This is a genomic window from Streptomyces sp. NPDC053427 (assembly GCF_044544985.1).
In the GTDB taxonomy this organism is placed as follows: domain Bacteria; phylum Actinomycetota; class Actinomycetes; order Streptomycetales; family Streptomycetaceae; genus Streptomyces.
This window is the reverse complement of record NZ_JBITYA010000014.1, coordinates 57,672-288,357: the sequence shown is the minus strand read 5'-3', so window position 1 is coordinate 288,357 and position 230,686 is coordinate 57,672. Positions and strand designations below refer to the sequence as shown.

General features: G+C 70.8%; 195 protein-coding genes, 2 tRNA genes and 2 pseudogenes (1 of these 199 running past the window's edge). 85 read left to right on the top strand and 114 right to left on the bottom strand.

Features of this window, described 5'->3' with window-relative positions:
• Positions 1 to 86: 86 nt before the first annotated feature.
• On the bottom strand, positions 87 to 491 hold the full coding sequence (locus tag ACIGWZ_RS34025; RefSeq protein ID WP_400070884.1) for a hypothetical protein: 405 nt from the start codon (positions 489 to 491) through the stop codon (positions 87 to 89).
• Between the two features lie 210 nt (positions 492 to 701).
• Here ACIGWZ_RS34025 and ACIGWZ_RS34020 point away from each other — a divergent pair, with 210 nt between their 5' ends.
• Positions 702 to 3,020, top strand: a complete 2,319-nt coding sequence (locus ACIGWZ_RS34020; protein ID WP_400070882.1) for a PQQ-binding-like beta-propeller repeat protein — start codon at positions 702 to 704, stop codon at positions 3,018 to 3,020.
• A 15-nt stretch (positions 3,021 to 3,035) separates the two neighbouring features.
• Here ACIGWZ_RS34020 and ACIGWZ_RS34015 read toward each other — a convergent pair whose 3' ends face one another.
• The gene (locus ACIGWZ_RS34015) at positions 3,036 to 3,443 is read right to left on the bottom strand and encodes a hypothetical protein (protein WP_400070880.1); all 408 of its coding nucleotides are present in this window, start codon (positions 3,441 to 3,443) and stop codon (positions 3,036 to 3,038) included.
• Positions 3,440 to 3,649 carry a hypothetical protein gene (locus ACIGWZ_RS34010; protein ID WP_400070878.1) on the bottom strand — a complete coding sequence of 70 codons (210 nt, stop codon included), beginning with the start codon at positions 3,647 to 3,649 and terminating at the stop codon, positions 3,440 to 3,442. The genes ACIGWZ_RS34015 and ACIGWZ_RS34010 overlap by 4 nt, the downstream gene beginning before the upstream one ends.
• A 169-nt stretch (positions 3,650 to 3,818) precedes the next feature.
• Here ACIGWZ_RS34010 and ACIGWZ_RS34005 point away from each other — a divergent pair, with 169 nt between their 5' ends.
• The 8 genes from ACIGWZ_RS34005 to ACIGWZ_RS33970 all read left to right on the top strand — a co-directional run bounded on the left by ACIGWZ_RS34005 (position 3,819) and on the right by ACIGWZ_RS33970 (position 7,997).
• Positions 3,819 to 4,661: a helix-turn-helix domain-containing protein gene (locus tag ACIGWZ_RS34005; RefSeq protein WP_400070876.1), complete on the top strand. Its 843-nt coding sequence runs from the start codon at positions 3,819 to 3,821 to the stop codon at positions 4,659 to 4,661.
• The gene (locus tag ACIGWZ_RS34000; RefSeq protein ID WP_400070875.1) at positions 4,643 to 4,933 is read left to right on the top strand and encodes a DUF397 domain-containing protein; all 291 of its coding nucleotides are present in this window, start codon (positions 4,643 to 4,645) and stop codon (positions 4,931 to 4,933) included. The genes ACIGWZ_RS34005 and ACIGWZ_RS34000 overlap by 19 nt, the downstream gene beginning before the upstream one ends.
• 161 nt (positions 4,934 to 5,094) lie before the next feature.
• Positions 5,095 to 5,286 carry a hypothetical protein gene (locus tag ACIGWZ_RS33995; protein ID WP_400070873.1) on the top strand — a complete coding sequence of 64 codons (192 nt, stop codon included), beginning with the start codon at positions 5,095 to 5,097 and terminating at the stop codon, positions 5,284 to 5,286.
• Entirely contained in the window at positions 5,270 to 5,794 is a 525-nt protein-coding gene (locus tag ACIGWZ_RS33990) for a DUF6879 family protein (RefSeq protein ID WP_400070872.1), read from the top strand. The genes ACIGWZ_RS33995 and ACIGWZ_RS33990 overlap by 17 nt, the downstream gene beginning before the upstream one ends.
• The gene (locus ACIGWZ_RS33985; protein ID WP_400070870.1) at positions 5,791 to 6,621 is read left to right on the top strand and encodes a helix-turn-helix domain-containing protein; all 831 of its coding nucleotides are present in this window, start codon (positions 5,791 to 5,793) and stop codon (positions 6,619 to 6,621) included. Before ACIGWZ_RS33990 ends, ACIGWZ_RS33985 begins: the two co-directional genes overlap by 4 nt.
• An 80-nt stretch (positions 6,622 to 6,701) precedes the next feature.
• The gene (locus ACIGWZ_RS33980) at positions 6,702 to 6,935 is read left to right on the top strand and encodes a DUF397 domain-containing protein (RefSeq protein WP_400070868.1); all 234 of its coding nucleotides are present in this window, start codon (positions 6,702 to 6,704) and stop codon (positions 6,933 to 6,935) included.
• A gap of 88 nt (positions 6,936 to 7,023) precedes the next feature.
• Positions 7,024 to 7,509: a hypothetical protein gene (locus ACIGWZ_RS33975; RefSeq protein WP_400070866.1), complete on the top strand. Its 486-nt coding sequence runs from the start codon at positions 7,024 to 7,026 to the stop codon at positions 7,507 to 7,509.
• 167 nt (positions 7,510 to 7,676) lie between these two features.
• Positions 7,677 to 7,997, top strand: coding sequence for a GYD domain-containing protein (locus ACIGWZ_RS33970; protein ID WP_400070864.1), 321 nt, complete (start codon positions 7,677 to 7,679; stop codon positions 7,995 to 7,997).
• A gap of 69 nt (positions 7,998 to 8,066) precedes the next feature.
• On the opposite strand, the gene ilvD is transcribed toward ACIGWZ_RS33970, so the two are convergent.
• From ilvD to ACIGWZ_RS33950, 4 genes are all read right to left on the bottom strand, one after another.
• A complete protein-coding gene (gene ilvD, locus ACIGWZ_RS33965) occupies positions 8,067 to 9,917 on the bottom strand; it encodes a dihydroxy-acid dehydratase (RefSeq protein ID WP_400070862.1) in 1,851 nt (616 codons plus the stop codon).
• A 179-nt stretch (positions 9,918 to 10,096) separates the two neighbouring features.
• Entirely contained in the window at positions 10,097 to 10,705 is a 609-nt protein-coding gene (locus ACIGWZ_RS33960) for a TetR family transcriptional regulator (RefSeq protein WP_400070925.1), read from the bottom strand.
• 59 nt (positions 10,706 to 10,764) lie between these two features.
• Positions 10,765 to 11,589 (bottom strand): sugar phosphate isomerase/epimerase family protein, encoded by an 825-nt coding sequence (locus ACIGWZ_RS33955; protein WP_400070860.1) that lies wholly within the window; start codon positions 11,587 to 11,589, stop codon positions 10,765 to 10,767.
• A 57-nt stretch (positions 11,590 to 11,646) separates the two neighbouring features.
• Positions 11,647 to 12,588 (bottom strand): Ppx/GppA family phosphatase, encoded by a 942-nt coding sequence (locus tag ACIGWZ_RS33950; RefSeq protein WP_400070858.1) that lies wholly within the window; start codon positions 12,586 to 12,588, stop codon positions 11,647 to 11,649.
• Between the two features lie 57 nt (positions 12,589 to 12,645).
• On the opposite strand from ACIGWZ_RS33950, the gene ACIGWZ_RS33945 reads away from it, so the two are divergent.
• Positions 12,646 to 13,479 carry a hypothetical protein gene (locus ACIGWZ_RS33945; protein WP_400070856.1) on the top strand — a complete coding sequence of 278 codons (834 nt, stop codon included), beginning with the start codon at positions 12,646 to 12,648 and terminating at the stop codon, positions 13,477 to 13,479.
• Between the two features lie 357 nt (positions 13,480 to 13,836).
• On the opposite strand, the gene ACIGWZ_RS33940 is transcribed toward ACIGWZ_RS33945, so the two are convergent.
• Complete coding sequence (locus tag ACIGWZ_RS33940) at positions 13,837 to 15,531, bottom strand: sigma-70 family RNA polymerase sigma factor (RefSeq protein ID WP_400070854.1); 1,695 nt, start codon at positions 15,529 to 15,531, stop codon at positions 13,837 to 13,839.
• A gap of 197 nt (positions 15,532 to 15,728) precedes the next feature.
• On the opposite strand from ACIGWZ_RS33940, the gene radA reads away from it, so the two are divergent.
• Together radA and disA are read left to right on the top strand one after the other, a co-directional pair.
• A complete protein-coding gene (gene radA, locus ACIGWZ_RS33935) occupies positions 15,729 to 17,141 on the top strand; it encodes a DNA repair protein RadA (protein ID WP_400070852.1) in 1,413 nt (470 codons plus the stop codon).
• Positions 17,142 to 17,273: 132 nt separating this feature from the next.
• On the top strand, positions 17,274 to 18,395 hold the full coding sequence (gene disA, locus ACIGWZ_RS33930) for a DNA integrity scanning diadenylate cyclase DisA (protein WP_400070850.1): 1,122 nt from the start codon (positions 17,274 to 17,276) through the stop codon (positions 18,393 to 18,395).
• Between the two features lie 131 nt (positions 18,396 to 18,526).
• On the opposite strand, the gene ACIGWZ_RS33925 is transcribed toward disA, so the two are convergent.
• Positions 18,527 to 19,345 (bottom strand): hypothetical protein, encoded by an 819-nt coding sequence (locus ACIGWZ_RS33925; RefSeq protein ID WP_400070848.1) that lies wholly within the window; start codon positions 19,343 to 19,345, stop codon positions 18,527 to 18,529.
• Between the two features lie 221 nt (positions 19,346 to 19,566).
• A complete protein-coding gene (locus ACIGWZ_RS33920) occupies positions 19,567 to 20,124 on the bottom strand; it encodes a pyridoxamine 5'-phosphate oxidase family protein (RefSeq protein ID WP_400070846.1) in 558 nt (185 codons plus the stop codon).
• A gap of 183 nt (positions 20,125 to 20,307) precedes the next feature.
• Between ACIGWZ_RS33920 and ACIGWZ_RS33915 the strand changes: the two genes are divergently transcribed.
• Both ACIGWZ_RS33915 and ACIGWZ_RS33910 read left to right on the top strand, forming a co-directional pair.
• Positions 20,308 to 21,234 (top strand): A/G-specific adenine glycosylase, encoded by a 927-nt coding sequence (locus ACIGWZ_RS33915; RefSeq protein WP_400070923.1) that lies wholly within the window; start codon positions 20,308 to 20,310, stop codon positions 21,232 to 21,234.
• Between the two features lie 311 nt (positions 21,235 to 21,545).
• Positions 21,546 to 22,097 (top strand): SigE family RNA polymerase sigma factor, encoded by a 552-nt coding sequence (locus tag ACIGWZ_RS33910; RefSeq protein ID WP_400070844.1) that lies wholly within the window; start codon positions 21,546 to 21,548, stop codon positions 22,095 to 22,097.
• 24 nt (positions 22,098 to 22,121) lie between these two features.
• On the opposite strand, the gene ACIGWZ_RS33905 is transcribed toward ACIGWZ_RS33910, so the two are convergent.
• On the bottom strand, positions 22,122 to 22,361 hold the full coding sequence (locus tag ACIGWZ_RS33905) for a hypothetical protein (protein ID WP_400070842.1): 240 nt from the start codon (positions 22,359 to 22,361) through the stop codon (positions 22,122 to 22,124).
• Between the two features lie 19 nt (positions 22,362 to 22,380).
• Between ACIGWZ_RS33905 and ACIGWZ_RS33900 the strand changes: the two genes are divergently transcribed.
• From ACIGWZ_RS33900 to ACIGWZ_RS33875, 6 genes are all read left to right on the top strand, one after another.
• Entirely contained in the window at positions 22,381 to 22,881 is a 501-nt protein-coding gene (locus ACIGWZ_RS33900; RefSeq protein WP_400070840.1) for a hypothetical protein, read from the top strand.
• A gap of 9 nt (positions 22,882 to 22,890) precedes the next feature.
• Positions 22,891 to 23,601 (top strand): two-component system response regulator CseB, encoded by a 711-nt coding sequence (cseB, locus tag ACIGWZ_RS33895; RefSeq protein WP_400070839.1) that lies wholly within the window; start codon positions 22,891 to 22,893, stop codon positions 23,599 to 23,601.
• Between the two features lie 8 nt (positions 23,602 to 23,609).
• Positions 23,610 to 24,911 carry a two-component system sensor histidine kinase CseC gene (gene cseC / locus ACIGWZ_RS33890; protein WP_400070837.1) on the top strand — a complete coding sequence of 434 codons (1,302 nt, stop codon included), beginning with the start codon at positions 23,610 to 23,612 and terminating at the stop codon, positions 24,909 to 24,911.
• Between the two features lie 111 nt (positions 24,912 to 25,022).
• Complete coding sequence (locus ACIGWZ_RS33885) at positions 25,023 to 25,877, top strand: helix-turn-helix domain-containing protein (RefSeq protein ID WP_400070835.1); 855 nt, start codon at positions 25,023 to 25,025, stop codon at positions 25,875 to 25,877.
• Positions 25,855 to 26,154: a DUF397 domain-containing protein gene (locus ACIGWZ_RS33880; RefSeq protein ID WP_400070833.1), complete on the top strand. Its 300-nt coding sequence runs from the start codon at positions 25,855 to 25,857 to the stop codon at positions 26,152 to 26,154. Before ACIGWZ_RS33885 ends, ACIGWZ_RS33880 begins: the two co-directional genes overlap by 23 nt.
• An 86-nt stretch (positions 26,155 to 26,240) precedes the next feature.
• Entirely contained in the window at positions 26,241 to 27,533 is a 1,293-nt protein-coding gene (locus ACIGWZ_RS33875; RefSeq protein WP_400070831.1) for a hypothetical protein, read from the top strand.
• Positions 27,534 to 27,650: 117 nt separating this feature from the next.
• Here ACIGWZ_RS33875 and ACIGWZ_RS33870 read toward each other — a convergent pair whose 3' ends face one another.
• Positions 27,651 to 29,258, bottom strand: coding sequence for an MDR family MFS transporter (locus ACIGWZ_RS33870; protein ID WP_400070829.1), 1,608 nt, complete (start codon positions 29,256 to 29,258; stop codon positions 27,651 to 27,653).
• A 256-nt stretch (positions 29,259 to 29,514) separates the two neighbouring features.
• Here ACIGWZ_RS33870 and ACIGWZ_RS33865 point away from each other — a divergent pair, with 256 nt between their 5' ends.
• Positions 29,515 to 30,129, top strand: coding sequence for a TetR/AcrR family transcriptional regulator (locus tag ACIGWZ_RS33865; protein WP_400070827.1), 615 nt, complete (start codon positions 29,515 to 29,517; stop codon positions 30,127 to 30,129).
• Here ACIGWZ_RS33865 and ACIGWZ_RS33860 read toward each other — a convergent pair.
• Complete coding sequence (locus ACIGWZ_RS33860; RefSeq protein ID WP_400070825.1) at positions 30,111 to 30,815, bottom strand: M23 family metallopeptidase; 705 nt, start codon at positions 30,813 to 30,815, stop codon at positions 30,111 to 30,113. The two genes, ACIGWZ_RS33865 and ACIGWZ_RS33860, sit on opposite strands and share 19 nt — an antisense overlap.
• 501 nt (positions 30,816 to 31,316) lie before the next feature.
• On the opposite strand from ACIGWZ_RS33860, the gene ACIGWZ_RS33855 reads away from it, so the two are divergent.
• Complete coding sequence (locus ACIGWZ_RS33855) at positions 31,317 to 34,526, top strand: NACHT domain-containing protein (RefSeq protein WP_400070823.1); 3,210 nt, start codon at positions 31,317 to 31,319, stop codon at positions 34,524 to 34,526.
• 28 nt (positions 34,527 to 34,554) lie between these two features.
• Complete coding sequence (locus tag ACIGWZ_RS33850; RefSeq protein WP_400070821.1) at positions 34,555 to 36,600, top strand: NACHT domain-containing protein; 2,046 nt, start codon at positions 34,555 to 34,557, stop codon at positions 36,598 to 36,600.
• A gap of 413 nt (positions 36,601 to 37,013) precedes the next feature.
• Here the strand turns inward: ACIGWZ_RS33850 and ACIGWZ_RS33845 are convergent, their stop codons facing one another.
• Complete coding sequence (locus tag ACIGWZ_RS33845; RefSeq protein ID WP_400070820.1) at positions 37,014 to 39,539, bottom strand: ATP-dependent Clp protease ATP-binding subunit; 2,526 nt, start codon at positions 39,537 to 39,539, stop codon at positions 37,014 to 37,016.
• 498 nt (positions 39,540 to 40,037) lie between these two features.
• On the opposite strand from ACIGWZ_RS33845, the gene ACIGWZ_RS33840 reads away from it, so the two are divergent.
• Positions 40,038 to 40,733 (top strand): SCO3374 family protein, encoded by a 696-nt coding sequence (locus tag ACIGWZ_RS33840; protein WP_400070818.1) that lies wholly within the window; start codon positions 40,038 to 40,040, stop codon positions 40,731 to 40,733.
• On the opposite strand, the gene ACIGWZ_RS33835 is transcribed toward ACIGWZ_RS33840, so the two are convergent.
• From ACIGWZ_RS33835 to ACIGWZ_RS33790, 10 genes are all read right to left on the bottom strand, one after another.
• A complete protein-coding gene (locus tag ACIGWZ_RS33835; RefSeq protein WP_400070921.1) occupies positions 40,664 to 40,996 on the bottom strand; it encodes an Lsr2 family protein in 333 nt (110 codons plus the stop codon). The genes ACIGWZ_RS33840 and ACIGWZ_RS33835 overlap by 70 nt on opposite strands.
• 156 nt (positions 40,997 to 41,152) lie before the next feature.
• Positions 41,153 to 41,671, bottom strand: a complete 519-nt coding sequence (locus tag ACIGWZ_RS33830) for an amino-acid N-acetyltransferase (RefSeq protein ID WP_400070816.1) — start codon at positions 41,669 to 41,671, stop codon at positions 41,153 to 41,155.
• Positions 41,672 to 41,680: 9 nt separating this feature from the next.
• Positions 41,681 to 42,199, bottom strand: coding sequence for a BlaI/MecI/CopY family transcriptional regulator (locus ACIGWZ_RS33825; RefSeq protein WP_400070919.1), 519 nt, complete (start codon positions 42,197 to 42,199; stop codon positions 41,681 to 41,683).
• Between the two features lie 172 nt (positions 42,200 to 42,371).
• A complete protein-coding gene (locus ACIGWZ_RS33820; protein ID WP_400070815.1) occupies positions 42,372 to 42,548 on the bottom strand; it encodes a hypothetical protein in 177 nt (58 codons plus the stop codon).
• A gap of 46 nt (positions 42,549 to 42,594) precedes the next feature.
• Complete coding sequence (locus tag ACIGWZ_RS33815) at positions 42,595 to 43,251, bottom strand: hypothetical protein (RefSeq protein WP_400070813.1); 657 nt, start codon at positions 43,249 to 43,251, stop codon at positions 42,595 to 42,597.
• A gap of 177 nt (positions 43,252 to 43,428) precedes the next feature.
• Positions 43,429 to 44,226, bottom strand: a complete 798-nt coding sequence (locus ACIGWZ_RS33810) for a type III pantothenate kinase (RefSeq protein ID WP_400070811.1) — start codon at positions 44,224 to 44,226, stop codon at positions 43,429 to 43,431.
• Positions 44,227 to 44,231: 5 nt separating this feature from the next.
• Complete coding sequence (nadC, locus tag ACIGWZ_RS33805; RefSeq protein WP_400070809.1) at positions 44,232 to 45,287, bottom strand: carboxylating nicotinate-nucleotide diphosphorylase; 1,056 nt, start codon at positions 45,285 to 45,287, stop codon at positions 44,232 to 44,234.
• Positions 45,284 to 47,032: an L-aspartate oxidase gene (locus ACIGWZ_RS33800; protein WP_400070807.1), complete on the bottom strand. Its 1,749-nt coding sequence runs from the start codon at positions 47,030 to 47,032 to the stop codon at positions 45,284 to 45,286. Before ACIGWZ_RS33800 ends, nadC begins: the two co-directional genes overlap by 4 nt.
• A complete protein-coding gene (gene panC / locus ACIGWZ_RS33795) occupies positions 47,029 to 48,183 on the bottom strand; it encodes a pantoate--beta-alanine ligase (protein ID WP_400070806.1) in 1,155 nt (384 codons plus the stop codon). Before panC ends, ACIGWZ_RS33800 begins: the two co-directional genes overlap by 4 nt.
• A complete protein-coding gene (locus tag ACIGWZ_RS33790) occupies positions 48,180 to 49,217 on the bottom strand; it encodes a Rossmann-like and DUF2520 domain-containing protein (RefSeq protein ID WP_400070804.1) in 1,038 nt (345 codons plus the stop codon). The genes panC and ACIGWZ_RS33790 overlap by 4 nt, the downstream gene beginning before the upstream one ends.
• Before the next feature lie 248 nt (positions 49,218 to 49,465).
• On the opposite strand from ACIGWZ_RS33790, the gene ACIGWZ_RS33785 reads away from it, so the two are divergent.
• Entirely contained in the window at positions 49,466 to 50,707 is a 1,242-nt protein-coding gene (locus ACIGWZ_RS33785) for a threonine aldolase family protein (protein WP_400070802.1), read from the top strand.
• A gap of 314 nt (positions 50,708 to 51,021) precedes the next feature.
• On the top strand, positions 51,022 to 52,128 hold the full coding sequence (locus tag ACIGWZ_RS33780) for a DUF5937 family protein (RefSeq protein ID WP_400070800.1): 1,107 nt from the start codon (positions 51,022 to 51,024) through the stop codon (positions 52,126 to 52,128).
• 66 nt (positions 52,129 to 52,194) lie between these two features.
• On the opposite strand, the gene ACIGWZ_RS33775 is transcribed toward ACIGWZ_RS33780, so the two are convergent.
• On the bottom strand, positions 52,195 to 52,881 hold the full coding sequence (locus ACIGWZ_RS33775) for a response regulator (protein WP_400070798.1): 687 nt from the start codon (positions 52,879 to 52,881) through the stop codon (positions 52,195 to 52,197).
• Positions 52,882 to 53,069: 188 nt separating this feature from the next.
• Positions 53,070 to 54,278 (bottom strand): sensor histidine kinase, encoded by a 1,209-nt coding sequence (locus tag ACIGWZ_RS33770; RefSeq protein ID WP_400070796.1) that lies wholly within the window; start codon positions 54,276 to 54,278, stop codon positions 53,070 to 53,072.
• Positions 54,279 to 54,446: 168 nt separating this feature from the next.
• Between ACIGWZ_RS33770 and ACIGWZ_RS33765 the strand changes: the two genes are divergently transcribed.
• Both ACIGWZ_RS33765 and ACIGWZ_RS33760 read left to right on the top strand, forming a co-directional pair.
• The gene (locus ACIGWZ_RS33765; RefSeq protein ID WP_400070794.1) at positions 54,447 to 55,454 is read left to right on the top strand and encodes an SAM-dependent methyltransferase; all 1,008 of its coding nucleotides are present in this window, start codon (positions 54,447 to 54,449) and stop codon (positions 55,452 to 55,454) included.
• A 66-nt stretch (positions 55,455 to 55,520) separates the two neighbouring features.
• Positions 55,521 to 56,663 (top strand): NADH-quinone oxidoreductase subunit D, encoded by a 1,143-nt coding sequence (locus ACIGWZ_RS33760; RefSeq protein ID WP_400070792.1) that lies wholly within the window; start codon positions 55,521 to 55,523, stop codon positions 56,661 to 56,663.
• A 39-nt stretch (positions 56,664 to 56,702) separates the two neighbouring features.
• On the opposite strand, the gene ACIGWZ_RS33755 is transcribed toward ACIGWZ_RS33760, so the two are convergent.
• The 11 genes from ACIGWZ_RS33755 to ACIGWZ_RS33705 form a co-directional block, all read right to left on the bottom strand.
• A complete protein-coding gene (locus ACIGWZ_RS33755) occupies positions 56,703 to 57,584 on the bottom strand; it encodes a D-alanyl-D-alanine carboxypeptidase family protein (RefSeq protein WP_400070790.1) in 882 nt (293 codons plus the stop codon).
• A 198-nt stretch (positions 57,585 to 57,782) separates the two neighbouring features.
• The gene (locus tag ACIGWZ_RS33750) at positions 57,783 to 58,982 is read right to left on the bottom strand and encodes a hypothetical protein (protein ID WP_400070789.1); all 1,200 of its coding nucleotides are present in this window, start codon (positions 58,980 to 58,982) and stop codon (positions 57,783 to 57,785) included.
• A 64-nt stretch (positions 58,983 to 59,046) separates the two neighbouring features.
• Positions 59,047 to 60,012 carry an ABC transporter substrate-binding protein gene (locus tag ACIGWZ_RS33745; RefSeq protein ID WP_400070787.1) on the bottom strand — a complete coding sequence of 322 codons (966 nt, stop codon included), beginning with the start codon at positions 60,010 to 60,012 and terminating at the stop codon, positions 59,047 to 59,049.
• A gap of 204 nt (positions 60,013 to 60,216) precedes the next feature.
• Positions 60,217 to 61,035 carry an ABC transporter permease gene (locus tag ACIGWZ_RS33740; RefSeq protein ID WP_400070785.1) on the bottom strand — a complete coding sequence of 273 codons (819 nt, stop codon included), beginning with the start codon at positions 61,033 to 61,035 and terminating at the stop codon, positions 60,217 to 60,219.
• Positions 61,036 to 61,039: 4 nt separating this feature from the next.
• A complete protein-coding gene (locus ACIGWZ_RS33735; RefSeq protein WP_400070917.1) occupies positions 61,040 to 61,807 on the bottom strand; it encodes an ABC transporter permease in 768 nt (255 codons plus the stop codon).
• A 687-nt stretch (positions 61,808 to 62,494) separates the two neighbouring features.
• Positions 62,495 to 62,986: a DUF3180 domain-containing protein gene (locus tag ACIGWZ_RS33730; RefSeq protein WP_400070783.1), complete on the bottom strand. Its 492-nt coding sequence runs from the start codon at positions 62,984 to 62,986 to the stop codon at positions 62,495 to 62,497.
• A 282-nt stretch (positions 62,987 to 63,268) separates the two neighbouring features.
• Positions 63,269 to 63,916 (bottom strand): 2-amino-4-hydroxy-6-hydroxymethyldihydropteridine diphosphokinase, encoded by a 648-nt coding sequence (gene folK / locus ACIGWZ_RS33725; RefSeq protein WP_400070781.1) that lies wholly within the window; start codon positions 63,914 to 63,916, stop codon positions 63,269 to 63,271.
• Positions 63,913 to 64,272, bottom strand: a complete 360-nt coding sequence (gene folB / locus ACIGWZ_RS33720; RefSeq protein WP_400070779.1) for a dihydroneopterin aldolase — start codon at positions 64,270 to 64,272, stop codon at positions 63,913 to 63,915. The genes folK and folB overlap by 4 nt, the downstream gene beginning before the upstream one ends.
• A 362-nt stretch (positions 64,273 to 64,634) precedes the next feature.
• On the bottom strand, positions 64,635 to 65,135 hold the full coding sequence (locus ACIGWZ_RS33715; RefSeq protein WP_400070915.1) for a nuclear transport factor 2 family protein: 501 nt from the start codon (positions 65,133 to 65,135) through the stop codon (positions 64,635 to 64,637).
• A gap of 5 nt (positions 65,136 to 65,140) precedes the next feature.
• Complete coding sequence (gene folP, locus ACIGWZ_RS33710; RefSeq protein WP_400070777.1) at positions 65,141 to 66,037, bottom strand: dihydropteroate synthase; 897 nt, start codon at positions 66,035 to 66,037, stop codon at positions 65,141 to 65,143.
• Between the two features lie 88 nt (positions 66,038 to 66,125).
• Positions 66,126 to 67,973: a phosphatidylglycerol lysyltransferase domain-containing protein gene (locus tag ACIGWZ_RS33705; protein ID WP_400070775.1), complete on the bottom strand. Its 1,848-nt coding sequence runs from the start codon at positions 67,971 to 67,973 to the stop codon at positions 66,126 to 66,128.
• Between the two features lie 141 nt (positions 67,974 to 68,114).
• On the opposite strand from ACIGWZ_RS33705, the gene ACIGWZ_RS33700 reads away from it, so the two are divergent.
• Positions 68,115 to 69,230, top strand: coding sequence for an alpha/beta hydrolase (locus ACIGWZ_RS33700; RefSeq protein ID WP_400070773.1), 1,116 nt, complete (start codon positions 68,115 to 68,117; stop codon positions 69,228 to 69,230).
• A 150-nt stretch (positions 69,231 to 69,380) separates the two neighbouring features.
• On the opposite strand, the gene folE is transcribed toward ACIGWZ_RS33700, so the two are convergent.
• The 6 genes from folE to dacB all read right to left on the bottom strand — a co-directional run bounded on the left by folE (position 69,381) and on the right by dacB (position 77,407).
• On the bottom strand, positions 69,381 to 69,986 hold the full coding sequence (gene folE, locus ACIGWZ_RS33695; RefSeq protein ID WP_400070772.1) for a GTP cyclohydrolase I FolE: 606 nt from the start codon (positions 69,984 to 69,986) through the stop codon (positions 69,381 to 69,383).
• A 121-nt stretch (positions 69,987 to 70,107) separates the two neighbouring features.
• A complete protein-coding gene (gene ftsH / locus ACIGWZ_RS33690) occupies positions 70,108 to 72,120 on the bottom strand; it encodes an ATP-dependent zinc metalloprotease FtsH (RefSeq protein ID WP_400070770.1) in 2,013 nt (670 codons plus the stop codon).
• A 293-nt stretch (positions 72,121 to 72,413) separates the two neighbouring features.
• Positions 72,414 to 72,953, bottom strand: coding sequence for a hypoxanthine phosphoribosyltransferase (gene hpt, locus ACIGWZ_RS33685; protein WP_053922805.1), 540 nt, complete (start codon positions 72,951 to 72,953; stop codon positions 72,414 to 72,416).
• 57 nt (positions 72,954 to 73,010) lie between these two features.
• The gene (gene tilS / locus ACIGWZ_RS33680; protein WP_400070768.1) at positions 73,011 to 74,018 is read right to left on the bottom strand and encodes a tRNA lysidine(34) synthetase TilS; all 1,008 of its coding nucleotides are present in this window, start codon (positions 74,016 to 74,018) and stop codon (positions 73,011 to 73,013) included.
• A 216-nt stretch (positions 74,019 to 74,234) separates the two neighbouring features.
• Positions 74,235 to 75,380: a zinc-dependent metalloprotease gene (locus tag ACIGWZ_RS33675; protein WP_400070766.1), complete on the bottom strand. Its 1,146-nt coding sequence runs from the start codon at positions 75,378 to 75,380 to the stop codon at positions 74,235 to 74,237.
• A 449-nt stretch (positions 75,381 to 75,829) separates the two neighbouring features.
• Complete coding sequence (dacB, locus tag ACIGWZ_RS33670) at positions 75,830 to 77,407, bottom strand: D-alanyl-D-alanine carboxypeptidase/D-alanyl-D-alanine-endopeptidase (RefSeq protein ID WP_400070764.1); 1,578 nt, start codon at positions 77,405 to 77,407, stop codon at positions 75,830 to 75,832.
• 86 nt (positions 77,408 to 77,493) lie between these two features.
• Here dacB and ACIGWZ_RS33665 point away from each other — a divergent pair, with 86 nt between their 5' ends.
• Positions 77,494 to 77,985 (top strand): inorganic diphosphatase, encoded by a 492-nt coding sequence (locus ACIGWZ_RS33665; RefSeq protein WP_400070913.1) that lies wholly within the window; start codon positions 77,494 to 77,496, stop codon positions 77,983 to 77,985.
• A 165-nt stretch (positions 77,986 to 78,150) separates the two neighbouring features.
• On the opposite strand, the gene ACIGWZ_RS33660 is transcribed toward ACIGWZ_RS33665, so the two are convergent.
• Positions 78,151 to 79,878, bottom strand: a complete 1,728-nt coding sequence (locus ACIGWZ_RS33660; protein WP_400070762.1) for a threonine/serine exporter family protein — start codon at positions 79,876 to 79,878, stop codon at positions 78,151 to 78,153.
• Positions 79,879 to 80,029: 151 nt separating this feature from the next.
• A complete protein-coding gene (locus tag ACIGWZ_RS33655) occupies positions 80,030 to 80,758 on the bottom strand; it encodes a DedA family protein (RefSeq protein WP_400070760.1) in 729 nt (242 codons plus the stop codon).
• A 197-nt stretch (positions 80,759 to 80,955) separates the two neighbouring features.
• Here ACIGWZ_RS33655 and ACIGWZ_RS33650 point away from each other — a divergent pair, with 197 nt between their 5' ends.
• The gene (locus ACIGWZ_RS33650) at positions 80,956 to 81,324 is read left to right on the top strand and encodes a YbjQ family protein (protein ID WP_400070758.1); all 369 of its coding nucleotides are present in this window, start codon (positions 80,956 to 80,958) and stop codon (positions 81,322 to 81,324) included.
• Between the two features lie 22 nt (positions 81,325 to 81,346).
• On the opposite strand, the gene ACIGWZ_RS33645 is transcribed toward ACIGWZ_RS33650, so the two are convergent.
• On the bottom strand, positions 81,347 to 82,102 hold the full coding sequence (locus tag ACIGWZ_RS33645; RefSeq protein WP_400070756.1) for a MerR family transcriptional regulator: 756 nt from the start codon (positions 82,100 to 82,102) through the stop codon (positions 81,347 to 81,349).
• Positions 82,103 to 82,231: 129 nt separating this feature from the next.
• Here ACIGWZ_RS33645 and leuE point away from each other — a divergent pair, with 129 nt between their 5' ends.
• Positions 82,232 to 82,897, top strand: coding sequence for a leucine efflux protein LeuE (gene leuE, locus ACIGWZ_RS33640; protein ID WP_400070755.1), 666 nt, complete (start codon positions 82,232 to 82,234; stop codon positions 82,895 to 82,897).
• A 71-nt stretch (positions 82,898 to 82,968) separates the two neighbouring features.
• On the opposite strand, the gene ACIGWZ_RS33635 is transcribed toward leuE, so the two are convergent.
• The 4 genes from ACIGWZ_RS33635 to ACIGWZ_RS33620 form a co-directional block, all read right to left on the bottom strand.
• On the bottom strand, positions 82,969 to 83,496 hold the full coding sequence (locus ACIGWZ_RS33635; protein ID WP_400070753.1) for a GNAT family N-acetyltransferase: 528 nt from the start codon (positions 83,494 to 83,496) through the stop codon (positions 82,969 to 82,971).
• Between the two features lie 178 nt (positions 83,497 to 83,674).
• Positions 83,675 to 84,544, bottom strand: coding sequence for a GNAT family N-acetyltransferase (locus tag ACIGWZ_RS33630; protein ID WP_400070750.1), 870 nt, complete (start codon positions 84,542 to 84,544; stop codon positions 83,675 to 83,677).
• 76 nt (positions 84,545 to 84,620) lie between these two features.
• Entirely contained in the window at positions 84,621 to 84,947 is a 327-nt protein-coding gene (locus ACIGWZ_RS33625; RefSeq protein WP_400070748.1) for a hypothetical protein, read from the bottom strand.
• A 71-nt stretch (positions 84,948 to 85,018) separates the two neighbouring features.
• Positions 85,019 to 85,225, bottom strand: a complete 207-nt coding sequence (locus ACIGWZ_RS33620; protein WP_400070746.1) for a hypothetical protein — start codon at positions 85,223 to 85,225, stop codon at positions 85,019 to 85,021.
• Between the two features lie 117 nt (positions 85,226 to 85,342).
• Here ACIGWZ_RS33620 and ACIGWZ_RS33615 point away from each other — a divergent pair, with 117 nt between their 5' ends.
• A complete protein-coding gene (locus tag ACIGWZ_RS33615) occupies positions 85,343 to 86,197 on the top strand; it encodes a helix-turn-helix domain-containing protein (protein WP_400070744.1) in 855 nt (284 codons plus the stop codon).
• Positions 86,175 to 86,396, top strand: coding sequence for a DUF397 domain-containing protein (locus ACIGWZ_RS33610; protein ID WP_400070742.1), 222 nt, complete (start codon positions 86,175 to 86,177; stop codon positions 86,394 to 86,396). The genes ACIGWZ_RS33615 and ACIGWZ_RS33610 overlap by 23 nt, the downstream gene beginning before the upstream one ends.
• 64 nt (positions 86,397 to 86,460) lie before the next feature.
• On the opposite strand, the gene ACIGWZ_RS33605 is transcribed toward ACIGWZ_RS33610, so the two are convergent.
• The 3 genes from ACIGWZ_RS33605 to ACIGWZ_RS33595 form a co-directional block, all read right to left on the bottom strand.
• On the bottom strand, positions 86,461 to 87,288 hold the full coding sequence (locus ACIGWZ_RS33605) for a hypothetical protein (RefSeq protein WP_400070740.1): 828 nt from the start codon (positions 87,286 to 87,288) through the stop codon (positions 86,461 to 86,463).
• 593 nt (positions 87,289 to 87,881) lie between these two features.
• On the bottom strand, positions 87,882 to 88,973 hold the full coding sequence (locus ACIGWZ_RS33600) for a WXG100 family type VII secretion target (protein ID WP_400070738.1): 1,092 nt from the start codon (positions 88,971 to 88,973) through the stop codon (positions 87,882 to 87,884).
• Positions 88,970 to 89,299, bottom strand: coding sequence for a hypothetical protein (locus tag ACIGWZ_RS33595; protein WP_400070737.1), 330 nt, complete (start codon positions 89,297 to 89,299; stop codon positions 88,970 to 88,972). Before ACIGWZ_RS33595 ends, ACIGWZ_RS33600 begins: the two co-directional genes overlap by 4 nt.
• A gap of 232 nt (positions 89,300 to 89,531) precedes the next feature.
• On the opposite strand from ACIGWZ_RS33595, the gene ACIGWZ_RS33590 reads away from it, so the two are divergent.
• A complete protein-coding gene (locus ACIGWZ_RS33590) occupies positions 89,532 to 90,347 on the top strand; it encodes an SDR family NAD(P)-dependent oxidoreductase (RefSeq protein ID WP_400070735.1) in 816 nt (271 codons plus the stop codon).
• A gap of 42 nt (positions 90,348 to 90,389) precedes the next feature.
• Here ACIGWZ_RS33590 and ACIGWZ_RS33585 read toward each other — a convergent pair whose 3' ends face one another.
• Positions 90,390 to 91,160, bottom strand: coding sequence for a TetR/AcrR family transcriptional regulator (locus ACIGWZ_RS33585; RefSeq protein WP_400070733.1), 771 nt, complete (start codon positions 91,158 to 91,160; stop codon positions 90,390 to 90,392).
• A gap of 109 nt (positions 91,161 to 91,269) precedes the next feature.
• On the opposite strand from ACIGWZ_RS33585, the gene ACIGWZ_RS33580 reads away from it, so the two are divergent.
• The 3 genes from ACIGWZ_RS33580 to ACIGWZ_RS33570 all read left to right on the top strand — a co-directional run bounded on the left by ACIGWZ_RS33580 (position 91,270) and on the right by ACIGWZ_RS33570 (position 94,532).
• Positions 91,270 to 92,349: an alpha/beta fold hydrolase gene (locus ACIGWZ_RS33580; RefSeq protein ID WP_400070731.1), complete on the top strand. Its 1,080-nt coding sequence runs from the start codon at positions 91,270 to 91,272 to the stop codon at positions 92,347 to 92,349.
• A gap of 106 nt (positions 92,350 to 92,455) precedes the next feature.
• Positions 92,456 to 93,100 carry an NAD(P)H:quinone oxidoreductase gene (gene wrbA, locus ACIGWZ_RS33575; protein WP_400070729.1) on the top strand — a complete coding sequence of 215 codons (645 nt, stop codon included), beginning with the start codon at positions 92,456 to 92,458 and terminating at the stop codon, positions 93,098 to 93,100.
• Between the two features lie 16 nt (positions 93,101 to 93,116).
• Entirely contained in the window at positions 93,117 to 94,532 is a 1,416-nt protein-coding gene (locus ACIGWZ_RS33570) for a glutamate decarboxylase (protein ID WP_400070727.1), read from the top strand.
• A 106-nt stretch (positions 94,533 to 94,638) separates the two neighbouring features.
• Here the strand turns inward: ACIGWZ_RS33570 and ACIGWZ_RS33565 are convergent, their stop codons facing one another.
• From ACIGWZ_RS33565 to ACIGWZ_RS33545, 5 genes are all read right to left on the bottom strand, one after another.
• Positions 94,639 to 95,904 carry a cation:proton antiporter gene (locus ACIGWZ_RS33565; RefSeq protein ID WP_400070725.1) on the bottom strand — a complete coding sequence of 422 codons (1,266 nt, stop codon included), beginning with the start codon at positions 95,902 to 95,904 and terminating at the stop codon, positions 94,639 to 94,641.
• 194 nt (positions 95,905 to 96,098) lie between these two features.
• Positions 96,099 to 96,731 (bottom strand): PadR family transcriptional regulator, encoded by a 633-nt coding sequence (locus tag ACIGWZ_RS33560; RefSeq protein WP_400070723.1) that lies wholly within the window; start codon positions 96,729 to 96,731, stop codon positions 96,099 to 96,101.
• Positions 96,732 to 96,853: 122 nt separating this feature from the next.
• Positions 96,854 to 97,396, bottom strand: a complete 543-nt coding sequence (locus ACIGWZ_RS33555; protein WP_400070721.1) for a DinB family protein — start codon at positions 97,394 to 97,396, stop codon at positions 96,854 to 96,856.
• Positions 97,397 to 97,521: 125 nt separating this feature from the next.
• Positions 97,522 to 98,979: an aldehyde dehydrogenase family protein gene (locus ACIGWZ_RS33550; protein WP_400070719.1), complete on the bottom strand. Its 1,458-nt coding sequence runs from the start codon at positions 98,977 to 98,979 to the stop codon at positions 97,522 to 97,524.
• A gap of 84 nt (positions 98,980 to 99,063) precedes the next feature.
• Positions 99,064 to 99,927 (bottom strand): helix-turn-helix domain-containing protein, encoded by an 864-nt coding sequence (locus ACIGWZ_RS33545; RefSeq protein ID WP_400070717.1) that lies wholly within the window; start codon positions 99,925 to 99,927, stop codon positions 99,064 to 99,066.
• Between the two features lie 312 nt (positions 99,928 to 100,239).
• On the opposite strand from ACIGWZ_RS33545, the gene ACIGWZ_RS33540 reads away from it, so the two are divergent.
• Positions 100,240 to 100,749 carry an ATP-binding protein gene (locus tag ACIGWZ_RS33540; protein WP_400070716.1) on the top strand — a complete coding sequence of 170 codons (510 nt, stop codon included), beginning with the start codon at positions 100,240 to 100,242 and terminating at the stop codon, positions 100,747 to 100,749.
• 224 nt (positions 100,750 to 100,973) lie between these two features.
• Here the strand turns inward: ACIGWZ_RS33540 and ACIGWZ_RS33535 are convergent, their stop codons facing one another.
• From ACIGWZ_RS33535 to rpmG, 5 genes are all read right to left on the bottom strand, one after another.
• The gene (locus ACIGWZ_RS33535) at positions 100,974 to 101,213 is read right to left on the bottom strand and encodes a DUF397 domain-containing protein (RefSeq protein WP_400070714.1); all 240 of its coding nucleotides are present in this window, start codon (positions 101,211 to 101,213) and stop codon (positions 100,974 to 100,976) included.
• A 414-nt stretch (positions 101,214 to 101,627) separates the two neighbouring features.
• Positions 101,628 to 101,864, bottom strand: a complete 237-nt coding sequence (gene rpsR / locus ACIGWZ_RS33530) for a 30S ribosomal protein S18 (protein ID WP_400070712.1) — start codon at positions 101,862 to 101,864, stop codon at positions 101,628 to 101,630.
• Between the two features lie 105 nt (positions 101,865 to 101,969).
• Entirely contained in the window at positions 101,970 to 103,118 is a 1,149-nt protein-coding gene (locus ACIGWZ_RS33525) for a GTP-binding protein (protein ID WP_400070710.1), read from the bottom strand.
• Positions 103,118 to 103,384 (bottom strand): type B 50S ribosomal protein L31, encoded by a 267-nt coding sequence (locus ACIGWZ_RS33520; RefSeq protein WP_400070708.1) that lies wholly within the window; start codon positions 103,382 to 103,384, stop codon positions 103,118 to 103,120. The genes ACIGWZ_RS33525 and ACIGWZ_RS33520 overlap by 1 nt, the downstream gene beginning before the upstream one ends.
• 8 nt (positions 103,385 to 103,392) lie before the next feature.
• A complete protein-coding gene (gene rpmG / locus ACIGWZ_RS33515; RefSeq protein ID WP_400070705.1) occupies positions 103,393 to 103,557 on the bottom strand; it encodes a 50S ribosomal protein L33 in 165 nt (54 codons plus the stop codon).
• 76 nt (positions 103,558 to 103,633) lie between these two features.
• Here rpmG and rpmB point away from each other — a divergent pair, with 76 nt between their 5' ends.
• The 3 genes from rpmB (at position 103,634) to tatA (ending at position 104,483) form a co-directional block, all read left to right on the top strand.
• Positions 103,634 to 103,870 (top strand): 50S ribosomal protein L28, encoded by a 237-nt coding sequence (rpmB, locus tag ACIGWZ_RS33510; RefSeq protein WP_400070703.1) that lies wholly within the window; start codon positions 103,634 to 103,636, stop codon positions 103,868 to 103,870.
• The gene (gene rpsN / locus ACIGWZ_RS33505; protein WP_400070701.1) at positions 103,870 to 104,175 is read left to right on the top strand and encodes a 30S ribosomal protein S14; all 306 of its coding nucleotides are present in this window, start codon (positions 103,870 to 103,872) and stop codon (positions 104,173 to 104,175) included. Before rpmB ends, rpsN begins: the two co-directional genes overlap by 1 nt.
• 110 nt (positions 104,176 to 104,285) lie before the next feature.
• Positions 104,286 to 104,483 carry a Sec-independent protein translocase subunit TatA gene (gene tatA, locus ACIGWZ_RS33500; protein WP_400070699.1) on the top strand — a complete coding sequence of 66 codons (198 nt, stop codon included), beginning with the start codon at positions 104,286 to 104,288 and terminating at the stop codon, positions 104,481 to 104,483.
• A gap of 66 nt (positions 104,484 to 104,549) precedes the next feature.
• Here the strand turns inward: tatA and ACIGWZ_RS33495 are convergent, their stop codons facing one another.
• Complete coding sequence (locus ACIGWZ_RS33495) at positions 104,550 to 105,395, bottom strand: nitrilase-related carbon-nitrogen hydrolase (RefSeq protein ID WP_400070697.1); 846 nt, start codon at positions 105,393 to 105,395, stop codon at positions 104,550 to 104,552.
• An 873-nt stretch (positions 105,396 to 106,268) separates the two neighbouring features.
• On the opposite strand from ACIGWZ_RS33495, the gene ACIGWZ_RS33490 reads away from it, so the two are divergent.
• Complete coding sequence (locus tag ACIGWZ_RS33490) at positions 106,269 to 106,922, top strand: hypothetical protein (RefSeq protein WP_400070695.1); 654 nt, start codon at positions 106,269 to 106,271, stop codon at positions 106,920 to 106,922.
• A 293-nt stretch (positions 106,923 to 107,215) separates the two neighbouring features.
• Here ACIGWZ_RS33490 and ACIGWZ_RS33485 read toward each other — a convergent pair.
• The 5 genes and pseudogenes from ACIGWZ_RS33485 to ACIGWZ_RS33465 all read right to left on the bottom strand — a co-directional run.
• A pseudogene (locus tag ACIGWZ_RS33485) lies at positions 107,216 to 107,342 on the bottom strand (RdlA protein); the annotation flags it as partial.
• Positions 107,343 to 107,595: 253 nt separating this feature from the next.
• The gene (locus ACIGWZ_RS33480) at positions 107,596 to 107,895 is read right to left on the bottom strand and encodes a hypothetical protein (protein WP_400070693.1); all 300 of its coding nucleotides are present in this window, start codon (positions 107,893 to 107,895) and stop codon (positions 107,596 to 107,598) included.
• Between the two features lie 273 nt (positions 107,896 to 108,168).
• Complete coding sequence (locus tag ACIGWZ_RS33475) at positions 108,169 to 108,402, bottom strand: chaplin (protein ID WP_400070692.1); 234 nt, start codon at positions 108,400 to 108,402, stop codon at positions 108,169 to 108,171.
• 362 nt (positions 108,403 to 108,764) lie between these two features.
• Positions 108,765 to 109,175 carry a rodlin gene (locus tag ACIGWZ_RS33470; RefSeq protein ID WP_400070690.1) on the bottom strand — a complete coding sequence of 137 codons (411 nt, stop codon included), beginning with the start codon at positions 109,173 to 109,175 and terminating at the stop codon, positions 108,765 to 108,767.
• Positions 109,176 to 109,423: 248 nt separating this feature from the next.
• The gene (locus tag ACIGWZ_RS33465) at positions 109,424 to 109,675 is read right to left on the bottom strand and encodes a chaplin (RefSeq protein ID WP_400070688.1); all 252 of its coding nucleotides are present in this window, start codon (positions 109,673 to 109,675) and stop codon (positions 109,424 to 109,426) included.
• A 663-nt stretch (positions 109,676 to 110,338) separates the two neighbouring features.
• Here ACIGWZ_RS33465 and ACIGWZ_RS33460 point away from each other — a divergent pair.
• Together ACIGWZ_RS33460 and ACIGWZ_RS33455 are read left to right on the top strand one after the other, a co-directional pair.
• Positions 110,339 to 112,018, top strand: a complete 1,680-nt coding sequence (locus ACIGWZ_RS33460; RefSeq protein WP_400070686.1) for a bifunctional 3'-5' exonuclease/DNA polymerase — start codon at positions 110,339 to 110,341, stop codon at positions 112,016 to 112,018.
• A 349-nt stretch (positions 112,019 to 112,367) separates the two neighbouring features.
• Positions 112,368 to 112,865: a RidA family protein gene (locus ACIGWZ_RS33455; protein WP_400070684.1), complete on the top strand. Its 498-nt coding sequence runs from the start codon at positions 112,368 to 112,370 to the stop codon at positions 112,863 to 112,865.
• 267 nt (positions 112,866 to 113,132) lie between these two features.
• Here the strand turns inward: ACIGWZ_RS33455 and ACIGWZ_RS33450 are convergent, their stop codons facing one another.
• Both ACIGWZ_RS33450 and ACIGWZ_RS33445 read right to left on the bottom strand, forming a co-directional pair.
• Positions 113,133 to 114,494, bottom strand: a complete 1,362-nt coding sequence (locus tag ACIGWZ_RS33450) for an acyltransferase family protein (protein ID WP_400070682.1) — start codon at positions 114,492 to 114,494, stop codon at positions 113,133 to 113,135.
• Positions 114,495 to 114,797: 303 nt separating this feature from the next.
• Positions 114,798 to 115,625 (bottom strand): glycerophosphodiester phosphodiesterase, encoded by an 828-nt coding sequence (locus ACIGWZ_RS33445; protein ID WP_400070680.1) that lies wholly within the window; start codon positions 115,623 to 115,625, stop codon positions 114,798 to 114,800.
• Positions 115,626 to 116,039: 414 nt separating this feature from the next.
• Between ACIGWZ_RS33445 and ACIGWZ_RS33440 the strand changes: the two genes are divergently transcribed.
• The gene (locus tag ACIGWZ_RS33440; protein ID WP_400070678.1) at positions 116,040 to 116,342 is read left to right on the top strand and encodes a MoaD/ThiS family protein; all 303 of its coding nucleotides are present in this window, start codon (positions 116,040 to 116,042) and stop codon (positions 116,340 to 116,342) included.
• A 59-nt stretch (positions 116,343 to 116,401) separates the two neighbouring features.
• Positions 116,402 to 117,790, top strand: coding sequence for an aminotransferase class V-fold PLP-dependent enzyme (locus ACIGWZ_RS33435; protein WP_400070676.1), 1,389 nt, complete (start codon positions 116,402 to 116,404; stop codon positions 117,788 to 117,790).
• A 67-nt stretch (positions 117,791 to 117,857) separates the two neighbouring features.
• Here ACIGWZ_RS33435 and ACIGWZ_RS33430 read toward each other — a convergent pair whose 3' ends face one another.
• The 5 genes from ACIGWZ_RS33430 to ACIGWZ_RS33410 all read right to left on the bottom strand — a co-directional run bounded on the left by ACIGWZ_RS33430 (position 117,858) and on the right by ACIGWZ_RS33410 (position 121,217).
• Positions 117,858 to 118,817, bottom strand: a complete 960-nt coding sequence (locus ACIGWZ_RS33430; protein WP_400070674.1) for a LysR family transcriptional regulator — start codon at positions 118,815 to 118,817, stop codon at positions 117,858 to 117,860.
• 232 nt (positions 118,818 to 119,049) lie between these two features.
• A complete protein-coding gene (locus ACIGWZ_RS33425) occupies positions 119,050 to 119,382 on the bottom strand; it encodes a hypothetical protein (RefSeq protein WP_400070672.1) in 333 nt (110 codons plus the stop codon).
• Positions 119,383 to 119,391: 9 nt separating this feature from the next.
• Positions 119,392 to 120,015, bottom strand: coding sequence for a hypothetical protein (locus ACIGWZ_RS33420; RefSeq protein ID WP_400070670.1), 624 nt, complete (start codon positions 120,013 to 120,015; stop codon positions 119,392 to 119,394).
• Positions 120,016 to 120,123: 108 nt separating this feature from the next.
• The gene (locus ACIGWZ_RS33415) at positions 120,124 to 120,429 is read right to left on the bottom strand and encodes a hypothetical protein (protein ID WP_400070668.1); all 306 of its coding nucleotides are present in this window, start codon (positions 120,427 to 120,429) and stop codon (positions 120,124 to 120,126) included.
• A gap of 392 nt (positions 120,430 to 120,821) precedes the next feature.
• Positions 120,822 to 121,217, bottom strand: coding sequence for a cupin domain-containing protein (locus ACIGWZ_RS33410; RefSeq protein WP_400070666.1), 396 nt, complete (start codon positions 121,215 to 121,217; stop codon positions 120,822 to 120,824).
• Between the two features lie 51 nt (positions 121,218 to 121,268).
• Here ACIGWZ_RS33410 and ACIGWZ_RS33405 point away from each other — a divergent pair, with 51 nt between their 5' ends.
• Positions 121,269 to 122,339 carry a helix-turn-helix domain-containing protein gene (locus ACIGWZ_RS33405; protein WP_400070664.1) on the top strand — a complete coding sequence of 357 codons (1,071 nt, stop codon included), beginning with the start codon at positions 121,269 to 121,271 and terminating at the stop codon, positions 122,337 to 122,339.
• Here the strand turns inward: ACIGWZ_RS33405 and ACIGWZ_RS33400 are convergent.
• The 4 genes from ACIGWZ_RS33400 to ACIGWZ_RS33385 all read right to left on the bottom strand — a co-directional run bounded on the left by ACIGWZ_RS33400 (position 122,330) and on the right by ACIGWZ_RS33385 (position 125,934).
• Positions 122,330 to 123,496 (bottom strand): MAB_1171c family putative transporter, encoded by a 1,167-nt coding sequence (locus tag ACIGWZ_RS33400; protein WP_400070662.1) that lies wholly within the window; start codon positions 123,494 to 123,496, stop codon positions 122,330 to 122,332. The two genes, ACIGWZ_RS33405 and ACIGWZ_RS33400, sit on opposite strands and share 10 nt — an antisense overlap.
• Entirely contained in the window at positions 123,483 to 123,938 is a 456-nt protein-coding gene (locus ACIGWZ_RS33395) for a regulator component (RefSeq protein WP_400070660.1), read from the bottom strand. The genes ACIGWZ_RS33400 and ACIGWZ_RS33395 overlap by 14 nt, the downstream gene beginning before the upstream one ends.
• 1,049 nt (positions 123,939 to 124,987) lie before the next feature.
• Positions 124,988 to 125,494 (bottom strand): helix-turn-helix domain-containing protein, encoded by a 507-nt coding sequence (locus tag ACIGWZ_RS33390; protein WP_400070657.1) that lies wholly within the window; start codon positions 125,492 to 125,494, stop codon positions 124,988 to 124,990.
• A gap of 218 nt (positions 125,495 to 125,712) precedes the next feature.
• Positions 125,713 to 125,934, bottom strand: a complete 222-nt coding sequence (locus ACIGWZ_RS33385; RefSeq protein ID WP_400070655.1) for a hypothetical protein — start codon at positions 125,932 to 125,934, stop codon at positions 125,713 to 125,715.
• Positions 125,935 to 126,221: 287 nt separating this feature from the next.
• Between ACIGWZ_RS33385 and ACIGWZ_RS33380 the strand changes: the two genes are divergently transcribed.
• The 13 genes from ACIGWZ_RS33380 to ACIGWZ_RS33320 all read left to right on the top strand — a co-directional run bounded on the left by ACIGWZ_RS33380 (position 126,222) and on the right by ACIGWZ_RS33320 (position 159,216).
• Entirely contained in the window at positions 126,222 to 127,043 is an 822-nt protein-coding gene (locus ACIGWZ_RS33380) for a phytanoyl-CoA dioxygenase family protein (protein WP_400070653.1), read from the top strand.
• The gene (locus ACIGWZ_RS33375) at positions 127,040 to 128,155 is read left to right on the top strand and encodes a zinc-binding dehydrogenase (RefSeq protein WP_400070652.1); all 1,116 of its coding nucleotides are present in this window, start codon (positions 127,040 to 127,042) and stop codon (positions 128,153 to 128,155) included. The genes ACIGWZ_RS33380 and ACIGWZ_RS33375 overlap by 4 nt, the downstream gene beginning before the upstream one ends.
• A 66-nt stretch (positions 128,156 to 128,221) precedes the next feature.
• Entirely contained in the window at positions 128,222 to 129,460 is a 1,239-nt protein-coding gene (locus tag ACIGWZ_RS33370) for a cytochrome P450 (RefSeq protein ID WP_400070650.1), read from the top strand.
• A 41-nt stretch (positions 129,461 to 129,501) separates the two neighbouring features.
• Positions 129,502 to 129,762 carry an acyl carrier protein gene (locus tag ACIGWZ_RS33365; RefSeq protein ID WP_400070648.1) on the top strand — a complete coding sequence of 87 codons (261 nt, stop codon included), beginning with the start codon at positions 129,502 to 129,504 and terminating at the stop codon, positions 129,760 to 129,762.
• Between the two features lie 42 nt (positions 129,763 to 129,804).
• Entirely contained in the window at positions 129,805 to 131,061 is a 1,257-nt protein-coding gene (locus ACIGWZ_RS33360; protein ID WP_400070646.1) for a beta-ketoacyl-[acyl-carrier-protein] synthase family protein, read from the top strand.
• Entirely contained in the window at positions 131,058 to 132,176 is a 1,119-nt protein-coding gene (locus ACIGWZ_RS33355; protein ID WP_400070644.1) for a beta-ketoacyl synthase N-terminal-like domain-containing protein, read from the top strand. Before ACIGWZ_RS33360 ends, ACIGWZ_RS33355 begins: the two co-directional genes overlap by 4 nt.
• Positions 132,173 to 132,946 (top strand): 3-oxoacyl-[acyl-carrier-protein] reductase, encoded by a 774-nt coding sequence (gene fabG / locus ACIGWZ_RS33350; protein WP_400070642.1) that lies wholly within the window; start codon positions 132,173 to 132,175, stop codon positions 132,944 to 132,946. The genes ACIGWZ_RS33355 and fabG overlap by 4 nt, the downstream gene beginning before the upstream one ends.
• Before the next feature lie 92 nt (positions 132,947 to 133,038).
• Entirely contained in the window at positions 133,039 to 147,030 is a 13,992-nt protein-coding gene (locus ACIGWZ_RS33345) for an amino acid adenylation domain-containing protein (RefSeq protein WP_400070640.1), read from the top strand.
• Entirely contained in the window at positions 147,027 to 154,199 is a 7,173-nt protein-coding gene (locus ACIGWZ_RS33340; protein WP_400070639.1) for an amino acid adenylation domain-containing protein, read from the top strand. The genes ACIGWZ_RS33345 and ACIGWZ_RS33340 overlap by 4 nt, the downstream gene beginning before the upstream one ends.
• Before the next feature lie 113 nt (positions 154,200 to 154,312).
• A complete protein-coding gene (locus tag ACIGWZ_RS33335) occupies positions 154,313 to 154,546 on the top strand; it encodes an MbtH family protein (RefSeq protein ID WP_400070637.1) in 234 nt (77 codons plus the stop codon).
• Positions 154,543 to 156,189 (top strand): class I adenylate-forming enzyme family protein, encoded by a 1,647-nt coding sequence (locus tag ACIGWZ_RS33330; RefSeq protein ID WP_400070635.1) that lies wholly within the window; start codon positions 154,543 to 154,545, stop codon positions 156,187 to 156,189. Before ACIGWZ_RS33335 ends, ACIGWZ_RS33330 begins: the two co-directional genes overlap by 4 nt.
• Positions 156,190 to 156,295: 106 nt before the next feature.
• Complete coding sequence (gene hemA, locus ACIGWZ_RS33325; protein ID WP_400070633.1) at positions 156,296 to 157,525, top strand: 5-aminolevulinate synthase; 1,230 nt, start codon at positions 156,296 to 156,298, stop codon at positions 157,523 to 157,525.
• A gap of 155 nt (positions 157,526 to 157,680) precedes the next feature.
• Positions 157,681 to 159,216: a long-chain fatty acid--CoA ligase gene (locus tag ACIGWZ_RS33320; protein ID WP_400070631.1), complete on the top strand. Its 1,536-nt coding sequence runs from the start codon at positions 157,681 to 157,683 to the stop codon at positions 159,214 to 159,216.
• 105 nt (positions 159,217 to 159,321) lie between these two features.
• Here ACIGWZ_RS33320 and ACIGWZ_RS33315 read toward each other — a convergent pair whose 3' ends face one another.
• The 7 genes from ACIGWZ_RS33315 to topA form a co-directional block, all read right to left on the bottom strand.
• Positions 159,322 to 159,921: an ATP-dependent Clp protease proteolytic subunit gene (locus ACIGWZ_RS33315; RefSeq protein ID WP_400070910.1), complete on the bottom strand. Its 600-nt coding sequence runs from the start codon at positions 159,919 to 159,921 to the stop codon at positions 159,322 to 159,324.
• A 104-nt stretch (positions 159,922 to 160,025) separates the two neighbouring features.
• On the bottom strand, positions 160,026 to 161,528 hold the full coding sequence (locus ACIGWZ_RS33310) for an MFS transporter (protein WP_400070629.1): 1,503 nt from the start codon (positions 161,526 to 161,528) through the stop codon (positions 160,026 to 160,028).
• Between the two features lie 1,209 nt (positions 161,529 to 162,737).
• Positions 162,738 to 162,814, bottom strand: a tRNA-Thr gene (locus ACIGWZ_RS33305).
• Between the two features lie 82 nt (positions 162,815 to 162,896).
• Positions 162,897 to 164,498, bottom strand: coding sequence for an alpha/beta hydrolase (locus tag ACIGWZ_RS33300; RefSeq protein WP_400070627.1), 1,602 nt, complete (start codon positions 164,496 to 164,498; stop codon positions 162,897 to 162,899).
• Positions 164,499 to 164,874: 376 nt separating this feature from the next.
• Positions 164,875 to 166,125: a DNA polymerase III subunit delta' gene (locus ACIGWZ_RS33295; RefSeq protein ID WP_400070625.1), complete on the bottom strand. Its 1,251-nt coding sequence runs from the start codon at positions 166,123 to 166,125 to the stop codon at positions 164,875 to 164,877.
• Positions 166,126 to 166,442: 317 nt separating this feature from the next.
• Positions 166,443 to 169,604: a dTMP kinase gene (gene tmk / locus ACIGWZ_RS33290; RefSeq protein WP_400070623.1), complete on the bottom strand. Its 3,162-nt coding sequence runs from the start codon at positions 169,602 to 169,604 to the stop codon at positions 166,443 to 166,445.
• Positions 169,605 to 169,727: 123 nt separating this feature from the next.
• Entirely contained in the window at positions 169,728 to 172,610 is a 2,883-nt protein-coding gene (topA, locus tag ACIGWZ_RS33285; RefSeq protein WP_400070621.1) for a type I DNA topoisomerase, read from the bottom strand.
• Between the two features lie 488 nt (positions 172,611 to 173,098).
• Between topA and ACIGWZ_RS33280 the strand changes: the two genes are divergently transcribed.
• Complete coding sequence (locus ACIGWZ_RS33280; protein WP_400070619.1) at positions 173,099 to 173,740, top strand: hypothetical protein; 642 nt, start codon at positions 173,099 to 173,101, stop codon at positions 173,738 to 173,740.
• 5 nt (positions 173,741 to 173,745) lie between these two features.
• Positions 173,746 to 174,150, top strand: a complete 405-nt coding sequence (locus ACIGWZ_RS33275) for a DUF2752 domain-containing protein (protein ID WP_400070908.1) — start codon at positions 173,746 to 173,748, stop codon at positions 174,148 to 174,150.
• A 45-nt stretch (positions 174,151 to 174,195) separates the two neighbouring features.
• Here the strand turns inward: ACIGWZ_RS33275 and ACIGWZ_RS33270 are convergent, their stop codons facing one another.
• The 7 genes from ACIGWZ_RS33270 to bldG form a co-directional block, all read right to left on the bottom strand.
• Positions 174,196 to 174,600, bottom strand: coding sequence for a hypothetical protein (locus tag ACIGWZ_RS33270; protein ID WP_400070617.1), 405 nt, complete (start codon positions 174,598 to 174,600; stop codon positions 174,196 to 174,198).
• A gap of 250 nt (positions 174,601 to 174,850) precedes the next feature.
• Positions 174,851 to 175,048, bottom strand: a complete 198-nt coding sequence (locus tag ACIGWZ_RS33265; protein ID WP_400070615.1) for a hypothetical protein — start codon at positions 175,046 to 175,048, stop codon at positions 174,851 to 174,853.
• A 105-nt stretch (positions 175,049 to 175,153) separates the two neighbouring features.
• Positions 175,154 to 176,692, bottom strand: a complete 1,539-nt coding sequence (locus tag ACIGWZ_RS33260) for a methyltransferase (protein ID WP_400070613.1) — start codon at positions 176,690 to 176,692, stop codon at positions 175,154 to 175,156.
• A gap of 101 nt (positions 176,693 to 176,793) precedes the next feature.
• Complete coding sequence (locus tag ACIGWZ_RS33255) at positions 176,794 to 177,378, bottom strand: small secreted protein (RefSeq protein ID WP_400070611.1); 585 nt, start codon at positions 177,376 to 177,378, stop codon at positions 176,794 to 176,796.
• Positions 177,379 to 177,594: 216 nt separating this feature from the next.
• Positions 177,595 to 180,000 carry a sodium-translocating pyrophosphatase gene (locus ACIGWZ_RS33250; RefSeq protein WP_400070609.1) on the bottom strand — a complete coding sequence of 802 codons (2,406 nt, stop codon included), beginning with the start codon at positions 179,998 to 180,000 and terminating at the stop codon, positions 177,595 to 177,597.
• 665 nt (positions 180,001 to 180,665) lie between these two features.
• Positions 180,666 to 181,103, bottom strand: coding sequence for an ATP-binding protein (locus tag ACIGWZ_RS33245; RefSeq protein WP_400070608.1), 438 nt, complete (start codon positions 181,101 to 181,103; stop codon positions 180,666 to 180,668).
• 108 nt (positions 181,104 to 181,211) lie between these two features.
• The gene (gene bldG / locus ACIGWZ_RS33240; RefSeq protein WP_046926810.1) at positions 181,212 to 181,553 is read right to left on the bottom strand and encodes an anti-sigma factor antagonist BldG; all 342 of its coding nucleotides are present in this window, start codon (positions 181,551 to 181,553) and stop codon (positions 181,212 to 181,214) included.
• Positions 181,554 to 181,633: 80 nt separating this feature from the next.
• Here bldG and ACIGWZ_RS33235 point away from each other — a divergent pair, with 80 nt between their 5' ends.
• The gene (locus tag ACIGWZ_RS33235) at positions 181,634 to 184,078 is read left to right on the top strand and encodes a DEAD/DEAH box helicase (RefSeq protein WP_400070606.1); all 2,445 of its coding nucleotides are present in this window, start codon (positions 181,634 to 181,636) and stop codon (positions 184,076 to 184,078) included.
• A gap of 48 nt (positions 184,079 to 184,126) precedes the next feature.
• Here ACIGWZ_RS33235 and ACIGWZ_RS33230 read toward each other — a convergent pair.
• From ACIGWZ_RS33230 to ssd, 7 genes and pseudogenes are all read right to left on the bottom strand, one after another.
• Positions 184,127 to 184,450 (bottom strand): annotated as a pseudogene (locus ACIGWZ_RS33230) (Rv3654c family TadE-like protein); the annotation flags it as partial.
• Complete coding sequence (locus ACIGWZ_RS33225) at positions 184,425 to 184,802, bottom strand: TadE family type IV pilus minor pilin (RefSeq protein ID WP_400070604.1); 378 nt, start codon at positions 184,800 to 184,802, stop codon at positions 184,425 to 184,427. The pseudogene ACIGWZ_RS33230 and the gene ACIGWZ_RS33225, both read right to left, overlap by 26 nt.
• The gene (locus ACIGWZ_RS33220; protein WP_400070602.1) at positions 184,789 to 184,977 is read right to left on the bottom strand and encodes a DUF4244 domain-containing protein; all 189 of its coding nucleotides are present in this window, start codon (positions 184,975 to 184,977) and stop codon (positions 184,789 to 184,791) included. Before ACIGWZ_RS33220 ends, ACIGWZ_RS33225 begins: the two co-directional genes overlap by 14 nt.
• 32 nt (positions 184,978 to 185,009) lie before the next feature.
• Complete coding sequence (locus ACIGWZ_RS33215) at positions 185,010 to 185,801, bottom strand: type II secretion system F family protein (RefSeq protein ID WP_400070600.1); 792 nt, start codon at positions 185,799 to 185,801, stop codon at positions 185,010 to 185,012.
• The gene (locus ACIGWZ_RS33210; protein ID WP_400070906.1) at positions 185,798 to 186,682 is read right to left on the bottom strand and encodes a type II secretion system F family protein; all 885 of its coding nucleotides are present in this window, start codon (positions 186,680 to 186,682) and stop codon (positions 185,798 to 185,800) included. The genes ACIGWZ_RS33215 and ACIGWZ_RS33210 overlap by 4 nt, the downstream gene beginning before the upstream one ends.
• On the bottom strand, positions 186,682 to 187,839 hold the full coding sequence (locus tag ACIGWZ_RS33205) for a TadA family conjugal transfer-associated ATPase (protein ID WP_400070599.1): 1,158 nt from the start codon (positions 187,837 to 187,839) through the stop codon (positions 186,682 to 186,684). The genes ACIGWZ_RS33210 and ACIGWZ_RS33205 overlap by 1 nt, the downstream gene beginning before the upstream one ends.
• Positions 187,836 to 189,023: a septum site-determining protein Ssd gene (gene ssd, locus ACIGWZ_RS33200; RefSeq protein WP_400070598.1), complete on the bottom strand. Its 1,188-nt coding sequence runs from the start codon at positions 189,021 to 189,023 to the stop codon at positions 187,836 to 187,838. The genes ACIGWZ_RS33205 and ssd overlap by 4 nt, the downstream gene beginning before the upstream one ends.
• Before the next feature lie 494 nt (positions 189,024 to 189,517).
• Between ssd and ACIGWZ_RS33195 the strand changes: the two genes are divergently transcribed.
• Positions 189,518 to 190,399 carry an HAD family hydrolase gene (locus ACIGWZ_RS33195; RefSeq protein ID WP_400070597.1) on the top strand — a complete coding sequence of 294 codons (882 nt, stop codon included), beginning with the start codon at positions 189,518 to 189,520 and terminating at the stop codon, positions 190,397 to 190,399.
• 434 nt (positions 190,400 to 190,833) lie between these two features.
• Here the strand turns inward: ACIGWZ_RS33195 and ACIGWZ_RS33190 are convergent, their stop codons facing one another.
• Positions 190,834 to 191,691 carry an oxidoreductase gene (locus ACIGWZ_RS33190; protein WP_400070595.1) on the bottom strand — a complete coding sequence of 286 codons (858 nt, stop codon included), beginning with the start codon at positions 191,689 to 191,691 and terminating at the stop codon, positions 190,834 to 190,836.
• 101 nt (positions 191,692 to 191,792) lie between these two features.
• On the opposite strand from ACIGWZ_RS33190, the gene ACIGWZ_RS33185 reads away from it, so the two are divergent.
• Positions 191,793 to 192,779: an ATP-binding protein gene (locus tag ACIGWZ_RS33185; protein WP_400070594.1), complete on the top strand. Its 987-nt coding sequence runs from the start codon at positions 191,793 to 191,795 to the stop codon at positions 192,777 to 192,779.
• Here ACIGWZ_RS33185 and ACIGWZ_RS33180 read toward each other — a convergent pair.
• A complete protein-coding gene (locus ACIGWZ_RS33180) occupies positions 192,760 to 194,085 on the bottom strand; it encodes a hypothetical protein (RefSeq protein WP_400070592.1) in 1,326 nt (441 codons plus the stop codon). The two genes, ACIGWZ_RS33185 and ACIGWZ_RS33180, sit on opposite strands and share 20 nt — an antisense overlap.
• 322 nt (positions 194,086 to 194,407) lie before the next feature.
• Here ACIGWZ_RS33180 and ACIGWZ_RS33175 point away from each other — a divergent pair, with 322 nt between their 5' ends.
• From ACIGWZ_RS33175 to ACIGWZ_RS33150, 6 genes are all read left to right on the top strand, one after another.
• A complete protein-coding gene (locus ACIGWZ_RS33175) occupies positions 194,408 to 196,756 on the top strand; it encodes a SulP family inorganic anion transporter (RefSeq protein ID WP_400070904.1) in 2,349 nt (782 codons plus the stop codon).
• 148 nt (positions 196,757 to 196,904) lie between these two features.
• Positions 196,905 to 198,869: an acetate--CoA ligase gene (gene acs / locus ACIGWZ_RS33170; protein WP_400070591.1), complete on the top strand. Its 1,965-nt coding sequence runs from the start codon at positions 196,905 to 196,907 to the stop codon at positions 198,867 to 198,869.
• Between the two features lie 283 nt (positions 198,870 to 199,152).
• Positions 199,153 to 200,505, top strand: a complete 1,353-nt coding sequence (gene nhaA / locus ACIGWZ_RS33165; protein ID WP_400070589.1) for a Na+/H+ antiporter NhaA — start codon at positions 199,153 to 199,155, stop codon at positions 200,503 to 200,505.
• Positions 200,506 to 200,566: 61 nt separating this feature from the next.
• On the top strand, positions 200,567 to 201,025 hold the full coding sequence (locus tag ACIGWZ_RS33160; RefSeq protein ID WP_400070587.1) for a phage holin family protein: 459 nt from the start codon (positions 200,567 to 200,569) through the stop codon (positions 201,023 to 201,025).
• The gene (locus ACIGWZ_RS33155; protein WP_400070585.1) at positions 201,022 to 201,960 is read left to right on the top strand and encodes an alpha/beta fold hydrolase; all 939 of its coding nucleotides are present in this window, start codon (positions 201,022 to 201,024) and stop codon (positions 201,958 to 201,960) included. The genes ACIGWZ_RS33160 and ACIGWZ_RS33155 overlap by 4 nt, the downstream gene beginning before the upstream one ends.
• A gap of 166 nt (positions 201,961 to 202,126) precedes the next feature.
• Positions 202,127 to 202,324 (top strand): hypothetical protein, encoded by a 198-nt coding sequence (locus tag ACIGWZ_RS33150; protein WP_400070584.1) that lies wholly within the window; start codon positions 202,127 to 202,129, stop codon positions 202,322 to 202,324.
• Positions 202,325 to 202,396: 72 nt separating this feature from the next.
• Here ACIGWZ_RS33150 and ACIGWZ_RS33145 read toward each other — a convergent pair whose 3' ends face one another.
• The 3 genes from ACIGWZ_RS33145 to nth all read right to left on the bottom strand — a co-directional run bounded on the left by ACIGWZ_RS33145 (position 202,397) and on the right by nth (position 205,476).
• On the bottom strand, positions 202,397 to 203,596 hold the full coding sequence (locus tag ACIGWZ_RS33145) for a MarP family serine protease (protein WP_400070582.1): 1,200 nt from the start codon (positions 203,594 to 203,596) through the stop codon (positions 202,397 to 202,399).
• Between the two features lie 13 nt (positions 203,597 to 203,609).
• Positions 203,610 to 204,338, bottom strand: a complete 729-nt coding sequence (locus ACIGWZ_RS33140) for an NUDIX hydrolase (protein WP_400070580.1) — start codon at positions 204,336 to 204,338, stop codon at positions 203,610 to 203,612.
• A gap of 73 nt (positions 204,339 to 204,411) precedes the next feature.
• On the bottom strand, positions 204,412 to 205,476 hold the full coding sequence (nth, locus tag ACIGWZ_RS33135) for an endonuclease III (RefSeq protein WP_400070578.1): 1,065 nt from the start codon (positions 205,474 to 205,476) through the stop codon (positions 204,412 to 204,414).
• Between the two features lie 482 nt (positions 205,477 to 205,958).
• On the opposite strand from nth, the gene ACIGWZ_RS33130 reads away from it, so the two are divergent.
• The gene (locus tag ACIGWZ_RS33130; RefSeq protein WP_006604164.1) at positions 205,959 to 206,633 is read left to right on the top strand and encodes a Crp/Fnr family transcriptional regulator; all 675 of its coding nucleotides are present in this window, start codon (positions 205,959 to 205,961) and stop codon (positions 206,631 to 206,633) included.
• Between the two features lie 222 nt (positions 206,634 to 206,855).
• Here the strand turns inward: ACIGWZ_RS33130 and ACIGWZ_RS33125 are convergent, their stop codons facing one another.
• From ACIGWZ_RS33125 to ACIGWZ_RS33110, 4 genes are all read right to left on the bottom strand, one after another.
• Entirely contained in the window at positions 206,856 to 207,686 is an 831-nt protein-coding gene (locus tag ACIGWZ_RS33125; RefSeq protein WP_400070576.1) for an MBL fold metallo-hydrolase, read from the bottom strand.
• Positions 207,683 to 208,615 (bottom strand): NUDIX hydrolase, encoded by a 933-nt coding sequence (locus tag ACIGWZ_RS33120; protein ID WP_400070574.1) that lies wholly within the window; start codon positions 208,613 to 208,615, stop codon positions 207,683 to 207,685. Before ACIGWZ_RS33120 ends, ACIGWZ_RS33125 begins: the two co-directional genes overlap by 4 nt.
• A 78-nt stretch (positions 208,616 to 208,693) precedes the next feature.
• Entirely contained in the window at positions 208,694 to 209,158 is a 465-nt protein-coding gene (locus ACIGWZ_RS33115; protein ID WP_400070572.1) for a RidA family protein, read from the bottom strand.
• On the bottom strand, positions 209,155 to 209,313 hold the full coding sequence (locus ACIGWZ_RS33110; RefSeq protein ID WP_003967454.1) for a DUF4177 domain-containing protein: 159 nt from the start codon (positions 209,311 to 209,313) through the stop codon (positions 209,155 to 209,157). Before ACIGWZ_RS33110 ends, ACIGWZ_RS33115 begins: the two co-directional genes overlap by 4 nt.
• Positions 209,314 to 209,486: 173 nt before the next feature.
• On the opposite strand from ACIGWZ_RS33110, the gene ACIGWZ_RS33105 reads away from it, so the two are divergent.
• Together ACIGWZ_RS33105 and ACIGWZ_RS33100 are read left to right on the top strand one after the other, a co-directional pair.
• Positions 209,487 to 210,464 carry an ArsA family ATPase gene (locus tag ACIGWZ_RS33105; protein ID WP_400070570.1) on the top strand — a complete coding sequence of 326 codons (978 nt, stop codon included), beginning with the start codon at positions 209,487 to 209,489 and terminating at the stop codon, positions 210,462 to 210,464.
• Entirely contained in the window at positions 210,461 to 211,753 is a 1,293-nt protein-coding gene (locus ACIGWZ_RS33100; RefSeq protein WP_400070568.1) for an ArsA family ATPase, read from the top strand. Before ACIGWZ_RS33105 ends, ACIGWZ_RS33100 begins: the two co-directional genes overlap by 4 nt.
• Positions 211,754 to 211,962: 209 nt before the next feature.
• Here ACIGWZ_RS33100 and ACIGWZ_RS33095 read toward each other — a convergent pair whose 3' ends face one another.
• A complete protein-coding gene (locus ACIGWZ_RS33095) occupies positions 211,963 to 212,304 on the bottom strand; it encodes a WhiB family transcriptional regulator (protein ID WP_400070566.1) in 342 nt (113 codons plus the stop codon).
• A gap of 384 nt (positions 212,305 to 212,688) precedes the next feature.
• On the opposite strand from ACIGWZ_RS33095, the gene ACIGWZ_RS33090 reads away from it, so the two are divergent.
• On the top strand, positions 212,689 to 214,878 hold the full coding sequence (locus tag ACIGWZ_RS33090; protein WP_400070563.1) for a transglycosylase domain-containing protein: 2,190 nt from the start codon (positions 212,689 to 212,691) through the stop codon (positions 214,876 to 214,878).
• A 146-nt stretch (positions 214,879 to 215,024) separates the two neighbouring features.
• Here the strand turns inward: ACIGWZ_RS33090 and ACIGWZ_RS33085 are convergent, their stop codons facing one another.
• Complete coding sequence (locus ACIGWZ_RS33085; RefSeq protein ID WP_400070561.1) at positions 215,025 to 215,489, bottom strand: GatB/YqeY domain-containing protein; 465 nt, start codon at positions 215,487 to 215,489, stop codon at positions 215,025 to 215,027.
• A gap of 120 nt (positions 215,490 to 215,609) precedes the next feature.
• Here ACIGWZ_RS33085 and ACIGWZ_RS33080 point away from each other — a divergent pair, with 120 nt between their 5' ends.
• The 9 genes from ACIGWZ_RS33080 to ACIGWZ_RS33040 all read left to right on the top strand — a co-directional run bounded on the left by ACIGWZ_RS33080 (position 215,610) and on the right by ACIGWZ_RS33040 (position 229,580).
• Positions 215,610 to 216,536 (top strand): metallophosphoesterase, encoded by a 927-nt coding sequence (locus ACIGWZ_RS33080; RefSeq protein WP_400070559.1) that lies wholly within the window; start codon positions 215,610 to 215,612, stop codon positions 216,534 to 216,536.
• Positions 216,537 to 216,608: 72 nt separating this feature from the next.
• A complete protein-coding gene (locus ACIGWZ_RS33075; RefSeq protein WP_400070557.1) occupies positions 216,609 to 217,274 on the top strand; it encodes an integral membrane regulator in 666 nt (221 codons plus the stop codon).
• 12 nt (positions 217,275 to 217,286) lie between these two features.
• Positions 217,287 to 217,360 (top strand) — tRNA-Pro (locus ACIGWZ_RS33070).
• A gap of 730 nt (positions 217,361 to 218,090) precedes the next feature.
• Positions 218,091 to 218,972, top strand: a complete 882-nt coding sequence (gene lepB, locus ACIGWZ_RS33065) for a signal peptidase I (RefSeq protein WP_400070555.1) — start codon at positions 218,091 to 218,093, stop codon at positions 218,970 to 218,972.
• Between the two features lie 440 nt (positions 218,973 to 219,412).
• A complete protein-coding gene (locus ACIGWZ_RS33060) occupies positions 219,413 to 220,093 on the top strand; it encodes a response regulator transcription factor (RefSeq protein ID WP_400070903.1) in 681 nt (226 codons plus the stop codon).
• Between the two features lie 5 nt (positions 220,094 to 220,098).
• Positions 220,099 to 221,361 (top strand): sensor histidine kinase, encoded by a 1,263-nt coding sequence (locus ACIGWZ_RS33055; RefSeq protein ID WP_400070553.1) that lies wholly within the window; start codon positions 220,099 to 220,101, stop codon positions 221,359 to 221,361.
• 96 nt (positions 221,362 to 221,457) lie between these two features.
• Positions 221,458 to 222,276, top strand: a complete 819-nt coding sequence (locus ACIGWZ_RS33050) for an ABC transporter ATP-binding protein (RefSeq protein WP_400070552.1) — start codon at positions 221,458 to 221,460, stop codon at positions 222,274 to 222,276.
• 52 nt (positions 222,277 to 222,328) lie between these two features.
• Complete coding sequence (locus tag ACIGWZ_RS33045; protein ID WP_400070550.1) at positions 222,329 to 224,908, top strand: ABC transporter permease; 2,580 nt, start codon at positions 222,329 to 222,331, stop codon at positions 224,906 to 224,908.
• A gap of 595 nt (positions 224,909 to 225,503) precedes the next feature.
• A complete protein-coding gene (locus ACIGWZ_RS33040) occupies positions 225,504 to 229,580 on the top strand; it encodes a hypothetical protein (RefSeq protein ID WP_400070548.1) in 4,077 nt (1,358 codons plus the stop codon).
• 181 nt (positions 229,581 to 229,761) lie between these two features.
• Here ACIGWZ_RS33040 and ACIGWZ_RS33035 read toward each other — a convergent pair whose 3' ends face one another.
• Positions 229,762 to 230,686, bottom strand: the 3' portion of a protein-coding gene (locus ACIGWZ_RS33035; RefSeq protein ID WP_400070546.1) for an amidohydrolase family protein. It continues 314 nt past the right edge of the window; 925 of the gene's 1,239 nt are visible here — the last part of the coding sequence; its start codon lies beyond the right edge, outside the window; its stop codon occupies positions 229,762 to 229,764.

Genomic DNA, 230,686 nt, shown 5'->3' with positions numbered 1-230,686 from the left:
GGCATCGATTATCCCCGGCGGCCGGTCACCGTCGGCCGGTGCGGCTGCGCGGCGCGGATCGGCTGGCGCTGCCGGTGCGGCGCGGCTCAGCTGGTGCAGCGCGGCGCGACCGGGCCGCTGCTGCCCGTCCGGACGTAGGCGTCGGAGACGTACTGGCCGGGTCCGATGTTGTCCCAGATGTCCGTGGTGCCGTAGGGGCCGGTGATCCGCTGGCCGCGTCGCTGGCACTGGATCTGGATCCAGGCGCCGCCCGCCAGCTTCCGGACGACCGAGGCGGCGGTCGAGGGGCCGCTGCGGACCTTGAGCTGCTGCCCCGGGGCGACCTGGTAGGTGCGGCGAGTGGCGGCGGCCAGGGCGACGGGCGCGTCGGAATCCGGGGCGGTTTCCTTCTCGGACCCCACGCCGGACGCCGGGCCGGAGCCCAGGTCGGAGTCCAGATCCCCGACGAGCGCGTCCAGGTCCGGGAAGTGCCGATGATCCTCAGTGGTCATTTCGCGTTCCCCCGTATGTGACTTTCGTGTGATTGATATGTGGCGGGTATGTGATGCGTACGCGATCCATCGATGCCCGTGGCGCTGGCGCATTTTCGGACACGCAACGCGCACGCTAGCAAGCCTCGTTCATCTCGTACGTGTCATCGACTAGGCTCCGCGCGTCGCACCTGCGACCGAATTGCATGGGTAGGACACGGGGGTGGAACAATGCCGCCGCTGCGTAATTCCGGGGGCGACCCGGAAGCGGAGCGTCCGGAATACGCCGGTCAATATCGCCTGGAGGCACGGCTGGGCTCCGGCGGTATGGGCGTGGTGCATGTGGCGCGCTCGTCTTCCGGGTTGTCGCTCGCGGTCAAGGTCATTCACGCCGAGTTCGCCCAGGACTCGGAGTTCCGGGCGCGGTTCCGGCAGGAGGTGGCGGCCGCGCGCCGGGTCAGCGGGGCTTTTACGGCGCCCGTCGTGGATGCCGATCCGGATGCCGAACGGCCCTGGATGGCGACCCTCCACATTCCCGGCCCCACCCTTTCCGACCATGTGAAACGGAATGGGCCGCTGGCGCCCAACGAGGTACGGAAGCTGGCCGCGGGGCTCGCCGAGGCGCTGCGTGACATCCACCGCGCCGGGGTCGTCCACCGCGATCTGAAGCCGTCGAATGTGCTGCTGGCCGCCGACGGTCCGAAAGTCATCGACTTCGGCATTTCCCGGCCGTCGGACAGCGAAATGCGCACCGAGACCGGCAAGTTGATCGGCACTCCGCCGTTCATGGCGCCCGAGCAGTTCCAGCGGCCGCGCGAAGTGGGGCCGGCGGCGGATGTGTTCGCGCTGGGTTCGGTGCTGGTGCATGCCGCCACCGGTAGCGGGCCGTTCGACTCGGACAGCCCGTATCTGGTGGCGTATCAGGTCGTGCACGACGAGGCGGATCTGACGGGGGTGCCCGAGGAACTGGCGCCGCTGATCGAGAGCTGCCTGGCGAAGGATCCGGCGGACCGGCCGACGCCCGGCGAGCTGATGGAGCTGCTGCACACCGAGACCCATACGGAACTGGACCTCGGCCTGCCCCCGGTCCCCACGGTGTCCACGGCGCCCGCACACCGGCCGGTCGCCCCGTCCCCGCGCATACCGGCCCAGCGGCAGCCGACGGGCGCCGCCTCCGCACCGTCCCCCGCCGAGACCACCCATGTCCGCGCCCGCACGGCCCTGCCATTGGACCCGCCCGAGGAGACCGGAGCGGACGGAGGGAACGGAGGGAACGGACGGGGCACACGGACCGGACGGGCCGGAAGCGCCGGAAGGGAAGCAGGCGGCGCCGCAGAAACGTCGCGCCGCTGGCCGGTATGGGCGGCGGTGGCGCTGCTGATCGCCGGGTCCGGTGTCTTCGCGGGCGTACGGGCCCTGTCGTCCGGCGACGACTCCGGCCTCCAGACCCGCCCGCCGCAGGCCGAGGCCGTGATCCGCCCCTGGCACACCACGGTCGTCCAGCGTTCCCCCGGCCACCGCTCCGAGCTGCCGTTCTGCGCGGCCGGCTCGGGTGCGGTCTTCTGCTCGCTGCCCGGACTGCGGGTCGGCCGCTTCGATGCCGCCACCGGGCGGGCGTCCTGGCGCCGCGACGCCAAGGCCGCGCCCCGCACCGACTCACCGCCGAGGGCACCGGTGCTGTCCGGCGGGCTGCTGTACGTCTGGACGGCCGACGGCAAGCGGCTGGAGGCGCTCGACCCGTCGGCCGAGGGGAAGGGCGCCACGCGCTGGAGCCAGGACCTGGCCGGATACGAGGTGGCGGCCGTCATCGGCGACCGGGTGCTGCTGTCCGCCGGCGACGGCACGGTGACCGCGCTGGACAGCACCACCCACCGGCAGAGCTGGCGCAAGCGCTACCCCGCGCACACCCCGGCGACGTTCTTCTCCTACGGCGACCCGCACACCGCCTACGCCGTCGGCCTCACCGCCGACAGCAAGGACACCCAGATCACCGCGATCGACCTGAAGGACGGCGCGGTCCGCTGGGCGCGACGCCTGCCCGGCTCGCTGACCCCCGCCGGTGTCGGCGCCTCCGGCGCCCTCTATTTCACCGCCGCCGACCCCATGCGGCCCATGACCACCACGGCCGTCGTCCGCTGCGACCCGCGCACCGACCGCCCGCGCCGTATCCCGCTGGACAGCCCGCTCGACGGCCTCGTGACGGCCGCGGTCCACGGCGAGACGGTCTACGTCCTCGCCGAGGGCGGCTCCCTGCAGGCCGTCGGCGCACGGAAGTGGAGCACCGAGACGTCGGTCAGCCGCGCCTCGACGCCCGTACTGAGCGGCGACCGGCTCTACTTCACCGCACCGGACGGCCGCCTGCTGGCCGTCGACACCCGCACCGGCACGCTGCTCGGCCAGACCCCACCCCGCCTGGCGGCCGACCGGCGCAACGGCTACCTGGATTCCCTGCCCGCTCCGGTGGTGGACGCCCGCCACGGCCGGATCTTCGCGTCGGCGCCCGACGGCACGGTCTTCGCCGCGCAGACGAAGGACCCCGCCCGCTGGTGACACCCGGCACCGCGGTCAGCCCGCTGCCGTAAGGGGCCACGCGCCCCATTGTCCGCCGACGCCGACGAAGGCGCCGGGATCCTCCTCATGGCAGGGACAGGCGCAGACCTCCCAGTGGACGCCGGGGGCCGAGGTGATCTCGGGCTCCGGCGTCCCTTTGTCGCAGGTCGCATGCGTCCCGATGTGGCAGGCCGGTGACACGTACGGCGCCAGGATGTACGGCCGTACGAGCCGCGGGGTGTCCACGAACAGCCTCCCCTCGGCCGCATCGCGCGCGTACGGACTCCTGTGCCGCGGCAGCCGCCGACGGTGCCGGGACCCCGGGGCGGGCTCCGGGGCCGGTACGGCGGTGGCCCCTCGATGCTTCCCGTACGCGGGGAAGAGCCGCACGAGCAGGGCCCGTACGAGCCGCCGCCCACTCACCGCTCCGCCGCCTTCCGGAGCACGGCGCTCAGCCGGTGGGCCGTCTCCACGTTGCAGCGCCCCAACTCGACCAGCGCGCGGGGCTGTACATGGCTCAGCCAGACCGGGTCGACGCCGAGCGACGGCAGCACGATGCCGACCTGCCGGAGTGCGGCGGCCAGTTCGCCGCAGGCCGCCTGCGCTTCACTGTGGGGTTCTGTGGTCATTTGATGCCGCTCCCGGTTGTCGTTTCCCTGCGTCGCGCGCCGGCCGCTGACTACCGTGAGTGGTCCGGCCATTACGAGGATGGACCGGCGAAAGGGCGCAACCCGCCAATTGCGGGGCGTAGTTCCTCGCCCTGGGTAGCTAGTTCCGCACCTTCCCTGGAGGGGCCCCATGCCGCCGAGAAGCATCGTCACCGGACGAAGTACGGACCCGCGCCGACGATTCGCAGAGGAGCTGCGATTACTGCGCACACAGCGCGGGGAGAGCCTGCGGCAGCTCGGCACGGCGCTGGGCTGGGACGCGTCCCTGTTCGGAAAGATGGAACGCGGGCAGACGATCGGAGGCCCGGAGGTCGCCGAAGCGCTCGATCAGCACTACGGGACGCCTGGATTGCTGTTGGCGCTCTGGGAGTTGGCGGCGGCGGATCCTACGCAGTTCAAGGAGCGGTACCGGCGGTACACGCTTCTGGAGTCCGAAGCGGCGAGCCTCTGCCACTACGGAGTCAGCACCGTTCACGGGCTGCTCCAGACGGAGGGCTACGCACGGGCCCTGCTCACAGCAGGTGGCATCAGCGGCGACGCACTGACACGGCAGGTGGATGCGCGCATAGGGCGCCGCGACGTACTGCACGCAGAAGGCGCGGCGCAGTTCCGCACCATCCTGTCCGAAGCCGTCCTGCGCACGCCGCTGGGCGACGCCAGCGAGTGGCGGCAGCAGCTTGAGCACCTCATGGCCATGGGGGAGCAACCGAACGTCACCGTTCAGGTCGTGCGGTACAAGGTCGGGCTGCACGCCCTGTCGAACACCGACACCATGCTCCTGCGGCTCCCGGGCGGCCCCACCGTGGCATGGGTGGAGACCGGATATTCGGGCGAACTCGTCCAGGAATCGGAACCAGTTGAGCGTCTGCAACGCGCGTACGATGCGGTGCGGGACCTGGCGTTGAGCCCGGCCGACTCACGGAAGTTCATCAACCAGACGTTGGAGGAAGTGCCGTGCGAACCATCGACCTGAGCACCGTCACCTGGCGCAAGAGCAGCTACAGCAACCAGGACGGCGGCGCCTGCATCGAGGTCTCCGACGACTTCCTCATGGCCGCCACGTGGCGCAAGTCCAGCTACAGCAACCCGGACGGCGGCCAGTGCATCGAGATAGCCGACAACCACCCCGCCCTCGTCCCCGTCCGCGACAGCAAGAACCCCCACGGCCCCGCGCTCGTCTTCCGCGCGGCCTCCTGGGCAACCTTCGTTACCGCCGTCAAGGGCAGCGAACTGCCCAGCGCCTGACGCCCCAATCCCAAAGACCGGCCCCCGTCGCCACCGCGGCGGGGGCCAGTTCCTTGATTTCCCGTTCCGTCAACCAAGATCCCTTGACCCCTGCGTCACGGCCTCGGGAGCATCGAGACAACGCCGCGAACCAGCGGCACGGCAGAGGGAAAGCGGTGGCCATGAAGGTGACCAAGCTGGTCAGCACGTGCGAAGAGGACGACTGCCCGACGCTGTACGCGACGGACCGCGACACGCTCCTGGTACAGGGGGTAACTCCACCCAATCACGGCTTACGGATTCCCACTCACGAAACGCTCGTGGAGATCCCGACTGACCTCATCCGAAAGGCCTTCCGTGACGAGCTCATCTAAGACCCTCGGCGATCTCTTCGGCACGTTCGAGCGAGAGGCGTTCCGGCTGGAAACCCTGGACGACTACAGCAACTCCGGGAATGTCGATGCCTACCGGACATTCCTGTCCGGGAAACCGCAGCCGCAGGACTACAACTCCCGATGGGTGGGCGAGGTTCAATCGCATACGGGCCAGGGAAAGCGCATCTATCGCGTACACATCCTGACCCGCCCGCTGACGGACTATCTCAGGTACGAGCTCGGGTGGGGCTATCAGAAGAACATGACCGGCGGGGAAGAGTTCTTCATCCTCGACGTCACCGAACAACCCAACCCGCTGGCGGACGTCCCAGATTTCTGGCTCTTCGATGCGGAGAGCACCGCCGCCATGCGCTACGACGATCACGGCGCGTTCCTCGGGGCGGATGTACTGCCACCTGACCGCGCGGCAGAGTTCGTCGGTTACCGGGACGAGGCGCTTGCGCGTGCGGTGCCCTTCACCGACTGGTGGGCCAAGCACGGCGAGTGAACAGAGCACAGCTCGGGGCCGCGCTGCGGGCACTGCGTTTGGCATCCAAGAAGGAGGCCAAGGCGGTGGCCCGCAGCGCACTCATGTCGCCGTCCAAACTTTCCAAGATCGAGAACGCGAAACTTTCGCCCAGCCCGACCGACGTCGAACGCATCCTGAGCGCGATCGGCGTATCGGATGAGATAAAAGCGGAGTACGTGAACGCGGCACGCGCCGCCGCGACCGAGGTGACCGCCTGGCGGCTGCTGAAGAGGGTCGGCCTCCACAAGGGGCAGCAGGCCACCAAGGCGCTCGAAGCGCAGATGGCCAGACTTCGACTCTTCCAACCCGCCCTGGTTCCCGGGCTGCTCCAGACGCCGGAATACATCAAGGCTGTTTTGCAGCGTCACGACCTGAGCGAAGACTCCCTGGCGCGCACCATCGCCGGGAGAATCGACCGGCAAGCCGTTCTCTACGACGGCACAAAGTCTTTGCGCTTCATCATCACGGAACCGGTTCTCCGGTGGCGAATCGTATCGCCGCAGATGATGGCCGCACAGCTCGACCGGATCGTCTCCCTTTCGCGACTGTCTCATGTGGATATACGAGTCGTCCCCCTCGAAGTACAGCAACACGACGTAGCAAGTCACGCTTTCGTCATCCGGGATGATCGCATGGTGACCGTCGAAACGATTCACGCGAAGGTGACCGTAACCGACCCACGGGACGTCCAACTCTACGTTCAAAAGTTTCAAGGTTTCGAGGAGATAGCCCTGTCCGGCGACGGAATGCGCGACATGGTCGAACGCATCAGGGACGAATTCTTGCGGGAACAGGAAACAGGCTAGGCCGGGTGCCGACCGCTGCCGAAGATAAATCCGTGCCGACAGACGGTCGGCACCCGGCAGACGATCAGGAAGGCACACCGATGCAGAACGGAACCGACCTGTACGCGCTCGACATCGATGGCGCCGCATTCACCACGGCATGCGGCGGCAACACCCACCCGGACGGGGAATCCTGCGTCACCCTCGCTCGAATCGGCCCGGATGCCTGGGCCGTTGGCGACAGCAAGCGACCCGGTAGGGAACCCCTCCGATTCACCACGGCGGAACTGGACGCGGCCGGTCTCGACCCGGCGCGGTTCGGGCTCCCGGCCTGACCGGCTCCTCAGCCCCGCCGGCCCCGGCCCTTCATCGAGGGGCCGGATCGGCGGGTCCCCTCACCGCATCGAGCCGAACGGGACGACTGTGCACCACCACGGGTATCTCTGGGCAGGCCCGAAACAACACTTCGACGACGACGGGCTACGGCGGCCTCCCCATACTGAGCCACCTCCGGCAGCGGGACCGGGCGACGGGGAACGTCACCGGTTACAAGAGCGGTACCGGGAAGTCGTGGCGGAATTCCCGCGCAGCAATCTGCCGCCCATCGAAACGGCACACTGGCTGATGAAACCGCGGAGTTCTGTCCTCGGGACATGGAAAGAAGCGAAAGAGGCAGCGGTCTGGCTCGGAAAGCAATTGGCGGACTACGCCCCTCGTTTCGGCTGCGACGTCCACCGGGACACAATCCATCTGGCCGCGGTCGTCGGCTCAGCCTCCGAGCGACTCGAATGGGGTGGTGATGTGTCCCTTGGCTTCTACCTCGAAAGCCCGGCGTTCCTCTCGCTGGCCCTGGTGACGTGCTCCCCGAACCGCTCCGTTCCCGAATTGCGCTGCCCCGTCGGGGAGTGAGGACGACCGCGCGGCGCCCCTTACCTTTGGGCCCCGTACCCGAAGGGGGCTGACTTCCTGGAAGCGGACGGCGATCCGATTGGCGGAACATAACGGCCGGTGCCGCACCGGACCGATCCATAGTGGCCATGAGGGGGCACGGGACCACCGGTGTACGGGAGAGCGGCATGCCGAAGTACCTGATCCAGGCGAATTACACGGCCCAGGGGACAAAGGGGCTGCTCAGCGAGGGTGGCAGCAGCCGGCGGGCCACCGTGGAACAGGTCGTCGGTTCCTGTGGCGGCACGCTGGAGTCGATGTACTTCGCCTATGGGGACACCGATCTGTACTGCATCGTCGAATTCCCCGACCACCTGTCCATGGCCGCCGTCTCCATGGCGGTCCGCGCCTCCGGCGCGCTGGAGTCGAAGGCGACCCCGCTGCTGACCGTCGAGGAGATCGACGCGGCCGCCAAACGGGACATCGCCTTCCGTCCGCCCGGCGACTGAGTGCCGGGCGGGTCCGGCACGAGCAGAGCCCCCACAGCGTGGGGGCTCTGCTGGTAGTACGGGCTCGTCTCAGCCGAGCTTGCTCACGTCCCGCACCGCGCCCTTGTCCGCGCTGGTGGCCATCGCCGCGTAGGCCCGCAGTGCCGCCGAGACCTTGCGTTCGCGCTGCTTGGGCTCGTAGACGCCGCCGAGGGCCTCGCGGCGGGCGGCCAGCGTGGCGTCGTCGACGAGCAGGTCGATCGAGCGGTTGGGGATGTCGATGCGGATGCGGTCGCCGTCCTCGACGAGGGCGATGGTGCCGCCGGAGGCCGCCTCGGGCGAGGCGTGGCCGATGGAGAGGCCGGACGTGCCGCCGGAGAAGCGGCCGTCGGTGACCAGCGCGCAGGCCTTGCCCAGGCCGCGGCCCTTGAGGAAGGACGTCGGGTAGAGCATCTCCTGCATGCCGGGACCGCCCTTGGGGCCCTCGTAGCGGATGACGACGACGTCGCCTTCCTTGATCTCCTTGCGGAGGATCTTGTCGACGGCCTCGTCCTGCGATTCGCAGACCACGGCCGGGCCCTCGAAGGTCCAGATGGACTCGTCGACGCCGGCGGTCTTCACGACGCAGCCGTCCTCGGCGATGTTGCCCTTGAGGACCGCGAGGCCGCCGTCCTTGGAGTAGGCGTGCTCGACGGAGCGGATGCAGCCGCCCTCGGCGTCGACGTCCAGGGACGCCCAGCGCTCGGACTGCGAGAAGGCGGTCGCCGAGCGCTTGCAGCCGGGGGCGGCGTGCCACAGCTCGACGGCCTCGGCGGAGGGGGAACCGCCGCGCACGTCCCAGGTCTTGAGGTGTTCGGCGAGCGAGGTGGAGTGGACGGAGTGCACGTCCTCGTTGAGGAGGCCGCCGCGGTAGAGCTCGCCGAGGATGGCGGGGATGCCGCCGGCGCGGTGCACGTCCTCCATGTAGTACGTGCCGCCCGGGGCGACGTTCGGGGCGACCTTGGCCAGGCACGGGACGCGCCGCGACACCTCGTCGATGTCGGTGAGGTCGTAATCGAGGCCCGCCTCCTGCGCCGCGGCGAGCAGGTGCAGGATCGTGTTGGTGGAGCCGCCCATGGCGATGTCGAGGGCCATGGCGTTCTCGAAGGCCTGGCGGGTGGCGATGTTGCGCGGCAGGACGGACTCGTCGCCGTCCTCGTAGTGGCGCTTGGTGATCTCGACGACCGTGCGGCCGGCGTCCTCGTAAAGGGCGCGGCGGGCGGTGTGCGTGGCGAGGACCGAGCCGTTGCCGGGGAGGGCCAGACCGATGGCCTCGGCGAGGCAGTTCATCGAGTTGGCGGTGAACATGCCGCTGCAGGAGCCGCAGGTGGGGCAGGCGTTCTCCTCGATGCGCAGGATGTCCGCGTCCGAGACGTTCTCGTTGGAGGCGTCGACCATGGCGTCGATCAGGTCGAGCTTGCGGACGGTGCCGTCGACGAGGGTGGCCTGGCCGGCCTCCATCGGGCCGCCGGAGACGAAGACGACCGGAATGTTCAGGCGCATGGCGGCCATCAGCATGCCGGGGGTGATCTTGTCGCAGTTGGAGATGCAGATCAGGGCGTCGGCGCAGTGGGCCTCGACCATGTACTCCACGCTGTCCGCGATGAGGTCGCGGGAGGGCAGGGAGTAGAGCATGCCGGCGTGGCCCATGGCGATGCCGTCGTCGACCGCGATGGTGTTGAACTCGCGCGGGATCGCGCCCGCGGCCCGGATGGCGTCGGAGACGATCCGGCCGACGGGGGCCAGGTGGGTGTGGCCGGGGACGAACTCGGTGAAGGAGTTGGCGACCGCGATGATCGGCTTCCCGATGTCCTCGCTCGCTACGCCCGACGCACGCATCAGGGCGCGGGCGCCCGCCATGTTGCGGCCATGGGTAACGGTGCGGGACCTCAGCTCGGGCACGATGGTCACTCCCTCGGGATACGTACGCATGGCAGCGGCGCCATACAGCAGCTGATCCCGAGGTTACGCTCTTGATCCAAGATCCGGACACCGACTCCGGTATGTGAGATGCCTGACCGGAGTGCGAGATGCCGCTTTGCGAGTGCGGCTGACGGCTACGGCTACGGCTACGGCTACGGCTACGGCTGGGTCAGATACCGCTGGAGCGTCGGCGCCACCATCGCAACGATCTCCTCCACGTCCGCGGACGCCATCGGCTCCATCCTGACGACGTAACGGAGCATGGCGATCCCGATCAGATGGCTCGCGGCCATCTGCGCCCGGAACTCCGGGTCGGGGACGTGCAGTTCGCCCGCCACCCGCTGGAGCAGACGGCGCTCGACCAGCCCGCGCAGCACCGCCGCCGCGGTGTCATTGGTCAGCGCGGAGCGCATGATCGCCAGCAGCGGCGGGCGGCTGACCGGGTTCTCCCAGATGCCGAACATGAAGCGGGCCATCCGCTCCCCCGCACCGGCCTCGCCCCCGCCCGCGATCGCATCCGGCATGGTCAGCGCGGGTGCGAAGGACAGCTCGATGGCCGCCGCGAAGACCTGCTCCTTGGTACCGAAGTAGTGGTGCACCAGGGCGGCGTCCACCCCGGCCGCCTTGCCGATGGCCCGTACCGAGGTCTTGTCGTAGCCGCGCTCGGCGAATTCCGTACGGGCCGCGGCCAGGATCCGCTCGCGGGCGCCGGGCCCCTCGGCGGCCTCGGCGCGGGCGGGGCGGCCACGACGACGGGCGGGCTTCACCGGCTTCCCGGGCTCCCCCGCCGGCTCCCCCTCGGGTTCCCCGTCCGGCTGCGGGTCGCTCACGACCCCGGCACCCAGGTGGGCGACGCGAGATGCAGCCGGGTGAAGGCCAGCGCCTCGGCGAGGTCGGCCTCGCGTTCCGCGGCGGACATCGCCCGGCGGGTGTTGACCTCGACGACCACATGCCCGTCGAAACCGGTGGCGGCCAGCCGCTCCAGCAGATCGGCGCACGGCTGGGTGCCGCGGCCCGGCACCAGATGCTCGTCCTTGGCGGAGCCGTTGCCGTCGGCGAGGTGGACGTGCGCCAGCCGGTCGCCCATCCGCTCCACCATCTCCAGCGCGTCATTGCGGGCGGTGGCGGTGTGCGAGAGATCGACGGTGAAGTGCCGGTAGTCGTCGCTGGTGGGGTCCCAGTCCGGGGCGTACGCCAGCATCTCGCGGTCCCGGTAGCGCCAGGGGTACATGTTCTCGACGGCGAACTTCACGTCCGTCTCGTGCTCCATCCGCCACACGCCGCGCACGAACTCCCGGGCGTAGCTCCGCTGCCACCGGAACGGCGGGTGCACGACCACCGTCGAGGCGCCCAGCTTCTCCGCGGCGTTCCGCGCCCGCTGGAGCTTGACCCAGGGGTCGGTGGACCACACCCGCTGGGTGATCAGCAGACACGGTGCGTGCACGGCCAGCACCGGCACCCCGTGGTAGTCCGACAGCCGGCGCAACGCCTCGATGTCCTGGCTGACCGGGTCGGTCCACACCATGACCTCGACACCGTCGTAGCCCAGGCGCGCGGCGATCTCGAAGGCCGTCGCCGTCGACTCCGGATACACCGAGGCCGTGGACAGGGCGACCTTCGCATCGGGAATGCGCACCACTGGCTCTGTCACGAAGGACAGCGTACGGGCCGCGGCTGGGCACCGGGCAGGAGGTCCGGGCCGCCGCGTTCACTCCGTCGCCGGGGGCGGCAGATGGTCCAGCCGCCGCAGGATCACGCCCTCGCGCAGCGCCCACGGGCAGATGTCCAGCGTCTCGACCCCGAACAGATCCATCGCCGCCTCCGCGACCAGCGCCCCGGCCAGCAGCTGCCGGGAGCGGCCCTCGGACACGCCGGGCAGCTCGGCCCGCTCGCGCGCCGACATCCCGGCCAGCCGGGGCACCCACTCCTCCAGCCTCTTGCGGGTCAGTTCCCGCTGGACGTACAGACCCTCCGCCGAGCGCGCCGCGCCCGCGATCCGGGCCAGCTGCCGGAAGGTCTTGGAGGTGCCGACGATGTGGTCGGGCGTTCCGTAGCGGGTGAAATCGCTCACCACGCGGGCGATCTCGGCCCGTACGCGGCGGCGCAGCGCCCGTACGGCCTCCGGGTCCGGCGGATCGCCGGGCAGATTGCGGGCGGTCAGCCGGCCCGCGCCGAGCGGCAGGGAAGCGGCCGCGTCCGGCTCCTCGTCCAGCCCGTAGGCGATCTCCAGCGAGCCGCCGCCGATGTCCAGTACGAGCAGCCGCCCCGAGGACCAGCCCAGCCACCGGCGGGCGGCGAGAAATGTGAGCCGCGCCTCATCCTGGCCGGACAGCACCCGCAGTTCGACGCCGGTCTCCACGGCCAGCCGGCGCAGCACCCCCTCGCCGTTGGTCGCCTCGCGGATCGCGGACGTGGCGAACGGCAGCACTTCCTCGACGCCCTTGTCCTCGGCCACCTGGAGCGCCTCCCGGGCGGTGGCCACCAGCCGTTCCACCCCGTCGTCACTTATGGCGCCGGACTCGTCGAGGAGTTCGGCAAGGCGCAGCTCCGCCTTGTGCGAGTAGGCGGGCAGCGGGCGTGCGCCGGGGTGTGCGTCCACCACCAGGAGATGGACCGTATTCGAACCCACATCGAGGACACCGAGTCTCATACGGGGAAACCTACTGCCGCGACCGGTAACTCTTGTCAGCCGCCTTAGGCTGGAGTCGTGGCAAAGACGAAAAAGGCGAAGAAGACAAAGCACACCAAGCAGGAAAAGGCCGTGGCGGCCGGGGCGTCGCCCGACGAGGTGGGCCTCGACTTCGCCCGGGCCTGGGTCACCTTCCCCGACCCGGCCGACGACGAGCAGCTCTTCCGCTGCGACCTGACCTGGCTGACCTCGCGCTGGACCTGCATCTTCGGCAGCGGCTGCCAGGGCATCCAGGCCGGCCGGGCGGACGACGGCTGCTGCACGCTCGGCGCGCACTTCTCGGACGAGGAGGACGAGGCGCGGGTGGCGACGCATGTGGCGCGTCTCACGCCCGACCTGTGGCAGTTCCACGACGTCGGCACGACGACCGGCTGGACCGAGGAGGACGAGGACGGCGAGCGGCAGACCCGCCGTTGGCAGGGCTCCTGCATCTTCCAGAACCGCCCCGGCTTCGCGGCCGGCGCGGGCTGCTCGCTGCACATCCTCGCGCTGCGCGAGGGCCGCGAGCCGCTGGAGACCAAGCCGGACGTGTGCTGGCAGCTGCCCATCCGGCGCACCTACGACTGGATCGACCGGCCCGACGACACCCAGATCCTGCAGGTGACGATCGGCGAGTACGACCGGCGCGGCTGGGGTCCGGGCGGCCACGACCTGCACTGGTGGTGCACCTCGGCGACCTCGGCGCACGGCGCGGGCGACCCCGTCTACGTCACGTACAAGCCGGAGCTGACCGAGCTGATGGGCAAGAAGGGCTACGCCAAGCTCGCCGAACTGTGCGAGGAGCGGCTGTCGGCGACGTTGCCGATGGCACCGCATCCGGCGGATCCGAAGCCGGCGAGCCCGAAGAAGTAGCTCGGAGAAGTAGGTCGGAGAAGTAGGTCGGGGCGGGCGGCCGGGGGCCCGAGCGGGCCTCTGGGCGGTGGCCCGGGCGTCCCCGCCCGGGGGGTACTGCCCGCCCGGCCGTGACGACCGCCGTCGCCGCCGCGGCCTGGGGGCTTCGTGGTGCGCGCCCTGGGGCGGGGCCCGTAGGGGGCGGGGGAACAGATCACCTAGGGGGTGCGAGCGCCCCCTGCGGGGCCACAACGCGACCGGGCCGGGGCGGTATTCCCGAGTCCCCGAGCCCCCGAACTCCCGAGTCCCCGAGCCCCCGAGCTCCCGAATTCCGGGACCTGGGACCTGGGACCCGGGACCCGGGTCCAGGGACCCGGATCAGCGCGCCGGGTTGGTCGTAGTGGACGGCTGCGCCGTCGGGGTCGGGGTCGGCGTCGGGTTCGTAGGGCTCGGTGTCGGCGTCGGGTGCGTGGGGGCCGGGGTGGGCGTCGGCGGGTGTGGAGTGGTGGGCGGGTCCGTGGGCGAGGGGGAGGTCGGGCCCGGGTCGGGATCGGTCGCGCCGCGGCCCTCCATCGCGACGGCCGTGCCGCCGGGCTCGATCGCGATCCGGGTCTTCCAGTACCCCTCGGGCTCCTGGTCGTGATCGACATAGACCGTGATCGTCGTGTTCTCCCCCGGCCGCAGCACCCCGGCCGTATGGCTCATCTGGAGCCAGGGCGCACCGGCCGACGCCGTCCAGCGCACCGGGGTCCCACCGGAGGCGTAGAGCGTGATGACCGTCGTCCCGCCGCTCGGCTGCGCCGTGACGGTCAGCCGTCCGGGCCCGGACCGGCCCCGGGCGGGAGCGGTCGGCGGCAGCGGAGTGCCGTCCGCGCCGATCACCTGGGCCGTCACATCGGACGCCGCGTCGCCCGGCGGGAAGCCCGGAGCGGGGGTCGTCCGGGCGTTGCCGGCGTTCTCGTAGCGGGGGCCGCCGACCCGGCTGTCCTTGCCGCCGGATTCATTGGCCGTCACCGCGGGGCTGTCGTCCGCCGCCGTCTCCGCGGTCGACGGGGCCTGGCGGTAGGCGGCCCATACGGCCAGCATCGGCGCGGCCAGCACGGTGGCGACGACGGCGCTGGTCAGCGCCCGGTTGCGCAGTCGGCGGCGGCGGGCGGCCCGGTCGGTGGGGGCGGCGGGGAATCCGCTGCGGTCGTAGCGAGGAGAACCGTTTGCCCCATTGGCTCTGCCCGCGCGCCCGGCACCCGTCGGCACACCCGCGCCGGCCACCCCCTCCGCACGCCCCGACCGCGACCGCCGGGCCGCCGCCGTCGCGACGGCCACCGCCGCCCGCGGCGCGGCGACCAGGGGCAGCGACCCGGGGGCGGCGGGATCGGTGCCGGGCCAGGGCCCGGCGGCGGTGGCTCGCTCCGCCGTCCGACGGCACTCGAGGCAGTCGTCCACATGCCGCACCAGTTCCCGGCGGAGCGCCGCGCCCAGCAGCATCTGCGTATCGGCCGCCAGCTGCGCGACCTCCCGGCAGCGGCCGCGTTCGACGACGGCCAGCGCGGCCCGGGTCCGCTCGACCTCGCAGCTGGCGGCGGCCAGCAGCACGCGGGTGTCGGCCGGTTCCGTGCCGAGCACCGCGGCGACCTCGCCCGCCGGGAGGTGATGGCGTACCGACAGCTCCAGCGCCTCGCGCTGCTCGGGGGTGGTGCCGGCGGCCTCCGGCCAGGCCAGCGCGGCGAGTTCACGCTGCCGCGCCTCGGCGTCGGCGGGCGCCTCGGCGTCGGATGCGAGGGGGAGCTCGGCGAGGCGGCGCAGGCAGGCCCAGCGGGCCAGGGCGTAGAGCCAGGGGCGGTAGAGGTCCGGGTCGGACGGGCGGCGGCCGTGGTGCCGCTCGGCGAGCGCCAGCGTCTCGCCGAGCACCGCGGTCGCCGCGTCGTGCTCGCACAGCACGGACAGGCAGTACGTGAACAGCCCGTCCAGATAGGCGTCGTAGCGCTCCTTGCGCTCGGCGCGTTCCTGGGGCTGCGGGCTGCGCGACCGGTGTGCGCCGGTGGTGTGCGTGGGGTGCTCAAGCCTGCTGCTCATCACCCGGCGACGGTAGGCGGATGATGCAGCCGCTCTCGCTCCCCTTGGACACTTTTAACCCTTACGGGTGACCATCTCCCTCAAAAGGGGACAGCGGTCCCCTAACCCGTCCTCCAGCCCGTTCTCGGCAGACCACTCGGTCGGCCCAACCCGCGGCACGGACCGGCACTGTCGGTGCCCGCCGATACGGTGACCCCATGGCAACCCGTAAAACGTCGGCCAAGGAGCGCCCCTCCTACCGTTGCACCGAGTGCGGCTGGACCACCGCGAAGTGGCTCGGCCGCTGCCCCGAGTGCCAGGCGTGGGGGACGGTCGAGGAGTTCGGCGGCGCCCCCGCGGTGCGCACCACCGCGCCCGGCCGGGTCACCACCGCCGCGGTGCCCATCGCCCAGGTCGACGGCACACAGGCCACCGCCCGCTCCACGGGCGTGTCCGAGCTGGACCGCGTACTGGGCGGCGGGCTGGTCCCCGGCGCGGTCGTCCTCCTGGCGGGCGAGCCGGGCGTCGGCAAGTCCACGCTCCTCCTGGACGTCGCCGCCAAGGCCGCCAGCGGCGACCACCGCACGCTCTACGTGACGGGCGAGGAGTCCGCGAGCCAGGTACGGCTGCGCGCCGACCGGATCGGCGCCCTCGACGACGACCTCTACCTCGCCGCCGAGACCGACCTCTCCGCCGTCCTCGGCCATCTGGACACCGTCAAGCCGTCCCTGCTCGTCCTCGACTCCGTCCAGACCGTCGCCTCGCCCGAGATCGACGGGGCGCCGGGCGGTATGGCCCAGGTCCGCGAGGTGGCCGGCGCGCTGATCCGGGCGTCCAAGGAGCGCGGCATGGCCACCCTCCTGGTGGGCCATGTCACCAAGGACGGCGCCATCGCGGGCCCCCGCCTCCTGGAGCACCTGGTCGACGTCGTCCTCCACTTCGAGGGCGACCGCCACGCCCGGCTCCGTCTGGTCCGGGGCGTCAAGAACCGCTACGGCACGACCGACGAGGTCGGCTGCTTCGAACTGCACGACGAGGGGATCATCGGCCTCGCCGACCCCTCCGGCCTGTTCCTGACCCGCCGCGCCGAGCCGGTGCCCGGGACGTGCCTGACGGTCACCCTGGAGGGCCGCCGCCCTCTGGTCGCCGAGGTCCAGGCGCTGACCGTCGACTCCCAGATCCCCTCTCCCCGGCGTACGACCTCCGGTCTGGAGACGTCCCGGGTGTCGATGATGCTGGCCGTCCTGGAGCAGCGCGGCCGCATCAGCGCCCTGGGCAAACGCGACATCTACAGCGCGACGGTCGGCGGCGTGAAGCTGACCGAGCCCGCCGCCGACCTCGCCGTCGCCCTCGCGCTGGCCAGCGCCGCCAGCGACACCCCGCTGCCGAAGAACCTGGTCGCCATCGGGGAAGTGGGCCTCGCGGGCGAGGTCAGACGCGTCACGGGCGTCCAGCGCCGCCTGTCGGAGGCGGCCAGGCTCGGCTTCACCCATGCCCTGGTTCCGTCCGACCCCGGCAAGATCCCCGACGGAATGCGGGTCCTTGAGGTCGCCGATGTCGGGCAGGCGCTGAGCGTGCTGCCCAAGCGGGTGCGACGGGAGGCACCACAGGATCAGGAGGAGCGCCGGTAGACTTTGCCCTGGTCTCGCCCGTCACCGCAGTCGTGTTGCCGGCCGGGATCCCCGCGTACTCTCGCTGAGTACGTCACCGCGGCATGGGCCGGGCGGCCTGCGGACCGATTGACCTTGCGACGGAGGAGTGCAGTGGCAGCCAACGACCGGGCATCGGCTCCCGGCAGGTCCGGAAGCTCCGGCACCGACCGCCTGATGCGCGCCACGCTGAGCGCCGTCGCGCCCGGTACGGCCCTGCGCGACGGCCTGGAGCGGGTCCTGCGCGGCAATACGGGCGGCCTGATCGTCCTCGGCTGGGACAAGACCGTCGAGTCGATGTGTACCGGCGGCTTCGTCCTGGACGTCGAATTCACCGCCACCCGCCTGCGCGAGCTGTGCAAGCTCGACGGCGCGCTGGTCCTCGACAAGGACATCACCAAGATCCTCCGGGCCGGCGTCCAGCTCGTCCCCGACGCCTCCATCCCCACCGAGGAGACCGGCACCCGGCACCGCACGGCCCAGCGCGTCTCCATCCAGGCGGGCTTCCCGGTCGTCTCGGTCAGCCAGTCGATGCGCCTGATCGCCCTCTACGTGGACGGCGAGCGCCGCGTCCTGGAGGAGTCCGCGGCGATCCTCTCCCGCGCCAACCAGGCCCTGGCGACCCTGGAGCGCTACAAGCTCCGCCTGGACGAGGTCGCCGGCACCCTCTCCGCCCTGGAGATCGAGGACCTCGTCACGGTCCGCGACGTCACCGCCGTCGCCCAGCGCCTGGAGATGGTCCGCCGGATCGCCACGGAGATCGCCGAGTACGTCGTCGAGCTGGGCACGGACGGCCGCCTCCTCTCCCTCCAGCTGGACGAGCTGATCGCCGGCGTGGAGCCCGAACGCGAGCTGGTCGTGCGCGACTACGTCCCCGAGCCGACCGCCAAGCGCTCCCGCACGGTCGTCGAGGCGCTCGCCGAGCTGGACGCGCTCAGCCACACCGAACTCCTCGAACTCCCCGTGGTGGCCCGCGCGTTGGGCTACAGCGGCGCCCCCGAGACGCTGGACTCCGCGGTCTCCCCGCGCGGCTTCCGCCTCCTGGCCAAGGTCCCCCGCCTGCCCGGCACGGTCATCGACCGCCTCGTCGACCACTTCGGCGGCCTCCAGAAGCTGCTCGCGGCCAGCGTGGACGACCTCCAGGCCGTCGACGGCGTCGGCGAGGCCCGCGCCCGTTCGGTCCGCGAGGGCCTGTCGCGCCTGGCGGAGTCGTCGATCCTGGAGCGGTACGTCTGACGCCGCAGCGCCGTAGCGGGTGACGGCCGCCGTCGCGGCGGCCGCACCGTACGGCCCGGACCGGCCCGCTTCGCCCCCGGACCGGCCCTCGGCTCAGCCCCTGGCGAGCGGCTGGGCCCTCGGCGAGCGGCTCAGCCCTTGGCGAGGGTGAACTTCGCCTCCACCGGGTCCAGCCCCGGCACCTTCGCCTCGACGACGTACTTCCCGGCCGGCACCGCCGCCGCGCTCGGAGTGGCGCACTGCGGGGCGCTGGCCCGGCGGTCCCACTCGACGGTGCGCTCCACGGAGCCCTTCGCCGGGACCTTCAGAAGGGCCGGGCTGGTGCCCGCGGGGCAGTCGTTGGAGGCCCACACCCGGTCGTCGCCCGCGGAGTCCTTGATCGTCAGCACCGCGGCCTTGCGGCCCAGGTCGACCTTGCAGGCCGAGCCCGCGGAATTCTTCACCGTCAGCTCGAACCGCGGCTTCTCACCCTGCTTGTAGGTGGACTTGACGCTGCGGAGCACCAACTCGGCGCCGTCGGTGGTGCAGTTGAGGAGCGGGGAGTCGGCCGGTACGAGCTTGCCGCCCGCGCCCTGGCCGATGGGCCCGCCGGCGGAGCCGCCGGCACCCGAACCGCCACCGGAGCCCTTGTCGCCGTCGTCCGATCCGGACGCGCCGCCCGAGCCGTCCGAGCCCGACTCGCCGCCGCCGCCCGATCCGCCGCGCCCGCCCGGCTTTTGACTGATCACCGGCCCGCTGCCGGAGGGCCCCGGCGTGATGGAGGTCGCGGGCCCCGACCCGTGCGCCTTGCCCTTGTCGCCCTTGCCGCCGGCCTGCTCGGTGTCCCCGCCCATGCTGAAAACCCACACCACCAGGAGGGCGAGCAGTGCGACGATGGCCAGCGTAACGGCCCTCCGCCGCCAGTAGATGGAGGAGGGAAGCGGCCCGATCGGATTGCGCAGTGATCCCACGTGGAAACTCTACGAGAGATCGGCGCGCAGACCGGCCAGTACCCGCCGCACGACGCTGCAACTTTTCCCATCATCGGCCCGGATACGGCCCGTCGGGGAGCCGGTGTGGGCCATTGCCGCCCGATCCGGCCGGATCGCGCCCGATGTGCCGCGCCCCGCGCGTTGCGGTCGTTTGCGCACCGAAAACGACCAAGGACGGCCGGGGACTTCGACGACGCCCCCTACGCGGCCCCGGCCCGGTGCCACTCCTCCTTGTGGCCGAATCCCCGGCCGTTGTCGATCAGCCGCAGCCAGTCGGGGCGCAGCTCCCACAGCGTGGTCCGCTCCAGGGCCGCGCGCAGCGACTCGCTCTCGGCGACGAAGGGGAAGCGTTCGGTGTAGGCCCGCCAGCCGGCCGCCCGCTCGTCGTCCCCCAGTGGTCGGCAGCGCCCCCGCCCCTGAAGGCCCGTCAGCCCGCGCCACTCCTGGCCGTCGCGCTGCGCGGTGAACGCGACCCGCGCGCCGCCGGTCGCGGACGCGGTCCCCGACGCGGACCCGGGTGCGGCCCCGGACGCGTTTTCCGGCGCGGTCCCGGGCGCGGCGAGGGCCCGGCCGTGCCGCGTACCGGTCGACGTGACGAAGTAGAGGACCGGCCCCTGGGCCGGCGCGTACAGCACGGCGGCCGCCTGCGGCCCGTCCTCGTCGACATACGCCAAGGTCATCGTCGTATGTGCGGCCAGCGCCCGCCGGATCTCCGCCGGGCATGCACTGTCCTTTGTGACCGCATTTTCTTCGCTCATGACCACATCCTCTTCCCTCCTGACCGCTTCCTCGCGTACCGGCGGTAGCGGCCACCCGTACGTACCGGGCCGTCCCGCGTGCGAGTGGGCGCGGGCGGCGCGGGGCCGGGACGTTTCTCGGGCGGGCGTGGGCGTGCCAGGATCGGTGGTGCCATGACTTCGACGCCTGCCACATCCACTGCCATGACCGCCGCCGCCGATACCGCTTCCGCCGCTTCGGCCGCGGAGGCCGCCGACGGGACCGGGCTGCACGGCCCGGTCACCGACTGGTTCGACGAGCACGCCCGCGATCTGCCCTGGCGCCGCCCCGAGGCGGGTGCCTGGGGCGTGATGGTCAGCGAGTTCATGCTGCAGCAGACGCCGGTCAGCCGAGTGCTGCCGGTGTACGAGCAGTGGCTGGCCCGCTGGCCGCGCCCCGCCAACCTGGCCGCCGAGGCGCCGGGCGAGGCGGTGCGCGCCTGGGGCCGGCTCGGCTATCCACGGCGCGCGCTGCGGCTGCACGCCGCCGCGTCCGCCATACAGGAGCGCCACGGCGGTGACGTACCGCGCGAGCACGGCCAGCTGCTGGCGCTGCCCGGCGTCGGCGAGTACACCGCCGCCGCCGTGGCGTCCTTCGCGTACCGGCAGCGGCACGCGGTGCTGGACACCAATGTGCGCCGGGTCTTCGCGCGCGCCGTCACCGGCCGCCAGTACCCGCCGAACGCCACCACGGCCGCCGAACGCAAGCTGGCCCGAGCCCTGCTGCCGCAGGACGAGCAGCTGGCGGCGCGCTGGGCGGCGGCCACGATGGAGCTGGGCGCCCTGGTGTGCACGGCGCGCAGCCCGGAGTGCCACCGCTGCCCGATCGCGGCGCAGTGCGCCTGGCGGCTGGCCGGGTCCCCGGCGCACGAGGGTCCGCCGCGGCGCACCCAGGCCTACGCCGGCACCGACCGCCAGGTGCGCGGCAAGCTGCTGGCCGTGCTGCGGGAGGCGGTCGCGCCGGTGCCGCAGCAGGTGCTGGACGCGGTGTGGGACGAGCCGGTGCAGCGGGCCCGCGCGCTGGACGGGCTGGTCTCGGACGGCCTGGTGGAGCCGCTGGGCGGGGGCCGGTACCGGCTGCCGCACGCGTAGCGAACGAAGCCGGCGTCACCGCAAGGTGACCGAAACCGGCGTGACCGAAAGCGGCCCCAATCTGGCTTGATTGGGGCCGTAGGCCTTTCGGCGGGCCCTCTTGTCCCCCGGGAGGATGACCCGCGCCGCCCCGCCGTCCGCCCAAGGTATGACCCCCGGCGGGCTGTTACACAACCGCAGGTTTTCCGTGCATTCGCTGTGGGGCCGACGCACATTACGTCGCAACACCCCCTCCGTAGCGTCTTCCTCGTGCTGGAGATGACCGCCAGCGCATTCAACGTGGGGAACGCAAGCGGAACGGAGGCGTCGGAATGGCGACCAGCGGCGGCAAGGTACTGGACTTCGAAGAGTATGTGCGTACGCGGCAGGAGGCCCTGCTGCGGAGCGCCCGGCGGCTGGTGCCGGATCCGGTCGACGCCCAGGACCTGCTCCAGACGGCTCTGGTCCGCACCTACGGCCGCTGGGACGGCATCGCGGACAAGTCGCTGGCCGACGCCTACCTCCGCCGCGTCATGATCAACACCCGTACGGAGTGGTGGCGCGCCCGCAAGCTGGAGGAGGTCCCCACCGAGCAGCTCCCCGACGCGAGCGTCGACGACGGCACCGAGCAGCGCGCCGACCGCGCCCTGCTGATGGACATCCTCGGCGTGCTGGCGCCCAAGCAGCGCAGCGTGGTCGTGCTGCGACACTGGGAGCAGATGAGCACGGAGGAGACCGCGGCGGCCCTGGGCATGTCCACCGGGACGGTCAAGAGCACGCTGCACCGGGCCCTCGCCCGGCTCCGCCAGGAGCTGGAGAATCGCGACATCGACGCGCGGATGCTGGAGCGCGGCGACCGGGACCGGGAGCGGTGCGCGGCCTGATCGTGACGAACGTCGCGGCACGCTTCACAGCATGTCGCGCGACAATCGCCACACGAGCACGACAGAGCACCACACGAGCAGCGGCGGGACCAGCGGCTGTGCGAGCGGCACGGTGGGCAGGAGCGGATTGTCCAGGAACAGGTTGACCGGCGGGTTGACCAAAGGCGGTGCGGCCACGGCGGGGGTGGCCGCCGTCGGCCTTTTGCTGGCCGGATGCAATCCCGGTGGCGACGGCGTACGGACCGAGGGTTCGGCCTCCGGCACGCCCGCGCCCAGGGGCGCGATGAGCGCCTCCCCCTCGCCGACCACTCCCTACGAGAAGGTCGACGCGGTCAAGCTGCTGAAGAACGACCCCAAGGTCGGCCCGTATGTGAAGAAGTCCCTGGCCCAGCCGTGCGTGGCCGAGGAGTACCCGGTCGAGGTGACGTACGCCTCACTGACCGGCGGCAAGTCCCCCGACGTCATCGTCAACGTCATGACCTGCGCGGATTCCGTCGGCATCGGCGCTTATGTGTTCCGCAGGCAGGGCAGCGGCTATGAAAACGTGTACGGCAATGAGCAGCCGTCGGTCTCGGCCGGGGTCAACGGGAGCAAGCTGGAGGTCTCCCAGCAGACCTACGATTCCGACGACAAGGTGTGCTGCCCCTCGGGCGAGGACGTCCTGACCTACCGCTGGTCGGACGACCGCTTCACCCAGCAGGGCCGGCCGTCTCACACCGACTACAGCAAGACCACCGTCAAGGAAGCCCCCGGGGCGGCCGACGGCACGGGACCGGAGGGGTAACACAACCGCATGGCCGATACGCATGTGCTCTTTGTCGAGGACGACGACGTGATCCGCGAGGCCACCCAGCTTGCCCTGGAGCGGGACGGCTTCATGGTCACCGCCATGCCCGACGGGCTCGCCGGGCTGGAGGCGTTCCGCGCCGACCGCCCCGATATCGCCCTGCTCGATGTGATGGTGCCGGGCCTCGACGGCGTCAGCCTCTGCCGCCGCATCCGCGACGAATCCACCGTCCCGGTCATCATGCTCTCCGCGCGCGCCGACTCCATCGACGTGGTGCTCGGGCTGGAGGCCGGCGCCGACGACTACGTCACCAAGCCGTTCGACGGCGCCGTACTGGTCGCCCGGATCCGCGCCGTACTGCGCCGCTTCGGCCACGCCAGCGGCCCGGACGGCAACGGCAGCCGCGCGGCCGACGCGGACGGCCCCGCCGAGGCCGTCCTGCGCTTCGGCGACCTCGAGGTGGACACCGAGGGCATGGAGGTCCGCAAGGCCGGCGAGCCTGTCGCCCTCACCCCGACCGAGATGCGGCTGCTCCTCGAATTCTCCGACGCCCCTGGTACGGTCCTCTCTCGCGACCGCCTCCTGGAGCGGGTCTGGGACTACGGCTGGGGCGGCGACACCCGCGTCGTGGACGTCCATGTCCAGCGGCTGCGCGGGAAGATCGGCCAGGACCGGATCGAGACGGTCCGCGGCTTCGGTTACAAGCTGAGAGGCTGACGCCACCGGTGGTCAGGCTGGCCGTGCGCACGGGTCTGAGATGGAAGCTCAGCGCGGCGATCGCGCTCGTGGGAGCGCTGGTCGCGATCGCGCTGAGCCTTGTCGTGCACAACGCGGCCCGCCATTCCATGCTCGACAGCAGCCGCGATGTGCAGGTCGAGCGGCTCAACATCACCCAGCAGATCTACGAATCGACCCACCGGCTCCAGTTCGGCGCGAAGGTCAACGACCCGACGCTGCCGCAGCCCCTCAAGGACGAGATCGCCGAGGGCGAGCGGGCCACCTACGTCGAGGACAACGGGGAGACCGCGCCCGAGGTGTGGGCGGCCACCCCGCTCGGCAACGGCCAGGTGCTGTCCCTGCACGACCCCTTCTTCGATCGCTTCACCGTCCTGGACGACCTGGACCGGGCGCTGCTGATCGGCTCGTCCGCGGTCGTGCTCGGCGGCTGCGCGCTGGGCGTGCTGATCGGCGGACGGCTCTCCCAGCGGCTGCGCAAGGCGGCCGCCGCCGCGGGCAAGCTCGCCGACGGCGACACGTCCGTCCGCATCCGCGACGAGGTCGGCGGCCGGGTCCGCGACGAGACCGACGATCTGGCCTGGGCCGTGGACGCCATGTCCGACGCCCTCCAGCAGCGCATCGAGGCCGAGCGCCGCGTCACCGCCGACATCGCCCACGAACTGCGTACCCCCGTCACCGGCCTCCTCACCGCCGCCGAGCTGCTGCCCCCCGGCCGCCCCTCGGAACTCGTACGGGACCGGGCCCAGGCGCTGCGCACCCTCGTCGAGGACGTCCTGGAGGTCGCCCGCCTCGACGGCTACGCCGAACGCGCCGAGCTCCAGGACGTCGCCTTCGGCGAATTCGTCACCCGCCGCGTGCGCTCCCTCAACCAGGACGTCACCGTCGACGTCGTACGGGACGCCGACGTCACCACCGACCCGCGCCGCCTGGAACGCATCCTCGGCAACCTGATCGCCAACGCGGCCCGGCACGGCAAGCCGCCCATCGAGGTCACGGTCGAGGGCCGGGTCCTGCGCGTCCGCGACCACGGCCCCGGCTTCCCCGAGCACCTCCTGCGCGAGGGCCCCAGCCGCTTCCGCACCGGCAGCACCGACCGCGCCGGCCGCGGCCACGGCCTCGGCCTGACCATCGCCGCCGGCCAGGCCCGCGTCCTCGGCGCCCGCCTCACCTTCCGCAACGCCGACGAGCTGACGGACGGCTCGACGGGCGCGGTGTCCGTGCTGTGGCTGCCGGAGAACGCCCCGACGAGTACGGGAAGCTTTCCGGTCATCCACCTGCCGGACCGGTGACCTCACCCGCTTGTGCGGATTGTGACCGTCCCGTCACTTTATGGATTCACCCGGCGTAGCGTGGCCGTTATTGGGTTGCAGCGGGCAACCCGCAAGCAGCGGCGGTGAGTTATGCCCCCTCGGAAGGATCCTGACGCTTCGGCGAGCGTCCCGTGCTTCTACGGTGCGGAGTTGCGGTACCAGAGAGAAGAAGCGGGCTTCACGCTGGAACAGTTGGTGGAGGGCAGCTTTCGCGGCCTCTCGTTCCTCAGCCAGATCGAACGGGGCGAGCGGGCGATGCCGATGGATCTGGCCCGACACGTCGACAAAAAGCTTGCTACGAACGGCTTTTTTGAGCGCCGTTGCGAAGCAACTCAGAAGGCCCGCAAGGCCGGGTACGCGGAGCATTTTGCCGATGTCGCGGAGCTGGAGCCGCGTGCAGCGACGATCGAGGACTGGGCGCCAATGCTCGTCCCAGGCCTGTTACAGACCGCACCGTACTCGCGGGCGATCATGCGTTCAGCAATGCCTTGGACCTCCGGCGACGAGATAGAGCAGATGGTGAGGGCGCGGCTGAAGCGGGCGGAGCTGTTCGAGCAGGAGAAGCCACCCAAGCTCTGGGCGATCTTGGACGAGAACGTGATTCGCCGCCGGGCCCTTCCGCCGGGGGAGATGGCGGAGTTGATGGAGCACATTGCGGACGTGGTCAAGGCAACGCCGTCCATTCTGCAGATCGTTCCGGGAACCGCAGGTGTCCACCCCTTCATGATGGGGCTGACCAGGATCATGACCTTCAGCGACGCGCCTCCCCTGGTCTACACGGAGGGCTTGCACAGCGGCCAACTCATCGACTACCCGCCACATGTGACGCGGTATCGGGAGTCGTACGATCTGCTCAGGGCCGCCGCATTGCCGCCTGAGGCGTCCCTGGCCATGGTCGAGGAAGCGGCAAGGGGCTACAGACATGAAGCGCAGCAGCGGGATTGACCTGAGTGCAGCCACCTGGCGCAAGAGCAGCTACAGCAGCGGCACCGGCGGCGAATGCATCGAGGTCGCCGAAGGCTTCCTCGGGGCCGCCACCTGGCGCAAGAGCAGCTACAGCAACGGCACCGGCGGCAACTGCATCGAAGTCAGGGGCGACCTCCCCGGCCTCGTCCCCGTCCGCGACAGCAAGGACCCGCACGGCCCGGCGCTCGTCTTCCCGGCCGACGGCTGGTCGGCGTTCGTCGTCGCCGTCAAGGACGGTCAACTGCCCGGCGCCTGACCCGACTTGCCCCGTCGACACGTTCGGCGGGGCAAGGCGCTCGGAACGGGCCACACCGGCGACGGCCGCCTGGCAAGATCGCCTGCATGTCGAACGAATCGGCGCATACCTACAGGCGCATAGGCGACATCCTCCGCGACCTCGGCATCACGCCGGATCAATCCGGGGCCCAGGGAGCCGAGCGCCCGCCCGACAACGCCACCCGGCCGCCCTCGCTCACCTACACCCGTATAGGCGCGGTCCTGCACGACCTCGGCATGCTGTCCGAGGAGACGAGGGACGGCGTCCTCGAAGAATGGGCCGATGACGCCGACGACGAACTGGACTACGGCAACGCAGCCGACGCCCTCGAAGAGTTCGGCGTGGCGATCTCGGTCAGTTCCACCAGCGGCGACATCCACCACGACTACGAGGCCCTGATGACGGACGCCGCCGCGATCGCCGGCGACAACGTCACCCTCACCAACTTCCGGCTCGTCGAGGGCGAAGGCGATTTCGCGGGCGACAGTCCCCTCAACGACCGTTTCGACCTTGTGGAATTCGAGCGGAACGGCGAGCCCGTCACCATCGGCGCCGAGCACTTTTCGGATCGCCACCTCAACCCGGGGGCGGGCGTCGATGCCGTCATGATGACCGTCGCCGACGACGACCCCCGCTCCTGGCACGAGATCGACTTCGAGGGCACGCAGCGCAGCGGGGACGACATCGTCCTGGTCCTCGCCACCCCCGGGCAGGCGGCGGCCCTCCACGACCGGCTGGGTTTCGCCTTCGTCACGGAAGAGGACGAGGGCGAGGACGAGGTCGAGGACCCGACAACCTTCACGTACGCCCAGGTCGGCACCGTCCTGCACGAGATCGGCATGATCTCCGAGGAGCGGCTGCGGCGCGGCATCGAAGAGTTCGCCGCCTACGCGCACGAGGCGGGGGACCACTACGAGGCGGCCTGCGCGCTCGAACACTTCGGTGTGGCGGTCTCGGTGCACGCCGACGACATCGACTCGATCCACGAGGGCTACGCCTACCTCCTGGAGACCGCCGCCGAGGTCGCGGGCAACAGGGTCGCCATCACCGATGTCCGGCTCGTCGAGGGCGAGGGCGAGTTCGAGGGCGGCCGGGACGACATCCTGGAGTTCGAGCGCGACGGCACGACCGTGTCCATCAACGCCGAGCACACCGCGATCGACTACTACGACCACCTGGCGGCCTGCGACGCCATCGAGGCGACCGCTCACGAGGACGACCCCGGTGAATGGTGCTTCCTCGACTTCACGCGCGAGGAGGGCCGCGTCTACGACACCGTGATGGTGTTCGCGACGCCCGAGCAGCGGAAGGCGCTGGGCGAGCGCCTGGGGTTCACGTTCCCCTTCGGGACGGAATGACGAGCGGCCCCCGCGTACGCGAGGGCCGCTCCGTTCAAGACGGTCGCTCCGGTCGGGCCGGACCGCCACCGTCCGTCAGATACCGTCCGTCGGATACCTTCCGTCAGTCGCCGTCCGTCAGACGCCGACCGGCTCTGCCATCGGCGCCTCGTCCGCCGCCGCGTCCGCGTCCGGCTTGGGCGCCGCCGGGCCGCCCCGCAGCGGGACCTCCTTCAGGAACCAGGCCGCGGCGAAACCGATGATGCTGACGACCGCGCCCCACAGGAAGACCTGGTGGCTGCCGTTGGCCACGGCGTGCGCGTACGCGTCCTGGACCACCGGCGGCAGCTTCGGCAGGGTCTTGGGGTCCATCTGGGCGCCGCCGCCGGTGACCTTGGCGCCGGCCGCGGCACCGAGCCGGTCGACCATCGTCGTCTTCACCTGGCTGGTGAAGATCGCGCCGAGGATGGCGACGCCGAACGAGCCGCCGATCGTACGGAAGAGGGTGGCCGAGGAGGAGCCGACGCCCATGTCCTTCATCTCGACGCTGTTCTGCGCGATCAGCATCGTGGTCTGCATCAGGAAGCCCATACCGGCGCCGAGCACCGCCATGTAGACACCCGAGGTGAAGCGGGTGGTCTCGGTGTCCATCAGGGCCAGCAGGGCCAGTCCCGCGGTGATCAGCCCGCCGCCCACGACCACGAAGATCTTGTACTTGCCGGTCGTGGTGGTGATCCGGCCGGCGAACAGCGAGACGGCCATCATCGCCAGCAGCATCGGGAGCAGCAGCAGGCCCGAGTTGGTGGCCGAGGCGCCCTGCACGGTCTGCTGGAACAGCGGCAGGAAGGTCATCGACCCGAACATCACGAAGCCGACGAGGAAGCCGATGACCGTGACGAGCGAGAAGTTGCCGTTACGGAAGATGTGCAGCGGCACCACCGGCTCGGCGACCTTGCGCTCCACCAGGACGAAGAGCGCGAGGGCGACGACGCCACCGGCGCCCAGCCCCAGGATCTGCGGCGAGGTCCAGGCGTACTCGGTGCCGCCCCAGGTGGTGAGCAGCACCAGCGCGGTGATGCCGACGGTGAGCAGCACGGATCCGACGTAGTCGATCCGGGCCTTCGACCGCTTCTTCGGCAGGTGCAGCACCGCGGTGACCATGATCAGTGCGACCGCGCCGAGCGGCAGGTTGATGTAGAAGCTCCAGCGCCAGCCGAGGTGGTCGGTGATGCTGCCGCCGACCAGCGGTCCGCCGATCATCGCGACGGCCATGACGCCGGCCATCATGCCCTGGTACTTGCCGCGCTCCCGCGGCGGAATCAGATCGCCGATGATGGCCATGACGCCGACCATCAGGCCACCCGCGCCCAGGCCCTGCACCGCGCGGAAGCCGATCAGCTGCCCCATGTCCTGGGCCATGCCGGACAGCGCGGAGCCGATCAGGAAGATCACGATGGACGTCAGGAAGACGCCCTTGCGCCCGAACATGTCGCCGAGCTTGCCCCAGATCGGGGTCGATGCGGCGGTGGCGAGCGTGTACGCGGTGACCACCCAGGACAGGTGCTCCATCCCGCCCAGTTCACCGACGATGGTGGGCATCGCCGTACCCACGATCATGTTGTCCAGCATCGCGAGAAGCATCGCGATCATCAGCGCGAAGAGCACCACCCGCACGCTGGCGGGCTGCTTCCCCCCGTCCGCTGCCGATATCTGTCCGTCCCCCGCTGAGGCCGCTTTCTGCGACATCCCCGTCCTCACTTCTCCCACTCCCACTTACTTGCCGCCCGGCTAGTTCAGTACAGTGAGGAAGGTAGGCGGCTAACTAGCCGGGCGTCAAGTAAGTTTCTGGGGCGCTCGCCGGGGCAGCCCTCTGACCAGCACCGCGACTACGCAAGCACCACGCAAGAACGACGCAAGCACGACGCAAGAACCACATGCGAATCATGTACAGACCACGCGGCAATGACGCGGCAACGACGCAGCGACCACGCAGGAGAAGGCCATGAGCACACCGCACTCGCGCCGGGGGAACACCCGCCAGCGCATTCAGGACGTCGCTCTGGGGCTGTTCTCCGAGCAGGGCTACGAGAAGACCTCCCTGCGCGAGATCGCCGAGGAACTCGAGGTCACCAAGGCGGCGCTGTACTACCACTTCAAGACCAAGGAAGACATCGTGATCAGCCTGTTCGAGGACCTGCGCGGTCCCATCGACGAGCTGATCACCTGGGCCGAGGCGCAGCCCCGCACCCTCGCCACCAAGCAGGAAGTGATCCGCCGCTACGGCGCATCGCTCCGCGACGCCGAGCCCCTCTTCCGCTTCATGCAGGAGAACCAGGCGACCGTGCGCGACCTCGCCATCGGCAACACCTTCAAGGAGCGCATGCACACCCTCTTCGGCCTCCTCCGGGAGCCCGATGCGGAGCTGACGGATCAGGTGCGCTGCCTGACGGCGCTGTTCTCCATCCACGCGGGCATGTTCGCGATGCAGAACCTCGAAGGCGACCCCGAGGAGAAGCGCAAGGCCATCCTCGAGGTCGCCACAGAACTGGTCACGGCGGCAAACCCGCCGAACCGCCGGCCAGCCCGGCCGGATTCAGCTCAGACGGTGTCGCCGTGAGCCCGCAGGAATCCGGTCGGCTCGATGCCCGTCCCGTAGTCAGGACCGGTGCGGACCTCGAAGTGCAGGTGCGGGCCGGTGGAGTTACCGGTGCTGCCGGAGAGGCCGATCTGCTGGCCCGTGGCGACCTGCTGGCCGACCTGGACCTGGATCTGTGAGAGGTGCGCGTACTGGGTGTACGTACCGTTGTCGTGCTTGATCACGATGGCGTTGCCGTACGCCGGGCCGTCGCCGCCACCCCAGGGGCCGGCCTTGACCACGGTGCCGTGATGGACGGCGTGGACCTGGGTACCGGTCGGCACGACGAAGTCCTGGCCACTGTGGTTGTGCGACCAGTGGGAACCGGCGAGACCGAAGGTCGAGCCCAGGGTGTACTTCTCGACCGGCTTGACCCAGGCCTCGGCCCGCTTGGCCGCGTCCTCCTTGGCCTTCACGGCGGCCGCCTTGGCCTTCGCCGCGGCCACCTTCGCGTCCTTGACCGCCTTGGCCTGCGACTCGGCCTGCTTGGCAACCGTGGAGCCGACATTCGCGGAGAGGCTCATCAGACCCGAGTCGGCGGCGTTGGCGGCACCGGCGCCCAGCGCGGCGGCTATGCCGAGACCACCGGCCACAACGGCGACGCGATTGCGCAGCACGGACTTCTTCGCGGAGTTCTTGGAATGACGAATAGCGGTGAACTTAGACATGCGGGTTTGTCCTCCAGTGATCTGGAATCAGGAATTGATTTGCTTCTCCCGGCTGCGGACCGGGTTGGCCATTCCTTGGTAACCCGCATTCGGCGACCCGCCAAGCGCCCCCTGCTACTACCCGGCGCCGTATCCGGCCCGGTGTAATTCAGACCATTGCGAGGCAGGCGGACCCACCCGATGACGGCACTCCAGCCTGCACCGCATGCCCTATGACCTGCCCGTTCATCGACACCCCAACCTGCGCCCGCCGATCACCGCCCGCTCCGGCGAAAACCCCGCCCCCCGGCCGAACGGCACCCCTAATTCCTCTAGTAGGCAGCAAATACCGTGTGCGCCATGTCACCGGCGAATAAGATCCACGGCTTTCTTTGTGACCTGGGCAACGTGACGCGGGTTACGTAAATCCCCGAGAATTGAGCGAATTGCCCACCCGGCAGCCCCTGGGCGCGTAGCCTGGCTCCGACGACAGCAGCAGCCACGGGGGAGGCCGCCCGCACGATGGAACCGTCAGCAATCGGCATACGGCTCGCGTCGAGCGTGGTCGCGCCCCTCGTGAAGAAGCTCTTCGTCAAGGAGGGGCCGGGCGCCGGGCTCGTCTCGGGGCCCGTACGGATATCCGGCCTGGTGTCCTTCAGGGGCGAGAAACGCACCCTCTCCGACAAGGACCTGCACAGACTCGCGACGGAGCTGGTGACCCGGTCCTTACGCGCCGCCCTCCCCGGCGAGCGCCCCCTCCCCGCGGACGAGGAAACGGCCGTGGCCGACGCCCTGGCCACCACCCTGAGCGGCCTCGGCGAGCTCGCCATGGACGACGTACAGGCCGTCCTGCTCGGCCACAGCGTCCTCGCGGACCGCCTGACGACCGCCGCCCCGCACGCCACCCGCGGCCTCGGCCGGGACGCCGAACTGCTCCACCACACCCTGCTCAGCACGGCCTGCCTGCACATCGTGCACTTCTTCACCCAGCGGTCGACGTTCGTGGCCCGCACCCTCGTCGAGCAGAGCCGCAGCCTGGACGGCGTGATCACCAAGATCGACGCCTTCGTCGAGGGACACCCCTCCGCGCGCGCCGCCGACACCGCCTTCGAGCGCAGCTACCTCACCTACATCGCCCGCAAGCACAGCCGGCTGACCATCTACGGCATCGATCTGGCCCACTCCCCGGACCGCTGGCCGCTGGACTCCGCGTATCTGAGCCTGGGCGCGACCGGCCCCCGCCGGGACCTCGCGGTCACCGACATGGAGCCCGAGGACCTGCCACCCCGCCCGCCGCAACGCGCCGACCGGGCCCTCGCCGACTTCGACCGCGTCCTGCTGCGCGGCGTCGCCGGCTCCGGCAAGAGCACCCTCATCCAATGGCTGGCCGTCTCCTGCACCAAGGACCCCACCGACACCCCCGTCCCCCACCTCTACGGCCGCCTCCCCTTCGTCCTCCCCTTGCGCACCCTGACCCGCTCCGGCGCCGCCCTGCCCACCCCCGACCGCTTCCTGTCCGCCGTCGGCTGCCCGGTCTCCGGCGCCCAGCCCGACGGATGGGCCGAGCGCGTCCTGGCCTCCGGCCGCGGCCTCCTCCTGATCGACGGCCTGGACGAGATCCCCGAGGCCGAGCGCAGGCCCGCCCGCGCCTGGCTGCGCGACCTGCTGGACGCCTTCCCCGGCAACCTGTGGCTGGTCACCACCCGCCCCTCCGCCGTACGCGAGGACTGGCTCGCCACGGACGGCTTCGACGAGCTGACCCTCACCCCGATGGGCCGCGACGAGGTCGCCGCCTTCATCGCCCGCTGGCACGCGGCGGCCCGCGAGGACACCGCGGACGTCGAACGCCTCGACACCTACGAGCAGTCGCTCCTGTCGGCCGTCCGCACCAAACAGGACCTCGGCCTGCTCGCCACCAACCCCCTGATGTGCGGGCTGATCTGCGCCCTGCACCAGGACCGGCGCGGCTATCTCCCGCACGGGCGCAAGGAGTTGTACGACGCGGCGCTCGGAATGCTGCTGTCCCGGCGCGACCGCGAGCGGGACATGGGCGCACCCACGGGCATCGAGCTGGGTGACGAGCCGCAGGTGCAGCTGCTGCAACGGTTGGCGTACTGGCTCATCCGCAACGGGCGCACCGAACTCCTCCGCGAGCGGGCGCAGCGGATCATCGGCGATGCCCTGCCGGCGGTGCCCGCGGCGGCGGCCCAGGGCGACGCGGCGGCCGTCTTCCGCCATCTGCTGCTGCGCAGCGGGCTGCTCCGCGAACCGTCGGCCGGGTCCGTCGACTTCATCCACCGGACGTTCCAGGACTACCTGGGAGCCAGGGCCGCCGTCGAGGAGGGCGACTTCGGACTGCTGGTGGAGCATGCCGTCGACTCCCAGTGGGAGGACGTCATCCGGATGGCGGTGGCACATGCGCGGCCGCGGGAAAGGGCCGAAATCTTACGGGGGTTGATCAATCACGGCGACCGCATCAGGAGCCCCCGCACCCGCCTGCGCGTCCACCTGCTCGCGATGGCCTGCCTGGAGCACGCCACGGAGCTCGATCCGCTGGTGCGCGAAGAGGTGTACGGGCGCGCGAGAGCGATCCTGCCGCCCCGCCGCCACGAGGAGTCGCAGCTGCTCGCCGACGTGGGACCCATCGTCCTGGAGCTGCTGCCCGGCCCCGACGGCCTGGAGGACGACGAGGCGCAAGAGGTGGTTTCCACCGCTGCGCGCATCGGCTCGGACGCCGCACTGGAAGTCATGAAGCGCTTCCGGAGGCACCCTTCCCCGAACGTGCGAGCCCGGCTTGCGTTGGCCTGGCAGAACTTCGACACCGAGCGCTACGCCCAGGAGATCGTCCGGTACATAGGCAGCGACGTGCCCGTCACCGTGAGCAGCCCCGCCGAACTGCACGCCCTCAAGGCCCTCGGCGGTCAGCCGCACACCATCGTCGTCGGCTCGCACAGCGACGACGAACTCCTCCGCGAGCTGGCGCACCGCGAGATCACGAACCTGGCCCTGGTGGACAACCCGAAGATCGACAGCGTCGCGTTCCTCCGGAACTTCCCGCAGCTGACGTCGCTGCGGCTCCAGGGCTGCCCCGCCGTCGAAAGCCTCACCCCGCTCGCGGACCTGCCCCTCCGCTACCTCTCCGTCAGCGGATTGGGCGATCTGCGCGGCCTCGACCGGCTGCGCCGTCTCGACTCCCTGACGGTCCAGTCGTCGCTCCCACCGGAGGGGCTGGCGTCGGCCCCGCCGGACGCCCCGCTCACCCGCCTCGTCGTCGACGAGCCGATCGGCCCCGCCGCCAACCGTGTGACGTCCTGGCCGCGCCTGCAATACGTACAACTGCGGCGCCTCTCCGAAGACTTCGCCGAGGCCCAGTGGCAGGCACTCGCCGGCCTCACCGAGCTCGAGGACTTCTCCTTCGGCCTGGCCGTCGAAGGTGCCGCCCTGCGCATTCCCCCCGGTCTTCAGCTGCCGCAGGTGACGACCCTCAGCCTCCTCAACACCGACCGCCGCCCCGTCTCCGAACTGAGCCGCATCCTGCGCAGCGCCCTCCCCGCCTTCCCCGGCGCCCGGAAAGTCCAGCTCTACGGCATGATCGACGCCCCCATCGACCTCTCACCGCTCTCGGCCCTCCCCCACCTCCGAGAGGTCCACCTCTCCCACCTCCACCCGGAAAACGCCAACTCCCTCCCACCGCACACCGAACTCACCCTCTACCCCCGCCCCCGCGCCTAACCACCGCCGCAACCGCTACGGGGAACCCATGGATCCCACAAGCCCCACTCCCCCCACCCCAGACGCCGCCTTCGAAACCCACTACGCCCACTCCACCGCCACCACCCACAACCACCTCACCATCTTCGGCATCGACCTCGCCCACTCCCCCGACAGCTGGCCCCTCGACGCCGCCTACCTGGGCCTCCAGTGCGAGCCCGACCCGGCCGCCCAGTCCGAGGGCGACGAGCCCCCCACCCCCGCCGAACAGGCCCTCGCCGACCGCCCCCGCATCCTCATCCGCGGCGTGGCCGGCTCCGGCAAGACGACCCTCCTCCAGTGGCTGACCGTCGCCACCGCCCGCGACGAACTGCCCGACACGCTCGCGGGGTTGAGGGGCCGGATCCCCTTCCTCCTCCCCGTACGCCGCTTCGCCCGCGACGGCTTCCCCGAGCCCGCCGGGTTCCTGGCCGCCGTCGGCTCCCCGGACGCGGCCGCTCAGCCGCCCGGCTGGGCCGAGCGCGTACTGAGCGAGGGGCGCGCCCTCCTCCTCATCGACGGGATCGACGAAGCACCCGAGAGCGCCCGCGAGGAGGTCCGCGAACGCCTCCGCGACTGGACCACCCGCTACCCGGGCACCGTCTGCATCGTCACCTCCCGCCCCTCCGCCGTACCGGGCAACTGGCTCGCCGCCGAGGGCTTCACCGAGCTCTCCCTGGCACCGATGAGCCGGGAGGACATCGCCGCGTTCATCCAGCGCTGGCACCGCGCCGCCGCCCAGCGGAACCCGGCCGACCTCGACCGGCTCGGGCACTACGAGCACACGCTGCTCAACGCCGTCCGCATCACCCGCGACCTGGGCCGCCTCGCCACCAACCCGCTGATGTGCGGGCTGCTGTGCGCCCTGCACCGCGACCGGCGCGGCTATCTGCCCAACGGCCGCAAGGAGCTGTACGACGCCGCGCTGTCGATGCTGCTGGAGCGCCGCGACCGGGAGCGGGCGATGGTGGCCACCGACGGCGTCCAGCTGACCCGGCAGCCCAAGATCCAGCTGCTGCAGAAGCTCGCCCACTGGATGCTGATCAACGGGCGCTCCGAGATGGACCGGGAGACGGCCATCGCGACCCTCGCCGCGCATCTGCCCGCCATACCGGACGCCGCCCGCCAAGGCGGCCCCGAGGAGGTGTTCCGCCACCTCCTCAACCGCACCGGGCTGCTGCGCGAGCCGACCCCCGGCACCGTCGACTTCGTGCACCGCACCTTCCAGGACTATCTCTCCGCGCGGGCGACGGTCCAGCGGCACGACTTCGCGCTGCTCCTCGAGCACGCCCACCACGACGACTGGGAGGACGTCATACGGATGGCTGTGGCCCTGGCCCGGCCCGACGAATGCGCGGCGCTCCTGGACGGCCTGCTGGCCCCGCACGCGGGCGTACGGGCCGCCGAGGCCCGGCACCGCAAGCTGCTGGCGGCCGCCTGTCTGGAGCACGCCGCCGAGCTGGACCCGGCGGTCCGGGCGCGCGTGCAGCGCTTCACCCGGGACATGGTGCGGCCCGGCACCCCGTCCGCGGCCCGCGCACTGGGCTGGATCGGCCCGATCGTCCTGGAAATGCTCCCCGACCCCGCCCGCGCCTCCGACGACGAGGCATACCTCCTCGCCATCACCGCCACCTCCATCGCGGACGACATGGCGATCGACTATCTGACGGGGCTGCGCGACCACCAGCACCACGCCGTACGGGCGCAGCTCGCCGGGGCCTGGCGGCATTACGACACCGCCCGCTACGCCCGCGAAATCATCGCCCATCTCGAACCGGCCGAGCTGTATTTCCCGGTGGCCGATATCGGGGAATTGCATGCGCTGCGCCGACTGGGCGGCCGCCCGCATCTACGGATTTCCGGGCACTTCACGCCGGACCAACTGATCGAGGGCATCGCCCCGGCGGACGGCCTCACCCGCCTCTGGCTCGCCTATGACCTGGGCGTCTCCATGGAATGGCTCTCGGCCTTCCCAAAACTGGACACACTCCAGATCGGCCGCCGTATTCCCCCGGTAAGCGGCGTACCCGACGGCATCCGCATAATCCAGCTCTAAGGGCTGTTCCCCACCGATTGCCTCGCCTTGCTTTGCCTCGCTTCAGCCTCCCGCCCGCCGACCACGAAGTCGCTCAAACGCTCGCGCCGACCCACACCGATCAGGCACTCGCAGATCACGCCGCCTCGCGCCGGTCAGGCGCAAACTCTGCCGCTGCTCACGCCGCCTCTCGCCGGTCACGCACTGGCCCAACGCTCGCGTCGCCGCCTCTCGCCGATCACGTGGTGCCCCACGGGAATACCGCCCCGTCATCCCCACGTTGTGGGCCCCGAGGGGGCGCTCCCGTCCCCTACGGGATCTGTTCACCCGCCCCCTAAGGCCCAGGCCGCATGCCTGAGTGACCGGCCGATAACGCAAACTGCCCCGGAACCGCTTCGTGCGGTTCCGGGGCAGTTCCCGTGGAGGGAGGCGCGTTACGCGTCCTTGCTCAGGTTCGGGCCCGAGCCGCCGGCGGCGGACTCGATCGGCGGGGCGTCGGGCAGGGCCGACTTCTCCTCGCCGCGGAAGGTGAACTTGGCGGTGTCACCCTCGCCCTCGACATCGACGACCACGATGTGGCCCGGACGCAGCTCGCTGAAGAGGATCTTCTCCGAGAGGGCGTCCTCGATCTCGCGCTGGATCGTGCGGCGCAGCGGACGGGCGCCGAGCACCGGGTCGTACCCGCGCTTGGCCAGCAGCGACTTGGCCTCGCCGCTGAGCTCGATGCCCATGTCGCGGTCCTTGAGCCGCTCGTCCACCTTGGCGATCATGAGGTCGACGATCTGGATGATGTCTTCCTCGGTCAGCTGGTGGAAGACGACGGTGTCGTCGACACGGTTGAGGAACTCGGGGCGGAAGTGCTGCTTGAGCTCTTCGTTGACCTTGTTCTTCATCCGCTCGTAGCTGGACTTGGTGTCGCCCTGGGCCGCGAAGCCGAGGTTGAAGCCCTTGGAGATGTCCCGCGTACCGAGGTTGGTCGTCATGATGATGACCGTGTTCTTGAAGTCCACGACCCGGCCCTGGGAGTCGGTCAGACGACCGTCCTCCAGGATCTGCAGCAGCGAGTTGAAGATGTCCGGGTGGGCCTTCTCGACCTCGTCGAAGAGCACGACGGAGAACGGCTTGCGGCGCACCTTCTCGGTGAGCTGGCCGCCCTCTTCGTAGCCGACGTAGCCGGGAGGCGAACCGAACAGCCGCGAGACCGTGTGCTTCTCGCTGAACTCCGACATGTCGAGGGAGATCAGCGCGTCCTCATCACCGAAGAGGAACTCGGCGAGGGTCTTGGACAGCTCCGTCTTACCGACACCGGACGGGCCCGCGAAGATGAACGAACCGCCGGGGCGCTTCGGGTCCTTCAGGCCGGCACGGGTACGGCGGATGGCCTGGGAGAGCGCCTTGATGGCGTCCTTCTGGCCGATGACGCGCTTGTGGAGCTCGTCTTCCATCCGGAGCAGACGGCTCGACTCCTCCTCGGTCAGCTTGAAGACCGGGATGCCCGTCGCCGTCGCCAGGACCTCGGCGATCAGCTCCTCGTCGACCTCGGCGACGACGTCCATGTCGCCGGCCTTCCACTCCTTCTCCCGCTTCGTCTTCGCGGCCAGGAGCTGCTTCTCCTTGTCGCGCAGACCCGCGGCCATCTCGAAGTCCTGCGAGTCGATCGCGGACTCCTTCTCCCGGCGCACATCGGCGATCTTCTCGTCGAATTCGCGCAGGTCCGGCGGCGCGGTCATCCGGCGGATCCGCATCCGGGAGCCGGCCTCGTCGATCAGGTCGATCGCCTTGTCCGGCAGGAAGCGGTCGGAGATGTAGCGGTCGGCCAGGGTGGCCGCAGCGACCAGCGCGGAGTCCGTGATGGAGACGCGGTGGTGCGCTTCGTAGCGGTCCCGCAGACCCTTGAGGATCTCGATGGTGTGGGGCAGCGACGGCTCCGCGACCTGGATCGGCTGGAAGCGGCGCTCGAGGGCCGCGTCCTTCTCCAGGTGCTTGCGGTACTCGTCGAGCGTGGTGGCACCGATGGTCTGCAGCTCGCCTCGCGCCAGCATGGGCTTGAGGATGCTGGCGGCGTCGATCGCGCCCTCGGCGGCGCCCGCACCCACCAGGGTGTGGAGCTCGTCGATGAACAGGATGATGTCGCCGCGGGTGCGGATCTCCTTGAGAACCTTCTTCAGGCGCTCTTCGAAGTCACCGCGGTAGCGGGAGCCGGCGACCAGGGCACCGAGGTCGAGGGTGTAGAGGTGCTTGTCCTTGAGGGTCTCGGGCACCTCGCCCTTGACGATGGCCTGGGCCAGTCCTTCGACGACCGCCGTCTTGCCGACGCCGGGCTCGCCGATGAGGACCGGGTTGTTCTTGGTACGGCGGGAGAGCACCTGCATGACCCGCTCGATTTCCTTCTCGCGCCCGATGACCGGGTCGAGCTTGGTCTCGCGAGCGGCCTGCGTCAGGTTGCGGCCGAACTGGTCCAGGACGAGGGACGTCGAGGGCGTGCCCTCGGCGGGGCCGCCGGCCGTGGCGGCTTCCTTGCCCTGGTAGCCGGAGAGCAGCTGGATGACCTGCTGCCGCACCCGGTTGAGATCGGCGCCCAGCTTCACCAGGACCTGGGCGGCGACGCCCTCGCCCTCGCGGATCAGGCCGAGCAGGATGTGCTCCGTACCGATGTAGTTGTGGCCGAGCTGGAGGGCCTCGCGGAGCGAAAGCTCCAGGACCTTCTTGGCACGGGGAGTGAAGGGGATGTGCCCGGACGGGGCCTGCTGCCCCTGCCCGATGATCTCCTCCACCTGCTGGCGGACCGCCTCGAGCGAAATCCCGAGGCTCTCCAGGGCCTTAGCGGCGACACCCTCACCCTCGTGGATCAGGCCCAGGAGGATGTGCTCGGTGCCGATGTAGTTGTGGTTGAGCATCCGGGCTTCTTCCTGAGCCAGGACGACAACCCGCCGCGCGCGGTCGGTGAACCTCTCGAACATCGTTAATCGCTCCTCAGAGCGGTCAGAAAGATCGGGGACGATCCCCTCCCTGTCCTTCCGCATGCTAGTCCCGCGGGGCGGGACAGCTCATTCCAACTGCCGACACCCGTCCGGATCACCCCCGCTCCGGCGGGGAAATTTACTGCCGAACAGCTGACATCTGCTCCAACTCGATGGTGCGAGACGATGTTCCCGCAGGCCAGGCATATACGCTCTTCACCACTACGCCCGTGGCGAACGCACCCCTTGCCGACACGCCCGCCGCCTCCCGCCCTCAGCCGGAGCGGATCGCCCTTGAGCGCCGGTCACACGGTCTCTTCCCACTGTGACTGTCTTACCCGCTGCCACTGACACTCCATGCGGCGCGGGCCGCTTCCATCCGCTACGGGCGAACATCCGCACGCCGCCGGATGCACCCTCACACCCCGGTTCGGCTACGGTACGTATCCATACCTCAACCCAGCGTAACTTCCTGTGTTGCGGGGAGTTGCACCGGATATGGCCCGCGCGCTTCCGCGACCCCGCAGCCCTCTTGCCGCCGTCCGCCGGTGGTACGAGGAGGAGATGAGCTGGCCGACCACCGGCACGGAGCCGGTGGAACTGCTGGTGGGGCCGCGCTTCGACGTCCTGGAGATGCCGGCCGACGCGGGGCGGGCCGTACTGCGGCGGCTGCCGCACACCGGTCCGGTCGCGCTGCTGCGTCCCGGCCGCGACGGAAATCGCCGCTTTGATCGGCCGAAATTGCTCATGCTCATCGCGGCCGGTGGGGCCGAGGAACTCCCGGAAATCCTGGAATGGCTCGAGTGGGGCGCGCTCGCACCCGATCTCGGCGCCCGCGGGCCCGGAGAACGGATGCCCGCACCGGCCGTCCCCCCGTACTCGTCCGCCGCCTGGGCGCCGTCATCGCGCGGATTCGGCGCGCGGGAGGCCGCAGGATGGTTGCGACCTCCCCGGCCGGGGCGCGCGGCGGAGAATTCCCTGCCCGCCACGGGGATCCGGGCAGGAACCGGAGACGTTGGGGGCGCCCCCGACCTCATTCGGCTGGTGAGCGCGGCGGCAACGGAGTGCCACCGTGCCCGGTTGCTGCGTGCTCGTAATGCCCAATCGGATCGCGCTGACGGCGATCAGCCGTTGGCCTTCTCAAATGCCTCGCGAATGTCGGCGGGGACGCGGCCACGGTCATTGACGTTGTAGCCGTTCTCCTTCGCCCAGGCGCGGATCTTCGCGGTGTCACCCGGGCCGCCGGAAGCGGCCCGCGCCTTGCCACGGCCCGCAGCGCGCCCGCCCGTACGACGACCGGCCTTCACGAACTCCGAGAGCGACTCGCGAAGCTTCTCGGCGTTGGCGACGGTGAGGTCGATCTCGTAGGACTTGCCGTCGAGAGAGAACGTCACGGTCTCGTCGGCCTCGCCGCCGTCGAGGTCGTCGACAAGAAGAACCTGAACCTTCTGTGCCACCGGTTTCCCTTTCATCGAATGTGGATTACGACGGAAAGCAAACCGCTTTTCCGGGAAAAACACAAACCCTTGGGTAGGGTTCACTTGCCCGCAGAGCGGGGAACACATGCTTCCGTAGCCATGAGATAGGGGAGCGATTCGGACATAGAACACTGATCACAGGTGCAGAAGCATCCGGCTGTTACCCAGGGTGTTGGGCTTCACTCGTTCGAGCCCGAGGAACTCGGCAACGCCCTCATCATAGGAACGCAGCAGCTCGCTGTAGACATCACCGTCTACCGGAGTCTCACCGATCTCCACGAAGCCGTGCTTGGTGAAGAAGTCGACTTCGAAGGTGAGACAGAAAATGCGTCGCACTCCGAGCCAGCGTGCGGTACGCAGCAGCTTGTCCAGGACTTGATGTCCGACTCCCGAGCCCGTGAGCTGGGGATCCACCGCCAGCGTGCGGACTTCGGCCAGGTCTTCCCACATCACATGGAGTGCACCGCAGCCGACGACCTCGGCGTCCTCATCGCGCTCGGCGACCCAGAACTCCTGGATGTCCTCGTAAAGCGTGACGGTGGCTTTGTCGAGCAGGATGCCGTCTCGTGAGTAGGAGTCGATGAGGCGGCGTACCGCCGGGACATCGCTGGTCCGGGCACGACGGACGGTGAGGCCTTTTGAATGCACGGGCATGCCGGGACGCTATCGCCCCGCCCCCGAGACGTCCGCCCCGGGTTCATCACCTTCGCCGGACGCGCGTTCTCGCGCCTCTTGCCGTGCTTGTTCGGATCCGGCTTGAGAGGCCTGTTCCGGGCCCGCTTCCGTTCCGGCTTCCGCGTCCGCTTCCGGTGCCTGTTCAGGAGCGGTCTGTTCAGCCGGGGCGGCGCTCTCCGGATCGTCGATCTGCACCATCCGTACGGCATCGCGCAGGGCATGTCGCTGTTCCGGCGACATCATGTCGAAGAAGGCCACAAGAGCGGCCGCGGGGTTGTCGCTGGCGGACCAGGCTTCGTTCATGAGTGCGGCCGAGTACGCGGCACGAGTGGAGACCGCCTCATATCGATAGGCGCGGCCTTCTGCTTCGCGGCGGACCCAGCCCTTCTGATGAAGGTTGTCCAATACGGTCATGACCGTCGTGTAGGCGATCGACCGTTCCTTCTGGAGATCTTCCAGGACTTCTCGAACGGTGACCGGGCGGTTCCACTCCCAGACCCGCGTCATCACCGCGTCTTCCAGATCACCCAATGGTCTCGGCACACAAGAACAATAGTGGGAGATGTCCCGAATGCCGGTTGATCTCGTTGCGTTTGGGCCGGAAAAAGGTTGTACGACCCGAGACGGTCATTCCCGGGTCGTACCGTGCGCGCGCACTGCCGAATGGACGGCGGGTCGGTCAGGCGCCGTGCGCCTTGGGCGCCGCAGCGGACTCGGCGCGGGCCATCAGGGCGTCCGCGGCGGCGTCTTCCTTGGCCTTGTTCGGACCGCCCTGGCTCTTGACGATCGTCACGATCAGCGCGGTGAAGGCCACGGCCATCACTACGGGCGGGGTCAGCGCTGCGAGGTAATCCATGGCGTGCGGCCTCCTTTGGGGCGTGAGATTCCAGAGTACGCAGCGCTCAGGCGGTGCGGGTCTCGGGGGGCGGGGCGGGCTTGCGGCGGGGCGGGAAGACCTCGCCGGGCGTGGGGATCGGGCGGTCCGGGCGCGGGGCCCTGGGCGCGGGCTGCGGCGCGGGCTGCGGGCGCCGCTTGGGCTCGGCCGTCGGCTCGGGCTCCGGCGTGCGCTCCGGCTCGTGCGCCGCACGCCCGCCGGGCAGGGCGCGCAGCCGGGCCCGTACGGAGCGCTCGGCCAGCTGCTCGCAGTGGCGCAGCAAGGTGGCGCGGCGCTCGCTCTCGGCCGCCCCGGTGCGCCGCGCGGCGAGCGAGCGCAGGGCGGCGAGGTCGTCGGGGCCGGGGACGTAGCCGGCCGCCAGGGCCTCCTTGAGGTGGGCGAGGTAGCCGACGGCCGAGCCGGGCAGGGTTTCGCGATAGCGGGCGAGGTCGGCGAGCAGGAAGGCGCGCAGCCGGCCGCCTTCGCGGACCGCCTCGTCCACCGCCTCGGCCAGCCGGAGATACTCCCGGGTGTCCTCCGGCCAGGGGAAGCCGGCGGCACCGAGCGGGACGGAGCGGTCCACCAAAGTGACTGACTGCAGGGCATGGGCGAGAGCGCGACGGAGCACTCGCAGCTCATCGGCGCTGAACGTCATGCCGCCGCGGGATCCGTATGGCATAGGCATGCGGAGACTTTACGACCGATTCGGACAAAAGCCGCTTAATTCGCGCACAATGGCGCGGCTGGTCGTACCGGGCACCTCTCGGGGACGAGCGCCCCTCGGGGAAGGGCGCCCCTCAGAGGCGAGTGGCCCTCGGGGACGGCGGTCCTCAAGGGCCGGGCGACAAGGGCCGGGCGATGCTCAGGACCGGGCGATGTTCCGCTCGTACACCAGCCGCAGGCCGATCAGGGTGAGCCAGGGCTCATGCGCGTCGATCACCGAGGACTCGCCGAGCACCATCGGGGCCAGTCCGCCGGTGGCGATCACCGTCACCTCGTCCGGGTCCTCGGCCAGCTCCCGCGCCATCCGCTGCACCACGCCGTCCACCTGGCCCGCGAAGCCGTAGAGGATGCCGGACTGCATCGCCTCGACGGTGTTCTTGCCGATGACGCTGCGCGGCCGGGCCAGCTCGATCTTGCGCAGCTGGGCGCCCTTGACGCCCAGCGCGTCCACCGAGATCTCGATGCCCGGCGCGATCACGCCACCGACGTACTCGCCGCGCGCGCTGACCGCGTCGAAGGTGGTGGCCGTGCCGAAGTCCACGACGATCGCCGGGCCTCCGTAGAGCTCGACGGCCGCCAGGGAGTTGATGATCCGGTCGGCGCCGACCTCCTTGGGGTTGTCCATGAGGACCGGCACGCCCGTCTTCACGCCGGGTTCGACGAGGACGGCCGGGACGTCCCCGTAGTAGCGGCGGGTGACCTCGCGCAGCTCGTGCAGCACGGAGGGGACGGTCGAGCAGATGGAGATGCCCTCGATGCCGTCGCCCAGGTCGTCGCCGAGGAGGGGGTGCATCCCCATCAGCCCCTGGAGGAGCACGGCCAGCTCGTCGGCGGTGCGGCGGGCGTCGGTGGAGATCCGCCAGTGCTCGACGATCTCCTCGCCGTCGAAGAGGCCGAGGACGGTGTGCGTGTTGCCGACGTCGATGGTGAGCAGCATGGCGGTCAGCGGCCCTCGTCCTGGCCCTCGGCCCGGCTGTCGTCCTCGCGCAGGTCGAGGCCGATGTCGAGGATCGGGGAGGAGTGGGTGAGTGCGCCGACGGCCAGGTAGTCGACGCCGGTGTCCGCGTAGCCGCGGGCGTTGGCGAGGGTGAGGCGGCCGGAGGACTCCAGCATCGCGCGGCCCGCGACCAGTTCCACGGCCTCCTTCGTCTGCTCCGGCGTGAAGTTGTCCAGGAGGATGAGGTCGGCGCCCTCGGCGAGGATCGGCGGGATCTGGTCGAGGCGGTCGACCTCCACCTCGATCGCCAGACCGGGGAACTCGGCCCGTACGGCCGTGAACGCCGCGGCCACACCGCCCGCCGCGACCACGTGGTTGTCCTTGATCAGCGCCGCGTCCGACAGCGACATCCGGTGGTTGACGCCGCCACCACAGCGCACCGCGAACTTCTCCAGGGCGCGCAGCCCCGGCGTGGTCTTGCGGGTGTCGCGGACCTTGGCCTTGGTGCCCTCCAGGACGTCCGCCCAGGCGCGGGTGGCGGTGGCGATGCCCGACAGCCGGCACAGGAGGTTCAGCGCGCTGCGCTCGGCGGTGAGCAGGTCGCGGGTGCGGGTGGTGACGGACAGCAGCTTCGTGCCGGCCTCGACCCGGTCGCCGTCCTCGACGTGCCGCTCGACCGCGAACTCGTCGGTGCACACGATGGACAGCACCGCTTCGGCGATCCGCAGCCCGGCGACCGTACCGGCCTCGCGGGCCGTGAAGTCGCCGGTGGCGACCGCGTCCTCGGGGATGGTCGCCACCGTGGTGACGTCCACGCCCTGGTCCAGGTCCTCCTCGACCGCCATGTGCGCGATGTCCTCGACCTGTACGGGGTCGAGGCCGGCGGCCACCAGGAGCGCGGCCAGGTCGGGGTCGAGACCGCAGCTCAGCGGGTCCAGCTCGTACGAGCCGTCGTCGTCGCCGGCGCAGCCGCAGGCATCGCCGCAGCCTCCGCCGGTGGGGGCGCCGCTGGAGGGCCCGCCGATCTGGAGGAGGGGGAGGTCGTCGGGGGTGCTGCTCACGGGTTCGGCTCCGTTTCGGGCTGGGTGGCGGGGAAGTCGGCGGTGTCCGTGGCGCGGTGGACCAGGGTGTGCGGCGGACTGTGGGTGATCAGGGTGTGGCGCTGCCAGGACGCGTCGTCCCGGTCGGGGAAGTCCTCGTGCCAGTGGCAGCCGCGGGTCTCGTTGCGCCTGCGGGCACTGGAGACCAGCACCCGCGACACCAGCAGGAGGTTCGTGGCCTCCCATGCTTCCACGCCCGGCTCGGCCGTCTTGCCCTCGTCGGACTCGGTGCGGGCCCGTGCGGTCATCCGGTTGAGCGCGACGGAGGCCTCCGCCAGGCTCGCCTCGGACCGCAGGACGCCGGCGCCCCTGGTCATGATCCGCTGGATCTCGAAGCGCGCCTCGGGCGACAGCAGCGGCACCGGCGGTCCGCCGGGCAGCCGGTGCTCCCCGGGCTGCCGTACGGGGTGCGCGGCGATGTCCGCGGCGATGCGCTCCGCGAACACCAGGCCCTCCAGGAGGGAGTTGGAGGCCAGGCGGTTGGCGCCGTGGACACCGGTGCAGGCGGCCTCACCGCAGGCGTAGAGGCCGGGCACGGTGGTGCGCCCGCGCAGGTCCGTACGGACGCCACCGGAGGCGAAGTGGGCGGCCGGGGTGATCGGGATGGGCTCGGTGACCGGGTCGATGCCGTGGGCGCGGCAGGCGGCGAGGATGGTCGGGAAGCGGTGTTCCCACATCTCGGCGCCGAAGTGCCGGGCGTCCAAGTACATGTGGTCGGCGCCCTGTTCCTGCGCCCGCCGGATGATCGCCTTGGCGACGATGTCGCGCGGGGCCAGCTCGGCGAGTTCGTGCTGCCCGATCATGAAGCGGGTGCCGTCGGCGTCGACCAGGTGGGCGCCCTCGCCCCGTACCGCCTCGGAGATCAGCGGCTGCTGGCCCTCCGCGTCCGGCCCCAAGTACAGGACGGTGGGGTGGAATTGGACGAATTCGAGGTCGGAGACCTCGGCCCCGGCACGCAGCGCCAGCGCCACGCCGTCACCGGTGGAGACGGCCGGGTTGGTGGTGGCGGAGAAGACCTGCCCCATGCCCCCGGTGGCGAGGACCACCGCCGGGGCGTGCACCGCGCCGACGCCGTCGTGCTGCCCCTCCCCCATGACGTGCAGGGTGACGCCGGAGGTGTTGCCGTCGGCGTCGGTGAGCAGGTCGAGGACGAGGGCGTTCTCGATGGTGCGCAGTCCGGCGGCGCGGACCGCCTCGACCAGCGCGCGGGAGATCTCGGCCCCGGTGGCGTCGCCGCCCGCGTGCGCGATACGGCGGCGGTGGTGGCCGCCCTCGCGGGTGAGCGCCATCTCGTCGCTGCCGGGTGCGGTGTCGAAGCGGGCGCCGGTGGCGATCAGCCGGTGCACGGCGTCCGGCCCTTCGGTGACCAGGGTCCGTACGGCCGCCTCGTCGCACAGTCCGGCGCCCGCGACGAGGGTGTCGGCCAGGTGCTGCTCGGGGGTGTCGCCGTCGCCGAGGGCCGCGGCGATGCCGCCCTGGGCCCAGCGGGTGGAGCCGTCGTCGAGCCGGGTCTTGGTGACGACGACCGTACGGCGACCGGCGGCGGCGCAGCGCAGGGCCGCGGTCAGCCCGGCCACCCCGGAGCCCACCACGACGACGTCCGCCTCGATGGACCAGCCGGGGGCGGGGGCGGTCAGCCGTATGCCGGAGGTCGGGGTGGTGCCGGGGGCTATCGCGTGGCCGGGACCGGTTCCTGTGGCAGTCATCGGGGCGCTCCGAGGGGGCCTTGGGGAGTGGTGGTGGGGTGTGCGGGCACGGTCGCGGCGGGGGCGTCGGCGGATACGGCGGCCCCGGTGGCGGCCGCGTGATGCGGCGCGCAGCGGGCGTCCGACGAGCCTGCCGTCGGTGCGAACACCAGGCGGATGTTGTCGATGAGGCGTGTGGTGCCGACCCTGGCGGCGATCGCGAGGACCGCCTCGCCCTCGTACCCGTCCGGGACCTCGGTGAAGTCGGACGGATCGACCAGCGCCAGGTAGTCCAGTTCGAGTGGCGGGTCCAGGCTGGCCGCGTCCGTCAGGACCGCGCCGGCCGCGGCGCGGGCCACGGACGGGCCGTGCGGCGGGCCGGCGGCGGCATAGGCGACGGCGTGCGCGTCCGCGGCGGCCCGGTCCTCGCCGAGCGCGGCCAGCGCCGCGGCCCGGTCCTGTACGGGGTGACCGGCGGAGGCGGCGCGGGCGCGCAGCGCCTCCTCGGCCGCGAGCCGGTCGCGGGCCGCGAACAGCGCGGCGGACAGCGCGAGCGCGGTGCGGCGTTCGGGCGCGGACAGATAGCGGTTACGGCTGGAGAGGGCCAGGCCTTCGTCCTCGCGGACCGTGGGGACGCCCACGATCTCGACGGGGAAGTTCAGATCGGCGGCCATCCGCGTGATGACGGCCAGCTGCTGGGCGTCCTTCTCCCCGTAGAGGGCGACATCGGGCGCCGTCAGATGCAGCAGCTTGGCGACGACGGTGAGCACCCCGTCGAAGTGGCCGGGGCGGCTGGCGCCTTCCAGGAGCGTGCCCATCGGGCCCGCGGCGATCCTGATCTGCGGCTCTCCACCCGGGTAGACCTCGTCGACGGACGGCGCGAACACCACGTCCGCGCCCGCCTCGGCGGCCAGCGCCACATCCGCATCCAGGGTGCGGGGGTAGCGGTCCAGGTCCTCCCCCGCCCCGAACTGCAGCGGATTGACGAAGACCGTGACCACGACCTGTCCCTGCGCGCCGACCCGCTCCCGGGCCGCACGGACCAGGGTGGCGTGCCCCTCGTGCAGCGCGCCCATGGTCATGACGACGGCGCGGCGGCCGGTGCCGCGGGGGAGGTCGCGCAGGGCGGCGGCGGTGTGCAGGAGGTGGGCGGGCGGGGGCGCGGGGGTCATCGGTCGCCTCCGGCGGGGCCGCTGTCGTCGGGGTGGGGGCCGCTTTCGGGGCCGTTGTCAGGGTCGTCGTCGGGCCCGGGGCGGTGGTCGGGGCCGTCGGTGGGCCCGGCGCCGTCGGTGGCCCGGTCCGGGGCGGGCCCGGCGAGCACGCCGAGCAGGTCCTCGGCCAGCTCCGGCTTGAGCAGGCCGTGGGCCAGCGCCCGGTCCGCGGTCGTACGGGCCATCGCCAGATACCCGGCGACGCTTCCCGGGGCATGCCGGCGCAGCTCCGCGACATGCGCGGCGACCGTACCCGCGTCCCCGCGCGCGACCGGCCCGGTCAGGGCGGCGTCACCGGAGCGCAGGGCGTTGTCCAGGGCCGCGCCGAGCAGCGGGCCGAGCATCCGGTCCGGGGCCTCGACGCCCGCGGTGCGCAGCAGCTCCATCGACTGCGCCACAAGGGTGACCAGGTGGTTCGCGCCGATGGCGAGCGCCGCGTGGTAGAGCGGACGGGCCGACTCCGCGATCCACTCGGGCTCCCCGCCCATCTCGATGACCAGCGCCTCGGCCGCCATCCGCAGCTCGTCGGGCGCGGTCACCCCGAACGAGCACCCGGCCAGCCGCTGCACGTCCACGGAGGTGCCGGTGAAGGTCATGGCGGGGTGCAGCGCGAGGGGCAGCGCGCCGGCGCGGGTGGCCGGGTCGAGCACGGCCGTGCCGTAGCGCCCGGAGGTGTGCACCAGCAGCTGGCCCGGCCGTACGGCACCGGTCTCGGCGAGGCCGCGCACCAGGTCGGCGAGGGCGTCGTCGGGGACGGTCAGCAGCACGAGATCGGCGCGGGCGAGGACCTCGGCCGGGGTGACCAGCGGGACATCCGGGAGCAGCGCCGCGGCACGGCGTACGGAGGCGTCGGAGACCCCCGATACGGCGACCGGGCGATGCCCGGCGAGCTGCAACGACGCGGCGAGGGCGGGCCCGACACGGCCCGCGCCGACGACTCCGACGGTGAGCCGGGCGGGGCGGTCCTGGGCCTCGAGGGGTGGGATTGCGTTCACGCGGCGATGGCCTTCCGTTCCAGTCCGCGGGGGGTACCGGACGATTCCTCGCCATGCTACGCGAGTGTTTCCGGCCGCCCAGAGGGCTGTGCGGAGGATGAGACATGACTCGCTCCGCACACCGCCCGACGGGTTATCCACAACTTTATCCACAGGGGTCGCGGAGGCACGCGGTGCTGCGTCATGATCCGGACATCGGCACGACGAGCGTACGAACGGACCGACGGGCGAAAGGGCAGGTGGGGGCCGTGGAGACAGGCGCACGGAAACCGGACGCGGGCGACGGCGCGGCGGAACAGGGAGCCGACGGGGCCGGGTCCGGGCCGGGGGCCGGGGGCCGTTCCCCGGAACTGGTGCGGCAGATCGCGGCGTGGCGCAGTTCGCGGCGGACGCTGGTGGACGGCCCGTCGGGCGTGACGGTCCGCGAGCGCCTGGACCGTCTGCTCGCCGACGCTCCCGCCGTCTACGACCTGGACAGCTGGACGGACATCTACGGCGACGGCGACGGCATCGTGGGCGAGCTGGAGCGCCGCACCGCCGAGGTCCTGGGCACCCAGGCCGCCGCCTTCTTCCCGACCGGCACGATGGCGCAGCAGGTCGCGCTGCGCTGCTGGGCGGGACGTACGGGCAACAACACGGTCGCCGGGCACCCGCTCTCCCATCTGGAGGTGCACGAACGCGACGCCTATGCGGTGGTCAGCGGAGTGCGCATGGTGCATCCGACGCGCGCGCCACGGCTGCCGACGGCCGAGGAGATAGCCGACCTGCAGGAGCCGTTCGGCACCCTTGCCGTCGAACTGCCGCTGCGGGAAGCGGGGTTCGTGCTCCCGGAGTGGACGGACCTGGAGGCCACCGTGGCCGCCGCGCGGGACCGCGACGCGGTGATCCACTTCGACGGCGCACGGCTGTGGGAGTGCACCGCCCACTTCGGTCGTTCGCTCCCCGAGATCGCCGCCCTCGCGGACAGCGTCTATGTCTCGTTCTACAAGTCGCTGGGCGGCATATCGGGCGCCGCCCTGGCCGGCCCGGAGGACTTCGTCGAGGAGGCCCGCGCCTGGCGGCACCGCTACGGCGGCCAGCTGTTCCAACAGTGGCCGGCGGCGCTGGCCGCCCTCGTCGGACTGGACCGCGAGCTACCGCGGCTGCCGGAGTACGCGGCCCAGGCGAAGGTCGTCGCACGAGCGCTCGCCGACGGCCTGGCCGAGGCCGGTCTGCCGTGGTCCGCGGTGCATCCGGCGACGCCGCACACCCATGAGTTCCAGGTGTGGCTCCCGCATCCTCCCGAGGTCCTGAACGAGGCCGGGACCCGGCTGGCGGAGGAGACCGGAACGACGGTGTTCCGGTACTGGTTCACGCCGGACGGCGCCCCGCCTCCCGGGCTGTCGATGACGGAAATGACGATCGGGTCGTCGGCCCTGGAGTGGACGCCTGCCGAGGTGCGGGCGGCCCTTGGGGAGTTCCTGGCGCGGGTGAAGGAGGTCGGTGGGTGAGCAGCGCCACCCCGGCCGCCCACGCCCTCCGTACGGCCCGGCGCACCCGGGCCGGGAGGCGGTCGGCCGGGTCCGTGACGACGGCCTGAAACCGTCGCCACTGCCGGATCTCGCGGGCCGTACGGACGGTGGCGACGCCCGGTGCGACGGGGGCCTCCTGGCCGTGCTGGGCGGCGCGGTAGGCATCGAGCATGTGCTGCTGGCTGGCGTTCATGTGCCTCACTGTGGGGCGGCCGCAGGGCCCGTGGCGCATTGATTGACGGGAGCCGTCAATCGACGGCCGTGCAGGTCGCGACCTCGCGCATGATGGGGGCATGGCCAACGTCATCGACATCACCGGGCTGCCGCCGGAGCGCATCGTCTTCTCCCCCTCTCCGTTGGCGGAGCTGGGCGCCGCGCTCCACGCGCTGTCCGAGCCGGGGCACCACCCCGGGCTGCACGGCTGGGTCACCGCGACCAACGCGGGGCTGAAAACCGACCTGGCCGACCGGCTGTCCGAGGCGGACTTCCTGTGGCGGTCCTCGCGTTCCGACATCCTGCTGCCGACCCGGCCCGGGGCGTCGCTGGCGGAGGAGCTGGACGAGCTGGACAAGATCGACGACGAACGGTTCGTGGCCGCCGCGTTCGAGATCACCTGCTCGGCCTCTTACACCCGCGTCACGCCGTCGCCGCTGGTCGACGCCGACGAGCGGGCCCGCGTACGGGAGATGGCCGCCGCGCGCGGCCCGCGGCAGGCGGCGTTCACGGACCGGATGCTCACCGACCCCGACGGCCTGCGGGTGTGGCTGCGCCGCCTCTTCGAGGACTGCGAGGACGCCTTCTTCGGCGACATCTGGCGCCGGGTGGGCATCCAACTGGCCGCCGACGCCCGGCACAAGACCGAGCTGCTGCGCCACAAGGGCCTGGCCGAGACGCTGTCCGCGACCTCGGCGGCGCTCACCTTGGACGAGGCCCAGGACGGCGGCGGCAGCCGCATCGTGTTGGACAAGCTGGCCGTGGGCCGTACGACGGCGTACGCGGACCCCGCCGACCCCGGTGTCACCTTCCTGCCGACGTCGTTCGGCTGGCCGCATCTGGTGTTCAGCCACGCCCCGGGCTGGCGCCCCGTGCTCCAGTACCCGGTGGCCGTCCCGGAGTTGCCGGCGCCGGCCGCGCTGGAACTCGTCCAGCAGCGGCTGGAGGCGCTCGGCCATCCCATGCGGATGCAGCTGTGCCGCACGCTGTCGCGCGGGCCGCATACGACGGGGGAGCTGGCGACTGCCTTCGGGATCACCTCGCCGGAGGTGTCGCGGCACATCACGACGCTGAAGAAGGCCGGACTGATCCAGACGCGGCGCCGCGGGCGGTATGTGCTGCACCAGCTGGACCTCCAGGTGGTGGCCCGGCTGGGCAGCGACTTCCTGGAAGGTGTGCTGCGCTGACGACGGAGTTCCCCGGCCCCGCACCGCACACCCTGCCGCGCCGCGCCGACCGTGCCGTCGCGGCCCTTAGGCCCCCGGCCCGCCCCCGGCCCGCACCAGCCCCGTCTCGTAGGCGAGCACCACCGCCTGCACCCGGTCCCGCAGGCTCAGCTTCGTCAGGATCCGGCCCACATGCGTCTTGACCGTGGCCTCCGACAGCACCAGCCGCGCCGCGATCTCGCCGTTCGACAGGCCCTGCGCCACCAGCAGCAGCACCTCCCGCTCCCGGTCCGTCAGCCGTTCCAGCTGGGGCCGGGCCTGCTCGGCGCCGGTGGCGGGCAGCATCGGCGTGAAGCGGTCGAGGAGGCGCCGGGTGGTGGACGGCGCGACGACCGCGTCACCGCTGTGCACCGCTCGGATCGCGGCGAGCAGTTCGTCCGGCGGCACGTCCTTGAGCATGAAGCCGCTGGCCCCGGCCTTCAGCGCGGAGAAGGCGTATTCGTCGAGGTCGAAGGTGGTCAGGATGAGGACCTTCGGCGCATCGTCCTTCCGCCCGTCCTCACAGATCCGCCGGGTGGCCTCCACCCCGTCCAGATGCGGCATGCGTACGTCCATGAGGATCACGTCGACCTGGGTGGAGCGCAGCACCTCCAGGGCCTGCACCCCGTCCCCCGCCTCCGCGACGACCTCCATGTCGGGCTGCGCGGCCAGCACCATCCGGAAGCCGGTGCGCAGCAGCGCCTGATCGTCGACGAGCATCACGCGGATGGTCATGGCGGGGAGATCCCTTCAACTGTGGGGCTACAGGGTACGGAGCGGGCCGGGTCGACGAGAGCGACGCAACCGGCGGGCGGGACGAGAGCGACGTGCGGGACGAGAGCGACGTGCGGGACGGGAGCAGCCGGAACACGGTGGCGCGGGCCTCGCGCGACCGCGGCCACGGCCACGCCCGCCTCTTCCCCTCACCGCTCCGGTTTCAGCGGCAGCACGGCACTGATCCGGAAACCGCCCCCCGGCCGCGGCCCCGCCGTCAGGCTGCCGCCCACCATGCCGACCCGTTCGCGCATCCCGATCAGGCCGTGGCCGAGGCCGTCCGCCCCGCCCTCCTCGTACAGCTCGTGCTGGGCGCCCCGCCCGTCGTCCTCGATGAGCAGATCGAGGTCGCTGTCGCGGTAGGCGAGGCGGACGGTGGCACCGACGTCCTGGCCGCCGTGCTTCCGGGTGTTGGTGAGCGCTTCCTGGACGATGCGGTACGCCGTCAGCTCGACGCTGCTGGGCAGCGGGCACGGCTCGCCCTCCACCCGGAAGTCGACGGGCAGTCCGGCGCCCCGTACCTGGTCGATGAGGTCGGCGAGCTGGTCGACGCCCGGCTGCGGTACGTATTCGCCGCCCTCGGGCTGCTCGCCGGTGCGGAGCACGCCCAGCAGGCGCCGCATCTCGGCCAGCGCCTGCCGGCCCGTTCCGGAGATCGTCTCCAGCGCCTGCCGGGTCTGCTCGGGCGCGGCATCGAGGACGTACGCGGCGCCGTCCGCCTGCACCACCATCACCGAGACGTTGTGCGCGACGACGTCGTGCAGCTCGCGCGCGATCCGGGCGCGCTCGGCGGCGACCGCGATCCGGGACTGCGCCTCGCGCTCCTTCTCCAGCCGGGCGGCCTTCTCCTCCAGTTGCGCCCAGTAGGCGCGGCGGGTGCGCATGGAGTCGCCGAGCACCCAGGCCAGGACGAAGGGGACGGTGAGGAGCGCGGTGAAGAAGGCTCCTTGCCACGCCGGCCCGTCGGAGGGCAGGTTCGAGAAGCGCCATACGGAGAGCGCGGGGCCCAGGAGGGCGCCGGCGAGGGCGCAGCGGGAGGCCCAGCGGGCGGAGGAGGTGGCGGACGCGACGGTGTAGGTGATCACGAACATCGCGAAGTCGCCGATGTTGGCCGGGATGCCGAAGACCAGCTGGCCGACACCGATGGCCGCGGTCAGCATCAGCATCTTCACGGGGGCCTTGCGGCGCAGCGCCACGACGAGGCAGAGGCCGACCGTGAAGACCACGGCGATGATCCCCTTGGTGCCGCCGCGGAAGTCGGCCACGATCCACAGACAGCTGAACCCGAGCAGGAGGACGGCCCAGAAGCTGTCCACTCCCGTCGGGTGTCTGCGGAGAAAGTCGTAGAGGCGCTGCACGTAACCCAGCGTAGGCAGGCCGGATAGGTGTAGGAGTCAACCGGAGGAGCGATCCTGTGCGCTGGGCGTACTCCCCAAGGTGGAGACCGTATGCGCCGCCGCCTCAGCCCAGCGGCGGGCCCGCAGCCGTCCCCCGGGGCCACGCCGGCCGCCCGTACCGTAGAGCGGGTGACGAACGAGTGGCAGGGCTGGCGGGACGCGACGGAGCGGGCGCTGTACGGCCCCGACGGCTTCTACACCCGCCCCGGCGGCCCCGGCCCGGCCGGTCACTTCCGCACCTCCGTGCACGTCTCACCCCTGTACGCCGGCGCCGTCGCCACCCTCCTCGGCCGCGTCGACGCCGCGCTGGGCCACCCCCGGGAGCTGGCGCTGGTCGATGTGGGCGCGGGGCGCGGCGAGCTGCTGACGGGGGTGCTGGCCGCGCTGCCGGATGCGGTGGGCACGCGGGTGCGTCCGTACGCCGTCGAACGCGCCGCCCGCCCCGAGGGCCTCGATCCGCGCATCGAGTGGCGCGCCGAGCTGCCCGCGGAGGGCGCGCTGACCGGGCTCTTGTTCGCGAACGAATGGCTGGACAACGTGCCGCTCGATGTCGTCGAGGCGGATGCGGACGGGGTGCCGCGGCAGGTTCTCGTACGGGCCGACGGTACGGAGCGGCTCGGCGAGCCGGTGGCCGGGGCGGACGGGGAGTGGCTGGCGCGGTGGTGGGAGACGGCCGGGGCCCCGGGGCTGCGGGCGGAGATCGGCCGGCCGCGGGACGCCGCCTGGACGCGGGCCGTCCGTACCCTGCGGGGCGGGCTCGCGGTCGCCGTCGATTACGCGCACCGGCGGGCGGACCGGCCTCCGTTCGGCACGCTCACCGGGTTCCGGGAGGGGCGGGAGGTGCGGCCGGTGCCGGACGGCAGCTGCGACATCACGGCGCATGTGGCGCTGGATGCGTGCGCGGGGCCGTCGGCGCGGCGGCTGACCCAGCGCGCGGCGCTGCACGCCCTCGGCGTGGACGGCCGCCGGCCCCCGCTGACCCTGGCCACCACCGACCCCGCCGGGTACGTACGGGCCCTGGGCGCGGCCGGCGCCGCCGCCGAGCTGACCGACCCGGCGGGCCTGGGCGCCTTCGGCTGGCTGCTGGAGCCGGTGGGTGCGGCGTGCGCGGGGCTGCTCAAGGAGTGGGACGAATAAGGTCAAGGGGTGGGACGTTTGAGGGCCAGGACGTCCCCCCGTACGGCCTCCTGCGAGACTGTCCCCATGACGGAGACGACGGTCGGCATCGGCGGCGCGGCGGAGAGCACCGACATGGTGCTGAACATCGGCCCGCAGCACCCCTCCACGCACGGAGTGCTGCGGCTGCGCCTCGTGCTGGACGGCGAGCGCATCCAGCACGCCGAGCCGGTGATCGGCTATATGCACCGCGGCGCCGAGAAGCTCTTCGAGGCCCGCGACTACCGCCAGATCATCATGCTCGCCAACCGCCACGACTGGCTGTCGGCGTTCTCCAACGAGCTCGGCGTCGTGATGGCCGTGGAGCGGATGCTGGGCATGGAGGTCCCCGAGCGCGCGGTGTGGACCCGTACGCTGCTGGCCGAGCTGAACCGCGTCCTGAACCACCTGATGTTCCTCGGCTCGTACCCCCTGGAGCTGGGCGGGATCACGCCCGTCTTCCACGCCTTTCGCGAGCGCGAGGAACTGCAGACGGTCATGGAGGAGATCTCCGGCGGCCGGATGCACTACATGTTCAACCGCGTCGGCGGCCTCAAGGAGGACCTGCCGGCCGGCTGGCTCGGCCGCGCCCGGCACGCCGTCGCCGATGTCCGCTCCCGGATGGACGTCTTCGACAACCTGGTCCTGGGCAACGAGATCTTCCGCGGCCGCACCCGCGGCATCGGCCGGCTCGCGCCCGAAACGGTGCACGCCTACGGCGTCTCCGGACCGATCGCCCGCGCGTCCGGCGTCGACTTCGACCTGCGGCGCGACGAGCCCTACCTCGCCTACGCGGACCTCGGCCCGACCCTCAAGGTCGTCACCCGCCAGGAGGGCGACTGCCTGGCCCGCTTCGAGTGCCTGCTGGAGCAGAGCCACAACTCCCTCGACCTCGCCGACGCCTGCCTGGACCGCCTCGCGGAGCTGGCGCCGGGCCCGATCAACCAGCGGCTGCCCAAGGTCCTCAAGGCCCCCGAGGGCGCGACCTACGCCTGGACCGAGAACCCGCTCGGCATCAACGGCTACTACCTCGTCTCCAAGGGCGAGAAGACGCCGTACCGCCTCAAGCTGCGCTCGGCGTCGTACAACAACATCCAGGCGCTGACGGAGCTGCTGCCGGGCACGCTGGTATCGGACATGGTGGCCATCCTCGGCTCCCTGTTCTTCGTCGTCGGCGACATCGACAAGTAGCCGGGGCCGGAGCGGCCGTCCACACCCTGTGGACAACCGTCACGGGGTACGGAACGCGAAGTCGAGCATCCTCCCCGCGTCCCGGAACCGGTACGGGTCGTTGAGGACGGCACCCACCACCGTGCGCTTGCCCCGCTGGGCCGCGAAGACCAGGCAGGAGCCCGACCGGCTGCCGGTGCCGGTCTTGATGCCGAGGGCGCCCCGGTAGGAGCCGAGCAGGGTGTTGGTGTTGTACCAGGTGTAGGTGCGGTTGACGTTGGCCGCCTTCTGCCGGGTGCGGGGCACCTTCACGATGGCGGCGAAGGTCCGGTTGCGCATCGCGTGCCGGGCGAGCCGGACCAGGTCCCGCGGCGTGGTGTAGTTGCGGCCGTGGGCGATGCCGTCGAACGAGTCGTAGTGGGTGCGGCCCAGCCCCAGCGTCCTGGCCCGGGCATTCATCCTGGCGATGAAGGACTGGGTGCGCCGCGCCGCCGTCGGGCCGCTGCCGAAGGTATCGGCGAGCGCGTACCCGGCGTCGCAGCCGGACGGCAGCATCAGCCCGTACAGCAGCTGACGCACGGTCAGCTTGTCGCCGGTGCGCAGGTCGGCGGAGCTGGCTCCATAGCGGGCGACGTAGTCGCGGTAGGCCTTCTTGACGGTGACCCGCTTGTCCAGGTTCACCCCGCGGGTCTCGAGGACCACCAGCGCGGTCATCACCTTGGTGGTGCTGGCCATCTCGCGCCGGGTGTCCGCGGCCCTCCCCCACAGCGTCCGGTTGCTCCCGCCGTCCATGAGGTAGGCGCCCTTCGCCGTGACCCCCGGCGGGCCGCTCGCCGCCTGCGCCGGGGCCGCGGGAAGGACGACGGCGAGCGCCGCCGTGGAAGCGGTCAGCGCGATGCCGATTCCCCTGCGCCGGACCGTGCTGCCCCCGAAAAGCTTCATCGATGCTCCGTCCCCAGGGTGGCCGCTCACCGGTTTCACACCAGTGGTGAAGGGAGCCGCATCCTGCCACTCGGCGCACGCTCAGGGGAATAGGAAAATCACGCGTGTCGTACTTTGTGCCGCACCGCTTTCGCGGCGGGGCCGCTTCCGGTCGTGTACCGTCCGCGGCCCCCGACCGTCCGCGCGGCCCGGACCGGTCTACGAGATGGCGGTACGCAGTTCGACCAGGTCGAGCTGCTCGGTCTCGTCATGCGCGGTCAGGTCGATGACCTCGCCCACGCCGTCGGTCGTCGCACCGTCAGGTCCCTTGCGCTCGGGCGTCGCACCGTCACCCGCATGACCGTCGGCCGCTTCGCCGTCGGCCGCTTCGCCGTCGGCCGCGGCGACCTCACCCGAATCGCCCGCACCCATCTCGCCGACGGCCGCGCCGGCCGGAGCCGTCAGCCGCCCCCGGGCACGCGCCGACTGCTCGGCCAGCGCCTCGTCGCCGACGACGTCCGCCAGGTCGTCCTCCAACGGCGCGGTCAGCTGCCGGGGCAGGACGGCGGCCGCGTTGCCGAAGAAGTCGAAGCCGCCCAGCATGCGGGACGCGGCGGGGCGGGAGGGCGCCACGGCAGCGGCGGCGGCCGGGACCCGGCGGAGCGCCGGGGTGACGGCCGCCTCGGCATTCCCCCGACGCTTCTCACCGTCCCGGGCGCCCTCGCGCCGGTTCTCACCGCCGCGCCCGCCGTTCCGCTGCCGGGCCGCGTTACGGGCCAGCCGCCGCAGCGCCTGGTCCGCCTGCGCGTACATGGCAGGGGCGGGGACGGGTGACGGGGCAGTGGCGGGGGCGGAAGCCGGAGCCGAGGTCGAACGGGAGGCGGGGACCGAAGCCGGGGCCGGGGCGGAAGCCCGAGCCGCCGGGCGGCGCTCGCCGGCCGCCGGCAGCGCTCGCGCCGGCGCCGCCGCCTCGATGGCGAGCAGCCGACGCCCCTCCAGGGCGCTGGCCCGCTCGGTCTCCGCGGTGGCATAACGGCGCAGCAGTTCGGCGTGCTCGCTGCGCAGCCGGGCCAATTCTGCGCGCTTGGCGCGCAATTTGGCATCCAGCGCGGTGCGGATCTCGCGGGACTCCTCGACATCCGTTTCGAGCTCGGCTATCCGCTCCTCGGTACGCCACTCGTCGCGCACTCGGGCGCGGGTGAGTTCGGCGACCTGCTTTCCGGCCTTACGGTCCCAGGTCCGCAGAAGGACCGCACCGCCGATTGCGGCGGCCGCCGCGCCCGCGGCGAGTACCCGTTGCACCAGATCGTCGCCGACAAACCACGCGCCCGTGGCGCACGCAATCGACGCACCGGCGACCGTCGACGGAGGAAGCAGCCGGTGGAGGGGCGGTGAATGGCGGTGGCGTCCTCGTGGCATGGCCAGAAACTTACCGTGCGTGCGGGGCCTATGGGGCCCCGCCCGCGAATCCGTTTCTCGGCGGTTACTTCTTCAGCAGCCCCTTGGACTCCAAATACGCCTGCGCCACATCCCCCGGCTTGAGCCGCTCGGCATCAACTTTGCGGTTCAAGCCGATCAAGTCCTGGGTGGTGAGCACACTCGTGAGCTTGCCGAGCACCGCCGCGATCTCCTTGTCGCCCGCGGTCTTGGCATTCACCACCGGCAGCACATTGTCGGCGTTCTGGAGCTTCTTGTCGTCCCGCAGAAGCACCAGCCCGAAGTTGTCGAGCGTGGCATCCGTGGTGGTGGTCAGCACCAGTTGGTCGGTGCCGTCCTTGACCGCCTGCTTGGCCTGCGGAGTGCCCACGCCCTTGGGGTCGAGGCCGCTGATGTCGATGCCGTACGTCCGCTCCAGGCCCGGCTTGCAGAACACCCGGGTCTCGCACTCCTCCCCGGACGCGAGTTTGATCTTCTGCTTCGACCGGCCGAGGTCGGAGAGCGTCTTCAGCTTGTGCTCGGCGGCGAATTCCTTGGTGACCGCGAAGGCGTTCTGGTCGGTGGCCGAGCCGGCCGGCAGCACCTTGAGACCGTAGGAGCCGGCGAGCTTCTTGAGCGCCGTTACGGTCGTGTCGATGTCGCTGGAGGCCACCGGCTTCGCCTTGGCGCCGTTCTTCTTGGCGTTGAGGAATTCGGCAAGTGTGGAGGCATATTCCGGAACGACATCGATCTGGCCCTTCTCCAGGGCCGGCTCATACAGCTCACGATTGGACAGCGTCTGAACCCGCGCTCGGTATCCGGCGTCTATAAGGATCTTGGAATAGATCTCGGCGAGCACCTTCGACTCGGTGAAACCGGCCGAGCCGACGACGATCTCCTCCTTCCCGCCGCCCTTGTCCTTACCGCCCTTGTCCTCCAGGCTCTGCCCCTGGCACGCGGTCAGCCCGGCCGCCAGAGCGATCACTGTCCCCGCGACAAGCGCGGTGCGCGCCGCGCGCGTCCTGCTGCTCATGGAATTCACCATTCAGTCCGTTCGGATGACGTCGGATGACGTTGGATGGGGTCGGATGGAGTCGACCGAGACCGACCGGGGCCGGCCGAGGCCGGCCTGGACCTGGACCGGAACCAGGCCCGGCGGGCCCGGCCGACGACGGGTGCCGGCGGATGCGTCGCACCGGTCCGTACCGCGGCAGCATCGCAAAGCCGGGATCCGGCGTCAGGGGATTTTCCGTACCGCGACCGCATCGTCACCCCGCCCCTCCCCCGCCGCCCCGCGCGAGCCCGCACCCGAGGCCATGGCCGATGCCGTGACCGGTGCGCCACCGCCCGCACGCCTCACCCGCCTCCCCGGCCCTCCGCGTCCCGCACGCCGCCGCCCCCGCATCGGATCGCACACCCGGTCCACCACCACCAGCGCCCCCTCAACGGCCAGCGCCAGTACGGCCACCAGCACCGCACCCGCGACCACCTGCGCGGTGTCGTAGTTGCCGAAGCCCGCCGTGATGATCCGGCCCAGGCCGCCGCCGCCCGCCAGCGCGGCCAGCGTCGCGGTCGCCACCACCTGCACCGTGGCCGACCGTATGCCCGTCATGATCAGCGGATACGCGAGCGGTATCTCGACCCTCAGCAGCACCTGCGGCCCCGACATGCCCATCCCCCGGGCCGCCTCCACCACAGCGCGGTCCGCCTCCCGCATCCCCAGATAGGCGTTGGTCAGCAGCGGCGGCACCGCGAACAGCACCAGCGCGATGACGGTGGGCCAGTCCCCCTGAGTGCCCAGCGGACCGAGCGTCAGGAGCACCAGGACCGCGTACGTCGGCACCGCCCGCCCCACATTGGAGACGTTGATCGCCAGCGCCCCGCCCTTGCCCAGGTGCCCGAGCCAGAGCGCCACCGGCAGGGCTATCAGGCAGGCGATGAGCAGGCACAGCCCACTGAGCCACAGATGCTCGCCCAGGCGGTGCCACACCCCCTTCTCCCCGGCCCAGTTGGCGCCCGTCGTCAACCACTGCCACGCGCCCCCGATCGCCCCCATGAGCTCAGCCCCCCGCCTTCGCGGGGCGCGCCCCGCGCCGCGCCCCGGCCCTCACCCGCTGCTGCGCCCGCGTCCAGGGCGTCAGCAGCCGCTGAAGCCCCATCAGCAGTCCGTCGGCCGCCAGCGCCAGCAGCACACACAGCACCGACGCGGTCAGGACCTCGGCCTTGAAGAAGCCCTCCAAACCGCTGGCTATGAGGTTGCCCAGCCCGCCGTAGCCGACCACGGAGCCGATGGTGGTCATCGCCACCGTCGAGACCGTGGCGATGCGGAGTCCGGCCATCACCGCGGGCAGCGCAAGCGGGAGTTCCACCCCGAACAGCAGCCGCACGGAGCCGTATCCCATCCCCCGGGCTGCCTCCCGCACCTCGGCGGGCACCGCCTGCAGACCGGCCAGGATGTTGCGTACCAGAATCGTCAGCGAATACAGCACCAGGCCCGTGACCACCACCGCGGCCGAGATGCCGAAGACCGGCGTCAGCAGCGCGAACATCGCCAGCGACGGCACGGTGTAGAGCACCGTCGTCAGCCCCAGGACGGGCCCCGCCGCGCCCCGCGAGCGCCGGGCGATCAGCGCCAGCGGAAAGGCGATCAGCACACCGATCAGTACGGACACGGCAGTGATGCCGACGTGCTGGAGCGTCGCGTCCACCAATTCCTGGCTGCGGGTGCGGACATACTCACCGCAGATCCAGTCGTTGGCCGTCAGACAGCTCCCGCCGCCCGACGTCGTCACCGCGGTTGTCGTTGCCGCCGCGGCCGCCGTGGCCATCGCTCCACTCACCGACCGTCACCTCCCCCGCCCCGATCGCCGCCGATTCCGGTGACCGTCTGCGACCCTAACCCCCACCACTGACAATCGGCCCTGCCCCACCCCTCACCACCCGCATCGCCATTCACCCGCAACACCGCGTTCACGACCGCCCGTTCACCATGGGTCACCCCCCACACCAACGGGAAGCCCGACCCACTTCAAGCGCGTCACGATGAAGACGTACGACGGCCACGGCTCCGACCAGCTCTCCGACGGCAGGCGTCGGGCGCCGGGCGGCAGGCGTCGGGCGGCAGGCGTCGGGCGCCTGGCGTCGGGCACCGGGCACCGGGCGTCGGTCAAGGGGACCTTCGGTCGAACGAGGGCGAGACGGGCCGGGTGGGGCTGCACCGAGCCCGGCCGCGTGGAGTTGAGCCGAGCCGGGTTGGCTGGGCCGGGTTGGGCTGGGCCGGGTTGAGCCGAGCCAGGTTGGGCCGGGCCGGGTTGGGCTACGCCGGCCAGGCCGGGCTGGGCCGGGTTGGCCTACGCCGGCCGGGTCGGGTTGGGCCTGGTTGGGCCGGACTCGGCCGGGCCCGCGCGATCGCGTCGTACGCCGCAGGAATACCTCCCACGACCGCCGCGTTGTGGCCCGCAAGGGGACCCCGCACCCCCTAGGGGATCCGTTCGGCCACCCCCCAAGGGCCCCCGCTACGCCCGCGACGCCCCCGGGTGGTCATGGTTGTCCTCGCCCTCGGGGAGCTTGCAGACCCGCTCCAGGAACATCGCGGCGATCACCACGGCCGCGCCCGCGAGAACCGACAGACCGGCATAGATCGCCTGGTCCCGGCGCGGGGCGAGCTCAAGGCCCGAGGTCAGCAGGAAGGCGCCGACTCCGCCGTAGAGCCCGGCGACCGGCGCCGCCACCAGGGCGCTGGCCTGCCCGAAGACCACCGCACGGGCGGCGAACAGGGGTTCCACGCCCTTGGCGCCCTGCCGGCGCTCGCGCTGTGCGCGCAGCCGCGACCGGAAGGAGAACGCCATGGTGGCGAGCACGGCGGCGATCAGCGCCAGCACGATCGGCGCCGCCATCGGCACGCTGACCAGGGTGCCGAACGAGTCCCACAGCCGGGCGCCTCCCCAGGCCAGCACCCCTGCCGCCAGAAACAGCCCGACCAGCACCTTGATGTGTAGCTGCTTCACCGAGCCATCGCCCCTCGCGCCGTTCCGGCCATCCCTGTCGTTATGGCCGCCTGTCCGTTCCGTGCACATTCATGCGCACCCATACGCCGTCATGCGCACCCATACACCGTCTTACGCGCCCATAGGCCTTCATACGTACGCGCAAGCCACAGCTCACTCGTACGCACGCATGCACAGCCATGGACGTCCACGGGCGCCCATGGACATCCCTGGGCATCCATGCCGTACGGAGCCATCGACTACGCATCGTCGCCGCAGAAGACCGACCCGCAACCCTAACGACTACTCAGGCAGCCGCAGTTCCAGGTCCGTGCGCGGCGTCACGCCTTCGCGGCCGAGCGACGACAGCAATTCGCCCACCGCGCCGTGCCCGGGCACCTCGGCCGCCGGGTCCACGTCGTGCCACGGCACCAGGACGAACGCGCGCTCATGGGCCCGTGGGTGCGGCAGGGTCAGCCGCGGGTCGTCGGAGACCACGTCCTGGTACGCCAGGATGTCGACGTCGATCGTGCGCGGGCCCCACCGCTCGTCGCGCACCCGCTCGAAGGCTTCCTCGATGGCGTGCCCGCGCTCCAGGAGGGAGTCCGGCGGCAAGGTTGTCTTGATCAGCACCACGGCGTTGAAGTACGCGGGCTGGGAGTCGGGGTCCACGCCCCACGGCACGGTCTCGTACACCGGGGAGACGGCCTTGACCCGCAGGCCCGGGGTGTCCTCCAGCGCGTCGACGGCCCCCTGGAGGGTCTCCAGGCGGTTGCCGAGATTGCTGCCGATCGAGATCACGGCGCGTTTGGGATTGGACAGCGTCACGTCCGCGGCGTCCACCTGCTCCACTACGGAGGCGGGCACCGGCTGCACGGTCGGGTCGCCCTGATGAGGGGGCCGAGCAGCGGCTCCGTCCGGGGCGGTGGTCGGGTGACTGGTGGGATTCATACGGCACTCCGGGTGATGGTGATGGTCACGTCGTCGAAGGGGACGGTGATCGGGGCATCCGGCTTGTGCACCACCACCTCCACCTCCTGAACCCCCTCGTGCTTGAGGCACTGGTCGGCGATCCGCTCCGCGAGGGTCTCGATCAGATCGACCGGCTCACCCTCCACAACCGCCACCACCTCCTCGGCCACGACGCCGTAGTGCACGGTCTTCGCGAGATCGTCGGATGCCGCGGCCGGGCGGGTGTCCAGGCCGAGCACCAGGTCGACGATGAAGGTCTGGCCTTCCTCGCGCTCCCGGGGAAACACCCCGTGGTGCCCTCGGGCCTTCAGCCCACGCAGCGCGACACGATCCACGCGAATCACTCCCACTGGTTCACTGGCACCGCCGGCGCCACTGCTCATCGGTTTTCGGGCACGTCCCGGACTCGTCCGGCACACTGCCCCAAACTCGAATCTACCTGCGAGCCCTGACAGTGCTCGCCCAAGGGGGCTATGGACAAGTCCCCGGACTGCTGCTAGCGAGCCGCGAGAGGTCATCCGCGCGACCTCTTACCCCCCTGCCCGCACCCCACCCCTACCCGTACCGCACTTGGCTCGAACGGGTGCACCCCGGCCACCCCGCTGACGCACCCGCGGGGATACGGCATACGGCCCCAGGACAGCCCGGGGACCGCCTCTCAGGACGCCCCGGGCCCCGGGACGGCCACCCATACGGCTCAGACCCCGCCCGGCGCCCCGGCCCCGCCCGCCGGGCCGTCCTCGTCCCCCTCGGCGTCCTCGTCACCGTCCTCGTCGTCCTCGCGGTCCGCCAGCACCGGCGACCCGTGGTGCGACCACACCCGCCAGCCGTCCTCCGTGCGCTTGAAGACGTTCGTCGCCACGACGAGCTGGCCGATCAGCGGCCCCACCGTGCCGTCGTCCTCGGCCGGACCGCCGCTGAGGATGTTCTCGGTGCACGTCACCAGGGCGGTGTCCCCGACGACGTCGATCTCCACATCCGTCAGGAAGAACTGGATGTACTCGGTGTTCGCCATGATCAGCGCGTACGAGCGCAGCACCTCGCCACGACCGCGCAGCACCGGCCACCCCGGGTGCACCACACTCACCTGGCCGTCGAGCCACAGCTCGGACAGCGCCTCGTGATCGCCGCGCTCGATGGTCTCGTACAGGGTGGTGTTCGCCTGCTCGACCAGCTCGATGTCCGTTTGTGGGCCCAAGCCGCTCACAGCGCTCCCGTCGCGTTCACCGTCGTATCCGTCACATCCGCCGCGGCTTCCACCGCGCGGGCCACCCGCACCGCGTCCGCGCTCGCCCGCACCTCATGCACCCGCACCGCCCACGCCCCCTCTCGCGCCACGATCGCCGACACCGCGGCCGTGGCCGCGTCCCGCTCCCTGGCGGGCGGCGGGGCGGCTCCCTCGCCGCCCGCCAGCACCCTGCCCAGGAAGCGTTTCCTCGATGCGGCGACCAGGAGGGGACGGCCCAGCGCCCGCAACCGGGCCAGCTGGGCGACCAGCGCCAGATCGTGCTCGGCGTTCTTGGCGAAGCCCAGCCCCGGGTCGACGACGATCCGGTCCGGGTCGATGCCGCCGGACACCGCTCGCTCCACGGACCGGCCCAGCTCGTCGACGACCTCGCGGACGACGTCCCCGTAGACGGCTCGGTTGTTCATGTCGATCGACTGGCCGCGCCAGTGCATGACGACGAACGGGACATGGGAGGCGGCCACCGCCGGGATCATCGCCGGGTCGGCGCCCCCCGCGCTGACGTCGTTCACCAGCCGCGCCCCGGCCTCCACGGCCGCTTCGGCGACGGAGGCGCGCATGGTGTCGACCGAGACGACGGCGCCGGCCGCGGCCAGTTCCCGTACGACGGGCACGACCCGTCGCAGCTCCTCGGCCTCGTCCACCCGGGCCGCACCCGGCCGGGTCGATTCGCCGCCGACGTCCACCAGGTCGGCGCCCTGCGCCACCAGGTCGAGGCCGTGCTTGACGGCGAGTTCGGTGTCGAACCACTCGCCGCCGTCGGAGAACGAATCGGGCGTCACATTGACGACGCCCATCACCGCGCAGCGCTCCCAGTCCGGCAGTCCGGCCACCCGGCCACGCAAGGTACTCATGACACCAGCCTAGGCCGTGTGCCGACCGGCCGGATTGCGGCCGTCGGCAGGGGCGCGGGACGGTCGGTGGACGGCCCCGCGCCGCCTGTCACGCGGCGGTCTCGACCGCTCCCGGAGCCGCGGCCCGTTCCGTCGTGTGGGCGCACGGGCGCGGCTCGGCGGGCTTCGACCGTCGCAGTACGCGCGGCAGGCCCAGCTCCAGATAGCCCTCGGCCTGCAGCGCCGCCAGGCCGATGCGGGGGATGTCGCGGCTGTTGCGGAAGACCACGAAGCGGGGCTCCCAGCGTGGCCGGAACTTGTCGTTGAACTTGTAGAGCGACTCGATCTGGTACCAGCGCGACAGGAAGATCAGCATGCCGCGCCAGACGCGGATGACGGGCCCCGCGCCGAGCTTCTCGCCGCGCTCCAGGGAGGAGCGGAAGACCGCGAAGTTCAGCGACACCTGCTTGATCTTCAGGTCGGGTGCGGCCTGCAGCGCGGCGACGATCAGCAGCTCGTTCATGCCGGGGTCGGCGCTGCGGTCGCGGCGCATCAGCTCCAGGGAGATGCCGCTGTCGCCCCAGGGGACGTAGTGCTGCATGGCCTTGAGGTCCCCGTACGGGCCGGGCGCCTCGCCCTCGGCGGGGGCCAGGTGGGCGGTGGCGATCACCGCGTCGCCGTCCGTCTCCGCGTCGATCCGGCCGAGCGCCATGGAGAAACCGCGCTCGGTGTCGGTGTCGCGCCAGGCGTTCGCGGCGGCCTGGACACGGGCCAGCTCCTCGGGCTCCAGATCGCACACCCGCCGGACCCGGGTCTCGTAGCCGTTGCGCTCGATGCGCTTGACCATCTGGCGGACGTTGCGCATCGCCCGGCCGCTGAGGGTGAAGTCGGCGACGTCCACGATGGCCTCGTCGCCGAGTTCGAGGGCGTCCATGCCGGTCTCACGGGTCCACACCTGGCCGCCGGTCTCGCTGCAGCCGGTCACCGCGGGTGTCCAGGAGTGCGCCCGCGCCTCCTCCATGAAGCGCTCGATGGCGCCGGGCCAGGCCTCGACGTCGCCGATCGGGTCGCCGCTGGCGAGCATCACGCCGGAGATCACCCGGTAGCAGACCGCGGCCTTGCCGGTCGGGGAGAACACCGCGCCCTTGTCGCGGCGCAGCGCGAAGTAGCCGAGCGAGTCGCGGGCGCCGTGCTTGGCGAGCAGCTCGCGCAGCCGCTGTTCGTCGTCCTCGGTGAGGCGGGCGACGGGGTGCTCGGGGCGGAAGGCGAGGTAGGCGGTGGTGGCGACGGTCAGCAGGCCGAGGGCGCCGAGGGAGTAGCCGACGGTGTAGTCGACGCCCTGGGTGTAGGCGACGGGGCCCTCGAAGCCGAACATGCCCCACAGGACGTGCTGGGTGAGGTCCCAGAAGGACGGCGAGCCGACGGTCTTGTGGGGGTGGGTGCTGACGATGACCATGCCGATGGCGAAGCCGGCGCCGCCGAGCACGACGAAGTTGGCTACGGCCTTCCAGCGGCTGCGGGGGTCGGGCAGGGCCGCGAACTCCCGCCGATGCCACACCAGGAACACCAGCAATGCGAGCGAGAGCACCGCTCCGAAAATGGAGTGGCGATATACGAGCTGAGCGGCGATCCCCACCGGAAGCAGCGCTACGGCCGCGACCCAGGCCCGCCGCTTACGCCGCTTGAGCCCGTGGGCCAGCAGAAGCAGCAGGATGCCCACGACGATGGACGCGGCCGCCGCCAGTGGGCTCACCGCGCCCGGCAGCACCTCGGCCAGGGCATGCATCTTGCTGTGCCGGAACCGCGGAAAAACACCGGCCGCCAGGTTCAGCAGACCGACGACCACGCCGGCCGTACCGACGAAGCCGGGGACCCTTTCGGGCCGCGGGCCACGGAGCCAGCGTGGCGTTCGCCACGCAACCGTCTCCGACTTTTCGCCATCTAGCCTGTCAGACATCACTTTCCCGTCGCCCCGGTCGAGAGAACGTGCGAGCCTAGTCGCAGCATCTGGACTTTTTGCGCCCTGTATGACGGCGTTTCAGGGCTCGGGGTTCCACCAGCGGACCGGCTGGACCGGCCGCCCGGCAGAAAGCACCACATGGGCCTCACCAGCAAGAAAGTGCTGCTTCTTGCCGTCCTCGTCGCGGTAGCACTCTTCGTCCTCACGATCTGGCTCTGGCCTCGCCTGTCCAAGGGGAACTGGCGAGCCGTACTCGGCCGTATAGGTCTGCTGTTGGCCACCCAGATATCTCTCTTCGCCACCGTTGGCCTCGTCGCCAACAATTCCTTCGGCTTCTATGCCTCTTGGGCCGACCTCTTCGGCCAGGAACAGCAACCGGGTGTGGTCACGAATTACCAGACCGGACCGAACGGCACCAAGCTTCAGATGCTCGGCACCCAGCGGATCAGCATCGCCGGCGGCTCCCGGCCCACGAAGGGCGGCCGGGTCGACAAGGTCCTGGTGCGCGGAGAGCGATCCAAGATCGGCAGCCCAGCATATGTGTATCTGCCGCCTCAGTATTTCCAGAAGAAGTACGCGAAAAAGAAATTCCCGGCAGCGGTCGTGCTCACCGGCTACCCGGGAACCGCCGAGGCCCTGTTCAAAAAGCTGGATTTCCCCCAGACCCAGCACGATCTACTCAAGCAGCACAAAATGCAGCCGACCATCCTGGTGATGATGCGGCCGACCGTCGCCCCGCCCCGCGACACCGAATGCGTGGACATCCCGGACGGCCCGCAGACCGAGACCTTCTTCACCCAGGATCTGCGCACCAACATCGCCGAGCACTACCGCGTCGGCACCCAGGCCAAGAACTGGGGCGCCATCGGAGACTCCACCGGCGGCTACTGCGCCCTGAAGATGACCATGCGCCACCCCGAGGCCTATTCCACCGCCGTCGCCCTCTCCGGCGCGTACAAGGCCCCCCTGGACGCCACGACCGGCGACCTCTTCGGCGGCGACCCCCAACTGGCCCGCGAGAACAACCTCCTGTGGCGCCAGCGCCACCGCCCCGCCCCGCCGGTGAACCTGCTGGTCACCACCAGCAAGCAGGGCGAGGGCAACTACCACCAGACCCTGCGCTTCATCCAGCAGACGAAGTCGCCCACCCGCATCTCGTCGATCATCCTCGACAGCGGCGGCCACAACTTCAACACCTGGCGCCGCGAAATACCCGCCGCCCTGGAGTGGCTGGGCGGGCACCTCAGGGCCTGAGGCGCGCCCGAATGCCCGCCCCGCCCGCTCCCCGGCGGACGGCCCGCCCCCAGGAACGGCCCCCGGCAGCCCGCCCGACATGACGATCCCCCTCGATCGGTGAACAACTCCACCGACCGAGGGGGATCGTCATGCACACCGGCAAGCCGGCTATCGCGCCATTATCAGGCTCATCGCCTCGGCCCGGGTCGAAGCGTCACGGAGCTGACCGCGCACCGCCGAGGTGGTCGTCTTGGCCCCGGGCTTGCGGATGCCGCGCACCGACATGCACATGTGCTCGGCCTCGACCACCACGATCGCGCCGCGGGCTTCGAGAATCTCCATCAGCGAGTCCGCGATCTGCGTCGTGAGGCGTTCCTGCACCTGCGGGCGGCGGGCGTAGACGTCGACCAAGCGGGCGAGCTTGGACAGGCCGGTGATCTTGCCGTTCTCGGCCGGGATGTACCCCACGTGCGCCACGCCGTGGAAGGGCAGCAGATGGTGTTCGCACAGGCTGACGATCTCGATGTCCTTGACCAGGACCAACTCGTCGTGGCCGAGGTCGAAGGTCGTCGTCAGGACGTCCTCCGCGGTCTGCCACAGGCCCGCCAGGATCTCCTTGTACGCCCGCGCCACCCGCGCCGGTGTCTCCAGCAGCCCCTCGCGGTCCGGGTCCTCTCCGACCGCGATCAGCAGCTCGCGCACGGCGTTCTCGGCCCGCTTCTCGTCGAAGGTGCCGATTCGGCCGTCGCCGTCCAGCGTCACGGGGTCCGTCATCTGGTGCCTCGTTCTCTCTGCGCCCGCTCGAAACGCGGAATGCCGCGCCCCCCAGGCTAAAACCTGCGGGACGCGGCATCCATTCCGGGTCCGGTACGGGCATCCCGTACCGGGTCACGGATCAGCTCTCCGGGGAGGTGTCCTCGGGCGCTTCCACCTTCTCCGTGGAGACCGTGGCATTGGTCGGCACGGAGCCGTTGGCCGGGGCGAGCTCCTTGGGGGAGAGCACCGGCGGCCGGCTGGAGGGCGTACGACGCGACGAGCCGGTCCAGGCCGGGCGGGCCGGGCGCTTGACCACGTGCTTGAAGACCTCGGCGATCTCCTCCTTGCCGAGGGTCTCCTTCTCCAGGAGCGTCAGCACGAGGTTGTCGAGGATGTCGCGGTTCTCGACGAGGATCTCCCACGCTTCGTTGTGGGCGGTCTCGATGAGCTTCTTGACCTCCTCGTCGACCAGCGCGGCGACCTCTTCGGAGTAGTCACGCTGGTGACCCATCTCACGGCCCAGGAACGGCTCGGAGTTGTCCGTGCCGAACTTGATCGCGCCGAGCCGCTCGGTCATGCCGTACTGCGTGACCATCGCGCGGGCCGTTGCGGTGGCCTTCTCGATGTCGTTCGAGGCACCGGTGGTCGGGTCGTGGAAGACCAGCTCCTCCGCCGCGCGCCCGCCCAGCATGTAAGCCAGCTGGTCGAGCATTTCGTTGCGGGTGGTGGAGTACTTGTCCTCGTCGGGCAGGACCATGGTGTAGCCCAGGGCCCGGCCGCGGGACAGGATCGTGATCTTGTGCACCGGGTCGGAGTTGGGGGAGGCCGCCGCGACCAGGGCGTGTCCGCCCTCGTGGTACGCGGTGATCTTCTTCTCCTTCTCGGACATGATCCGGGTCCGCTTCTGCGGTCCGGCCACGACGCGGTCGATCGCCTCGTCCAGGAAGTGGTTGTTGATCAGCTTCGAGTCGCTACGAGCGGTCAGCAGCGCCGCTTCGTTGAGGACGTTCGACAGATCGGCACCGGTGAAGCCGGGGGTGCGCTTGGCGACGGCCGAGAGGTCGACGTCCGGGGCGACCGGCTTGCCCTTCTGGTGGACCTTGAGGATCTCGAGGCGGCCCTGCATGTCCGGACGGTCGACGGCGATCTGCCGGTCGAAACGGCCGGGGCGCAGCAGCGCCGGGTCGAGGATGTCCGGACGGTTCGTGGCGGCGATCAGGATCACGCCGCCCTTCACGTCGAAGCCGTCCATCTCGACCAGGAGCTGGTTGAGGGTCTGCTCGCGCTCGTCGTGGCCACCGCCGAGGCCCGCACCGCGGTGCCGGCCGACGGCGTCGATCTCGTCGACGAAGACGATCGCCGGGGCGTTCGCCTTGGCCTGCTCGAAGAGGTCGCGGACCCGGGAGGCACCGACACCGACGAACATCTCGACGAAGTCGGAACCGGAGATCGAGTAGAAGGGGACCCCCGCCTCACCGGCGACGGCGCGCGCGAGCAGCGTCTTGCCGGTACCGGGCGGGCCGTACAGCAGCACGCCCTTGGGGATCTTGGCGCCGACGGCCTGGAACTTCGCCGGCTCCTGCAGGAACTCCTTGATCTCATGGAGTTCCTCGACCGCCTCGTCCGCCCCCGCGACGTCCGAGAACGTCGTCTTGGGGGTGTCCTTGGTGATCAGCTTCGCCTTCGACTTCCCGAAGTTCATCACCCGGGAGCCGCCGCCCTGCGCCTGGTTCATCAGGAACAGGAAGAGCACCACGATGAAGACGAAGGGAGCCAGCGTGATCAGCATCCCGACGATCGGGTTCTGCTTCGACGGGGAGACGGTGTACCCGTCCTTGATGTCGCCGGTCTGGTACTTGGCCTGAAGGTTCTTGGCCAGATCGACGCCCTGGTCGCCGATGTAGCTCGCCTGGAGCTTGTTGGAGCCCTCAATCTTGTTGGAGCCCGACAGCTCAATCTTGATCTTGTTCTCGTCACCGGTCGTCAGCTCGGCGGACTTCACCTTGTTGTCAGCGATCGCCTTGACGACCTGACCGGTGTCCACCGTCTTGTAGCCGCCGGACGAGCCGACGACCTGCATCAACACGACCACGGCGAGGACGGCCAGCACGATCCACATGACCGGCCCACGGAAGTATCGCTTCACGTCCATCCATACGGAGCCGCTTGAGGCCCCGTCCCTCCTGCCACAGTGAGGCACAACGCCCTCGGGAGGGTCGGTCGTGCGTACGGTGTATTACTGGCCCGAAAAAAGAACTGCCTTCGGACGGTACCCCAGCATTGTCGCCCGAGGCTGCCGCCCACGGTTAACAATGCGGCCCGGGATTCCGTTCTCCCTGCTCCAACGCCGGAGCGCCACGAACGGTTCCCGACGGGTCTCGGAGGCCGGTCCCGGCCCCGCCCCGGCCACCACGGCCGGGGCCCGGCGACGACGCCGGAGCGCGCTCAGCCGCCGTAGACGTGTGGCGCGAGGGTACCGACGAACGGCAGGTTGCGGTACTTCTCCGCGAAATCCAGGCCGTATCCGACGACGAATTCGTTGGGGATGTCGAAGCCGATCCACTTCACGTCGATGGCGACCTTGGCCGCGTCCGGCTTGCGCAGCAGCGTGCAGACCTCGAGGGAGGCCGGCTCGCGGGAGCCGAGGTTCGACAGCAGCCACGACAGCGTCAGGCCGGAGTCGATGATGTCCTCGACGATCAGGACGTGCTTGCCCTTGATGTCGGTGTCGAGGTCCTTGAGGATGCGGACCACGCCGGAGGACTGGGTGCCCGCGCCGTAGGAGGACACGGCCATCCAGTCCATCGTGACGGGGGTGGACAGCGCGCGCGCCAGATCCGCCATCACCATCACCGCGCCCTTGAGGACACCGATGATGAGCAGGTCCTTGCCCGCGTACTCCGCGTCGATCTTCGCGGCCAGCTCGGCCAGCTTCGCGTCGATCTCTTCTTTGGTGATGAGTACCGACTGAAGGTCGGTGCCCATGTCCTTGTCGTCCACCCGTGCCACTCTCGCTCGGTTCGGTGTTCCTGACCGGCCGGCTCAGCCCTGCCGAATGACCAGTCTGCCACCCTGCCGCCGGACACCGACGCGCCCGGGGAGGTTGATGGCTCCCTGGCCGCGCCAGGCGGTGATCAGCCGGTCCACTTCTTCGATGTGGCGGGCGAAGAGCGAACCGGCCGGCGAACCGGCCGCGATGACGGCCCGGCGCAGCACTCGGCGGCGCACCGCGGGGGGCAGCGCGTAGAGCGCCGCGACATCCAGCGTGCCGGCGTCGTCGAACACCGCGGCCTCGGCGTCGGCGGCCCAGGCGTCCAGGGCGTCGGCGTCGTCCCGGGAGAGCTGGGCGGTACGGGCGAGCGCCTCGACGACGCCCTTGCCGAGCGCCTTCTCCAGCGCGGGCAGCCCTTCGTGGCGCAGTCGTGAGCGGGTGTAGGCGGGGTCGGTGTTGTGGGGGTCGTCCCATACGGGCAGCGACTGCATCAGACAGGCCTTGCGGGCGGTCTGGCGGTCGACGTCGAGGAACGGGCGGCGGTAGCGGCCACCGGTTCCGCTGGCCGCGGCCATCCCGGACAGCGAGCGGGTGCCGGAGCCGCGGGCGAGGCCGAGCAGCACCGTTTCCGCCTGGTCGTCGCGGGTGTGGCCAAGGAGGACCGCGGCGGCGCCGTGGCGTTCCGCGGCGGCGTCGAGAGCGGCGTAACGGGCGTCGCGGGCGGCGGCCTCCGGACCTCCCTCTCTGCCGACCTGGACGGTGACGGTCTCCACGGGATCGAGCCGCAGGCCCCGCAGCCGGAGGGCGACCTCGGCGGCGCGGAGGTCGGAGCCTTCCTGAAGGCCGTGGTCGACGGTGACGCCCCCGGCCCGGACGCCCAGCTTGGGGGCTTCGAAGGCCAGGGCGGAGGCGAGCGCCATGGAGTCGGCGCCGCCGGAACAGGCGACGAGCACGAGCGGGGAGTCGTGCCGGCCCTGCGCGAGGTGGTGGTTCAGTACGTCGTGGAGTACGCGGCGGACCGCCAGGCGTATCGCGGCGACCGCTGGATGGGGACCCATGTCCGTTTCCAATCGTTCAGCTGGGAGCCTCGGGCGTGGACGGCGGCGGCGTCGTGTTGTTGGTCACGCCGCCACCATCACACAGAGTGCCTAGATGGTGACAGAGGCGGGAGGTTCCCCGAGCATTGCACGCCTATCCATGGATCACGGTCCCTCAGACGGGTGATTGAAGGGGCGCTCTTCTGCCGCGCGGCGCGCCCGTCGGGTACGGCTCGCTTACGGAGCCCCGTCCGCCTTGCGATGCACCCGCGCGACCCAGTCCGCCGGTTTGGCGATCTCCTGCTTGGTGGGGAGGGTGTTGGGCGACGTCCACACGCGGTTGAAACCGTCCATGCCGACCTCCTCGACGACGGCCCGCACGAACCGCTCGCCGTCGCGGTACTGGCGCAGCTTGGCATCCAGCCCCAGCAGCTTACGCAACGCCTGGTCGAGCCGTCCCGCACCGCTGGCCCGGCGCTTCTGGAACTTCTCGCGGATCTCGGCGACGGACGGCACGACCTCGGGCCCGACGCCGTCCATCACGAAGTCGGCGTGCCCTTCGAGCAGGGACATCACGGCGGTGAGCCGGCCCAGGATCTCGCGCTGCGCCGGGGTCTGGACCACGTCGACCAGCGAGTGACTGCCGTCGTCGCCCTCCTCCCCCTCGGGCTTGGCGCCGGCCAGCGACTGGGCGGCCTCGCGCAGCCGCTCAAGGAGGGTGCCCGGGTCGATGTCGGTCTCGCCGAGGAACGACTGGATCTCGCCCTCGATGTGGTCGCGCAGCCAGGGCACCGCCGTGAACTGCGTGCGGTGGGTCTCCTCGTGGAGGCAGACCCACAGGCGGAAGTCGTGCGGGTCCACTTCGAGCTCCCGCTCCACGTGGACGATGTTGGGCGCCACGAGGAGCAGCCGTCCGCCCTGCGCCGAGGCGGGCAGGTCGCGGGAGGCGGGGGCGAAGGTCTCGAACTGGCCGAGGACGCGGGAGGCCAGGAACGACAGCAGCATGCCGAGTTCGACGCCGGTCACCTTGCCGCCGACGGCGCCGAGCACGCCACCGCCGGGGACGGTGGCGCGGCGGTCCTCCATCTTGGCCAGAAGGGGCTTGAGGACGGCACGGAACCCGGCGACGTTCGCCTTGATCCAGCCGGGCCGGTCCACCACCAGGACCGGGGTGTCGTGCGGCTCGCCGTCGGCCACGCCCGGCTGTGCCAGGCGGGTGAATTCCCGGACGTGCACTTCGGAGGACTTGGCATGCCTTCGTAGTTCGGCGACGATCGCCCGCGCCTCGTCGCGGCTCACCTCGGGGCCGGGGCGCACGAGGCGGGTCGCGGTTGCCACCGCGAGGTTCCAGTCGACCATCTCGGTTCCACCGATGCTCGTCATGGGTTCACCGTACGGGGACGTTTCCCTCTGGGGTAGCCGATCCGCTGCGCTTTGCCGTGGCCGTACGTTGTCGGCTTCCCCGCCATGGTGGTTGTTCGCCGTTGCGCCTGCGGCGGGCTGGTTGCCGCTGCGCGGGGCTGTTCGGCAGCGGCACCGGGCCTACACGGCTCCGCCGCTACGACCCGCACCTCCCCGTTGAGGGTGGAGAGAAGACGGTGGGGGCGGACGTAGGCGGTCAGGTGTCTCTTGTGGACCGATCATGGTGAACGGACACACCACGCCCGCCCCCACCGACCCCTTCCACCCACCCACGGGAGGGGACGGACCGTAGCGGCGGAGCCGTGTAGGGCCGGCACCGCTCCCGACAATCCCACGCCCGCCGCAGGCGCAACGGCGACAAACCACCACGGCGGGAAAGCCAAAAACGTGGGGCCCAAGCCAAAGCGCAGCTAACGGCAACCGCAATTGGCCACCGTGGAAGCCAGCCTGTCGAGTGCTCGTTGGGCGCCCTGGGGGTCCGTCGTGCCGCTGGTCATGAAGGCGAAGACCAAGAGCCGGCCGTCCGCGTCCACGACCGTTCCGGCCAGGGTGTTCACGCCGGTGAGGGTGCCGGTCTTCGCGCGTACGGCGCCGGCCCCCGCGGTCCGGGCGTAGCGGCCGCTGAGGGTCCCGGTGAAGGCGGCCACGGGCAGGCCGGTGACCACGGGGCGCAGGGCCGGCCTGTCGGGGGCGGAGGCGGCCAGGAGGAGGCGGGAGAGGAGGGCGGCGGAGACCTTGTCGTCGCGGTTGAGGCCGCTGCCGTCCTTGAAGGTGGCGCCGGAGAGGGGCAGGTGCAGGGCGGCGAGGGCCTTGTGGACGGCCTTGCCGGCGCCCGCGAAGCTGGCGGGTTCGCCGGAGGCGAGGGCGGTCTGGCGGGCCAGGGCCTCGGCGATGTCGTTGTCGCTGTAGGTGAGCATCCGCTCGACGAGGGTGTCGAGGGGGAGGGAGTGGACGGCGGCGAGGCGGGCGGCCTTCTTGGGGGCCCTGGCCGCCTTCGGGGTGCCGTTGACGGTGATGCCGCGGTCGTGGAGCAGCTTGGCGAAGGTACGGGCCGCGGCGGCCGCGGGGTCGCCTGCGCGCGGGGCGGTGCCGTGGTCGGTGGCGTCCAGGCGGGCCTCGTCGGTCATCAAGGCGCTGACGGGGGCGAGGTTCTCGTTCGGGCCGATGGGGTGCAGCGACGGGCCCGAGTAGGCCGAGGTGTCGTAGCCGAGCGTGACCTTGGTGGCCTTGCGCTGCTCGAGGGCGCGGGCGGTGCCGTCGGCCAGGGCCCTCAGGTCCGCGGGGTGGTCGCCGGAGCCCGGCCGGGAGGCGCGGGCGGTGAGGGTGGGGTCGCCGCCGCCGACGAGGACGATGCGGTGGGTGCCGTCGGCGACGACCGTGGTGTCGATGCGGTGGTCGGGGCCCAGGCGGGAGAGCGCGGCCACGGCGGTGGCGAGCTTGACGGTGGAGGCGGGGGTGGCGGGCGCGCCCTGTCCGGCGCCGAAGACCTCGCGGCCGGTGGCGACGTCCAGGACGGAGGCGCTGCGCAGCGGGCCGAGTTCGCGGGCCTTGAGGAGCGGCGCGAGGGCGTCGGCCAGACCGGCGTCGGTGGGTACGGGTGCGGCGCCGCGGCCGGTGGGCACCGGGCCGCCCAGGGCAGGCAGCACGGGCGGCGCATGGGGCACGGGCCGCCCGGCCTCGTCGCGGTGCCCGCCGCCCGCGCCGTCAGCGGCGGCCGCGAGGCTCCTTTCGGCCGTGCGCTGGCCGGATTCCCAGGGACCGGCGGCCGTGATCGCGCAGGCCGCGACCGCGAGGCCGGTCACCGCGGAACCGGCGGTCAGCTGCCACGTCCGCTTCTGCTGCGGCGGGGTCCGCCGCCACCACTGGCGCGCGAAGAACCATTCGTCGGCCACGAACTCGGCGGCACCCCGGCCCGCACCGGCCGCCGCCCGCACCGCGGACCGGCCCCAGCCAACCCATCTGACCTGCCACGACCTGGTCTCCGGCACCACGGACCAGCCCCTTTCGCGATCACACACCAGCGTGAGGGACACTTAATCACCAGAAGTATGTGCTGATCATGGAGGAGCCACCCGTGGAGTTCGACGTCTGCATCGAGATCCCGAAGGGTTCGCGGAACAAGTACGAGGTGGACCACGAGACCGGTCGCATCCGACTGGACCGCCACCTGTTCACCTCGACCGTCTACCCGGCCGACTACGGCTTTGTCGAGGGCACGCTGGGCGAGGACGGCGACCCGCTGGACGCGCTCGTGCTGCTCGACGAGCCGACTTTCCCGGGCGTCCTGGTGAAGTGCCGCGCCATCGGTATGTTCCGGATGACGGACGAGGCCGGCGGCGACGACAAGCTGCTGTGCGTGCCCGCGTCCGACCCGCGCGTGGAGCACCTGCGTGACATCCACCACGTGTCCGAGTTCGACCGCCTGGAGATCCAGCACTTCTTCGAGGTCTACAAGGACCTGGAGCCCGGCAAGTCCGTCGAGGGTGCCGACTGGGTCGGCCGCGCCGACGCCGAGGCCGAGATCGAGGCCTCGTACAAGCGCCTCGAGGCGCAGGGCGGCCACTGAGCCGTAGTGCCCAGGGGGTGAGCCGGTCGGTGGCGACGGCGGTTTTCGGGCCGCCGCACGCCCGCCGTCGCGCCCCGATTTTCGTACACACATGTCGTACGAGAAATACCCGAACGGGCGGCATCCACAGGAGTGGGTGCCGCCCGTCGGCGTGTGCGAGGGGGCTCAGAAGCCTCGGGTCCGCTTCGCCGCCCGCCGGCCGGCGCCCATCTCCTCGGTCGGCGCCCGCAGGAAGAGCCGGGCCACCTCGCTTCCGAGGTTGACCCCGACGGCGATGGCCAGCGCGAGCGAGGCCGCCTTGATGAGCGAGGAGAAGCCGTCGATCAGATGGCCCTGGGCGAAGTTCAGCAGGCCGAAGTACGTGGCGCTACCGGGCAGCAGCGGGCCGATGGCCGCGGTGACGTACGGCAGCGCGGACGCGTAGCGGTAGCGGGACAGCAGCTGGCCGAAGAGGCCGACGAGACCGGCCGCGATGGCGGTGGACGGCACCTCGTTGAAGTCGGCGGTGACCGCGAGGGCGCCGTAGACGACCCAGGCGACGCCGCCGTTTATCGTCGCGAAGGCCACGGTGTGACGTTCCTGCTGGAGCAGCACGCAGAACGCCAGCGCCAGCAGCATGGACGCCATGATCTGCACCAGCGGCTGGTTGTAGTGCTTGAAGGACTCTTCGGGGTTGAGGTGCTTGAGGGCGGGGTTCAGCTGGAGCCCGACGTAGAGCACGGAGAGCACGCCGACGACGATGCCGACGACCAGGTAGCCGACCTCCAGGAGGCGGGCGGCGGCGGTGATGTAGTAGCCGGTCAGGCCGTCCTGGACGCCGGCGACCAGCGCCCGCCCCGGGATCAGCGCAAAGAGCCCACCGGTGATCACCGCGGAGGCCTGGACGTTGGAGTGCGCCAGCCCGAAGGCCAGGCCCACCGCGGCGGGCGGCATCGCCGCGACCACGAACTGGTAGAACTCCGGCAGCCCGCGCCCGGACGCCAGCCACGCCAGCCGGTCGCCCAGCATCGAGCCCACCGCGGCCGCGAAGAACACCAGCGCCCCGCCGCCGACCAGCATCGAGGCGGCGCCGGACAGCAGCCCGGAGGCCAGCGTCAGCCCCCAGCTCGGGTACGGGTGGCGGTTACGGCGGATCTCGGCGAGCCCGCGGTAGGCCTCCTCCAGCGTGAGGCCCTCGGAGGTGATCTCGGCGACGAGCCGGAAGACGGCGGACAGCCGGTTGTAGTCGACGCCGCGGCGCCGCACGGTCCGGCTGGCCGTGAGCGGGTCCTCGACCAGCGACGGCTGGTACGAGATCGACAGCAGCGTGAAGGTGACGGTCGGCTCGACCCGCTCCAGCCCGTAGGCGTGCGCGACGCCGAACATCGCCGCCTCGACGTCCTCGGCGCCCTCACCGCCTGCCAGCAGGATCTCGCCGATACGCAGGGTCAGGTCGAGCACGCGGGGAATGGCCGGACCTGTCTCCTCCTCGGGGCGCTCCGGCCGCTCGGGCACCGGCCGCTCGTGGACCGGCATCCGCAGCATCGTGCGCATCCGGTCCTGCCAAGGGGCTTCCTTGGTGAGGCGGATGGTCGGTATGCCGTGCGGCGGGGTGAAGGCGCTCATGGCGGTCGCGCCGACCGGCACCGGGGTCTGGCCGGTGGTGCTTCCGGGCGGCGCGAAGGCCGATCCCTCCTGCTCGGTCGGCGTCTCCGGGCGCAGCCCGGTCGGCAGGGCGAATTCGGAGGTCGGGTGTTCGTCCTCGGGGAGGGGCGGATACGGCACCCCCAGCGGCGGGGTGAAGGCGCTGTGCGCCTCGTCCGACTGCGGCTTGCCCTCGGGACCGCCCTGGTCCCCGTTGCCGCTGCCGTTGCCGCTGATACCACGCTGGCCACGCTGTGGGTCCGACGCCACTCTGCTCGCTCCTCGTACGCCTCCTACCGACCGTCAGGGACACAATGCCTGATGCCGCGTGCCGTCAGCACACGGGTGGGTCGGTGTCGGTCAGGCGCGCAGGGGAGCGCTGCGGGGGCGTACGGGCCGGGCCGGCGTCCCCCGGACGGCGTCAGCGCTTGGCGTGCCGGCCCCGGCGCCCCTCGGCGCCGCCGCCCTGCGGCCGGTCGGCGGCCTGGTGGAGGGCCTGGCCGTACGTGCCCGCCGCGGCCGCCTCCTTCTTGGACTTGCTGCGCGCGCGGAGGTACTCGATGGCGATCGGCACGACGGACACCAGCACGATCGCGATCAGAATCGCCTCGATGTTCTTGTGCACGAACGCGATGTTGCCGAGCGACGCGCCGAGCACCGTCACCCCCACACCCCACAGCGCACCGCCGATGAGGTTGAAGGTGATGAAGGAGCGGTAGTTCATCCGGCTCACACCGGCGATGATCGGCGTAAAGGTCCGCACGATCGGCACGAAGCGGGCCAGGATCAGCGACTTGGGCCCGTACTTCTCGAAGAACTCGTGCGCTTTCTCAACATTTTCCTGCTTGAAGAGCCGCGAATCCGGCCGCTTGAACAGCGAGGGCCCGACCTTGCGGCCGAAGAGATAGCCCACCTGGTCGCCGAGGCACGCGGCGAGGAAGATCAGCCCGCACACCAGCGCCAGCGGCTGGTCCAGCTTGTTCGTCGTGACCAGCAGCCCCGTGGTGAACAGCAGGGCGTCGCCCGGCAGGAAGAAGCCGATCAGCAGGCCGGATTCGGCAAAGACGATGACCAGGACGCCGATCAGGCCGAACGTCGCGATCAGATAGTCCGGGTCCAGCCATTGGGGGCCGAGCGCGAGAGTATTCACGGGGTGAAGGCTCCAGGGTCGAGGGCGCCGGATCGTGCGGTGCGACACGGGGTGCGACGGGGATGCAGGCGCTGTATGCGACCCAAAGCTATCAACGCCGGGTGACCGGCCATGGTTCCAGTCGCGCGCTCCCGCGGCCCTCCGGCTGGCAGCACCTCCGGCACCGGGTGATCCTGGCCACAAGGAGGTGCACCCCTATGGGCATCGAGGAGTACGGCGGTGGACAGCACTCCGCGTCCGACGTCCTGGTGGTCACGACGAACGACGCTCCCGGGTTTCACGTGGACCGCGTCATCGGCGAGGTCTTCGGCCTGACGGTGCGCTCCCGGCACCTGGGCAGCCAGATCGGCGCCGGCCTGAAATCGATGATCGGCGGCGAGCTGCGGGGCCTGACCAAGACCCTCGTCCAGACCCGCAACCAGGCCATGGAGCGCCTGATCGAGCAGGCCCGCTCGCGCGGCGCCAATGCGGTGCTGATGTTCCGCTTCGACGTCACGGAGGCCGCGGACGTGGGCACGGAGGTCTGCGCCTACGGAACCGCGGTGGTCCTCGTCCCGCAGGGCTGATCCCCGTACCCACCCCCGCCCGTCAGCTGTGCCGGACGGCGTTCGCCAGCATGGCGTCCCTCATGTACACCGCGAGCCCCGGCCGGATCGCCTCGTACGTGGCCGTGAACCGCTCATCGGCGACATACATGTCGCCGAGCCCCGTGTGGATCTCGTACGTGCAGTCGTATCCCTGGGAAATGAACTGCCGGTGCTCCTCCGCCACGTCCATCGCCGCCGCGGAATCCGCCGCCACCCCCTGCTCCAGCAGGTCGGCCATTTTCCGGTGAATGGCGTCGAATCCCGCCGTCAGCCGCTTCCAGTCGTCCTTCGTGTACGAGGCCGTCCGCCGCTCCGATTCCTTGTACGCCTCGCAGCCGCCCCACCTCTCCCTCGCCTCCTCGGCATACGCGTCCGGGTCGAAGTCACCGAACACCTCGAACTTCTCCTCCGGTGTCAGCCGTACATTCATCCTGCGTGCCTCCATCGCATGTTCGACGGCGGCGGCCATCTTCTGGAGTTTCCCGATCCGCGCGCTCAGCAGGTCGTGCTGGCGCCGCAGATGTTCCTGCGGATTCACATCCGGGTCGTCCAGAAGGACCGCGATCTCATCGAGCGGAAAGCCGAGCTCCCGGTAGAACAGAATCTGCTGCAGCCGGTCCAGATCGTCCTCGCCGTAGCGGCGGTGCCCGGCGTGATTCCGCTCGCTGGGCGCCAGCAGTCCGATCTCGTCGTAGTGGTGCAGGGTCCGCACCGTGACGCCGGCGAACGACGCGACCTGTCCTACGGAATAGCTCACGCCCGCTCTCCCTCCGTCCCGCTCTTCTCGGTACGCACTCCACGATGTGTCCTCACGCCGCGTGAGGTGCAAGTCCGGATGGTGAAAAACCGGCGAGGCGATGTCCGGGCGGGTGAGATCCTGCCGCACATGCTGGGGATAACGGATCTGTCCACGTATCTGGTGGGCCTCGCGCTGATCATTCTTCTTCCGGGCCCGAATTCGCTGTACGTCGTCTCCGTGGCGGCCCGGCGCGGCCCGCGCATCGCCTATCGCGCCGCGCTCGGCGTGCTGTGCGGCGACACGGTCCTGATGACGCTGTCGGCCGGCGGGGTGGCCTCGCTCCTGCAGACCACGCCGATCCTCTTCACCGTGGTGAAATTCGCCGGCGCGGGATATCTGACCTGGCTGGCGGTCGGGATGCTGCGCGGCGCCTGGGCCCTGTGGCGCGGCCGCGAGGCCCGCCGGGCGGAGCGCGCCGGGAAGCCCGCCGAGCCCAAGGAGACGATCGAGCGCCCGTTCCGCCGGGCCTTCGTGGTCAGCCTCCTCAACCCCAAGGCGATCCTCTTCTTCATCTCCTTCTTCGTGCAGTTCGTCGACCCGTCCTACGCGCACCCGGTCCTGTCGTTCATCGCGCTCGGCGCCTGGGCCCAGCTCTTCAGCTTCACGTACCTCTCGATCCTGATCTTCAGCGGTACGTTCCTGGCCGCCACCTTCCGCCGCCGCCGGAAGCTGACGGCCGGGCTGTCGGCGGGCGCCGGAGCCGCCTTTCTCGGATTCGCCGCAAAACTGTCGCTGGCCGGCGCGAGCAACTGAGGGCCGTCCCGTCATGCCTGGCGGGTTGTCGAGGTGCCGGGGCCGGCGGTGATTCCGCCGGCCCCGTCGGATCACTGCTCGTGGCGGTCCGGTCCGGCCATCCGGAAGCGGGCCACGTCGCCCTCGGTGGTCCACCGGTGGAAGCCCGCCTTCTCCAGCACACGCACGGAGGCCGGGTTGGACAGCTCCACGCCCGCGGCCACGGTGTGGACCTCGGGCAGGGCGAGGGCGAAGTCCGCCAGGGCGCGGGTCGCCTCGGTGGCATAGCCCCGGCCGCGGCGGGACGCCACCAGGCCGTATCCGATCTCGACGATTCCCCCGGTGGGAGGCCAGAACAGGCCGATGGACCCCACCACCAGGCCACTGTCGCGTTCGATGATCAGACGGTGGCCGTGTTCGCCGAACCAGGCGGGGTGCTGCTCGAAGAGGCCGGCTATGACGCGGTCGCCTTCGGCGGGGAAGTCGTCCGCCCAGTGCGCCGACCGGATGTCGCCGAGGACCGCGGTCGCCTCCGCGGTGGTCCAGGGCCGAAGGACGAGACGTTCGGTGGTCAGCTGCTCAGGGGCTGATGAAGAAGCTGCTGAAGAAGAGGTGGACACGGATCACTCCTGGTCGTGGGAACGACCGGGCCGCGCTCTGTTATCGCGCGGGCCGGATGAGGGCATGCTGAGGACGGCCGACGGCAGCCATATTCATCAACCTCCCCATCCCGTGATCACGCGTCTTTCGCGCCGACGCGACGGTAATGACCCCGGCCCCGCCCGCACAAAGGGTTTTCTAAGGGCTGTCCCGGTATCGGTCCCGGACCTCGGGGCGTGGCCGGAAGCCGGCTGACCTGTAGGTGGCGACGGCGCCGACGTTGGAGCTCGGGGTGGAGACGATCGCGCTCGACGAGCCCAGCTCCTGGAGTGCGGCCGCCGCGGCGACGGTGATCGCCTCGCCGTAGCCGCGACGGCGATGGTCCCGGTGCACGCCCATCGGTTCGAGCAACCCGGGCCTGCCCGGACCGGCCGACCACACCGTCACCGCCGCCACTGCGTTGCCCTGGTCGTCGTACGCCACCAGACTCCGGGCATCGGCGTACGGCAATCCCGCCGCCATCGCGTGCCAGCGCTCTTCCGTGAACCTCGACCCGTCGAACGCTGCCCGCCGTACGGCGGCAAACAGGTGCGCCTGCTCCGGCCCGACCACCTCGATCCGCACGCCGGGGTCCCGCACCGGCTCGGTGAGGTCGCGGCGCAGCGGTGTCCACGGCTCGTCGACGTTCCAGCCGTCCTCGGACAACAGATCGTGGACCAGCGCGCCCACCGGCGCGTCGATGTTCACCCTCCCCTCGGGCAGCACGCCGCGCTCCGGCTCGGTCACGTCCTCGACCACCCGCCGCGCCAGCTCCTCGTCCCGCTGCGCGTCCGGCGCGAGCGTCAGCCGCAACAGCTCGGGACCGTCCAGCAGCCCGACGGCGACAATCCGTCCGTCCCGGCTCCACGTCCTGACCGCCGCGGCGGTCGCTTCCGCACCCAACCGCCAGGACCAGCCCAGGTCCCCCGGATGCAGTTGCATCGGCGCCCCGTCGTACTGCCACTCCCGCAGCACGCCCACGGCGTCGCCCAGCCCGTCGACTCCCGGCTTGCCCATCGCCATCGCCATGCCCCGATCACACACCGCCGGACCGGCAGTCCGCACCCGGTTTCCGGCCGGTCGGCGCGGCATTACGGGACAGCCCTTAGCGGCGCCCGCCGCCGCCGGACGACCACCGGTTGAGCCGCCGGACGTTCTCCGCCAGCTCCTCCCGCTTGGCGTGCCGCGCCCGCAGCTCCCGCCATTCGTCGCCGGTGAGCACATACGGCCGTACGGGACGGCTGTCCGCGCTGCACAGCACGAGCAGGGCGGGCGGCACGCGGCGCACATGGACGAGGCGACGCCGCCCCGGCGGCACCTCCACCGGCCAACTCGTCCCGGTGGTGGGCCCGTTGAGCGCCCGATGCTGACCCCGGCCGGGGATTAACCAACACAGCAGCGGCCCGAAGAGCATCCAGCTAAGGTCGGTCATGCCGTCTTCTCCTGACTAGTTGATGGCCATGCCCCCGGGCCGATGCCAGCGGTCGCGGGGGTCTTCCCTTGCTACTTCTCGACGGCCTTACGGAGCGCCTCGGCCAACTTGCGGGCGGTGGCCGCATTGCAGTTCCCGAGGGCGACGAGCGGGACGCCGTAGCTGCCCGCGAGGCTCGGCAGGTCGATACCGAGCGACGGCAAGGTGATGCCGTTGGCCTGGAGCGCCGCGAGAAGCAGCTCGGCACTCTGATGGACGTCCTCGTGAGGGTCGGACATGCCGCGTACGCCTTCCTGTGCACGTTGTAACGAGTTCCTTACAGAGTGAGGTCAACCCACGTAGCGTGGAAGGCAATTGGGTTGCGCACGGCAATCCAGCTAGTTGGGTGGTGAACTATGCCTCCTCGCAAGGATCCCGACGCATCAGCGAGTGTTCCCTGCTTCTACGGCGCCGAGTTGCGCTATCTGAGGGAAACCGCGGGACTCACGCTCGAACAATTAGTGGAAGGCAGCTTCCGCGGGCTCTCGTTTCTCAGCCAGATTGAGCGGGGTGAGCGCGGGATGCCGATGGATCTGGCCGTCCATGTCGACGCGAAGCTGAAGACGAACGGGTTCTTCGAGCGCCGTTGTGAAGATGCGGCGAAGGCCCGGCGGGTGGGACATCCGTCGTACTTCGCGGATATCCCGGACCTGGAGAAGCAGGCGACGACGATCGAGGACTGGGCGCCATTCGTGATCCCGGGTCTCTTGCAGACAGATACCTACGTGCGGACGCTCTGCCTCGCAGCGAAGCCATGGGACGAGCCCGAAAACGTCGAGCTGAAGGTCCGTGCGCGGATAAAGCGCGCGGAGATCTGGAAGCGCAAGGACCGCCCCGCGTACTGGGGGATCCTCCGCGAAGAACTGATCCGCCAGCCGATGCTCCCTCCAGAGAAGATGGCCGACCAGTGGGAGCACATCGCTGGCCTGATCCGGTCCACGCGGAGCGTTCTGCAAATCCTCCCGGAAGCCGCCACCCGCTACCCACTCATGACCGGCATGGCAAGGATCATGGCCTTCCCGGACGCTCCACCATTGGTCTGGTCTGAGGGTCCATTCAGCGGTGAAGCCATCGACTATCCACCGCTCGTGACGGACTATCGGAAGTCGTACGATCTGCTCAGGGCCGCCGCTCTTCCACCGGAGGCGTCCCTGGCCATGATCGAGGAAGCGGCAAGGGGCTACAGAGATGAAGCAGCGCAAGAGGATTGACCTCAGCTCCGCAACCTGGCGCAAGAGCAGCTACAGCAACGGTGACGGCGCCGAATGCCTAGAGGTCCACGACGGCCTCCCCGGCCTCGTCCCCGTCCGCGACAGCAAGGACCCGCACGGCCCCGCGCTCGTCTTCCGGGCCGCCGACTGGGCCTCGTTCGTCACCGCCGTCAAGGACGCCGAACTGCCGGGCGCCTGAGGCTGATCGGGCGCATCCGCCAAGAGTGGCCCCCGTGCGACAACACGGGGGCCATCGGCCATGGCTAGGCCGGGACGTCTTCCCGCGTCTCGCCGGACCCGCGCGCCAGCCGCCGCAGGTACAGCGTGCGCCGACGCTGGACCAGCAGGAGGCCCACCAGCGGTCCCAGCACGACGGTGGCGAAGCACATGCCGAACAGCGGCCCGCCGTCGTGGCCGACCCCCGCGACGATCAGGCATACGGCGAGGAAACCGAGGCCGGACCCGTACATTCCCGGGCCGTTCACGGCCGGCTGCCACAGCGCGTACGGCCCCACCGCGCGCAGCGGCCGGGCGCCTTGGCCGGGCGGCTCGGCGGGTTCGCCCTGAGGGAGGCCGGCATCGCTTCCCGGGGGCGTCAGCCCGCAGACGTACCGGTCGTCATCGAGGACGAGCAGGGCCGCGACGGACCAGTCCGACGGCTTCTCCGCAGTCGGCGCCCAGTAGAGCCACCCGGCCCGGCCTTCGAGGGCTCCGGCAAGGGCCTGCGGGTCCAGGCACCGGTCGATGAACAGATCACGGCTGCCTTCGGGCGAGGAGAGGCGCAGGGCGGGGGACAGCCGGGAATCGGGCTCAGGGCGCTCGTTCGGCGGGGTGCGGGCCGCCTTTTTGGGGTCGGGCGACGTGAGACATTGCCCGGCCGCCCCGCCCGCGATCTGCACCCGCAGCCTGCGCGCCGGACCGTCCCCTAGCGCGGACTTGGGCGTCATGGGTCCGTCCCAATTCTTGACGCCGGACCTGACGAGCAGGAGGAGACCGCCGATGGGGAAAGCACCGAAGGCGGCCAGGAGAGTCATCTCGGCAAGCGAGGCCGGACCTCCCAGGAGGGACGCGAGTTGCCGACGGTTGGTCATGATGACACCCAGGGACGGGGCATCCGGAGCGTAGAGACCACCCGTCAACCGGTCCCCGGTTGACAAGCTGCCGGATGTTGACTTGCTTTCCCCTTTCAGGCTCAGGGGTTTGCCATGCTTACCGGGGCCGGGCGCCTCAACGGTGACGAGGTATCTGTACGTCGTGCCGGTCTTGGACTGATTCCGGTATCTGTGATGGATCTTTGTGACGGTGACAGGCGCGAACCGGTAGGCGTGCCGGGTAATGGCTGCCAATTGGGGCGTGTTGTCCGCGGCCGAAAAACCCAGCAGAAAGAAAGGGACGAACAAGCCCCAGACCGCGAAGACGCTGCACACACCGCGAACCGGTGGCCACCACCCTTGGCCCATCTTCAGCCCGAACGCCGACGGTACGGCCCCTCCCAGCCGGGAACGCCAACGTCCAGTGGCCCGCAGCCACCACGCAAGGGACGCCACCGCCGAGAGCGCCAGACAGGCCAGCAGATCCCAGCGCGGATACGGCGCGATCTTCCGTACCAGCAGACAGACCAGAAACGCCACGGCACCGGCCCAGGCCAGCACCGTTGCCGCGGCGGTTCCCACGTCCCGCTCCCTCACCCGAAAACGTCCTTCACTGAACCGTTCTTCGGACCTTGTGGAGCATCGGCGGCTTCGTTCTTCGCCGCATCCTCCTCCTCGGGCCAAAAGAAGTCATGCACTGGCTTGCCGATGGCTCCGGCGCCACCGTAGATGATTCCCTGGGCCGGGCCTTCGACGGAGAAGTGCGGGCCTTCCCTCCCGGGTGGCAGTTGGGTGTTCGCGCCGTGCACGGCGGCGCCGCCCGCGGCGCCGCCGGCCCCGTTTACCACGGCATCCCAGCCCAGGTCGCCCCAGCCGACGTCGTTCGACGAGTCGTTGTCGAGGTTCTTCGCCCCGTCGACAGCCATCCCGCCGGCCATGCTCCCTGTGGCGCCGCCCACAATGTCACCGAGCAGCGGTCGGCCCAGTTTGGTCAGCCCGCGGGCGGCGGCGAGCCCCGGCCCCGTGCCGACGACGGCGGAGAGCCCGCCCTGCCAGACCGCGTCCCCCAGGTTGGTCTCCTGGCCGGTGAGGGCGTTGGTGATGACGGTGCCGCCGGTGTTGCTGGTCCAGTTGACCAGCACGTTCTTCAGGAAACGGTGCTCCTTCGCCAGCCGGGAGACGACTTTGAACGCCTCGCCGACCTTCCGCAGAATGGTGCCGAGCGTTTTCGCGAGCTTGGCGGCCCTGGCCGCGAGTTGAGCGGCTCGGGCGGCCCCCGCGGCCGCCGAGAAACCCATCGTCAGAAAAGACAGCCCGACGGAGACGCCGATGGAGATGCCGATCTCCAGATAGATCTCGTGGATCTCGGCGTTGATCTCCTCGATGGCGTCCGCGGCCTCATCGAGGCTTTTTGCCGCCGCGGGCAATTGCGGCAGCGTCTTGTCCATCGCCGCATCGAGGCTTTTCCAGTGTTCCGCGAAGGCGTCCGCCGCGGGGCCGTGCCAGTGGGACTCCAGGGTCCGCTGCACCTCGCGGTCCATGTCCTGGAACATGTTCCGGAGGTTTTCGTGGAGGTCCCGCCAGCCCTTGGCGGCCGAGCGCAGGACGTCCGGATCGCCACCGGGGTTGACGATCTCCAGTCCGGCCTCGAAGACCTGCTCCGCTACGGACTCGTCGCCGCTCATGCGTGACGGCCCTGGTCGAAGCCGGTCGCCAGGGACTCGTCGGTCGCCGTGGCGTTGTGCTGGACCGTGCGCAGCCCGTCGCCGAGGTGGTCCAGGTGCTTGCGCAGGGCATGCAGCGACTCGACCATGTCATTGGACATCTCGATGTACGCGGACGTCACCTCCTCGGATTCGGTGAGTACGCCGAATCCATCGTGAATCACCTCGGAGTCGGTCTTGGCCTGGAATTCCTTCAGATAGGTCTCCAGGTCCGAGCCATAGGCATCGAAGCTCTTCGCCAGCTGTGAAAGAGCCGCCGCGTCCACTAACGATTCGTTATTGGGCATGCGTATCCCCGTTCCGCTCCCAGGCATGGTGACGACACAACGCAGAAAGGCGCCGTGGCGTATCAGCGTAGAAGCGCGGTGATCTTCACAGCGGGGGCCGGGATCGTTCTTGTCGCAACCTTTATGCCGCGTCCCCGGGCGGGGCCGCCGGCCCGAAACCGGAGCCCGGTGGCGGCAACACCAGGCGCATTGCGCACGCCCTCGTACGGCGCCGGAGCACCACACTGGCCGCATGAGCAGCCAACACACCACACTGATCACCGGCGCAACTCAGGGCCTGGGCCGCGGCCTTGCCCTCGACCTCGCCGCACGAGGTGGCACTCTCCTGCTGCACGGCCGCAACCGGGCCCGCCTCGACGCCGTCGCGGCCGAGGTACGGGACACCGCCCCGGCCACCACCGTCCGCACCTACCTCGCCGACCTGGCCGACCTCGACCAGGTGCACGCGATGGCCGCGGAGATCCGCGCGGCCGAGCCCCGGCTCGACGGGCTGATCAACAACGCCGTCGCGGGCGGCGGCGCCGACCCGCTCCGGCGCGAGCTGAGCCGGCAGGGCCACGAACTCCGCTTCGCCGTGAACCACCTCGCCCCGTACGCCCTCACCCGCGATCTGCTACCGCTGCTCATCGCCTCGGCGCCCGCCCGCGTCGTCAATGTCGCCTCGATGGGCCAGGAAGCCATCGACTTCGACAACGTCATGCTGGAGCGGGACTACGAGGGCCTGCGCGCCTACTGCCGCAGCAAACTCGCCCTGATCATGGCGACGTTCGAGCTCGCCGCCGAGCTGGACGGCACCGGGGTCACGGTGAACACCCTGCACCCGGCGCATCTGATGGACACGCACGGGGTGCGCGAGTACGGCCTCACCCCGGCGACCACCGTCGAGGAGGGCGTACGGCCGACCGTACGGCTGCTCACCGACCCGGACCTGGCGTCCACCACGGGCCACTACTTCGACCGGTTCACCGACAGCCGGGCCCACGAGCAGGCCTACGACGCCGACGCCCGCGCGCGCCTGATGAAGCTGACCCGCGCCCTCGTGCGGTAGCGGGGAACGGGCCGTCCCCTGCCGGCTGGGGCCGCCGGGCCGTCAGGCCTCCTCGGCGTGGTCGATGAGCGCCTGGACGCCGTCGAGGATGCGCTCCAGGCCGAAGGCGAGCGGGTCGGCCGGCGGCGACGCGAACGCGCCCTGGGCGAGGGCCTTGGTCAGGGCGGGGAAGCGGTCGGCGTGGCGGTCGAGCAGTTCGCCGGTGAGGCGGTTCCACTCCTGGTCGTGGTCCTCGTCGAAGTCGGCCGTCTGCTGGGCGAGATTGCGCACCAGCCCGACGATCAGGAGGAACACCTGGTGGCGCTGGGCGGCCGTCAGGGCGGTCGGTTCCATGGCGGCGAGCGCGGCGTCCAGCCAGCCGAGCTGGCCCGGCCCCATGGCCTGGCGGCGCATCGCGGTGGCCGCGAGCAGCCAGGGGTGGTCCCGGTAGACGGCCCATGACCGGCGGGCCCATTCCTCGAGCTGGGGCCGCCAGCCGGGGCCCGCGGCCGTGAGATCGGGGCGTTCCGAGCTGACGGCCTCGACCATCAGCTCGACGAGCTCGGCCTTGCCGGGTACGTAGCGGTACAGGGCCATCGCCGAGACGCCGAACTCCGCGGCGACCTTGTTCATCGAGACGGCATCCAGGCCCTCGGCGTCGGCGAGGGCCACGGCGGCCTCGGCGATGCGGCGGGGGGTGAGGCTGGGCTTGGGGCCGCGGGTGGGCTGGTCCTGCTCGCCCCACAGCAGCGCGACGCTCGTGCGCAGGTCGCGCGCCTTCTCCTTGCCCCCCTTGGCTCCCTTGCTTCCCCGGGCTGTGCCGGTCCTGGCCATGACGGTCCTCCCTGTCGGTGCTGCGGCGCGGGGTGGGTTGACGCCCTCACCAACTGTATATACCTTAAACCTCATCGCTTAGCGCATAAACAGTTTAGGGGGAACACTCATGTTCGGCACTCTCGCCATCGCCTCCGCCGTCGTCGTCGCCGCGCCCGCAGCCGGCCTGTTGGGCCATCGACAGCTCAAGCGCGCCGCCCACACCAAGAAGCTCCGCATCACGAGCCCGAACGGCATCGACGCAGCCGGCTTCGTCCGCATCGGCGGCATCGACCAGTGGATCTCGATCCGCGGCGAGGACCTCCGCAACCCGGTGATCCTGGAGATCCACGGCGGCCCCGGCGCCTCCAACCTCGCCTTCACCCCGCGCACCCGCGCCTGGGAACGGCACTTCACCCTCGTGCGCTGGGACATGCGCGGCGCCGGCCGGACCTTCGGCCGCACCGGCCCGGACGGACAGGGCGAGATGAGCCTGGCGCGGCTCCAGCGCGACGCCCTCGAGGTCACCGAGCACGTCCGCGCCCGGCTCGGCGTCGAGAAGGTCCTGCTGGTCGCCAACTCCCTGGGCTCCGTCCTCGGGCTGCGCCTGGCCCGCAGCCGGCCCGAGCTGTACTCCGCCTACGTCGGCACCGACCAGAACATCAACGCCGGCGGGCGCGAGCGCGCGGCGTACCGGGCGCTGATGGACCGGCTGCGGGCGGCGGGCAAGCGCAAGGAGCTGGCGACCGTCACCGCGATGGGCCCCGACAAGTCGGCCTGGAGCCCCGAGCAGTGGACGCGGTACAACAAGCTCCTCGTCACCTCCGACCCGCTGACCTTCGACACGATGAAGACCGTGGTGCTCCGCTCGCTGTGGTTCTCGCCGCTGCACACCCTCCGCGAGCTGGGTACGTACATGAAGGCCATGAACTTCTCCGAGCGCATCGTGCCCGAGACCGTGACGATCGACGAATGGGCCGAGGGCACCGCTTTCCGCATCCCGTTCTTCCTCTTCCAGGGCGATCGCGACGTCATCACCCCGTCCGAGCCGGCCCGACGGTTCTTCGACGACGTCACCGCCCCGGTCAAGGACTTCGCGCTCATCGAGGACGCGAGCCACTTCGCGTCCTTCCGCCGCCCCGACCGGTTCCTCGACCTGATGCTCGGCACGGTGCGCCCGGCGGTCACCGGCGAGCCGCTCGCCCGCTGACCTCCGCGCCCCGCCCCACGCATCCGTCCCGGGCCCCCCTCCTCTGGCCGAACCCTGGAGGCCGGGCTTCCGCTACGCCCCTATCGTCGAGGCGAGGAGGTGCCCCATGTCCCCGGACCCGCCCCCGCCCCACTCCCCGCCGGTGCACGTAGCCGTCATCTACTACTCCTCGACCGGCACCATCGCCGAACTCGCCCGGGTGATCGCGGACGCCGCCGAGCACGAGGGGGCGGAGGTGCGGCTGCGCAGGGCGGCCGAGCTGGCGCCGCAGGTGGCGATCGAGGCGAATCCCGCGTGGGCGGCGAACGTCAGGGCGACCGCCGACGTCCTGGAGGCGACGGCCGAGGACATGCTCTGGGCGGACGCGGTGATCTTCGGTACGCCGACCCGCTTCGGCAATGTGACCTCGCAGCTCAAGCAGTACATCGACACCCTCGGCGGCCACTGGCAGCAGGGCCATCTGGCCGACAAGGTCTACAGCGGCTTCACCGCCAGCGCCACCAAGCACGGCGGCCAGGAATCCACCCTCCTCGCCCTCTACAACACCATCCACCACTTCGGCGGCATCCTCGTCACCCCCGGATACACCGACCCGGCGAAGTTCACGGACGGCAATCCGTACGGCACCTCGCACGTCGGCGGCCCGGACGTCCCGGTCGACGACGAAGCCCGCACCGCGGCACGCATCCAGGCGAAACGCGTCGTGAAATTCACCCGGGCCATCAAGTCCGGTCTCCCCCCGGCACATTGACGGACGGACAGCGGACATGACCCTCCACAAAGGCGCATCCGACCGCGACCGACGGTCCGCCGGCCACTCGGTCAACCCCTTCTACGGCGAGGCCGACCCGGTGTCGGGCATGACCTCCTCGCCCCCGCGGCACACCCTGCCCGACGCCCCCATCGCCCCCCACGCCGCCTACCAGTTCGTGCACGACGAACTGATGCTGGACGGCAATTCCCGGCTCAACCTGGCGACGTTCGTCACCACCTGGATGGAGCCGCAGGCCGGCGTCCTGATGGCCGAGTGCCGCGACAAGAACATGATCGACAAGGACGAGTACCCGCGCACCGCCGAGCTGGAGCGCCGCTGCGTGGCCATGCTCGCCGACCTGTGGCACGCCCCCGCCCCGGAATCGACCGTCGGCTGTTCCACCACCGGCTCCAGCGAGGCCTGCATGCTCGCCGGATTGGCCCTGAAGCGACGCTGGATGCAGCGCAACCAGGACCGGTATCCGGGCTCGGCCCGGCCCAACCTCATCATGGGCGCCAACGTCCAGGTCTGCTGGGAGAAGTTCTGCAACTTCTGGGAGGTGGAGGCGCGCCAGGTGCCGATGGAGGGCGACCGCTTCCATCTCGACGCGGAGACCGCCGTCGACCTGTGCGACGAGAACACCATCGGCGTCGTCGCCGTCCTCGGCTCGACCTTCGACGGGTCCTACGAGCCGGTGGCCGACATCTGCGCCGCCCTCGACGACCTCCAGGAACGCAAGGGCTGGGACATTCCGGTGCACGTCGACGGCGCGTCCGGCGCCATGATCGCGCCGTTCCTCGACCCGGACCTGGAGTGGGACTTCCGCCTCCCACGGGTCGCCTCGATCAACACCTCCGGGCACAAGTACGGCCTGGTCTACCCCGGCGTCGGCTGGGCGCTGTGGCGCGACCAGGAAGCGCTCCCCGAAGAGCTGGTCTTCCGCGTCAACTACCTGGGCGGCGACATGCCGACCTTCGCCCTCAACTTCTCCCGCCCCGGCGCCCAGGTCGCCGCCCAGTACTACACGTTCCTGCGACTGGGCCGGTCCGGCTTCCGCGCCGTACAGCAGGCCACCCGGGCCGTGGCCCGCTCGACGGCCGAACGCATCCGGTCGCTGGGCGACTTCCGCCTCCTCACCAGGGGCGACGAGCTGCCGGTCTTCGCCTTTACGACCGCCGACGACGTCCAGGCCTTCGACGTGTTCGACGTCTCCCGGCGGATGAAGGAACGCGGCTGGCTGCTGCCCGCGTACACCTTCCCCCCGAACCGCGAGGACCTGTCCGTCCTCCGCATCGTCTGCCGCAACGGCTTCTCCCAGGACCTGGCCGACCTCTTCCTCGCGGACCTGGAACAGCTCCTGACCGAACTCCGGGAACAGCCGGGCCCGCTGCAACGGCCGGAGAACGTGGCGACGGCCTTCCACCACTGAGGGCCCGCCCGCCCTGTGCACGAGGACCGCCGCGCCGGACCCGGCGGGCACCTCCCGCGCGTGACGCCCCCCGGACGGCGGGGAGGAAAGCTCACGGGCGCCCGGGTCATGCGACGCCGTCGCCGGCCGCTCCACGGGGCGGGGACCCGGCGGACCAGGCGCCGTAGCGGGCGCCCAGGTACGCCGCCGAGGCACCGTGTGCGCAGACGCTCAGCCCCACGGTCACGGCGACGACCCCGCCGAGCAGCTCCCCGCCGGGCAACTGCTCCTCCAGGGCGAGCAGCCCGAACACCACCGAGGCCAGCCCGCGCGGCCCGAACCAGCCGACGTACGCCACGGTGGGCGCGCGCAGCCTCGTACCGGCCAGGGCGACGGCGACGGGCAGCATCCGGATCGCGGTGAGGCTGAGCACGGCGTACAGCACCATCCGCCAGTTCAGGTGGGTCAGGGCGGGGCTCAGGACCAGCGCGCCGAAGAACAGGAAGCTCAGTGCGGTCAGCAGCGCGCCGAAGCGGTGGGTGAACTCGGTGGTGTGACCGGTGTCCGCATCGGCCGTTCCCGGGCTGCCTGCGGACAAGGCGGCGGCCCGCACCCCGGCCCCGAACGCCAGGCCCGCCGTCCAGGCCCCGATGAACCCGCTCCCGTCGACCAGGTCGCACGCCGCGTAGGCGACCACCGGCACCGCGAGAACCAGCACCTGGCGCCAGTCGGGTGTGCTCCACCCTCGCGCCGCCGAACCACGCAGCAGCCGCGCGCCCAGCCACCCGGCCGCCAGCCCGATGGCGGCGCTGACCACGAGGGCCAGGAGGAACGTCGCCAGCGGACCCCGGTGCCCGCCGTGGCCCCCGGCCGCGGCGGCGAGGGCCAGCACGAAGAACGGCAGGGCCAGGCCGTCGTTCAGGCCCGATTCGACGCTCAGGCCGTGCCGGACGAGCGCCGGGACCCGCCGGTCCGCGATCGCCTGCTCCCCCAGGGCCGCGTCGGTGGGCGCCAGGATGATCGCGGCCAGCGCAAGCTCCCACCCGCCGAGGCCCGGCAGGACGAGCCAGGCCGTCAGCCACCCCAGCACCATGGCCAGCGGCAGCCCGACCGTCAGGAGCCGAACCGGCAGAAAGCGTTCCCGCCGCAGGTCCCCGGTCCGGATCGCGGCGGCGTCCGTGAACAGCACCAGCGTCAGCGCGCTCTCCAGCAGCGTGCGGGTGAGCTCGGCATCCTGGCTGCGGGTGATCAGATCCAGCCCCAGCGGTCCGATCGCGATCCCGCAGGCGACGAACAGCATCGGCCCGGAAACCGCCGTCGTGGACAGCCGCCGCGACAGCGCCGCATACCCCGAGACCACCGCACCCGCCGCCACCGCGGCCCAAGGATTCACCCGGCCCACCTCATCCGTTCCGGTCCACCGCAAGCTTGCGGCCGCGCCCCGGCCGGAACGGCACGGCGCCCCGCACCCTCACCCGAGCGTCACCGGATGGCCCCCGGAAAGGCCCCGGGCGACCTGCTCGGCGCCCCACCGCCGGAGACTCCGCATGCCGGGCCGCCCACCAGGAAGCAAGTAGTCAACTTTGACTACCGTCGCCGTCGCGCCCCTTCGGCATACGGGTTCTCCTGCCCCTCCGCCAGCACCCCGACGAACGGCTCGCCCTCCCCCGCGAAGACATACGCGCCGCCCTCGATCCGCTCGATCAGCCCCCGAGTCCACTCCGCGCCGCTGTCCGCGGAGCACACCCACATGTTCATGATCTCGCCGATATGGCCGAGCCGACCCGGCCCTTCCTCGGGGGTGTAGTACTCGGTGGCCGTGCTCCGCCACTCCTCCAGGCCGCGCACCCGCTCCTTGAGCAGCGCCACCGCCTCGGCCCGCGGCAGATCCAGCAGAAAGCCGATCCCGGCGCTCAGCACATCGGCCTTCTGGTCGTGCCGCGAGAGCGCCGCGCGCAGCAGCGTGAAGAACTCCGCCTCGCCCGCCCCGGTCAGCTCGTACTCGGTACGGGGCGGGCCGCCGGCGGTACTGGCCGCGACGTCATGGGCGACCAGCAGCCCCTGCTTCGCCATCTGCTTGAGTGCGTGATAGATCGAGCCCGGCTTGGCGTTGGACCACTCATGGGCGCCCCAGTACTCCAGGTCGTTGCGCACCTGATAGCCGTGCGCCCGCCCGTGCTGCCGCACGGCACCCAACACCAGCAGCCGGATCGCCGACATCGTCTCCTCAATCCCTCACAGCCCGTCCTGCCCACAGACTAGACGGGCCCGGCCGGCGACGAACCGGGCCGAACCCGAGCCGTTCGGCGCCGGCCTGCTGCGGGGAAAGCGGACGCCCGCCGCTACCCCTCGCGCGCCTTCCGCTCCTCGTCCACCAGCACGAAGGCCGTCTTGCCGTCGAGGGACTCGCGGACGATGTCGGCGTGACCGGCGTGCCGGGCGACCTCCTCGATCAGGTGCAGCGCCAGCCAGCGCATCGACTGCCGGGCGTCCGGCGGGAACCACGGCGCCTCCGGCAGCGCGAAGGTGTCGTCCAGGCTCGGCACCGCGCGGAGGAACTCGTCCGTCTCCTTCGCGGTCCGCTCCCAGTAGGCCAGCACACCGGCCAGCGTCTCGTCGTCCTCCCGCTCGAAGCTCCGGCCGAACTTCTCCGCGTCCAGCGGGCCCGGGCTCCCCGCGGCGATCGCGAGCCAGTTCTCCTCGACCTGCGCGACATGCTTGACCAGCCCGAACAGCGAAAGCTCGCTGGCGCTCGGCCGCTCGACGACCTGCTCCTCGGTCAGCCCGAGGACGGCCCGCCGCACGCCGCCGCGCTGCGCCTCCAGGAAGCTCAGCAGGGCACCGCGCTCGTCACCATGGGCCTCGGCAACAACATGAGTGGGCATAACGGCCGCCTTTCATGACGTCCAGCGGCGAACGGCCCCGCGCCGCCCGCCTTCCGACATGACCAACGTAAGGGCCAAGTAGGACAGCTTGCTTCCTACTTGCCGTCCTGGCCCCGGCCCAGCCCTCAGAACGGGAACCGCGAGCGGCCGTGCTGGATCGAGATCCACTTGGTCGTGGTGAACGCCTCCACCATCGCGTCACCGTTCAGCCGCCCCACCCCGGAGCTCTTCTCGCCGCCGAACGGCACGATCGGCTCGTCGTGCACCGTGCCGTCGTTGATGTGAATCATCCCCGTGTCGATGCGCTTGGCGAACCGCACGCCGCGCTCGATGTCCGCGGTGTGCACGGCGCCGCTGAGCCCGTACGGCGTGGCGTTGGTGAGCCGTACGGCCTCGTCGTCCCCGTCGAACGGGATCAGCAGCACGACCGGGCCGAAGATCTCCTGGGCCAGGAGCGGAGAGTCCTCCGGCAGGCCGCTCAGCACGCTCGGCCCGACCAGCGTGCCCCGGGTCTCGCCGTGGACGAGCGCGGCGGCACCGTCGGCGACCGCCCGGTCCACCAGGGCGGTGATGGCCTCGGCCTGGCCCTCGTTGATCAGCGGCCCGATGTGCGTCCCCGGATCCGTCGGGTCACCGACCTTCAGGGACGCGACCTTGGCGACGAACTTCTCGGTGAACTCCCGCTCCACGGCCCGGTCCACCAGCACGCGGTTGGCGGCCATGCAGACCTGGCCCTGGTGCACGAAGCGGCTGAAGACGGCGGCGTCCACGGCGTAGTCGAGATCCGCGTCGTCGAGGACGACCAGCGCGCTGTTGCCGCCCAGCTCCAGGATCGCGTGCTTGAAGTTCGCGGCGGCGACCGTCGCGACATGGCGGCCGACCTTCTCCGAGCCGGTGAAGGAGATGGTCTTGGGCACCGGGTGCTCGATCAGCGCGTCCCCGATCTCGGCGATGTCGGTGACCACGACGTTCAGCAGCCCGGCCGGCAGCCCGGCCTCCTCGAAGATCCTGGCGACCAGACCGCCACCGCAGATCGGGGTGTTCTGGTGCGGCTTGAGGACGACGGCGTTGCCCAGCGCAAGGGCCGGCGCGACGGACTTGACGGAAAGGAGGAAGGGGAAGTTGAAGGGGGAGATGACGCCCACCACACCGACCGGGAGCCGGTAGAGGCGGTTCTCCTTGCCGTCGATCGGCGAGGGCAGGATCCGGCCCTCGGGGCGCAGCGCCAGCTGCATCGCCTCGCGCAGGAATTCCCGTACCAGATGCAGCTCGAAGCCCACCTTGGCCAGGGTCCCGCCGACCTCCGCGGCGATCGCCGCGCCCAGCTCTTCCTCGCGGTCGTCGATGATCCGCAGCGCCCGCTCGAAGACCAGCCGCCGGGTGTACGGATTGGTGGCGCCCCACTCCCGCTGGGCGCGCTCGGCGGCGCGGTAGGCCTGGTCGACCTCCTCGACCGTGGCCACGGTTATGGAGGACAGTTTTTCGCCGTTATAAGGATTGAAATCGACGATGTCCCAAGAGCCGCTGCCGGAGCGCCACTCGCCGTCGATGAACTGATACGCCAACTCGTCGAAGTAGGACATGCCATCCCGATCTGGAGAACAGGGCGCTCAGGGCGCCGCATTGGGGGGTGCTGACTCCTGATGGTTTTTCATCCTACTCACGCGTTACATGAGTTGGAGTAGACCACGCAACAGGTCGCGGCTCTCGGCCGGATTCGGCCCCTCCTCCTGGAGGCGGTCCATCGCCCTGGCGTAGTGCGCCACTTCCTCGGGCTTGTCCACATACAGCGCGCTGGTCAGCTGTTCCAGATACACGATGTCCGGCAGACCCGTCTCCGGGAAGCCGAGCATGGTGAACGCGCCGCTCTCCGCCGCATGCCCGCCGAAGCTGAACGGCATGACCTGAAGGCGCACATTCGGCCGCTCGGACACATCGATCAGATGCCGCAACTGCTCGCGCATGACCTCGCGGTCACCGTACGGACGGCGCAGCGCCGCCTCGTCCAGCACACAGTGGAATTCCGCCGGCCGTTCGGCCAGCAGCAGCTTCTGCCGCTCCAGCCGCAGCGCGACCCGGCGTTCTATCTCGGCGGTGCCGGCGCCGGGCATGCCGCTCTCGACGACCGCATGCGCATAGCCCTCCGTCTGCAACAGCCCGTGCACGAACTGGACTTCGTAGTTGCGGATGAGGGACGTCGAACCCTCCAGGCCGACATATGTCTGGAACCAGCCGGGCAGCACATCGGTGTAACTGTGCCACCAGCCCGTCGCGTTGGCCTCTCGGGCGAGGGAGAGCAGCGCATCGCGCTCCTGCTCGTCCCCGACCCCGTACAGCGAGAGGAGATCCTCCACGTCCCGCGCCTTGAAGCTCACCCGCCCCAGTTCCATGCGACTGATCTTGGATTCCGACGCACGGATCGAGTAGCCGGCCGCCTCGCGGGTTATGCCGCGCGATTCACGAAGCCTGCGGAGCTGCGCCCCCAGCAGGATGCGCCGCACCACCGACCCGCTCGACTCACCTTCGGACACCTCTCAGACCCTCCTGTGACCCCACCCCGTCCAATGGTGCGCCGCAGTCTGCCACGTTCGCGCTTCGTTGAGTGCTCGTGCGGTTACTGATATGTGACTTCCCCTCAAGCCCTCCACACGAAGTCGGAGGAAATATCGGCGCGATATCGCCTGGATCCACGCAATCACGGCGCGTGCACGTGCATTTGCCCTTGCATCTGTCGTGGTCATTGGGAACGATAGGCGTCGCACGCATGCTCGCTCGTGAAAGATCCGCCAGATCCGGCTGACCGGCCAGGGTCATGACGTCCGCGAACGCCAGGAGTGCCTCGCATGGGGACCAGGGTTTTGACCATGCTCGAGCCGTTATGGCAGGGCCTTCCTCCCGTCGACCCCTTGTCCGTCTCCGGATCCGCGTCCTGCACGCTCGCACCGCGCTACGAATCGGTCGGCGGTGCACGGAAGTTCACCCGCGAAACCCTTCAGGACTGGGACCTGGACGAACTCTTCGACGGGGTCGCCCTGGTGGTCTCCGAGCTCGTCACCAACGCCCTGCGGCATGCGGTCCTCGCCACGGAGGCCCGGGTCCCGGAACCCCGCATGCCGGAGGCGGCCGACGGCGCCTCGCCCACCCGGCTCCACCTGATGCGCTGGTCCTCCCGGCTCATCTGTGCCGTGCGCGACCCCAGCGATGCCTCACCGGTCGCCGGGGAGGCCGACTCGGCCGCGGAATCGGGCCGCGGGCTCTACCTGGTGGAGTCCTTCAGCGACAGCTGGGGCTGGCACCGCCTGACCGGCGCGATGCACGGCAAGATCGTGTGGGCCCAGTTCCGGCTGCCGTAGTACGGGAGGACCGTGGAACCGGAGGACCGGGAAGCCGGAGGACCGGGGATCGGAGAAGGGCACCGCGGTGCTCGTATGCAAGGCCCTGCCCGGCGGCGCGGGAAAGCGCTCCGCCCGGACAGGGCCTCCGTCGTGCGTACCGCGTCGCGCAGGGCGCCCCTGCGCGACCGCGCTTCACAGGGCCAGACGTCCGACATCGGACATCGGACGTCGGACCTGCGCCCCTAATCGCGTACGAGGTGGTCGAACTCCCCGTCCTTGACGCCGAGCAGCATCGCCTCGACCTCGGCCGGCGTGTAGATGAGCGCCGGGCCGTCCGGGAAGCGGGAGTTGCGTACCGCGATCTCGCCCCCGGGAAGCTTCGCGAATTCCACGCAGGAACCCTGGGAATTGCTGTGCCGGCTCTTCTGCCAGGCCGCATCGCGGAGATCCGTTGCGGCCATGCCGTTGTATGCGTCGGGCACAGGGCTCTCCCAGTGAGAAAGGGCGTCAACTGCGGGGGATCATAGCTGTGTTCACATGCAGATGCATGCGCAGATGCACGTGCACGACAGGGCGTGCCGCACCGGTCACAGCTCGTCGAGCGCCTTCCCCGAACGCTCCGCCACAATCGACCCCCGCCCGCCCCTCATGATGCGGTGCGCCCGCACCCGGCACCGGCCGACGGGCTCGAAGCCCTCATGGACACCCTCATGGACGCCTTCGTGGACGCCCACGTGGACGACGAAGAGACGGGCGCCGGGTCCTTCGGGTTCCGGGGTCTGGCGTCCGGTGATCGCCTGCGGGAAAGCCGTGGACGGCCCGCCCTAGAGAAGGGCGGGCCGTCCGAACAGGCGCAGGAGGCCCCTACGCGTCATCCGCGGGGGATCTCCCACCCGTCATCGAGAGGCGTACGGCAGCAGCGCCATCTCCCGGGCGTTCTTGATCGCACGGGCCAGCTGCCGCTGTTGCTGCGCGGTGACCCGGGTGACCCGGCGGCTGCGGATCTTGCCGCGGTCCGAGAGGAACTTCCGCAGCAGATCGGTGTCCTTGTAGTCGAGGGAGGTGATACCCGCCGCGTCCAGCGGATTGGGGCGGGGGGTGGTCCTGTGGCGGGGGTCGTGCCGACGGGGCATGAGGGACTTCCTTCACGGGTGCTGCGGGTTCACGAGTGCGGCGGGCGGATCCCTACGGCGGGACGGCCGGTAGGCGCACGGGCCGCGGCCGGCCCGCGGCAGGTTCTACGGGACGGGGTCGAGGAGCTGGTCGAAGGCGGGCGGCAGGCTCCTCCAGGCCGGCGGGCCGCCCGCGTACTCGGCGTCGGTGAGCAGGCAGGACTCCAGCAGGGAACTCAGCCCCTCGCGGTCCAGTCCGGGCGAGGTGAACACCAGATGCTGGGCACGGTCGCCGTGCTCGGGGTGCCAGTCCAGCGCGGCGGCGGCCCTCCGCATCGGCGGCACCATCTCCCAGGCGGCGTCCGGCAGCGAGGCCAGCCACGGCCCGGCGTTCTCCACGCACAGTGCGCCGCCGGCCGCGTCCCAGGACAGCAGCGTGTCCGGGCGGTCGGCGAGCCAGAACCGGCCCCGGCTGCGCGCGGCCGCGCAGGTCAGGTCCTCCAGCGCGGCGTAGAGCCGCTCGGGGTGGAAGGGCCGGGTGTGCTGCCACACGAGCGTGCCGATGCCCTCCGCGTCGGCCTCCTGCGGCAGCAGCGCACAGGCCGGGTGCTGCCGCGCCGCCGCCGCCTCCACATCGAACCCGGCCCGCGCGACGGCCGCCAACTCCCCCGAGGCGACGGGCACTTGGCGGGCCGTGGGATGCAACTGCGCCAGCAGGGCGAGGTCCGCGGGCTCGGCGGCCTCCTCCCCCTCCGCGATCGCCAGGACCGGTGCGTACTCCAGCTGCCGCGCCCAGGTGTCGGCGACGGTGCGCCGGTCCGAGGCCGCGGCGGCGAGCCCCGCCTCGGCGAGGTCGTCGCCGCACCCCAGGTACGGCAGCAACAGCGCCGGGTCGACGGCCGTGATCACCCCCGTCAGCGCAAGGTTCTCGCTGCCGCAGGCGGTGACCACCTCGGCCATCGCCTGCGGCTCGACCGAGTCCCACAGCTCCACGATCGCCAGCCGGCAGGTCCCGCCCGCGGCCAGCCGCTCCAGCTCGGGGACCAGGTCCTCGCGCAGCGCACAGCAGGCGCAGTCGTTGACCAGCGGGGCGTCGCCGGTGCCGAGCGTCCCGCCGGCGTCGCGGACCGTGCGCCGCACGGTGCCGTCCGCCGCCGAGGCGAGGTCGTGGTGGAGGGCGACGCTGCCGGGCACGGCGCGCAGCAGCCGCTCGACGGCGGCCCGCCGCGCATCCGCGTGCAACCCGCCCACCAGCACGATGTCGAGCGGATCCATCAGCGGGCCCCGCGACGACCGGACGACGTGCCGTAACGGCGCTCGAACCGCTCCACACGGCCCGCGGTGTCCATCACCCGGGCGGTGCCCGTGTAGAAGGGGTGGCTCGCCGAGGAGATCTCGACGTCGATGACGGGATAGGTGTTCCCGTCCTCCCACTCGACGGTCTTGTCGCTGGTCGCGGTCGAGCGGGTGAGGAAGGCGTAGTCGGCGGCCCGGTCACGGAAGACGACCGGCCCGTACGCGGGGTGGATTCCAGGCTTCATGACTGTCCTCAGCGCTCCTCTCGGAAGGTGGCGTGACGCCCGGCGACCGGGTCGTACTTGCGCAGTTCCAGGCGGTCGGGGTCGTTACGGCGGTTCTTGCGGGTCACGTAGGTGTAGCCGGTGCCGGCGGTGGACCGGAGCTTGACGACCGGGCGTAGTTCGTTGCGGGCCATGCAGGTAGTATACGCAAATGGTTTCCATTTTCAATAAGGGCTCCCTCGGGGCCCCGGCCATCGAAAGGACCGCATCGTGTCCGCCCACTGCCAGCTGACCGGCCGCAAGCCCGGCTTCGGCAACGCCGTCTCCCACTCGCACCGCCGCACCCCACGCCGCTTCGACCCCAACATCCAGCGCAAGCGCTACTGGCTGGAGAGCGAGGGCCGGCACGTCCGGCTCACGCTCAGCGCCAAGGGCATCAGGACCGTCGACACGATCGGGATCGAGGCGGCCGTCGCCCGGATCCGCGCCCGGGGGGAGAAGGTCTGATGGCCAAGCAGAGCAAGATCGCCAAGAACGAGAAGCGACGCGCCACGGTCGCGCGCTACGCGGCCCGGCGGGCCGTCCTCAAGGCCGTCCTCCGCCATCCGCAGACGCCCGAGGAGGAACGCTTCGCCGCCCGGCGCGAGCTCTCCCGCCAGCCGCGGGACGCCAGCGCCACCCGGGTCCGTAACCGCGACAGCATCGACGGCCGCCCGCGCGGCTACTTCCGCGCCTTCGGGCTCTCGCGCGTACGGCTGCGCGAAGGGGCCCACCAGGGCCATCTGCCGGGCGTGCGCAAGTCCAGCTGGTAGCCGCCCCCGGCCGTCCGGGCCCAGGGGCGCCCCCTGGACCGGGCGGCCGGACCGTTCGGGTAATACTGGACAGACCGTCCCCAGGCATCACCCGACGAAAGCGAGCGACCATGCTCCGCAACGCCTTCGAGCCCTGGCACCTCCTCCTGATCCTCGCGGTCCTCGTCCTGCTCTTCGGCTCGAAGAAGGTCCCGGACATGGCACGCGGCCTCGGCCGGTCGATGCGCATCCTCAAGTCCGAGGCCAAGGCCCTCAAGGACGAGCGCCCGGCCGAGACGCCCCGCCCGGAGTCCACCCCCAGCCGCTGACGGCCGCGGCCGCCCCCTGGCCGACCCGCGCCCCGTCCGGTCCCGACCGCCCCGCCCCGCCTGCCCTCAGCTGTCCCCGCCCTCGTCGATCAGCCGCCGCACCTCGCGGTCGACCAGCCCCAGCCGGGCCTCGGCCACCAGCGGCACCGCGCGCCGCTGCCGACGCGCCTCGGCGGGATCGATGTCCACGGTGACCAGCGCGGGCTCCCACTTGGGCGCCTGCGCCACCACCGTCCCCCGCGGATCCACCACCCGCGAGCCGCCCCAGAACGTGGCGCCGTGCTCGTTCCCCACCCGGTTGACGAACACCACCCAGCACTGCAGCATCCGCGCCGTATAGGACAGCAGCGTGTCCCAGTACAGAACGGTGTCCATCGCCTCCGGGTCCAGGCTCGCCGCGCTGTTGGTCGGCACGAACAGCACCTCGGCGCCGTCCTGCACCGCCAGCCACGGCAGCACCGGCTGCCACGCGTCATTGCACACCAGCGTGGCGCCCCGCCCGCCGCTCGCCGACTTCGACAGGTCGTACGCGCGCATCGACTGGCCCGGACTGACGTGCTTGCGCTCCTCCCACGCAAGGTAGTTCGGCAGATAGAGCTTGCGGTGCGCATGCACCATCGCCCCCTCCGCGTAGTACGCCGAGGTGTTGTACGCCCGCAGAACGGTGTGCTCGTGCAGGCCGACCAGCACATCGGGCCCGAGGATGCTCAGCTCCAGGAGCCGGGGATCGCGCGACTCGATGGAGGTATCGCGCTTGAGCGCCCCCAAGTGATAACCGTGCAGGCTCAGTTCGGGAAAAACGACGAGCTCGGCGCCCTGCTCCGCCGCCTGCTTGATCTGCTCCTGGGCGATGCCGATATTCTCCGGCACCTCACCCAGCACGCAGTCCGTCTGCGCCAGTGCGATACGCATGGCCCACACCTCACCGATCAGTCGGCTTTGCGGCTTCCATTTGCTGCTTCTGCTTGTGGCTTCTGTTTGCAGCTTCGCCCGAGGCTTCCCCTTACGGGTTTAATGCAATTTTGCCAGTTTCCGGCCGTACGGTCTCCCGGATCACACACCGCACCCGAACCGCACCCCAAGGCCACGTCGGGCCCCTGACAGAGGGGTCTCCACCAACGGGCGAAAGAACGATCCTTCCCGTGCCGGACACGGGCTTCATGCGTTGATCCACACAACCCGTCGCACGCCCGCCGGGCGGCTTCCAGCCGCAGTCCGCCCGGCGGCGCAGAGACGACGGCGCGCGGCCGAATCGTCCGGCGATGCCGATGACCGCCTCGGCCGGGCGGCCCAGGCCGAGCGGCCCGCCGGACCCGCTCGGCCGGCCGCCGAACCCCGGCTCCTCCGCGACGGGCCCGCACGGCGGGCGAACCGCTGCCGTGCCGTTCACCGGCCCCCTCCCCTACGGCACGGCCGCCGCGGAGATCCCAGCCGGCGGCGACGCCCCGACGGCACCCGCCATCGTCCTCGTCATTGCGCACGTCTTGGTCATTGCGCACGTCCTCGTCATTGCGCACGTCCTCGTCATTGCGCATAACCCTTCGGGAGAGGGAACTCCCGGTACGGGAGCCCCCTTCCACCAACCCCCACGCGGGCGCGAGTTCCGCACCCTCACCCGAACAGAGGGAATTGCGCCTGCCCATAAGCCGTCATTGGGACTTCCGACCACGCCGCCTCGCCCATCTGCCGCACCAGATCTTGCAGACCGTCAATTCCGTTCGCAGGGTGGCGATGAGTCCCCCGCACCGCGCGGCTCCTTCGCACAGCACGGGAAAGGAACCTGCCATGCGCATCTCCCGGAAGGCCGGTCTGCTCATCTCCGCCGCCGCGTGCGGAGCCCTCGCGGTGGGCGCCGCGGGAGAGGCCATCGCGTCCATGGGCGACCCGGAACATTCCACCGGCGCCTCCGCGCATCGGGCCCCACTGCCGAACACCGGTCCCCTCAAAGCCCAGGCCAAAAACCTGGGCGATATCTCCGGAGTGCTCAAACCGGTGACCGACCTGATCAATGACGTCCTGGCATCCGCCGACAGCGGCAGACTCACCCCGGATCAACTGGCCACCTACACCACGGCCATCAGAAACGCCATCAGCGCCGCCCAGCAGGCCTCGCCCGCAATTCCCTCGACGCCGTCCATCTCACAGCCCGACAACGGTTCACGGCCCGACAACGGTTCACGGCCCGGCAACGGTTCGAAGCCCGGCAGCCAAAAGGCCGCCACCGATCTGCGGGCCGACGCCCTGACCGGCCTCCAGGCAAGGGTCGATGCCTTGCTCAAGGCGATTTCGGCCGGCGATCCGGCCACGGTGACCAGCGCCGCGGCAAGCAGCATCACCGCGCTGGCAAACGTCATCGTCAGCATTACGCTCGGCGGACTGCCGGCCCCCGATCTCCCGGGCCTGCCGACACTGCCCAGACTCTCCGGCGGAATCACCTGACCCGGAAACGTCACCGGGCCCGCGTCGCCGACAGCGACGCGGGCCCGATTCCGCTGTTCCGGCGTTCACGTCGCCGACCGGCATGCCAATGCCCTGGCAACCCCATCAATCTCGCAAGGGCATTGGCATGCGTCCCTCCACACGCCTTGAACAACGAAAGAGAGCGACCCGGTCCGGTCACGACCGAATAACAATTCTGCATTTCGCCCGCCGATTATCACACGCATACGCAGCAAAAAACCCGGGTCGCCCAGAAGAAGGAGGTCTGGGCGACCCGGGCACTATCCGGCCGGTCAGCGGTTTCCCGTGCCGTTCCCGGAAAGGACCGGGATGTCGACGACAATGTGCGACAACGGCTCGTCAACCTTGGCTCGGGTGGACTTTCTCGATGCACTGCTGGTTCTGCGGCGAGGACTGCACAGCGACAGCGAAGTCCAGGACCGCACCTTGCGGGCGACCACGACGCGAGGCACCGGCCACATTCCCCTCGGCGGCCGGAGCGACGCGGGGCTTGTCCAGCGAGCCCGGATGCCCGTGACCGTCGCCTCGGGGCCCGGCCGACCTGGGATTCCGCAGGAAAACCACCGACGTAATCCACCGGGCACACCGGAAAGAAGGCGAAGTCGGCGAGATCGATGAAATCTGCGAAGTTCAGATCACACCCACCCACTGATCACTTCGTGAGCGGCAGCCCGCCGAGCAGCGACCGCGTGCCGTCGACCTGATTGCCGTGGAGGAAATTCTTGGGCCCGGCCTTCACGGTCTTCGCCGCGTCCTTGACCGTCTTGACCAGCGGCGCGACCTGGCGGCCATCCAGTCGTTCGTTGCTCAGCGCGTCCGCCAGACCGCCGTTGAAGCTCATGCGCGGGGTCGTGGGGCGCGGGGCCGTGGAGCCGGCGGCGAAAGCGGGGGCGGCCGCGCCGATCGCCATGACAGATCCGGCAACAATCGCGGCAGACTTCGCGTACTTCACTTTTTCGCTGTCCCTTCTCGGGGCGGTGCTTGAGGGGCTCGCGACACCAGCGCCGCGCGAGCAAACACTTCGCTGCTCGGATCACCGCTTTCGCCCTGACTAACGAGTCCCGCCCCCCGGAGAAACTCCGAAGTTCCGCCTTCTTGGCAACGCCACCCGAAAGAAGCGAACCGTTCCCGTTTCCGGTGACCGCCGCCGAACGCCGACGGCCCCGGCACGCATGGACTGCGTACCGGGGCCGGTCAGAGCGACTTGGCTCGAATTATTCTGCGTTCAGCGGTTGAGGCAGCGGTTGCCGAACGCCGGGCTGAGCAGCCCGATGAACTCGACGGTGTTCCCGCAGACGTTGACCGGAACGTGGACCGGCAGCTGGACGACATTGCCGGAGAGCACGCCGGGGGAGTGCTTGGCGCCACCCTTGGCGTGCGCGTCGGCGAACGCCGGCGCAGCCGCGCCCACTGCCATGAGCGTGCCGGCCGTAACTGCAGCGACCTTTGCGTACTTCACTTTCAGCCCTTCCTGCAGCGGGTCCGTAGCGATCACGACCGTCGTGTCGCACGGGCGGATACCTGCTCGCCCGTAACTCCGCTGCCACTATTGGTAACAATTCCCCCTCGCCAACGAAACTCCCGCGGCAAAGTTTTGGAAGAATCGCCCGAATGATGCAAAGCACTTTCGGGAGATTGCCACCGCGCATACGACGCGAGAAAACTACCGCAGTTCGAACAGGCGAGGGACTCACCGAATACGAATTCCTACCGAAAAGGGAACCTAGAATTCCCCTACGGTCCGTAAGAGGGGGTGCCGCATGCCCCGGCCCGCCCGCAAGGAGGAAGCCGGCAGCCCCGGGTGTGCGGCCGATGACCGGATCAGCGTTTGTGGACTCCGTTGCCGGCCGGGACCGGAATGTCGTCCACGATGTGCGACAGCGCCTCGTCGCCCTTGGCCCGCGTCGAGTTCTCCGCGCACTGCTGCTTCCGCGGCGACGACAGGGCATTGACGCCCCGCGCCGCACCCGACAGGAAGCCGAAGGCACGGGCGACGTTCGCCTTGAGCGGCACGGCCACGCAGGACTTGTTCAGCGAGCCCTGGATGAGTTCCATCCGCGGGCTCAACTTGCCATGCGTGAGGGAATTACCCAACGCCGACCGGACGCCATTGCCGTTGCCCGTCGAGGTGCTGTTGCGATCACCGATCGCCATCGCCTGGGTGACGACTGTCGCCGAGATTCCGACGACGGAGGCGGCTACCGCCGTCGCAGCCAGGACCTTCTTGATCACTACTTACCCTTCCCGAAGCGGAGTCCCCGTATCCGGAGCGCACTGGTCAACTCGCCTCAGAGGACGCGGTTTCGCCCATTCACCCAAATGCCACATGCCCATAGACACATATCACTGCATCCGAGCGGAGGTGCGGACGCTGCCGGGTCCCGGAAATTAGTGCCGAGTTCCGGATGGGGGCCGCGTACCGGACATGCAAAGGCCGGTACGGAGAGCACGTACCGGCCCTGTCTGACGCCAGGTAGCGGTCAGCGGTTGATGCAGCGGTTACCGAACGCCGGGCTGAGCAGCCCGACGAACTCAACGGTGTTCCCGCAGACGTTGACCGGAACGTGGACCGGAATCTGGACGAGATTGCCGGAAAGGACACCGGGGGAGTTCTTGGCGCCACCAACGGCGTGGGCACCGCCGCCGCCACCGGCAGCGGCCACTCCGGCCCCGCCCACAACGGCCACACCGGCGGCGGCGGACAGGACAACAGCCTTTGATACAAGCTTCACTGTGAACCTCTTCACTGAGCAGCATTCGGGGATCTGTTACGCGCCGCTTAGAGCGACAAGCTGCTCAACGCACCAACCTGGAAAGAGGTAGTGGAGCATCCGGGTGAAGGTGACATCACTTCGTTCCGATGCACAACCATTTCCCATCTTCGCATATCACCCCGGTTCCTATGTCGGTCGTCCGAGCCATCGGCGGCGATCCCGCTCATCAGTAATTACCAGCGGCTATCGGGACGCCCGTGGACGTCAGCGGGTCCATGTGCCGTGCCGGTGCGAAGGTGACGCATGCACGGGTGCCGGTCCGGCGGCTGCGACAGCGGATCCTGACGCCGCCCGCCGCCCGATACCTCGTACGACGGATCCGGCCGCGCGCAGATCAGGGAGCGGTCGACCGGCCGGAGGCGGGCGGTCACAAGGGGCCACTGCGCCCCAACTGGCCCTCACCACACGGCAGATGGAGCCCGCGCCACGATGCCGTACAGCGGGCGCCGGCGTCGCGTTTCATGGTGAAGACCTGGGCCATGCGGGGCACCCTGCGCTCGGGCGGGTGCCGAGGACGGAGCTGGGGGGCGGAGGACGCCCATCTGGCGCGCTGTACCTGAGCCAAGGTGACGAATGCCCAGGTCAGGGCGATTGTCAGACCCTGGTGCGAGACTCAGGGACATGAGATGGGCAGTGGCGGAGACGGGCGACGGGGGTGCTCGTCTCTGCCCGCTCACTCCGGACGGCCGGGCCGCCGGACCGGTGAGCGAAGAGCCCTCGCTCGCCGAGGCGATCCGAGCGCGTCCCGACGTCGAACGGTGGGTGTGGCGGTCCACCGCCGAGCTCTACCGGCGCCTGCTGGCGGCCGGGGTACGCGTGGCGCGCTGTTACGACGTCGAGGCGGCCGAAGCCCTGCTGATCGGCCACGAGGAGGGCCAGTCCGGCCAGCCGCGCTCGCTGGCCGCCGCCTGGGCACGACTGCACCGCCTCCCGGTCCCGGAGGACGCACCGGCGCGGGCCGCCGAGACCCAGCCGTCGCTGTTCGAGCCGGGGCCGGTGCCGCTGCCGCCCGGCACGGACGAGCTGACGGCGCTGCTCGAGGTGTACGCCGACCAGGTGACCCGTACGGCCAAGACCGAGCACCCGGAGCGGATGCGGCTGCTGCTCGCGTCCGAGTCGGCGGGCATGCTGGTCGCCGCCGAGATGACACAGGCCGGGATCCCTTGGCGGGCGGATGTGCACCGCAAGGTGCTGAACGGACTTCTGGGCGAACGCTATCCGGGCGGCCTCGAACCGCGGCGGATGGCGGAACTGGCGGAAGAGGTGTCGCGCGCCTTCGGGCCCGGCGAGCGGGTGCGCCCGGACCTGCCGAACGACATCATCAGAGCCTTTGCCCGAGCCGGGATCCCCCTCTCTTCCACCCGTAAGTGGGAACTCCAGGGGATCGACCATCCCGCAGTGGCCCCGCTCCTGGCCTACAAGTCCCTCTACCGCCTGCACACCGCCCATGGCTGGTCCTGGCTGCAGCAATGGGTGCGCGACGGCCGCTTCCGCCCCGAATACCTCCCCGGCGGCACGGTCTCCGGCCGCTGGACCACCAACGGCGGCGGCGCGCTGCAGATCCCCAAGGTGATCCGGCAGGCCGTGATCGCCGACCCGGGGTGGCGCCTGGTGGTCGCCGACGCCGACCAGATGGAGCCCCGGGTGCTGGCCGCCATCTCCCGTGACCGCGGACTGATGGAGGTGGCCGGCAGCGGCGAGGACCTCTACGCCGACCTCGCCGCCCGCGCCTTCCGCGGCGACCGCGCCCAGGCCAAGCTCGCCCTGCTCGGCGCCATCTACGGCCAGACGTCCGGCGACGCCCTCAAGCACATGGCCGACCTGCGCCGCCGATACCCGGCCGCGGTGGCCTGTGTCGACGACGCGGCCCGGGCCGGCGAGGAGGGCCGCCTGGTGCGCACCTGGATGGGCCGCACTTGCCCGCCCGCGTCCGTGACACCACCCGACGAGGCGGGCCTCCCCCAGGAGGAAGCGGGCCCTTCCGGCTACGGCAGCAGCTCGGCGGCCCGCGCCCGCGGCCGGTTCACCCGTAACTTCGTCGTCCAGGGCAGCGCCGCCGACTGGGCCCTGCTGATGCTGGCCGCCCTGCGCCACGCGCTGTCCCGGGGCGGGCTCCGCGCCGAGCTGGTGTTCTTCCAGCACGACGAGGTGATCGTGCACTGCCCGGCCGAGGAATCCGGCACGGTCTCCGAAGCCATTACGACGGCCGCCGCGGCGGCGGGCCGGATCGCCTTCGGGGACACACCGGTGCGCTTTCCGTTCACTACGGCAGTGGTGGATTGCTACGCAGACGCGAAGTGAAACGAAGCGAAGGAAAGCAAAGAGAAAAGAAGAGAAACGGAGGGAGGAAAAGCAACGGGGAACACCCGACGGCAAGCGGAACGTGGCTGGCGGAACCTGACGTAGGCGCAAGGTGAGGCGAGCGGCCACCGGAGACGCACCCGGCCGGCCGACCACGCGACAGTCGGCCGAAGCTCGGCGTCGCCCCACCGGAACAGCTGCGGGCGGGCGGCTGCGGGTGACGCCCGTCGGTGGCCGATTTCGATCTCTTCTTCTCCGGCGAAGAGCTTCCCCAGAGGGAGCGGGACGCGTTTCAATCCCTGGGTGTACGAGAGGCGTAGGCGGCGGAGGGAGCCCACCGGAGATGAGCATGAGCGCTGATACCCCTGTGCCGCCGCTGCCGTCGGCGTCGGGCGCCGACGGCACCTCGGGCACATCGGGCAGTTCCGACTCGGGCTCGGGCGGCTCCGGTGTCTGCCTGGAGCGCATCAACCCGCCTCATCTGTCGCGGCCGACGGGATTCAGCCATGCCGTCCGGGCCACCTCCGGGACCATGGTGTTCCTCGCCGGGCAGACCGCCCTCCTCGAAGGGCAGATCGTCGGGGTCGGCATCGTCGCGCAGTTCGAGCGGGCGCTGCGGAACCTCCTGGACGCGGCGGCGGCCGCGGGCGCCGGCCCGTCCGATCTGGCCAAGCTCACCATCTTCGCCGTCGATGTCGCCGACTACCGTCGACGCGCTCCGGACATCGGCCGGGTGTGGAAACGGCTGGTCGGCAGCGACTACCCGGCCATGGCGGTGATCGGCGCGACCCGGCTGTGGGACGAGGCGGCATTGGTGGAGATCGAGGGCATCGCCGTCGTGCGATAGAGCTTCACCGCCGTCGTCCGATGTTCGCTCGGCCGCCGCCCGAATCCCGATGCTCGATGCTCGATGCCCCAATGGTCGATGCGCGACGCCCGAGGTGCGGTGTCCGGTCGCCCTCGTAGCCGATGCGGGACAGGTAGTCGTCGAAACGGCGATCGCGAGGGCAGCGGCGTGCCTGCCGTGCCACCGCTGGACGTGTCAGGGGCACCTGCTCCACCGGGTTTGGCGGTGGAACGGGTGCCCCTGACGTTGTTCGTGCGCCCCTGACGTTCAGTTCCGGCTGCGGGCCATCCCCACCGGGTCCTTCTTGAAGGCCCAGGTCATCTTGGGCTCCATCGCCCAGCGGAACATCCGCTGCACCGGTGGTGTGCACAGCACGGTGATGAGGGTGCCGGCGGCGAGGGTGATGAGCACGGCGCCCCAGGGCTTGTGCACCCACGGGTTGTCGTACCAGTTCCAGAAGCGGGAACCCTTGGCCACGAAGCCGTGCAGGAGGTAGCCGTAGAGGGTGCCCGCGCCCAGCGCCGTGCACCACATCGTGCGGCCCGGCACCCAGGCGAAGAAGCAGGCCACCAGGACCAGCGAGCAGCCGAACATCGCCAGCGTCATGATCACGCCGCTCCACCAGGGAGCGGCCAGTTCCTGGGCGCTGTCGCGGTGGTAGAACCAGGCGGCGTTCATGCGCGGCGCGGCCCAGTAGGCGAAGACCAGGGCGGCGGCGAAGACCGGTACGGCGACGATGCGTGCCTTCTTGCGGCGTACGAGCTTGAAGTGCTCGGCCTTCAGGCACAGCCCGACGACGAAGAACGGCAGGAATTGCAGCGCCCGCTGGAGGTCCAGGTCGTCGCCGATGTCCGGCGATATGGAGGCGAGCGCGGCGATGGACAGCGCGAGCGGGACCGGCCAGCGCACGATCTTCCACAGCGGGGTGGTCAGGCGCCAGACGAACAGTGCCAGCAGGAACCAGGTGAGATACCAGGGGTCCGTGAGGCTGATGGGGTAGTGCGGATCGTCGTCCGCCCACCTCTTGAAGAGGGTGTAGGCGACCTCGAAGAGGATGTAGGGGACGGCGACGCCGGTGATCAGCCGTTGGAGGCGGTCCTTGCGCATGTCGAAACTGCGCGAGAAGTAGCCGGAGATGATGATGAACGCCGGCATGTGGAAGGCGTAGACGGTGATGTAGAGCGCGGCCGCCGCCCGGCTGCCGTCGCGCAGCGGCTCCCAGGAGTGCCCCATCGCCACCAGCACGATGGCCAGGTACTTCGCGTTGTCGAAGAACGCGTCGCGGGGCTTTCCCTTGGCGTCGGCACCGGCCTGGGCCTTGCCGCGCGCCTTGCGTGCCTTGTGCCTGCCGTGCGACCCGGCGGCGGGCCTGGCACGTGTGCCGGGGCGGTCCGGGCCGGCCTGCGGCGCCGGCCGGTCGGCGGTGCCCGGCACGGTGGCGGTGGCGGTGGCGGCGGCTGTGCCGATGCCGGTGGCCGCACCGGTGCCGGTGGCCGTCGCGGCGGCCGGCGCCATGGTGGCGGTCGCCGTGCCCGCTCTCAGCGGGTCGTACGATGCCGCGTCGGGCACCTGCCGCTGCGGGGGAAGAGGCGCCCGCCGCTCGCCGTACGCCGGAAAATCGTTCTTCAAGGGCCCTCCTGGAACGAACCCTGAGGAGGGGCTGGACGCGGGCCCGCACCGGGCCCCACATCGGAACCCAAAAGCCTCATCCTGCGTCTTGGTTCTTTAACGGGGAGTGTGGCGGCGTCGAACATCCCTGGCACCCTAGCCGGGTCACGGGAATCCAGTAAATCCCCGCCCGGCGCGGCTCACCGGCCGCTTGTCCGGCTTCCACAGCTCCTTCACGCCCCCTGAACGTACTGTGCGGCAAAGGCCCGCGGGTATCCGGATCCGGCTACCCGCGAAATCAAGACAATGCCCCCGCAATGCGCCCTAGGTGATGACCCCTTCAATCCCCCGGGCCCGCGCCTCCCGTACGCCCGTGTTCTTCCCCACACCCCACGCATAGACCTCCAACGGCCTGCCGTGTGGGCCGCGCAACCGGTGGACGGCCTTGATCCAGCGCGAACTGAGGGCCGACATACGGGGGTTGATCTCGTCGGCGAATCGGGCGTAACGCGCCAGTTCGGCCAGGCGGGGCGATCCCAGAATTCCCGTACGTACCTGGGGCACCAGGCCATGGACCGCCTTTACGCATTTCACGCAGAAGCTCTGGACGACCAGCCGGCTCCTGACATGCGCGCGATCCAGCCAACCGCGGCGGCGGAGTTCGCGGACGACGCCTGCCTCGATCCCGGGGTAGGACTTGGGCGACTTGATCTCCAGCAGCAGCCGTTGGTCGTTGTGGTCCAGACGGCGGAGATAATCGGCGAGGGTGGGCACCCGCTCCCCCGCGAACCGCGGCCCGAACCAGCTTCCGGCGTCGAGGCGCGATATTTCGGCCGCGGTGAAATCGCGTACCCGCCAGGGCGCCCGACCGGGGAATATCTTTTCGACGTCGGTCGTCCGCTCGAGTGTGGTGTCGTGCAGCACCACCAGTTGGCCGTCCTTCGTGCGCTGGACGTCGTTCTCGACCCAGGTGAGGCCGCGGTCGTAGGCGGCGTCCACGGCGGCGAGGGTGTTCTCGGGCGCGTAGCGGGAGGCGCCGCGGTGCGCGATCACCAGCGGTGCCCCGGCCCCTGCGCGCGGCCCGGTCCCCGGCGCGGACAGCGGCACGGTCGCCATGGCTATGAAGGCAACGCCCGCCGCGGCGGGCTTCATCGGGCCCCGGAACGGTCTCCCGCGCGGGCTCCCGGACGGATTCCGCGGCGGCCTGCGGAGCCGCTTTCGGCACAGATTCCGGAGCAGGTTCCGGTCCGGTCTCCGATCCATGGGGGCCTCCTGGTCGCTGGCCCCAACATGCCCGCCCTCCCCCGGTGCCCGCCACGCGGGACGGCCATCCGTGTGGCGATGACGCGCACCGCGCGCCCGGGGCCGCGAGGGTTCACCCGTTCCGGCGGATCCGGCGGCCTCCGCGTTCCGCCCGCCACCGCTCGGTGCGCATTTCCGCCGGACGACCGGTCCGGGAATTGTGTCCGGGCGGGTGATAAATCATGCCCGTATTGGACTTTCCCCTGCTTTGCCCGTCCGTCGTACGGTCGGCAGCACACTGGAACGAGGGGAGAACGGATAACCATGTCCGTAACCGTGCGTGTGCCCACCATCCTGCGCAGCTACACCTCAGGCTCCGCAGAGGTGACCGCCTCCGGCACCACCGTGGTGGAGGTCCTGGCGTCCCTGGAAGCCCGGTTCCCGGGGATCCGCGACCGCATCACCGACGAGGACGGCGAGATCCGCCGGTTCGTCAATGTCTACGTGGGCGACGACGACATCCGCTTCGCCGACGGTGTCCGTACCGCTGTCGCGCCGGGGACGGTCATGTCGGTCATCCCGGCGGTGGCCGGGGGCGCGGAGACCGCGCAACTGCCGTGTCGGTGAGCGGTACGTATGACGTCGGGGGAAGCATGACGGGGGAAGTCATGACGGAAGAAATACCAATGGGGACGACGGCACTGGTGGGGGACCGGCAATGGGTGCCCCTGGTGACCGGCGGAGAAGTCCGTCGGCTTGATCTGGACTACGCCGCCACCGCGCCGTGCGCCACGCAGGTGCGCGATGCGGTGGACGAAATACTGCCCTGGTACGGCAGTGTGCACCGGGGGGACGGTTTTCCCTCCGCGGTCTGTACCGAACTGCAGGAAGCCTGCCGGGAGTCGGTACGCGCCTTCACCGGCGCTCGCCCCGACGACACGGTGATCTTCACGCGCAACACCACCGACTCGCTCAATCTGCTGGCCCACGCCCTGCCGGAGGACTGCGAGGTGTTCGGTTTCGCCACCGAGCATCACGCCAATCTCCTGCCGTGGGAGCGGCGCACCGTGCACCGGCTTCCGGTGCCCGAGAGCCCGGAGCACGCCCTGGTGCTCCTGGACGCGGCGCTGGCCGCGGCGGTCCGGGGTGCGGGCGGGGGCCGCGGCTCCCGCCTGGTGACTCTCGCGGGGGCCTCCAATGTCACCGGTGAGGTGTGGCCGGTCGCCGAACTGGCCCGGGTGGCCCGCCGGTACGGGGCGCGGATCGCGGTGGACGCCGCGCAGCTCGCCCCGCACCGGCCCCTCGACATGACCGGCTGGGATGTCGACTACGTCGCCTTCTCCGGGCACAAGCTCTACGCCCCTTACGGCGCCGGCGTGCTGGTCGGCCGCCCCGACTGGCTGGACGCCGCGCCGCCCTATCTCGTGGGCGGCGGCGCCACCCGGCATGTCGACCTGCCGACGGTGGCCTGGGCTCCTTCTCCCCAGCGGCACGAGGCCGGGTCGCCCAACTTTCTGGGCAACTACGCCCTGGCGACGGCGTGTGAGGTGCTGCATGCTCCGCTTCGCTCCGGCCTCGTCGAGGAGGAGGAGCGGCTCACCGCGCTGCTGGAGCGGGAGCTGGCCCGCATTCCGGGGCTGTGCCTGCACCGCATGTGGGACGGGCGGCATCCGAAGGTCGGCACCGTGACGTTCAGCGTGCGGGGCCGGGAGCCCGGCCTGCTGTCGGCGGCGCTGTCCGCGGAGTACGGCATCGCCGTACGGACCGGGCGTTTTTGCGCTCACCCGCTGGTCAAGCACCTTCTGGGTGAGGGCCATGACAGTGGCAGCGCGGTCCGGGCCAGCATCGGTTGCGGGATCACCGAGCAGGACATCATCGATTTCGCCTGGGCGCTGGCCCGTCTGGTCGAGCGGGGTCCCGCGTGGTCGTACCGGGCCGAGGGGGCACGGTTCGTGCCGGACCCCGATCCGCGGCCGATGCCGCAGCTGCGCCATGGCGCGCAGGTGCGGCTGCGGGCCGCGGAGCGGCGGGAGGAGGCCCCGCGCGCTCCCGTCGGGGCGGGCTGCGGCGGCTGAGACGGGGTGGCGGGCGCCGGACGGCGTCCGCCACCCGGGTCTCAGGCTGCTGCCGTACGGGGTCCGGTCATCCCGCGCGGCCCCGCAGGTCCGTGGTGAGCGTGCCCATCGGGTCGGTGATCGTGCGCAGGATGTGGGTCTTGGTGCGGCAGACCTGGCGGACCGCCTTGGCGAAGGCCGCCACCGCCGGGTTCGTGGCGCTGTGGGACCAGGCGAGCGCGACGGTACTGGGGCTCACGCCCTCCACCGGTACGTAGACGATGCCGGAGCGGGGGTAGAAGCGGGCGGCGGCGGCCGGTGTGATGCTGATGGCCCGGCCGGCCGCGACCGCCTGCAGCTCGTCGTCCGCGCTGGAGACCTCGACCAGCCGCGGCATGTCCAGCCGCCGCCGGTATTCGGCACACATCCAGTAGTCCGCCCAGATCCGGTCGGGGCTGCGGCGCAGCACGAAGGGCTCGCTGAGGAGTTCGTTGATGTGGACGCGCGGGCGTGCCGCGAAGCGGTGGCGATGCGGCAGCACCGCGACCCGGGGTTCCGCGAAGAGCGGTTCCATCTTCAGGTCGCGGGCCTGGAACGGTGGGCGTACGAAGGCCGCATCGACCTCCTGGCTGTTGACGCCCGCCGAGGGGTCGTCCCAGTCGTAGCGGCACATCTCGACTTCCACGCCCGGACATCGGCCCTCGAACGCGTCGAGTATCAGGGGGGTCAGCTCCAGCGCCGCCACCCCCTGGAAGCCGACCTTGAGTCTGGCTCTTATGCTGCTCGCCGCATCGCGGGCCTGACGCAGTGCCTCTTCGTGGTGGCGCAGCGCGTGTTCGGCCTCCGCGACGAATCTCTTGCCGGCCTCCGTCAGTTCCACCCGTCGGGTGGTCCGGTGGAAAAGTGCGACGCCGAGTTCCGCTTCCATTTCCTTGATCCGTGCGGAGAGCGCCGACTGGGCGACATGCAGGCGTTGGGCGGCGCGGGTGAAGCTGAGTTCTTCGGCGACGGCTATGGCGTAACGGAAGTGCCGCAATTCGATATTCATGTGTCCACCACGGGTGAGGAATTGAGGGTCCGCCGCCCGCGGACGGGTGGCACCTTCAGCGGCCCCTGTTTTCCAGGTGGAAAGATTCGTTGCCACCAGACCCCCCGTACAGCTCAAGCGACGCCCTCACTGTAAACCACCCCCAAAATCGTGTGATGGTTCAACATTGCAGGAAAGAAAGGACGTTGGCCCGGCCGGACGGAGGGTCCGGAGCGGCGGTCGTGCGCAACGGTCACTGCGTGAAGGCGAGCCCCAGTCCGGCGAGCGCCTCCTGGGTGTACCGGCCCTCGACCGTCGCCTCCACGTCGAACGCGAAGCGGGCGGCGGGCGGGTAGCCGATCAGTTCCGGCGCGCGGCCGGGCAGCGGCTGGGCCGCGGCCTCCCGCGACTCCCACAGGAGCACCGCCCCCCAGCGGTTGGCGGCCCGGTCGGAGATCCAGGTCTTCAGGCGGAGCCCGGGTACGTCCGTGAAGGCGGTCACGGACTCGTCGCGGAGGTAGGTCCGCAGCGAATCGATGGTCTGGGACGACTCGGCCAGATCCCACCAGGCGATGACGACGTGCATCGGTTCACCTCACCTTTCGATCGGGGGAAGCCGCAGCGAGTCCCCCTCCAGGAGTTCTCCCGCGGTGTCGCGCACCCGGAGCGCGAGCGGAGCACATGCGCCGGGGATTTCCCCGTGGGGCGCGTCGTGCGGCGGCGCCCAGGCGCCGAGGGTCGGCAGCAATACGGTCTCCCGGCCCTCCAGATAGCAGATCATGTTGATCGGCCAGCGGGTGTTGGCGAACATATGGCGGTCCATCGGCGTCGTCCGCTCGCTGATCTGCAGACCGCGCTCGTGCGCGGGGCCGATCCGGTGCCAGTCGGGATGCAGATGGATGGAGCCGACGATGTCCAGGCCGTCGCGCTGCGCCTCGCGGTCGATGCGCAGGAGGTCCTTCGCGTCGCACCAGTAGCCGCGGCGTTTGTTGTTGTACGCGGCGCCGAAGCAGGGCACGATATTGGCCGCGAATTCCGACTCCGCGGTGCGGTCGGACGCCCTTACGTTCCGGGCGAATTCAAGCCGGTTGATATGCGCGATATCGCCGAAGAGCGAACCGACCAGGACGGCGAAACAGCCCGGCGGTTCCTCCGGGGTGCAGCTCAGGTATTCCTCGGCGCACAGCTTCAGGAATGTGTCCAGGGAGCGTATGTCCATGAGGACCGTACGTGTATGGGTGCCCTCCACATCAAGGAGGGCACCCCCGACCCGATCGTTTTCGGGCAGGAGTTGAGACATGCGGAACTTCCCCCGTTTCGGTGTGGCTCAGCTGGTGGGCCTCGTTCGCGGCGCCGCCGGCCTCATCAGCGGTCCGGCCAGCTTGGTCAGGGCCGGGAAGACGACATAGGTGGCGAGCGGCGCGATGACCGCGACAATGATCAGGACGCGGAGCGGCAGGGAAAGGGCGGCCAGTTCCTTTCCCCAGATCAGCTGGAAGACCGTCAGCATCGGGTAGATGCCGACGAAAGTGAGAATGGTCTGCTTCCAGCGCGGAGGGCGTCCGGGCGGTGCCGGACGGGCCGGTTCCGCGCGGTGCTGGGTGATCTGCTGCTCTTCCGGTGTGGTCGTCACGAATGCTCCAAGGTATTCCACATGGCCGGTCACCCACTCTTGCGGGAAACACCTGGCCGACTCGACGAATCGACGATAATCGCGCCGCACACCGGAAGGGAAAGACTAATTGCGGGCCGATTCATCGCGGCACCGTGCATAATCGGCCGCCGCCCCGATGTCTCGACTCTAGAGCGGGTTCGCGGGCGCAGTAAAAGACCGGAACGGGAAGGATTAATTACCGGACCGGAAAGAATCCGCCGCCCGGTCCGGCCGCGGCGCCCGCCGCACCGGGCGCCACGACATGGGGATCTACCGCCCGTCCCCCCGCCGAGAGGGCCCCCGCCCTCCTCGCCGCATAGCCATTCCGGCCAATTTCCGTTGCCCGGTCCGGGGTGCCGCGCGGCGCGCGCTCACGGCGCCAGCGCGTGCCCCGTGGTCGCCTCCACATGGTCCGGGACCTCGTCGTGCCGGTCGCCGACGGTCAGCGTCCCGCTGGGCTCGAACATCATGATCGAGGCGCCGTCGGCGGAGTACGGCCGGTGTTCGGTGCCTCGCGGAACGGTGAAGACCGACCCGGCCGGCAGCGTCACCGCACGCTCGCCGTCCGCGTCCCGGAGCCCGATGACCAGCTCGCCGTCGATCACCAGAAAGAACTCGTCGGTGTCATCGTGCACATGCCAGATGTGTTCCCCCTTCACCTTGGCGATCCGTACGTCGTAGTCGTTGACGCGGGTGACGATGCGCGGGCTCCACAGGGCGTCGAAGGAGGCCAACGCCCGGTCGAGGGCGAGAGGTTCACTGTTCATGGACTCATCCTCGGCCGCCGGTCCCGCGCCCGCGAGTGCTAGAAATCGCATATGCCGCAAGATTCCTCGCACGCCCCGGCGACCGCCCGGACGCCTCCGGCCCGCACTCCGGCCCACGCCCCGCACCGCGTCGTCGTGATCGTCGACGAGAACTCCAACCCCTTCGAGCTCGGCTGCGCGACCGAGATATTCGGCCTGCGCAGACCCGAACTCGGCGGGCGCCTCTACGACTTCGCCCTCTGCTCCCCCGAGCCCCGCACCCTCATGCGGGACGGCTTCTTCACCCTCGCCGGCGTCGGCGACCTCGACGACCTGGCCGACACCGCCGACACCCTGATCGTCCCGAACCGCCCCGACACCGACGTACCGCGCCGCCCCGCCGTACTGGACGCCGTCCGGCGGGCCCACGCACGCGGCGCCCGCCTCGTCGGCTTCTGCAGCGGCGCCTTCACCCTCGCCGAGGCCGGCGTACTGGACGGCCGCCGGGCCACCGCGCACTGGCAGTGGGCGGCCTCCTTCCGGGACCGCTTCCCCGCCGTACGGCTCGAACCGGACGTGCTCTTCGTCGACGACGGCGACATCCTCACCGCGGCGGGCAGCGCGGCCGCCCTCGACCTCGGGCTGCACCTCGTCCGCCGTGACCACGGCGCCGAGGCCGCCAACTCCGTGAGCCGCCGCCTCGTCTTCGCCGCCCACCGGGACGGCGGCCAGCGCCAGTTCGTCGAACGCCCCGTCCCCGACATCCCGGACACCTCCCTGGCCCCCGTACTGGCCTGGGCCCAGGCCCGGCTCGGCACCCCTCTCACCGTCGCCGACCTCGCCGCCCGCGCCGCCGTCAGCCAGGCCACCCTCCACCGCCGCTTCCGCACCCAGCTCGGCACCACTCCCCTGGCCTGGCTCACCGGCGAACGCACCGCCCTCGCCTGCCGCCTCATCGAACGCGGCGAGCAACGCCTCGACGTGGTGGCCCAGCGCAGCGGCCTGGGCACCACCGCCACCCTGCGCACCCGCCTGCGCCACGAGACGGGCCTGAGCCCGTCGGCGTACCGCCGCAGGTTCGGCCCGGGGGCGGCGGCGGGTCCGGTCGTGAACATCGCTCCGCGCGCGCCGGGTCAGGACTGATTCTGCGGAGTGCCGGCTGGGTCGTGGCCAGGGAGGGCATCGGACATCAGTGGCCACGAGCGAGCGATCGCCAGGAGGAGCGCCGGGCTGCTCCAGTCCAGGCCGGGGAGTTGGCCAGGGGTGGACGACAGCGCGTCGGCGAGCATGGCACGGCGGGCCTGCCCCAGGGCGCCGGCGAGCCCGGCGGCTTCGAGGCGTTCGGGCGGGACGCCGGCGCGTCGGGCGAACCGGCGCGCCTGGTCGTAGGCGTCCGGTGGCACGTAGGGCTGCAGGGCCAGTAAGGCGTCGTAGGTCTCGATGGCCTGGCGGTGGGCCTGAAGTGCCAGGGGCGCGCACGGGAAAAGCACTTCCCGCAGCCGGCTCTGCTGGGGCCGGGCCAGGGCCACGTGCGGCACCGCCGTCAGCAGGTCGCGCCACAGTGGCCACAGCGCCCAGACGGTCCGTAGGTCCGCCAGCCTCCGGGCACCGGCGGTTGCGGTGGGGACGAGCAGCGAGGCGGCCCGGAAGAGCCCATGGACGTTGATGACCACGGCCATGTAGGGCAGGGCGAAGGGAATGCGGACAAGGAGATGCAGGAGGTACGCGCTCCAGTAGGCGATGGCGAAGACGCTTCCGAGGGCGAACACCCGCAAGGACCAGACGAGATCGCGGTCGTCGGTCCGGTTGCTGTACTGCCAGCAGACCGTCATCGAGGTGAGGTCGGCCAGCAGGTGCGCGGCGATGATGAGGAGCCAGTAGCACGCCGAGGGCGCCGCGGGTCCGCCGGTGTGAGGGATGCTCGGGCCGGGGTAGGGCCCGTTGGCCATATCCATGAACAGCAGTGCCGCAAGGACGGCCGCCAGTCCGAGGGGCAGCAGGAGTCGGAGCTGGCGTTCGCGGATCGAACCGACGATGAACAGCAGGGTGAGCCCCGCGCTGAGGACACCCACGAGGTTCCGGGCCAGGGTGATGGCGTGGTCGTTGCCGGTGAAGCCCTTGGCCCAGGTGACGATGTCCGGCTGGAAGAGGGTGATGGCGATGGCCGCGGTCAAAACCGCCAGCCACAGCCCGCGTTGGTAGCGCAGCCGCAGGGCGGACCGGCAACGCCAGAGGAGGGCGATCCACAGGCTGACGACGCTGCACCAGCCGATCTGCCCCGCCAGCTCAACCACGGTCATCGGCGACGACCCCCAGGAAGGCCCCGAGTCGCCCCAGGGCGCCGCCGGGTCTGCCGGCCCCTCCCGCGCTGTGTATCAAGCTGGCGATCATCTCGGCTTCGCGCTCCTCAACGGTGGTGTAACTGGTCCGTGCCATCAGGCGCTTGATGAGTTGAGGCTGAAGTCCGCTCAGCAGCCCGTTGAGCGGGTCGTCGGCCACGGAGTCGTCCGACCCGTGGTGGTCACACAGCATGTGGCCGAGCTCGTGGAGGATGATGTGCTCCCGGTGCAGGCGCGCGGTCCGGGCCTCGTAGAAGACGTAATCCGCCTCGTCCGTGCTCAACCACAGTCCGCAGGCGCCGGCCATGGCGATCTGCTCGGGCAGTTCCTTCAGGACGAGTGGACGTCCTCGCCATTCCTCCACCCATTGGCGAATCACCGCAAAGGAATTCGTCTGAGGCACCCGAAGGTCATCGAGAATTCCTTGGCATCTACGCTGTAATCTGCCATACTCCCCGCCGGGCTTCATGCTTCGCCTCCCCCTTTCTTGCGTGAACGTAAAGCCGATAACGCGAACACCTCGACGTCGAATTCCCGCCCGAAGTGTGGATACCTGTTACTACACGGTATTGATCAGCGTAACCGACCTCCGTTCGAAGTCGTTCGGTTTTATCAGAGCAGGCTATGAGTCCTCGGTCTCATGTTGCGGCGGGTTACTCATCGGCACACTGAGTGGCGAACTGCGCGCACCACAGGGCGACTTGCGTTCCCTTGCGGCGCTTCTCGATCGAGAGTCGCGCCGAAGTTTTTCCGGCGGATTCATCTGGAGACGCACGAAACATACTCATAGGTAGGTTTTACCCGATTTTGGTGCAGTTTCGCGAATCGGTGGGGCGTTACCGCGAGGCGGCGGAACCGGCTGCCGCCGAGGAATGAGGCGGGTTCGGCGCCAAAGGCGCGCGTGATGTGTGGTGCCGGCAGGCGGCGTCAACGGGGCCGGGGGCTCGGAGAGGTTCGGGGAGAGGCATGTGATTGCCCTCCGGCCCTCGGGTGGGGGTAAGGCCCAGCGCGTGCATGCGTTCCTCGCAGCGTCGTAGCTCAGGTGTCAATGGGGGGAAATTCAGGGGCTTTTGACGGCCCGTCATCGGCCTGTGCGGCGACATTTCCGCGCAGCACACACGGCAGAACGAACGGCTCAAGGGTGAGGGGGCCGCACGAGGCGCGGACCGGAATTAGGAGGCCATGGCGAGGGGCTGTGCGCATCACGGGGCGGTCGGCGCGATTGCCGTATGCGCCCGGGACGGCAGGACGCCGCGTGGGCGTTTGCCCGGAGCGGGTCGGCGCGAGGGCAGGGCCCGATTCAGGCGGTAGGAGCGACGGGAAGAGAATGCGCGGCGGGGCCCCTCGCACACGGAAGGCGCGACGGGTTCCCGCACGGGGCGACCGGGGCGAAGAAGGGCCTGAGCTGGGCGGCTGGTTCAGCCGGGGGGCCTGCGAGCGGTCGGCCCGGCGCTATCCGTCGTCGGTGGGGAGGGGCGGTGCGCCCTGCAGCGAGTCACGGGCCTGGGCCGCGGCGTGGATGATGCCGGTGAGCAGCTGTGACATCTGGTCCGCGGAGTAGGGCGCGGGGCGCGCCGCGCGCAGGGCCACGGCCTGAATCCGGTGCTGGCTCAGCGCCCTGACCGTTTCCAGCTCCATGTTGACCTGCTGGAAGACCTGTTCGTCGAGGAAGTAGGCCCAGCGCGCGATGCCCAGGCTGTGCGCCACCTTCACCAGCGACTCGATGGTGAGGTTGGCCCCCTCGGCGGACTCGGCCGCCGCCAGGGTGCGCTTGGAGACGCCGGCGCGCTCGGCCAGCTTGGCCAGAGTGAACGGCCCTTCCGGGTGGTGCTGCCGGACATGCCGCAGCCGGGCGGCAATCGCAGCCTTGGCGGCCTGAGCCTGGCCGTCCAGGGTGTCCCGTACCGAGTCGTCGGACTCCTCGGGGTGACCACCCATCATTCCCACCTCCTGGTGCATTATTCTGCATCATGCAGGCAACATGTTGCAATGAATCGCTCTAGCGGCTTATCGTCCTCACAACGATCACAAGAACGCGAGGGGGGACGGGGCGCGCGCTAGAAGGTCCTATCTTAATGCGAGTTGCGTGCGTCATCGGCGGTTCATGTGCTCGCAAGCGCGAGCTTCTTGAAGCCGTCACGGATCTCCTGGCTGACGTTGAGGCAGCAGTCACTTACCTAATGTGACGAAGCCGCTTCACAAACCAAGTCGAGAACCAAGTTGAGAACGCTGCCGAAGCGGAGCTTCGCGGCGAAACGGGGGCTGGCGAGCTCGGTTTCTTCAATGGCCGGGCGTTCGCCGCAGATCTGAGGGGATTTTCTCGTGTAGGGCATGAGGCGGGCGACGTCATCGCCATTGCCGTCGGCAGCACCGTCGCTGCCGGACGCCGATGATGTCACCGGACGCCTGGTATTCGGGGCCGCATGCGCCGGTTGACCGGCACCCGTGGGCCTCGCCGCTTCAGGCGCTTCTTCAGCGGAACACATTGATTCCGCACATGTGACGGATGACATCGGTTGGCGGCCCGCAGAGCCTTGTCATGGGTATCGCCGAATCCCTGCATCATTCCGTCCTGCCCATCGACAGGTCACGTCCGGGCCGCACCGGGGTGCGACGGACAACTACTGCAGTGGATACCGGCCAACGATGGCCGCGGGTGTCGGATTTCGCTACCGAGGGGAATATCGTGAAGCTGGCGGAAGAAATGTCGGCCCAGTACGACCGCGATGGATTCATCCTTGTGCCAGGAGTTTTCTCGCACTCCGAGCTGGCCTCCATCAAGGCCGCCCTTGCCGAGGACGTGACGGTCAAGGGGCCGCACCTGATCACGGAGGACGACGGGGAGACGATGCGGGCCGTTTACGCCTCGCACACCCGTCATCCGCTCTTCCGGGACCTCATCACGTCCGAGCGACTGCTCGGGCCGGCCATGCAGCTGGTGGCCCAGGACCTCTACGTCCACCAATTCAAGATCAACACGAAGCGTCCCTTCGGCGGCGAGTCATGGGCCTGGCACCAGGACTACCCCGTGTGGCGTGACGCCGACCGGATGCCGGAGCCACGTGCCGTGAACGTGGCCGTCTTCCTGGACGACGTCACCGAGTTCAACGGCCCCGTGGTCTTCCTCCGCGGGTCGCACCAGCTCGGCTCGGAGGCGAGCCGACGCCGGGAAGGCGACCAGGCGGACGAGCACATCGACCCGCACGACTACGCGCTGTCCACCACGGACCTCTCCCGGCTCGCCGGGGTGCACGAGATGACCAGCCCGAAGGGGCCGGCCGGAACCGTCGTCTTCTTCCACCCGGAGATCATGCACGGCTCGGCGCCCAACATCTCGCCCTTCCCGCGCGACCTGCTGATCGCGACGTACAACGCCTCCACCAACGCCCCCCGCCCCCTGGGCGAGCCGCGTCCGGAATACCTCGTGGGCAGGGACACCACGCCCCTCGTACCGCACGCGAGGCTCCTGGAGACCGTGGAAACCACCATGACGGGAGCGGGCGCGTGACGACCGGACAGTTCGCCGCCGCGGCGGTACTCGAGGAGTTCGGCCAACCGGTCACGATCCGGAACCTGCCCGTGCCCGAGCCGGGCGAGGGCGAGATGCTCGTCGACATCACCTACGGCGGCATCTGCGGAACCGATCTGCACCTCCAGCAGGGGCACTTGCCGATTCCGACCCCGCTGACGCTCGGTCACGAGGGCCTGGGAACCGTGCGGGCCCTCGGCGCCGGACCGGCTCGCGACGCGCTCGGCGCGGAACTGCGGGCCGGGGACGCCGTGATGTGGGCCTCGTCGATCGCCTGCGGCCGCTGCGTGCCGTGCCGGCAGCACCGCGAGCCCACCCTGTGCGAGGCGCGCCGGACGTACGGCGTCAACCGTCCGCTCACCGAGGGCTCCGGCCTCTCCGGTGCCTGGGCGGAGAAGATCCTCCTGCACCCGGGCGCGGTCGTCGTCAAGCTCCCCCAGGGCGTGGACGAGCTGGCCGCCATGTCGCTGGCATGCGCCGGACCGACCCTGGTGCACGCCCTGCACGAGCGGCGTCCCGTACGGCTCGGGGAGACCGTGATCGTCCAGGGCAGCGGGCCGGTCGGCCTGGCGGCGGCGGCGTTCGCGCAGCTGGCGGGCGCGGCGAAGGTCATCCTGATCGGCGGCCCGCGCCAGCGGCTGGACCTGGCCAAGAAGTGCGGCATCGGCGACCACCACATCGACATCGCGGCCGGCGCCGACCCTCAGCAGGCCCTCGACCAGGCCCGCGCGCTGACGCCGGGAGGCGACGGCGCGGACCTCGTCATCGAGTGCGCGGGGGTCCCCAGCGCGGTCGCCCAGGGACTGACGCTGGCCCGGCGTGGCGGTTCGTACCTGGTCGTCGGCCAGTACACCGACAGCGGTGACACCCTGCTCAACCCCCATCAGATCGTCCACCGGCAACTCGACGTCCGTGGCTCCTGGGCCTTCAGCGGCGCCCATCTGGTCGAGTACGTGGGACTGCTCCCCGCGCTCTGCGACCGGTTCGACCTGCGGAGTCTGGTGGCGCCCTACCCGCTGGCCGAGGTTCAACAGGCCATGCAGGCCGTAGCCGACGGCACGGTCATCAAGGCCGTCCTCCAAACGGCCTGACGTCCTTCTTGCGACCTGACTGCCCGCCCGCACAGTGCGCGCTGCGCACGGCTCGAGGAGCGAGACATGCACGGCACTCTATTCGGGGACACCGGACTCTTCGGTGACGCCTATATGCAGGATCCGTACAGCGTGTACGCCCAGTTGCGCACGGCCGGACCGGTGCATCGGGCGACGACGCCCAACGGCCTCCCCGTCTGGGTCATCACCGATTACGACGAGGTCCGCGCGGCCCTCACCGATGAGCGTCTGTCGAAGGACGCCGAGCGTATGAAGGCCCTCGTCGACCGCAAGCTGGCCTCGGCCAACGGGCCCTCATCGGCGCCCGAAACGCTGGCGGCCAACATGCTCAACAGCGATCCGCCCGACCACACCCGGCTCCGCAAGCTCGTGGTCAAGGCGTTCACCACACGTCGCGTCGAACAGCTGCGGCCACGCATCGCCCGTATCGCGGACGAACTGCTCGACGAGCTCGAAGCGCTGGGGAAGGGCGGCAACGCCGTCGACCTCGTCAGCAACTTCACCTTTCCGGTGCCGATCGCGGTCATCTGCGAACTGCTCGGGATCCCCCTCGCGGAGCGGGAAACCTTCCGTGAGTGGTCCAAGGCGCTGGTCGGCGCCGGCCCGCCCGGGGCCGCGCGGCATGCGTCCATGGCCATGGGCGGATACCTGATGCAGGTCATCGCGGCCAAGCGCGCCGAGCCGGCGGACGACCTGCTCTCCGACCTCATCCAGGTCAGCGACGACGGCGACCGGCTGGACCGGCTCGAAGTGGTCTCCATGACGATGCTGCTCCTGGTCGCCGGTCACGAGACCACGGTCAACCTGATCGGCAACGGAATCCTCGCGCTGCTGCGCCACGACGACCAGCGTGCGGCGCTGCGCGCGGACGAGAGCCTGGCCCGCGGCGCGGTGGAGGAATTGCTGCGCTACGACGGTCCGGCTCCCATGGCCACCATGCGTTTCACCGCGGCACCGGTGGAAATCGGGGACGTCAGCATTCCGGCCGGCGAAATCGTCTTCCTGGGCCTGGCGGCGGCGAACCGTGACGGGCGGCGGTTCGACCGCCCCGACGAGCTCGACATCACCCGGCCTCTCGGCGGGCACCTCGGCTTCGGCTTCGGAATTCACCACTGCGTGGGGGCTCCGCTGGCCAGGCTGGAAGCAGAAGTCACCATCGGCAAGTTCCTGGAGCGTTTCCCCGAGGCGCGGCTCGCGGTCGAGCCGGAGGCGCTGAAGTGGCGGTCCAGCGTCATCATGCGCGGCCTGGAGAAACTTCCGATCGCTCTGGGCCCCGCCGAGTAAGTCTTTCCCTCTACCAAGCCAGACAAGAAGTGAGGACCGAAATGGGAACAGACGACATGCAGAACAACGCCAACCTGCTCAGGGTCAAGAAGATCGTGTGCGATCGGCTGGAGCTCGACGAGAACGATGTCACCCTGACGAGCCTCTTCCGCGAGGAGCACGGCTCGGACTCCCTCCAGAGCATCGAAATCCTGGCCGCGTTGGAGTCTGAGTTCGACATAGAAATCGACCAGGCCCATCTCGCCGGGATGGTCAATGTGCAAGGCGTCTACGAGGTCGTCGCCGAGATCCAAGGCTGGTAATCCCCGTGCCCTCCATCACCAACGTTCAGGAGACTGATGTCGATGGCTCCGCTTGACGTCATGCCGGGTGGCGCGCCGCGCCGCGTGGTGCTGACCGGTCTGGGTGTTGTATCGAGCATTGGCATCGGCGCCGAGGAATTCGCTGCGTCGCTGCGTGCCGGACGCAGTGGTGCCGGGCCGATCAGTCAGTTCGACACCGCGGGATTTGCGCACTCCAACGGTTGCGAGGTCACCGGGTTCGAGCCCGAGCGCTGGATTTCCCGCCTCGATCTGGAGAACTTGGGGCGGGCCACCCAGTTCTCCGTCGCGGCCGCCCGGATGGCCGTGGCGGACGCCGGTCTGACCGCCGAGGCCCTCGACGGCCGACGGAGCCTGGTCTCCGTCGGCACCACCGACGGCGAATCGCATGACCTGGACCGTCTCGTGGCGGCGGAACTGCGGGACGGGTTGGAAAACCTCCCCGCGGAGATCGCCGGGCGGGTCAGTCCCATGCGGCTGTCCACCGCCATCGCGCAGGAACTCGGCCTCACCGACGTCGAGGCCACGGTGATGGCGACCGCCTGCGCCGCGGGAAACTACGCGATCGGCAGCGGATTCGACGCGGTCCGCTCCGGAGAGGTCGACTTCGCGCTGTGCGGCGGAGCCGACGCCATTTGCCGGAAGACCTTCACCGGCTTTTACCGGCTGGGCACCATCGCCCCGGATGTGTGCCGGCCGTTCGACAAGGACCGTAAGGGCATCCTGACCGGAGAAGGCGCCGGCGTCCTGATGCTGGAAACGCTGGAATCGGCGCTGGCCCGTGGCGCGCGTATCTATGCCGAGGTGCTCGGATACGGCCTCAACTGCGATGCATATCACCAGGTGGCGCCGCATCAGGAAAGCGTGACGCGCTGCATGGAGCTGGCGTTGAAAGACGCTGGCGTCGACCCGAGCGAGGTGGATATGATCTCTGCTCACGGGACCGGCACAAAAGCCAATGACATCACCGAGACCAGGGCCATTCGCGATCTCTTCGGAGAGAACCCGCCGCGCACGGTTTCGATGAAGTCGATGCTGGGTCACACCATGGGCGCGGCGAGCGCACTGTCCGCTATCGGCTGCGCCCTGGCCATTACTCACGGATTCATTCCGCCCACCATCAACCATGTCACCACCGATCCGGACTGCCAGATCGACTGCGTTCCCAACGAGGCGGTCGAGGCGGACCTCAGGATCGTCCAGAACAACGGCATGGCATTCGGCGGGAACAACGCCGTTGCGATTCTTGGTAAGTACGAAGACGGGGGGAACGCACAATGACGGCCAGGGGCCTCTCCAGCGGTCGCCGCCTTGTCATCACCCGATGGTCGGCCATTTCTCCGTTCGGGCTGGGGCGGAGCGCATTTCAAGAAGGCATACGTACCGGCCGGAAGACGGTGACCGCCGTCGACACCGAGCAATGGTCCGTTCCCGACGAACAGGCCTGCCTCGTACCGGACTTCTCCGCCCGGGAGCTGCTGGGCAAGAAGGGCACCCGGGACATGGACCGGGTGACGGGTCTGGCCGTCGGCGTGACGACGGAACTGCTGGCGGAGGATGCCGCCGGCGCGTCCATCCCCACCGGCGAAGGCACCGGCCTGGTGCTCGGGACGACGACCGGCAGCGCGGAAAGCATGATGGGCTACACCCGCACGTCGATGCAGAAATCCAAGCCGTTTCTCGTCGATCCGGCGCTGATGCCGTACGCGGTGATGAACTGCGCGGCCGGGCAGTGCGCGATCTGGCACGGCCTCAAAGGCCCGAACGTCACTCTCGCCGGCGGCCAGTCCGCGGGTCTACTCGCCCTCAACTACACCCGCCGGCTGCTCGTTTCGGGCCGGGCGGAGAGAATTCTGTGCGGCGCGGCGGAGGAATTCTCCCCCGCACGTTCCTGGATCGAGCATCACCGCCGCGGCAGGACACCGGCCGATACGGTCCTCGGCGAGGGCAGCGCGATGTTCCTCGTCGAGACCGCCGGGGACACGGCGACGGACCGTCCGCCGCTCGCCGAGATCATCGACGTGCGGTCCCGGGCGCACGCCCAAGGCGCCGTCCGCGAGGCGCTGACCGCCTGCGTCTCGGACATTCTCCGACGCAGCGGCATCGGCCCCGAAGACGTGTGGGCCGTCGTCCCCTCCGGCGTGCAGACCCAGTACGCGGAGCAGGAAACCGATGCGCTGCACGAGCATTTCCAGGGCGCGGACGCCAGGTGGATCAACGTGACCGATCTGCTGGGCGACACCGGTGCCGCCGGCGCGGCGTTCCAGATCGCCGCGACGCTCAGCGTCGCGGACGCCGATCCGGAGGCCGCCGGCAAAACGGCTCTGATCACCTCCGTCGACCGGGACGGCACCGTGGCCTGTGCGCTGATCAAGATGGGGGACGACATCCGATGAGCGACGATCGGACGCGAGGCGCGGCCGAAGCGGAGCCCCGGCGCGTGGCCCTGGTCAGCGGCGGCTCCCGCGGCATCGGCCGGGCGGCCGTGCTGCGGCTGGCGCACGACGGGTTCGACGTGAGCTTCTGCTACCGGTCGAATGCCGAAATGGCGGAGTCCCTGCAGAAGGAGCTGGACCACCTTCCGGTCCGGACGCTCGCCGTGCAGGCCGATGTCGCGGACGGGGATGCCGTCCGCGCCTGGGTCGCCCGCACCGAACGCGAGCTGGGCCCCATCGAGGTCGTCGTCACCTCCGCCGGCATCACCAGGGACAAGCCCCTGATGCTCATGGGCGACGACGACTGGCACCAGGTGCTCGACACCAACCTCGACGGCAGCTACCACGTCAACCGGGCCGTCGTGGTGCCGATGATGAAGCGGAAGTCCGGCTCCATCGTCAATGTGTCCTCCGTATCCGGCGTGTACGGGAATCCCACCCAGGCGAACTATTCGGCGTCGAAGGCCGGGATCATCGGATTCTCCAAGGCGCTGGCCAAAGAGGTCGGACGCTTCGGTATCCGGGTCAATGCGGTGGCGCCGGGGCTCATCGACACCGACATGACCGAAGCACTGGGCGACAAGGCCAGGGAAGACCTGCTGCGGGCGATTCCGCTCCGGCGGTTCGGCCGCGCGGAGGAAGTCGCGGACCTGATCTCGTACTTGTCCTCGGACGCCGCCGCATACATCACGGGCAGCGTTTTCGAAATCCACGGTGGCATCACCATCTGACAGCGCGGCCTGCGCTTCTCAACGGCCGATTAGTAATGCGTAAAGACGGGAGCGAGACGTTGTCCAGTGACGGCCGTGGAATTGTTCTGCCTTTGACCTCGGCACAGCGCGAAGTGTGGTTCGCGCAGCAACTCGATCTGGACAACCCGATCTACAACGTCGGCGGCTATCTGGAGATACTCGGCCCGATCGACCCGGCCCTGTTCGAAGCGGCGCTTCGCCAGGCCGTCGAAGAGGCCGAGACCCTCCACGTACGGTTCGTCGAGCGCAGCGGCGAACCCGGCCAGATCCTCGACCCCGCGTCGTCCCCGTGGCCGCTCCATCGCATCGACGTCAGCGACGCACCCGACCCGCGCGCCGCCGCCGAGGAGTGGATGCGGGCCGATCTGGCCAAGCCGTACGACCTCGCGCAGGCCCCGCTGTTCCGCCAGGCGCTCTTCACCGTCGGCCCCGATCGCTTCTTCTGGTACCAGGGCACCCACCACATCGTGCTCGACGCCCTGAGCGTCTCCCTCGTCGTGCGGCGGGTGGCGGAGATCTACACGGCGCTCTCCGACGACCAGCCCGTCCCGGCCACCCGTTTCGGGTCGCTGGCCGCCCTGCTCCAGGACGAAGCGGACCACCACGGGTCCCGCCGGTACGAGAAGAGCCGGGCCTACTGGCTGAACCGCTTCAGCGACGCCCCGGAAGCCGTCCGGCTCGCCGGCCCGCCCCTGTCCATGCCGTCCACCTTCCTGCGCCGCACGGCCTACCTTCCGCACGCCGTCTCGGAACTGGTGCGCAAGACGGCCGCGAACACCGGCACCACCGTTCCGGGCGTGATCACCGCCGCGGTGGCGGCGTACGTCCAGCGGATGACCGGCGCGAACGAGGTCGTCCTCGGCCTCGCCGTGACCGGCCGCGACAGCGCTCGGCTGCGGCGCATCCCCGGCATGCTCGCCCACGCCGTACCGCTCCGCCTGCCGGCCGGCCCCGGCACCGCCATGACCGACCTCATCCGGCAGACGTCACAGGAGACCTTCCAGGCGCTGCGGCACCTCCGGTACGGCAGCGACGAGCTCCGCCGCGAACTGCCCGCCCTCAACGGGCGCCAGGGAATCTTCGGTCCCCTCGTCAACTACATGTCGTTCGACTACGACCTGCGGATGGCGTCCCACCGCACCCACTTCCACAACATCTCCAACGGCCCCGTCGAAGACCTCTCGATCGCCGTCTACGACACCCACGACGGCCAGGACATCCGCCTCGACTTCGACGCCAACCCGCAGCTCTACAGCGAGCCCGAGGTCGCCACGCTGCAACAGCGCTTCCTGCGCTTCCTCGAATCCTCCCTCTCCGTCGGCATCGAACAGCCCCTCGTCCGGGCCGAGTTGCTGTCGACGGATGAGCGTGACCGGCTACTGGTCGAGTGGAACGCCACGGCCCGGGACGCGGTGACACCGGGCGTGCTGTCGGAGGCGTTCGAGACCCAGGTCCGCGCCACGCCCGAGGCACCCGCGGTCATCTTCGACGCATCGGAACTGTCGTACGGCGAGCTGAACGAGCGCGCGAACCGCCTGGCCAGGCTGCTGATCGCCCGTGGCGCGGGCCCCGAGCAGCTGGTGGCGCTCGCCGTCCCGCGTTCCGCCGAGCTGATCATCGCGATCCTGGCGGTGCTGAAGTCGGGCGCCGCCTACCTCCCCCTGGACGTGGACTACCCCGCCGAACGCCTGGCGTTCATGGTCCAGGACGCCAAGCCCGTCCTGCTGGTGACCACCGCAGAGGTACCGGCCCAGACCCTGCCGGACGGCGTGGCACGAGTCCTGCTGGACGACGCGCCGGTGATCGGCGAGCTGGCACAACTCCCGGCGGCCGACGTCACGGCGGACGAACGCAGCGGCGTCGTACTTCCGCACTCCCCGGCCTACGTGATCTACACCTCCGGCTCCACCGGCACGCCCAAGGGCGTGGCCGTGACGCACACGGGTGCCGCGAGTCTCGTCGCACAGCAAGCCGAAGGACTGGGCGTCGGCCCGGACAGCAGGGTCCTGCAATTCGCGTCGGCGAGCTTCGACGCGATGTTCTGGGAATGGTGCATGGCGCTCCTGACCGGCGCCACGCTGGTGCTCGCTTCCGGCGAGCGCCTGGTGCCCGGCCGCGCGCTGGCCGAGCTGGCAGCCGAGCACCGCATCACCCACGCCACGATTCCGCCCGCCGCGCTGGCAACCATGGCCGCGGACTCCCTGCCCACGGTGACCACGCTGGTGGTCGCCGGCGAGGCGCCGTCGGCCGCCCTGATCAGTGACTGGTCCCGCGACCGGACGATGATCAACGCCTACGGTCCGACCGAGACCACCGTCTGCGCGACCATGAGCGCCCCCCTCTCCGGGGCGGGCGCGCCCCCGATCGGTCGGCCCGTCGTCAACAGCCAGGTGTTCGTCCTGGACGCCGGACTGGCTCCGGTGCCGGTGGGCGTGGTCGGCGAGCTGTATGTGGCGGGCGCGGGTCTGGCCCGCGGATACCTGAACCGTCCCGGACTGTCGGCGGAACGCTTCGTGGCGAATCCGTTCGGTGGCCCGGGTGAGCGGATGTACCGCACCGGCGACCTCGTCCGCTGGAGCAGCGAAGGCGAGCTGGAGTACGTCGGCCGCGCCGACTCCCAGGTCAAGGTCCGCGGCTTCCGCATCGAACTCGGCGAGATCGAGGCGGCGCTCACCGCACACGAGGACATCGCACAAGCCGCCGTCATCGTCCGCGAGGACCGCCCCGGCGACCAGCGCATCGTCGCCTACGCCGTAGCGGCTTCCAACGGTGCGGTAGTGGAACCGTCGGCACTGCGCCGGCGGCTGGCGGAGGTCCTGCCGGAGTACATGGTGCCCTCGGCGGTCATGGGCCTGGATGCCCTGCCGTTGACGCCGAACGGCAAGCTGGACCGCCGGGCCCTGCCCGTCCCGGACCTCGGGGTCCGCAAGGCGGGGCGCGGTCCCCGCTCGCCCCAGGAAGAAGTGCTCTGCGCCGCCTTCGCCGAGGTCCTCGGCGTCGGCCACGTAGGCGTCGACGACAGCTTCTTCGAACTGGGCGGCCACTCACTGCTCGCCACCCGCCTGGTGAGCCGGGTCCGGTCCGTACTGGGCGTGGAACTGTCGGTCCGCGCGGTCTTCGAAGCACCGACGGTGGCAGGCCTGGCCGAACGGCTCTCCGGCGGCACGGGCGCACGCCCGGCCCTGCGGGTGACCGCGGACCGTCCGGAACTGGTGCCGCTGTCCTTCGCCCAGCGACGACTGTGGTTCCTCCACCGCCTCGAAGGACCCAGCGCGACCTACAACATGCCGATGGCCATCCGGCTGTCGGGAGACCTGGACCACACCGCCCTCCAAGCCGCCCTCCTCGACGTCCTCGAACGCCACGAGAGCCTGCGGACGGTCTTCGGTGAGGCCGACGGCGTTCCGTACCAGCGCGTGCTGGAGACGGTGGAACTCGACCTCCCCGTCGTCACCGCCACCGAGGACGACCTCGCCGCGCAGTTGGAGCGCATCGCCACCCACGCCTTCGACCTCGCCACCGAGATCCCGCTGCGCGTCACCCTGCTGGAGCTGTCGCCCACCGAGCACGTGGTGGCGCTGGTGCTGCACCACATCGCCGCCGACGGCTGGTCCGTCGCCCCGCTGGCCAAGGACCTGGGCCGGGCGTACACGGCACGTACCGCGGACCGGGCCGCCGAGTGGCCCGCCGCGCTCCCCGTGCAGTACGCGGACTATGTGCTGTGGCAGCAGCAGCTCCTCGGCAGCGTCGAAGAGCCGGACAGCGTCATCAGCCGGCAGGTCGCCTACTGGAAGGACGCCCTCGCGGGGATCCCCGAGCGGTTGGATCTGCCCGCGGACCGCCCGCACCCGGCCGTGGCCACGTACGCCGGTGGCGTGGTGCCCTTCGCGCTCGGCGCGGAGGTGCACCGGTCGGCGGTCGCCCTGGCCCGGGAGACCGGTTCGACCGTGTTCATGGTCGTCCAGGCCGCGCTCGCCGCGCTGCTGCACAAGCTCGGCGCGGGCACGGACATCCCTATCGGTTCCCCGATCGCCGGCCGTACCGACCAGGCGCTCGACGACCTGGTGGGCGTGTTCGTCAACACGCTGGTGCTGCGGACGGACGTCTCCGGTGATCCGTCGTTCCGGGAGCTGCTGGGACGGGTGCGCGAGACGGACCTGGCCGCCTACGCCCACCAGGACGTCCCCTTCGAGCACCTGGTGGAGGTCCTCAGCCCGGCCCGCTCGCTCTCGCACCACCCGCTGTTCCAGGTGCTGCTCGCGGCCGAGGACGTCGACGCCGGACTGGTCGAGCTGCCCGGCCTCACCTCGAGCCTGCGTCCGCTCGGTACGGGCACGGCGAAATTCAGCCTCTCCGTCTCCTACAGCGAACTGCACCTCGACGACGGCAGCCCCGCGGGTATCGACTGCCGCATCGAGTACAGCGCCGACCTCTTCGACCAGGACAGCGCGCAGCGCATCGCGGCCTACCTGTCCCAGTTCCTGGCGGAGGCCGTCCACCACGCGGACCGGCCCCTCCGGGACGTCGAACTCCTCACGGCCCCGGCCCGCCACCAGATCGTGGCCGAGTGGAACGCCACCGCGCACAAGACCGCCGAGCACGCGCACACGCTGACGGATCTCCTCGAAGCGCAAGCGGCACGGACGCCGGACCGCACGGCCGTGGCCTTCGAAGGCGCCGAGCTGACGTACGCGGACCTGTTCGCACGGGCGGACCGGCTGGCCGCCCTGCTGACGCATCGCGGCGCGGGCCCCGAAGGTGTGGTGGCGGTCGCCGTTCCCCGCTCCCTCGATCTGATCGTCGCCCTCCTGGCGGTGCTGAAGTCCGGTGCGGCCTACCTGCCGATCGACCCGGACGACCCGACCGAGCGCACCGCCTTCGTGCTCGGCGACGCCCGGCCGGTCCTGTTGCTCGTCACCGAGGAGACGTCCGCCCTCCTGGCCGGGACCGACGCGGCGCCGGAACGGATCGTGCTGGACAGCCCCGAGACCCGGACCCGCCTGGCCCGCCCGGCGGACGACGCGGAACGGCCGGAGTCCGGCCGGCCCGCCGCAGGTCTGCTGCCGCGGCACCCCGCATACGTCATCTACACCTCCGGCTCGACCGGCCGCCCGAAGGGCGTCCTGGTTCCCCACGAGGGGATCGTCAACCGGCTGCTGTGGATGCAGGACCAGTACCACCTCACCGGTGACGACCGGGTGCTGCAGAAGACCCCGTCGAGCTTCGACGTGTCCGTCTGGGAGTTCTTCTGGCCGCTGATCGCGGGCGCCGGTCTCGTCGTCGCGCGACCCGGGGGCCACAAGGACCCGGCGTACCTCGCCGCCCTCATCGACGAACAGCAGGTCACGACCGCGCACTTCGTGCCGTCGATGCTGCGGGCCTTCCTGGCCCAGCCGACGGCCGCCGCCTGCGCGAGCCTGCGGCAGGTGATGTGCAGCGGTGAGGCCCTGACCGCCGACCTCACCCAGTCGTTCCAGGCGAGCCTGGACATCCCGCTGCACAACCTCTACGGACCGACCGAGGCATCCGTCGACGTCACCCATCACGCCTGTGCTCCGCAGACGGGAGACGCCCACCCCCCGATCGGGCGGCCCATCTGGAACACGCAGGTGTACGTCCTGGACGCCGGGCTGGCTCCGGTGCCGGTGGGCGTGGTCGGCGAGCTGTACCTGGCGGGCACGGGTCTGGCGCGGGGCTATCTGAACCGCCCCGGACTGTCGGCGGAACGCTTCGTGGCGAATCCGTTCGGTGGCCCGGGTGAGCGGATGTACCGCACCGGCGACCTCGTCCGCTGGAGCAGCGAAGGCGAGCTGGAATACCTCGGCCGCGCCGACTCCCAGGTCAAGGTCCGCGGCTTCCGCATCGAACTCGGCGAGATCGAGGCGGCGCTGACTGCACACGAGGACATCGCACAGGCCGCCGTCATCGTGCGCGAGGACCGCGCCGGCGACCAGCGCATCGTCGCCTACGTCGTACCGGAGGCCGAGCGGGCGGTGGAACCGTCGGCGCTGCGTCAGCGGCTGTCGGAGATGCTGCCGGAGTACATGGTCCCGTCGGCGGTGGTGGGCCTGGAATCCCTGCCGTTGACCGCCAGCGGAAAGCTGGACCGGCGGGCCCTCCCCGCGCCGGTCCTCGATGTCGCGCCCACCGGCCGAGCCCCGCGGACGCCGCAGGAAGAGGCCCTGTGCGGCATCTTCGCCGAGGTCCTGGGCGTGGACCGGGTCGGCGCGGAGGACAGCTTCTTCGAGCTGGGCGGCCACTCGCTGCTCGCGACCCGCCTGGTGAGCCGCGTGCGGTCCGTACTGGGCGTGGAACTGTCGGTCCGCGCGGTCTTCGAGGCACCGACGGTGGCAGGCCTGGCCGAACGGCTCTCCGGCGGCGCGGGCGCACGCCCGGCCCTGCGGGCGGTCGCGGACCGTCCGGAGTCGATCCCGTTGTCGTACGCGCAGCGACGGCTGTGGTTCCTGCACCGCCTCGAAGGACCCAGCGCGACCTACAACATGCCGATGGCGATCAGGCTGTCGGGAGACCTGGACCGCACGGCCCTCCAAGCCGCCCTCCTGGACGTCCTCGAACGCCACGAGACCCTGCGGACGCTCTTCGGTGAGGCCGACGGCGTTCCGTACCAGCGCGTGCTGGAAACGGTGGCACTCGACCTCCCCGTCGTCCCCACCACCGAGGACGACCTCTCGCGGAACATCGCCGAGTCCGCGGCCCACGCATTCGACCTGACCGCGGAAATCCCCCTGCGCGCCACGCTGTTCGTGCTGTCGCCGACCGAGCACGTCCTCCTGCTGACGCTGCACCACATCGCCGGCGACGGCGGCTCGCTCGGTCCCGCGCTGCGTGACCTGAGCGAGGCGTATGCGGCACGGGTGGACGGCCGGGTGCCCGGCTGGTCCGCGCTGCCGGTGCAGTACGTGGACTACACGCTCTGGCAGCAGGACCTGCTGGGACGCGAGGACGATCCCCGGAGCGTCCTCGGCCGGCAGGTCGACTACTGGAAGACGGCCTTGGCAGGCATCCCGGAGCAGCTGGAGCTGCCGGCGGACCGCTCACGGCCGGCGGTGGCGAGCTATGCGGGCGATGCGGTGCCGCTGGCCTTGGACGCGGAGCTGCACGGCCGGATCGCGGCGCTCGCCCGGGAGTCCGGGGCGAGTGTGTTCATGGTCCTCCAGGCCGGTTTGGCGGTGCTGCTCAAGCGCCTGGGCGCCGGCACGGACATCCCCCTGGGTTCGCCGATCGCGGGCCGCATGGACGAAGCCCTCGACGACCTGGTCGGGTTCTTCGTCAACACGCTGGTGCTGCGGACGGACGTCTCCGGCGATCCGTCGTTCCGGGAGCTGCTGGGACGGGTGCGCGAGACGGATCTGGCGGCCTACGCCCACCAGGACGTGCCCTTCGAGCACCTGGTCGAGGCGCTGAATCCGACGCGCTCGCTCTCCCATCACCCCCTGTTCCAGGTGATGTTGGCCTTCCAGAGCGCGGCGGCGGGCGAGCTGTCCCTGCCCGGCCTGACGGCTGACAGCGCACCGGTGGGCACCGGCACGTCCCGGTTCGACCTGCTGTTCACCATCGATGAGCGGGTTTCCGGCGCGGGCGCGCCGCTGGGGCTCGAAGGGTTCGTGGAGTTCAGCACGGACCTCTTCGACCGGGGCACGGTGCTGTCCCTGGTGGAACGGCTCGTCCGGGTGCTGGAGCAGGTCGTGGCCGAGCCCGACCTGCGCGTCGGGGCCGTGGAGCTGCTGGCGGCGGGTGAGCGTGACCGGCTGGTGGTGGAGTGGAACGCCACGGCCCGGGACGCGGTGACACCGGGTGCGCTGTCGGAGGCGTTCGAGGCGCAGGTGCGGGCCACGCCCGAGGCACCCGCGCTGGCCTTCGGCACGACCGAGTTGTCGTACGGGGAGCTGAACGAGCGCGCGAACCGCCTGGCCAGGCTGCTGATCGCCCGTGGCGCGGGCCCCGAGCAGCTGGTGGCGCTCGCCGTCCCGCGTTCCGCGGAGCTGATCATCGCGATCCTGGCCGTGCTGAAGTCCGGCGCCGCCTACCTGCCCCTGGACGTGGACTATCCCGCCGAACGCCTGGCGTTCATGGTCCAGGACGCCAAGCCCGTCCTGCTGGTGACCACCGCAGAGGTACCGGCCCAGACCCTGCCGGACGGCGTGGCACGAGTACTGCTGGACGACGCGCCGGTGATCGGCGAGCTGGCACAACTCCCGGCGGCCGACGTCACGGCGGACGAACGCAGCGGCGTCGTGCTCCCGCAGTCCCCGGCGTACGTGATCTACACCTCCGGCTCCACCGGCACGCCCAAGGGCGTGGTGATGACGGTCGGCGCGCTGGCGAACCTCATCGCCTGGCACATGGGGACGATCGGCGGGAAGCCGGGCGCGTCGGTGGCGCAGTTCACGGCCATCAGCTTCGACGTCTCGGCACAGGAGATCCTCGAGTCGCTGGGATCGGGCAAGCGGTTGGTCGTCCCCGATGCCGAGGTACGACGGGACGCGGCGCGATTCGTACGGTGGCTGGAAGAACACCGGATCGAGGAGCTGTACGCGCCGAACGTCATGGTCGAGGCAGTGTGCGAGGCGGCGCTGGACCAGGGCCGTACGCTCCCCGACCTCCGCCACATTGCCCAGGCCGGCGAAGCCCTCCGCCTGAGCCCCGCGGTACAGGAGTTCTTCTCCGCCCGCCCCGACCGCAACCTGTACAACCACTACGGCCCCGCAGAGACGCACGTCGTCACCACGTACTCCCTGCCGGGCGAGGTGTCGGGCTGGGGCGCGACGGCGCCGATCGGCCGGCCCCTCTGGAACACGCAGGCGTACGTCCTGGACGACGGCCTGGTCCCGGTGCCCGCCGGGGTGACCGGCGAGCTGTACCTGGCGGGCGAGGCACTGGCCCGCGGCTACTGGGACCGACCCGGACTGACGTCCGAGCGGTTCCTCGCCAACCCCTTCGGCGCCCCCGGCGAGCGCATGTACCGCACCGGCGACCTGGCGCGGTGGAGCGCCGCGGGCGAGCTGGAGTACGTCGGCCGCGCCGACTCCCAGGTCAAGGTCCGGGGTTTCCGGATCGAGCTGGGTGAGGTCGAGGCGGCGCTGCTGGGCCAGGAGGCGGTGGCGCAGGCCGCGGTGGTGGTGCGTGAGGACCGCCCCGGCGATCGACGGGTCGTGGCCTATGCGGTGCCCGCCTCCGGCGGTGCGGTGGATGCGTCGGCGCTGCGTCGGCGGCTGTCGGAGACGCTGCCCGACTACATGGTGCCGTCGGCGGTGGTGCGCCTGGACGCGCTGCCGCTGACCCCCAGCGGCAAGGTGGACCGCCGGGCCCTGCCCGCGCCGGCCCTCGACGCCTCCCCCTCCGGGCGCGCCCCGCGGACGCCGCAGGAGGAGATCCTGTGCGGCATCTTCGCGGAGGTGCTGGGCGCCGGTCAGGTCGGCGTGGAGGACAGCTTCTTCGAGCTGGGCGGCCACTCGCTGCTCGCGACGCGCCTGGTGAGTCGGGTCCGGTCCGTACTGGGCGTGGAACTGTCCGTGCGCGCGGTCTTCGAGGCGCCGACGGTCGCCGCTCTGGCGCAGCGACTCCCGCACGCCGGTACGGCCAGGAAGGCTCTGCGGGCGGCCAAGGACCGCCCCGAGACGGCACCGTTGTCGTACGCGCAGCGGCGGTTGTGGTTCCTGCACCGGCTGGAAGGGCCGAGTGCGACGTACAACATGCCGATGGCGATCCGGCTGTCGGGAGACCTGGACCGTGCCGCCCTGCACACCGGCCTCACCGACGTACTCGCCCGCCACGAAAGCCTGCGCACGGTATTCCCCGAAATCGACGGGGTGCCGCAGCAGAAGGTGCTGAGCCTTTCCGAGGTCCGCATCGAGCTGTCTGTGGTGCCGACGACGGAGGAGGAACTGCCGGCGAAGCTGGCCGACGCGGCCGCGCAAGGCTTCGACCTGGCGGACGGTCTTCCGCTGCGGGTGACGCTGTTCGAACTGTCCCCCACCGAGCACGTACTGGTCCTGGTGCTGCACCACATCGCGGGCGACGGCTGGTCCCTGCGCCCCCTGTCGCGGGACGTGGCCGAGGCCTATGCGGCGCGGGTGGCAGGCCAGCTGCCCGAGTGGTCCGCGCTGCCGGTGCAGTACGTGGACTACACGCTCTGGCAGCAGGACCTGCTGGGACGCGAGGACGATCCCCAGAGCGCCATCAGTCGACAGGTCGACTACTGGAAGACGACCCTGGCGAACATCCCCGAGCGGTTGGACGTTCCGGTGGATCGCCCGCGACCGGCGGCGACCACGTACCGAGGCGACCTCCTCGACATCGAGATGAGTGCCGAGCTGCACGGCCGGATCGTGGCACTCGCCCGGGAGTCCGGGGCGAGCGTGTTCATGGTCCTCCAGGCCGCTTTGGCGGTGCTGCTCAAGCGCCTGGGAGCCGGCACGGACATCCCCCTGGGTTCGCCGATCGCGGGCCGCATGGACGAAGCCCTCGACGACCTGGTCGGCTTCTTCGTCAACACCCTCGTACTGCGCACCGACGTCTCCGGCGACCCCTCGTTCCGGGAACTGCTGGAACGGGTGCGCGAGACGGACCTGGCCGCTTACGCGCATCAGGACGTGCCGTTCGAGCACCTGGTGGAGGTCTTGAATCCGGCCCGCTCGCTGTCCCATCACCCGCTGTTCCAGGTGATGTTGGCGTTGCAGAACACCCCGCAGGGTGCGTTCGCGCTCCCGGGACTGGACAGCCGTATCGAGCCGGTGGGGACGGGAACCTCGCGGTTCGACCTCTTCTTCAACCTGCGCGAACGGGTTTCCGGCGCGGGCACACCGCTGGGCCTCGAAGGATTCGTGGAGTTCAGCACGGACCTCTTCGACCGGGGCACGGTGGAGTCCCTGGTCGAACGGCTCGTCCGCGTGCTGGAACAGGCAGTAGCCGAGCCCGACCTGCGCGTCGGGGCCGTGGAGCTGCTGTCTGCCGATGAGCGCGACCGCCTCCTGGTGGAGTGGAACGCCACCGGCCGGGACGTCGTGGTCCCGGGCGTGCTCTCGGAGGCGTTCGAGACCCAGGTCCGCGCCACACCCGACGCCCCCGCGGTCATCTTCGACGCAGCGGAACTGTCCTACGGCGAGCTGAACGAGCGGGCCAACCGTCTGGCGCGGCTGCTGATCGCCCGTGGCGCGGGCCCCGACCACCTGGTGGCACTCGCGGTACCGCGCTCGGCCGAAATGATCGTCGCGGTCCTGGCCGTACTGAAGTCGGGCGCCGCCTACCTCCCCCTGGACGTGGACTACCCCGCCGAACGCCTGGCGTTCATGGTCCAGGACGCCAAGCCGGTGCTGCTGGTGAGCACCAAGGACGTCGCGTCCGGTCTCCCGGAGGGTGTGGCGCGGGTCCTGCTGGACGATCCGGCGGTGATCGGCGAGCTGGCAGAACTGCCGACGGCCGACGTGACGGCGGACGAACGCAGCGGCGCCGTGCTCCCGCAGTCCCCGGCCTACGTCATCTACACCTCCGGCTCCACCGGCACACCCAAGGGCGTAGTAGTCGCCCAGGAGAGCGTGGCCGACCTCCTGTCCTGGGCGGTCACCACCTTCGCCGACGGCCAACTCTCACGAGTCCTGGCAGCCACCTCCCTCAGCTTCGACGTCTCCGTCTTCGAACTGTTCGCGCCACTGGTATCCGGCGGCTCCATCGAAGTGGTCCGCGATGTACTGGCACTCCTGGGCCGCAACTGGACCGGCAGCCTGATCAGCGCCGTCCCCTCCGCCCTGGCACAGGTCGTCGGACAACCCGGCCTCACCATCGAAGCCAACACCGTAGTCCTGGCCGGAGAAGCCCTCTCCGCACAAGCAGTCGCAGACATCCGCGCCGCCATGCCCGGATGCCAGATCGCCAACATCTACGGCCCCACCGAAGCCACCGTCTACGCCACCGCCTGGTTCGCCGACACCGACGACACCACCACACCCCCGATCGGCCGCCCCATAACCAACGGCCACGCCTACGTCCTCGACGCCGGACTCCAACCCATGCCCATCGGCGTGGTGGGTGAGCTGTATCTGGCGGGCGCGGGGCTGGCGCGGGGCTATCTGAACCGTCCCGGACTGTCGGCGGAACGCTTCGTGGCGAATCCGTTCGGTGGCCCTGGTGAGCGGATGTACCGCACCGGCGACCTCGTCCGCTGGAACACCGCAGGCGAACTGGAATACCTCGGCCGCGCCGACTCCCAGGTCAAGGTCCGCGGCTTCCGCATCGAACTCGGTGAAGTCGAAGCGGCGCTCGCCGCGCACGAGAACGTCGCTCAGGCCGCCGTGATCGTGCGCGAGGACCGCCCCGGCGACCAGCGCATCGTCGCCTACGTCGTCCCGAAGGCCGATGCGGCGCAGTCGGACGACCAGGTGGAAGGGGAGCAGGTCGAGGAATGGCAGCAGGTCTACGACTCCATTTACGCGGAGTCCAAGGACAGCGTCGACTTCGGTGACGACTTCACCGGATGGGTCAGCAGCTACGACGGGCAGCCCATTCCGCTGGAGCAGATGCGCGCTTGGCGCGATGCGACCGTTCATCGCATTCTGTCCATGAAGCCGCAACGCGTGCTGGAACTCGGTGTTGGTAGCGGCCTGTTGCTGGCGCAGCTCGCCGGGCATTGTTCGGAGTACTGGGGCAGCGACTTCTCGTCCACCGTCATCGAAAAGCTGCGGGCGGACGTCGCACAACACCCGGACCTCGCCGACCGAGTGCACCTGCTGTGCCAGCCCGCAGACGCAACGTCCGGTCTGTCGGAAGAGTATTTCGACACGATCGTCATCAACTCCGTGATGCAGTACTTCCCGGGCAGTTCCTATCTCCTCCAGGTGGTGGAGAATGCCCTCCGACTGCTCAAGCCCGGCGGCCGGTTGTTCATCGGTGATGTGCGGAACCTGAATCTCGTCCGAAGCTTCCACGCCGCCGTTCACGTCGCGCGTTCCGCGGCCGCGGATGATGTGTCGGCCGTACGCCTGGCCGTGAATCGCGCCGTGTCGGACGAGAAGGAACTCCTCGCGTCCCCGGCCTTCTTCACGGGTCTGCGCGACCGGTTCGACGACGTGAATGCGGTTGATATTCGCCTCAGGCGGGGCGAGCACCACAATGAGCTGACCCGGCATCGCTATGACGTCATCGTCCACAAGCAGGCGACCGCGACCCTTTCCTTCGGAGGGGCCGAGGCGCTGCGATGGGACCGCGACGTCTCCGGCACGGACGAGCTCGCACGGTACGTGACGCAGAAGCGGCCCGCCGCCTTGCGCGTCACCGGCGTCGCCAACCAGCGGCTGGCGCACGAGGTCGCCGTGCTGCACGCGATAGATGCGGACGAATCGATGGCCGAGGTGCGCCGGCGCGCCGCCGATTCCGGCAGCACCGGATGGGATCCCGAGACATTCCATGCGCTCGGCACGGAATGGGGATACGAGGTCGTGACGACGTGGTCGGACACCGGCCCCGACGGTTCCTTCGACGTTCTTCTCCACAGTGCTCCGGATAGCGCGACCGCGCTCACCGATGTCTATCTCCCCGGAGCGGGACGAGAGGCAACGGCCGGCACCCCTACGACGAACGACCCCGGCGGCCAACGCCAGACGGCGGCGCTCATCACCTCGCTGCGCCGACAACTGCCGGAGCTTTTGCCGGAATACATGGTGCCGTCGGCCGTGGTGAGCCTGGAATCCCTGCCGTTGACGCCGAACGGCAAGCTGGACCGCCGGGCTTTGCCCGCGCCGGACTTCACCGGGCACCTCACCGGGCGCGGACCGCGCACACCGCAGGAAGAAACGCTGTGTGAGCTGTTCGCCGAAGTGCTCGGAATACCGCGGGTCGGTATCGATGACAGTTTCTTTGAACTGGGCGGTCACTCGCTGCTCGCGACGCGCCTGATCAGTCGGGTTCGGGCCGCACTGGGCGTGGAGATTTCGATCGGAAGCATCTTCGATGCGCCGACCGTCGCCGGGCTGGCCAGTTCCCTGAAAAACGTTGAAAAGACACAGAGGCCAAAGCTGCGTCGCATGCAGCGGCCGGGGGAGACTCGATGATTCCGCTGTCGTACGCGCAACGCCGGATGTGGTTCCTGCATCGCCTCGAAGGGGTCAGCGCGACCTACAACATTCCGTTGGCCATGCGCCTTTCGGGAAGCCTGGACCGGGCCGCACTGCGGCTGGCGCTCACGGACGTGGTCGAGCGCCACGAGAGCCTGCGCACGGTGTTTCCCGAAGCCGACGGGGTGCCGCACCAGAAGGTGCTGAGCGTCTCCGAGGCCGGCGTCGGACTGTCGGTGGTGCCGACGACGGAGGAGGAACTGCAGGCGAAGCTGGCCGACGCGGCCGCGGAAGGCTTCAACCTGGAGAGCGACCTTCCGCTGCGGGTGACGCTGTTCGCGCTGTCCCCGACCGAGCACGTGCTGCTGCTGGTCCTCAACCACATCGCCGCTGACGGCTGGTCCTTCGCGCCGCTGTCGCGGGACGTGGGAGAGGCGTACGCGGCGCGGGCGGCGGGCGGCGCGCCCGGCTGGGACGAGCTCCCGGTGCAGTACGTGGACTACACGCTGTGGCAGCAGGAGCTGCTGGGCGACGAGAACGACCCCGAGAGCCTGATCAGTCGCCAGGTCCGCTACTGGGCCGAAGGGCTGGCGGGCGTACCGGAGCAGCTGGAGCTGCCGGTGGACCGTCCGCGGACGGCGGTGGCGAGCTATGCGGGCGATGCGGTGCCGCTGGTCCTGGACGCGGAGCTGCACGGCCGGATCGCGGCGCTGGCCCGGGAGTCCGGGGCGAGCGTGTTCATGGTCCTCCAGGCCGCTTTGGCGGTACTGCTCAAGCGCCTGGGCGCCGGCACGGACATCCCCTTCGGTTCGCCGATCGCGGGCCGCATGGACGAAGCCCTCGACGACCTGGTCGGCTTCTTCGTCAACACCCTCGTGCTGCGCACCGACGTCTCCGGCGACCCCTCTTTCCGGGAACTGCTGGGCCGCGTACGCGAAGCCGACCTGGCGGCCTACGCCCACCAGGACGTGCCCTTCGAGCACCTGGTCGAGGTCCTCAACCCCGCCCGCTCGCTCTCGCACCACCCGCTGTTCCAGGTGATGCTGGCGTTGCAGAACACCCCGCAGGGTGCGTTCGCGCTGCCGGGGCTGGACAGTCGTATCGAGCCGGTGGGGACGGGAACCTCGCGGTTCGACCTCTTCTTCAACCTGCGCGAGCGGGTTTCCGGCGCGGGCACGCCGCTGGGCCTCGAAGGGTTCGTGGAGTTCAGCACGGACCTCTTCGACCGGGGCACGGTGGAGTCCCTGGTCGAACGACTCGTCCGCGTGCTGGAACAGGCAGTAGCCGAGCCCGACCTGCGCGTCGGGGCCGTGGAGCTGCTGTCGGCAGGTGAACGCGACCGCCTCCTGGTGGAGTGGAACGCCACCGGCCGGGACGTCGTGGTCCCGGGCGTGCTGTCGGAGGCGTTCGAAGCCCAGGTCCGCGCCACACCCGACGCCCCCGCGGTGATCTTCGGTACGACCGAGTTGTCGTACGGCGAGCTGAACGAACGGGCCAACCGCCTGGCGCGGCTGCTCATCGCCCGTGGCGCGGGCCCCGACCACCTGGTCGCACTCGCGGTCCCCCGCTCGGCCGAAATGATCGTCGCGGTCCTGGCCGTACTGAAGTCCGGCGCCGCCTACCTCCCCCTGGACGTGGACTACCCCGCCGAACGCCTGGCGTTCATGGTCCAGGACGCCAAGCCCGTCCTGCTGATGACGACCACAGCAGCGGCCGGAAGCCTGCCCGGGGGTGTGGCACGGGTCCTGCTGGACGACCCCTCCGTGGTCGGCGAGCTGGCAGAACTCCCGGCAGCCGACGTGACGGCGGACGAACGCAGCGGCGTCGTGCTCCCGCAGTCCCCGGCGTACGTCATCTACACCTCCGGCTCCACCGGCACACCCAAGGGCGTAGTAGTCGCCCAGGAGAGCGTGGCCGACCTCCTGTCCTGGGCAGCCACCACCTTCGCCGACGGCCAACTCTCACGAGTCCTGGCAGCCACCTCCCTCAGCTTCGACGTCTCCGTCTTCGAACTGTTCGCGCCACTGGTATCCGGCGGCTCCATCGAAGTGGTCCGCGATGTACTGGCACTCCTGGGCCGCAACTGGTCCGGCAGCCTGATCAGCGCCGTCCCCTCCGCCCTGGCGCAGGTCGTCGGACAACCCGGCCTCACCATCGAAGCCAACACCGTGGTCCTGGCCGGAGAAGCCCTCTCCGCACAAGCAGTCGCAGACATCCGCGCCGCCATGCCCGGATGCCAGATCGCCAACATCTACGGCCCCACCGAAGCCACCGTCTACGCCACCGCCTGGTTCGCCGACACCGACGACACCACCACACCCCCGATCGGCCGCCCCATAACCAACGGCCACGCCTACGTCCTCGACGCCGGACTCCAACCCATGCCCATCGGCGTGGCCGGTGAGCTGTACCTGGCGGGCGCCGGCCTGGCCCGCGGATACCTGAACCGACCCGGACTGTCGGCGGAACGCTTCGTCGCCAACCCCTTCGGCGCCCCCGGCGAGCGGATGTACCGCACCGGCGACCTCGTCCGCTGGAACACCGCAGGCGAACTGGAATACCTCGGCCGCGCCGACTCCCAGGTCAAGGTCCGCGGCTTCCGCATCGAACTCGGCGAGATCGAGGCGGCGCTGACTGCACACGAGGACATCGCACAGGCCTCCGTCATCGTCCGCGAGGACCGCCCCGGCGACCAGCGCATCGTCGCCTACGTCGTCCCGGCTTCCAACGGTGCGGTAGTGGAACCGTCGGCACTGCGCCGGCGGCTGGCGGAGGTCCTGCCGGAGTACATGGTGCCCTCGGCGGTCATGGGCCTGGATGCCCTGCCGTTGACGCCGAACGGCAAGTTGGACCGGCGAGCGCTGCCCGTCCCGGACCTTGGCGTACGCAAGGCGGGGCGCGGTCCCCGCTCGCCCCAGGAAGAAGTGCTCTGCGCCGCCTTCGCCGAGGTCCTCGGCGTCGGCCACGTAGGCGTCGACGACAGCTTCTTCGAACTGGGCGGCCACTCACTGCTCGCCACCCGCCTGGTGAGCCGCGTGCGGTCCGTACTGGGCGTGGAACTGTCGGTCCGCGCGGTCTTCGAAGCACCGACGGTGGCAGGCCTGGCCGAACGGCTCTCCGGCGGCACAGGCGCACGCCCGGCCCTGCGGGTGACCACGGACCGCCCGGAACTGGTACCGCTGTCCTTCGCCCAGCGACGACTGTGGTTCCTCCACCGCCTCGAAGGACCCAGCGCGACCTACAACATGCCGATGGCCATCCGGCTGTCGGGAGAACTGGACCGCACCGCCCTCCAAGCCGCCCTCCTCGACGTCCTCGAACGCCACGAGACCCTGCGGACGAAGTTCTCCGACGGTGCGGAGGGCCCGCGCCAGCACGTCCTCGACGTCTCCCAGGCCACGTCGGAGCTCTTCGTCGTCGACACGACCGAAGACGAGCTCCCGACCCAGCTGGACGGGGCGGCGCGGTACGGATTCGACCTCGCCGCGGAGACTCCGCTGCGCGTGACGTTGTTCGCGCTGTCGTCGACCGAGCACGTGCTCCTGCTGGTGCTGCACCACATCGCGGGCGACGGCTGGTCCCTGGGCCCCCTGTCGCGGGACGTCGGCGAGGCGTACGCGGCGCGGGTGGACGGCCGGGTGCCCGGCTGGTCGGCGCTGCCGGTGCAGTACGTGGACTACACGCTCTGGCAGCACGGCCTCCTCGGCGACGAGAAGGACTCCGAGAGCCTGGCGGGGCGTCAGGTGCAGTTCTGGACCAAGACGTTGGAGGGCCTGCCCGAGCAGCTGGATCTGCCGGCGGACCGGCCGCGGCCGGCCGTGGCCACTTATGCCGGTGATGCGGTGCCGCTGGTGATGGACGCGGAGCTGCACGGCCGGATCGTGGCACTCGCCCGGGAGTCCGGGGCGAGCGTGTTCATGGTCCTCCAGGCCGCTTTGGCGGTGCTGCTCAAGCGCCTGGGCGCCGGCACGGACATCCCCCTGGGTTCGCCGATCGCGGGCCGCATGGACGAAGCCCTCGACGACCTGGTCGGCTTCTTCGTCAACACCCTCGTACTGCGCACCGACGTCTCCGGCGACCCCTCGTTCCAGGAGCTGCTGGAACGGGTGCGCGAGACGGACCTGGCGGCCTACGCCCACCAGGACGTCCCCTTCGAGCACCTGGTCGAGGTCCTCAACCCCACCCGCTCGCTCTCGCACCACCCGCTGTTCCAGGTGATGCTGGCCTTCCAGAGCGCCAAGACGGGCGAGCTGTCCCTGCCCGGCCTGACGAGCGACAGTGCACCGGTGGGCACCGGCACGTCCCGGTTCGATCTGCTCTTCAACATCGACGAGCGGGTTTCCGGCGCGGGCGCGCCGCTGGGGCTCGAAGGGTTCGTGGAGTTCAGCACGGACCTCTTCGACCGGGGCACGGTGGAGTCCCTGGTCGAACGGCTCGTCCGCGTGCTGGAACAGGCAGTAGCCGAGCCCGACCTGCGCGTCGGGGCCGTGGAGCTGCTGTCTGCCGATGAGCGTGACCGCCTCCTGGTGGAACGGAACGCCACCGGCCGGGACGCGGTGACACCCGGAGTGCTGACGCAGGCATTCGAAGCGCAGGTGCGGGCCATGCCCGAGGCGCCCGCGGTCATCTTCGACGCAGCGGAACTGTCCTACCGCGAGGTCAACGAGCGGGCGAACCGCCTGGCGCGGCTGCTGATCGCCCGTGGCGCGGGCCCCGAGCAGCTGGTGGCGCTCGCGGTGCCCCGCTCGGCCGAGCTGATCATCGCGGTCCTGGCGGTCCTCAAGACCGGCGCCGCCTACCTGCCCCTCGATCTGGACTACCCGGCCGAGCGGCTGGCGTTCATGATGGAGGACGCGGGTCCGGTGCTGATGGTGAGCACCGAGGACGTCGCGTCCGGGCTCCCCGGCGGCGTGGCGCGGGTGCTGCTGGACGATCCCTCCGTGGTCGGCGAGCTGGCACAACTCCCGGCGGCCGACGTCACGGCGGACGAACGCAACGGCGCCGTACTTCCGCAGTCCCCGGCGTACGTGATCTACACCTCCGGCTCCACCGGCACGCCCAAGGGCGTGGTGATGACGGTCGGCGCGCTGGCGAACCTCATCGCGTGGCACATGGGGACGATCGGCGGGAAGCCGGGTGCGTCGGTGGCGCAGTTCACGGCCATCAGCTTCGACGTCTCGGCGCAGGAGATCCTGGAGTCGCTGGGATCGGGCAAGCGGTTGGTCGTTCCCGATGCCGAGGTACGACGGGACGCGGCGCGATTCGTACGGTGGCTGGAAGAGCACCGGATCGAGGAGCTGTACGCGCCGAACGTCATGGTCGAGGCGGTGTGCGAGGCGGCGCTGGACCAGGGCCGTACGCTCCCCGACCTCCGCCACATCGGCCAAGGAGGCGAAGCCCTGCGGCTGACCCCGGTCGTGCGGGACTTCGTCACGGCCGAGCCCGGCCGGCGGCTGCACAACCACTACGGTCCCTCCGAAACCCACCTGATCACCGCCCACACCGTCCCGGAGGACGTGACGCAGTGGGGGGCGACGGCGCCGATCGGCCGGCCCATCTGGAACACGCAGACGTACGTCCTGGACGACGGCCTGGCCCCGGTGCCCGCCGGGGTGACCGGCGAGCTGTACCTGGCGGGCGAGGCACTGGCCCGCGGCTACTGGGACCGACCCGCGCTGACGTCCGAGCGCTTCGTCGCCAACCCCTTCGGCGCACCCGGCGAGCGCATGTACCGCACCGGCGACCTGGTCCGCTGGAACGCCGCGGGCGAGCTGGAGTACCTCGGCCGCGCCGACTCCCAGGTCAAGGTCCGGGGCATGCGGGTGGAACTCGGCGAGATCGAAACGGTCCTGGCCGGCCATCCGGACGTCTCACAGGCGGCGGTGGCGCTGCGGACCGACGGTCCGGGCGACGGACGCCTCGTCGGTTATGTCGTGCCCGTCCCCGGACGCGAGGTGGACGTCCCGGCGCTCCGCACCTACCTGGCGGGCATCACCTACCTGGCCGGTGCGCTGCCGGAGCACATGGTGCCGTCCGCGGTCGTCGTGCTGGACGCGCTGCCGCTGACCCCCAGCGGCAAGGTGGACCGCCGGGCCCTGCCCGCGCCGGTCCTCGACATCGCGTCCTCCGGGCGGGGCCCGCGCACGCCCCAGGAGGAGATCCTGTGCGGCGTGTTCGCCGAGGTCCTGGGAATGCCCAGGGTCGACATCGACAGCAGCTTCTTCGACCTGGGCGGCCACTCGCTGCTGGCGACCCGCCTGATCAACCGCGTCCATGACCTGCTGGGTGTGGAACTGTCGATCCGCAGCGTGTTCGAAGCACCGACCGTGGCCGGCCTGGCCGAACGCCTGGGCGTGGACACCAGCGAAGGAGCGCTGGACGTCCTCCTGCCGCTGCGGGCGAACGGCACCCTGCCCCCGCTCTTCTGCATCCACCCCGGTGGCGGCCTGAGCTGGTGCTACGGCGGGCTGCTCCAGCACCTCGGGCCGGACCGCCCGATCTACGGGCTGCAGGCCCGGGGCCTCGCCGAGGCGACGCAGCTGCCGACGACCCTCGAGGAGATGGCCGACGACTACCTGGCGCAGATCAGGGAGGTGCAGCCGGAGGGCCCGTACCACCTGCTGGGCTGGTCCTTCGGCGGCATGGTCTCGCACGTGATCGCCACCCGGCTCCAGGAAAAGGGCGAGAAGGTCGCGTTGCTGGCGATGCTCGACGCCTATCCGATCGTTCCGGAGCAGGATTACGGCGGGGAAGCGGGCCTGGAGAAAGAACTCCTCGCCGACCTCCTCCACTTCGTCGGGATCGATCCCGGTGCGGACGCCGGGGCGGGACTCGACCGGGCGGGCGCGTTGGACGTCCTCCGGCGCGAAGGCAGTGCGCTCGCCAGCCTCGACGAGCGGAGCACCGCCGCACTCATGGACATCTTCATCAACAACAACAAGTTGCTCAGCGGATTCGACCCCGTCCGCTTCGGCGGGGATCTCCTCCACTTCACCGCAACGGTGGGCCGGGACGACAAGGCGCCGACGGCGCGGAGTTGGCGACCGCACATCGAGGGCCGGATCGAGGACTACCCGATCGCCTGCGAGCACCGAAACATGGTGCAGCCAGGGCCGCTTGCCGAGATCGCGAAGGTGGTTGCGGACAGGCTCGGTATGACGGATTGATCCTCACCCGGACGCATTCCCCCTTTCCGCCGCCACGCGGAACTCGCCGACGAATGCGGCGCGAACTGCTCTGCGCAAGAGCGAAACAGGAACCGACAGAGAGGTACACCACCGTGTCCAACCCCTTCGAGAACAACGACGGCGAATACCTGGCGCTGGTGAATGACGAGGGGCAGTACTCGCTGTGGCCCGCATACATCGATGTCCCCGCGGGTTGGCATATCGCACACGAGAAGGCCGGCCGCCAGGAATGCCTGGACTACGTCGAGGCGCAGTGGACCGACATGCGCCCCCGGAGCGTCGTCCGCGCGGTCGAGCAGGCCACGGCGGAAGCCCCCGCGGCATGACCTCGCAACCGCAGTCAGCTCCCGCGCACCCGGCGCGGGAGCACCCCCACTACGTGGGCAGCATCCTCGCGGCCCTGCGCGAGGAGCCGGAACACACCGTCGTACGGTGGCGGGACCGCGCCGTGTCCGCGCGCGAGCTCTCCGGGGCGGTCGTCACCGCGGCGGCCGGCCTCGCGGCCCACGGCGTGGGGCCGGAGACGATCCTGGGCATCCTCACCGAGCCCAACAGCCCGGACATGCTGGTGGCGCGGTACGCCGCGCATCTGCTCGGTGCGGGTGTGGTGCACGTCGGTTCCACGAACGCGGTGTCCTCGGGCGCCGCCCTGCCCGCGGCCGCTCAGCGCACCGCCCTGCAGGAGACCGGTGCCGCTCTGCTGGTCGTGGACGCGGCCAATGCGGCGCGCGCCCGCGAGATCCGTGCCCACATGCCCGGGACGCTCGCCCTGGCGTGCCTGAGCGGCCCGGCCGACGGTTTCCTCGACCTCACCGCGGAGGCCGGGGACGAGGAGGTCCTCACCGACCCCCTCGCCCTGGCGGCACTCGCCCCCCAGGTCCCCGGCGTCACCACGTACACCAGTGGCTCCACCGGCCGGCCCAAGGGCGTACGCCGCTCGCTGACCGCCTGGAACCACATGGTCGCCACCACCGTGGACTCCGGCCACCGTCCCCAGATGCTGGTCACCACCCCGCTGAGCCACACGATCGGGCCCATGGCGGATGCCACGATCGCCTCGGGGGGATCGGTCGTCCTGCACGAGGAGTTCGAGGCGGGCGCGTTCCTCGAGGCGATGTCCGCGCACCGCGTGACCCGCACTTTCCTGGCCGTCCCGCACATCTACGCCCTGCTCGACCACCCGGCCTTCGCCTCGGCCGACCTGACCAGCCTGCAACAGCTGGTGTACGGCGGTTGCCCCGCGTCGCCGGCCCGCCTGGAACAGGCTCTGCGGGCCTTCGGCCCCGCCCTCATCCAGACCTACGGGACGACGGAGAGCTGGGGCATCAGCGTCCTGACGCCCCCCGATCACCTGCGACCGGAACTCCTCGGTGCCGCCGGCCGCCCGATTCCGGGCGTCGCGGTCGTCATCCGGGACCCGGAGACCGGGCGGGAGCTGCCGCCGGCGGCGACCGGCGAGGTCTGCGTGCAGTCCCCGGTCATGATGGACGGGTACTGGGGCGATGACGACCGGTCCCGGAGCGCTCTGCGCGACGGCTGGCTGTATACCGGAGACATCGGCTGTCTGGACGACGAGGGCTATCTGTACCTCGTCGGCCGGCTCGACGACGTCATCAAGAGCAAGGGCGAGAAGGTCCATCCGGCCGCCGTCGAGAGCGCGTTGCTGTCCCATCCCCGGGTCTCCCAAGCCGCGGTGTTCGGGGTGCGGGACGGCGACAAGGTCGACCACGTCCACGCCACCGTGGTGCTGTACGACGGGCCGGACGGGAACCCGGGCAGCGGCCAGGAGCCGGACTCCTGGCTGGCGACGCTGCGCGAACACGTCACCACCACGTTGTCGCCCTTCCACGCACCCGCCGTCATCGCGCTGCGGGAGCGGATGCCCCTGACCGCTTCGGGCAAGCCCGACAAGCAGCTTCTTCGTACCGAGGCACTGGCCTCTTCTTCCGGACCGACCGGCGAACACTGAAAACCTCGGGCCGCCGAACTATCGGCCGAGCACTGCTATGGGGCCCTGATGCGCAACACCTTTGTATTTTCTGAGTGCTAAACCGCATGGAGAGTGAGTCAGCGCAATGAACCAACACCTGGAATTCTTCTCCCGCGAGATGGAGGAATTCGGCGCTCAGTGGCGGGAATTCCTGGAGGTCGGTCGGCGGGCGGGGAAGTTCCCCAGCGCCGTCGCGCGTCGCTCGCTCGACGACACCGACATGGACATCAACGTGTGGTGCAGCAATGACTACCTCGGCATGGGACAGCATCCCGCTGTCCTCGAAGCCGTGAAGGAAGCTGTCGACGCGTACGGAGCCGGGGCGGGCGGTTCCCGCAACATCAGCGGCACCAACCACATCCATGTGCTGCTGGAAAAGGAGATAGCGGAGCTGCACGGCAAGGAAGCCGCCGTCATCTTCCCCTCCGGTTACACGGCCAACGACGGATCGCTGCAGATCCTCGCCGGTCGCGCCCCGAACACCCTGGTGTTCTCCGACGAGTTGAACCACGCGTCCATCATCGACGGGCTGCGCCACAGCGGCGCGGAGAAGCGCATCTTCCGCCACAACGACGTGGCCCACCTCGAAGAGCTGCTGGCCGCCGCCGACCCGGACCGCCCCAAGCTCATCGTCCTGGAGTCGGTGTACTCCATGTCCGGTGACATCGCCCCGCTCGCCGAGATCGCCGACGTGGCCAAGCGGTACGGCGCCAGCACCTTCCTCGACGAGGTGCACGCCGTCGGCATGTACGGGCCCGAGGGCGCGGGTATCGCCGCGCGCGAGGGGCTGGCCGACGACTTCACGGTCGTCATGGGCACCCTGGCCAAGGGGTTCGGTACGTCCGGCGGCTACATCGCCGGGCCCGCGGCGATGGTCGATTCCGTCCGCGGCTTCTCCCGCCCGTTCATCTTCACCACCTCGCTCCCCCCGGCCACCGCCGCCGGTGCACTCGCTGCGATCCGTCACCTGCGGTCGTCCGAGGCGGAGCGCGAGCGGCTCTCGGAGAACGCGCAGCTGCTGCACCGGCTCCTCGACGAGCGCGGCATCCCGTACGTCTCGCCCGAGACCCACATCGTCTCCGTCTTCGTCGGCGACGATGCCCGGTGCCGTAAGGCGTCCGCCCTCCTCCTGGAGCGGTACGGGATCTATGTGCAGTCCATCAACGCGCCGAGCGTCCGGGTCGGGGAGGAGATCCTCCGGGCCACCCCCTCCGCCACGCACACGCCCAGCGACGTCGAGAAGTTCGCCGAGGCCCTCGGCAACGTCTGGCAGGAACTGGAGCTGCCCCTCCGCGGAGAATCCCGCAGCGCCTGACCGCCGCGGCGCGGGCCCCGAAGCGGGATCCGCGCCGCGCCCAGCCACGGGGCGCCGGCGGCCGGCGGGTTCGCCCACCGGCCGCCGGCGCCCCGGGCCGGCGGCTCCCGTCCGCCGTCCCGCCGGCCGGACACCGATCGATGCCTGGAGCCCCCATGTCTCTCTCACTGGCAGCCGTCCTCGCCGAGTCCGCGGCCGCCCGCCCGGACCACCCTGCCCTCGTCTGCGAGTCGCAGGAGATCACGTACCGGAGCCTGTGGCACCAGGCACGGCAGTACGCATCGGTGCTCAAGGACCACCTCATCGGCCCCGGCGACAAGGTCGCGGTGCTGATGACGAACACCCTGGACTTCCCGAAGGTGTACTTCGGTGCCCTGGCACTCGGCGCGACCGTGGTGCCGCTGCACGCGCTGCTCAAGGCGGACGAGATCGGCTACGCGCTGCGGGACTCCGGCGCCACGGCCCTGGTCTGTGCCGCGCCGTTGCTCGGTGAGGGCCAACAGGCCGCCGAACAGGCCGGAGTTGCGGTACTCACGGTGAGGGCGGAGGACGACTCCTTCGGCCCGCGCCTCGATGCGCTCGCCGAACGGGCCGTACCCCTCGACACCTACCACCCCTGCGGGCCCGACGACCTCGCGCTGATCCTCTACACCTCCGGCACCACGGGCCGCCCCAAGGGCGCGATGCTCACGCACACGAGCGTCACCCTGAACATCACCCTCTCGATGCTCTCCCCCTTCGGGTTCCAGGCCGATGACGTGCTGCTCGGTGTGCTGCCGCTGTTCCACACCTTCGGCCAGATCTGCGGCATGGGCGTGTGCTTCCGGGCGGGCGCCACCATGGTGCTGATGCCGTCCTTCGACGCGCCGCGCGCCCTCGAGCTGATGGTGGCCCACCGGTGCACGGTGTTCATGGGCGTGCCGACGATGTACATCGCGCTGCTCGACGCCGTCGCCCAGGCCGCGCACCGGCCGAGCCTCGACCGGGCGTTCTCCGGCGGATCGGCGCTGCCGGTCAAGATCCTGGAGGACTTCCAGGAGGTGTTCGGCTGCCCGATCTACGAGGGCTACGGCCTGACGGAGACCTCTCCGGTGGTCGCCTACAACCAGCCGGCGTGGCCGCGCCGCCCGGGAACGGTGGGCCGACCGATCTGGGGGATCGACGTCGAGATCGCCCGGCCCGATGTGGAGGACCGCATCGAGCTGCTGCCGGCCCAGGAAACCGGGGAGATCGTCATCCGCGGCCACAACGTGATGGCCGGATACCTCAACCGTCCCGAGGCCACGGCCGAGGTGCTGGTGGACGGCTGGTTCCGCTCCGGCGATCTCGGGGTGAAGGACGAGGACGGCTATCTGTCCATCGTGGACCGCAAGAAGGACATGGTGCTGCGGAACGGCTACAACGTGTACCCCCGCGAGATCGAGGAGGTGCTGATGCGGCACCCGGCCGTCGCGCAGGTCGCCGTCATCGGGATCCCGGACACCACCCATGGCGAGGAAGTGTGCGCGGTGGTGATCGCCGCGTCCGACGCGACGCCCGGCCCCGAGCTCGGTGCGGAACTCGTGTCCTGGAGCAAGCAGCGTATGGCGGCGTACAAGTACCCGCGGCGCGTCGAGTTCGTCGATGCGTTCCCGGTCGGCGCGAGCGGGAAGGTCCTCAAGCGGGATCTTGTGGCCTGGCTGGGCAAGTGACCCCGCCGCGCCGCCCTTTGCCGGCGCACCGTCCCCGACCCACCCGAGATGCGGTGACGGCCCACCAGAAGAACTGGCGGGCCGTCACCGCACGTCGAGGTCGGGCTATGCGGCCGGTCCCGCCGGTGCGGAGACCGCGGACGCCACGCCCTCGATCCTGTCGGCGAGGCCGTATTCCGTCGCTTCTTCGGCGGTGAACCACCGGTCGCGGTCCGAATCGCGCCTGATTTCCTCGACGGTACGGCCGGAATGCTGCGCCGTGATTTCGATCATGCGCTGTTTGACGCGGATGAGCCGCTCGGCGTGAATCCTGATATCGGTGGCGGAACCCCCGAGACCCGCCGAGGGCTGATGCATGAGAATCGATGCATTCGGCAGCACGACCCTCTTTCCCGGAGTACCGGCCGTCAGCAGAAATTGCCCCATCGACGCGGCGGTTCCCATGGCCACGGTCATCACATCATTGTCGATGCACCGCATGGTGTCGTAGATGGCCATGCCGGCGGTGACGGACCCCCCGGGTGAATTGATGTAGAGGCTGATGTCACGGGGAGAATCCGCCGCCAGGAGCAACAGCTGTGAACAGATCGTATTGCTCACCGTCTCATCGACCTCCTGCCCGAGCAGGATGATGCGCTCACCCATGAGCCGATGCGTAACGTTGTCGTTCAGCCCCAGCCACCGTGCGCCGGAACGCCGCCCCATTACTCCCACGATTCCCTTCCTCCTTCATCGATCTCGACGCCGTACCGCTTCTTGCCTAGCTGTTACTCATTGCCTGTTACCCATTGCCTGTTTCCGCTTGCCGGTCACTCGTGGCTGGCCGCCGAGGACGGCACCTTCGGGCTCCCGGAGCCGCTCGGCGCGGCCTGCATCTGAATCTCTCGCTCGGCACGGCGGAGAGTCCTGCCCACGACCAGACCGGCGACAAGGAGAAGAACGGCACCGGTGAATTGACTGGTCGACATGCCGGCGAGGAAAGCGTGATGCGCATCCGCGACGAGTTGCGTGGAATCCGGGAGGGTCGCCGCCTTGGCCAGCGTTGCCGGCAGGGATTGACTTCCTTCGTCATGCAGGACGTTCGGCAGCGAGGCCGCAAAACGCGTGGAGAGTACGGCGCCCAGAACCGCAACACCCAGGCTCGCACCGAGCTCCTGAAGGGTGCCGTTGACGCCGGCACCGGTGCCCGCGCGTTTCCTTGAAATCGCCGTCATAATCGCGTTTGCCACCGCGGGCATGGAAAGCCCGACCCCGGAGCCGACCAGAACCAGCCCGACGAGAATTCCCCAGTAGCCGTCCTGGGAGAAGAATCCGGCGGTCGCCAGTCCCGCGGCCAGCAGCGGGATGCCCAGCATCACGGCGCGGCCGGATCCCAGCCGCCGCAACACTCGGGCCCCGAGCCCGGTCAGGTTGAACACGACCACGGTCGCCGCCATCGGAGCGGTGGCGAACCCCGCCTTGATGGGGCTGAAGCCCTCCATGAACTGCAAGTACTGGGTGAGCAGGAAGAGTGCACCGCTCATCCCGAACGCGACGAGGATTCCGCCGGCCGCGGCGAAGCTGAACATGCGGTCCCGGAAAAGCGACATGCTCAGCATGGGATTGCTGACACGCCGCTCCCACAAGATGAAGGCCACCATGATCACGATTCCGCCCACTGCCGGAATCAGCGTCTCGCTCGCCCCCCAGCCCTTCTCCGGGCTGACGATGACCGCATAGACGATCCCGACCATTCCTATGACGGAGAGCACGGCCCCGACGATGTCGGGCCTGTCACCGCTGGGATTGCGGGACTCGGGCACCATGATAATGACCGCGGTAAGGCTGATGGCCACCACCGGAAGGTTGATCAGGAAGATCGAACCCCACCATGCGTGGTCCAACATGAATCCGCCGACCACGGGCCCTGCGGTGAATCCGAGAGCGCTGACACCGGCCCACATGCCGATGGCTTTCGGACGCTCGGAATCGGGGAATATCTGCATGACCAACGCCAGCGTGGTGGTCATGAGGAAAGAGCCACCGATACCCATGAAGGCGCGGGTAAGAATAAGCTGGATCGGCGTGGCGGAAAAGGCCGCACCAAGCGATCCGAGACCGAAGACACCGAGCCCGAAGAGCAACGCACGTTTGCGCCCGTACCGGTCTGCCGCATTACCGGCCGTCAACAAAAGACCCGCCTGGGCGAGCGAATAGGAATTGACTATCCACTGGGTTTCGGCGGTGCTCGCACCCAAATCCGTCACCAACGACGGTAGAGCAACGTTGAGAACCGTATTGTCAAGCACGACGGTTAACAGGGAAAGACTCAAGACGCCGAGGATCCACCAGCGTCGACGATGAGGGGCCGGGTCAGTCAAAATAACCTCCTCTACACTGTAGATTGTGCACTTTACATCGACTCCCCGCCGCACGCAACCAACCCTTGACCAACAGTCAGCCCTATGCGCTGAATAGGTCCGCGCACTATGCGATCGCATCACGGAACAGACACCCGCAACCCCCGCAGTCACCCCAAACACAAGAAATCCCGCCCCGCCGCAAAAATCCCACTCCCACAAAACCGGAACCCAACCATCCGGAACCAACAGCCCGACACCGGGCAAGTGCCCACCACTCCCCTTGCGGACGCCGGCCCCGCGGCACGTCCCCGCACTCGCCCGCCTTCGCGTACGTGAAGCGCACGCGGGACACCCTGCCGCCCACCTTCCTGGATCCGGCTGGCCAACGTCCCCAGCCTCTCGGCAAGTTCATCGACCACCCCCGACCGGAACCCCCACTGCGCCGTCCGCACGACGCTTCGCGAGGGCAGCCCCAATCCCGACGACAGGGCCCAGGAGATGAGCCCCCGCCGGCCCCAGCAGCACGAACCGAGGCCACACCACCGAACGTGGACCTTTTCCCACGAAGCCGTCATCGAGATGGGAACCCGAGACCTATGCATTTCGAGGGTTCGCGTGATCGCGACAAGTGGCTGAACGGGGCAGCTCTCGCCGCCGGCTGCGCCCTTTCCATCTGGCAACTCACCCGCCGACGACAACGCCCCCCGTACGGCCCTACGCTGGCCGTACAGGGGGCGCGTTCTTGCGTTTCACCCGTGGTACTTGGCGCACTCCACGAGTCCGGCGAACCCCGCTCGCGTCAGTGTGAGGTGCGGGCCGTTGGGGTCTTTGCCGTCACAGACCTTGACCTCGCCTCGCTCATGCTCGCCGCCAAGGTCGACGTAAAGATCGTCACCGAGACTCTCGGGCACAGCGAGACTCGGATCACGCGAGAGGCCTACCAGTCGATCATGCCGAAGGTATCCGCCGAGGCAGCCGAAGCGACCGCCGCGACCGCCGCGAGGGGTGCCTCGCGCCGGTCGACCCCGGAGCCCCCCGCAGAGCCCGCAGCGGCCCAAGTCGAGCCGGGTGGGCTCGCAATGGGCTCACACGAGGGAGCGAAGATCATCGCGTTTCCGTCTCGTAGGGTCACCGCATAAGAAAAAGCCCAGGTCAGGGGCTATCTGACCTGGACTTTCTTGGAGCCGCCTTCGGGATTCGAACCCGAGACCTACGCATTACGAGTGCGTTGCTCTGGCCAACTGAGCTAAGGCGGCGTGGTGCGCGGCCCAGTCTACACATTGCCAGGGGGTGCTTCTGCACGGGTTTACGAGCTGGTCAGGGGCGGCGGGGTGGGGGTCAGGTGCAGCGCTTGTTCTTGGGTGGGGCGGTGCCGTCGAGGAGGTAGGTGTTGATGGCGGTGTCGATGCAGTCGCTGCCGCGGCCGTAGGCGGTGTGGCCGTCGCCCTCGTAGGTCAGGAGGGTGGCGGTGGAGAGCTGGGCGGCGAGGCTCTTGGCCCAGGTGTAGGGGGTGGCGGGGTCGCGGGTGGTGCCCACGACGACGATGGGGGCGGCGTTCTTGGCTTCGATGCGGTGCGCGTTGCCGGAGTGCTTGACGGGCCAGTAGGCGCAGTTCAGAGCGGACCAGGCGAAGGCGTCACCGAAGACCGGGGAGGCCTTGCGGAAGGCGGGGAGGGCGGCGCGGACCTGGTCGGGGGTGGTGAAGGCCGGTGGGAGGTCGAGGCAGTTGACGGCCGGGTTGGCGTACATCTGGTTGGCGTAGTGGCCGCCGGCGTCACGCTCGTAGTAGCTGTCGGAGAGGGCGAGCAGGCCGCGGCCGCTGCCCTTCTTGGCCTGGGCGAGGGTGGCGCGCAGGGTGGGCCAGGACCCTTGGTCGTACATGGCGGCGATCACGCCGGTGGTGGCCAGGGACTCGGTGAGCTTGCGGGCCTCGCCGGTCTCGGCCGGGTGGGCGTCGAGGTGCTTGAAGAGGGCCGAGAGACGAAGGCCGGCGTCCGCCGCGCTCGTGTTGCCGAGGGGGCAGCCCTTGCGCTTGATGCAGTCCGTGGCGAAGGCGGTGAAGGCGGTGTTGAAGCCGGCGGTCTGGTTGATGTTGGTGGTACGGGAGTCGAGCGACGGGTCCATGGCGCCGTCGAGGACCAGACGGCCGGTGCGGGTGGGGTAGAGGCCGGCATACGTGGCGCCGAGGAACGTGCCGTAGGAGGCGCCCACGTAGGTGAGCTTCTTGTCGCCCAGGACGGCGCGCAGCATGTCCATGTCGCGGGCCGCCTCGATGGTGGAGACGTGCGACAGCAGCTTGCCGGAGCGCGTTTCGCAGCCCTTGGCGAAGTCGCGGTAGGACGTGGTGAGCTTGTTGACCTCGGCGGACGAGTCGGGCGTCTGGTCGGTCTGGGTGTAGCGGTCCATCTGCTTGTCGGTGAGGCATTCGACCGGCTGGCTGCGGGCCACGCCGCGCGGGTCCATGGCCACCATGTCGTAGCGCGCGCGGACGGCCGCGGGCTGCGGCGCGTACTGCTGGAGGTAGTCGATCGCCGAGCCGCCGGGGCCGCCCGGGTTGACCATGAGGGAGCCGAGGCGGCTGCCGGGGCCCGTCGCCTTTTTGCGGGCCACCGCGAGATTGATCGTCCCGGCGCCGGGCTTGTCGTAATCCAGGGGCGCTTTCATCGTCGCGCAGTCGAAGCCGGCGACGCCGCATGCGTGCCAGCTGAGCTTCTGGGCGTAGAACGGGCGCAGGGCGGCCGGAATGGCGGTCGGCAGGGGCGCCAGGACGGACGAGCCGTCGTCGGGGGTGTTGCGCTCGGCGCCGGCGTCGTTCGCGCGGCCCGGGGACGCCGCCGTATCGGGGGCGGCCGGACCGCCTCCCGATGAGCAGCCGGAGATCAGCAGGGCGGTGGCCGCGAAGACGGCAGCGGAGGTGCGGAGCAGGCGGCTGGTGGCCATGAGCGATCGATCCCTCGGTCTCGGTCCCTGGTTCGGCGAGGCGGCTTGGCTGGCGTGAGCGGCGTTCGCGGCGAGTGCGGCGTGGGGCGTGCACCGTTGGCTGCGGCGCAGGTGGCGGCGAATCCGATGTTGAACGGAGCGTATCCGGGGCGGGACTGTCTGTGCGCCCGGCTCGGGTTCCGGGCCGTTCCGCGTTCCGGCCGTTCGGGGCCTCGGCCGAGACTGTGCAGGGAGGGTGTGGGGTGGGTGGGCTCCTCTCGGCGGTGGGTCCGGTCCGGTGGTCCGTTCCAGTGGTTCCGGTGCGGTGGTTCCGGTGCGGTGGTTCCGGTGCGGTGGGCCGGTGCGGTGGGCCGGTGGCTCCGGTGGCCGGTGCCGGTCAGCCGGCCCGCAGGGCGACGGTCATCGCTTCCACGGCGAGCAGCGGGGCCACATTGCGGTCCAGTGCGTCGCGGCAGGCGATGACGGCTTCTATGCGGCGCAGGGTGCGCTCGGGGGTCGAGGTCGTGGCGATGCGCTGGATGCTGTCGCGGACCTCGTCGTTGGCCAGGGGGACGGAGGCGCCCACCTGGAGGGCCAGGACGTCGCGGTAGAAGCCGGTGAGGTCGACCAGGGCCAGGTCGAGGCTGTCGCGCTGGGTGCGCGTGGCGCGGCGCTTCTGCTTGTCCTGGAGTTCCTTCATGGCGCCGGCCGTGCCGCGGGGCAGCCGGCCGCCGGTCCCGGCCGCGGCGCCGAGCGCGGCGCGCAGTTCCTCGGTCTCCCTGACGTCGACCTCCTCGGCGACCTGCTTGGCGTCCTCGCCCGCGGCGTCGATGAGCTCCTGGGCGGCCTTGAGGCAGCCGCCGATGTCATCGACGCGGAGCGGGAGCTTGAGGACGGCCGTGCGGCGGGCGCGGGCCCGCTCGTCGGTGGCGAGGCGGCGGGCCCGGCCGATGTGGCCCTGGGTGGCACGGGCGGCGCGAGCGGCGGCCTCCGGCTCGATGCCGTCGCGGCGGACCAGCACATCGGCGACGGCGTCGACCGGCGGCGTGGTCAGGGTGAGGTGGCGGCAGCGCGAGCGGATCGTGGGGAGGACGTCCTCGATGGAGGGGGCGCAGAGCAGCCAGACCGTGCGGGGGGCGGGCTCCTCGACGGCCTTGAGGAGGACGTTGCCGGCGCCTTCGGTGAGGCGGTCGGCGTCCTCCAGGACGATCACCTGCCAGCGGCCGCCGGCGGGCGAGAGGGAGGCGCGGCGGACCAGGGCGCGGGTCTCTTTGACGCCGATGGAGAGCAGATCCGTACGGACGATCTCGACGTCGGCGTGCGTGCCGACCAGGGTGGTGTGGCAGCCGTCGCAGAAGCCGCAACCGGGGGCGCCGCCGAGCGCGCGGTCCGGACTCACGCACTGCAGCGCGGCGGCGAACGCGCGGGCGGCGGTGGACCGGCCGGATCCGGGCGGGCCGGTGAACAGCCAGGCGTGCGTCATCTGGGACGTGCTGCGTTGGCCGGCGGGCGCGGGTGCGCCGAGCGGGGCCTTGGCTGCCGCGCCCGCGGCGTCGTCGGTGGTCACGATGGCGTCCGCATCGCGCGCGGCCGCGGCGAGCTGCTCCGTCAACCGGTCCTGGCCGACCACGTCGTCCCATACCGCCATCGCGCTGCCCGCCGTTCCTGTCCGTCCCGCGTCGTGCCCTGTTGCCGCGGGCCCCGTGTCACATGGGCCCCGTGCCGTGCGCCGTGCACCGCCGGAACCGCTGGGTCCGGCGCGCTTCGACCCACGCTTTGACCCATTGTGGTGCAACCCACTGACAAATGGATCCGGGAGCCGGCCGCGGGACCGTCCGGGTGTCCCGCCCGCACCGGAAAACGGCCGCCGGACGGCCGGCCGGAGCCGCCGAAGCGGCCGACGAAACGGCCGTGGCCGCAGCATCTTGCGCTGCGGCCACGGCCGGTGACGTACGAGGTACGGGCTCAGCCGCGCCGCCCCCGGCCGCGGCGGCCGCCGTCGCCGCCGTCCTCGTCCTCGTCCGAGCGCAGGCCCAGGAGCTCGTCGGCCAGCGTCGGCAGATCGTCCAGCGGGGTCTCCTCCGCCCAGTCCGGGCGGGGGCGGCTGCGCTGCGGCTCCACGGGATGGCCGGTGGCCGGATCGATCTGCGGGAGTTCGCGGGTGCGCTCGATGCCCGACTCGGCGGGGCCGGACTGCTGCGCGGCCGCGCCGTCGGCGCCCTCCTTGTGGAACATCCACGGCGGCACCCGGTCGGCGGGATCGCCCCCGTCCCGTACGGGCGGCAGCACGCTGGTCTCCTCGGCGTCCGGCCCGGCGCCGTGCCGCGGCAGCACCGCCGTCTCGTCCGCCGCATTGCGCGGCGCCTCGGGCCGCGGCAGCGACTCCGTGCGCTCGGCGTCGGAACCGGAGGCCGCGGCGGCGGCCGTACCGCCGTCCTCCACGTACCGCTTCCGCAGATCTGCGACCGGCGTCTCCCGGGTCGGCGCATCGGCCTCCGCAGCCGCCTCCGCGGCCGCCCTGGCCTCCGCCGCGGCGGCCGCCTCGGCCGCCGCCACCCGGGCCTGTTCGGCGCGGAGCAGGGCCTCCTCGGCCTTGCGCTGCTTCTCCAGGCGGCGCTCCTCGGCCTCCCGGCGCAGCCGCGCCTCCTCCTCGGCACGCTGGCGCAGCCGCTCCTGCTCGGCCTGGCGGGTCCGCTCCTCGGCCTCGCGACGCTGCCGCTCCGCCTCCGCCGCCTGCCGGGCCTCCTCGGCGCGCCGTCGCGCCTCCTCCGCCTGGCGGGCGGCCTCACGGGCCTTGGCCGCCTCTTCCTCCTGGCGCTTGCGCTCGGCCTCCTCGGCGCGCAGCTTGGCGAGCTGTTCCTGGCGCTCGCGCTCGAGCCGCGCCTCCTCCGCCTTGCGCGCGGCCTCCTCCTCGGCCTTGCGGCGGGCCTCCTCCTCGGCCGCCTTACGGGCCTCGGCCTGGGCCTTGGCCTCGGATTCGGACAGCGGCAGGACCTGGTCGAGGCGGTGCCGTACGACCGTGGTGACGGCCTCCGGTTCCTGCCCGGCGTCGACGACCAGATAGCGCGCCGGGTCGGCGGCGGCCAGGGTCAGGAATCCGGACCGCACCCGCTCGTGGAATTCGGCGGGCTCGGACTCCATCCGGTCCGGTGCCTCGGTGAAGCGCTCGCGGGCGGTCTCCGGGGAGACGTCCAGGAGGACGGTCAGATGCGGGACCAGGCCGTCCGTCGCCCAGCGGGAGATGCGGGCGATCTCGGTGGGGGCGAGGTTGCGGCCGGCGCCCTGGTAGGCGACGGAGGAGTCGATGTAGCGGTCGGTGATGACTATGGCGCCGCGCTCCAGGGCGGGCCGGATGACGCTGTCGACGTGCTCGGCGCGGTCGGCGGCGAACATCAGCGCCTCGGCCCGGTCCGAGAGCCCGGACGTGGACACGTCCAGGATGATCGAGCGCAGCCGCTTGCCGATGGCGGTGGCACCCGGCTCGCGGGTCACCACGACCTCGTGGCCCTTGGCGCGGATCCATTCGGCCAGCGCCTCGACCTGGGTGGACTTCCCGGCGCCGTCGCCGCCCTCCAGGGCGATGAAGAAACCGGTGGCGGCGGGCGTCTGGGCCGGGTCGCTACCGCGCAGCGCCTCGCGCAGATCGCGCCGCAGCGGTACGCCGTGCCGGTCGTCGACCTTGCCCAGCAGCCACGCGGCGACCGGCAGCAGCAGCGCGCCGGTCAGCATCAGGGTGAACGCGGCGCCGCCATGCGTGAACGCGAAGGTGCCGTTGTCGAAGCGGTGCGGCCCGATGACGGCGGCCAGCCCCGGCGCGACGATGGCGGCCACCGCGACCGCGAGGCGGACGACGGCGTGCAGATGCTCGGTCGTCCGCGCCGTACGGAACGCCTCGACCTCCTGCTCCAGCAGCACATGGCCGGTGTTGGCCGCGACACCGGCGCCGACTCCGGCGAGCAGCCCCAGCAGCAGCACCGTCGTCGGGTCCGGGACCAGCCCCATGGCCAGCAGCGCCAGCCCGGTGACGGCCACCGCCAGGGCGAGCAGCCGGCGCCGCGAGAGGGCGGGCAGCACCTTGTGGGCGCCGCGGATCCCGGCGGCCGTACCGCCGGTCAGCACGAGCACCAGAAGCCCGAACGTGGCCGGGCCGGCGCTCAGGTCGTAGGCGTGCAGGACGGCCAGCGAGACGGCCGCGGCGATCGCGGCGGAGACGGCGGCGCAGGCGAGCACCAGCAGCGGGATCGCGCCGGTGCGGCCCTTGTCGACGCCCGACCCGGCGTTCTTGGGACGGCGCAGCCCCTCCAGAGGGGAGCGCGGCCGCGGCGTCTGCGAACCGGGCAGCTCGATGAAGTAGAGGATCGATACGGAGGCGGCGAACAGCCCGGCCGCCACATAGGAGCCCAGGGCCGCCTGGTGGAGGTGGAACCAGTCGATGCCGGTGCCCAGCAGCTTGCTGACGAGGGTGACGACCACCAGGGCGGCGGCCGCGATCGGCAGCGCGACGAAACTCGTGCGCAGCGAGAGGCGGCGCAGCGCGTCCATGTTGTCGGGCAGCGGCCGGACGGCGGCGCCCTCGGGGGGAGGCGCGGGCAGCAGGGCGGGCGCCGCGCTCTCCCGCGCAACGGTCCAGAAGCGTTCGGCGACGCCGGTGACGAAGACCGTGACCAGCAGCCAGGCCAGCGCGTCGGACGGCGTCCAGTCGATCCACAGGGGCGCGATGACCAGCAGCGCCAGCCGCAGGCCGTCCGCGCCGATCATCGTCCAGCGCCGGTCGAGCGGCCCCGAGGGGGAGGTCAGCGCCGACAGCGGGCCCAGGAGGACGGCCCCGAAGAGCAGGGTGGCCAGCATCCGGGCCCCGAAGGCCGCGGTGACCGCGAGGGCGGCGCCGCGATAGCCGCCGCCGAAGACGGGCTCGCCGCCCACCGGTACGAACAGCGCCGCCTGGAGGACGAGGAGTACCAGGACAAGCATGGACAGGGCATCGCCGATACCCCCGACAAACTGGGCGCTCCACAGTCGCTTCAGCGGAGGGAAGCGCAGCAGGGCCCGTACGGCGCGCTCGCGGGAGTCCGCGGCGAGGGCGTCTGAAGTGGGGGGCACGACCGTTGGCTGCTCGGCACGCGTCATCCTGCCAGCCTATCGGGACCGTACGCGCTACCGGACGCCCACCCGAACAAACGGGCGGGCTCGACGGACCGGAGTCCGCCTTGCCCGCCCTTGTCCTGCGCGTCGGCCCGCTGCCGCGAGCGGTCAGTCCTCGGCCGAGGCCGCCGTCTTCTTCGCCGCCGCGGTGGTCTTCTTCGCGGTGGTCTTCTTGGCGGTCGTCTTCTTGGCCGTGGTGGTCTTCTTCGCCGCGGTCTTCTTGGCCGTGGTGGTCTTCTTCGCCGCCGTCTTCTTCGCCGGCGCCTTCTTGGCCGCCGTCTTCTTGGCCGCCGTCTTCTTGGCCGCCGTCTTCTTGGCGGTCTTCTTCGCCGGCCCCTTGGCGCGCTTCTCCGCCAGCAGCTCATAGCCGCGCTCGGGCGTGATGGTCTCGACGTCGTCGTCCCGCCGCAGCGTCGCGTTGGTCTCGCCGTCGGTGACATACGCACCGAACCGGCCGTCCTTGACCACCACGGGCTTGCCGCTGACCGGGTCCGTGCCCAGCTCCTTCAGCGGCGGCTTGGCGGCCGCCCGCCCGCGCTGCTTGGGCTGCGCGTAGATCGCCAGCGCCTCGTCCAGCGTGATGTTGAAGAGCTGGTCCTCGGTCTCCAGGGAGCGCGAGTCCGTGCCCTTCTTCAGGTACGGGCCGTAGCGGCCGTTCTGCGCGGTGATCTCCACGCCCTCGGGGTCCTTGCCGACGACCCGCGGCAGCGACATCAGCTTGAGCGCGTCCGCCAGGGTCACGGTGTCCAGGGACATCGACTTGAAGAGCGAGGCGGTGCGCGGCTTGACCGCGTTCTTGCCGGTCTTCGGCGTGCCCTCGGGCAGGATCTCGGTGACGTACGGGCCGTAGCGGCCGTCCTTGGCGACGATCTGGTGGCCGCTGTCCGGGTCCATGCCCAGCTCGAAGTCACCGCTCGGCTTGGCGAGCAGCTCCTCGGCGTACTCCACGGTCAGCTCGTCGGGCGCGAGGTCGTCGGGGACGTCGGCGCGCTGGTGGCCCTCTTCGCCCTTCTCCCCGCGCTCGACGTACGGGCCGTAGCGGCCGACCCGCAGCTTGATGTCGTCGCTGACCGGGAAGGACGAGATCTCCCGGGCGTCGATCGCGCCCAGGTCCTCGACCAGTTCCTTCAGCCCGCCGAGGTGGTCGCCGTCGCCGTTGCCGGCGTCCGAGGCGGCCCCTTCGGCCTCGCCCTCACCGAAGTAGAAGCGGCGCAGCCACGGCACGGCCTGGGCCTCGCCGCGGGCGATGCGGTCGAGGTCGTCCTCCATCTTGGCGGTGAAGTCGTAGTCGACCAGCCGGCCGAAGTGCTTCTCCAGGAGGTTGACGACGGCGAAGGACAGGAACGACGGAACGAGCGCCGTCCCCTTCTTGAAGACGTAGCCGCGGTCGAGGATCGTGCCGATGATCGACGCATAGGTCGACGGGCGGCCGATCTCGCGCTCTTCCAGCTCCTTGACCAGCGTGGCCTCGGTGTAGCGGGCGGGCGGCTTGGTGGCGTGCCCGTCGGCGGTGATCTCCCGCGCGGCCAGCGCATCGCCCTCGGCGACCTGCGGCAGCCGGCGCTCGCGGTCGTCGAGCTCGGCGTTCGGGTCGTCGGCGCCCTCGACGTAGGCCTTGAGGAAGCCGTGGAAGGTGATGGTCTTGCCGGACGCGCTGAACTCGGCGTCCCGGCCGTCGGCGGCCCGGCCACCGATCTTGACCGTGACGGAGTTACCGGTCGCGTCCTTCATCTGGGAGGCGACGGTCCGCTTCCAGATCAGCTCGTACAGCTTGAACTGGTCGCCGGTCAGCCCCGTCTCGGCGGGCGTACGGAAGCGGTCGCCGGAGGGGCGGATCGCCTCGTGCGCCTCCTGGGCGTTCTTGACCTTGCCGGCGTAGGTGCGCGGCTTGTCCGGCAGGTAGTTCGCGCCGTACAGGTGCGTCACCTGCGCCCGGGCCGCGGCGACCGCGGTGTCCGAGAGCGTGGTGGAGTCCGTACGCATATAGGTGATGAAGCCGTTCTCGTACAGCTTCTGCGCCACCTGCATGGTCGCCTTGGCGCCGAAGCCGAGCTTGCGGCTGGCCTCCTGCTGGAGGGTCGTCGTACGGAACGGGGCGTACGGCGAGCGGCGGTACGGCTTGGACTCGACCGAACGGACCGCGAAGTCGGTGTTCTCCAGGGCGGCGGCGAGCCCGCGGGCGTTCGCCTCGTCCAGATGGAGTACGTCGCTGTTCTTGAGCTGCCCGTTGGGGCCGAAGTCGCGGCCCTGCGCGACACGGCGGCCGTCGACGGTGTTCAGGCGCGCGACCAGGGTGGCCGGGTCGCCCGCGGCACCGGCCCGGCCGCTGGAGAACGTGCCGGTCAGGTCCCAGTACTCGGCGGAACGGAAGGCGATGCGCTCGCGCTCCCGCTCGACGACGAGACGGGTCGCCACCGACTGCACCCGGCCGGCCGACAGCCGCGGCATGACCTTCTTCCACAGGACCGGCGAGACCTCGTAGCCGTAGAGGCGGTCGAGGATCCGGCGGGTCTCCTGGGCGTCGACCAGCTTCTGGTTCAGATCGCGCGGATTGGCGACGGCCTCGCGGATCGCGTCCTTGGTGATCTCGTGGAAGACCATCCGGTGGACCGGGACCTTGGGCTTGAGGATCTCCTGGAGGTGCCAGGCGATGGCCTCGCCCTCGCGGTCCTCATCGGTGGCGAGGAAGAGTTCGTCGGATTCGGCCAGCAGCTCCTTGAGCTTCTTGACCTGGTCCTTCTTATCGCTGTTGACCACATAGATCGGCTGGAAGTCGGCGTCGACATTCACCCCGAGGCGGGCCCACGGCTCGCCCTTGTACTTCGCGGGGACCTCCGCCGCGCCATTGGGAAGGTCGCGGATGTGCCCGACGCTGGCCTCGACCACGTAGCCAGGGCCGAGGTAGCCCTTGATCGTCTTCGCCTTGGCAGGCGACTCGACGATGACGAGTCGGCGGATGCCGCCCTCTGCGGTCTCGCTGGTCGCGGACAACTTCGCTCTTCTCTCCGGTCGACGCTGGGAATGCTCCCCGGCAGGACGCTGGGGGCCACTGCGGTGACGCTTGACGCTGCGGAGTGTGACGGTACCTCCCGCCCCCGTGTCAAACGGAAAAACCCCACAACGCCACTCGAACGGTAACCCGACTACATGTCTTCGTGCCGCCCCGGACCGCGGACGGCGTCCCCCGCGGGGGTTTGACGATCTTCACCATCAGGGCGGCACCCCTTCCGTACCCTGCCCCGAACCCGCGCCCGGCGCCATAGCGCCGCCGCCGGTGACCTCACACAGTGACGATGCCCACGACGGCCGCCACCGGATCGGGGCCCGCTCATGGCCCCGCCGAGAGTCACAAGGCGGCTCCGGAAGCCGCCGCCGTCTTGATACGGCCCGTCAGGCGGCTGGCAGGATGGAAGCGGCACGGCCCATCGCTGGGCCCGGCAACTGCCGCCATCACACTTTCTCGGGGGGTCAGAACACCCATGGCGAACCAGCATCCCGGACCGCCGCCGGAAGAGCCCGGCCACAATCCGTACGCCAAGCCGTCGGCCGACAATCCCTACGCCGCACCGCAGGGCGGCAACCCCGCCGCCGGATACGGCTACCCGCAGGGCGGCAATCCGGGGGAACCCGGCTACGGATATCCGCAGGCCGCGCAGACGCCGCCGGGATACGGCTACCCCAACCAGGCCCCGCCGCCCGCCGCCGCGCCCGGGTTTCCGCCGGGCGCCCCGCCGCAGCCGGCCCCCGGCGCCTTCCCGGGGCAGGCCCCGCAGCTCGCCGGCACGGCGCTGTCGCTCGGCGACATAGCGGTGTCCGGCGACACGATCATGACGCCGGCCGGTCCGATGCCCCTCAGGGGCGCGGTGTGGACGGCGACGGACATGTCCCGGACCGAGGAAAAGATTCCGGCGCACGCCATCGTGCTCGCCATCGTCTTCTTCTTTTTCTGCCTCCTGGGCCTGCTCTTCCTGCTGATGAAGGAGCGCACCACCACGGGGTTCGTGCAGGTCACGGTGAACAGTGACGGCCGGCACCACTCCACGATGATCCCGGTGCAGTCGCCCGAGCAGGTCATGTTCGTGATCAACCAGGTCAATTACGCCCGGTCACTGAGCGTGTGAGCTCGATGACGCCCTCCGCTGCGGCCATCCGCAAGCGCACCGTCCGCGTGGCCGCTCTCGGGCTCGGCGTCGGTGCGCTGGGGGCCGTCTACCTCTGGCACACCAACCCGCACGAACCCGGGCACGTGCTCCTCCCCTGCCCGCTCAAATGGGCCACCGGAGTGCTGTGCCCGCTGTGCGGCGGGACCCGGATGGCGTACGACCTGATGCACGGCGATGTCGTGGCGGCCTTCCACGACAACATCGTGCTGCTCACGCTGGGTGTGCCGGTCGCCGTCTGCGTCCTCGCAAGCTGGCTGGGCGCGGGGCTGCGCGGGCGGTACTTCCGGCCACGGCTCTCCGCCCGCGGCAATGCCCTGGTTCTGGGCATTGCCGCGGTGTGGATGATCGCCCGCAATCTCGTCGGCTGAGCCCGCCCGGACCGGACGGCGGACCGGGTCGGCTCCGGCCGCCGCTCAGCGGACGGTGACGGTCACCACCGGCGAGTTCACGGCGCCCGCGGTGATCCGGAGCTGATTGACGCCCTTGAGGCCGAGCTTGACCCGCACCGAATACGTACCGCCGGCGTTGACCGGGGCCTGGGCGGGCAGCGAGACCCACTTGGCGCCCTGCTTCTGCTGGACGGTGACCTTCTTGCCCGCCGCGATGCCCTTCGCTATGCCGGAGATCCGGAACTCCTGCCAGGCGTTGACCGTGGTCGCGCTCGCCTTGGCCGTCAGCTCCGCCACGGCGGGCGCGGTGGCCACGACGGGCGTCGGCGCATGCAGCTGGGCCGGCTCGGCGAACGCGGCGGCCGATCCTCCGGCGAGCAGGGCGACGGCGACCACGCCGACGGTGACGTAGCGAAGTGTGCGATTCATAGGGATTCCCCACCTGTGAGCCGGTTCGTGACCTTCACCGAGAAACACGAACGGCACGACGCGGAGGTTCCCTCGTCCGCCGCGTGTCGGCCACCGAAAAAACAACTGGCCGGATCCGAATGCCCTCCGTCGCGGGCCAGTTGATGACCGGCCGTTGGCGCTCCATCGGTCGACGGCTCATCGAGTCGGTGGATGCGCCGCGTTGCTGGATTCGCCGCGTTGACGGCCCGTCGGAATCCGGCCGCGCGGGCTACAGCAACGCCAGCATCCAGCACCCCGCGCCCAGGAACGCCGTCCCGAACAGCAGCGCCGTCACCGTCCCGGTCACTCGGCCGACGCCATCGGCGACCGGCGTCCCGGTCCGCAGGCATACGCCCGTCCACAGCAGCAGTCCGGCGCCGAACAGCGCGAAGGCCGCCCCCGCGAACGCCTCGGGTCCACTCTCCATACGGGGCAGCGTGGCACCCACGGGCGGCGGCCCGGAGAACGGCGGATGAACGGCTTCCGCTTGCCCCGTACGGAAGCCCGTACGGGACAAGGGCGCCCCGCCGCGTCAGCTCCCCGACGCCACCGGCTCCAGGAATCCCTGCTCGATCAGCGTGCGGATCGAAGCCGGCGTACGGTCCCGCAGCAGCACCGGGTCCTCGCCGACAAGTTGGGCGATGGCGTCCAGAATCCGCCCGGCGGGCAGCGATCCGTCGCACACCCCGGCGAAGCCCGCGCCGACCGTGTCCACCTTCGTGGCCCGCCGCATCCCGCGGTTCTGACGCAGCACCACATGCTCGGGGTCCTCCGCACCGGGCATCCCGACCTGCTCCTGGACCACCTCGTCGGCGAGCCGGAAGCGGCCGGCCAGCAGCGCCGCATCGTCCGTGGCGCGCAGATAGTCCTGGCGGTCGAAGTGCCGTACGACCGACTCCCCCAACGGCTGTTCCACCGGGTGCGGCCACTCCTCGACCGTGATGGACGGGTTGTCGGAGCCCGACTTGCGCAGCGTGATCCAGCCGAAGCCGACGGCCTTGGTCCCGCGCGCCTCGAATTCGTCGAGCCAGGCGTCGTACCGCGCGGCATACGCCTCGTCGCCGTCGCGGTGGTCGCCCGCATCGCGCAGCCACAGCTCGGCGTACTGCGTGATGTCCTGCACCTCCCGCTGCACGATCCAGGCGTCGCAGCCGCGCGGCACCCAGGAGCGCAGCCGGTCGTGCCACTCCTCGCCTGCCACATGCTGCCAATTGGCCAGCAGTTGGCAGTATCCGCCGTCGCTCAGATGCGCCGCGCTCTGCTGGACCAGCGTCCGGCACAGGTCGTCGCCGCCCATTCCGCCGTCGCGGTAGGTGAGCCGGGCACCGGGCGAGATCACGAACGGCGGGTTGGACACGATCAGGTCGTACGTCTCATCCCCGACGGGCTCGAAGAGGGACCCCTCCCTCAGGTCCGCCGGGCCCGCCCCCGAGAGCGCCAGCGTCAGCGCGGCGATCCGCAGCGCACGCGGGTTGAGGTCCGTGGCCGTGACGCGAGTGGCGTGCTGGGCGGCGTGCAGCGCCTGGATGCCGGAGCCGGTACCGAGGTCGAGGGCCTTGGAGACGGGTGTGCGCGCGGTGATACCCGCGAGGGTCGTGGAGGCGCCGCCCACGCCGAGCACCAGCTCCGAGCGGTCCACCGCCCCTCCGCCCCGGATGCCGCCCGCGCCGCCGACCGCACAGCCCAGGTCGGAGACGATCCACCAGTCCTGCCCCTCGGGGCCGCCGTACGGCCGTACGTCCACCGTGGCGCGCACCTCGTCGCCGTCCCGCTCCAGCCAGCCGTCGGCGAGGCAGTCGGCCACCGGCAGCGCGGCCCCGGCCCGCCGCTCCGCCACCGGGCGCTGGAGCAGGAACAGCCGCACCAGGGTCTCCAGCGGGCCGTCGCCGCGGGTCGCCCGCAGCGCGGGGACGGTCTCGCTGCGCGCCAGCGCGGCATAGGCCGGCGCGCCGAGCAGGTCCAGCAGGCCGTCGGCGGTGAAGGCGGCGGCCAGCAGCGCCTGGCGCAGCCGGTCGGTGCGGGCGCTGCTCGCGGGGTCCTGGGCATCTGCGGTGGGGAGGTGCGTACTCACGCCACCATTGTCGGGGCAACCACTGACAATCGGCGACGGCCCGGCGTCACGCCCCTCTCGGGCGCGTCGCCGGGCCGTTGCGGGCCCGCGGACGGGAACGACTACGACGACTTGGGCGGCTTGGCCGACGGGCCTGCGGACCCGTTCTGGCTCTGGCAGCCCTTCTGATTGGCCATCGCCTTGCCGACGTCGCCGGACTCCAGCTTCTTGAAGGCCTGCTCGCTCTGGGTGTTGAGCTTCTTGATGCCCTCGGACAGATCGCTCAGGCCCCCCGCGAACTTCGCCTTGTCCTGGGTGTTGAGCGAGTCGATCTGCTTCTTGAGGCTCTCGTAGCCCTTGGAGAGCGAGTTGAGCTCGTTCACCGCGTTCTTCTGGGCGTCCTGGCCGCCGTCGCTGGGCGGGGCGCCCGCCTTGTCCAGCGACGTGGCCAACGAGGCGTAGGCGTCGGAGATCTTCTGGAAGGCCGCCGAATCCGTCTGCTGGATCTTCTTGGAGTCGGTGCTGCCGCCTTCGGTCGCCTGCATGGCGGCGTTCGCGTCCTGGATCGCCTTGAACTGGGCCTGCGCAGGATCGCAGAACTTCTTCGCCCAGCTGTCGAGTTCCTTGTTGCTGTCGTCGCTGCAGCCGGTCAGCGCGAGCAGGAGTGCCGCACCGCCGGACAGTGCAGCCACAAGCTTCTTGTTCACCGGATTGGTCCCTTCCATGGCTCTCGGCCCCGGAACATACACGTCCAAACGGCCTGGTCCATGGGTCGGGCATCCCGCCCGGCCCTCATTGCAGCCATTTGCACCAAGGAGCGTGGGGCCGGCCGGGCACGGCAACGGCGGGTGGCCGGCGCTCGCAAAATGCGCCGTCCACCCGCCCGTTGAGCGGCTGTGGGGACTTTCCGGAGCCCCCGTCAGCTACGAGACCGGGGCGGCCTCTGTCGACTTGGCGACTTTTTCCGAGCGTCCGGAGTTGGATTCGTCACCTACGGCGATTCCGCGCCGCTTCGAGACGTACACCGCACCGATGATGACGACGAGCGCCAGCACCGAGACCACGATCCGCACCCCGGTGTTCTTGTCGTCGCCGTACGAGAACTTCACCACGGCCGGCGCGATCAGCAGCGCCACCAGGTTCATGACCTTCAGCAGCGGGTTGATCGCCGGACCGGCGGTGTCCTTGAACGGGTCGCCCACGGTGTCGCCGATGACCGTCGCGGCATGCGCCTCGCTGCCCTTGCCGCCGTGGTGGCCGTCCTCGACCAGCTTCTTGGCGTTGTCCCAGGCGCCACCGGAGTTGGCGAGGAAGACCGCCATCAGCGTGCCGGTGCCGATCGCGCCGGCCAGGAACGAGCCGAGCGCACCGACGCCGAGCGAGAAGCCGACCGCGATCGGGGTGAGCACCGCCAGCAGCCCCGGGGTCGCCAGCTCACGCAGCGCGTCCTTGGTGCAGATGTCGACGACCCGCCCGTACTCGGGCTGCTCGGTGTAGTCCATGATCCCGGGGTGCTCGCGGAACTGCCGCCGCACCTCGAAGACCACCGCGCCCGCCGACCGCGATACGGCGTTGATCGCCAGCCCCGAGAACAGGAAGACGACCGAGGCGCCGAGCACCAGCCCCACCAGGTTGTTGGGCTGCGAGATGTCCAGGCTCAGCCCCATCCCGCTCGCGGCACTGCCGATCTCGCGTACGGCGGTCCCGATGGCGTCCCGGTACGAGCCGAACAGCGCCGCCGCCGCCAGTACCGCCGTCGCGATGGCGATGCCCTTGGTGATGGCCTTGGTGGTGTTGCCGACCGCGTCCAGGTCGGTCAGGACCTGCGCGCCGTCGCCGGTGACGTCGCCGGACATCTCGGCGATGCCCTGCGCGTTGTCGGAGACCGGGCCGAAGGTGTCCATCGCCACGATCACGCCGACGGTGGTCAGCAGGCCGGTACCGGCCAGGGCCACCGCGAACAGCGCCAGCATGATGGACGTGCCACCCAGCAGGAACGCTCCGTAGACGGCCAGGCCGATCAGTACCGCCGAGTAGACGGCCGACTCCAGACCGACGGAGATACCGGCGAGGACGACCGTGGCCGGGCCGGTCAGGGAGGTCTTCCCGATGTCCCTCACGGGGCGCCGGCTGGTCTCCGTGAAGTAGCCGGTCAGCTGCTGGATCAGGGCGGCGAGCACGATGCCGATGGCGACGGCCACCAGGGCCAGCATCCGCGGGTCGCCGGCGTGGCCGAGGATGTCCGGGTCGCTGACGCCCTTCAGGTCCTTGTAGCTGGACGGCAGGTAGGTGAACACCGCAACGGCCACCAGGACCAGCGAGATGCCCGCGGAGATGAAGAAGCCGCGGTTGATGGCCGTCATGCCGCTGCGGTCGCTGCGCCGGGGCGCGACGACGAAGATGCCGATCATCGCGGTGAGCACGCCGATGGCCGGGACCAGCAGCGGGAAGGCGAGCCCGGCGTTGCCGAAGGCCGCGGTGCCCAGGATGAGCGCGGCGACCAGGGTGACGGCGTACGACTCGAAGAGGTCGGCCGCCATGCCGGCGCAGTCACCGACGTTGTCGCCCACGTTGTCCGCGATGGTCGCGGCGTTGCGCGGGTCGTCCTCCGGGATGCCCTGTTCGACCTTGCCGACGAGGTCGGCGCCGACGTCCGCGGCCTTGGTGAAGATGCCGCCGCCGACCCTCATGAACATCGCGATCAGCGCGGCGCCGAGGCCGAAGCCTTCCAGCACCTTGGGCGCGTCGACCGCGTACACGAGCACCACGCAGGAGGCGCCGAGCAGGCCGAGCCCGACGGTGAACATACCGACGACGCCGCCCGTGCGAAATGCGATCTTCATAGCCTTGTGGGCGACCGCCGTAAGATCCTTTTCCTTGCTATCGCCTTCGGCGGGCGTGGCTTCCCGGGCGGCGGCGGCCACGCGCACATTGCTGCGCACCGCGAGCCACATGCCGATATAGCCGGTGGCCGCGGAGAATCCGGCACCGATCAAGAAGAAGGCGCTGCGTCCCGCGCGCTGCGTCCAATTCTCCGCGGGCAGCAGCATGAGCAGGAAGAACACCACGACGGCGAATACGCCGAGGGTCCGCAACTGCCGGGCCAGGTAGGCATTCGCGCCTTCCTGCACGGCCGCCGCGATCTTCTTCATACTGTCGGTTCCCTCGCCGGCCGCGAGCACTTGGCGGACCAGCACCGCCGCGACGGCGAGTGCGGCCAGCGCGACGACGGCGATCACCAGCACGATGCCGCGGTTGCCCGATGTCAGCGTCGGTCCGGCAAGAAATGAGGGGGTGTCGAGCAACTGAGGGGTGTAAGGCCCCGCCATTCGTCCTCCTTGACGTTTGGCACATGGGCGCGCGGAAGCACGCTCAGGCGTCCTGAGCAAGATGTGGACGGATTGTAGGGAGCCGCACCTGATCAAAACAGTGCGCCTCAAAGGGAATTCGCCGGTAGCCGCGATGATCAAAAGGATGTCGGCCACAGAATTCGCCCGGACGAAGGAAAGCGGAGAATTCGCTGACCGGTGACAGATGATCTCCCTGTCGTACTGATCGCCGCTGTTCAAAGACGCTGCGCGGCCCCCTGGGCCGTATGTGACCCGCGTGACGACAGGGATAATTGGTTCCCTCGGCCACCGCCGAACGGGTGGCCCAGGGCACCCGCCGCCCTCTCGATCGCGCTTGATGCCACATCAGATCGAGTCCGGATCGGGACCCTGGAGGGTGGCGGCCACCGGTGCCCGGCAGCTGCCATCGGGCCGTACGGCGAGCGCACGGCCTCCTCGCCGCGACCGGTCGGCCCGCACGTCATCGCCGGGCCTGCAGGCGGGCCCGGGGCGTGGCGGGCGTACACAGCGGGAAAGCGCGACGATCATGGGCATCGGCGCGACAGAGAGCGGTTCGAGGAAAATTTCGAGGAAAATCGGGTCGCAGAAGATTCCGCGCGCACCCGAGAAGATCGGCGCGAAGCGACCGGGTTACGCCGGTTGCGCTACGGCAGGACCGCGGCCGGTGCCGTCGGCCAGCTCATCCGGATCACTCCGCCGCCCTCGCCCGACGTCACCTCGACGTCGTCGACCAACCCGCTGATGACCGCGAGGCCCATTTCGTCCTCGCCCTCGGGCTCGGGCGCGCCCTCGGCCCCCTCCGCGGCATGCGCCCCGGCCGGGCCGGCCGCGCCCGGTACCTCGTCGCCCACCTCGATGGAGAACTTCTTCTCGTCCTCGATCAGCAGCACCCGCACCGGTGCGGCGATGCCGTTGCTGGCGTGCAGGCCCACGGCGCGGCTGCACGCCTCACCGACGGCCAGGCGCACCTCGTCCAGCACGGCCTCGTCCACCCCGGCGCGCCTTGCCACGGCAGCGGCGACCAGACGCGCGGTCCGGACGTGCTCGGGAAGGGCGCTGAAGCGAAGTTCGACGGTGGCCATGCCATCCCCCTCGATATGCGGACGTGCAACGCAGGGGGCCGGACGAGACGTCCGGTACCCCCCACTTACTTCCTTCCCCGCGCCTGGGGCGCGGGGCACCACCCAGCCTCAGTCCGTCGCGGAGACGGCTTCGTCGACCGAGGTGTGAATCGGGAACACCTTGGTCAGACCGGTGATACGGAAGATCTTGAGAATGCGCTCCTGGTTGCAGACCAGGCGCAGCGAGCCCTCATGGGCACGCACCCGCTTGAGCCCGCCGACCAGCACGCCGAGCCCAGTGGAGTCCAGGAAGTCGACACGTTCCATGTCCACCACGAGGTGGTAGCTTCCGTCGTTCACAAGCTCGACCAGCTGCTCGCGCAGCTTGGGCGCGGTGTATACATCAATCTCGCCACCGACCTCGACGACCGTACGGTCGCCAACGGTCCGGGTCGACAGGGACAGGTCCACGGATCCTCCAGCACCTTGCTATCGAGCGGTCGCCCCCCTGGGGCCTCCCCACCGAAGTAGGGGCGGATCTGGCAGCCGCGATGGCATTCAATCACTTACCAGCAGGCGTGCACGACGCCTTGTCAGCATTGTCGGTCAGTCCGGTGACACACTCGGTGCCGATGGCCTCCAATCGACTGCCGCAGGACGCGGGCGCGCGACCCTCCCCAGGCATGATTCTCGACCGTCTCGCCCGGGGCGCGACCCGCGCTGCGCGCATCACTCATACGGAGCACTTGCCCCCGCGCATCGGCAGCCATGCCGACTGGCCCGAAGAGATCCGGCCGGAAGTGATCGACGCCATCCGATCGGCCGGAATCGATCGTCCCTGGGCCCACCAGGCACGGACATCCGAACACGCGCTGCGCGGCGAGTCGGTCGTCGTGGCCACGGGGACCGCCTCCGGCAAGTCGCTGGCGTATCTCGCGCCGGTCCTCTCCACGCTCCTGGACGGCTCCGAGGCGCCCAACGGCCGGGGGGCCACGGCCCTGTACCTGGCGCCCACCAAGGCCCTGGCGGCCGACCAGCGGCGCGCCGTACGCGAGCTGGCCGCCCCGCTGGGCACGGCGGTCCGGCCCGCGGTCTACGACGGCGACACCCCCGTCGAGGAGCGCGAATGGGTGCGCCAGTACGGCAACTACGTCCTGACCAACCCCGACATGCTGCACCGCGGGATCCTGCCGGCCCATCCCCGCTGGTCCTCCTTCCTGCGCGCGCTGCGCTATGTCGTCATCGACGAGTGCCACTCCTACCGCGGCGTCTTCGGGTCCCACGTTGCGCAGGTCATACGCCGGCTGCGCCGGATCTGCGCCCGCTACGGCGCCGAGCCGGTCTTCCTGCTGGCCTCCGCCACGGCCGCTGAGCCCGGCGAGGCCGCGACCCGGCTGACCGGGCTGCCCGTGGTGGAGATCACCGAGGACACCTCGCCGCGCGGCGAGCTGGTCTTCGCGCTGTGGGAGCCGCCGCTGACCGAGCTCCACGGCGAGCAGGGCGCCCCGGTCCGCCGCACCGCCACCGCCGAGACCGCCGATCTGCTCACCGACCTCGCCGTCCAGGGCGTCCGCACCGTCGCCTTCGTACGCTCCCGGCGCGGCGCCGAGCTGATCGCCCTGATCGCGCAGGAGCGGCTCGCCGAGGTGGACCGCTCGCTGCCCGCGCGGGTCGCCGCCTACCGGGGCGGCTATCTGCCCGAGGAACGCCGCGCCCTGGAACGCGCCCTGCACAACGGCGACCTGCTCGGCCTGGCCGCCACCACCGCCCTGGAACTGGGCGTGGACGTCTCCGGCCTGGACGCCGTGATCATCGCCGGATATCCCGGCACCCGCGCGTCCCTGTGGCAGCAGGCCGGGCGGGCGGGGCGCTCCGGGCAGGGCGCCCTTGCCGTCCTGGTGGCCCGGGACGATCCGCTGGACACCTATCTCGTCCATCACCCCGAGGCGCTCTTCGACCAGCCGGTGGAGTCCACCGTCCTGGACCCGGACAATCCCTACGTCCTCGCCCCGCACCTGTGCGCGGCCGCCTCCGAACTCCCGCTCACCGAGGCCGACTTCCCGCTCTTCGGCCCCGCGGCCGCCGGGCTGCTGCCCCAGCTGGAGTCCGCCGCGCTGCTGCGCAGGCGCGCCACCGCCTGGCACTGGACGCGCCGCGAGCGGGCCGCCGACCTCACCGACATCCGCGGCCAGGGCGGCTCGCCGGTGCAGATCGTCGAGGCCGGCACCGGGCGGCTGCTGGGCACCGTGGACGCCGGCGCCGCGCACACGGCCGTCCACGACGGCGCCGTCCACCTCCACCAGGGCCGCACCTATCTGGTCAAGCGGCTCGACCTGGACGACGACGTCGCCCTCGTCGAGGAGGCCAACCCGCCCTATTCCACGACGGCCCGCGACACGACCGCCGTCTCCATCCTCGAGACCGACACCGAGATCCCGTGGGGCGACGCCCGGCTGTGCTTCGGCTCGGTCGAGGTCACCAACCAGGTCGTCTCCTTCCTGCGCCGCAAGCTCATCACCGGCGAGATCCTGGGCGAGACCAAGCTGGACCTGCCCCCGCGGACGCTGCGCACCCGCGCGGTGTGGTGGACGGTCACCGAGGACCAGCTCGACGCCGCCCGGGTCAATCCCCAGCAGCTGGGCGGCGCGCTGCACGCCGCCGAACACGCCTCCATCGGCATGCTCCCGCTGTTCGCCACCTGCGACCGCTGGGACATCGGCGGCGTCTCGGTCCCGCTCCACCCAAACACGCTCCTGCCGACCGTCTTCGTCTACGACGGCCACCCCGGCGGCGCGGGCTTCGCCGAGCGCGCCTTCCACACCGCCGCCGACTGGCTCACTGCCACCCGCAGCGCCATCGCCGCCTGCGAGTGCGAGGCCGGCTGCCCGTCCTGCATCCAGTCCCCCAAGTGCGGCAACGGCAACGACCCGCTCCACAAACGGGGCGCGATCCGACTGCTGGGCGAGCTGCTGCGAGGGGCGCCGCAGGGCACATGACGGGTGCGCCGCGGCATCCTCCGCCCCGGCCGCCGCCGGTCCCGCTCTGGCCCGTACCCGCGTCGTGTACGGGCCGCTGCCGGCCTCGGCCGATACGTCGGCGACCGCCCCGGCCAGGGAACAGCGCACCAGGCGCGTGTGCTGCGCGAGTGCCACCCGGCGCGCCGCGGCGCAGGCCGTGGCCCGTCCCTGGAGCGCGCGGTCCGCGGCCGCCAGCGCCGCCATGTCCGCGGCACCACCCGCCCGGTGCCGCGCCGTGACGGCCTGGCCCACACCGATCAGGGCCGCGAAGACCGCGCAGAGCGCCGCCGCCGCGAAGACCGTCCATACCGTCGCGGCGCCGTCGTCACCGCCCCACCGTCTCCTCCGCAAGAGCCGTCGCCTCCCCTCTGACCTGCGCCGTCAGCCGCCCCGGACCGGGCAGCTCGGCCGCGACCCGTACGCGCACCAGGTCGCCCTCCCGTGCCAGCTCGACCCGCGCGCCCCGTGGAGCCGCGCCCCTGGCCGCCCGGATCACCGCCGCCCGCGGTTCCGAGCGCGCCGCCGCGCGCGCACCGGCCTGTGCCGCATCCACACACGCGATACGGGCACAGACCGCCATCAGCCCCCAGACGAGCGCCGCCACCACCGCCACCAGCACCGGCAGGACCACGGCCGCCTCCGCCGTCACAGTGCCCGCGTCGCGGGCACTCCGGCCGCGCGACGCGGCGTCAAAACTGGACACCGAGCGCCTTCTCCACCATCCCGCGCAGCAGCTCTTTCACCGTGCCGCTGGTCATGACCGCATAGAGCGCCGCCGCCAGCGCGCAGGCCGCGAGCGTGCACACGGCGTACTCGGCCGTGGCCATCCCCCGGTCCACCTCCGCGGTGCGCAGCCACATCCACCAACGTCGGAACATGCCAACCCCCTTGACCTCATGACTCGTACATTTCAGTTACGTCCCAGCAGTCCGCCCGCCAGGCCGATCAGCACCGGCGCCACCCCGAGCGTCAGGAACGCCGGCAGGAAGCACGCCGACAGCGGCAGGGTGACCAGCACGCCCGCCCGCCGGGCCCGTGCGACCGCGGCCCTGTCGTGCTCCGCACGGAGCTCCGCCGCGATCCGCGCCACCGACTCGACGGCCGGCACCCCCGATATCCCGGCGCGCTCCATACAGCGCGCCAGCCCTTCGGCCCCGGGCAGGGCCGCCAACCGCGGCCATACGGCAGCCGGTTCGCCGCCGAGGCGGAGTTCCGCCGCCGCTTGGCGCAATCTCTCGGCGACGGTTCCCTCCAGCGACCGGCCCACCGCCTCGGCCGCCTCCCGCGGCCCGGCGCCGGCGGCGAGGGTGGCCGCCAACAGGTCGGCGGCCGGAGTGAGTTCCGCGCGCAACCTGGCCTCGGCCGACCGCCCCGCTTGCGCGCTCCGCCGCCGTGCCAGCCAGAGGTGTGTGCCGTAGCCCACCGCCGGTGCCGCGAGGACACCGGCCGGGCCATCGACCAGAATGATCACGAAACCGGCCACACCCAGTGGCCCGAGCCACTGCTTCATCCGACCGCCGCGCAGCGCCGCACGCCCGCGGCGCCGCCCGGCAACCCGCCCGCCGCCGTCCCCGACCATCGCCCGCGCCCGGTTCCGTACCGCCCGCCCGCGGCGCGCCTCCCCCAGCAGCGTGATCGCGTACGCCGCCGCCATCACGGCCGAGACCGCCATCCCCACCCTGTGGAAAACTTCTGCGCTCACCGCACCCACCGCACGTCCCCTCCTTCGCTTGCCTCCGCGACGATCCGCGCCGTCCAGGCCACGCCGCCCCACTCCAGTAGTCCGCCGGCCACCAGGCAGACCCACCCGGACGGCGTGTGCAGCAGCACCCGCAACGGGTCGGCGCCCAGCGCGCCGCCCATCAGGAGCCCGGCCGCCGGAAGCAGCGCGAGCATCAGCGCCGTGACCCGGGGGCCCGCCAACTGGGCCCGCAATTCCTCCTGTTGGTCACGCCGGGCCCGAAGACCCGCCGCGATCCGCTCCAGCCCGGAGGCGAGCCCGGCGCCGCCCTGCACCGCGACCTGCCAGCAGGCCGCCATCCCGGTCAGCCCGTCGGCCCCGGGCAGCCGCGCCGCCGTACGCAGCGCCTGCGGGACGTCGCCTCCGTAGCGCGCGGCCGCCGACACCGCGGCCCCCTCGTCCCCGAGGCCCGGCAGCCCCGCAGCGAGCAGGGCCCGGTGGGGCTGCTGCCCGGCACGCAGTTCGCCCGCCACGGCCGCGCACAGTCCGATCACCGCCGCGGTACGCCGGTCCCGTTCGCGCTCCGCGCCCCGGGCGGCCAGCCACCGGCGGACGACGAACGCGGCCGCCAGCGAGGCGAGCACGGGCACCACGGACTCGCCGACCACGCCGACCCCGAGCCCCGCCGGAAGACACCAGGCCTCCCGCCCGATACGGCCACGGCTCCAGCGCCCGGCACGCCGCCACCGGGCCCGCCACGTCGCCCTCTCCGGCGCGCCCGACAGCTCCCGGGCGCGCCGCCCCACCTCGTCCCGCCCGCCACCGGCCAGCCACCCCGCCGCGCCCGCGCAGAGCATCGCCGCCACCGCCGCCACCCCCGCCACTGGGCCCAGGGAGACCATCACCGCTCGCCGCCCCGCGCGCAGAGCTCCGTCAGCCGCCGCCGGCCACGCGCCTCCTGGAACCCGTCCGGGCCCCAGAGCGCGGCCGGTACGGTCACCACGAAGCCGTCGCGGTCCCGCTCCAGGACGTGGATCTCGGCGATCCGCCGCCGCCCGGAGCGGTCGCGTACGAGGTGCAGGACGACAGCGAGCGCGGCCGCCAACTGGCTGTGCAGGGCGGCGCGGTCCAGCCCGGCCGTCGAGCCGAGGGCCTCGAGACGGGCGGGGACGTCGCACGCGGCGTTCGCATGCACGGTGCCGCAGCCTCCCTCGTGGCCCGTATTCAGGGCCGCCAGCAGGTCGGTGACCTCGGCGCCGCGCACCTCGCCGACCACCAGCCGGTCGGGCCGCATCCGCAGCGCCTGCCGTACGAGGTCCCGCAGCGTCACCCGCCCGACGCCCTCCTGGTTGGCGGGCCGGGTCTCCAGCCGGACCACGTGGGGATGGTCCGGCCGAAGCTCCGCCGAGTCCTCGGCCAGGACGATCCGCTCGGCCGGACCGACCAGCCCCAGCAATGTGCTGAGCAAGGTCGTCTTCCCCGAGCCCGTTCCGCCACTGATCACAAAGGACAGCCGGGCCGCCAGCACGGCGGTGAGCAGCCGGTCGCCGCCCGGCGGGACCGTCCCGGCCGCCACCAGGTCCGCGAGGGTGAAGGCCCGGGGCCGTAGCACCCGCAGGGAAAGACACGTGCCCTCGACTGCCACCGGGGGCAGTACGGCATGCAACCGGGTGCCGTTCGGGAGCCGGGCATCGACCCAGGGGTGGGCATCGTCGAGGCGACGGCCGGCCACCGCCGCCAGCCGCTGGGCGAGCCGGCGCACCTCCGCCGCGTCGCGGAAGCGCACCGCCGTACGCTCGAGACCGCCGCCCCGGTCCACCCACACCTCGTCCGGCGCGGTGACCAGGACGTCCGTGACATCCGGCGCGGCCAGCAGCGGCTCCAGCGGCCCGCCACCCACCATCTCGGACCGCAACGCGGCCACCACGCCCAGCACTTCGGCGTCCCCGAGGAGCCGCCCCTCTTCCCGCAGCGCCACCGCCACCCGGGCCGGCGTCGGCTCCGCCCCGCTCTCGGCCAGCCGCCTGCGGACCACATCCAGCAGATCCCGGCCGGTCATCCGCGGACACCGCCCCGGAGGGCCGTGAGGCCGGAGCGGCCGGCAGTCGGCCGGGGCCGGAGCGGGCACGGGCCCGAAGGGGCCGACACCCGTTCCCAGAAGGCCGTGCAGAACCGGGCCAAGGGCCGCCGCGGATCGGCACCCGGCGGCACATCCCGCCGCAGATCCCCCGACAGGTCCGCCTCCCAGGCGAGTTCACCGGCCGATGGAAGCTTCAGCAGGCGGGCGATCTCGTCCGGCTCCAGGCCCGGGTCCGGCCCGGGAACGCCGCGTGCGACCACCCGGACGTCGCCGAGCACCCCGCGCACCCCCGCCGCCACCCGCCGGGCCGCCGCGACCGCGCGCAGCTCCGCGGGGACGACCAGCAGCCCCAGGTCCATCTGCGCCAGCGCCTCCGCCACCGCCTCGTCGACCCGGCGGGGCAGATCCACCACCACGACGCCGCCCCGCCGGCGCGCGGCCGCGAGCACCGCGCGCATGGCCGGTGGCGGGATGGCGGCCTCGCCGGACCGGTCCCAGCTGAGCACCCGCAGGGAGTGCAGCAGCGGCAGCGACTCGGCCAGGGCGCCTCCGGCCACCCGGCCGCGCGATTCGGAGAAGGCGGGCCAGCGCAGGCCCTGTTCCTTCTCCCCGCCCAGGAGGACGTCGAGCCCGCCGCCGAGGGGATCGCCGTCCACCAGCATCGTGGGCGCTCCCGCACGGGCCGCCGTGACGGCGAGGGCACAGGCCACGGTGCTCGCCCCGGCCCCGCCGCAGCCGCCGATGACGCCGACCGTGCGGGCCGGTGGCCCGACCCCCTCGACGGCGTCGGCGATCCGGTCGGCCAGCCAGCGCTCGCCGTCGGGGAGGACCAGCACCCGTTCCGCCCCGATGGCGACCGCCTGGCGCAGGAGCGCGGGTTCGTCGGCGCCGCGGGCGGCGACCACCACGCCCTCCCGCCGCCCGGCGCCGCTCAACCGGGCCGCGCAATCCTCGCCGACGATCACCAGCGGCGCCGTTTCCCAGCCGCCGTTCCGGGCCGGGCGGCCGGATGCCACTTCGGGCAGCGCGCCGGCCGCCGCGCACAGCCGGAGAAGATCATCGAGAAGGCCCTCGTCCTCGGTGATGATCAGCGGTGCGCCCCGCTCTTCGCTGTTTCCGTCGCCCCGGTGATCCGGCCGATCGGATGTCCTGGATCCGGACACGTTCCGTCCCCCTATCGCTACACAACTCACTCATCCGCGAACTCGCGGACTTTTACGGTGCAGCGATCGGGAAAATCCCGTGGATCTTGACTCAAATCTGTGGACAACTCCGCGACTGTGAATATCCCCGTCACCTATTCCAGCGACGAACGACAACTTCTGGGGGCACAGAGTGGGACGAAGACCGACAAGGAGATCGGAGACGAAGAAGCGCTTTCACAACGCAGCGAAGCCACTACAGGGAGTTACGGACAAGGCGCATTGCCGACCGCCACGGGGCGAGCAAAGAGGAGGGTCCGAATCCGGGTCCGGCGGCGCAAAAGGCGTCCGGACATGCGACGACCCCCGCCGGGGGGGAGAGCGGGGGTCGTCCCCACGGCCGACTCGGGGGGGGAGGAGCCGGACCGGGTTAGCACGGTCGCGAACGATCCGTGACTTCCATGGTGTACCCGAGAGCCTTCTCAGGCAAACCCACGCGCCACACCTTACGCCGAATGGTTGGCCCCTATGCTCACCCCGTGGAAAACCACTCCGTGCCTCACTCGACGCCCCGTACTGCCGCGTTCTTCGACTTGGACAAGACCGTGATTGCAAAGTCGAGCACGCTGGCCTTCAGCAAGTCGTTCTACCAAGGCGGCCTGATCAATCGCCGGGCCGTCCTGCGCACCGCCTATGCCCAGTTCGTGTTCCTCGCCGGCGGCGCCGATCACGACCAGATGGAGCGCATGCGCGAATATCTCTCCTCGCTCTGCCGCGGCTGGGACGTGGCCCAGGTCCGGGAGATCGTCGCCGAAACGCTGCACCGCCTGATCGACCCGATCATTTACGACGAGGCGGCCTCGCTCATCGAGGAACACCACGCCGCCGGACGGGACGTCGTCATCGTCTCCACCTCGGGCGCCGAGGTCGTCGAGCCGATCGGTGAACTCCTGGGCGCCGACCGGGTGGTGGCCACCAGGATGGTGGTCGGCGAGGACGGCTGCTTCACCGGCGAGGTGGAGTACTACGCCTATGGGCCGACCAAAGCGAAGGCCGTCCGGGAACTCGCCGAGTCCGAGGGCTACGACCTGGAGCGCTGCTACGCATACAGCGACTCGGTAACCGACATCCCGATGCTGGAAGCGGTCGGCCACGCGTTCGCGGTCAATCCGGACCGGGCGCTGCGCCGCGAGGCGGTGGCACGCGGCTGGCCGGTGCTCTCCTTCAACCGGCCGGTGCCGCTCAAGCAGCGGCTGCCGGCACTGTCGCTGCCCCCTCGGCCGGTGCTCGCCGCCTTCGCCGCGGCGGGCGCGGCGGCCGCCACCGCGGGCCTGGTCTGGTACGCGAGCCGACGCCGGACGACGGCAAAACGCCTCGCCCATATTGCCCGCATTTGAAGCCAAACGTAAATATCTGCGGCCTGGGGTTCCACTTGCCCCGTATCAGTAGTACAAAGGACTTAACGGCCCGCGAGACCAAGGACATCCGAGAGGACTACCTGAAAACGCAGCAAGGCCCACGGACCGATGCATGAAAGTCGGGCACCCACGCGACGCCGACCCGTCGATTACGGGCCAGCCGCACCAGGTAACGGACAAAGTTTCCGACCTGATGGGCAAATATCGTGCACGCATGGTCACGCGACGGACATGCCAGCGGCGGTACCAAGTAGCACAGGTACCGCCGCAACCCCTTTTTCGGGCATGGAGTGCGGCTCCCTGAGACCGGTCGAGGGCGCTCACCCTCGAGGGCGAGCGCCCTTGGACCTTGCTTGGCGTGCGCCAGGTTCGCCCATCCCCCGCCGGGCCCGGTCACGCCATGCCGGAACCACTCATGCCGCGCCGCGCTGCAACGCCTCGCAGACCGCGGTGCTCTCCCGCGAGCCCAGGTCCACCGCACGTCCGCAGTGCACGATCCACGCCGCGACGCCCTCCGGGGTGCCCGAGGCATAGCCCTCCAGAGCCGCGACGTACGCCGCGCGCCCCAGTTCGGCGTGTCCGACCTCGGCCGGGCAGATCGACTTCGGGTCCAGCCCGCTGCCGACCAGCACGATCCGCTCCGCCGCCCGCGCGACCAGCCCGTTGCACGAGCCGAAGGGCCGCAGCGCCAGCAGCTCGCCGTGCACCACCGCGGCCGTCACCAGGGCCGGGGCCTCACTGCCGGCCAGCAGCAGCCGCGCCAGCCCGTCCAGCCGCCCGGCGACCTCATCGGCGTCCGGCAGCGCCAGCTCGATGAGCGGCTCGTCCACCGGTTCGGCCCCCAGCCGCGGCCGCCCCACCGTCTCGTCCGACGCTCCCCCGCCGGCCGCCACCAGATGCAGGCGCGCCAGCACCCGCAGCGGCGACTGCCGCCATACGCTCAGCAGCTGCCCGGCCTCGGCGGTCAGCCGCAGCGCGGCGCCGACCGTCCGCGGCTCGCCGTCGACACCGAAGTCGGTGCGCCGCCGGACCTCCTCGAGCGCCCAGTCGGCCCCCGCGAGCGCCGCGGAACCGCGCGCTCCGCGCAGCGCCGCCTCGGAGGTGACCTCACTGCTGCGGCGTCGCATGATCCGGTGCCCGTAGACCCGGTCGACGCCCTTGCGTACGGAGTCCACCGCGTCGGCGACCCCCGGGAGCGACGCCAGGGCGGCGAGCGGATCGACGCTCGCGTTCGGGGGTGCGGGGGTCGAGCCCCGGGAGTGTGCAGCCATGGGTACGACCCTACGCACCACCAGGCCGGACCCCTCGAAGGAGTGGTCTTCTTCACGCAGGACTCTCACCCACCGCGATATGACGATTACCCTTGGTGAACATGAAGATCGCTTTCGTAGGCAAGGGCGGCAGCGGCAAGACCACCCTGTCGTCCCTGTTCATCCGTCACCTCGCCGCGTCCCGGATCCCCGTGATCGCGGTGGACGCCGACATCAACCAGCACCTGGGCGCCGCCCTCGGCCTCGACGAGGAGTCGGCCGCCGCGCTTCCCGCGATGGGCGCCCATCTTCCGTTGATCAAGGACTACTTGCGCGGCAGCAACCCCCGGCTCCCCTCCGCCGAGACAATGATCAAGACGACGCCGCCCGGCCAGGGCTCACGCCTGCTGCGGGTCTGCGAGGACAACCCTGTCTACGACGCCTGCGCCCGGACCGTGCCGCTGGACGACGGCTCCGTACGGCTGATGGCGACCGGCCCGTTCACCGAGTCCGATCTGGGCGTGGCCTGCTACCACTCCAAGGTCGGAGCGGTCGAGCTGTGCCTCAATCACCTGGTGGACGGCCGCGAGGAGTATGTCGTCGTCGATATGACGGCCGGTTCGGATTCCTTCGCCTCCGGCATGTTCACCCGCTTCGACATGACCTTCCTGGTGGCCGAGCCGACCCGTAAGGGCATCGCCGTCTACCGCCAGTACAAGGAGTACGCCCGGGACTTCGGCGTCCCCCTGAAGGTGGTGGGCAACAAGATCCAGGGCCCGGACGACCTGGCGTATCTGCGCTCCGAGGTGGGCGACGACCTGCTGGTGACCGTCGGGCACTCCGACTGGGTGCGCGCCATGGAGAAGGGCCGCCCGGCCGCGTTCACGCAGCTGGAGGAGGGCAACCGCCGCGCCCTCCAGGCGCTGCACGGCGTGGCCGACGCGTCGTACGAGCGCCGCGACTGGGAGCGCTACACCCGCCAGATGGTGCATTTCCACCTCAAGAACGCCGAGAGCTGGGGCAATGCCAAGACGGGCGCCGACCTGGCCGCCCAGGTCGACCCCGCCTTCCTGCTGCTGGAGGAGGTGGCTACTGCGCAGCCGGCCTGATGGACCCGGTCCGCGCGTCCGCGCCGGCGGGCAGCACCGGCCCGTCCGGCCTGCCCGCCGGGGCATACGGGGCGCCATCGGGGGCGCCATCGGCCGTCCCGGAGAGATACGACGCCCAGCCGCCCCTCGGGGATTCCCCCACCGACAGCGCCCGCAGCCTGTCCAGCACCTCCGGCTGCTGCGCGTCCAGCCAGTCCGCCAGCTGCTTGAAGCTGACGCACCGGACGCTCTTCCTGAGGCAGATGGTCCTGATGGCCTGCTCGACGGCCGCCATGTAGGTGCCGCCGTTCCAGGACTCGAAGTGGTCGCCGATGAACAGCGGTGCGCGATTGCCGTGGTAGGCCCGCTCGAAGCCTGCCATGACGCCGCGGAGCATCTGCTTGCCCCAGGTGGCGTGCCGGGCACGGTCGCCGTGAGTGGTGCCGGACTGGTTGGCGAGGAAGTTGTAGTCCATCGAGAGGGTCTCGAAGCCCCGGCCGGGCAGCGGTATCGCCTGCAGCGGGAAGTCCCAGATGCCGCCGGTCTTCCGCGGCCAGGTCTGCAGCCCGCCGGGCGAGCTGGCGTCGTAGCGGAAGCCCATCGCCCTGGCGGCGGGTAGCAGATTGCGCCGCCCCTCCAGGCAGGGCGCCCGCCCGCCGACGAGTTCGGTGGAGTAGTCGAAGGGCAGCGGCTGCTCGGACGTCAGGCCCGAGTTGGTCTTCCAGCGCTTGACGAACCCCTCGGCCTGCTCGATCTCGCTGATCCATTCGTCCGTCGTCCAGACGCCGACGCCCCGGGGGCCGCAGAAGTGGCCGTTGAAGTGCGTGCCTATCTCGTGGCCTTCCTGCCAGGCGCCGCGCATCTGCGTCACGGTGTCCTTGATTCCCTGGACGTCGTTGAAGCCGATCGCCGAGGTACCGGGGGCGTGCCGGGGCGGGGCGTACAGCTCCCGCTTGCTCTCCGGGAGCAGATAGACGCCGCTGAGGAAGAACGTCATGGTCGCCTGGTACTTCTTGCCGACCGCCCGGAAGTGCGAGAACAGCCGCTGGCCGTCCTCGCCCGCGCCGTCCCAGGAGAACACCACGAATTGCGGGGGCCGTTTGCCCGGCTCGAGGCGGACGGGGGTGGGCTGGTTGGGCTGCTCTCCGGTGGAGGCGGTCGAGCCGTCGCCTATGAGATGGACGGTCCCGGCGGGGACGTGCGGCGCGGCCCGTCCCTTCCTGGTGTGGTGCGACGGGCCCCCGCGGGGGAACCCGCCGCAGCCGGCTATCGCGGCCAGCGCCACCGCCGCCGCTATGGACGCCGTGACCTTCGCCGGTGCCGCCATCGGCCCACCTCATTCCCGGTGCCGTGGCACCTTCCGAGTGATTAATCGGAAGATTTACCCGCAACAGCTTCTATGCCAATGAAGCGGATGAAAAGGGTAGTCCAATGGACATCAAATTCACCCGATAGATGGAATGACTGGCTCGTATGCCCGAAAATCCTTCTCTTTGCCTTTACGTGTCATTACGATCCATTTACCGATGCTTGAGAGTCACCGGACCGTCACCCTCGTGACGGCCGCCCGGTCGGCTCACGTCCCGCCGCAGTACACCGCCGCCCACGATCGCGCCCCGCGCGACCGCGTCGCCCCGGAGGAGACGGGAATGTCGCAGATCGAGAAGTCGCCGCCGCCGAAGCCGCGCGCCCCGCACCCCACCGAGATCCCGTCCGAGATCCCGTCCGAGATCCATCCCCATCCCGTGCCCGGGCCGCGCGCCGGGAAGCCCCGCCGCGCGGCGCTGCGCCGGGACCTGTCCGCGTCGATCGTCGTCTTCCTGCTGGCCGTACCGCTGTCGCTCGGCATCGCCCTCGCCACCGGTGCCCCGCCGCAGGCGGGCCTGGTCGCCGCGGCCGTGGGCGGCATCGTCGCCGGCCTGCTCGGCGGCGCCCCGCTCCAGGTCACCGGCGCGGCCACCGGCCTCCTGGTGGTCACCGCCGATCTCGTCCAGCGCTACGGCTGGCGCGCCACGTGCGCCATCACCGTCCTGGCAGGCCTCGTCCAACTCGCCCTGGGGGCACTGCGGGTGGCCCGCGCGGCGCTGGCCATCAGCCCGGCGATCGTGCACGGCATGCTGGCCGGGATCGGCGTGACGATCGCCGTCGGACAGCTGCATGTGGTGCTCGGCGGCAGCCCCGACAGCTCGGCGCTCGACAACGTCGCCGCGCTGCCGCGCCAGTTGGAGCACCCGCACGCCGCCGCCCTGCTGATCGGCGCCGTCACCGTCGCCGTGCTGGCCGGCTGGAAGCGGCTGCCGGGCCGCGGCGGGCGCTGGGCGCGGGTGGTCCCGGCCCCGCTGGCCGCCGTCCTCGCCGCAACGGCCCTCAGCGCCGGAATGGCGCTGCCGCGGGTCGATCTGCCGTCCTGGCGGCTGCCAGAACTGCCCGCGCTGCCGGACGCCTCCTGGCCGGCGGTCGCCGCCGCGGTACTGACCGTCACCCTGGTGGCCAGCATGGAGTCGCTGCTGTCCGCGGTGGCGGTGGACCGCCTCGCGGCCGAACAGCCCGGCGCCCCCCAGGGCCGCTCGCAGCTCAATCGCGAGCTGGCCGGGCAGGGCCTCGCCAACGCCGTCTCCGGGCTGCTGGGGGGCATGCCGGTCTCCGGCGGCGCGATGCGCGGCTCGGCGAACGTGAAGGCGGGCGCGGCGACCCGGCGCGCCACCGTGCTGCACGGGGTGTGGGTGCTGCTCTGCGCGGGCCTGCTGGCCGGGACGCTGGAACTGATGCCGCTCGCCTCGCTGGCCGCGCTGGTGATGGTCGTCGGCGTACGGATGGTGAGCTTCGCGCATATCCGCCATGTGCAGCGGCACCGCGAATTCCCGGTGTACGCCGCCACCTTGGGTGCGGTCGTGGCCCTCGGAGTACTGCAGGGCGTGGCAACCGGCATCGCGGTCTCGGTGTTCCTGGCACTGCGGCGGCTGACCCACACCCGTATCGCGGTCACCGAGGAGCCCGACTGCCATCGGGTGCGGGTCAGCGGGCAGTTGACGTTCCTGGCGGTGCCGCGGCTGACCCGGGCGCTCGCGCTGGTGCCGGCCCGCGCCAATGTGGTCGTCGAGCTGTGCGGATCGTTCATGGACCACGCCGCCTACGAGGCGCTGCGGTCCTGGTCCGCCGGGCACCGGGCGCACGGCGGCTGGGTCACCCTCGGGGGCCGCTCGGGCCGCCCCATCGCCGAGCCCACCAGCGCGCACTCGTGCCGCCCGTGGACGCCCTGGCGCAATCACCACTGCACCCGGCCCGCCCCGGCCCTCGCATCGGCTCCGCAGAGCAGCGGCAGCCAACTGCTGGGCGGGGTCAGCGCCTTCCAGCGCCATACGGCCCCACTGGTGCGCGAGGAGCTGGCCAGGCTGGCGCGCGAGGGCCAGCGGCCCACCCAGCTGTTTCTGACCTGTGCCGACTCCCGGCTGGTCACGAGCATGATCACGTCCAGTGGTCCGGGCGATCTGTTCACCGTCCGCAACGTGGGCAATCTGATGCCGCCGCCCGGCTCGGACGCCTCCTGCGACTCGGTGGCGGCGGCGATCGAGTACGCGGTGGAGGTGCTGCGGGTCGGCTCGATCACGGTGTGCGGGCATTCGGGATGCGGCGCGATGGGAGCGCTGCTGGCCTCCGCGGCACCGGACGAGGCCGAGCCGACCCCGCTCGCCCGGTGGCTGCGGCACGGCCGGCCGAGCCTGGCGCGGATGGCGCGCATCGGACGGCTGGGCCGGGGCGAGGTCGCCCTCGACAACCGCCCGGTGGCCGATGATCAGGAACGGCTGGCGCTCGTCAACGTCCTCCAGCAGCTCGACCACCTGCGGGCGCACCCGTGCGTGGCCCGTCGGGAGGCGGAGGGCTCGCTCGCACTGCACGGCATGTACTTCCATGTCGGCGACGCGCAGGCGTATGTGCTGGACGAGACCACCGGGCGGTTCTCGGCGGTCTGCGGCGAGCCGTCACCGGTGCGGGTCTGACCTGCGCGGCATCCCCCGAACGGCCCTGAAACAGACCGGTATCTGACAGGTCTACACCAATAATTGTCCACAGGCCTTGTCACGGCCGGGCGCGGGCTGGTGAGCTATGACCCGGGACACATCGGACGCCCCGGGATTGGGAGAAGTCGTGAGCAACGAAAGCCTGGCCAACCTGCTGAAAGAGGAGCGGAGGTTCGCACCGCCCGCCGATCTGGCCGCGCATGCCAACGTCAAGGCTGTCGCGTACGAACAGGCCGCGGCGGACCGGCTGGGCTTCTGGGCCGAGCAGGCCAAACGCCTCAACTGGGCCGTGGAGCCCACCCAGACACTCGACTGGTCCAACCCGCCCTTCGCGAAGTGGTTCGCCGACGGCAAGCTCAACGTCGCGTACAACTGCGTGGACCGCCATGTGGAGAACGGCCTGGGCGACCGGGTCGCCATCCACTTCGAGGGCGAGGGCGGCGACACCCGCACGATCACCTACGCCGAGCTCCAGAAGGAGGTCTCCAAGACCGCCAACGCCCTGATCGAGCTGGGTGTGGGGACCGGCGACCGGGTCGCCATCTATCTGCCGATGATCCCCGAGGCGGTCATCGCCATGCTGGCCTGCGCCCGCCTGGGCGCCCCGCACTCCGTCGTCTTCGGCGGCTTCTCCGCGGACGCGCTGGCGACCCGTATCAACGACGCCGACGCCCGCGTGGTGATCACCGCCGACGGCGGCTACCGCCGCGGCAAGCCGTCCGCCCTCAAGCCCGCCGTGGACGAGGCGCTGACCCGGCCCGGCACGGAGAACGTCCGCAGCGTGCTGGTCGTACGCCGTACGGGCCAGGAGGACACCGCCTGGCACGAGGGCCGCGACGTGTGGTGGCACGAGATCGTCGAGCGGCAGAGCGAGACGCACACGCCCGAGGCGTTCGACGCCGAGCACCCGCTCTTCATCCTCTACACCTCCGGTACGACGGGTAAGCCCAAGGGCATCCTGCACACCACCGGCGGCTACCTCACCCAGGTGTCGTACACCCACCACGCCGTCTTCGACCTCAAGCCGGAGACCGACGTCTTCTGGTGCACCGCCGACGTCGGCTGGGTCACCGGCCACTCGTACATCACCTACGGCCCGCTCTCCAACGGCGCGACCGAGGTGCTCTACGAAGGCACGCCCGACACCCCCCACCAGGGCCGCTGGTGGGAGATCGTGCAGAAGTACGGCGTGACGATCCTCTACACCGCGCCGACCGCGATCCGCGCCTGCATGAAGTGGGGCGACGACATCCCGGCGAAGTTCGACCTGTCCTCGCTGCGGATCCTCGGGTCGGTCGGTGAGCCGATCAACCCCGAGGCCTGGATGTGGTACCGCAAGCACATCGGGGCCGAGACCACGCCGATCGTCGACACCTGGTGGCAGACCGAGACCGGCGCGATGATGCTCAGCCCGCTGCCCGGCGTCACGGAGACCAAGCCGGGCTCGGCACAGGTGCCGCTGCCCGGTATCGCGGCGACCGTCGTGGACGACGACGCCAACGAGGTCCCGGACGGCGCCGGCGGCTATCTGGTCCTCACCGAGCCGTGGCCGTCGATGCTGCGCACCATCTGGGGCGACGACCAGCGCTATCTGGACACGTACTGGTCCCGTTTCGCGGGCAAGTACTTCGCCGGTGACGGCGCCAAGAAGGACGAGGACGGCGACATCTGGCTGCTGGGCCGGGTGGACGACGTCATGCTCGTCTCCGGGCACAACATCTCCACCACCGAGGTGGAGTCCGCGCTGGTCTCGCACCCGAAGGTGGCCGAGGCCGCGGTCGTCGGCGCCGCCGACCCGCAGACCACCCAGGCCATCTGCGCCTTTGTCATCCTGCGCGGCGGCGCGGCGGAGGACGAGAGCCTGGTCGACGAGCTGCGCACACATGTCGCACAGCAGCTCGGCCCGATCGCCAAGCCCAAGCGGATCCTGCCGGTCGCGGAGCTGCCCAAGACCCGCTCCGGCAAGATCATGCGGCGGCTGCTGCGCGATGTCGCCGAGAACCGCGACCTCGGTGACGTCACCACGCTCACCGACTCCTCGGTCATGGATCTGATCCAGGCGAAGCTGCCGAGCGCGGCCAGCGAGGACTGAGCCGTAGCGGCTGGCGGAGGGGGCACCGGGCCACTGCGGCCGGGTGCCCCCTCCGTCGTACACCCAGCGGCCGATCGTCCGTTATGCCCGTAAAGTGAGGGGCGCCGGATACTCCCTTGCACCCGGCCGGTAAAGTGGTGAGGGCGTTAATGACACGCCAAGAAACTCAGGGTGCGCCGGGAAGTCTGGTCGGCAACTGCAACAGCCGTACACAGCTGCCGAACTGACCGGAGGCCACCCCGTGAGCGCGCCGAAGAACCGCCGTCCCATATTCCTCGGACGGATGTCCCTACCGGAGCGGAACTTCGTCGCCGACGCCCTGCGCGCCGAAACCGTCGGCGGTGTCCTCCTTCTCGTCGCCGCCGTGGTGGCCCTCATCTGGGCAAACACCCTCAGCGGCAGCTACGCGGCGATCCGCGACTTCCACCTCGGCCCCGCCTCGCTCGGCCTGGACCTGTCCGTCCAGCACTGGGCCGCCAACGGCCTGCTGGCCGTCTTCTTCTTCGTCGCAGGCATCGAACTCAAGCGGGAACTGGTCGCCGGCGAGCTGCGCGACCGCAAAGCCGCCGCCCTCCCGGTGGTCGCCGCGGTCTGCGGCATGGCGATGCCCGCGATCGTCTATGCCGTCGTCAACGCCATCGGCGGCGGCTCGCTCCAGGGCTGGGCGGTCCCCACCGCCACCGACATCGCCTTCGCGCTCGCCGTCCTGGCCGTCATCGGCACGTCCCTGCCCTCCGCGCTCCGCGCCTTCCTGCTCACCCTCGCCGTCGTCGACGACCTCTTCGCGATCCTGATCATCGCGATCTTCTTCACCTCGAAGATCAATTTCCTGGCGCTCGGCCTCGCCGTCGCCGGCCTGGTGCTCTTCTCTCTCCTGCTCCGCAAGGGCGTCCGCGGCTGGTACATCTACGTCCCGCTCGCGCTGGTCATCTGGGGCCTGATGGAGAACAGCGGGGTGCACGCCACCATCGCGGGCGTCGCCATGGGCCTGATGCTGCGCTGCCACCGCCGCGACGGCGAGCGCCACTCCCCCGGCGAGCACATCGAGCACCTGGTCCGCCCGCTCTCGGCCGGTCTCGCGGTGCCGTTGTTCGCCCTCTTCTCGGCGGGCGTGTCGATATCCGACGGCGCGATCCATGACGTCTTCACCCGGCCCGAAACGCTCGGCGTCGTCCTCGGCCTGGTGCTCGGCAAGGCGCTGGGGGTCTTCGGCGGCACCTGGGCCACCGCCCGCTTCACCAGGGCGGAACTCAACCCCGACCTCAAGTGGCCGGATGTCTTCGCCGTCGCCACCCTGGCCGGAATCGGCTTCACGGTCTCGCTGCTCATCGGCGAACTGGCCTTCTCCGAGGACCTCGCACTGGCCGCCGAGATCAAGGCAGCGGTGCTGATCGGCTCGCTGATCGCCGCCGTCTTCGCCGGCGTGCTCCTCAAGCTGCGCAACAACAAGTACCGCAAGCTGTGCGAGGAGGAGGAGCGGGACGAGGACCACGACGGCATCCCCGACGTCTACGAACTCGGCAAGCCCGAGTACCACCTGCGGATGGCCGCGATCCTCGAGGCAAAGGCCGCCGAACACCGCCGCCTTGCCGAAGTGGCCGCCGACACCCCCGCCAGGGACGATGGTCCGGCATGATCTGAGAGGCTTTGCCATCCGGGCGATTTGCCATCCGGGCGAAATGAAGAGGGAGACGGCGATGAGCGCAGCCGACGGCAGCACGGACCGCAGCCTCGGGCAACTGGTGGCCACGGCCACCGCCGAGATGTCCGCACTGGTGCACGACGAGATCGCGCTGGCCAAGGCGGAACTCCGGCAGGACGCCAAGCGGGCCGGCATCGGCAGCGCCGCCTTCGTGGTGGCGGGCGCACTGGCACTGTTCGCACTGCCGGTACTCAGCTTCGCGGCGGCGTACGGCATCCACAACCTCGGCCTCGGGCTCGCCTGGTCCTTTCTGATCGTGGGCGGCGCCTTCCTGGTCCTGGCCGGCCTGCTGGTCCTCCTCGCGATGGCCAAGATCAAGAAGATCAAGAAGCCGGAGAAGTCGATCAACTCCGCCAAGGAGACCGCGGCCGTACTGCAGAAGGCCAAGCCCCACCCGCGCGTCGTGGCGGAGGACCACCCGGTCCTGGAGTCTGTGACACGCTCGTCGGTATGACAGCCCCTGACAGCACCGCCTCGGTCGTACGACTCGACATCCCCGGCGGGAGAGAGGTCTCCCACCGGGACGTCGCCGCGAACGGCGCGCGTTTCCACATCGCCGAGATGGGCGACGGCCCCCTGGTGCTGCTGCTGCACGGCTTCCCGCAGTTCTGGTGGACCTGGCGTCACCAGATGCCCGCGCTCGCCGACGCGGGTTTCCGGGCGGTCGCGATGGACCTGCGCGGCGTCGGCGGCAGCGACCGCACCCCGCGCGGCTACGACCCGGCGAACCTCGCGCTCGACATCACCGGCGTCGTACGGTCCCTGGGCGAGCCGGACGCCGCACTGGTCGGGCACGACCTGGGCGGCTACCTCGCCTGGACGGCGGCGGTGATGCGCCCCAAGCTGGTGCGCCGGCTCGCGGTGTCCTCGATGCCGCATCCGCGGCGCTGGCGCTCGGCGATGCTCGCGGACGTACGGCAGAGCGCCCGCAGCTCGCACATCTGGAACTTCCAGCGGCCCTGGCTGCCGGAACGCCGGCTGACCGCGGACGACGCGGCGCTGGTCGGCCGCATGATCCGCGACTGGTCCGGGCCCCGGCTGCCCGAAGACGACGCCGTCGAGGTCTATCAGCGGGCGATGAGCATCCCCTCGACGGCGCACTGCTCGATCGAGCCGTACCGCTGGATGGTGCGCTCGATGGCCCGCCCGGACGGCATCCAGTTCAACCGCCGCATGAAGATGCCGGTACGGGTCCCGACGCTGCATCTGCACGGCTCCCTCGACCCCGTGATGCGCACCCGCAGCGCGGCCGGCTCCGGCGAATACGTGGAAGCCCCGTACCGCTGGCGGCTCTTCGACGGGCTGGGGCACTTTCCGCACGAGGAAGACCCGGTCGCGTTCTCGACCGAGCTGATCAACTGGCTCAAGGACCCCGAACCGGACCGCTGAGCGGACGCCGTACGCCGCTGAGCGGAGCGGTCGGGACGCGGGGCGCACAGCCTGCGCGCGATTGTGTCGAACCCTTGTATGACGAACAGCCAATTGCCTGGCGCATAGGCCAATTGGCGGCTCCTCAGGCGGTTACGGACCTTGGGCCACGGGCAGTGTCGTGGGTATGGGCTGGACGCACGACTACCGTGACGTGGCACGCAACCGCCGCAGCAGTGCCGCTGCAGTGGGCACTCGGGAGAGGGAAACCCCGGATCTCAGGTCCGACGGCTCCCCGGGGCCCGCGGACCCGATGGGCATTCCGCGCATCCTGCGCCGCAGAGCGCGCTGGATGAGTGCGCGGCTCCGCCATCCCCGAAGCTGAGCCGCCGCGCCCCGGCGCGCGCCCGGCGCGGGAAACCGCAGTTCCCCGCGCCGCTTCCGGCGCCCGCCCGCCTCAGATCGCGCAGCCCTGGCTGTTGACCTGCCGCACGGCCGTACGCCCCTTGGTGACGTCCTCGCGGATCTCGTCCGCGGTCAGCGCATAGCCGGTGCGGGAGTCGTCCAGCGACTTGGCGAAGACGACGCCGTACACCTCACCCTTGGGGGTGAGCAGCGGGCCGCCGGAGTTGCCCTGCCGGACCGTGGCGTAGAGGGAGTAGACGTCCCTGGCGACCGTGCCGCGGTGGTAGATGTCCGGGCCGTTGGCCTGGATACGGCCGCGGATGCGGGCCGCGCGGACGTCATAGCCGCCGTTCTCCGGGAAGCCGGCGACGATGGCGCTCTTGCCGCTGCTCGCGTCCTGGCCGGCGAACTTCAGCGCCGGGGCGTCCAGCGAGGGCACGTCCAGAACGGCGATATCGCGCCGCCAGTCGTAGAGCACCACCTTGGCCTCGTACTGCCGTCCCTCGCCGCCCACCTGGACGGTCGGCCGGCTGACGCCGCCGACGACATGCGCATTGGTCATGACGCGGTGCCTGCCGAAGACGAACCCGCTGCCTTCGAGGACCTTGCCGCAGCTGGGCGCCGTACCGACGATCTTGACGATGCTGCGCCTGGCCTGCTCCGCCACCGGGCCGCCCGCCAGCCTGGGGTCCGGCGCGGGCACGGACGTGATCGGCTCGTTGGAGAACGGCGTGAAGACCTGCGGGAAGCCGTTCTGCGCGAGCGCGGCGGAGAAGTCCGCGAACCAGGTGTTGGCCGCCTGGGGCAGCACCCGGGACACCCCCAGCAGCACCTTGGAGTTGCGCACCTCCTTGCCCAGCGTCGGCAGGGACGTGCCCGCCAGGGCGGAGCCGATCAGCCAGGCGACCAGCAGCATCGCCAGGACGTTGACCAGCGCGCCGCCGGTCGCGTCCAACGCCCGCGCCGGTGACCAGGTGATGTGGCGGCGCAGTTTGTTGCCCAGATGGGTGGTGAGCGCCTGGCCCACCGAGGCGCACACGATCACGATGGCGACGGCCGCGATGGCCGCGAAGGTGCCGGGCGTCGCATCGCCGGTGATCTCGTTCCAGATCAGCGGCAGCAGATAGACCGCGATCAGGCCGCCCCCGAGGAAGCCGATCACGGACAGGATGCCGACGACAAAGCCTTGCCGATAGCCGACGATCGCGAACCACACGGCGGCGACCAGCAGCAGGATGTCCAGGACGTTCACGCCGGACACCGTCTCACGAGCGCCAGTCCAGCGGGACCTGCTTGTCACGGTCCCACGGAATCTCCCAGCCCGCGTAATGCAGGATCCGGTCGATCACTCCGGCGGTGAATCCCCAGACCAGGGCATTCTCGACAAGGAAGGCCGGGCCGACGTGACCGCTGGGGTGGCGGCTGGTCACCCGATGACCCGGATCCGTGAGATCCGCCACGGGAACCGTGAAGACCCGCGCGGTCTCCGCCTGGTCCACCGCGCCCACCGGGCTCGGCTCGCGCCACCAGCCCAGGACGGGCGTCACCACGAAGCCGCTGACCGGGATGTAGAGCCGCGGCAGCACGCCGAAGACCTGGACACCGGCCGGATCCAGACCGGTCTCCTCCTGGGCCTCGCGCAGCGCCGCCCGCACCGGGCCCTGACCCTCCGGATCGCCGTCCTCCGGGTCGAGGGCGCCGCCGGGGAAGGACGGCTGGCCGGCGTGCGAGCGCAGGGTGCCGGCGCGCTCCAGGAGCAGCAGCTCGGGGCCGCGGGCGCCATGGCCGAAGAGGATCAGCACCGCGGACTGCCGGCCGCCGCTCTCGGGCGGCAGGAACCGGCTGAGCTGCCGCGGTTCTATGGTCGCAGCGGCCGCGGCCACCGGGGCCAGCCATTCGGGCAGGCCGTCGGCCGTGACGGCGGCCTCCCGGTCGTACGCCGCCCGCCCGTGGCTCCCGGTCTTCTCGTCGTACTGCTCCCGTGCTCTCGTCATACGCGCCCCCTCAGGCCCTGGCATCGATGGTCGGTCACCCGTTCGGGGCCGCCGTGTGGTCACGCGGCTGCCGTCATGGGGCCGCCATCGGGGCCGCGGGCTGCCCCGGATAGTCGGCCGGCGGCTTCAGCCGCTGCCCCGGCTGGCCGCCCAGCTCGTACTTCAGCAGCTTCTTCGCCTTCTCCGGGTCCGTCTCGCCCTCGCCGTACGCGGGGCACAGCGGGGCGATGGCGCAGGCGCCGCAGGCGGGCTTGCGGGAGTGGCAGACGCGGCGGCCATGGAAGACGACGCGGTGCGAGAGCATCGTCCACTCGCTCTTGGGGAAGATCGCGGCGACGTCCGCCTCGACCTTCTCGGGGTCCTCCGCGGCGGTCCAGCCGAAGCGACGGGCCAGGCGGCCGAAGTGCGTGTCGACGGTGATCCCGGGGACGCCGAAGGCATTGCCCAGCACCACATTGGCGGTCTTACGGCCGACGCCGGGGAGCGTGACGAGATCCTCCAGGCGGCCGGGCACCTCGCCGCCGAAGCGGTCGCGCAGCGCCGCCGACAGCCCCAGCAGCGACTTCGCCTTGGCCCGGAAGAAGCCCGTCGGCCGGATCAGCTCCTCCAGCCGCTCCGGCTCCATCGCCGCCATGTCCTCGGGCGTCGGGCAGACCGCGAACAGCCGCGGGGTGGTCTGGTTGACCCGCAGATCGGTCGTCTGTGCCGACAGCACCGTGGCGACCAGCAGCTCGAAGGGGTTGGTGAAGTCCAGCTCCGGGTGGGCGTACGGATACAGCTCGGCCAGCTCCCGGTTGATCCGCCGCGCCCGCCGCACCATCGCGACCCGCGACTCGGGCTTGCGGGCGGGGGCCTTCTTGGCAGGGGCGGCCTTCTTCGCCGCGGCCTTCTTGGCGGGGGTCTGCCCGGCCGCTGTCTTCTTCGCGGCAGCCGCCGTCTTCTTCGCGGCGGGCGCCTTGGCCACGGCGGCCTTCTTCGTCGCGGCGTCCTTCGTCGTAGCGGCCTTCTTGGCCACTGCCTTCTCGGCGGACTTCGCGGACGTCGCTGTCTTGGCGGTCTTCGCTGTCCTGGCGGTCTTCGCGGGCTGCTTGGCGGCGCTCTTGGCTGCCGCCGGCTTCGCGGGCGGGGTTTCCTTCACGCCGGCCTTCTTCCCTGCCGAGATCTTGCCTACCTGGCTCTTCGATGCGGGGGTCCTGGCGGTTGCCCCCGCCGCTGTCCCGCGCTGTGCCGTCGCGTCCTTCGCCTCTCCCGCCGTCGGCCACGACGCGCCGGACCGCCGCGCTGCCGCCATGCGGCCGGAGGTCACCCTGGAGGGGGATTTGTTACTTTTATCCGCATTCGCCGCATCTACGGACGAGTGTTCGCCCACAGCGGAATCGCCTACGGCGCTCACTCACTCAGCCCCCCAGTCCCGTGCTCTCACCGGCGTATTGGACACTCGGCCAGACTAAGGCCACCCACTGACATCCGCCCCGACCACTGTGATTCGTGACCCCAATCGGCCCCCTGCCTTATGGCTTGCGGCACCGGTCCGGCAAACTTGTGATTGATCGCACTGTTTTGCATTCCGGCATGATGGGGACCACAGTCCCCCGGAGCATGTCGACAAGGAGAGATCTCGTGGACGACGTTCTGCGGCGCGCACCGCTCTTTGCGGCGCTCGATGACGAGCAGGCGGCCGAGCTGCGCGCCTCAATGGGAGAGGTCACGCTCGCCCGCGGCGACGCCCTGTTCCACGAAGGGGACCCAGGCGACCGCCTCTACGTGGTCACCGAGGGCAAGGTGAAGCTGCACCGCACTTCCCCGGACGGCCGCGAGAACATGCTCGCCGTCCTGGGCCCTGGCGAGCTGATCGGCGAGCTCTCGCTCTTCGACCCCGGCCCGCGCACTGCCACCGCCTCGGCGCTCACCGAGGTCAAGCTGCTCGGCCTCGGTCACGGCGACCTTCAGCCCTGGCTGAACGCCCGTCCGGAGGTCGCCACGGCCCTGCTGCGCGCCGTCGCCCGGCGCCTGCGCAAGACCAACGACCAGATGTCCGACCTGGTCTTTTCCGACGTACCGGGCCGTGTGGCACGCGCCCTCCTGGACCTGTCGCGCCGCTTCGGCGTGCAGTCCGAGGAAGGCATCCACGTCGTCCACGACCTGACGCAGGAAGAGCTGGCCCAGCTGGTCGGCGCCTCCCGCGAGACGGTCAACAAGGCGCTCGCCGACTTCGCCGGCCGCGGCTGGCTCCGCCTGGAGGCCCGCGCCGTGATCCTCCTGGACGTCGAGCGACTGGCCAAGCGCTCGCGCTGACGCCGACTCGCGCAAAACCGTGCAAGGGCCCCGCTCCGGCGGGGCCCTTCGCCATTGGCGCACCCCGGGGCCGCCCAGTGCGCTTCAGGATCCGACGGGCGGCCAGGTACGTACGGGCGTCCGGCACGGCCTCGGCGGGCATCGTCCACGCATCCACGGCCCCGGCTGCCCCGGCTTCGTACGGAAGGTCGCTCGCCGCCGGCCCCGGTTCCTCACATGGGATCAGATCAGCCCATGCTCGCCCAGATAGTCCAGCTGCGCCCGCACCGACAGCTCCGCGGCCGGCCACAGGGAACGGTCGACGTCGGCGTACACGCTGGCGACGATCTCGGCGGAGCTGCGATGGCCGGCTTCGACCGCGGTCTCCACCTGGGCGAGCCGGTGCGCCCGGTGCGCCAGATAGAACTCCACCGCCCCCTGAGCGTCGTTCAGTACCGGCCCATGGCCGGGCAGGACCGTCGACACACCGTCGTCGACGGCCAGGGAGCGCAGCCGCCGCAGCGAATCCAGGTAGTCGCCCAGCCGCCCGTCGGGGTGCGCGACCACGGTGGTGCCGCGCCCCAGGATCGTGTCGCCGGTGAGGACCGCGGCATCGGCCGGGAGATGGAAGGAGAGCGAGTCCGCGGTGTGGCCCGGTGTGGGCACCACGCGCAGCTCCAGACCGCCGGTGGTGATGACGTCGCCGGCCGCCAGCCCCTCGCTGCCGAGCCGCAGCGCCGGGTCCAGCGCCCGCACGGCCGAACGGGTCAGCTCGGCGAACCGGGCGGCGCCCTCGGAGTGGTCCGGGTGGCCATGGGTCAGCAGGGTCAGCGCGATGCGCTTGCCGGCCCGCTCGGCGGCGTCGACGACCGCCTGGAGGTGGGACTCGTCGAGCGGCCCGGGGTCGATGACGACGGCGAGATCGGAATCCGGCTCGGCGACGATCCAGGTGTTGGTGCCGTCCAGGGTCATCGCCGACGCGTTCGGTGCCAGCACACAGTGGGCGCGCGCGGTGGCCTGCCCTGAGATCACTCCGCCGCGGGGCTGGCCGGGGAGGGCGGCTGCTTCGGTCATCGGGGGGTCCCTCCCGAGGGGTTCGTGGTGGAGGAGGGGTCTGACTCGGCGTCGCCCGGGCCGTCGCCGGTGGTGATGTGCTTGGTGAACTCGTCGTGCCCCGGCCAGCTCAGCACGATCTCTTCGCCCACCAGGCGGGCGCGGGCGAGCACCGGCGTCAGGTCCTGTGCCTCCGCCGCGGCCAGCGCGTCCGCGGCCGTGCCGTACGGCTGGAGTGCGCGCAGCGTCGCGATGGTCGGCGGCATCATCAGCAGCTCGCCGCCGTCGTAGCCCGCCGCGGCCTCCGCCGGCCGGATCCACACGGTCCGGTCCGCCTCCGTGGAGGCATTCCGGGTGCGCTGGCCGTCCGGGAGCGCGGCGACGAAGAACCATGTGTCATAGCGCCGCGGCTCGAACTCCGGGGTGATCCAGCGCGCCCAGGCGCCGAGCAGATCGGAGCGCAGGACCAGGCCGCGGCGGCCCAGGAAGTCGGCGAAGGACAGCTCGTGGGCCACCAGGGCCGCGCGGTCCGCCTCCCAGTCCTCGCCGGTCGTGTCCGCGACGACCGTGTCGGCCGTGGCGCCGGCGAGCAGCACGCCGGCCTCCTCGAACGTCTCGCGTACGGCCGCGCAGACGATGGCCTGCGCGGCGGCCGGGTCGACGCCCATCCGGACCGCCCACTGGGCGCGGGAGGGCCCGGCCCAGGCCACCGGGCGCTCGTCGCGCGGGTCGACGGAGCCGCCCGGATACGCGTACGCGCCTCCGGCGAAAGCCATGGAGGCGCGTCTGCGCAGCATGTGGACGGCGGGGCCGCCCGCGTCGGAGTCCCTCAGCAGCAGGACGGTCGCGGCCCGCCGGGGCGTTGCGGGGGTCAGCTCACCGCTCGCGAGCGCCCGGATGCGGTCCGGCCACTCCGGCGGATACCACTGGCCATTGGTCGTCGACGACATGGCCGGATGCTATGCGCTCGCGCGCGGATGTTCGAGGGCCTCCTGGCCCCCTTGGCCGTTATTCGGCGCCCAGGGCCGCTATTCGGCGATCTCGACCTGGATCTCGACCTCGACCGGCGCATCGAGCGGCAGCACCGCCACACCCACCGCGGACCGGGCGTGCACGCCCTTGTCGCCCAGGATCTCGCCCAGCAGCTCACTGGCACCGTTGACGACGCCCGGCTGGCCGGTGAAGTCCGGCGCGGAGGCCACGAACCCGACGACCTTCACGACGCGCTGGATCTTGTCCAGGTCACCGGTCACCGACTTCACGGCGGCCAGGGCGTTGAGCGCACAGGTCGCGGCGAGTTCCTTGGCCTGCTCCGGGCTGATCTCGGCGCCCACCTTGCCGGTGGCCGACAGGGCGCCGTCCACCATCGGCAGCTGGCCGGAGGTGAAGACGTACGCACCGGAGCGCACCGCGGGCTGGTACGTGGCCAGCGGCGGCACGACCTGCGGCAGCTTCAGGCCGAGCGCCGCGATCTTGTCCTCCGCCGCGCTCACGCCTTCTCCCGCTTCAGGTAGGCCACCAACTGCTCGGGGTTGTTCGGGCCCGGCACGACCTGGACCAGCTCCCAGCCGTCCTCGCCCCAGGTGTCCAGAATCTGCTTCGTCGCGTGCACGAGCAGCGGCACGGTCGCGTATTCCCACTTGGTCATGGGCCGAGGGTAATACCTGTACGGGGCCGCGGCGGACGCCGTCCACGCCCGGCCCGGAGCATGCGTTCCCGGCGCGACCCTGACGCATCCCGGAGAAATGTTCAGCTGATCTCCGGGTCATCCCAGGCGTATCCCGTGCGTATCCGCGACACGGACTGGTTAGGCTCCTTGGCGTGAGCAGGCTCCATGTCGTCAGCGGCAAGGGCGGCACCGGCAAGACCACGGTCGCCGCTGCCCTCGCCCTCGCCCTCGCCACCGAGGGGCGCCGTACCCTCCTGGTCGAGGTCGAGGGCCGCCAGGGCATTGCCCAGCTGTTCGAAACCGAGGCGCTTCCGTACGAGGAGCGCAAGATCGCGGTGGGACCGGGCGGCGGAGAGGTCCACGCCCTGGCCATCGACGCCGAACGCGCCCTTCTGGACTACCTCCAGATGTTCTACAAGCTGGGCGGCGCCGGGCGGGCGCTCAAGAAGCTCGGCGCGATCGACTTCGCCACCACCATCGCACCGGGCCTGCGGGACGTCCTGCTGACCGGCAAGGCGTGCGAGGCGGTCCGCCGCAAGGACAAGAACGGCGGGTTCGTCTACGACGCGGTCGTGATGGACGCCCCGCCGACCGGCCGCATCACCCGCTTCCTGAACGTCAACGACGAGGTGGCGGGCCTGGCGAAGATAGGCCCCATCCACAATCAGGCGCAGGCCGTGATGCGGGTCCTCAAATCCCCCGAGACCGCGGTCCACATGGTGACCCTCCTGGAGGAGATGCCGGTCCAGGAGACCGCGGACGGCATCGACGAGCTGCGCGCCGCCGGCATCCCGGTGGGCGGCATCGTCATCAACATGACCCGTCCCGCCCTCCTGGACAACGGCGACCTCGAGGTCGCCGCGCGCGGGGCCCGTACGGGCATCGCCAAGGCCCTCTCCCAGGCCGGCCTGGGCGGCGCGCGGCGCGGCGGACTTGCCGAGCGGCTGATCGACCCGCTGCTGGAGCAGGCGCGCGAACACGCCGAGCGGGTCGAGCTGGAGCGCGCCGAACACGCGGAACTGAAGGCAATCGGCCTGCCCACCTTCGAGTTGGAGCTGCTCCCCGAGGGAGTGGACCTCGCCGGGCTCTACCGCCTGGCGAGAGACCTGCGGAAACAGGGGCCCATATGACCTCGGACGACATGACACTGGACGCCTCGGCCCCGTGGCTCGAGGTCGACGCGCTGCTCGACGACCCGCGCACCCGCATCGTGGTGTGCTGCGGCTCGGGCGGCGTCGGCAAGACCACGACCGCCGCGGCGCTGGGCGTACGGGCCGCCGAGCGCGGCCGCAAGGTCGTCGTGCTGACCATCGACCCGGCCCGGCGACTGGCGCAGTCGATGGGCATCTCGGAGCTCGACAACGTCCCGCGGCAGGTCAAGGGCGTCGACGAGGCCGCGGGCGGCGAACTGCACGCGATGATGCTGGACATGAAGCGCACCTTCGACGAGATCGTCGAGGGCCATGCGGACGCCGAGCGGGCGCGCGCCATCCTGGAGAACCCCTTCTACCAGTCGCTGTCGGCCGGTTTCGCGGGCACGCAGGAGTACATGGCCATGGAGAAGCTCGGCCAGCTCCGGTCCGGCGACGAGTGGGACCTGATCATCGTCGACACCCCGCCGAGCCGCTCCGCGCTGGACTTCCTGGATGCGCCCAAGCGCCTGGGTTCCTTCCTGGACGGCAAGTTCATCCGGGTCCTGATGGCGCCGGCGAAGGTCGGCGGCCGGGCCGGCATGAAATTCCTGAACGTCGGCATGTCCATGATGACGGGCACCCTCAGCAAGCTGATGGGTGGTCAGCTCCTGCGTGACGTGCAGACCTTCGTGGCCGCGATGGACACCATGTTCGGCGGCTTCCGCACCCGCGCGGACGCCACGTACCGGCTGCTGCAGGCGCCCGGCACGGCATTCCTCGTGGTGGCCGCGCCGGAGCGGGACGCGCTGCGCGAGGCGGCGTACTTCGTCGAGCGGCTGGCCGCCGAACAGATGCCGCTTGCCGGTCTCGTACTGAACCGGGTGCACGGCAGCGGCGCCGCCCAACTCAGCGCGGAGCGCGCGCTGGCCGCCGCGGAGACCCTCGCGGACCACGACGAAAATCTTGAACCGGACGGCATTGTCGATCATCACAACGGGAAGGTTTCTTCCGGAACCGCCGGCGGCCTCTCCCCCGCTGCCGCGGCGGAGCAGGTGCCATCCACGTCGGCCTCAGCGGCGCAACTCGCCGCTGGGCTGCTGCGGCTGCACGCGGAACGCATGCAGGTCCTCGCACGCGAACGGCGCACACGGGATCGCTTCACGGCGCTGCATCCCGAGGTCCCGGTGACCGAAGTCGCCGCGCTGCCCGGTGACGTCCATGACCTCGCCGGCCTGCGCGCGATCGGCGATCGCCTCGCACTGGGCCAGGCCGAAGCCGACGGCTGATCCCACGGCCGGCCAGCCACGGCAGGCCACCCTCAACGGGCCACCCCGCACCAGGCCCTCCGCAACGGACCTCCGGCAACTGCCCACCGGCGCCCGGGCACGGCCACTCGGACCAGCCCGGCGGTGGCTCGCCACCCCGGCGGCCCACCGCTCGCACGGCCCACCGCTCTCACGGCCCGCCGGCCTCATGGCCCGCCGACCGCCTTCGGCTAGCCGACCGCGGCGTACTCGTCAAAAGTCTCGTCCTCGCAGTCCAGAGGCAGGATGCCCGTGCTGCGCTCGTATTCCGTACGCGCTGTCTCCAGCAGTCGGCGCCATGACGTCACGGTCGGCCGACGGCGCAGCAGCGCCCTCCGCTCCCGCTCCGTCATACCGCCCCACACGCCGAACTCCACCCGGTTGTCCAGGGCGTCGGCCAGGCACTCCGTACGCACCGGACATCCGGTGCACACCGCCTTGGCGCGGTTCTGCGCCGCCCCTTGCACGAACAATTCATCCGGATCGGTAGTGCGGCAGGCTGCCTGTGCACTCCAGTCGGTTACCCAGCTCATGCTGGCGCCGTCCTCTCCCGAATCGAGGCTCCCCCACGGCGGCAAGCGGCATATTCACCGTTGCCAGTTGAGGACGTTACGGAAGGCAGGCAGGGCGCAACACCCCCTTCGGGCCCAATCTTGAATGGCCCGAACGGACTATGCGTACGCGGCAGATCACCCAACGGAGTGACCGGACGGCATACGTCGCTTTCCAACCAAGTCCGGACACTTCACCCTGGGCACAAGGGATTTCCGGTGACACAAGCGGGCAAGAGGGGCGGGGTCCGCACAGAGAGAGGGGGTTGACGAACCGAGGCGTAACCATCCCGCTGTGACAGGTGAGAACAGGCTAAGCGAACAGGTGCACCCCTGTCCGGCGATTCAGAACGTAGGGTTGTCAGCATGGCTAAGAAGCGCGATGGCGGAGGTCTGTCCAAAACCCAGACGGCCGCCAAGTTCCTCGGTGTCAGCGTCCTCGCCGGAGCCGTACTCGCCGGCATCGCGCTGCCCGCCGCCGGAGCCCTGGGGCTGGCGGCCAAGGGCTCGGTCGAGGGGTTCGACGACATACCGGCCAACCTGAAGACGCCACCGCTCAGCCAGCGGACCACCATCCTGGACGCCAAGGGCGGCGAGATCGCCAAGGTCTACTCCCGCGACCGCACGGTGGTGGGACTCAAGGACATCTCGCCGTACATGCAACAGGCGATCGTCGCGATCGAGGACGCCCGCTTCTATCAGCACGGCGCCGTCGACATGAAGGGCATCCTGCGCGCGCTCAACAAGAACGCGCAGTCCGGCGGCGTCTCCCAGGGCGCCTCGACACTGACCCAGCAGTACGTCAAGAACGTCTTCATCGAGGAGGCGGGTGACGACCCCGACAAGGTCGCGCAGGCCACCCAGCAGACGCTCGGCCGCAAGGTCAAGGAACTCAAGTACGCGATCCAGCTGGAGAAGGAACTCGGCAAGCGCAAGATCTTGCAGAACTATCTCAACATCACCTTCTTCGGGCAGCAGGCGTACGGGATCGAGGCCGCCGCCCAGCGCTACTTCAGCAAGCCCGCCAAGGACCTGAAGCTGGAGGAGGCGGCGCTACTGGCCGGCATCGTCCAGTCGCCGAGCCGCTACGACCCGGTCAACGACCCGCAGGAGGCGACCCGGCGGCGCAACACCGTCCTGCAGCGGATGGCCGATGTGAAGGACATCACCCAGGCGCAGGCTCACGCGGCCGCCCAGAAGCCGATCCAGCTGAAGGTCAGCCGCCCCAAGAACGGCTGCATCACCGCCGTGGACGGCGCGGGCTTCTTCTGTGACTACATCCGCAAGGTCTTTCTCAACGACAAGGCTTTCGGAAAAAACCGGAAAGCCCGTTCCAAGCGCTGGGACGAGGGCGGCATGACGATCCGCACCACCCTCGACCCGCAGACCCAGAAGGCGATCCAGAAGTCGGTCGGCGATCACGTCTATGACGACGACCCGGTCGCCAGCGCCGCAACCATCGTGGAACCGGGCACCGGCAAGATCCTCGGCATGGGCCAGTCCCGCCCGTACGGCCTGGGGCCGCACGAGACCCAGATGAATCTCTCCGTGGACCACGACATGGGCGGCGGCGCCGGCTACCAGCCCGGGTCGACCTTCAAGCCGGTGGTCGCGGCGGCCGCGCTGGAGCAGGGCACCAGCCCGTATCAGAAGTACTCCTCGCCGTTCCGGATGCAGTATCCGAGCCCGGTGCAGACCTGCAACGGCGAGTGGCAGGGCACGGAATCCACCCAGAACGAGAACAAGTCGGAGGTCGGCCCGTACGGCATGAAGGAGGCGACCGCGAAGTCGGTCAACACCTACTTCGTGCAGCTGATCAGCGACATGGGCGTCTGCCCCGCGGTCAAGATGGCCCAGAAGATGGGCATCGAGCGGGCGGACGGCAAGCCGTTGCAGCAAGTTCCGTCGATGACGCTCGGCGTGCAGGAGATGTCGCCGCTGACGATGGCCGCCGGCTACGCGGCCTTCGCCAACGGGGGCGAGTACTGCTCCCCCATCGCCCTCGAGTCGATCACCGACGCGCGGGGCAAGGCGATGGCCGTCCCGCAGAGCAGCTGCCGCAGCGCGATGTCCAAGAGGACCGCGGACACGATCAACACCCTCCTCAAGGGCGTCGTCCAGGACGGCACCGGCCAGAAGGCGGGACTCAGGGGCCGCGACAGCGCCGGCAAGACGGGCACCAGCGACAGCCGCTACGCCGCCTGGTTCGTGGGCTACACCCCGAACGCGGCCGGCGCGGTGTGGGTCGGCGACCCGCAGCACCAGCGCAAGATGTACAACATCACCATCGGCGGCGTCCCCCACGAAAAGGTCTACGGCGCCGACACCCCCGGCCCCATCTGGCGCGACGCGATGACCGGCGCCCTGGCGGGCCGCCCCGCACCGGCCCTGTCCACCGTCCCGATCAATGACCCGGACAAGGGCAAGGGGGACGGCGGCAAGGGGAAGGGCAAGCACCGGCCCGGCCGAGGCCACGGCGGCGACAACAAGCCGGGCGGCGGATGGCACATTCCGGGCTTCCCGGACATACTGGGCGGCGGCAACGGCGGCTGGTAACCCACCCGTTGGATGTCCGGCGGCCACCGGCAGAACGCCGCGGCCGCCACGCCGGCGAGACAGAAGAAGGGGCGCCCTCCCAGGAGGGCGCCCCTTCTCATACGGTCCGGCGGGCGGCGCAACCGCAGCCACCGCCGCCCACGGGCTCAGACCGCCAGCAGCTTCTTCACCACCGCGGCCACCCGGCCGCCCTCGGCGCGGCCCGCCACCTGCGGGTTGACGATCTTCATCACGGCGCCCATCGCGCGCGGCCCCTCGGCGCCGGCACCCTTGGCCTCCGCCACCGCCGCCGCAACCAGCTGCTCCAGCTCGTCGTCGGTCAGCTGCTTGGGCAGATAGTCCGCGAGCACCTCGCCCTCGGCACGCTCCCGCTCCGCCGAATCGGCCCGGCCGCCCTTGTCGAACGCCTCCGCGGCCTCCCGGCGCTTCTTCGCCTCCCGCGCGATGATCTTCTCGACCTCGCCGTCGGACAGCACGCGCGCCTCGGTGCCCGCGACCTCCTCCTTCTGGATCGCGGTCAGCGTGAGGCGGAGGGTCGAGGAGCGCAGCTCGTCGCGCGCCTTGATCGCGGTGGTGAGGTCGTCCTGCAGCTTGGACTTGAGCGTGGTCATGCCGTCGAGTATGCCCCCACCCACCGACAACCGCCGCGCCTTTTCCCCGCAGGCCCCGCTTGTCGCCCCCCGGCTGCCGCCCGTTCCCGCTCACCCCCGCTCCTCTGCCACGATGGGTACATGCGCGCGCGATACGGAGTACCCCTGACCCTGACGGCAGTCGGCGCGGCCGGCCTGGCCTACGCCGCCGGCTACGAAGTCCGCTCCTTCCGCCTCCGGCGCGTCACCGTGCCCGTACTCCCCCGCGGCATGCGACCGTTGCGCGTCCTGCAGGTCTCCGACATCCACATGGTCGGCGGTCAGCGCAAGAAACAGCGCTGGCTGCAGTCGCTGGCCGGGCTGCGCCCCGACTTCGTCATCAACACGGGCGACAACCTCTCCGACCCCGACGGCGTCCCGGAGACGCTCGACGCGCTCGGCCCGCTGATGGAATTCCCCGGCGCGTACGTCTTCGGCTCGAACGACTACTACGGCCCCAAGCTGCGCAACCCCGCCCGCTACCTGCTGGAAAAGGTCCAGGGCCGGCACGGCCTCAACGGCAACGCACCCGCCGTCGGCGTCGTCCACAACCCGTGGCAAGACCTCCGCGACGCCTTCGACGCGGCGGGCTGGGTCGGCCTGTCCAATTCCCGCGGCCGCCTCAAGCTGGAGGGCATCGAGATCGCCCTGACCGGCCTGGACGACCCGCACATCAAGCGCGACCGCTACGCCGAGGTCGCCGGCGGCCCGGAATCCGGTGCCGACCTCTCGCTCGCCGTCGTCCACGCCCCCTACCTGCGCTCCCTGGACGCCTTCACGGCCGACGGCTACCCGCTGATCCTGGCGGGCCACACCCACGGCGGCCAGCTGTGCATCCCCTTCTACGGCGCCCTGGTCACCAACTGCGACATCGACACCGACCGCGTCAAGGGCCTGTCCACCCACACCGCCGACGGCCGGACCTCCTACCTCCACGTCTCCGCCGGCTGCGGCACCAACCGCTACACCCCGGTCCGCTTCGCCTGTCCCCCGGAGGCGACGCTGCTGACGCTGACGGCGCGCGACTGACACGGGCGGAGGGGCGGCGCCGCACGGCCCCGCCCCTCCCCCATCCAGGGGTCCGCCCCCTAACGTGGAGGAATGTCCGACCCCACCCGGACCTCACAGTCCACGCGCCACGCGACCGGCCCGGCCGGCGCCGCCGCCCGGACCCCGGCCGCGGCCGTCGCCCCCACCGTCCGCCGCCCCCTCGCGGCCACCGCCCGCGCCCTGATCGCCGCGGCCGCCCTGACCGGCCTCGCCCTCGCGGTCGCCGCTTCCCCCGACCCGCCGCGCCTCCTCGCCGACTTCGCCGTCCAGGCCAATCTCGCCGCGGCCCTCGGCTTCACGGTCTCCGCCCATCGCGCCTGGAGCGGCCGCCGCCCGGTCTCCCCCCGCCTCACCGGCGCCCTCCTCGTCTTCCTCTCCCTGGCCGCCCTCACCCACCACCTCACCCCACCCTCCGACACCACCAACCTCCTCCTCACCACCGCCACCCCCTTCGCCGCCCTCGCCGACTGGCTCCTCCTCACGGCACCCCGCGGCTTCCGCCTGCCCTACGCGTGGCAGTGGCCGGCCTACCCCCTCCTCCACCTCTCCCTCACCACCCTCCACACTTCCCCGCCCCGCCCCTCCTCCACCACCATCACCATCGCCGCCACCGCCTGCCTCCTCCCCTTGATCACCATCGCGATCGACCAGGTCAGGCCCGCTCCCCGGCTCCACAGGAACCGGATTTCGCCTACGGGGATCAGTCCGCTAAAGTAGAGCTCGTTGCTTCGGGGTGTAGCGCAGCTTGGCAGCGCGCTTCGTTCGGGACGAAGAGGTCGTGGGTTCAAATCCCGCCACCCCGACTGAAGGAACACAGGTCAGAGCCACCTACGGATTTCCGTAGGTGGCTCTCCTGCTTTCTGCGTGGCGTGACCAACTGCGTGACCAGCGCTCCGGATTCGCCATGAAGATTTCCTCCCCGGCGAGCGCTCCCGCCTGTCTGGAGCCTCCTCGAAGCCCGCCGCCCCGGAGCGCCCGACCAGGCGCGAGATCCCTTCGCGCAGGACGCCGCCGGCCGAGCGGCTGGACGATGCTGTGGCGTAGCCCACACGGGGTCCGTTGCGCAGCGTTCGCCCCCTCGGCCTTGTTGATCGCTTGGCGGAGGGCTCGGCGGGCGTTGGTCGAGTCGAGATCTCTGCAGCGGGATCGCTGGCCAGGGACGGGGCCATCTCGTCCTGACGGGCGGCTTCGGCGATCAGGGCCTTACGACGCAGGGCGGTGAAGACACCGGCGTTCCTCCAGGCGTGGCGGCGCCCGCAGGCGGTGGGTCAGGGCCCTGCTCGCCCATCGGTAGGTGCGGCTCGTTCGACTTCCTTCGGTCGTCGGCACGTTGGGCGCGTGTCAGGAGTGTCTTTTCACCGGAGGGATGGGGCGCGGCGCCGCACAGAGCCGGGGATCGATCGTGGGGATGATCGGCTTGCGTCGTCGTGCTGGCCCTCCGCTGAAAGGAACGATTGCCCCAACTCGGCTCGTTGGGGCGGAAGTGGACCTGCTTCGTACACGGGCAGGCGCATCAGGGCGGGAGAGGCGAACGTGGGGAATCGGCAGGTCGGCGCACCGTTGGGTGCTGAACGTCCCGGAGAAGACAAGGGGTCGGCCGGGGCGGGGGCGGCCTCCTCGCCTCGGACGCCGGCACAGGAGCGCGGGGCCGACGACGCGAAGCGGAAGCGGGGCAAGCCGCGCAGCTTCTGGAAGGAGCTGCCGATCCTCGTGGGCATCGCCCTGGTGCTCGCGCTGCTGATCAAGACGTTCTTCATACAGGCGTTTTCGATCCCGTCGGGCTCCATGCAGAACACCCTGAAGAAAGGGGACCGCGTCCTCGTCGACAAGCTGACGCCGTGGTTCGGCTCGAAGCCGGAGCGCGGCGAGGTGGTGGTCTTTCACGACCCGGGCCACTGGCTGCCCCAGCAGAAGGAGCAGCCGAACCCGCTGGAGAACGTGCTCAGCTTCATCGGCCTGAGGCCGTCGTCCGATGAAGAGAACTTGATCAAGCGGGTCATCGCGGTGGGCGGCGACACCGTCGAATGCAAGGCCCCCGGTCCGGTGAAGGTCAACGGCAAGGCGTTGAAGGAGCCGTACATCTTTCCCGGCAACACTCCCTGCGGTGACCGGCCGTTCGGCCCGGTGAAAGTCCCCGAGGGCCGCATGTGGGTGATGGGGGACCACCGTCAGAGCTCGTGGGACTCGCGGTACCACCAGGACATCGACGGCGGCACGGTCGCGATGGACCAGGCCGTAGGGCGCGCCTTCGTCGTCGCCTGGCCGGTCGATCGCTGGTCCACGCTGCCGGTTCCCGACACCTTCCAGAAAGCGGGACCGATCGTGGATGCAGCGGGGTATCCGGCCGCGCTCGGGCTCGTGGGCGCGCTACCGCTCGTGCTGTGGCGCCGCCGCAGGTTGAACATACGACGTTGACCAGGCGCGGCGGGACCCGGTCGGCGCCCCCGAGCGGCGCCCCGATCCACGGACGGCCGTCGGGGCGGGTTTGTATCCGGTGCGTATCAGGGAGCGCTTGGTTGTCCGTCGGATCGGGGGGCCGGGCCACGGCGAAGAGGGTGGCGGGAGGGCGTGAGTGCTGGGGGGCTGGTCGCCGTCGGAGCCGGGATATGGCATCTGACCTGCGAGTTTTCCGATGGGGGTGGCTCCTGGGAGTGCGCTGCGTGTCCGTCGTGTGACGGCGTCGTCGTGCGCGGTGTCTGTCGTATCGTTCGTTTCGGGTCGCCGGCCGTGCGTGCATGTGGGAGCGGCGCCTCGCCCAGCCCGTCCGAACAGGAGTCGCCCCCGTGTCCTCGTCCGCCTCGGCTCCCGCCGCTCCGCGTCGTGTTCGCGTGTTGCTGGTGGAGGACGACGAGCTGATGCGCCGGTCCTTCGCCGTCGCCCTGGAGCGCTACGGCTATGAGGTGACGGTCGCGGCCGATGGGCTCACGGGGCTCGAGATCTTCCGCGGTGCGGGCGACGGGGGCTTCGACCTGCTGATTCTGGACGTGATGCTGCCCGGCCTGGACGGGATCGGCCTGTGCCGCCGGGTGCGGGAGAGCAGTTTGGTGCCGGTTTTGATGATGTCCGCTCGGGGTGACGGGCTCGATGTCGTCGCCGGGCTGGAGGCCGGGGCGGACGACTACGTGGTCAAGCCGGTGGATACGTACGTGCTCGTGGCACGCATCCGCTCGCTGCTGCGGCGGGCGACCTACGCGCCGCCCGCCGCGCAGGCCGAGCGCGCCGCGGGCGAGGGGCCGCCGCCGTCCGAGGGGCAACCGCTGGTCTTCGGGGACCTGACCATCGACACCGGCGGCCTGGAGGTGTCCGTCTCCGGAAGCCCGGTGGCGCTGACGCCGACCGAACTGAAGCTGCTGCTGGAGTTCGCCGCCCGCCCGGGCATCGTGCTGGAGCGGCACACCCTGCTGCGCAACGTCTGGGAGTACGGCTGGGACGGCGACAGCCGGGTCGTGGACCTGTGTGTACAGCGGCTGCGCAGAAAGCTGGGCCGGGAGCGGATCGAGACGGTCCGCGGCTTCGGCTACAAGTTGCGGCGCTGAGGCCGGTGCGTTCGTTCCACCGGCTGCGGCCGGCCCGCGCGTCCCTGCGCTGGAAGATCGCCGCACTGGCCGCGGCCACCGCGTGTCTGGTCGTGGCGGCGGTGGGCGTGCTGGTCCACCTGTGGACCGCGCACGACATCCGCGACCGGGCCGAAGCGCACGCCTCCAACACCCTGTACGCGGCCATGGACACCTACCGGCGCACCGGAACGCTGACGGACGGTGCCGAAGTCGATCCGGCCGCGCTGCCCGACGTACTGCGCCACCCGGCCGACGGCGACCGGCACACGGTCCACGACGGGCGCGTCGACGGGAATCTGGGGCCGAGCGTCTGGGCCGCCCAGCGGGTCGGCGGTCCGGGCAGCCAGGTGCTGGCCGTCCAGGTCAACATGAGCCCGGAGCTGCACACACTGCGCCGGCTCGACGCGACCATGGCGGTGGCCTCGCTGGCCGCACTCGCGGCGGCCGTGCCCCTGGCGGTCTACGGCGCCGGGCTGATCGGCCGCCGGCTGCGGCGGGTGTCCGAGACCGCGGGCCGGATCTCCGCCGGGGACCTCGACGCCCGGACCGGGCCCACCAAGGGCCACGACGAGGTGGCCGACATCGCCGCCACCGTCGACCTCATGGCCGACAGCCTCGGCCGACGGCTGCGCACCGAGCGGCAGTTCACCGCGGACGTGGCCCATGAACTGCGCACCCCCGTCGGCGGTCTGCTGGCCGCCGCCGACCTGCTGCCGCCCGGTGAGACGGAGGATCTGCTCCGGGCCCGGGTACGCGATCTGCGCGGCCTGATCGAGGACCTGCTGGAGATCTCCCGGCTGGACGCGGGTGCCGAACAGCCGGTCCGCGCCCATGTCCCGCTCGGCGCCGTCGTCTCCGAGGCCGTGCTGCGCACCGGATTCGACGCGTCGGTCAGCGTCGCCGACGCACAGGGCGCGGAGGCCGCCGGAACGGTGGAGACCGACCCGCGTCGCCTCGAACGGATCGTCAGCAACCTTGTCGTCAACGCCCACCGGCACGGGGAGCCCCCGGTCGAGGTCACCGTCGAGGGCCGTACGGTCGTCGTGCGCGACCACGGTCCCGGCTTCCCGCCTGACCTGCTGCGCGACGGTCCGCGCCGCTTCCACACGGGCGCGGCGGAGCGCGGCTCGGGCCACGGCCTGGGCCTGACCATCGCCCTGGGCCAGGCCCGGCTTCTCGGCGCCGAGCTGCGCCTGGACAACGCCCCGGACGGCGGCGCCGTCGCCACCCTGCGCCTGCCGGCCTGACCGGCCGGCCACGGGAGATACAGAACTGCTGCGGAGCGGCGCGGACGCCGATACATGACGGCCCGGGGCCCCGATACGTTCCCCGGACACCCTTCGATGTGCACCCTTCTGCACCCGAAGAGGAGTCCCTCTGTGACCGCCGAACCCCTTGCCCCGCACGCGTTGCACCCGACGCCCGGCATCGCGGCCGCCACCACCGACCTGTCGAAGGTCCACGGCAGCGGCGACACCCGTGTCGTCGCCCTGGACCGTGTCAGCATCGCCTTCCGGGAGGGCGAGTTCACCGCGATCATGGGCCCCTCCGGCTGCGGCAAGTCCACCCTGATGCACTGCGCCGCCGGGCTCGACCCGGTCAGCTCCGGCTCGGTCCGCATCGGCACCACCGAACTGAGCACGCTCGACGAACGGCAGCTCACCGAGTTGCGCCGGGACCGGATCGGCTTCATCTTCCAGGCATTCAACCTGCTGCCGACGCTGACCGCGCTGGAGAACATCACGCTGCCCATGGACATCGCGGGCCGCAAGCCCGACCGGCAGTGGCTGGACCGCGTGGTCTCCATGGTCGGTCTCTCCGAACGGCTCGGGCACCGGCCCGGACAGCTGTCCGGCGGGCAGCAGCAGCGTGTCGCCGTGGCCCGCGCGCTGGTCTCCCGCCCCGCGATCATCTTCGGCGACGAGCCCACCGGCAACCTCGACTCCCGCGCCGGGACGGAGGTGCTGGGCTTCCTGCGCGACTCCGTGCGCGAACTGGGCCAGACCGTGGTCATGGTGACGCACGACCCGGTCGCCGCCGGCTTCGCCGACCGCGTGGTCTTCCTCTCCGACGGCCGTCTGGTCGACGAGATGGCCCACCCCTCCCCGGACCGGGTCCTGGACCGGCTCAAGGAGTTCGACACCCGCGCGCGGGCCAGCTGACCCGGCCTCACACCCCCGGCATCGAACCCGTCCCACGTCCCGAAAGCTCCCCATGCTGAGAACAGCCCTGCGCAACGTCCTGGCGCACAAGGCCCGTCTGGTCATGACCGTCCTCGCGGTCTGCCTGGGTGTCGCGTTCGTCTGCGGCACCCTTGTCTTCGCGGACTCCTCCGCCGCGGCCTACCGCGCCGCCGCGGCGAAGAACTTCGCGGACATCGCGGTGACCGTGACCGCGAAGGCCTCGCCGTCCGGGGCCGCCGCGAACCGGCACCCCACCGTGCTCGACGACGCGCTCGCGCGGAAACTGGCCGAGGTGCCCGGAGTCGCCGCCGTACGGCCGACGGCCGACGGCTCGGCAACGCTGAACGCCGCGGACGGCACTCCGCTGCGGGCCGGCAAGGCGTGGGCGAACCTGGCCGCCGCCTACGTACCGGGCAAGGAGGGCAAGAACGCCAAGGACGGCCGCTATCCGCTGGTCAAGGGCCACGCCCCGCGCGACAGCGGGGAACTCGCCGTGGACAGCGGCACCGCCGCCGCCGGCAGGTTCGGCATCGGCGACATGATCACGCTGGCCACCGACGGCCCGGTCATGAAGAAGCGGCTCGTGGGCATCGTCACCACCCAGGACAGCCGGGTGACCGCCGGCGGCACCCTCGCCCTGTTCGACAAGGCGACCGCCCAGAAGCTGTTCGCGGCGCCGGGCCACTACTCCGCGATCGATCTGGCCGCCGAGCCCGGCACCGACCAGGTCGCGCTCTCCCAGCGGGTCACCGCGATGCTCCCGGCCGACCGGGCCGAGGCGACCAGCGGCGCCGCCCAGGCTGCCCAGCAGGCCACCTACCTCGACACGCTGACCCGCGGCTACCAGAAGATGCCGATGATCTTCGCCGGGGTCGCGCTGTTCATCGGCTCGTTCCTCATCGTCAACACCTTCACCATGCTCGTCTCCCGGCGCACCCGCGAGATCGCGCTGCTGCGGGCGATCGGCGCCTCCCGCCGCCAGGTCGTCCGCTCCGTCCTCTGGGAGGCGGTCCTGGTCGGCCTCGCCGCGTCGGCGGCCGGTTTCCTGTGCGGCCTCGGCATCGCCTCCGTGCTGCCCGACGTCCTGAGCACCTCGCAGGACACACTGCCCCGCGGCCCCCTGGTGATCGGCCCGCTCCCGGTCGTGGCGGCGCTCGGCGTGGGCGTGGGCGTCACGGTGCTCGCCGCGTGGCTGCCGTCCCGCCGGGCGGCGAAGGTCGCGCCCATCGAGGCGCTGCGCTCGGCCGAACAGCCGCCCACCGCCGCCCGGTCCCGGATCCGCGGCCTGGCGGGGCTGGTCCTGCTCGTCCTCGGCGCCGGGCTGCTGGTGTCGCTCATGGGAGAGAAGGACGCCTCGGCCTCGGTGGAGAACCTGCAGAACGCGATGCTCGGCTGCGCCCTCCTCGTCGTCGCCATGATCGTGCTGGCGCCGTCGCTCGCCTCCCCCGTGATCCGGCTGAGCGGACGGCTGACCGGCCGCTTCGGGATCACCGGCCGGCTCGCCCGCGAGAACGCGCTGCGTGACCCGCGGCGCACCGCGGCCACCGCCTCCGCCCTGATGGTCAGCACGGCGCTGGTCGCCGGGCTCGCCGTCATCGGAAACTCCACCGGGCAGGCCCTCGACCGTCAGGCCGCGGCCGGCCTCGACGCCGACTACGTGATCAGTAGCCGCACCTCCATGACCTCCATCGACCCGGCCGCCGAACAGCGGGTGGCCGACGCCCCCGGGGTGCGGACGGCGGCCGCCGTCACGGACTCCACCCTGTTCACCGGCGGCGGTGTCCGGCAGATCGCCGGCGTCGGCCCCGGCGCCGTGCGCGACGTCATGCGGCTCGACTTCACCAGCGGCTCCCTCGAAGACCTCGGTCCGGGCCGGCTCGCCGTCTCCGCCACCGTCGCCCGGCAACAGGGCGTGCGCGCCGGCGACAAGCTCAACGCCCGCATGGGCCGCAACCAGGAGTTCACGCGGTTCACCGTCGTCGGCGTCTACCAGGACAACCCCACCGCCGGGGACGTGCTGGGTGACCGCGGCGAGGTGCGGCGGAACAGCTTCCTGCCCGGCTCCGTCCAGCGGATCCTCGTCCGCACCGACAGCGGCGCGGACGCGAGGATTACCGAGGACCGGCTGCGCACCGCCGTGGGCAACAGCCCGCTGGTGCAGGTGAAGGACCGGCAGGCCCTCGTCCACGAGGCAGCCGGCTCCCTGGGCAACCTGCTGACCCTGATGTACGGGCTGCTCGCCATCGGCGTCGTGATCTCCGTGCTCGGCATCGTCAACACCCTGGCCATGTCGGTGTCGGAACGCACCCGCGAGATCGGCGTACTGCGCGCCGTCGGCATGGGCCGCGCCGGCATCCGGCGAATGATCCGCCTGGAGTCGGTGACCGTCGCCGCCTTCGGCACCCTCCTGGGCCTGGCGGGCGGACTGTTCGGAGCCTGGACGGTCGGCGCGCTGGCAGCCGGCGCAATGCCGCAGTACTCCCTGGCGCCGCCCTGGGGGACGCTGCTCCTCGCCTGCCTGGTGTCCCTCACGATCGGCGCGGTCGCGGCAGCCGTCCCGGCCCGCCGGGCAGCCGCCCTCGGCCCGCTGGAAGCCGTCGCGGAGTCGTGACGCACGGGCTCCGGCACGTCCTCGCCGTCCTTGCCTCGCTGCGCGCCTGACCGCCGACTGGTGGGAACGCAAAACGGACCGTCACGTTCCGGCCTGCGCGCCCCGCGCGCCTGCCGCGCCCTGCACACGCCGCGCCATTCAGCACCGGTCCCTCCCCTCGTGGGGACCGGTACCGAACGGCGCGGGCTGCGTCGATCCGTGCCGTACTTGCGCGGATCGAGGAATGGCCGGACCCTTGGTCGACGCGACAGCAGTCGGCCGGGTCCGGCTCCACGGGTCTTTCGCAGTCATGCGTCTGTCGAGCTCATGCGTCTCTCGAGGTCATATGTCTTTCGAGCTCATGCGCCGAGACCGTCACCGCCGACTCGTTGCGCCGGTGGAAGATGGCCGAGAACATGCATCAAAAGCTGTCGCTCCGAGCGCTGAGCTGGTGGTCTGTCCGGGCGGCGCCCGGTTGCCGGGCTGCTGCTTCGGGATCCTGCCAGCTGCGGCTCGTGCCGAGGAGGTTCCGGCGTCCGGCCCAGGGCTTCCTCGCAGGTCAGCCAGATAAGGTGGGTTTTCCGGTCCGGATGTCCAGGCGCGGGGGAAGTAAGGAGTGGAGACCTTGAGTTCCGACTCAGGGGCACGCACGGCCTTCGCCGAGCGTCTCGCGCTGCTGTACAAGGAAGCCGGCAACCCTCCCCTCAAGAAGGTGGCCGAGGCGGTCGTCCGGCTTCAGCGGGTCGACGAACGAGGCCGGCCCGTGCGGGTGTCCGTGCAGCGGATCAGCGACTGGCGACGGGCCAAGAACGTGCCGGCCCAGTTCGCCGCCCTCGCAGCGGTGCTGCACATCCTGATCCCCCAAGCCCGTCGCCTGCGGCCCGTACCGGTGTCGACGGGCCTGTACGACCTGGGCCAGTGGCAGCGCCTGTGGGAGAGCGCGGCCGCCGGCCCGGTCGGCGACCACGCCGCGACATCCGCGGAAGAGGAGGAACGGTCCCCGGACGAGGGCCCGGCCGTCGCCGGCGTGTGCCCGTACCGGGGGCTGGCTTCGTACCGTCAGCAGGACGCCCGGTGGTTCTTCGGACGGGAGCGGAGCACCGATGCCCTCGTCGCCCAGCTCCGCGCGGCGGAGAAGACGGGCGGTCTGGTCATGCTCGTGGGCGCCTCGGGGGCGGGAAAGTCCTCCCTGCTCAACGCCGGCCTGGTGCCCGTGTTGCAGAACGGCCCGCCGGGCGACGAGAACGGCCGGGAGAGGGTGGTACTGCAGCTCGTACCGGGAGGCGATCCTCTCGCGGAGCTGACCCGCCGGATCCCGGAACTCGCCCACGTCCTCGCTGCCGCGACGGAACCCGGCACTCCGCAGTTCGCGCACGCGGTGAGGGAGGCCGTCGCGGCCTGGGCGCGACGCGAGACGTCCGGTGGCGCCCGTCCGGTCCTCATCGTGGACCAGTTCGAGGAGGCGTTCACCCTCTGCTCCGACGAGGCGGACCGGCGCACTTTCATCGAGCTCCTCCACGCCGTGTGCACGCCCTCCCCCAAGCTCTCGGCCTCTCTCCCGAGTTCCCGACTCCGCTCGGACAGGGAGGACCGCCAGGCACAGGGGGAATTCCCGTCCCCGGGCGACGCGGCCCCCGTACTCGTCATCATCGGCATACGCGCCGACTTCTACGACCGATGCCTCCAGTACCCCGTACTGGCCGACGCGCTGCAGTACCGGCACATGGTGCTCGGCCCGCTGACCACCGCGGAGCTGCGCGACGCGGTGACCGGCCCCGCCAAGGCCGTGGGGCTGGAGCTCGAACCGGGGCTGGCGGAACTGATCGTCCGGGAAGTGAGCGCCGACGGTCCCAGCGGGACGCACGACGCGGGGGTGCTGCCGCTGCTCTCCCACGCCCTGCTCGCCACCTGGCAGCGGCGGAAGGCGGGACGGCTGACGCTGGCCGGCTACCGCGCGGCGGGCGGAATCCAGGGGGCGGTGGCGGCGACCGCCGAGCGGGCCTGGTCCGGCCTCGATCCGACGGCACGCACGGCCGCGCGGCTGCTCCTCCTCAGGCTCGTCCGGCTGAGCGAGGACACCCAGGCCACCCGTAGGCGGGGCACGCGGCGCCAGCTGGCGGAGGAGTCGACGGACCCCCACAAGACGGAGGAGTCGCTCGAAGCGCTGGTGCACGCCCGGTTGGTGACGCTCGACGCGGAGGCCGTGGAGATCACCCATGAAGCGCTGCTCCACGCCTGGCCACGCCTGCGCGACTGGATCGACGAGGACCGGAACGGCAACCTGCTGCGCCAGCGGCTGGAGGAGGACGGCAGGGCCTGGGAGGGCTCGCACCGCGACACGTCCCTGCTCTACCGGGGTTCCCGTCTGGAACAGGCCCGGGACTGGGCGAAATCTGCCGGTGACACCTTTCTGACCCGAAGTGCGGTGGAATTCCTGGCCGCTTCGGTCAGGCTGCGCAAGCGCACGCTCTGGATGAGCCGTGGCGCGGTATCGGCCCTGGTCGTCCTGGCGATGCTGGCCGTCGGTTCGGCGGTGGTCGCCTGGCAGCAGCGGGACGACTCGGTGTTCGAGCAGGTGCTCGCCGAGGCCGACCGCGCCCAGTACACGGATCCCTCGCTGTCGGCCCAACTCGATCTGGTGGCCCACGGCCTGCGGCCCGACGACCAGGGCACGAACAACCGGTTGATCTCGATCGTGAACGCGCCGCTGGCCACGCCGCTTCTGGGACACACCGGCGCCGTCTACCTCACCTCGTTCAGCCCCAACGGGCGGCTCCTGGCCACGGCCAGCTACGACCGGACCGTCCGGCTGTGGGACGTGGCGGATCCGACGCGTCCCAAACCCCTGGGCAAGCCCCTCACCGGCCACACGAGCTGGGTGAGCACCGCCGTCTTCAGCCCGGACGGACGCACCCTCGCCAGCGCTTCGGACGACGGCACGGTCCGGCTGTGGGACGTACGGGATCCCCGCCACCCGCACCCGCTCGGGGCGCCCCTGACCGGCCATGACGGCACGATCTACCTGCTCGCCTTCAGCCCGGACGGACGCACGCTGGCCGCCGCCGACGAGGATCACACCGTTCGCCTGTGGGACGTGGCCGCGCCGGACCGGCCGAAGGGGCTGGGCACCTTGACCGGCCCCACCGCCGCCGTGCGCTCCGTGGCGTTCAGCCCCGACGGGCGGACGCTGGCGGCCGGTGGCGACGACACCACGATCCGGCTGTGGGACCTGACGCACCGACGCCGTCCCGCGCCGATCGACACGGTGCTGACCGGCCACAAGAGCACGGTCCACTCCGTGGCCTTCAGCCCCGACGGCCGCACCCTCGCCAGCGGCAGCGCGGACAACACCATCCGGCTGTGGAACACGGCCGACCCGCGGCACGCGGCACCGGTCGGCGCGCCGCTCACCGGCCACACCGGCCCCCTGTGGTCCGTGGCCTTCAGCCCCGACGGCAACATGCTCGCCGCCGGCAGCGCGGACAGCACGGCGAGCCTGTGGGACGTCAGCGATCCGGCATACCCGGCGCAGGTCGGCGAGCCGCTCGCGGGCAGCAGCGGCGAGATGTACGCCGTGGGCTTCAGCCCCGACGGGCGGACCCTGGCCACGGGGAGCGGCGACAGCACGGTCCGGCTGTGGTCGATCCCGACGTCGGACATGGTCGGCCGGAGCGGAGCGTTCCGCCCGGACGGGCGGGTGCTCGCCACGGCGGCGGCCGACGGTCGGATCCGGCTGTGGAACGTACAGGATCCCGGTCGGCCCAGAGTGCTGAACAAACCGTTCAAGCCCGGGAGCGGGGGCGACGGCGCGCTGGTGTTCTCCCCGGACGGCCACACCCTCGCGGTGCTGACGGCCGGTCGCAAGGTGTATCTGTGGAACGTCGCCGACCCTGCCGAGCCGGTCTCCTACGGCCCACCCATCACCCTGCAGACCCGGTTCATGGGGCCGGACGCGCTGGCGTTCAGCCAGGACGGGCGCACGCTCGCGACCGCGTACACCGACCGCGCGCTTCAGCTGTGGAACGTCGCCGACCGGTCCCACGTCGTTCCGTACGGCCCGCCCCTCACCGGTCACAGGGGCTACATCAACTCCCTCGCCTTCAGCCCGGACGGGCACACGCTCGCCAGTGGCAGCGCGGACGGCACCATCCGGCTCTGGGACATCACCGACCCCCGCCGCACCGTCCAGCTCCGCGCGCCGCTCACGGGGCACCGGGGGCCCGTCAACGCACTCGCCTTCAGCCCGGACGGCGACACCTTGGCCAGCGGCAGCGACGACGACACCGTCCGGCTCTGGAACACGGCCGACCCCCGCAAGGCCACCCGGCTGGGCCCCCCTCTCACGGGCCACACCGAAGCGGTCGTGTCGCTGACGTTCAGCAAGGAAGGCGGCACCCTGGCCAGCGGCGGCAGCGACAACACCGTCCGTTTCTGGAACGTCGCGCACCCCTCCAGGGCCGCGGCCATCGGCCAGTCGACCAGCCCCAACGCCAAGACGGGAAATTTCCTGTCGTTCAGTCCCAGGAGCCGCCTGATCGGGGTGTCGAGCGGCGCGGGTACCGTCCGGCTGTGGAACCTGGACGCCGACGAGGCGATCCGTCACATCTGTGCGACCACCCGGGGCGTTCTGACGCAGGAGAAGTGGCACGAGTATCTGCCCCGCCTCTCGTACGAGCCGCCGTGCGGCGCGTGACGGAGCCGAGGTGCGACCGCGTGATCCCGAGCACAACTCCTCATGCCAGTCGGGAAGTCGACTCCCACCACGCGGGCAGCCTTGTTAGTCTTGGCTACAAGCCCGATCGCTGGTGCATCCCCCGTCGCCAGCGATCGGGCGCTTGCGTGCGAGCGGGCATCCCCAGCGCCCCACCGCCGGCTCAGGCGAGGGCCGTGGCCGCCCGGTCCCGGTCGAACGGCAGGTCCAACATCCGGATGGCGTTGCCGCGCAGCAGCTTGTACGTCACCTCTGCGGGCAGTCCGCCGACATGGTCGGCCGCCACCTGCTTCGTGTGCGGCCAGGTCGAATCGACGTGGGGGTAGTCGGTCTCGAACGTGGCGTTGTCGACCCCGACCGTCTCGATCGAATCGACGCCGTGCTTGTCGCGGAAGAAGCAGCAGAAGATCTGCCGGTAGTAGTACGTCGACGGGGGCTCCGGGATCAGGTCCTTCACCCCGCCCCAGGCCCTGTGCTCCTCCCATACGTCGTCCGCACGCTCCAGCGCGTACGGGATCCAGCCCATTTGGCCCTCGCTATAAGCCAGTTTCAGCCGGGGGAACTTCACGAGGACGCCGCTGAACAGGAAATCCATCATCGAGGCCATCGCGTTGTTGAAGCTCAGCGACGCCTGTACGGCCGGCGGGGCGTCCGGCGACGCCGCCGGCATCTGGGACGAAGAGCCGATGTGCATGTTCACGACGGTGCCGGTCTCCTCGCACGCCGCGAAGAACGGATCCCAGTAGCCGGAGTGGATCGACGGCAGCCCCAGGTACGTAGGGATCTCGCTGAAGGTGACGGCCCGAACGCCCCGCGCGGCGTTGCGCCTGATCTCGGCGACCGCGAGATCGATGTCCCACAACGGGATGAGGCACAGCGGGATCAGCCGGCCGCCGCTGTCCCCGCACCACTCCTCGACCATCCAGTCGTTGTAGGCCCGGACGCACGCCAGCCCGACCTCCCGGTCCTTGGCCTCCGCGAACGTCTGCCCGCAGAAACGGGGGAAGGTCGGGAAGCAGAGCGACGCCTCCACGTGATTGACGTCCATGTCCTCCAGGCGGGCCTTGGGATCCCAGCACCCGCGCCGC

Coding starts and splice junctions, on each gene's coding strand:
- ACIGWZ_RS34025 (WP_400070884.1), bottom strand. CDS start 491: ATGACCACTGAGGATCATCGGCACTTCCCGGACCTGGACGCGCTCGTC.
- ACIGWZ_RS34020 (WP_400070882.1), top strand. CDS start 702: ATGCCGCCGCTGCGTAATTCCGGGGGCGACCCGGAAGCGGAGCGTCCG.
- ACIGWZ_RS34010 (WP_400070878.1), bottom strand. CDS start 3,649: ATGACCACAGAACCCCACAGTGAAGCGCAGGCGGCCTGCGGCGAACTG.
- ACIGWZ_RS34005 (WP_400070876.1), top strand. CDS start 3,819: ATGCCGCCGAGAAGCATCGTCACCGGACGAAGTACGGACCCGCGCCGA.
- ACIGWZ_RS33995 (WP_400070873.1), top strand. CDS start 5,095: ATGAAGGTGACCAAGCTGGTCAGCACGTGCGAAGAGGACGACTGCCCG.
- ACIGWZ_RS33980 (WP_400070868.1), top strand. CDS start 6,702: ATGCAGAACGGAACCGACCTGTACGCGCTCGACATCGATGGCGCCGCA.
- ACIGWZ_RS33970 (WP_400070864.1), top strand. CDS start 7,677: ATGCCGAAGTACCTGATCCAGGCGAATTACACGGCCCAGGGGACAAAG.
- ACIGWZ_RS33950 (WP_400070858.1), bottom strand. CDS start 12,588: ATGAGACTCGGTGTCCTCGATGTGGGTTCGAATACGGTCCATCTCCTG.
- ACIGWZ_RS33940 (WP_400070854.1), bottom strand. CDS start 15,531: ATGAGCAGCAGGCTTGAGCACCCCACGCACACCACCGGCGCACACCGG.
- radA (WP_400070852.1), top strand. CDS start 15,729: ATGGCAACCCGTAAAACGTCGGCCAAGGAGCGCCCCTCCTACCGTTGC.
- ACIGWZ_RS33920 (WP_400070846.1), bottom strand. CDS start 20,124: ATGAGCGAAGAAAATGCGGTCACAAAGGACAGTGCATGCCCGGCGGAG.
- ACIGWZ_RS33915 (WP_400070923.1), top strand. CDS start 20,308: ATGACCGCCGCCGCCGATACCGCTTCCGCCGCTTCGGCCGCGGAGGCC.
- ACIGWZ_RS33910 (WP_400070844.1), top strand. CDS start 21,546: ATGGCGACCAGCGGCGGCAAGGTACTGGACTTCGAAGAGTATGTGCGT.
- ACIGWZ_RS33900 (WP_400070840.1), top strand. CDS start 22,381: ATGAGCGCCTCCCCCTCGCCGACCACTCCCTACGAGAAGGTCGACGCG.
- cseB (WP_400070839.1), top strand. CDS start 22,891: ATGGCCGATACGCATGTGCTCTTTGTCGAGGACGACGACGTGATCCGC.
- ACIGWZ_RS33885 (WP_400070835.1), top strand. CDS start 25,023: ATGCCCCCTCGGAAGGATCCTGACGCTTCGGCGAGCGTCCCGTGCTTC.
- ACIGWZ_RS33880 (WP_400070833.1), top strand. CDS start 25,855: ATGAAGCGCAGCAGCGGGATTGACCTGAGTGCAGCCACCTGGCGCAAG.
- ACIGWZ_RS33875 (WP_400070831.1), top strand. CDS start 26,241: ATGTCGAACGAATCGGCGCATACCTACAGGCGCATAGGCGACATCCTC.
- ACIGWZ_RS33870 (WP_400070829.1), bottom strand. CDS start 29,258: ATGTCGCAGAAAGCGGCCTCAGCGGGGGACGGACAGATATCGGCAGCG.
- ACIGWZ_RS33865 (WP_400070827.1), top strand. CDS start 29,515: ATGAGCACACCGCACTCGCGCCGGGGGAACACCCGCCAGCGCATTCAG.
- ACIGWZ_RS33860 (WP_400070825.1), bottom strand. CDS start 30,815: ATGTCTAAGTTCACCGCTATTCGTCATTCCAAGAACTCCGCGAAGAAG.
- ACIGWZ_RS33855 (WP_400070823.1), top strand. CDS start 31,317: ATGGAACCGTCAGCAATCGGCATACGGCTCGCGTCGAGCGTGGTCGCG.
- ACIGWZ_RS33850 (WP_400070821.1), top strand. CDS start 34,555: ATGGATCCCACAAGCCCCACTCCCCCCACCCCAGACGCCGCCTTCGAA.
- ACIGWZ_RS33845 (WP_400070820.1), bottom strand. CDS start 39,539: ATGTTCGAGAGGTTCACCGACCGCGCGCGGCGGGTTGTCGTCCTGGCT.
- ACIGWZ_RS33840 (WP_400070818.1), top strand. CDS start 40,038: ATGGCCCGCGCGCTTCCGCGACCCCGCAGCCCTCTTGCCGCCGTCCGC.
- ACIGWZ_RS33830 (WP_400070816.1), bottom strand. CDS start 41,671: ATGCCCGTGCATTCAAAAGGCCTCACCGTCCGTCGTGCCCGGACCAGC.
- ACIGWZ_RS33825 (WP_400070919.1), bottom strand. CDS start 42,199: ATGACGCGGGTCTGGGAGTGGAACCGCCCGGTCACCGTTCGAGAAGTC.
- ACIGWZ_RS33820 (WP_400070815.1), bottom strand. CDS start 42,548: ATGGATTACCTCGCAGCGCTGACCCCGCCCGTAGTGATGGCCGTGGCC.
- ACIGWZ_RS33815 (WP_400070813.1), bottom strand. CDS start 43,251: ATGCCTATGCCATACGGATCCCGCGGCGGCATGACGTTCAGCGCCGAT.
- ACIGWZ_RS33810 (WP_400070811.1), bottom strand. CDS start 44,226: ATGCTGCTCACCATCGACGTCGGCAACACGCACACCGTCCTCGGCCTC.
- ACIGWZ_RS33800 (WP_400070807.1), bottom strand. CDS start 47,032: ATGACTGCCACAGGAACCGGTCCCGGCCACGCGATAGCCCCCGGCACC.
- panC (WP_400070806.1), bottom strand. CDS start 48,183: ATGACCCCCGCGCCCCCGCCCGCCCACCTCCTGCACACCGCCGCCGCC.
- ACIGWZ_RS33780 (WP_400070800.1), top strand. CDS start 51,022: ATGGCCAACGTCATCGACATCACCGGGCTGCCGCCGGAGCGCATCGTC.
- ACIGWZ_RS33775 (WP_400070798.1), bottom strand. CDS start 52,881: ATGACCATCCGCGTGATGCTCGTCGACGATCAGGCGCTGCTGCGCACC.
- ACIGWZ_RS33760 (WP_400070792.1), top strand. CDS start 55,521: ATGACGGAGACGACGGTCGGCATCGGCGGCGCGGCGGAGAGCACCGAC.
- ACIGWZ_RS33755 (WP_400070790.1), bottom strand. CDS start 57,584: ATGAAGCTTTTCGGGGGCAGCACGGTCCGGCGCAGGGGAATCGGCATC.
- ACIGWZ_RS33750 (WP_400070789.1), bottom strand. CDS start 58,982: ATGCCACGAGGACGCCACCGCCATTCACCGCCCCTCCACCGGCTGCTT.
- ACIGWZ_RS33745 (WP_400070787.1), bottom strand. CDS start 60,012: ATGAGCAGCAGGACGCGCGCGGCGCGCACCGCGCTTGTCGCGGGGACA.
- ACIGWZ_RS33740 (WP_400070785.1), bottom strand. CDS start 61,035: ATGGGGGCGATCGGGGGCGCGTGGCAGTGGTTGACGACGGGCGCCAAC.
- ACIGWZ_RS33735 (WP_400070917.1), bottom strand. CDS start 61,807: ATGGCCACGGCGGCCGCGGCGGCAACGACAACCGCGGTGACGACGTCG.
- folK (WP_400070781.1), bottom strand. CDS start 63,916: ATGAATCCCACCAGTCACCCGACCACCGCCCCGGACGGAGCCGCTGCT.
- folP (WP_400070777.1), bottom strand. CDS start 66,037: ATGAGTACCTTGCGTGGCCGGGTGGCCGGACTGCCGGACTGGGAGCGC.
- ACIGWZ_RS33705 (WP_400070775.1), bottom strand. CDS start 67,973: ATGTCTGACAGGCTAGATGGCGAAAAGTCGGAGACGGTTGCGTGGCGA.
- ACIGWZ_RS33700 (WP_400070773.1), top strand. CDS start 68,115: ATGGGCCTCACCAGCAAGAAAGTGCTGCTTCTTGCCGTCCTCGTCGCG.
- folE (WP_400070772.1), bottom strand. CDS start 69,986: ATGACGGACCCCGTGACGCTGGACGGCGACGGCCGAATCGGCACCTTC.
- ftsH (WP_400070770.1), bottom strand. CDS start 72,120: ATGGACGTGAAGCGATACTTCCGTGGGCCGGTCATGTGGATCGTGCTG.
- hpt (WP_053922805.1), bottom strand. CDS start 72,953: ATGGGCACCGACCTTCAGTCGGTACTCATCACCAAAGAAGAGATCGAC.
- tilS (WP_400070768.1), bottom strand. CDS start 74,018: ATGGGTCCCCATCCAGCGGTCGCCGCGATACGCCTGGCGGTCCGCCGC.
- ACIGWZ_RS33675 (WP_400070766.1), bottom strand. CDS start 75,380: ATGACGAGCATCGGTGGAACCGAGATGGTCGACTGGAACCTCGCGGTG.
- ACIGWZ_RS33650 (WP_400070758.1), top strand. CDS start 80,956: ATGGGCATCGAGGAGTACGGCGGTGGACAGCACTCCGCGTCCGACGTC.
- leuE (WP_400070755.1), top strand. CDS start 82,232: ATGCTGGGGATAACGGATCTGTCCACGTATCTGGTGGGCCTCGCGCTG.
- ACIGWZ_RS33630 (WP_400070750.1), bottom strand. CDS start 84,544: ATGGCGATGGCGATGGGCAAGCCGGGAGTCGACGGGCTGGGCGACGCC.
- ACIGWZ_RS33625 (WP_400070748.1), bottom strand. CDS start 84,947: ATGACCGACCTTAGCTGGATGCTCTTCGGGCCGCTGCTGTGTTGGTTA.
- ACIGWZ_RS33620 (WP_400070746.1), bottom strand. CDS start 85,225: ATGTCCGACCCTCACGAGGACGTCCATCAGAGTGCCGAGCTGCTTCTC.
- ACIGWZ_RS33615 (WP_400070744.1), top strand. CDS start 85,343: ATGCCTCCTCGCAAGGATCCCGACGCATCAGCGAGTGTTCCCTGCTTC.
- ACIGWZ_RS33610 (WP_400070742.1), top strand. CDS start 86,175: ATGAAGCAGCGCAAGAGGATTGACCTCAGCTCCGCAACCTGGCGCAAG.
- ACIGWZ_RS33605 (WP_400070740.1), bottom strand. CDS start 87,288: ATGACCAACCGTCGGCAACTCGCGTCCCTCCTGGGAGGTCCGGCCTCG.
- ACIGWZ_RS33600 (WP_400070738.1), bottom strand. CDS start 88,973: ATGAGCGGCGACGAGTCCGTAGCGGAGCAGGTCTTCGAGGCCGGACTG.
- ACIGWZ_RS33595 (WP_400070737.1), bottom strand. CDS start 89,299: ATGCCCAATAACGAATCGTTAGTGGACGCGGCGGCTCTTTCACAGCTG.
- ACIGWZ_RS33590 (WP_400070735.1), top strand. CDS start 89,532: ATGAGCAGCCAACACACCACACTGATCACCGGCGCAACTCAGGGCCTG.
- ACIGWZ_RS33585 (WP_400070733.1), bottom strand. CDS start 91,160: ATGGCCAGGACCGGCACAGCCCGGGGAAGCAAGGGAGCCAAGGGGGGC.
- ACIGWZ_RS33580 (WP_400070731.1), top strand. CDS start 91,270: ATGTTCGGCACTCTCGCCATCGCCTCCGCCGTCGTCGTCGCCGCGCCC.
- wrbA (WP_400070729.1), top strand. CDS start 92,456: ATGTCCCCGGACCCGCCCCCGCCCCACTCCCCGCCGGTGCACGTAGCC.
- ACIGWZ_RS33570 (WP_400070727.1), top strand. CDS start 93,117: ATGACCCTCCACAAAGGCGCATCCGACCGCGACCGACGGTCCGCCGGC.
- ACIGWZ_RS33560 (WP_400070723.1), bottom strand. CDS start 96,731: ATGTCGGCGATCCGGCTGCTGGTGTTGGGTGCCGTGCGGCAGCACGGG.
- ACIGWZ_RS33555 (WP_400070721.1), bottom strand. CDS start 97,396: ATGCCCACTCATGTTGTTGCCGAGGCCCATGGTGACGAGCGCGGTGCC.
- ACIGWZ_RS33550 (WP_400070719.1), bottom strand. CDS start 98,979: ATGTCCTACTTCGACGAGTTGGCGTATCAGTTCATCGACGGCGAGTGG.
- ACIGWZ_RS33540 (WP_400070716.1), top strand. CDS start 100,240: ATGGGGACCAGGGTTTTGACCATGCTCGAGCCGTTATGGCAGGGCCTT.
- rpsR (WP_400070712.1), bottom strand. CDS start 101,864: ATGCCCCGTCGGCACGACCCCCGCCACAGGACCACCCCCCGCCCCAAT.
- ACIGWZ_RS33525 (WP_400070710.1), bottom strand. CDS start 103,118: ATGGATCCGCTCGACATCGTGCTGGTGGGCGGGTTGCACGCGGATGCG.
- ACIGWZ_RS33520 (WP_400070708.1), bottom strand. CDS start 103,384: ATGAAGCCTGGAATCCACCCCGCGTACGGGCCGGTCGTCTTCCGTGAC.
- rpmG (WP_400070705.1), bottom strand. CDS start 103,557: ATGGCCCGCAACGAACTACGCCCGGTCGTCAAGCTCCGGTCCACCGCC.
- rpsN (WP_400070701.1), top strand. CDS start 103,870: ATGGCCAAGCAGAGCAAGATCGCCAAGAACGAGAAGCGACGCGCCACG.
- tatA (WP_400070699.1), top strand. CDS start 104,286: ATGCTCCGCAACGCCTTCGAGCCCTGGCACCTCCTCCTGATCCTCGCG.
- ACIGWZ_RS33495 (WP_400070697.1), bottom strand. CDS start 105,395: ATGCGTATCGCACTGGCGCAGACGGACTGCGTGCTGGGTGAGGTGCCG.
- ACIGWZ_RS33490 (WP_400070695.1), top strand. CDS start 106,269: ATGCGCATCTCCCGGAAGGCCGGTCTGCTCATCTCCGCCGCCGCGTGC.
- ACIGWZ_RS33460 (WP_400070686.1), top strand. CDS start 110,339: ATGAGATGGGCAGTGGCGGAGACGGGCGACGGGGGTGCTCGTCTCTGC.
- ACIGWZ_RS33455 (WP_400070684.1), top strand. CDS start 112,368: ATGAGCGCTGATACCCCTGTGCCGCCGCTGCCGTCGGCGTCGGGCGCC.
- ACIGWZ_RS33445 (WP_400070680.1), bottom strand. CDS start 115,625: ATGAAGCCCGCCGCGGCGGGCGTTGCCTTCATAGCCATGGCGACCGTG.
- ACIGWZ_RS33440 (WP_400070678.1), top strand. CDS start 116,040: ATGTCCGTAACCGTGCGTGTGCCCACCATCCTGCGCAGCTACACCTCA.
- ACIGWZ_RS33435 (WP_400070676.1), top strand. CDS start 116,402: ATGGGGACGACGGCACTGGTGGGGGACCGGCAATGGGTGCCCCTGGTG.
- ACIGWZ_RS33430 (WP_400070674.1), bottom strand. CDS start 118,817: ATGAATATCGAATTGCGGCACTTCCGTTACGCCATAGCCGTCGCCGAA.
- ACIGWZ_RS33425 (WP_400070672.1), bottom strand. CDS start 119,382: ATGCACGTCGTCATCGCCTGGTGGGATCTGGCCGAGTCGTCCCAGACC.
- ACIGWZ_RS33420 (WP_400070670.1), bottom strand. CDS start 120,015: ATGGACATACGCTCCCTGGACACATTCCTGAAGCTGTGCGCCGAGGAA.
- ACIGWZ_RS33410 (WP_400070666.1), bottom strand. CDS start 121,217: ATGAACAGTGAACCTCTCGCCCTCGACCGGGCGTTGGCCTCCTTCGAC.
- ACIGWZ_RS33405 (WP_400070664.1), top strand. CDS start 121,269: ATGCCGCAAGATTCCTCGCACGCCCCGGCGACCGCCCGGACGCCTCCG.
- ACIGWZ_RS33400 (WP_400070662.1), bottom strand. CDS start 123,496: ATGACCGTGGTTGAGCTGGCGGGGCAGATCGGCTGGTGCAGCGTCGTC.
- ACIGWZ_RS33390 (WP_400070657.1), bottom strand. CDS start 125,494: ATGCACCAGGAGGTGGGAATGATGGGTGGTCACCCCGAGGAGTCCGAC.
- ACIGWZ_RS33370 (WP_400070650.1), top strand. CDS start 128,222: ATGCACGGCACTCTATTCGGGGACACCGGACTCTTCGGTGACGCCTAT.
- ACIGWZ_RS33365 (WP_400070648.1), top strand. CDS start 129,502: ATGGGAACAGACGACATGCAGAACAACGCCAACCTGCTCAGGGTCAAG.
- ACIGWZ_RS33360 (WP_400070646.1), top strand. CDS start 129,805: ATGGCTCCGCTTGACGTCATGCCGGGTGGCGCGCCGCGCCGCGTGGTG.
- ACIGWZ_RS33355 (WP_400070644.1), top strand. CDS start 131,058: ATGACGGCCAGGGGCCTCTCCAGCGGTCGCCGCCTTGTCATCACCCGA.
- fabG (WP_400070642.1), top strand. CDS start 132,173: ATGAGCGACGATCGGACGCGAGGCGCGGCCGAAGCGGAGCCCCGGCGC.
- ACIGWZ_RS33340 (WP_400070639.1), top strand. CDS start 147,027: ATGATTCCGCTGTCGTACGCGCAACGCCGGATGTGGTTCCTGCATCGC.
- ACIGWZ_RS33330 (WP_400070635.1), top strand. CDS start 154,543: ATGACCTCGCAACCGCAGTCAGCTCCCGCGCACCCGGCGCGGGAGCAC.
- hemA (WP_400070633.1), top strand. CDS start 156,296: ATGAACCAACACCTGGAATTCTTCTCCCGCGAGATGGAGGAATTCGGC.
- ACIGWZ_RS33320 (WP_400070631.1), top strand. CDS start 157,681: ATGTCTCTCTCACTGGCAGCCGTCCTCGCCGAGTCCGCGGCCGCCCGC.
- ACIGWZ_RS33315 (WP_400070910.1), bottom strand. CDS start 159,921: ATGGGGCGGCGTTCCGGCGCACGGTGGCTGGGGCTGAACGACAACGTT.
- ACIGWZ_RS33300 (WP_400070627.1), bottom strand. CDS start 164,498: ATGGCCACCAGCCGCCTGCTCCGCACCTCCGCTGCCGTCTTCGCGGCC.
- ACIGWZ_RS33295 (WP_400070625.1), bottom strand. CDS start 166,125: ATGGCGGTATGGGACGACGTGGTCGGCCAGGACCGGTTGACGGAGCAG.
- tmk (WP_400070623.1), bottom strand. CDS start 169,604: ATGACGCGTGCCGAGCAGCCAACGGTCGTGCCCCCCACTTCAGACGCC.
- ACIGWZ_RS33280 (WP_400070619.1), top strand. CDS start 173,099: ATGGCGAACCAGCATCCCGGACCGCCGCCGGAAGAGCCCGGCCACAAT.
- ACIGWZ_RS33275 (WP_400070908.1), top strand. CDS start 173,746: ATGACGCCCTCCGCTGCGGCCATCCGCAAGCGCACCGTCCGCGTGGCC.
- ACIGWZ_RS33270 (WP_400070617.1), bottom strand. CDS start 174,600: ATGAATCGCACACTTCGCTACGTCACCGTCGGCGTGGTCGCCGTCGCC.
- ACIGWZ_RS33265 (WP_400070615.1), bottom strand. CDS start 175,048: ATGGAGAGTGGACCCGAGGCGTTCGCGGGGGCGGCCTTCGCGCTGTTC.
- ACIGWZ_RS33250 (WP_400070609.1), bottom strand. CDS start 180,000: ATGGCGGGGCCTTACACCCCTCAGTTGCTCGACACCCCCTCATTTCTT.
- ACIGWZ_RS33245 (WP_400070608.1), bottom strand. CDS start 181,103: ATGGCCACCGTCGAACTTCGCTTCAGCGCCCTTCCCGAGCACGTCCGG.
- ACIGWZ_RS33235 (WP_400070606.1), top strand. CDS start 181,634: ATGGCATTCAATCACTTACCAGCAGGCGTGCACGACGCCTTGTCAGCA.
- ACIGWZ_RS33220 (WP_400070602.1), bottom strand. CDS start 184,977: ATGTTCCGACGTTGGTGGATGTGGCTGCGCACCGCGGAGGTGGACCGG.
- ACIGWZ_RS33210 (WP_400070906.1), bottom strand. CDS start 186,682: ATGGTCTCCCTGGGCCCAGTGGCGGGGGTGGCGGCGGTGGCGGCGATG.
- ACIGWZ_RS33205 (WP_400070599.1), bottom strand. CDS start 187,839: ATGACCGGCCGGGATCTGCTGGATGTGGTCCGCAGGCGGCTGGCCGAG.
- ACIGWZ_RS33195 (WP_400070597.1), top strand. CDS start 189,518: ATGGTTGGCCCCTATGCTCACCCCGTGGAAAACCACTCCGTGCCTCAC.
- ACIGWZ_RS33190 (WP_400070595.1), bottom strand. CDS start 191,691: ATGGCTGCACACTCCCGGGGCTCGACCCCCGCACCCCCGAACGCGAGC.
- ACIGWZ_RS33185 (WP_400070594.1), top strand. CDS start 191,793: ATGAAGATCGCTTTCGTAGGCAAGGGCGGCAGCGGCAAGACCACCCTG.
- ACIGWZ_RS33180 (WP_400070592.1), bottom strand. CDS start 194,085: ATGGCGGCACCGGCGAAGGTCACGGCGTCCATAGCGGCGGCGGTGGCG.
- ACIGWZ_RS33175 (WP_400070904.1), top strand. CDS start 194,408: ATGTCGCAGATCGAGAAGTCGCCGCCGCCGAAGCCGCGCGCCCCGCAC.
- nhaA (WP_400070589.1), top strand. CDS start 199,153: ATGTCCCTACCGGAGCGGAACTTCGTCGCCGACGCCCTGCGCGCCGAA.
- ACIGWZ_RS33160 (WP_400070587.1), top strand. CDS start 200,567: ATGAGCGCAGCCGACGGCAGCACGGACCGCAGCCTCGGGCAACTGGTG.
- ACIGWZ_RS33155 (WP_400070585.1), top strand. CDS start 201,022: ATGACAGCCCCTGACAGCACCGCCTCGGTCGTACGACTCGACATCCCC.
- ACIGWZ_RS33150 (WP_400070584.1), top strand. CDS start 202,127: ATGGGCTGGACGCACGACTACCGTGACGTGGCACGCAACCGCCGCAGC.
- ACIGWZ_RS33140 (WP_400070580.1), bottom strand. CDS start 204,338: ATGACGAGAGCACGGGAGCAGTACGACGAGAAGACCGGGAGCCACGGG.
- ACIGWZ_RS33125 (WP_400070576.1), bottom strand. CDS start 207,686: ATGACCGAAGCAGCCGCCCTCCCCGGCCAGCCCCGCGGCGGAGTGATC.
- ACIGWZ_RS33120 (WP_400070574.1), bottom strand. CDS start 208,615: ATGTCGTCGACGACCAATGGCCAGTGGTATCCGCCGGAGTGGCCGGAC.
- ACIGWZ_RS33110 (WP_003967454.1), bottom strand. CDS start 209,313: ATGACCAAGTGGGAATACGCGACCGTGCCGCTGCTCGTGCACGCGACG.
- ACIGWZ_RS33100 (WP_400070568.1), top strand. CDS start 210,461: ATGACCTCGGACGACATGACACTGGACGCCTCGGCCCCGTGGCTCGAG.
- ACIGWZ_RS33095 (WP_400070566.1), bottom strand. CDS start 212,304: ATGAGCTGGGTAACCGACTGGAGTGCACAGGCAGCCTGCCGCACTACC.
- ACIGWZ_RS33090 (WP_400070563.1), top strand. CDS start 212,689: ATGGCTAAGAAGCGCGATGGCGGAGGTCTGTCCAAAACCCAGACGGCC.
- ACIGWZ_RS33085 (WP_400070561.1), bottom strand. CDS start 215,489: ATGACCACGCTCAAGTCCAAGCTGCAGGACGACCTCACCACCGCGATC.
- ACIGWZ_RS33080 (WP_400070559.1), top strand. CDS start 215,610: ATGCGCGCGCGATACGGAGTACCCCTGACCCTGACGGCAGTCGGCGCG.
- ACIGWZ_RS33075 (WP_400070557.1), top strand. CDS start 216,609: ATGTCCGACCCCACCCGGACCTCACAGTCCACGCGCCACGCGACCGGC.
- ACIGWZ_RS33060 (WP_400070903.1), top strand. CDS start 219,413: ATGCGCCGGTCCTTCGCCGTCGCCCTGGAGCGCTACGGCTATGAGGTG.
- ACIGWZ_RS33050 (WP_400070552.1), top strand. CDS start 221,458: ATGTGCACCCTTCTGCACCCGAAGAGGAGTCCCTCTGTGACCGCCGAA.
- ACIGWZ_RS33045 (WP_400070550.1), top strand. CDS start 222,329: ATGCTGAGAACAGCCCTGCGCAACGTCCTGGCGCACAAGGCCCGTCTG.